Below are 229,736 nucleotides of genomic sequence, written 5' to 3'. Positions count from 1 at the left end.
CAGCCAGGCCGGGATCCGCTCGGCGGGCAGGGGCTTGCTCCAGAGGTAGCCCTGGGCGAGGCGCACACCCAGGCGGCGGAGTTCGCTCAGCTGGACGGCAGTTTCCACGCCTTCGGCCACCACATCCAGCCGCAGGCTCTCCGCCATGCCGAGGACCAGCTCGATGATCGTGGCCCCGTGCGGATCGGTCCCCAGTTCCTCGACGAAGGTGCGGTCGATCTTGAGGGTCCGGGCCGAGAGCCACTTGAGGTAGCTGAGCGATGAGTAGCCGGTGCCGAAGTCGTCGATGGACAGGCCCACGCCCAGGCGGGCCAGCCGCTGCAGGGTTTCCTTGGGCAGGTCCGGCTGGTCCATGAGCACAGTCTCGGTGATTTCCAGATGGACGGCGGCCGGGTCGATGCCGGTGTCGCGGATGGCCGCCTCCACGACGTCGGGAAAGTCGCCGGCCACGAGCTGGCGGCCGGAGATGTTGACCGCCGCGGTGAAGTTCTCCGCCCCCGGGACCTGCGTGCGCCATTGCTGCACCGTGCGCAGCGCCTCGCGGAGCACCCAGGTGCCGATCGGCAGGATCAGGCCCGTCTCCTCGGCAATGGGAATGAAGGCGTCAGGCATGATCGGGCCGTGCTCGTGGTGGTGCCAGCGCAGCAGCGCCTCGAAGCCCACGGCGCCCTCCGTGGAAACGTCGATGATCGGCTGGTAGTTCAGGGTCAGCTCGTTGCGCTCCAGCGCCAGCCGCAGGTCTGACTCGAGGTCCAGGCGCCCGGTGGCCCGTCCTGTCATGCGCACGTCATAGATCGCGGACGAATCCCCGCCCGCGGATTTGGCCCGGTACATGGCGGCGTCGGCCCCCTGCAGCATCGATTCCGCGGTGTCCTCCCCGTCCGCCAAGGCGATGCCCACGCTGACATTGAGGTAGATCTGCCGGCCATCCACGTCGAACGGCTGCCGGGTCGCAGCCCGGATCCGTTCGGCCACGGCCTGGGCCCCGCTCATCTGCAGGTTCTCGCAGATCACCACGAATTCGTCGCCGCCAAACCGGCCCACCGTGTCGGTGTCGCGGACGGAGGCCTTCAGCCGCTCCCCCAGCTGCACCAGAATCTGGTCGCCGGCGCCGTGGCCGATGCCGTCGTTGATCAGTTTGAACCGGTCGACGTCGACGAACATCACCACCGGACGGGCGGTCCGGTCCAGGAACCCCTGCAGGACCTCGGTCACCATGTACCTGTTCGGCAGGCCGGTCAGGGCGTCGTGGCGCGCCTGCCACTCCAGGATCTGTTCCGCGTTCTTCCGGTCGGTGATGTCCAGGACGGTGTCCAAGAACCGGATCGGCCTGCCGTCGGCACCCTTCATGCTCCGGATGCGTGAGTGCAGCCACCGCTCTTCGCCGGTGGGCCGGATGATCCGGTACTCGAAGTCTGCGAAGCCAAGCCCGCGGTCCAGGCTCTCCCACACGTCGCGGACACGGTTCCGGTCCTCCGGGTGCGTCCGCGCCAGGATGGTTTCCCTGTCCTTCGGCCCGTCTGCCGGCATTCCGAGGATCCGGTCGAATTCCTCCGAATGCCACGTCTCGCCGGTGGCCACCGTGTGCTCGACGCTGCCAACGTGGGCCATCTCCTGGGCTGCCAGCAGCCGCTCGCGTTCTGCTTCGGCCGCCGCTTTCAGGCGCTGGATCTCCGTGACGTCCCTGGCGATGGCCGACGCGCCCACCCGGATGCCGTCCTGGTCGTAGACGGGAGACACGGTCAGTTCGACGTCGATCACCGACCCGTCCTTGCAGCGCCAGCGGGCCTCCACACCCGTGACGAACGCCCCGCTCCCCGAACGGGAGGTGACGTCCGTGCCAAAGTAGGCGCCGTCGTCGGCCGTCACCAGCCCATGGCTGTGTCCCACAGCCTCCCACGAGGTCCAGCCGAGCATCCTCGCTGCACCCGCGTTCCAGCTGGTGATCTTGCCGGTGAGGTCGGCGCCGATGATGGCATCGCCGGAGGATTCGACCATGGCCGAGAGCCGGCGCAGGATGGCCTCGGTGTGCTTGCGGTCGGTAATGTCCTTTGAAATCGCCACGACTGCCACGGGCACCGTGTGCCGTCCCCTGATCCGGCTGACGGTCGCGTGGACCGGAAATTCCCGGCCGGTGCTGTGGCGCACCCACAGCTCGCCGGCCCAGTCCCCGCCGCGGGCGATCCTGTGGGCAATTTCCAAATCCGTCGCAGCCTGGCCCCGCTCCTTGGAGCCGTCCACGATGCCCAGGTCACTGATCTTCCGTCCCAGCGCCTTGTCCGGGCCCAGCCCGTACAAACGCTCCGACGCGCGGTTCCAGTACGTGATGCGCCAGTCGCCGTCCATGCCGATGACCGACTGGCCGATCTCGTCCAGCAGCAGCGACTGCATGACTAAATCGTCGCGATGTTCCCCAGCCATAACCCCTCCGACAGGTGCTCCCCCAGATGGCAGCGCGGTCAAGACGCACTAAGAAGCGGACCCGTTTGCTTAGGGAACCGTGCACGAAGTAAATCAGCAGGACGGGGTTCCTGCAAGAGTTTCCGCTACGTGGCGGCCTCCGCCTCCGCGAGCCGGATCATGCGCAGCTCATCCCGGACCGCACGGGAAGGCCAATGGTCACCGGCCAATTCCCGGAGCCGGGCAGGTCCCGCCCCCGGGAAAAGCTTGTCCATCAGCCCTGCCGCGTGCAGCAGGCCAATCAGCGCGGCGGTTCTGGCGTCCGACGCCGATCCGTTGAGTATGCTTTCGATCCTCGCCAAAAGTGCCGCTTCCGGAGCATGGTCCTTCTCCGGATAGCGCGTGGTCCTGAAGACGCCGAGGTGCTTTTCGCCCACGTGGGTCACGATGCCGAGAGCGGCCATCCCCTCATAGACCCGGTGCAGTTCGGCCCGGCTTTCCAGCATGGCAACCCAGCGCCGCGGGCTGTGCGGGCGGGACTTGTCGTGGATCAGCTCCCACTGGTGCAGGAAGTCCGATTGCGGCGGGGCTCCCGTGGCCCGCACGTACTTCCCCTGCAGCTGGATTGCGCCCAGCAGGTCAAGCTCGGCCAGGATGGCGCCGGACAGTGCGGCCTTGAGGACGCTCGGCGGCACTTCCGGCTCCCCGTCCTTCTCTTTCGTCGCCAGCAGAAGGAACGCCTGTGGCAGGTTCAGCTCCCCGGCGCCCGGTATTTCGGTGCTCATACCCTCATGGTCGCGCGCTCCAGCCACCGCTGCAATGGACAAACACTTCCCGCAAACGAAATTGCAGAGTACATTTAATGCAATCGCCCTTGCAGAGTGATCCGGGTTACAGAACCCGCGCACGCCACAGACTCTGCCAACAGAAAGAGGCCTGTCGTGAACCCCAACACCGCCGGACTGGAAGCCAGCACCGGAACCGGCGCTGCCCCTTCCTCCCATGCATGGCTCGGCGACGCGCTTCCGGACGTTGCGCTGTCCAAGGCCCAGAGCCGGGTGGTCGATGTTATTGCGCGCAACCCGCAGCTGTCCTCGTATGCGGACATCGCCGAGATAGCCCAACGTGCCGACGTCAACAACTCGACGGTGGTCCGCGCGGCGCAGCACCTGGGCTACCGGGGCTGGCCGGACCTGCAGCGGGAACTGCGGTCCCGCTACCTGGTGATGATCTCCACCGAGGACACCCTGACGGAACACGGGGAACACCGCAGTCCCCTGCATGACGCGCTCAACCACGACATCGAGAACCTCCGCCTGACGCTGGACTCCAACACGGCCGACGACGCCGAGGCAGCCATCGCCACCATGGCCGCGGCCAAGTCCATCATCGTCCTGGGGCTGGGCTCGTTCGCCGGACCCGCCAGCGTGATGGCCCACCTGGGCTCCACCATGGGTTACCCCATCACCCTCGAGAACCGCGGCGCGGTTCACCTCGCCTCCAGCGCCAACGCCCTCGGGCCCGGCGACGTCCTGGTGGTCATCAACATGTGGCGCTCCATGCGGCAGATCATCGTCACCGCCGAAGCCGCGAAGCAGGCTGGCGCCAAGGTCATCGCCATCAGCGACATGCGCCGCGGCCGCCTGGCAGCCGTCGCCGACCACCTCCTGGTGGTGGCGTCGGAGGGCATCTCCTTCTTCCAGTCCGTCACCGCCGCAAACTCACTGGTCTACGGCCTGCTCGCAGGCATGGAGGCAGCGCACCCCGAGCGCAGCCGCGCAGCCATCCGCCGCACGCAGCAGCTCTGGAAAGACCTCGACATCTACCTCGACTGACCGGCGGCACCCGTAACCGCACCCCCCACTCGTTCTCTTCAAGGAGCAACTTTATGAACACCAGCACCGAACGCCGCGTCGCCGTCATCGGCCTCGGCTCCATGGGCGGGGCGATGGCCGCCACGCTCCACAAGGCAGGCTGGCAAGTCACCGGTTTCGACCCCTCCGAGGCAGCACGCACCGCCGCGGCCGGCGCCGGCATCGCCACCACCGCCAGCGTGGAAGACCTCGCCGGAACCCCCTATGCGGTGCTCTCGCTGCCCGCCGCGACCGTCGTTGAAGCAACCGTGCCGCAGCTCCTGGCGGCACCGGGAAGCGTCGCGATCATCGACACCACCACCTCCGAACCGGCAACGAGCAAGCAGATGGCCGAACTCGCAGAAGCCCAGGGCGCAGCGTTCGTGGATGCTCCGGTCTCCGGCGGGCGCGACGGCGCAGCAACGGGCACGCTCAGCGCCTTCGTCGGAGCAACCGACGCCGCGCTTGCCGCCGCCGAACCCGTCCTGCTGGCACTCACCGGCGGCAAGTACAACCACATCGGCGGCCCCGGCAGCGGCAACGTCGTCAAGCTCCTCAACAACGTCCTGGCGGCGGCCAACCTGGTCTCGGTAGGAGAGGCCCTGGGCGTCGCCAAGGCGTACGGCATCGATCCCGCCAAGGCGGCGGCCAGCATCAGCGACGCCTCCGGCGGCAGCAAGGTCTCCGCGAACATGTACCCCAACTGGGTGCTCTCCGGAACCCATGACTCCGGTTTCTCGCTGGGGCTGATGGCACGCGACGCCGCCCTCGCCGTGGACGTCGCCGCCCGGATCGGCGAAAATCCGGCCTTGCTGACCGCCGTCGCCGGCCAATGGCAGGACGCCCTGGCTGCCCTCGGCCCACGCGCGGATTTCACCGAAATCGCGCGGACCGTGGCCCCGGCCATCACCCCAGCCGGCGCACCCGGCAGCACAAACACCAAAAACGACACCACCGCCGTCGCCTGAGCGGCCCCAACAAGACCAACCAGAGGATCACCACAATGAGCACCGCCACAGCACCCACCTCCTCGTCAGCGGCCACCGCCCGCGCCGTCCTGGACGCAGCATTCCCCGCCGGCCTCGGAGCATTCCTTGACGGCAGGACCGTCCCCGGCAGCGGCGAGAACATCACGCTCACCGCCGCCGCGACCGGCGAACCGTTCGCCACCTACGCCGACCCAGGCGCCGAGGGCGCCAACGCCCTCCTGGAAAGCTCAGTCGCAGGGGCCAAAATCTGGGGTGAACTCAACGGCTTCGAACGAGCAGCCATCCTCCGCAACGTCAGCCGCACAGTTGAAGCGCACGCCGAGGAACTGGCCATCCTCGAATCGGCCACCACCGGAAAGCCCATCCGCGACGCCCGGGTGGAGGCCGCGAAGGTCGCCGAGATGTTCGGCTACTACGCCGGCTGGGCGGACAAACTGACCGGCCAGACCATTCCCGTTCCCGGCCCCTGGCACACCTACACCGAACGCGTCCCCTGGGGCGTCGTCGTCGCCATCACCCCGTGGAACGCACCCCTGTTCACCGCCGGCTGGAACTCCGCCGCGCCGCTGGCAGCCGGCAACGCGGTGATCATCAAGCCCAGCGAATTCACGCCCGCCTCCTCCATCCGCCTCGCCCAGCTTGCCCACGAGGCCGGCCTGCCCGCAGGCGTGTTCAACGTCGCGGCCGGGCTGGGACAGACCGTGGGCGCGGCCCTCACCAGCGACCGGCGCGTCGGCAAGGTCAGCTTCATCGGCTCCGTCCCCACCGGCCGCCGGGTGGCGGTCGCCGCCGCGCAGGCCGGCATCCCCGCGCTGCTGGAACTCGGCGGCAAGAGCGCCAACATCGTCTTCGCGGACGCCGATCTGGAACGCGCGGCCGACGGCGCCATCGCGGCGATCTTCTCGGGTGCCGGGCAGTCCTGCGTGGCCGGATCGCGGCTCCTGGTGGAGCGCAGCGTGCATGCCCGGTTCGTGGAGCTGGTGGCCAACAAGGCAGCCCGGCTGCGCGTCGGCGACCCGCTGAGCGCGGACACCGAGGTGGGCCCCATCATCACTGCGCAGCAGTTCGCCACCGTCACCTCGCTCATCGAGGCGGGAATGAACGACGGCGGACGCCGGGTCACGGGCGCAGCGCTCCCCGACGCCCTGGCCGGGTCAGCCCTCGCCGGCGGCCACTGGGTGATGCCCACCCTGCTCGACGGCGTGACGCCGCAGAACCGCCTCGAAACCACGGAGGTCTTCGGGCCCGTCGTCGGGGCTGATGCCTTCGACACGGAGGCCGAGGCCATTGCCCGGGCCAACAACACGAACTTCGGCCTGGCCGGCGCCGTGTGGACCTCCGACGTTTCCCGCGCCCACCACGTGGCACGCCAGGTGAAGGCCGGCACATTCTGGATCAACTCCTACAAAACCATCCACGTGGCCGTTCCGTTCGGCGGCTTCGGCGACTCCGGCCACGGCCGGTCCTCCGGCCCCGGCGTCCTGGACGAGTACACGCAGACCAAGGCCATCTGGGTGCCGACGCGTGCAGCAGGCGCCCCTTTCCCGTCCCTCTCCTACTAGGGCAGGCATGTTCATGGAACCGACAGAAACAGCCAGCATCCGCACCGCCCTCGCCGAGGGCGTCACCGCCTGGAAACCGCGGGCCCTGGCCATGGCGCAGCAGATCCACGCCCTCAAGGAGGTGTCCTTCGAGGAGGTCCACTCGGCCGGCGCGGCAGCGGACCTGCTGGCCGAGGGCGGCTTCGAGGTGGAACGCGGCACCGGGGACCTCCCCACGGCGTTCACCGCCACCGCCGGCAGCGGCGACCTGACCGTGGCCCTGTGCGTGGAATACGACGCATTGCCGGACATCGGCCATGCCTGCGGCCACAACCTGATCGCCGGCGCCTCCGTGGCGGCCGCCCTCGCGCTGCGGCCGCATGTCGACGAGCTGGGCATCACCCTGAAGACCATCGGAACACCCGCCGAGGAACACGGCGGCGGCAAGGCGCTGCTGCTGGAACGCGGCGCATTCGACGGTGTCAGCCTCGCCCTCATGGTCCATCCCGTCCAGGAGGGGGTGACCTACAACCCCGCGGGCACCAGCGCCCAGGCCGTGGGCCGGTACCGGGCGGTCTTCACCGGCAAGGCAGCCCATGCGGCCGCCGCCCCGCACCAGGGTGTGAACGCCGCCGACGCCGCAGTGCTGAGCCAGGTGGCCGTCGGGTTGCTGCGCCAGCAGATCCCCGGCGACCACCGCATCGCCATGTACGTCGCAGAGGGCGGACACGTCACCAACATCATTCCGGAGCGGGCCGTGGTGGAGTTCGAATGCCGCGCCTTCACACTGAAGGAATTCGAAACGCTGCTGGAACGCGTCCGCCGCTGCTTCGAAGGGGCCGCCCTCGCCACCGGCGCCACGCTGGCCTTCGAGGACACGGAACCGCTCTACGAACCACTGATCCAGGACGATGCCCTGGCGGCCCACTGGACCGAGGCCATGGACGTGTTCGGCAAGGACACCTCGCCCTCGGCCGGCATCAGCGGCGGCTCCACGGACATGGGCAACATCTCCCAGGTCATCCCGAGCCTGCATCCCTGGCTGAGCATCCCCGGCGCGGACGTCCCCATACACTCGCACGCCTTTGCCGCACTGGCAGACTCCCCGGAGGCCTACGCCGTGATGTTCGAGGCAGCCACCGCGCTGGCCTGGACCGTCGCGGCCGCGGCCACCACCCCCACCGAAAGGGCACGCCTGATCAAAGCGGCTTACCGCCGTCAGACGGTCACACAGGAAGGCACACCATGAGCACCAGCACTACACCCGCGCGGACAGACAAGGCCGGTACAAGGCTCACGCTTCCCATCGCCGCGCTGGCCTTCGTCATTGCGCTGGCAGTCCAGCTGATCGGCCAGGCCAAGATCGACGTCGGCATCGGCGCGATCGTCATCTTCCCCATGGTCTGGGGCCTCATCCTCGGCCTGCTGGTCTCCGTCCAGAAGTTCAAGCCGCTGGGCCTGGACCTGCAGCGGGTCGCCGCCGCACTGGTCGGCGTGGCCGTGCTGCTCCTGGTGGCCAGGCTGGCGTTCAACATCGGTCCCAGCCTTCCCACCCTGCTCAAGGCCGGCCCGGCGCTGCTGCTGCAGGAGGTGGGCCACCTGCTGGGCACCATTGCACTGGCCCTCCCGCTGGCCGTGCTGCTCCGCATGGGCAAGGCGACCGTCGGCGCCACGTTCTCGCTTGACCGCGAACCGTCCTTCGCCATGGTCTCCGAAAAGTACGGCCCCGACTCCGACCAGTACCGCGGCGTCCTGGCCATGTACGTTTTCGGCACCCTGTTCGGCGCCGTATACATCACGCTGCTGACGTCCCTGATCTCCAACTGGCGGATCTTCGACCCCCTGGCCCTCGCCATGGGTGCCGGCGTGGGATCCGGGTCCATGATGGCGGCCTCCTCCGCCAGCATCATCGCCGCCTACCCCGGTGACCAGGAGGCCATCCTCGGCATGGCGGCCATCTCCAACCTGATCACCACGATCCTGGGTGTCTACGTCGGCATCTACCTGGCCCTGCCCCTGGCCGACCGTTTCTACCGGGTCCTTACCCGCAAACACACCCGGGAAGAGGCTGCGGTTACGGCCGGCGCCCCGGCCCAGCATGCGGACGCGGAGCTCGGCGGCGCCGCCGCCGGAGCCGGCAGCACAGACACCGCCCGGGAAGCAGCCCAGGCCGAGGAGAACCGCCGGTTCCGCGAACGGGTGGCCGAGTCCTCGGCGGCCATCCACCTGCCGCTGTGGCTGTCCCTCTCGGTCCTGACCGTCCTCGGAATCGGCACGGCCTCGATCGCAGCCAAGGGCTTCAGCCTGACCATCGTCCTCGGCTACGCCATCATGCTGGCCCTCGTCCTGGTCAGCATTGCCCTGGCCAAGCTCACCAAGAAAATCTCGGCCATCGTCTACATCACCACCATCGGCGCCTACATCTCCAGCCCGTGGTTCTTCGGCGCCGCCGCGCTGAACGGCCCCATCAAGTCGGTCGACTTCCTCTCGATCGCCACGGTCATGCTGACGCTCGCCGGCCTGTCCCTGGGCAAGGACATCCCGCTGCTGAAAAACATCGGCTGGAAGATCATCCCGGTGGGCCTGGTCGCGGTCACCGCCTCGTTCCTGCTGTCCACGGTGATCGCCGAGTTCGCCCTCGGTCTGTGGCACTAAGGCATTGGCACTCAGCCCATAACGCGCAAAAGGAAGCGGACGACGGCGGGACCTCCCGCCGTCGTCCGTTTCCCTTTGTTTTTGGCTCTTGTCAGCGCACCAAATACGTGCGTATTGTGCGGCCAGCCGGACTTTCGGCCGCGCGGACGTTTGGCAGTATCAATCCACTGCACCCTTTATCCAAGGGAGAACCTGATGTTAGGCACCAGAAGCCGCCTCGCCGCCGTCGCACTCGCGGCCGGCCTCATGGGCATCGCCGCCCCGGCCCACGCAGCCCCCGCTACGCTCGTCAGCGCCGGGCCCGGAATCCTCGTCGCCGACGGCGCCGCCGTCGACATTCCCGTCACCTTCGTCTGCGACACCGACCCCGCCCTGGTTACCGCAGTACCGGTCATCCAGCTGACCCAAAGAGTCAGTGACGGACGGATCGCCGGCGGCATCGGAAACGCGGAGCTCAACTGCACCCGGAAGGCGCAGACCGTCACCATCCGGGTGGTTCCCAACCTGATGGCATTCAACGAGGGCACGGCAGCGGCCACCATCGTGCTGCAAAGCTGCAGCGTCCAGTTCCAGTGCTCCGCGGAAATCATCAACACCGAGGTGGACCTCGCCAAGGGCGCCGGGAACGGAATCCAGCCCCAGAGGTAGGGTCAGACGCGGTTCAGTTCCAGCCCGCGCTGTTCCAGCTCGCGGACGATGCCGTCCACCAGCGATGCCGGATCGCCGAGGATGTCCACGGGAATATGCGCCTCATCGGCACCCAGCGGCTCCAGCGTGGCAAACTGCGACGCCAGGAGGCTGCTGGGCATGTACTCGTGGGCCCGGCCGCTGATCCGGTCCGAGATGGTGGCGGCCTCGCCGGAGAGGTGGATGAATACAAGGCCAGGGGCGAAGCTGCGCAGGAGGTCCCGGTAGCTTCGCTTGAGCGCCGAGCAGGCGATGATGCGCGTGGCCTCTCCCTCGGCGGGCGTTGCCAGCGCGGCACCGATCTCGGCGAGCCATGGTGCCCTGTCCTCGTCGTTCAGCGGTGTGCCGCTTGCCATCTTGGCCTTGTTGGCGGCCGGATGGAAGTCGTCCCCGTCGAAGAAGGGCACGCCCAGGCGCTCGCTCAGCAGCGCACCGACGGTCGACTTTCCGCAGCCGGAGACGCCCATGACAACCAGGGGCGGCAGGTTCGTGATCATGATGTCCCTTCCAAACTTTCAGCCGGCGAAGTTGAGGAGGACTTTGCCTGATTGGGCGGAGTTGCGGGCGATGTCGAAGGCTTCGAGGGCGTCGGTGACGGGGTAGTCGTGGGTGATGACCGGGCCGATGCTGAGGGTGCCGTCGGCGAGGGCGGTGATGACCTCGTCGATTTCGTCGTTGAACCGGAACGAGCCTTTGAGGTCCAGTTCCCGGGTGATGGCCAGGGAGATCAGGACCGGCTGGGCGCCGGTGGGCAGCAGCCCGACCATGACCACGGTCCCGCCCCGGGCAGCGCCCTGGATCGCGGAGGCCAGGCCGTGGTGGTTCCCCGAGGACTCGATCACGACGTCGGCCTGGACCCTGGCGATCGCGTCGGCGTCGGTGGCGGTCAGGACCTCGTCCGCGCCCACGGCGGTGGCGATTTCCAGCGGCTTTTCATGCATGTCGACGGCGACGATCCGGGCCGCGCCGGCACGCTTCAGGACCGCGACGGCCAGCGCCCCGATCGGGCCACTGCCGATGACCAGGGCGGTTTTGCCGGCCACGTCCCCGGCCCGGGCCACGGCATGCCACGCCACGGACGCGGGTTCGATCAGCGCCGCGGTGCGCAGGTCCAGGGTTTCCGGGAGGGGCCGGAGCATCCTGACCGGGAGGTTCACGTACCGGCTGAACGCCCCGTCCGTGTGCGGATACCGCGCCGCGGAGCCCAGGTAGGTGCAGCCCGGGGACAGGTTCGGCCGCTCCGCCGGATACCGCGGCGCGTCCGGACCCTCACCCGGTCCCGGGGTGGCAGGATGCACCGCCACCGGCGTCCCCGCCACCGGGCCCGCACCGTTCCCGGCGGCCCTGACCACCCGGCCGCTGATCTCGTGCCCCAGCACCAGGGGCGCCTTCAGGATCGACTCCCCGGCCGCGCCGTGCAGCCAGTAATGCAGGTCCGACCCGCAAATCCCCCCGTACAGCACCTCGACCACGGCCTCATCCGGCCCCGGGGCCTGCAGCGGCAGCTCATCAACCCGCAAATCCCCCTTCGCATGCGCCACGACGGCGGGACCGGACACCGGAAGCTCGGTTTCCGCTGCTGCTGCTGTTGTTCCCGTGTGTGTCATCAGACCACCACCGTCATTCCGCCATCGATAAAGATTGTCTGCCCGTTCACAAAATCAGACCCGGACGAGGCCAGCCACACCGCCGGGCCGGCCAAATCCTGCACCGTGCCCCACCGGGCGGCCGGGGTCCGGCCCAGGATCCAGGCATTGAACTGCTCATCATCCACCAGATTCTGCGTCATCTCGGTATGGATATACCCCGGCGCGATCCCGTTGATCTGCAACCCCGACCCCGCCCATTCCGCGGTCATCGCCCGGGTCAGGTTCCGCAACCCGCCCTTCGCCGCCACATACGGGGCGATCGTGGGCCGGGCCAGATCCGTCTGCACCGAACAGATATTGATGATCTTCCCGTGACCCCGGCCGATCATGTGCCGGGCCGCCTCCCGGCCCACCAGGAACGCGCTGGTCAGGTCCGTGGAAATCACCCGCTCCCAGTCCTTCACGTCCAGATCCAGCATCGGCACCCGGTGCTGGATCCCGGCATTGTTCACCAGGATCTCCAGCGGACCCACATGCTCCTCGACCCAGGCCACACCCGCCGCGGCCGCGGCATCATCCGTGACATCAAACGCCACACTGTGCACCCGGCCCGGCGCGCACTCCCCCGCCATCGCCGCCTCCGCAGCCTTCAACCGCTCAGCATTCACACCGTTCAACACCACCGTCGCACCAGCATCCGCCAACGCCCGCGCCAACGCATTACCAATCCCCCGGCTCGAACCCGTCACCAAAGCAACCCGCCCGGTCAAATCAAAAAGTGAAGTCATGAAGAGCAGCTCCTTCGCCGCGGTCTGCGCAGTGCGCGCAATGGTTGTTCTTTGTCGTCGGTCCTGTGTCGCCGTCGTCGGTCCTGTGTCACCCGGCCCGGGCACAGTTTTGCGCGAACGTACACTTGTGGCCCCAGTCGCGCCTCGAAAAAGGGCCACAACTGTACGTTCGCGCTTGTGGCGGAAGTGGCTGCGCCCTAGAAGGGGCCGCGCTGCACGAGGTTGGCCGGGGTCTCTCCCGCGGCCAGGGCTTCGAGCTGCTGCCGCAAAAGCTTCAGGATCCGCGGCTGGAAGGCAGACGCGTTGCCGCCGACGTGGGGCGTGATCAGGGCGTTGGGCGTGGACCACAGCGGGTGGTCCTGCGGCAGAGGTTCCGGATCGACGACGTCGAGGGCGCACTGCAGCCGGCCGGACAGGACTTCCTTGGTCAGGGCCGCCGTGTCCACCACCGGACCGCGTCCCACGTTCACCACGAGGGCGCCGTCGGGCAGGGCGGCGAGGACTTCCTCGCCGATCAGGTGGTGGGTGTGGTCGTTCAGCGGCAGCACCGAGACCAGGATGTCGTGCGTGGCGGCAAGTGCGGTCAGCTCGCTGGAGGCGTGGACCTCGCCGTGCTCGTCCGTACGGGCAGAACTTCCCACCCGGGTAACCGTGACCTCGAAGGGCTCCAGGCGGCGGGCAATTTCGTGCCCGATCCCGCCGACGCCCACCAGGAGCACGCGGCGGTCCGCCAGGGACTGGCGCCGCTCCGGCCGCCAGAGGCCGTACTGCTGGTCGCGGACGGCCTGGTCGATGCCGCGCAGTTTGGCGAGGATCAAACCCACCGCCAGTTCCGCCGTCGCCGCCGCATGGACGCCCGAGGCGTTCGCGACGCCGGCCGCCGGACCGGCGGCCTCAATGACGCCGTCGTATCCGGTGGACTGGGTCTGGACGAACTTCAGTTCGTCCACCTGGGCGAGTGATCCCAGAACCGCACCGGCGTTGATGTACGGGAGGATGACGCCGTCGATCTCCTCCAGCGTCCCGCCGTCGGGATCCGACTTCATGTCCCAGACAACACCCCGCAGGCCCTCGGGAAGGGGCGAGAGATCGGCGAGCAGCTGGGAGTCGGGGAAGCTGACGGTGCGTACTGGTTGCATCGGAAACCTATCGATTCTGGAGAACTGGGGGTGGACAGGGCGGGGCCAGTTGCGGCTGGCCCCGCCTTGGGCAGCCTAGGCCGGGCGCCGGTCGAACGTGAGCCCGCCGGGGACCTGGAACGTCGGCATGAGTTCCAGCATGCCAACGTTCACGTGGCGGGGTGTTTCGATGGCGTAATCCATGGCGTTGACGATGTCGTCGGTGGTCAGGGATTCGTAGCCCTCGTAGTACGTCTTCCAGGCCTCTTCCATGGCCTCGGGCGAGCCGCCCATGTTGCGGCCGAAGATCTCGGTCTCGACGCGTCCGGGGCAGATCTCGGTGACGCGGATGCGCTTGCCGACGGTGTCGTTGCGCAGCTGGCGTGAGATCTGGTGCACGGCTGCCTTGGTGGCGTGGTAGACCGTGTGGCCGTAGAAGTTGTACAGGCCGGCGATGGAGCTGATGTTGATGACATGGCCGCGGTCGCGTTCCACCATGCCCGGCAGCACCAGCCTGGTGAGCTGGAGCAGGCCGCGGAGGTTGACGTCCACGAGCTCGTCGATGTCGCTCTCCGAGGAGTCCAGGATGTTGCCGGGCCGGGAGACGCCGGCGCAGTTCACCAGGACGTCAACTTCCAGGTTTCCGACGGCGGCCGTCAGGGCCGCGGTGTCGGTCAGGTCGACGATGTGGGGAATGGCGCCGGTCTTGTCGGCCAGGTCCTTCAGGCGTTCCTCGTTGCGGGCCACGGCGTGGACGGTGAGTCCGCGCTTGGCGAGGCGCTCGGCGATCGCGGCACCCATCCCGGTTGAGGCGCCGGTGACGAGGGCGGTTGAGTAGTCTGAAAACGGCATGTAAGTCTCCTGGTTAGGTAGTAAGTGTTAGGCGTCGCGCAGCGGAAGGTGTGCGCGGTCCTTGACGGTGCTGACGGCGGCCAGCGTGCCCAGCGCGGTGATCACCGCGTAGAAAGCAGGCATGTAGATGTTGCCGGTGGACGAGATCAGCCAGGTCATCAGCAGCGGGGCGGTTCCGCCGAAGAGTGCCGAGGAGATGTTGTAGCCCAGGCCGTAGGCCGAATACCGGACGCGGGTGGGGAACAGTTCCACGATCAGGATGTGGATCACCGCGGTGTGTCCGGCGAAGACGACGGCCATGATGCAGGCGCCCAGGATGGCCAGGGCCATGTTGCCGGTGGCGATGAGGGCGTAGGCGGGGATGCCGAGGACAGCCATGGCGATGGCCGAGCCGGCGATGACCTTCTTGCGGCCGATGCGGTCGGAGAGGGCACCCATGAACGGGATGGCGATGCAGATGACAACCAGGCTGCAGGCGGTGACCAGCAGGGCTTCGCTGATGGTGAAGTTGAGCTGCTTGCCCTTGAGGAACGTCGGCATGTAGGAGAACAGGACGTAGTAGCCGGAGCCGTTCATGAGCGGGATAAACAGGGCCAGCAGCATGGCGCGGCGGTGTTCGGCGGAGGCGAAGGCTTCCTTCAGCGGGTTCTTGGACAGGCCGCCCTCTTCCTTCAGCTTCTGGAAGTTGGGGGTGTCGCTGATCGCCTTACGGATGTACCAGCCGATGACGCCCATGGGGATGGCGACCAGGAACGGGATGCGCCATGCGAACGAGCCGAAGCCGCCGCCGTCGATCGCTGCCTGCGTGAGCCAGGGGGACATGGAGAAGGCGACCAGGGTGCCGGTGAGCAGGGCAGCGAAGGATGCAATCTGGGCGTAGGAGGTGATGATGCCGCGCTTGCCTTCGGGGGCGTGCTCGGCGAGGAAGGTCATGGCGCCGGCAGCCTCGCCGCCGACGGAGAAGCCCTGGAGCAGGCGGAGCAGCACCAGCAGGATGGGGGCTGCGATGCCGATGGCCGAGTAGGCGGGCAGGAGCCCGATGCCGGCGGTGGCGACGCTAATCAGCAGGATGACAAAGACCAACAGCTTTTGTCGTCCGATCTTGTCGCCCAGGATGCCGCAGACGACAGCGCCGAGGGGGCGGACGAAGAACGACACGGCGTAGCCGGCGAAGACGAACAGCAGGGCGTTGTCCGGGTTGCCGGGAGCCAGGAACACGAGCGCAAGCGTTCCGGCCATGAAGGCGAAAATGCCGTTGTCGTAGAGCTCAACAAAAATCCCGACGCACCCGGCGGTGACGACTTTCCGGGTCTGCCTCGCATCGAGGCGGTCGTGCAGCGGTGCACTGGCACGCGTTGGTGTAGACATTTTCATTCCTAACTTGGACTGAGTTCGAGGAGAGGTCATCGGTGATCCTTAGCTGCCGGCTGCCGGTACGAGTTCCGGCCATCCGGGCTCTTTATCGATGCCAAGGAGGGCGAAGACAGTGCTGACGCGGGAACGGAGGTTTTCCAGTTCCCGTAATGCGGCCCGATGCTTTGCCGTGGCTTCGGGGACGGTGGTCTTGCGGAAGGTGATGGTGTGCCCGGGCCGGGCCTGGGCGAGGGTGTCGAGCGAGCGGCTGGTGACCACGGCGAGGACGGGGTACCCGGCGGTGACGCCGCGTCCCCGGTGCAGCACCAGCAGCTCTTCCCTGGACGGAACCTCGATGGCTCCCACCGGAACGCCGCGCGACAGCACTTCGGCTGACGACTGGCGTTCGGGAAGCGCCCCGCCGAGGCGCAGCCCGATGTGGTTGCTCCGGGCGCTGACGGTGTATTCGGTGTTGTACAGCAGCTCTGCTGTCGCGCCGAATTCTTCGACGTCCGGACCGTCCGTGACGTCAATGACTGCCCTGCTGCTGAACTCCGGCCGGGTCAGCCCCAGCCGGAACAGCGGAAGGTCAAAGTATGGCTGCCGGATGGGTCCGACGCTCTTGGAAGTCTTCAGCTCGCTACCTTCGGTGAGCCGGAGGCCGAAGCCGATGACCGTATCGGGGGCGCAGCTTCCGAGCAGTTCCGGAGCCTCCACCGAACCGTGGACCGCCAGGTAGGCGCGGAGGCCGCCCGTGATGCGGCGGACCGCCACGGTCTCCCCCGCACGGACGGACACCGGTTCCCACTGCGGGCATTCGCGGCCGCCCACCGTGAGGGTCAGCGGTGCGCCGGTGACGGCGATGAGGAGGTCCGTGCTGGCTTTCATCCGGAAGTCGAGGGCGGTGATTTCCAGCAGTGGGGCGTTGTCGGCGTTGGCGGCGAGGATGTTCGCTGCCCGCGCCGAGAACTGGTCGAGTGCCCCGTTGACGGGGAGGCCGAACCGGGGTCCGCGGAAGCGGCCCAGGTCCGTGACCACCGAGTTTCCGGGCTGCTGGATGATCAGTGACCCGCTCATCGTGCTGCCTCCAGTTTCCGTCCCGCGTAGTCTGCGAACTCTTCCGGCTGGATCTGGCGGAACGTCAGGCGGTCACCGGGCAGGTAGGGAACCAGCGGTTCGCTGGCGGCGTCAAGGACGGTCAGCGGGGTCTGGCCGATGACGCACCATCCGCCGGGCGCCACCGCGGGGGCGATGACTGCCTGCCGGCCGGCGACGGCTACGGCACCTGCCGGCACGGACAGCCGGGGGTCCTTCAGCCGGGGAACGGGGAGCGGGAAATCGGGGCCGTCCATCATGGGTGAGCCCGCCGGGGCGCCCAGGCAACGGATGACGTAGGACTTGGCCGTGTGGAGCGCGATGATCTCCTCCACGGACAGCTGCTCGTGCTCGGCAACGCGCTCCAGGTCGGGGCCGTATTCGCCGCCGTAAACCACCGGGACGCTGAACTCGCGGGGCGTGCGGGCGGGTGCGCCGGCATGCTCCAGCTGGCGCAGGCCGAGGAGGACAAAGGCCCGGACCTGGCGCGCGGAGGTGACCCCGGGGTCAAATTCCACGAGCAGCGAGTCGTACGTCGGCACTGCGCCGTGTACGCCGTCGGCCCCTGCAGTCTCAAGCCACTGCGCGAGGGAGTGGACGGTGCTCCAGTTGGCCTCCGTGTCAGCGGAGGAGGCGACGACCCGCAGGGCCGAGTCCCCGGACTCGAAGACCTCCACGGGGATTGGGGTGGCAGCCATGTCAGGCGACCTTCGCTTTGGCGGCCAGGACCTGGGCGAGCGGGGCGATGGTCACGCCGGCGTTCTCCAGTTCGGCGCGGACCTGGCGGGCCAGCTGCACCGCGCCGGGGGTGTCCCCGTGCAGGAGAACGGTGTCGGCGACAATCGGCAGGTCCGTGCCGGCGACGGTCTCGATGAGCCCTTCGCACACCATGCGGACGGTGCGCTCCACGATGGCGGCCGGATCGTGGATCACGGCGCCGGGGCGGCTGCGGGGCACCAGGGTGCCGTCGGCCTCGTAGGCGCGGTCGGCGATGCCGACGATGCCCACCGGGAGCTGCCGTTCGGCGGCGGCGTCGGCGAGTTCGCCGTCCTGCGCCAGGACGATGAGACCGGGGTTCAGGCGGGCGGCTGCATCGGCGACGGCTGCCGCGTAGTCGGGGCGGGTGGCGACGAGGTTGCCGAGGCGGCCGTGCGGGGCAATGTGGGCGACGCTCGTGCCGTGGTAGGCAGTGAAGGCGCTCAGCGCACCGAACTGGTACAGGACGTCGTTGCGGACCTCGTCCGCCGTCAGGTCCATGGCACGCCGGCCAAAACCGCGCAGGTCCGGAAAGCTCGGGTGTGCCCCGATGCTGACGCCGCGGCGGACGCATTCAGCGACCGTGGCGTGCATGATGTCCGGGTCACCGGCGTGGAAACCGCAGGCGATGTTGGCACTGGAAACCACCTCGAGCAGGGCAGCGTCGTCGCCCATCGAGTAGGCGCCGAAGCCTTCTCCGAGATCTGCGACGAGATCAACTGTGAGTCCCATTATCTGCCTTCCTGGGGTGGTTGGCAGCGGCCCTGCCCGCCGGGGCGAAGGATCAGCTGCGCTGGTGATGAAGTGTGTCCGAACTGGCCCTGTCCTGGGTTCCCGGTTCGCTGCTGCCGGGCTACCGGCTTCTGCAAAAAAGTCTGACACCGGGATTTGGCTCACACAAAGACGTAATCGGTGTCACGGGATAGGTGGTGGTTATGACCACCGCCGCAGTGGCATCCATGACCGTCTCCTTCCCACTCAGGAGGGTTCGGGCCTTGGCGGCCCGCCCTCGTTTGCATTGAACATATGGGGCATTTATTTCCGGAATGTAAAAGAGACCGGCAATTTCCGTAAAAGTGAATACCATGCAAAATGCATCTGCCCCCATTGGGAATTTGCATGTCACCGGAGGGGATAGAATGTACGCCTAGTGAAATAGCGTTCTGGGTTCAACCTAGTGTCAGCGATGCGGATCACACAAAGACCTATTGCGTATCCCTGCATAGCAACCCGTTATGACCATCCGTGGGTTCAGGACGCCGCAACGAGAGAGGGCGGCCGTGGACACCAGGAAACTTGCGTACTTCGTACAGATCGTGGACTCGGGGAGCATCACCAAGGCCGCGGCGGCACTGCATGTGGCCCAGCCGGCCCTGAGCCAGCAGGTTTCGGCGCTGGAAACTGAACTCAAGCAGCGCCTGCTGATCCGCAGCAAGCAGGGCGTGCAGCCCACGGCCGCCGGGCACACGCTGTACCGGCACGCCCAGTCCATCCTGCGGCTCGTGGCACAGGCCCGGGTGGACGTTGCCAAGTCGGGGGCCGCCCCCTCCGGCCGGGTATCCATCGCCATTGCGCCCTACAGCATGGCCTCGAGCCTGACCCCGCAGATCATCAGCGAAGTGGCCCGGCGCTACCCGGATATCGTCCTGCACGTCACGGAAATTTACGGCGGCGTCCTGAGCGAGGCCATCAAGAACGGCCGGCTGGACATGGCCCTCATCTACGAGCCCGGCCCCATCCGCGGCGTCCTGTTCACCACCATGATCGTGGAGGACCTGCACCTGGTGGTCAACGCCGCCAGGACGGACATCGACGCCGGAAAGGGCGAGATCACGCTCGAGGAGGTGGCCCAATTCGGGCTCTTCCTTCCGGAGAAGATCCACACCCTCCGCCAGACGGTCGAGGCCGGCTTCGACAGCAAGGGCCTGAAGCTGCAGCTCGTGGGCGAGGTGGAGTCGGTGCCTTCGCTGACCCGGTTGCTGCGTGCCGACCTGGGGGCCACGATTTTGCCCAAGTCTGCTGCGGATGCACTGTTCCACGAGGAGGACTTCCGCGTCCTGCGGATTGTGGATCCCGCACTGCAGTGCAAGATCGCACTGTGCACGCCGGACCACGATCCCCTCTCGGAGGCGGCGTCGGCCGTGCTCCTGGTGCTGAAGGAAATGCTGCAGGAAATGCTCAGCAATAAGTATGGGCGCTAGGGGTTCATAGGTTCCGCTTATTAGGGCACTCATCATTTGTCTTAGTAACCCGCTCCCCGGGATTCTAATATTGGCAGCAAGCCAAGAAATTGTGGAAAAGCACTTTCCACAAACAGAATCAACGGGGAGTCTGCCATGAAAAAGCTCAGCACCATCAGGAGAACTACCGACCCGAGCCTGGGGCTCATGGCGAAAACCGGGTCCCACTGCCCCACCAACGGTTTCTGGCGGCCGGAGGACCGGTCCGCCGCCCCGATCTTCGTTTTCGAGGGCAGCATCATGCCCGTCAGCGGCGGCGGCTCGACGGTCTGGTATCTGGAGGACGCCGTTTTCGGCGCCCCGGCCTACCCGGTCCCCCACCGCGTCTAGCCCAACCAAGTACGCGTCTAACCCAACTATGTAGCAGCACAGGGCGTTCTCAGCGCTGGGAACCCCCTGAAGTGCTACCTGGTTTTCGTTCTCGGATGATTCGAGAAAACTTTTGGATCCTGCCCGCATCTGGCGCCTGATCGGCCCTTTAATGTCGGACCCCCTTGGCAGACTGTGTTCATGGAAGGCTTCGGGAATTCGGCACTGACAGCGGGGGCGCCGCGCAGCGTTGTCCTGCTGGCTGCTGCTGTTCCTGAGGCCCTTCTTGCAGGCGCCGCGGTTCTCGACGCCGATCCGTATTACGGGTTGCCTTATGACGATGATCTCGACGCCGTGTATCCGGCCTCGTTGCCGGAGGACCCGTTTCCCGAAGCCCTGTTTGCCGAGCGTCCGTTCGACGGGGACCTCTTTGACGACGGCGGTCCCTCCGGCGCCGCTACAGCCTCCGGCTGGCTTCTTCCGGCAGCTGACCTCGCGGCCGACAATGCCGGGCTGATCGATCAGGTCCGCGCGTACGAGAACGTCAAGTGCTGGGCCGCCGGGCAACAGGCAAGGCTTTCCGTCACCTTCGAGGCCCGGCTCCGGCAGGAATCCACCGACAGACCGGTCCTGGCCGCCGAGGACCTGGGCAAAGACCGCACCAAAGACCGGGGCAAAGACCGCGCCCTGGGCGCGGCCGAACAGATCGCGCTCGCCCGCGGCGAGTCCCCGAACCGCGGGCAGAGGCTCCTCGGCACGGCCAAAGCCCTGGTGCAGATGCCCCACACCCTGGGAGCCCTGGACACCGGGCAACTGAACGAAGAACACGTCACGCACATCGCAAAAGAGACCGCCTGTTTGACTGTCGCGGACCGGGCCGCTGTTGATGAGGAACTCGCCGCCGACACCGGCACCTTCACCGGCGCCGGAACCCGGGCCGTCATCGCCGCTGTCCGCGCCGCCGCCATCCGGCGCGACCCCCGCTCCGTCGCCCAAAAGGCCAGCCACGCCGTCTCCGAACGGCGGGTAAGCCTGCGCCCGGCACCGGACTGCATGACCTACCTGACAGCGCTGCTGCCCGTCCACGAAGGCGTCACCGTGTACGCGGCGCTGACCCGTCACGCCGATACCCTCCACGCCGCCGGGGACCCACGCTCCCGCGACCAGGCCATGGCCGACACCCTGGTCGAAAGGACCACCGGCACCCCCGGCGGCATCACCGGCATCGAACTCAACCTCGTCATGACCGACCGCACCCTCCTCCAAGGCGACTCCGAACCCGCCCGGATCCCCGGCTACGGCATCATCCCCGGAGACTTCGCCCGCAACCTGCTAACCCAAGGGCAAGAAGAGCCGGGTCGCGGGCCAAAAGCCGCAGACGCGGCAGCCGAGGTCGATCCAACCAGCCTGCAAGAACTCACGACCTGGGTCCGGCGGCTCTACACCGCCCCCGGCACCGGCGACCTCGTCGCCATGGACTCGAAACGTCGCCTGTTCCCGCCCAAGCTGCGCCGCTTCATCCAACTCCGCGACGACACCTGCCGCACACCATACTGCGACGCCCCCATCCGCCACCACGACCACATCATCCCCTGGCACAACGACGGCCCCACCACCGTCGCCAACGGCGCCGGGTTGTGCGAAGCCTGCAACCACACCAAAGAACTCCCCGGCTGGAAAGCACAACCCAGACCAGGACCCCGGCACACCATCGAACTAGTCACGCCCACCGGCCACACTTATCGCTCAACCGCGCCGCCACTACCGGGAAGCGGGCCAGCAGGAAGCGGCATGAACGAAACACGCCAGGCCCAACAGCCCGGTCCGGCCCCGTGACGGACGGGCGGGGCAATGCTCCGCCAAGACGATACGAATATGCCCGCTCGTCGTCGTGCTGCCGTAGTTCCGGCGACCGGAGGCACGAGGTGTAGTCGGTGCAGCTCTAGCCCACCAGGCGTCGGACGCTCTCGACGACGATCTCCCGGCAGCGCGCACGACTGGGCCGGCGCACGAGCGCGAGCTCCGGTGTGTGGAGGTGCCAGCTCATCGAGAGCGCCCGGACCTCGGTGAGCAGCTCGAGCGGTGAGTACGCCGTGGTCAGCTCCCCGGCTTTCTGTGCTTCCTCGATCTTGGTCAGCTTGGCGTTGTTGGACTCCATGATCGCTGGCAGCTTCCCGTCGGCCCGTTCCAGCTGGTACCACGTCGTCAGCCGCAGCGTGTTGGGGTAGCGCTCGTAGAGGTCGAACGCGCGGCCGGCATAGCCAGGCAGGTCAGTCGCGTCGAAGTCGACCTCGTCGACAAACGCGAGCACCCGGTTAGCAAAGACCGCGTCGAACAGCTCCTCCTTCGTGCCGAAGTACTTATAGATCATCGCCTTGTTCGCCGGTGCAGTGTCGGCGATCCGGTCGACGCGGGCACCGGCGATGCCGTACCTCGTGAACTCAGCCTCCGCGGCGTCGAGGATGCGGGTGCGGGTTGCTTCGGAATCTCTGGCCATACCCCCATCCTAAAGGAAGTAACTGGTTAGTTGCATCCAGGCATATCGGGTGCTCTACTATAGTAACCAACCAGTTAGTTCCTACGAACGGAGACCCGCATGTTCGCGAAACCGGCACCCCCGACCAACGGCGCCCGCCACAGGACGATAGTCCTCGCGGTCATTCTGGGCTGCCAGCTCATGATGACTCTCGACGCCTCGATAGTGACCACGGCGCTCACCCACATCAAGCAGGAGCTCGGCTTCACGGACTCGTCGCTGTCCTGGATCCAGAACAGCTACGTCCTGGTCTTCGGCGGCTTGCTGCTGCTTGGTGCCCGCGCAGGGGACCTCGCCGGGCGGCGACGCGTGTTCATCGCGGGCACCGCGCTGTTCACGGCCGCGTCCCTGCTGGCCGGAATCGCCCCGTCGGCCGGCGTCCTCATCGCCGCCCGCACATTGCAGGGCCTCGCGTCCGCGTTCGCCATCCCATCCACCCTGGCGCTCCTGATCACCAGTTTTCCGGCACCCGAGGAGCGTTCCCGTGCCATCGCGATCTACGGCGCAGTGATCGGCGCCGGCGCCAGTGTAGGCATCATCGTCGGCGGCATCTTCACGCAGTACATGTCCTGGCGCTGGGGTCTTCTCGTCAACATCCCGATCGGGATCCTTGTCCTGGTCCTCAGCCCGCGCTACCTTCCCGAGACGGAGCGGCGGCCCGGCCGCATCGACGTCCCCGGCGCACTGGCCATCACGCTGGGCATGTCGGCCCTGGTCTACGGGCTCGTCGAGGCAGCCGAGGCCGGATGGGACAGCGCCCAGACGCTGGTGCCGCTGGCGGCGGCGGCCATCCTCATCGTCGCCTTTGTGCTCATCGAAAGACGGCAAAAGCAGCCGATCGTGCCCCTGCGGCTTTTCACCAGCGTCCAGCGCACGGGTGCTTACCTCGGCCGCATCCTCATTGTCGGCGCGATGTTCTCCACCTTCTACTTCCTGAGCCAGTACCTGCAGACCGTACGCGGCTACAGCCCCCTGGTGACCGGCTTCGCCTACATCCCCATCACCGCGATGTTCTTCGCGATGGTCTACGTGGTCCGGTTCCTCGCCCCGCGGGTCGGCAAACCCGTCCTCCTGGTCGGATCGCTCATGGTGGCAGTCGCCGGGATGGCTTGGCTCAGCCGAATCGACGCGACCACGCCGTACTTTCCCCAGATCGTGCTTCCGCTGATCGTCCTCGGGATTGGGCAAGGCATCGCGATCATTCTGTTGACCGACTTCGGCATGGCCGACGTCGAGCCCGCGGATGCGGGCGCAGCCTCGGGTCTGGTCAACACCGCGCACCAGCTCGGCGGCTCCATCGGACTGGCGCTCCTGACCGTTGTCTACGAAGCCGCAGTCCACACCAGCCACACCCCGGTTGCGTCGGCGGCGGCACACGCCTACTCGATGGTTTTCCAGGTCGCGACGGTCTTCTACGCCGCTGCGGCCCTCATTGGCACAGGCATCCTTGTCGCCACACGCCGCACCATCCCGCAGGACGTGCCGGTTCCCGCGCCCGCCACTTCGCGCGGCTGAACCACGGCAAAAAACAGGCCACGGTGCGCCCCCAGATTGGGGGCAGCACCGCGGCCTGATCACGAAGATGCGATTATGCGTGCTCGACCAGCAGTCCCTTGGCCTTCAGGACCTCGGTGAGGTTGCACAGCTCGATGGTGGTGCCGCCGGCCTTGTAGAGGCCGATGAGCTCGCGCTCGGCGTCGTCACGTTCCTGCGAAAGGCGGATGACTTCCTCGATCTCGTCCTTCCGGACCACAACAACACCGTCGGCGTCGCCGCGGAGGACGTCGCCCGGGTAGATGATTTCGTCACCGAAAACCACGGGGTGGTTGATGGGGCCGATGGTCTCCTTAACGGTGCCCTTGATTGAAACGCTGCCGGAGAAGACGGGCAGGCCGAGCTCGATCAGGTCCTGGGTATCGCGGACGCCGGAGTCCGTCACCAGGCCCGCTAGCCCCTTGGCCTTCATGGCGTTGCCGAGGACGTCGCCGAACGTGCCGGCTTCCTCGTACTCGCCGGCCGCGGCCAGGACAACGTCGCCGGCCTGGGCGTAATGGATGGCCACCTGCAGCATGAGGTTGTCGCGCGGGGCGCAGCGCACAGTGGTGGCCGGGCCGCAGAAGGACATGCTGCGGTCGATCGGCTTGATCTTGGAGCTGAGCGCTCCCTTGCGGCCCTGTGCCTCGTGGATAGTGGCCGAGGAGAACTGTGCCAGCCGGCGGACGGCGTCGGCGTCGGGTCGTTCGATGTTGGTCTTTACGTGGATCACGGAATTTTCCTTCATTTGGTGGGGTTGGCTGTGGCCCGGGCAGGTCAGTAAGGGCCGGGGTTAGCTGAGGGCCCGGACGGCCTTGTCGATGGCTGCGATGGACTCTTCGATGATGTCGAGGCTGGTGGCGTAGGAGATGCGGAAGTACGGGCCCAGGCCGTAGGCGGATCCCTGGATGACGGCGACGGAGGCGGCCTCGAGAAGGTAGAGCGTGAAGTCCTCGTCGTTGGCGATGACCTTGCCCTCCGGGGTGGTCCTGCCGATGGCACCGCCGCAGTTCACGTACGCGTAAAAGGCGCCTTCCGGCGTCGCGCATGAAAGACCGTCGACGGCGTTCAGCGCGGCTACCGCCGCATCGCGGCGGCTGCGGTAAACCTCGACGCTCTCCCGCACGAAGCTCTGGTCGCCGGTGAGCGCGGCGGCGCTGGCTGCCTGGCTCACGGAGGACGGGCAGGAGGAGATCTGCGACTGGAGCTTGTTGATCGCCGCGATCAGCGGGGCGGGTCCGGCGGCGTAGCCCAGCCGCCAGCCGGTCATGGCGTAGGCCTTGGACACCCCGTTGACGGCGAGGACGCGGTCTTTCAGCTCCGGGGCAACCTCCACCAGGCTCGAAATCTTGCCGGAGCCGAAGTAGATCTGGTCGTAGATCTCATCCGTCAGGACGTAGACCTGCGGGAAGTTCGCGAGGACGTCCGCCAGCGCCCGGAGTTCGGACCGGGAGTACACGGCGCCCGTGGGGTTGGACGGGGTGTTCAGGATGACCCACTTGGTCCGCTCGTTCAGCGCCCCGGCCAGGGCTTCGGGGGTCAGCTTGAAGCCCGACTCCTCACGGCAGGTGACAACCACCGGCGTGCCTTCGTTCGCGAGCACCATGTCCGGGTAGGAAACCCAGTACGGCGCGGGCACCACAACCTCGTCGCCGGCATTGAGCGAAGCCATGAACGCCGTGAAGATGACCTGCTTGGCGCCGCCGCCGATGGTGATCTCGGCCGGGGTGTAGCGGGTGCCGCTGCGCAGTTCGATGGTCTGGAGGATCGCCTTCTGCAGTGCAGGCGTACCGGTGACCGAGGTGTACTTTGTCTCGCCCTTGCTGATTGCCTCAACCGCTGCGGCCTTGATGTGCTCAGGGGTATCGAAGTCCGGCTCGCCGACCGTCAGGTCCAGGATCCGGCGCCCTTCCGCCTTCAGTTCGCGAACGCGGGCAGCTGCGGCCACGCTGGCAGAAGACTTGATGCGGGACACTCGCGATGCAGGTTCAAATTCAGACATGGTCTCTTCCTAGGGAGTCAGGAGGGAGCGATACTCGTTCCTTCGACACTAGGGAACTACGGCCGGTATGGATAAGACCTAATCTGCGTGGACGGATAAGCGTCTCTTATGGACCGCCGTCGGACATCCTGCAAAAGAACACAAACCAAACTTTTTGGTTATGGCTCCACGCACTATAGGTATTTCCCCGGGTGCGTCCGCTCTGCCTAGCCTTCTAGGTAAGTCACGAACCCGAACCGAGGAGTGCTCTTGGCTGCTCTGCACCATGACGACCGCCGGGAGGGCTTCTACCGCTACCGGGGGACAGCCAAACCCGATCAGACAGCCGTCCAGGCTGAAAAGACACGCAAGCTGCTCCGGGACAGCCGGCAGCGGATTTCCTTCAATGCCACCAGCATGCGCGCCCTCTCTGTCCGGCTGAACCAGCAGATCGCGCAGGCGCTCTGCGACGGAATGAAGGTCAGCCTCCTCGCCGAGGCCGCGGAGCTGTCCCGCTGGGCGGTCCGCACCGTGGGCCTGTCGGCTGATGACCTGGTCCCATCCGGGCTGCCGGCAGAACAGCACCTGGCCGCGATCCGCCGGCTCAAGTCGGAACTGGCTGAACTTGAGGAGTCCAAGGCCGCGCTGGAAGACCGCCGCCTGAACCTCCTGGCAGCAGCACGACGGCGGGGAGTTCTGGATGACTATGAGCTCGCCGCCCTCAGCGGTTTGCAGCGCGAAACGATCCGGAAGATGACGTGGGGCGTCCAGCCGGAATCCGGTGCGATTCCGGCGTAACTCTGCGCCCGCCGTCGTACCCGTCAGACCCAACCGTCAAGCCCTAGCGGGGCCGGGCAGGCAAGCGTAGCGTCGAACTGCACGCGGTAGCTGGTTGCTCGGAGGTGGTCCCGATGGCTGGATGGAATGCTGATACGGCGGCGGGTCCGCTGGGGGCCGGGACGGTCACGCTGGTCGAGGGATCGTCCTTCTGCATCTCCTTGCCGAACGGGGACATCAGCGCCGAGCACCCGCATGGCCTGTTTGTGCAGGACGCCCGCATCCTCTCGGGCTGGAGCCTGACGGTCGACGGCCTGGCGCTCGAGCCCTTGGCGGCCGAGACGAAGGAGCCGTACCGGGCGCTGTTTGTGGGACGGGTTCCCCGCTCGGACGGCTACGCGGACAGTCCGCTGATCGTGGAACGGCTGCGGGAGGTGGGCGCCGGCATCCAGGAGCAGGTCACCGTCCGGAACTTCTCCCTCGAGCCGGTCGACTGCGTCATCGCCCTGAAGATCGGGGCGGACTTCGCTGACCTCTTCGAGGTGAAAGAGGCACGGATCCTGCGGCGCTGGGATGAAAAACGGGAGGCCGACGGCGGTTCGCTCACCATTCGCGCGGCGTGGCAGGACGTCCGGAAGGGCGTTGTGGTCCAGGCCCCGGGTGCGGACGTCACGGCGGACGCCGTGACTTACCGGGCCACGGTTCCGGCGCACGGACACTGGAGCACGGTCCTCACAGTGCTGCCCAGCGCCGAGGGAACCGATTCGGCGGTGGCCTTCGTCCATTCCGCGGGCGATGGCCTGTCGCCACGGGACCTGCGGCGGCGTGAGTGGGTGGCGAAGATCCCGATCCTGCAGATGGGCAACCGGTCGGTGGAACGCACCCTCCGCCGTAGCTATGACGACCTGGGCGCCCTGCGGATCGAGGACCCCGAGCATCCTGAGCGCGTGGTGGTAGCCGCCGGGGCGCCCTGGTTCATGACCCTGTTCGGCAGGGACTCGCTGTGGGCTTCGGTGATGGCGATGCCGGTGGACCCTTCCCTGGCGCTGGGCACGCTGCAGACCCTGGCTGACCGGCAGGGCAAAGTGGTGGATCCCATGACCGAGGAGGAACCGGGCAAGATCCTCCACGAGGTGCGGCTCGACGTGTCCAGCGGGCTGTCGCTGGGCGGCAAGTCCAACTACTACGGCAGCGTCGACGCCACTCCCCTGTTCCTGATGGTGCTCGGGGCCGTCAGCCGCTGGGGCTTCGCCGCAGATACGATCGCCGCGTTGCTGCCCCACGCTGACCGTGCGCTCGAGTGGATCATGAAATACGGGGACCGGGACGGCGACGGCTTCGTCGAGTACGAGCGCCTCAATGACCAGGGGTTGCTCAACCAGGGCTGGAAGGACTCCTGGGACGGAATCAACTTTGCCAACGGCAAACTGGCGGAGCCGCCGATCGCGCTTTGCGAGGTCCAGGCCTATGTCTACGTCGCTTACCTTTCCCGCGCCTGGCTGGCGTACGACGCCGGGGACACGGCTTTTGGGAATGAACTCACCGACCGTGCGGCGCGGCTGAAGAAACAGTTCAACGAGCAGTTCTGGATCCCGGAACGCGGTTACTACGCCATTGCCCTGGACGGCAAGAAGAGGCAGGTCGATGCATGCGCCTCCAACATGGGGCACTGCCTGCTGCAGGGACTCATCGACCAGGACAAGGCTCCAATGGTGGCCGACCACCTGATGTCCCCGGAAATGTTCAGCGGCTGGGGCGTGCGCACCCTGGCCAGCGACATGGGTGCCTACAACCCCGCCAGCTACCACAACGGATCGGTGTGGCCGCACGACAACGCCATCGTCGCCGCCGGGCTCCTCCGCTATGGCTTCGTGGAAGAGGCGCAGCGGATCGCCACCGGCATGATGGATGCGGCCGAGTTCTCCGATGGCCGCCTCCCGGAGCTGTTTTGCGGCTTCAGCCGGGAACAACTGGCCGCCCCGGTGCCGTATCCGACGGCGTGCTCGCCGCAGGCCTGGGCGGCCACGGCACCGATCCAGCTGGTGACCAGCCTGATGCGGTACGACCCCGTCGTGTCCGCCGGCGGCGTCTGGATGGATCCCGTCCTTCCCGCCGCTTTCGGGGACCTGCACATCACCAATGCTCCCCTGGGCGGCGGCCGCATCACCATCGACATTGCCGATTCCGTCCCCTCCGTCCAAGGCCTTCCCGACGGGATGACGTTCCATCAGGGGCACCGTCCCTGGATGATTGAACTCGTTGAGCAGGCCGGTCACCGGCGGAGGGAACGGCTGGAGAACTGGGGCCGATAGCCGGTACGTCGCCCCGTGTCATGCGACGCCCTCCAGGACCTTGGCGTTTTCCTGCACGGAGACGTAGCCACCCTTGAAGAAGAGGAGGGGATCGACGTCGGATCGGGCGCTGAGCGCGCGGACCGCGGCCACCACAATGGTGTGGTCGCCGCCGTCGTACTCCTGGTGCAGTTCGCAGTCCACCCAGGCCAGGGCGCCGTCGAGGACGGGGTTGCCGAGGGGCGACGGCGAGTGGTCGACGCCGGCGAACTTGTCAGCGCCGGACCGCGCGAACTGGGCCGCCAGATGCTGGTGGTCGGCGGGAAGGATGTTGACGGTGAAGCGGCCCGCCGCGCGCAGCAGCGGCCAGGTGCTGGAGGTCCGCGCCGGGCTGAAGGTCACCAGCGCCGGTTCCAGCGAAAGGGAGGCGAAGGACTGGCAGGTAAACCCGGCAGGGCCGTTCTCGGTGGCCGCGGTGATCACGGTCAGGCCCGTTGCGAAGTGGCCCAGGACGTTGCGGATCCGGCGCGGGCTGAGGTCTGAGAGTTCCGTCATGGCGAGTCCTTTCGAAGCGTGTAGACCCAATCAAGCACCTTGCCGGCCGCTTCCCAACCCCGGCTGCAACGAACTGACGCGCATGGAAACGCAGCTTCACGGCCCGAAGCGGGGCGTAACAAAACGTGGCGTGCCCGAGAGGCCAGGGAGCGGTCTGCAAAACCGTTGACGCGGGTTCGAATCCCGCCATCACGTCCACCGGAAACGCCGACGGAGGCCTCCGTCAGGCTGTCATATTCCGAATTTGCGGATCTAACACCAAATAATCACCGCAAATAGTGGAATATGGTGTCATGCCGAAAATCCGCATCTCCGAAGCAGCGCGCTTCCTGGGCGTCAGCGACGACACCGTCCGCCGCTGGACCGAGAACGGGACGCTCACGCCGGTCAAGGACTCCTCCGGCCGGCTGGCCGTCGAGGGGCTTGAGCTCGCCCACCTCGCCCGCGACCAGGCGCAGCTGCCCGAGGACCCCACCCGCGTCGGCAGTTCGGCTCGCAACCGGTTCGTCGGCCTGGTCACCGGGATCACCGCGGACAAGGTCATGGCCCAGGTGGAGCTGCAGTGCGGCCCGTTCCGCGTCGTCTCCCTGATGAGCAGCGAGGCCGTCCGGGAACTCGGCCTGGAGCTCGGGTCGGTGGCCACCGCCGTGGTCAAAGCCACCACCGTCATCATCGAAACGCCCCAAGGAAAGAGCATCATATGAGCATCCCCCGCGTGCGCATCAGCGCCGTGCTGGCCGCCGGCATTCTTGCCGCCGGGCTGGCCGGCTGCGCTGCCTCCACCACCGGCGCAGCCCCGAGCGCAGGCGCCGGCGGCACCCAGGCAACCTCCGGCACCGTGACCGTTTACGCCGCCGCGTCCCTGAAGTCGACCTTCACCAAGATCGCGTCCGAGTTCGAGGCCGCAAACCCCGGCACCAAAGTCACGCTGAACTTTGCCGGGTCCTCGGACCTGGTCACGCAGATCACCCAGGGCGCCCCGGCCGACGTCTTCGCCTCCGCCGACACCAAGAACATGGCCAAGCTCTCCGACGCCAAGCTCATCGACGGAACGGCAAGCAACTTTGCCACCAACGTCCTGGAGATCGCGGTGCCGCCGGCCAACCCGGCGTCGATCTCTTCCTTCGCGGACCTGGCGAAGCCGGGCGTCAAGGTGGTTGTCTGCGCACCGCAGGTGCCCTGCGGCTCCGCCACCGAGAAAGTGGAAAAGGCCACCGGAACCACCCTGAAACCCGTCAGTGAGGAATCCTCCGTCACGGACGTCCTGGGCAAGGTCACCTCCGGAGAGGCCGACGCCGGTCTGGTCTACGTGACCGACGTCAAGACCGCGGGCGGCAAGGTCAAGGGCATTCCGTTCAGCGAGTCGGACCAGGCCGTGAACACCTACCCGATCGCCACCGTGGGCAGCAGCAAGAACAAGGAGCTGGCCAAGGCCTTCATCGCCATGGTCACCGGGAGCGAAGGCAGGAAGGTCCTCAGTGACGCCGGTTTCGGCACCCCGTAGCAAGGCCCGGACAGCCGGCAAAACAAAGCGGCGGGACACCGGCTACACCGGTGTCCCGCCGTGGATTTTCGTCCTCGCCGCGGCAGGGGGCCTGTTTGTCCTGCTGCCGCTGGCCGCCATGGTGGCCAAGGTCAACTGGGGGCAGTTCATCCCGCTCATCACGTCGGAATCCTCGCTCACGGCGCTCGGCCTGAGCCTGCGGACGTCGGCGGCCAGCACGGTGCTCTGCATCGTCTTCGGGGTGCCGCTGGCCCTCGTCCTGGCCCGTGCCAGCTTCCCCGGCCAGCGCCTGCTGCGGGCGTTCGTGTTGCTCCCCCTGGTCCTGCCGCCCGTCGTCGGCGGCATCGCGCTGCTCTACACGTTTGGCCGCCAGGGCCTGCTCGGGCGGAGCCTGGAAGTGGCGGGAATCCAGATCGCCTTCTCCACCACCGCCGTCGTCCTCGCCCAGACGTTCGTGGCGCTGCCGTTCCTGGTGGTCAGCCTCGAGGGGGCGCTGCGCACCGCCGGCACCAAGTACGAGGCAGTCGCCGCGACCCTCGGCGCCCGCCCCACCACCGTGCTGCGACGGGTCAGCATCCCGCTGGTCCTGCCCGGGCTGGCCTCCGGCGCCGTGCTGTCCTTCGCGCGCTGCCTGGGCGAGTTCGGCGCCACCCTGACCTTCGCCGGCAGCCTGCAGGGCGTCACCCGCACCCTGCCGCTGGAGATCTACCTGCAGCGCGAAACCGACGCCGACGCCGCAGTCGCGCTTTCCCTGGTGCTGGTCGCGGTGGCCGTCGCCGTCGTCGGGCTTTCCTTCCGGCGCCCCCGGGCGCTGGCGGCAGGGGCAGGACCGGCATGACCTTCGAACTCAATGCCGCGCTGCACGCACGGGACTTCGACGTCTCCCTCACCCTCGGGGCCGCGGAAACCGTAGCCGTGCTGGGCCCCAACGGCGCCGGCAAATCGACCCTGCTGGGGATCATCGCCGGGCTCCTCCGCCCGGACAGCGGGCACGCCGTGCTCGGACAGAAAACGCTGTTCAGGCTCGACGGCGGGACGAGCCACTTCCTGCCGCCGCACACCCGGGGGACGGCGCTGCTCGCCCAGGAGCCGCTGCTGTTTCCGCACATGAGCGTGCTGGAGAACGTCGCGTTCGGCCCGCGGGCGGCCGGCGCGAACCGGGCCAGCGCGCTGCAGACGGCGCGGCACTGGCTGGCCGAGGTGGAGGCCGCCGAATTCGCGGACCGCCGGCCCGGCCAGCTCTCCGGCGGACAGGCGCAGCGCGTCGCGATCGCGCGGGCCTTGGCCACGGACCCCGAACTGCTGCTCCTCGACGAACCCATGGCGGCCCTCGACATCCATGCTGCCCCGATGCTGCGCAGGCTCCTCAAGCGGGTCCTCGCGAACCGCCGGGCCATCATCATCACGCACGATGTCCTGGACGCGCTCATGCTCGCCGACCGGGCCATTGTCCTCGAAGGAGGCCGGATCACCGAGGAAGGGCCCACCCGCGGGGTCCTGGAAAGACCGCGCAGCAGGTTCGCCGCCGGTTTGGCAGGCATGAACCTCCTTCCCGGCACCATCACGGACCGCGGGCTCACGTCCGACGGCGGACTGGACATTGCCGCGCACCCCGAGGACGGTGCCGTTCCCGGCCAGGACGGCGTCGCCGTCTTTTCGCCGACGGCGGTGTCGGTCTTCCTGGGCGCCGAGCACGGCAGCCCGCGGAACGCGTTCGCCGTCACCATCACGGACCTGGAACCCCACGGCGACCAGATCCGCGTCCACGCCGGCGGCCTGTCCGCGGACATCACCCCGGCGGCCTCGGCTGACCTCGGGCTCACTCCCGGGATGACCGTCTACTTCGTCATCAAGGCCACCGCCATTGCCGTGTATCCGGCGTAGGGTCCTTGGCTGCTCCAGTCCGAGAGCGCGAACTGGCAGCTAATGCCCGCAAAATCCCCTTTTGGGGTCATTACCTGCCAGTTCGACGGGCCAACACCCCGGACAGCGCCAGGACCAGGACGCCAGCCAGCGGGACCACAAAGAGGCCGGCCCGCAGGCTGGCGGCATCGGCGATGGCGCCCACCACCGGCGGCGAGACCAGGAAGCCCACGCGCATCAGCCAGCTGACCATCGTGAGTCCGGTTCCGGGCCGCAGCCCAGGGAGCTCGTCCGCCGCGTGCATGGCTGCGGGAACGAGGGTCGCCACGCCGAGGCCGGCTGCCGCGAAGCCGAGGATCGTCCCGGGGATGCTGGGAAAAACCAGGGCCGTGCCCATGCCGACGGCCGCGATGATCCCTCCGGTACGCGCCACCGTCCGCTGGCCGAAGCGGTCCACGAGCCGGTCGCCCAGCAGGCGGCCGATGAACTGCGCGCCGGTCAGCGCCACGAAGCCCAGGCCGGCGATGGTGGTCGCCGCTCCGAGGGTGTCGCTGAGGTAGATGGCCGACCATGAGCTGCCCGCGTCCTCCACCAGCGCGCCTGCAGTGGCGATGAGCACCAGCGCGGCCAGGACGCCGTACTTGGCCACCGCTCCACGCGATGCTGTTCCCCGGGCGGCCGCTCCCCGGGTGATCGACGAACCCCCGTCGGGTGCCGCCGTTCCGTCCGCCGCACCGGCGGCGGCAGCACCGTCGTCGTCCGTTTCCGGCCCGGGCAGGAGGAAGCGGTAACAGCACAGCGTCAGCGTGGCGAAGAGGGCGGCGGAGATCGACAGGTGGATTCCGGGCGCGAGGTTGAGGCCCGCGGCCGCGGCGCCCATCAGTCCGCCCAGCACCGCGCCGATGCTCCACACCGCGTGCAGCGAGTTGATGATGGAGCGCTGGTACAGCCGCTGGACCCGCAGCCCGTGGGCATTCTGGGCCACGTCGGTGACCGCGTCCATCGCCCCGGCAAAGAAGAGTGCGGCCGCGAGCATCGCCCAGGTCGGCGCCATGCCGGCGCACAGGATGCCCAGGCTGGTCAGGATGGTGCCCGCCACCGCAACCCGGGACGACCGGAAGCGGCGGATCAGCACGCCGGCGGCGAGCCCCGCAAGCAGTGCGCCGAGCGGGAAGGCCGCCACGGCAAGGCCGAATTGCGCATTGCTCAGGCCCAGGTCCGCCATGATCGCCGGGTAGCGGGGCAGCAGGTTGGCGAAGAGCGCGCCGTTGGTGAGGAAGAGGATGGCCACCGCGGCGCGGGCCTTGCCGTTCCGGCCGGGCGGGGCGGCGACTGCTGCGGACGGCGCCGCCGTCGGGGAGCTGTTCACTGCGGAGTCACTATTCTGTTCACGGCGTCGCGAACGGTCTCGCCGGACATGGGGTTCAGGGCCAGCGCCCGGTGGATGGACAGGCCCTCGATCAGGGCGTCCAGCATCACCGTTGTGGCGGGGTCAAAGTGCCGTTCCAGGGCGGCGCGGCTCCTGGCCATCCAGGTGTCGGTCACGCGGCGCAGGTCCGGCCGGCGCGCGGCGAGGGCGTAGAGCTCGTAGGTCAGCAGGATGTTCCGGCGTTCCCCGAGCAGCTCGCCCGTGATCAGCCCAACCACCGCTTCCCGCGCTTCGTCCTGGCTTTCGGCGCCGGCCAGCGCCGCCTCGAACCCGTCGGCCGTGTCGTCGGCGAGCTTCGTGAAGGCGGCGGCGAGCAGGTCGTCGAGGCCCTTGAAGTGGTAGGTCATCGAACCGAGCGGCACGTCCGCGGCCTGGGCGACCTTCCGGTGGGTGGTGGCGGCGACGCCGTGCTCGGCGATGACATCCAGGGCCACTTCGATGAGCCGCTGCCGGCGGTTGGGGTCGCGCCGCCGCACGCTGCCGCCCCTGGACGGGGCGGCCATATGCTGCGGGGCGCTCATATGCTGCGGATCACCCGGGCGGGATTGCCGACGGCGACGACGTTCGCCGGCACGTCCTTCGTCACCACGGCACCGGCGCCGATCACCGAGTTCTCCCCCACGGTCACGCCGGGCAGGATGATGGCGCCGCCGCCGATCCAGACGTTGTCCCCGATGGTGATGGGCTGCGCCGCCTCGAGCTTGTCCCGGCGCGGGCCCGGCTCGACGGGGTGCGTGGGTGTCAGCAGCTGGACGTTCGGGCCGATCTGCACGTCGTCGCCGATGGTGATGGGAGCGACGTCCAGGGCCGTGAAGTTGAAGTTGATGAAGGTCCGGGAGCCGATCCGGATGTACTTGCCGTAGTCGACGAACAGCGGCGGCCGGATGTCCGTGTCCTCGCCGAGGGAGCCCAGGAGGTCGGCCAGGATGCGCTTCGCCCCGTCCCGGTCGGCGGCCCACGTCCTGCCGTAGCGGTCGGCGAGCTCCATGCCGCGCGCGTTGTCGGCGGCGAGGTTCGGGTCGTCGGCGATGTACAGGTCTCCCGCGAGCATCCGCTCCTGCATCGTCCTGCTGTCGCCGGCAAAGTACTGCTCCACAATAAATCCCTCCGGAAGGCGTTATGTACAAACGTACACTGCTTGCGTACGGATGTACACAACGCCCCCCCGGAGAGGTGGGCAGGGGTCAGTTCTTGACCACGTCCAGCTCGACGACGGCCCAGGACAGCGCGGGCAGGCTCAGCCGGAGCTCGGAGCCGCTTGCCTTCGCCCCTTCCAGCGGCTTCAGCCCGACGCGGTCCGGGCTGCCCTGGCTGTTGATGGTGAAGCGGTCGCCGCCCTCCGGAATTTCCAGGACCTCCGCGCGAAGCACCTGGCGGGCGTCGAAGCCGCGCAGGGCCACCTCGACGTCGGCCGCCTCCTCCAGCCCGCGGTTCGCGAAGAACAGCGCCACCCGGCCGGTTTCCTCGTTCCACGTGGCGCTGACGTCCACGAGGTCGGTGTCGCCGAACCGGGCGTTGCCGTACTTGTCCGAGTCGACGGACAGGCGCAGGATCTGGCCCTTCGCCAGTTCCGCCATCCGGGCGAAGGGGTGGAAGATGGTCTGCCGCCAGGCCGGGCCGTTTTCCTCGCTGAAGATCGGCGCGATCACGTTGACCAGCTGCGCCTGGTTGGCGATCTTGACCCGGTCGCCGTGCCGGAGCAGCGAGTTGAGCAGCGTACCGACGACCACGGCGTCCGTCACGTTGTACTTGTCCTCGATGACCCGGGGGTGCTCGCGCCAGCCGGCCTTGGTGACGTTGTGCGGCTGGTCCTCCGTGTCGAGGCCGCGCTGGTACCAGACGTTCCACTCGTCGAAGGACAGGTGGATGTGCTTCTTGTGCTTGCCCTTGGCGCGGACGGCGTCGGCGGTGGCGATTACCGATTCGATGAAGTAGTCGGTGTCGACGGCGCTGGCGAGGAAGCTGCCGACGTCGCCGTCATGCTCCTGGTAGTAGGCGTGCAGCGAGACGTAATCGACTTCCTCGTAGGCGTGGGTCAGGACCGTCTGCTCCCAGGCGCCGAAGGTGGGCATGCCGGAGTTGGAGCTGCCGCAGGCCACCAGTTCGATGTCCGGGTCCACGAACCGCATGGCCTTGGCGGCCTCCTGGGCCAGCCGGCCGTATTCCTCGGCGGTCTTGTGGCCGATCTGCCACGGCCCGTCCATCTCGTTGCCGAGGCACCAGAGCTTGATGTTGAAGGGGTCCTTGTGCCCGTTCTTGGCGCGCAGGTCGGACAGGTAGGTGCCGCCGGGATGGTTGGCGTATTCCACGATTTCGCGGGCCGCGTCCACTCCCCTGGTGCCCAGGTTGATGGCCTCCATGATCTCGGTGCCTGCCTGCCGGGACCAGTCGACGAATTCGTGCAGGCCGAAGGCGTTGGTTTCAAGCGTATGCCAGGCGCCATCGAGCCGGCGCGGGCGGTTTTCCCGCGGCCCGATGCCGTCCTCCCAGTTGTAGCCGGAGACGAAGTTGCCGCCGGGGTAGCGGATGACGGTGGCCCCGAGCTCCTTGACGAGCTTGAGCACGTCCTGCCGGAAGCCGTTCTGGTCAGCCTCCGGGTGGCCGGGCTCGTAGATGCCGGTGTAGACGCAGCGGCCCATGTGCTCAACGAAGGAGCCGAAAAGGCGGCGGGGTACTTCCCCGATGGTGAAGTCGCGGTCGAGGGTGATCCTTGCGCGGGACATGTGGGTTATCTCCTTGGTTGTGGTTCAGAACTCTTGTCGAAGCAAAGGTGCCGGTCAGGTGCCGGCGAGTCCCGTCGTCGCCACGCCCTTGATGATCTGGCGCTGGAAGAACAGGAAGACGAGGATGAGCGGCAGCGCCGCGAGCAGCGCGGAGGCCATGTTCTGCGCGTACTGGATGCCGTAGGCGCTCTTGATGGTCTGCAGGCCCACCGGCAGGGTCAGGATGGAGCCGTCGTTTGTGGAGATGAAGGGCCAGAGGAAGTTGTTCCAGGCGCTGATGAACACGAAGATCGCGACGGCGGCCAGGATGGGGCGTGAGAGCGGCAGGATGATCTGGGTGAAGATCCGCATCCGGCTGGCGCCGTCCATCACCGCCGCCTCCTCGAGTTCACGCGGGATCTGGTCGAAGAACTTCTTGAGCACGAACACCATGGCGGGGTGGATGACCTGCGGCAGGATGATGGCCCACGACGTGTCGATCATGTGCAGCGCCACCATTTGGTAGAACAGCGGGATGATCAGCACCGGCGGCGGGATGATGATGGAGGCGATGATCACCGTCATCAGCGCCCTCTTGCCGCGGAAGTCGATGCGGGACAAGGCGTAGGCCACCAGTGCGGAGATGGCCAGCGTGATCACGGTGATGGCCGCGGAGGTGTAGAGGGAGTTCCAGGTCCACAGCGGGATATTGCCGTCCTGGAACACCTTGACGAACGCGTCGGCCGTAAAGCCCGACGGCGGGATCCAGCTTACTTTCGGCGCTGCGGCGTCCGTTTCGCTCTTGAAGGCGGTGACCGTTGCCCAGGCGAAGGGGACGAGCCACAGGACGGCCAGGATCGCGGCGACCGCCAGGACGGCGGACCTGCCGGCCGTCATTTTCCTGCGGGGCTGGCGGAGTCTGGTGGCGGTTGGCGGTGCGGGTCGGGTGAGGGTCTGGGTTGCCATGGTTACGCACTCCTGCGGCGAGTGATGAAGAACTGCATGACCGAGACGGCCACGATCAGCCCGAAGAAGATGTAGGAGATGGCTGCGGAGTAGCCCAGCCGGTAGCCGGTGAACCCGGTTTCGAAGATGTACTGCACCACCGGCCGGGTGGATCCTGCCGGGCCGCCGGCCGTCATCTGGTACACCTGATCGAAGATCTTGAGTGAGGCCAGGATCTGCAGCAGCACGATCATCACAGTGGTCGGGGTGAGCTGCGGCAGCGTGATGGAGAAGAACTGCCGCCAGGCTCCGGCACCGTCCAGCGACGCCGCCTCGTAGTGCTGGGCGGGGATGTTCTGCATGGCGGCCAGGTACAGCAGGAAGTTGAAGCCCACCGTCCACCAGAGTGTGGCGATGACGATGGCCCACATGGCCACGTTCGGGTCGTTCAGCCAGGCCACCTTGGGCAGCCCGATCTTCGACAGCGAATCGTTGATGAGGCCCAGCTGCGGGTTGTACATCCAGGAGAAGAACAGGGACACGACGGTGGACGCGAGCAGGTAGGGGGCGAAGTAGGAGAGCCGCCACAGCCACTGGGCGGGCAGTCCGACGTTGACCAGCGCGGCCATGACCAGGGCCACGAGCACCAGCGGGACCGTGCTGATCACCGTGAAGTAGAGGGTGTTGCCGAGGGAATGCCACATGTCGGCGTCGGCCAGGGCCTCGGCGTAGTTGGCCAGGCCGATCAGGCTGTCGTTGGCGCCGGTGAGGGACTTGCCGGTGAGGCTCATGTACAGGCCGTACAGGAGCGGCCAGACGAGGAACACCAGGAAGAACGCCAGGAACGGGGCTGCAAAGCCCCAGCCGTTGAGGTTGTCCCGGGTCCGGCGGGGACTGGACCCTGTGTTGGTGAGGGCCGGGTTTCTGCGGGACTGGTTTCGGCGGGGCTGGCCGGGCACGGACGGCGCCGTCTGCTCCGCGCCCTGGGTTGTTGCTAAGGAACTCAATGGGACTCCTTTGTCGCTCAATGCTCTCGGATGCTCAGACCGGGTTGGGCCGGGAAAGAAGGGTGTTGGTGCGCCGCACAAAGGCGTCCCAGCCGTCGGCTGCCTTGTCGCGGCCGAGGAGTACGTTCTGCACGTTTTCCGCAAAGTAGGTCTGCCAGTCCGAGCCCGAGCCGCTGAACCAGGCCTCGGGGTCATAGGCGATGATGTCCGCCGCGTTGGCGTAGTGGATCTGCGGCGTGAGCTCCCGGTACGCCTGCGACTGCACGATCGGCTGGTAGGCCGGGATGTGACCGGCCTCGGCCCAGGACAGGGATCCCTTGAGGATGTCGCTGACGAACTTGTACACGTCGCGCCGCTTTTCGTCGTCGACATTCAGCTGCCGCGGCAGGACGAAGGAATGCGAGTCCGCGTACGACGCCGGGGTGCCGTAGAGCGTGGGGATGGTGGCGGCGTCGACGGGCAGCTCCGCCTTCTTGAACGTGGGCAGTTCCCAGACGCCGCTGAACAGCATGCCCGACCCGCCGCGGGCGAATTCCGCGATGCCTGTGCCGATGTCGCCGCTCTTTGCCGCGACCGTGTCATCGAAGAGTGAGGCCATGAATTCCAGGGACTCGACGGCGGCATCCCGGTCGGCCTTCATCGGCTGGCCCGGGGTGAGCTCCATGTCCGCCCCGTGCTGCTTGTAGAGCGTGTAGAACAGCCGCCACATCTGGGATCCGCTGCCGAGATAGCCGAAGGACAGGCCGTGCGCCTGCGTCACCTTCTGCATCTCGCGGGCCATGGCGAGGAAGTCCTGCGGCGAGCTCACTTCCTGCAGCTGCCCGTTGGCGCCGAGGACCCCTGCTTTGCCGGCGATGTCCGTGTTGTAGAACATGACGAAGGGGTGGGAATCCAGCGCGATGGAGAACACCTTGCCGTCATGCTGGCTCTTGTCCCAGATCCTCGGGGCGAAGCTCTCCGCCGTCACGCCATGCTCCGCCAGCAGGGACATGTCCCACGGGTCGATGAGCCCGCCCGGCGCGTAGCCGGGGACGCGGCTGGCGTGCATGATGGCCAGCTCCGGCGGCCGGCCGCCAGCCGATGCCATGGCCAGCTTGGTGTAGTACGGCGGGCCCCAGGCCAGGACAGTCGGATGGACCGTGAAGCCCGGGTTGGCCTGGTTCGCCGCGCTGATCATGGCCTGCATTTTGATGCCGTCGCCGCCGGACAGCAGGTGCCAGAACGCAATGTCCCGCACGGCTGCCGCCGAGGCGGTTCCGCCGCAGCCCGTCAGGCCGGCCGCCGCAAAAACGCCGCCCAGGGCAGCCGTCCCCACCAGCAGCTGCCGTCGGGACACCTGCCTGCCGGGCACCTGCCTTCCCGATGTCTGCCTTCCGGGGAACTGCTTCCCGGCGAAAAATTCAAACTGCTTCACCCGTCACTCCTTTGGATGGGTCCGCTGAAAGTAATCCTTGTGGCGCCGGGCCAGCTCTCTTCCGGTTGCTTCGTCCCGGGTCCGGTGAAGGCCGGCGTGTGACGCAGACCTCACATTACATCGTTGTAAAACACGGCACAAGGAAAAATTGTTAGCGCCAACAATATGATGTGATGGTCTCGCTTAGCGGCGGGTTTTCTCTAAAACGCGGTGCTGTCCCGCTCGACGATCCTGTAGTCCACTGTGACCACCCGCTGCTCGCCGGCACGGTCGGTCATCCGCTCGGTGAGGAGGCGCAGGGCCTCGCTGGCCACGCGGCGCTTGTCGAAGGAGACGGTGGTGAGCGACGGCACGGCATACTGCCCGTCGGCGATGTCGTCGAAGCCGGCCACGGCAATGTCCTCCGGAACCCTGATGCCCCGCTTCCACAGCACGCTGAGCGCACCGATGGCCATGGAGTCGGTGAAACAGAACAGCGCATCCGGGAGCGGGTGCGCGTCCAGGTAGGAGGCGAGCGCGTCCGCCGCCGTCTGGGGCGTCCATTTTTCGCAGGGGATCAGCAGCGAGTCGTCGCGGTCGAGGCCGAGTTCCCCGAGCGCGGCCTGGTAGCCGCGGGTGCGCAGCACTGCCGCTGCCGAGTGCCGGCCTTCGGCGGTTCCCAGCACGGCGATCCGGCGGCGGCCCGTCCGGGCCAGCGCGAGGGTCATGTCGCGGGCGGCGGCGACGCTGTCCACCCATACCCGGTCGGCGAGCTGTTGGGACACCTCCCCCAGCAGGACCACCGGCGGCAGCGAGACGCCCACCTTGACGGCGGTCTCGTCCAGCACCACGGGGTTGAGGATCAGCCCGTCGATGAGGTTGGACCTCGCCCGGGACATCAGTTCGTATTCCCGCCGGGGGTCGGATCCGGTTTCCTCGATCTGGACGCTCCAGCCCTGCTCGTGGGCCACTTCCACCACGTGGTGCGCGATCTCGGCGGAATAGGGCGTGGCCAGGTCAGGCAGCGCCAGGGCAATGACACCGGACCTGCCGTTGCGCAGGCCTCGCGCGGAGAGGTTGGGCACGTAGTCGAGTTCGAGGATGGCCTGTTCCACCTTGAGCCGCGTGGTTTCGCTGACCTGCACCACACCGTTCATCACGTTCGAGACGGTCTTGGGTGAAACTCCGGCATGGCGCGCGACGTCCTTGACAGTTGCGCGCACTGCTCCCCTTTCATCCACGGATGTGAACGATGTTACCGCCCGCTACCCCGCCTGGCTGGCGCCGGCCGCCAGCCCGGCCTTCCGGCGTCGGGCGTTCACCAGAATCCAAACAGCGACGCCGACGACGGCTGCCGCCACCCCGCCGGCAACTGCGGGGAGAGCGTTCCACGAGCCGGAGGATGGCTGGGCCGCGGCCATTTCCCCGGCCGGGGCGGCAGCCGGTGCCGCGGACGCAGGCGGCGTTGCCGCCGTCGAACCTTGCGACACCTCAGCCAGGGCTGCCGCGCTGAACCGGGACACCAAACCGCCGGTCGCGCCGGTTCCTGGGCTGAGCACGATGACCGAACCGTCCGGGGCCACCGCGAGGTGGCCGGGGCCGCCGTCGGTGGGGAGGGACCCCGCCACGTCCATGGTCTCCGGACGGATGACGGACAGTTTCCGGGTCAGCAGGCTCGTCACGTACAGCGAGCCGTCCTGTGCGATGGCCACGTCCTGCGGTCCGCCCTCGACGTAGATCCGCTCAGCCACGGTGCCGGCGCCGGGTTTGACGACGGCGATGTCGCTGGACTTGATGTTGGCTACATATACGGTTCCGTCAGGGCCGGCAGCGATGCCGTGCGGCTCCTCCGAGGTTCCGGTGTCCGAGACCAGTTCGATGGTCTTCGAGACGGTGGCCGCCCCGGCCGGGATCACGGAGACGGTGCCGGCAGTCTGGCTGGTCACGAACGCCGTTCCGTCCTTCGTGACCGCCACCTCCGCCGGGCCCGCCCCCACTTTGACGGTCCGGTCCACGGCTGTCCCGCTGGGCGCAATAACGGAGAGGGTGTTCCCCGCGGGGTTGGCGACATACACCGTTCCATCGGGTCCGGCAGCGAGCGGGTGAAGCCCGGCTGACACCGGAATGGACCGGGCGATGGCTGCACCTCCGGCCGGGACAACGCCGACAGCGCCCTGGTACCCGTCCGTCGTGGCCACGTAGAGCGTGCCGTCCGGGCCGAGCGCGAGCCCCGTGGCGGGGTGGCCTCCGGTGCTGATGGTGCGTGTGGCCCGCGCGGCTCCGGCGGGAACCACGAAGACACCGCCGCCCGGGCCGTAGTTGCCGAGATAGGCCGTGCCGTCCGCGGCAATCGCCACCCGCACCGGCGTGCCTACGACGTAGATTGCCTCGTCAGGCGCCGCCACGGCCGGCGCCGCGGCCAGTCCCAGGATTGCGCCGAAAACGGCGGTGAACGTGGCCCAGCGGTACTTCATGAAATTTTCCCCCAGCAGATTTTCCAATGATCGTCGGCGTAAAGCCAACCGGAAGAAGCCTACTGGTTACCGGGACCGGCCCATTGACCGCCGGCTCCGGAGTCCGAATAGTGGGGGCATGGCAACCGCGATTTCCGATGCGGAGTTCTCCAAACAGTGAGGAAAGGCTATGAGCAATGAGGCTCCAGTACTCGTCGTGGGCGGCACCGGCATGCTGGGCGGCAAGGTAGTCTCCGCGCTGCAGGCAAACGGCAAGCAGGTGCGGGCACTGGTCCGTCCCGGTTCGGACGCTGCAGGACTTGAACGCGGCGGCGTTGAGGTAGTCCGCGGGGACATGATGGACCCGGAATCCCTGCTCCGCGGCATGGAGGGTGCGGATGCGGTCATCACGACGGCGGCCGGATACACCCGGCACAGCAAGGGTGACACCGCCGACATTGATATCACCGGCAACGCCAACCTCGCCGACGCCGCCGCCCGGGCCGGCGTTCGCAGGTTCGTTCTCACCAGCATCCTCACGTGCGACCAGACGCCCGGCGTCCCGCATTTTTGGCACAAGCGGCTTGCCGAGGACCGGCTGGAGGAACAGCACGTGCCGTTCGTGGCGCTCCGTCCGGGCGCCTTTCTGGACCAGGTCGCCCGGTTCGGCGGAGACCCGTTCGCGAAACGGCGGCTGACCTGGTTCGGTTCGGACCAGGTTCCGATGACCTTCGTTCTGACGTCCGATCTCGCCGGCTACCTTGCTGCCGCCGTCGACGCGGACGTGGCGCCGGGAACGCGGATCGATATCGGCTGGGACCGCCCGGTGTCCATGCACCAGATTGCGGACATTTCCGGCCGCCTTCTCGGGGAGAGGATCAGCGTCCGCACCATCCCGGCCGGGCTCCTGCACACTGCCGGGAAGGTCCTCGGACCCGCGGTTCCCCTGGCCCGGGACATGAGCGCCATGATCGACTGGTTCCAGACCGGCAAGTACGTCGCCGACACCACCCGCCCAGCAGGAGATCTTCGGCCATCCGCCTACGGCGGAGGACGCCGTGGCCAGGTTCCTGGCAAGCCTCGGACACACTCTCCGGAAGTAGGCAGCCAGCCGAGCAAAAACGGAACGGACGACGGCGGGACGTTCCGCCGTCGTTCTCTCTCGCCTATACGTCCAGGAAGCGTTGAAGGAACGGGAGAGTCGCGAGCATGGGCTGCAGGTCGCCGTCGCTGGCGGCGAGTTCGCCGAGGTAGTCGCCGTGGCCGCCGGGCACGATCAGCAGCCGGGCACCGGGGATGGCGCGTGACATCCGCACGGCGTGGTCGGGGCTCATGACGTCCTGGTCGGCGCACAGCACCAGGGTCGGCGCTGTGATCCTGCCGAGGTCCTGCTCGGACCAGCCGGGGAAGCCGACGATGCGCTGCCGGTTCAGCTCGAACAGCCGCTCGAGGTGCCCGGGTTCGGGATTGAGGCTGCGGTCCGCGTCCCGGTAGACAGCGGGCATGTTGTCCAGGGTGGCCGATTTCATGCCCTCCCAGAACTCGTTCGGCACGGCGTCGCGGCTGAAGAACGTGGAGGCGGCGACGAGGCGGCGCACCCTGGCCGGGTGCTGCATGGCCAGGGCGAGGGCGGTGTGGCCGCCGGCGCTGAAGCCGAGCACGTCCACGGAGTCCAACTGCAACTGGTCGAGGACCGCCAGGACGTCGCCGGCGGAGTTTTCGGCGGTGAGAGGGCGGTCGGTGGGCAGGGTGCGGCCGTGGCCTTCCTCGTCGACGGCGATCACCTGCCGTTCGGATGCCAGGAGCGGGATGATGCTGGCGAAGTTCGTCTGGATGGTTGAGCCGCCGCCGGGGATGAGGAGCAGGGGCGTCTTGCCGGCGGTCGCGTTGCCATGGAGCTCGTAGTACATGCGCAGGTCGCCGTTGGCCGCGTATCCGTGGGTGAAAGTCACACGGCATCCTAACGCCGGGTGGTGACGGGCGGGTAGGGCTTCCCATCCGTTCCTTCCCCGGGTCCGAATGCCTTTCAGAGCCACAGGAGCAGCAGATGACCATCAGCATTCAGCAGGACGCCGTCGTTCAACGGGACACCGCCCGCACCGGAGCGCCTCCGCTGCAGCGGCGCGTTATTGCCACGCAGTTGGGTCCCGTCACCGTGCGTGTGCAGCAGGGCATGCAGCCGGCGAGCAGCACTGCGACGGTCTACCTGCACGGCGCCGCGGGATCGTGGACCACGTTCGAGGCACTGCTGGCCAAGGCTCCGGACTTTGACCGCGTGCTCATCGACCTGCCCGGCTGGGGTGAATCACCGGCGGCCGTCCTGCCGGAGGAGCTCAGCGTCGAAACGATGGCGCGCGCCGTCGTCGGAATACTGGACTCGCTGGGTTACCGGCGCTGGAGCCTGGTGGGCCATTCCATGGGCGGCTTCCTGGCACTGCACCTTGCCGCGAGGTGGCCGGATCGGGTTTCCGGCGTTGCAGCCATATCGGCCACCACGTTCGCGGTGGCCGGGGCGGCGCGGGGTCCGCTGCGCAGCCTGCCCGGCTTCCCGGCGTTTGTCGGGATGCTGCTGGCCATGCGCTCCATGGCAGCCCTGGGCACATCGGGGCCGTCACTGATCCGGGCCGTCGGCGCCACACCGCTGATGGGGCTGGTGCTGTCACCGCTGTTCGCCGACCCGTCAGCAGTCCCCCAGCACGTGATCCGCGGGCTTGTGTCCGATGCCCGGCCCGCCAGCTTCGCCGCAGCTGTCCGGGTTGCCGCGGACTACGACTTTGGCCAGTGGCGCGCCATCCGCTGTCCGGTGCTGGCGACGCGCGGGGACAGCGACGTGTTCACGCCGCCGTCGGACCTGTTCCGACTGGCCGCGGTGGTCCCGCACGCCCGGCTGGAAACGATCCCGCGCTGCGGCCACTTCGCCAACGTCGAGCAGCCGGCGTTTCTGCAGCGCCTGCTCGACCAACCCAGTGTTCAACTTCCGGACATTCAAGGTACGGCAGTCTCGTAATTCCGATTCAGATACCGGTGGTTTCGTAATTCCGTCACCCCCAACACCTGACGGAAGGCCCCTCCATGCACGCTCGTGCAGGCATTATCGCCGCTTCACTGATTGGTCTGCTCGCCCTCACCGGATGCTCCGGCGGGGCCAGCGCCTCCTCCGACTCCCCCGCCAAGGAACTCACGTTCGCCACTCCCCCGGGCACCGACGATCCCGAGGAGCAGCAGATCATGGCCGATCTCGCCAACATGGTGGGAGACGCTTCCGGCCGCACCGTCAAGAACCTCCAGCCGGCCGACTACCTCGGCGTGGTGGAGGCCGTGCGCAACGGCTCCGTGGACGTCGCCGTCCTCAGCCAGTTCTCCGCTGCACTCGCCTACAAGACGGACAGCGTGGACCCGCTCCTCGTCTGGGGTGCCAGCAAGGAACCGGCCAGCTTCTGCCTCACCCGCACGGACAGCGGCATCAACTCCCTGGCCGACGTCAAGGGTCGCCAGGTGGCCTTCGTGGACCCCGGCTCCACCACCGGCTACTTCATGCCGAAGTCCCTCCTGGCCAAGTCCGGCCTGACCGACGGCACCGACTACAAGAGCACCTTCGCCGGCTCCCACGACTCCGCCGTCATGGCCATGGTGAACGGCAGCGTGGACGTCGCCTGCACCGCCCGCCAGCTCTACCCCACGTTCCTCGAAAAGAAGGTCTTCACCGAGGACAAGGTCAAGATCATCGCCAAATCCGACCCCATCCCCGTCGGCATCTCCATCGTGGTCCGCAAGGACCTCGACGAAGGCACCCGCGCCGCCCTCAAGGAAAAGCTGCCCGCACTGATGGCCGGCAACGCGAAGGTGGCCAAGACGCTCGGGCTCGCCGGCGAGCCCACCGCCGACCCCGAGTTCAGCACCTACGCGCCGCTCGTGGACGTCGCCCAGTCCATCGGCGTGGACCTCGAGGACCTGCGGTGACCAGCCCCGCACTCGCCCGCCCGGCCGCCACCCCGCCGTCGGCACTGCCCATGGAACGCCCGACGGCGGCACCCCCTACCGTCGTCGGCCGCCGGCTCCGCGTTGAATACGGCAGCCAGGTTGCCCTGAACGACGTGGACCTCACCGTTTTTCCCGGCGAAGTGCTGGCCCTCCTGGGCCACTCCGGGTCGGGGAAATCCACGCTCATGAAATCCCTCACCGGCACCACTGTCTTCACTGCCGACGCCCTGGATGTCGCCGGGCGGGACGTCACCCGGCAGTCGCCGGCCGGGCTGCGGGAGCTGCGTTCCGACGTCGGCCATGTCTTCCAGCACTTCAACCTGGTCCCCCGGCTCAGCGCCCTCACCAACGTGCTCACCGGCGGACTCCACAACGCCGGGCCCATCAATCTGCTGGGCACGTTCAGCTCCGCCCAGCGGACCCAGGCGCTGGAACTGCTGGACCGGGTGGGCCTTGCCCACAAGGCGAAGCAGCCCTGCCGCAGCCTCAGCGGCGGCGAGCAGCAGCGCGTCGCCATCGCCCGCGCCCTCATGCAGCGGCCCCGGCTCATCCTCGCCGACGAGCCTGTCGCCTCGCTGGATCCCCGGCTGGCCGGGAACATCCTGGGCCTGCTGCGCGACATCGCCCGGGAGGAACAGATCCCCGTCATCGTCAGCCTGCACGTCGTGGGCCTCGCCCGCCGGTACGCCGACCGTGTCCTCGGCCTGCACTCCGGTGAGGTCGTCTTCTCCGGCTCCGCCGCCCACATCACCGAAAAGGAGGTGCAGCAGATCTATGGCACCGACACTGAGCTCCTTGAATACTGAACCGCAGCATACGGAAACACAGCAGTCTGAAACGCCGGCTCCCGCGCCTGCCGCGGGCAACTCGCTTCCGGAAGCCGACCGGCTCCGGCTGTCCCGCCCGTTCAGCCTCCCCACGGCCCGGGGTGCCGCGCTCTGGGCGATCCTCGCCGTCGTTCTTGTCTGGGCGGGCGCGGGAGCCGGACTTAACCCGGACAAGCTGGTCAGCGGCCTGCCCAACATGGGTGACTTCCTCGCCCGGCTGTTCCCGCCCACGTTCGACAAGTTCGGCGTCATCGTCAGGCTCCTCATCGAAACCCTGCAGATGGCGGTGGTGGGCACGGTCCTCGGTGCGCTGGTGTCGCTGCTGCTGAGCTTCGGCGCGGCCAGCAACATCGCCCCGCGCTGGGTGTACGCCGGCTGCCGCTGGATCCTCAACGTGCTGCGGTCCATTCCGGAGCTCATCTATGCCCTGATGTTCGTCTCCGCCGTGGGCTTGGGGCCGTTCGCCGGCATCCTGGCCATCGTGCTCGGTTCCGTGGGATCCATCGGCAAGATCTACGCCGAGGCCATGGAGTCCGTGCAGCCCGGTCCCGTGGAGGCGCTGGCGGCCGTCGGCGCGGACAAGCGCCAGATCATCACCTACGCCATCCTGCCGCAGGCCGCTCCCCTGCTGGTCAGCTACACGCTTCTCCTGTTCGAAGGCAACGTCCGCGGCGCCACCATCCTTGGCCTCGTCGGCGCCGGCGGCATCGGCCTGGAGCTGACCACCGCCATGCGCATGTACGACTACGGCCACCTCTGCGCCATCATCCTCAGCATCATCGTCCTGGTCAGCATCATCGACCGCCTCAGCGCCCTGATCCGCGCCAAGCTCAGTTAGGAACTCCCATGCAGGAAACCGTGACCCTCACCGCCGGCTCCGGGGTGGATGTCCCCGCCAGCCAGGACCTGGCATCCGACCTCACGCCGGTCAACCTCCGCGATCTCGGCGGCCTCCCCGTGGACGGCGGCACCACCCGCCACGGCGTGCTGCTGCGCAGCGACGACGTCTCCGTGATGCCCGCCGCTTTCGCCCGCCAGATGATCGACGACGGCGTCCGCGCCGTGATCGATCTCCGCTCACCGGAGGAGGCACTGCTGACCGGCCGCGGGCCGCTGACGCTGCCCGGCGTCAACTACCACCACCTCGCCCTGACCGCCTCCGTCTCCATGCCGGAGGACATCAGCCGGGAACTCATGTCCGCCTCGGCAACGCCGGAACACGTGGGCGCCTGGTACGCGGACCTGCTGGAGTCCCAGGCCCGCCAACTGGCCCTCGGCGTGACGCTCGTGGCCATGGGCGAGGGTGCCACGGTCTTTCACTGCGCGGCAGGCAAGGACCGTACGGGTGTGTTCGCCGCCGTCGTGCTTTCCCTGCTGGGAGCCTCCGCGGACACCATCTCGGCGGACTATGCGGTGACCGCCGCCCGCCTGCCCCGGCTGTACCCGCGGCTCCGGGCCATCCTGGGGCAGCTGATTCCGGAGTCGCAGCTTGCCGCCGGACGGGACGAGGGACATGGACAGGGCGCCATGATGGGCGCCCACGCCGCCTCGATGGATGCCATGCAGCGGATCCTGGCGGAGCGGCACGGCAGCGTGGCAGAGCCCGTTCGCCGGGCCGGGCTCAGTGACGCCGTCATCGGTCAGCTCCGTGCCCGGCTGGTGGAAGCCCCATGACTGAGACGCTGCTCCGGGCCGACGTGCCCGCCGGCATGCAGTCCGACCGCCGGCCTGGCCGGCCGCGCGATACTGCGCTGGAGTCGGCCGTCCTCTCAGCCACGGCGGACCTGCTGCTGGAGCGGGACATGAAGGACGTGACCATCGCCGCCATCACGGAACGGTCCGGCGTCAGCCGCGCCGCCGTCTACCGGCGCTGGGCCAGCCGGGAGGAGCTGCTCGCCGCCGCTCTGGACAGCGTGCGGTCCAGCGTCGAGCTGGTACCCGGCGCCACCACCCTGGAGACGATCCTCAACAGCTACGAACAGTCCTCGGTCGCCGTCGAGGGGCGCGTGGGCAGCCTCGTAAAGAAGCGTGTGGCCATGGGCCTGGAGAACGAGGCGCTGCGGGCCCTGTCCTGGGACCGCCACGTGTCCCGCCGGCGAGCGCCGATCGCGGACGAGATCCGGCGCGGGATGGCTGCCGGCGAAATCGATGAATCCGTGGACGTGGAGGCCATGATCGACCTCATCAACGGCCTGTACTACTACCAGTTCGTGGTGCGCGCCCCCTCGGATCCGGAGGAAGCCCGGGTACGGATCCGGGCGGCCGTCCGGCTGGTGTTCCGCGGAGCTTCGCCAGGCGTCCTTCGCCCTGATTCCAAACCTACCGGTCAGTAACGTTCGTGCCGAGTTCACCGCGGATTCATGATCCGATCAACTGTCCTTGCCTGAATGGACGGGACCATCCCCCCATTTCTTCAGGAGACATTGTGTCCCGTTCATTCACCCCGTCACGGCGCGGTGTCCTCGCCGCAACCGGCGGCGCCGTCGCGGCTGCCGCCGTCTGCGGCTGTCTTTTGGCCCCCGCCGGCCCCTCCGCCGCCGCGCCAACGGCCCCGGCCCAGGTAACCGCTGCTCCCGTGACGTCCGGCACCCTGGACCTTGGCGCCGCAGATCTCCCCGAGCACCGGACCGTAACCACCCTGGCGCCAGGCCTGACCCGGACCTCCATTACCCGCGGAACCCCCAACCCGGACCTGCAGTGGACGGCCGAGGTGGCCATCCCGTCGGCGTCCCCCGACCCCGACGCGCCCGCGTCGGCACTCTCCACCGAGGCGCAGGCCCGTTTGGTGGCCGGCAAGCTCAAGGCAGCAGGCATTTCCGCCCGTGTCGAGCATGTCCGGTCCCCGCAGCTGGCCGACGCCGGCGGGGACCTCGGCTACCGGGTGCGCGCCGGACAGTTCCCGGCCAAAGCCGACGGGTCCGCCACCGTCGCCCAGATCAAGGCCGCCGGTTACGCGTCCTCCGTGATCTACACCGGCTGGGACGGCGACGAGGGGAGCAGCAGGAACACCCGCGGACCGTGGAAGCTGGAGGTCCTCACCATTGATCCGAAGGTGTTCCGCGGAGACCTCACTTCCTCCTTCGGCCCGAACCTTCAGGACCGGGAAACCACCAGCCAGCTGGGATCCGCCGCCGGAGCCCTCGCCGCCGTGAACGGTGGCTACTTTGTGCTGGACCCGAAAGCCGGAGCCCCCGGCGACCCGGCCGGCACAGCAGTCCGGGACGGCAAGGTGCTCAGCGAACCGGTCGGCGACCGGCCCGCCTTGGTCATCGGCGCCAAGAACGGGAGTTCCATCCAGCGCCTGCGCTGGGACGGCTCGGTTACCGCCCCCGGCAACGCCGGAAAGCTGGCCCTGGACGGCATCAACCGCGTGCCCGGCCTGATCCGGAACTGCGGCGGCACCGACGATACCCCCACGTCCCTGCCGCTGCACGACTTCACCTGCACCGACGCGGACGAGGTTGTGGCCTTCACGCCCGAGTTCGGCGCCTCAACACCATCCGGGCCCGGGCTCGAGGTTGTCCTGGACGCCCACGGAACGGTCACCGCCGTCAACAACGTCCGTGGCGCAGCTGTCCCTGCCGGCGGGCACACCCTGCAGGCCACCGGGGCGGACGCGGACAGGCTCGCGGGTCTGGCCCAGGTGGGCTCGCGGCTGAAAGTCGCAACGGACCTCATCAACGGCGACGGCAAGCCCCTGAAGCCCGGCGCCACCACCGACGTCGTCAACGGCGGTCCCGTGCTGGTCGAGAACGGCAGGGAACACGTGACGGCTGCCCGGGACGGCATGGTCCGCTCCGGCGACAGCAACAGTTTCTACTACGGCTGGGTGCACAAGCGGAACCCGCGCACCATCGCCGGTGTTGACGCCGCGGGCCGCACGCTGCTGGTGACCGCCGACGGACGCCAAACAACATCCCTTGGCCTGAGCATCAAGGAAGCGGCGGACGTTGCCCGCTCGCTCGGCATGGTCAGCGCCATCAACCTCGACGGCGGCGGGTCCACCACCATGGTCCAGGACGGCCGGGTTGTGAACTTGCCCTCCGATGCCACCGGCGAACGTCCGGTGGGCGACGCGCTGCTCCTTCTGCCCGGCCGCAAGTCCTGAAGTTTTTCCATCCCCATCACATCAACGGGAGAACAACCAGGAAGCACACGACCGCAAGATCAGCGGCGAGAAATGCCAGGACACGGCGCCCGTCACCCCGGGCGACCCGCTGTATCCGCATGTCGGGAAGTACATCAAGGACCTCACCTTCGCCCAGGTCCGCGGCCTGGACTGCATCTCCCGGACCCTGGCCAAATTCCCGGGCCAGCCAGGTCAAGTTCAAGATCGAAACCAAGGTCGAGGCAGGAGCCCCCGAGCAGACCGCACCGCGGGAACAGTTCGTGGACGTGGCCCTGCACGAAATCAAGGCCGCCGACATGCAGCACCGCGTCTCCATCGAGAGCTTCGACTGGGGTGCACTGCCCAAGCAGTACACCTATCCCCCTGCTCCTGCCAGGGCCGCATAGGCATTGGCCTGCTCGCGGACCTCGGAAACGTAGTCCGCGGAATGGTTGTATGACAGAACTGCATCGGTCCAGTCCTGGCCCGCACTGAGGTTCCGGCCACCGGAACACAGATAGACAGCCGCACTGAGGGCGGCGTCGTCGATGTTCAGCGGATCGGCGGCGCCGTCACCGTTGCCGTCCTGTCCGGCCGTGCGCCAGGTCGACGGAATGAACTGCATGGGCCCCACGGCACGGTCCCAGGCGGCGTCGCCGTCAAGGGAGCCGCCGTCGGTGTCTGGGATCGGCGCAAAGCCGTCCCCGTTTAGCTGGGGGCCGACGATGGGCCGGTTTGAGGTGCCGTTGGACGTCAGGGAACCTCCGCCGTGGGTGCCGTGGCCTGACTCGATGAGGCCAATGGCCGCGACGGTGTTCCAGCCGATCGAGCAGGCGGGCTGGGCCGCATTGGCGGTGGACGCGGCGGAGGCGTAGGCCTGGAGCGCGCGGGCGGGGATCCCTGTCAGCGCTGCGGTGCTGGCAAGCCAGCCGGCGTCAGGCAACGGGGCGGCTCCCGCCGTCGAGCTCGTTGACATCGGTTCCATAACAGCGCCCGACGCCGGTGCGGCGCCGTGCGCCCTCTGCCCGCCCTCCGCTGGTGTCCCGTTCGCCGCCCCGTCTGTTTGTGCATGATCCGGCGCTGCATAAACGGGCATGGCCACGGTGACGCCGGCGGCCACGGCGCGGATTCCCTCCGACGGGTTCGGGACGGCGCCGAGCGCAGCATCGGGCGCCGGGAGCCGGACGGCCCAGATGAATGCCCCGGCGATCACGAGGATGGCCAGGCTATTGAGCAGGACCAGTGGTTTCACACGCGGCATGGACTAGCCGAACCTGCCGTTGACGTAGTCGTTGGTGCGCTGGTCCCGGGGGTTGCCGAACATGGCTTCCGTGTCCCCGTGCTCCACAATGACGCCCGGGGTGTTGTGGGCTGCGAGGAAGAAGGCACAGGTGTCCGAAACCCGGGCTGCCTGCTGCATGTTGTGCGTGACGATCACGACTGTCACCTGGCCGCGCAGGGATTCGATGGTTTCCTCAACCCTGCGGGTGGAGGTGGGGTCAAGGGCCGAGCACGGCTCGTCCATCAGCAGGACGCGGGGGCTGACGGCGAGGGACCGGGCAATGCACAGCCGCTGCTGCTGGCCGCCGGAGAGCCCGCCGCCGGGCTGGTGCAGGCGGTCCTTGACCTCGTCCCACAGGGACGCCTTCCGCAGCGAGTCTTCGACCAGGAAGTCCTTTTCGGCCCGGCTGGCCTTCAGCCCCGCAAGCTTCAGGCCGGCCACGGTGTTTTCGTAGATGGACATGGCCGGAAAGGGGTTGGCCTTCTGGAAGACCATGCCGATATTGCGGCGTGCTGCGGTGATCCGCTGGTGCGGGTCATAGATGTCCTGGCCGTCCAGGAGCACCTGCCCGGAGAGGGAAGCGCTGGGCACCATCTCGTGCATGCGGTTGAGGATGCGCAGGAAGGTGGACTTGCCGCAGCCTGACGGCCCGATCAGGGCCGTGACCGTGCCGGCTTCCATGGTCAGTGATACGCGGTCGAGGATCTTCCGTTCACCGAACCAGGCGCTGATGTTGTCCGCATCGAGGCCTGCCGCGGTGCTGGCGTCGGCCAGGTTGAAACGCTTGGGGGCCGTGTCCTGGAAGGGGCCGCCGGCGTCGTATGCGTCGTCGGCGTCGAAGACGGCGAGCGGCTGGCTGCCGGAGGCGTCCGGCACGGGATCCATGGCGGTGGTGTGCGGTTCGTGTGGCGTGTTCATTGCAGGAATGTCCCTCATAGCAGGTTGGGCAGCAGGTGGTTGATTTGGGTCCCGGTCAGCAGCGCGGCGGCTCCGAGCAACGGAGCGAACACCAGCCAGGTTTCCGCCTTGCCCCATCTGGTCCAGGACCAGACGGCGGCGAGTGACACCAGGATCAGCAGTTGGAGGAGGAGGACCAGCGTGAACAGGTCCGTGGTGTCCTGGCCCATGGCCTGTTCGGCCTCAGGCAGCGAGCCGGGCAGGATGACGGGAGCCGGCTTGTCGAAGGCCTTGGATGCGAGTCTGGCGTCCACGCGCAGCACGTCGTTGGGCATGAAGGCCGGCCCGTCCGCGGTGATCAGGGTCAGCCTGCCTTCCGTTCCGGTCGGAAGGGCCGGGGCCGTGTCACCGGCCCGGCGCTGTCCGATCACCTCGTAGGTGGCCGTGCCCTGGCCCGTGGTGACGGTGAATTTGCTGCCGGGCTGGGCGCGGGCCAGATCGCGGAAGACCCCGCCGAAGGCCCCCGAGCGGCCCATCAGCACGCTGGTGCCGGGCTGTCCGGGCAGCGGTGTGTCGCGCCGGTGGCCCACGCCGTCCATCGTCTGGGGAGCGGCGGTTCCTTCGACGATGACTTCGCGGATGTTCAGGTCCGGCATGGACAGCAGCGCGACGGGCGTTCCCGGGACCACGAGCTTTCCTTCATAGTCGGTTTGTCCCAGCGGCGCTGATCCTTCGCTGAGGGTGAGCCGCAGCTGCTCGTACAGCCGTGTCTGTGCCGTGGCGTGCTGCAGCGGTGAGACCACGATGATGTTCACCAGCTGCAGGGTGATCACCGCAGCCACCATGGTCAGTGCCATGGACAGCACCAGGGCCAGCGGCCTGGCCGGGGCCACGGCTTTCCGGGACTTGGACGGGCCGCGGCGTTTTCCGGTGCGGTCAATCCTGGTCCTGGCCGTGCGGCCTCCCGATGCCTTCGATGGTCCTGATGCGTTCGGTGGTGCCGCCGCTGCGGTCTTTTCCGGGCTGGTTACGGCGCTCACGTCGGGGAGCCCTGCTTCCCGGCCCTGGCAGACGTGGCCCTGGCAGGGGTACGCCGGCCGAGCAGGTGCGCAACCAGTGGCGGGGCCAGCACCAGGACCAGCAGGAGCAGCCCGATGACCACAAGCAGTGTCTGCGGCTGCCCCCAGCCGCTGTTGGCGGGCAGGTTGGTTGAAACCGGGGCGAGGGCCTGGCCGGCGACCGCCCCCTGTGCCTGGGCTGTGGTCCCGCAGGCGCCGGTGTCCGCGTCGCAGGAGGTCGCGGCGCTGCCGGCGGCAGCCGCGGTGTTCCCGGTGGCGGCCGGCGGTGCGGCAGCGGCGGGCGCCGCACCGGCCGATGCAGCCGCCCCCGCGGCAGTCCCGCCGGCAGTTCCGGCGGCGGCTGCGGGCGCTGCCTTGCCGCCGCCGTTTCCGTTGTTGGAACCGGTGCTTCCGGGGCCCTGGTTCTCCGCGGCGTTGGAGCCGGACCACGGAGCCTGGCAGGAAGCGTTGCAGGCGGGATCGAAGGGGGCGCTCCGGACGAGCTGGTTCATGGCCGGTGAGTCACCGGGCTTGAAGGTGGGGTTGTTGCAGGCGGGGGTACCACCGGTGCGGACGCTGGTTCTGGTCTGGTTCATCTTGTCCAGCGTGGACTTGTCGACGCCGGGGATTTTCTGGATCTGGTCCATGGCGGCGAGGACGAGGTTCATGGGCAGCGGCGAGTAGCCGAGCTGGCCCATGGGCCGCTGGCCTTCGCACAGGGCGTAGTTGGCGAAGTATCCCAGCGTGGAGCCCTGGGCGGCGTTCAGCGCCTCAGTGGTCTGCGTCGGGACGATCATGTACGAGTAGGCGGACATGGGATAGGAGCGCGGATCCCGGTACCCGTACACCCGGGACAGGTCCTGGGAGAGATAGTTGGCCGACTTGCTGTCCAGGTTGATTTTCGCCTGTGTCAGGGCGACGGCGACAGCAGATTCCGTGGGCAGCGTATAGAAGCCGGCGGCGTTCTTCACCTGTGCCGTGGGGAAATCGATGCCCTTGGCGTAGGAGTACTCGTCATAGTTGATCGTGTACTGGTTGTTGGCGGTGTAGGTGGTGACGCCCTGCGAACCGTTCTGGGCCACGAAGTTCTGCAGCTGGCCGTTGCCGATGGGGAAGAACGACGTGGCACTCCTGGGGTTGCAGCCGGTTTTCTGGCACAGCTTGGCGTAGTCGGCGGGGAACTGCCGGAGCAGCCACAGGGTGAACTGGGCGGTGGCGCCCGAACCGTCGGAGCGGACCACCACGTTGACGCGGGCGTCAGGCAGCGGGACGCCGGGGTTGTCGGCCCGGATGATGGGCTCGTTCCACTTCTGGACCTGGCCGGTGAAGATTTTCGCGATGGCCTGCTGCGACAGCTTGAGGCTGGTCAGGCGGTTCGGGCCGGTCTTCAGGTTGTACATGAACGCGGTGCCGCCGGCCACCACCGGGAGCATGGCGTACTTGAACGGCGGCAGGCTGTTGTCGCGCGGGTCGGCGGTGTCCCCCGTGTACGGGATCTCTGAGACGGCGAACTGCTTCATCTTGTCCGCGAATTCCTTGCGCCCGGTGGAGGAGCCCTTGTTCTCGTAGTCCACGGTGACGCCCTGGGAACCGACTCGTGAGACCCAGTCCTGGAGGGCGTTTCCCGCCCAGGATGATCCCGAACCGCCGATCCGGATGTAGCTCGCTGCCTGCGCCGGGGCGAGGCCGGCAAAGATCAGTCCCAGGGCGGTGAGCACCCCGGCGAGCCGCACGGCGGTTTTGGCCGGGGCGGACCTGCGGAGCAGGGTAGATCTGCGAATCATGGGTTCTCCTGCCTTTCGGCATCTGCTGCGCTGTCCAGCGCGGTCGGTTCGTCGATGGATACGGATGTCCCGCCGTCGGCTGCCCCGGATTGCCAGTCCCGGAGACTGTTGCGTTCGCCGAGCAGCCGTGAGTAGTTCGCTTCGATGCGGGGCAGGTCGCGGCGGGAGACGGCGGCCATGCGGCGCAACTGTCCGTCGGTGCTCTTGCCGGCTTCCTGGCCGCCGATCAGGCGGGCGATGATGAACAGCACCAGCACCACGAGGAGCAGGAACGCAGCGGTGGCGAAACCGCGTGAGACCATGCCCGGAACCGGTGAGCGGACCAGGTCCAGGGCCGCCAGCGGCAGCGGGGTCTGCGGGCCGGAGAACGGGTTCAGGTTCATGACGCCGGTGAACCCGGAGGTCAGCAGAACGGGCGCGGTTTCGCCGATGCCGTGGGCGGTGGCCAGGATGACGCCGGTGGCCAGCCCGGACCGGACGGTGGGCAGGACGATGTACCAGACGACGCTCCACTGTCCCGCGCCCAAGGCGAGTCCGGCCTCGCGCAGGTTGCCCGGCACCAACCGCAGCACCACGTCCGCGGACCGGATCATGATGGGCAGCATGAGCACGGTAATCGCCAGCGAGGCGGCAAACCCGTTCGTCTGCCGGGTGATGGCCATGACCACGGCAGCGTAGATGAACAGTCCGGCCACCACAGACGGCAGGGCGGTCATGGCCTCCACTACGGTCCGCACGATGCGGGCCAGCCGTCCGCCGACTTCGTTGAGAAACACGGCCGTGGTCAGTCCCAGCGGAATGGTGATGACCAGCGCGATGCCGATTTGCTGCAGCGTTCCCACCAGCGCATGCAGGATGCCGCCCTCGTCGAGGCCGGACAGGGGCCCGGCGCCGGTCATGTCCTTGGTGAAGAAGTTGAGGTGGCCGAGGGCCTCCTGGCCCCGGCCGAAGGTGAAGAAGACCACCAGGGCCAGGGTCCCCACGACGGCGGCGCCGGCGGCGCAGAGGAGGACGGTGACGAAGCCGTCCCGCACCACGGGCAGCGGCTCCCTCAGGGCCAGGAGCGCCGTGTACAGCACCAGGAACCAGAAGAACGACACGGCGAACAGCCAGCCCGGAGGGATCAGCCCGATGCCCGCGGTCAGCAGCAGTCCCATGGCCAGGGCTGCCAGGGCGGATCCGATGAGCGCGAACGTGCGTTCCCGGGCCGCGCCGGTCCGGATCCGGGGTTCGTCGGCGGCGACGTCCGGTTTGTCCAGCAGGGGCAGGTGTGTGCGGCTGTCCGCCGCGCCGTCGGAAGCGGCGGGCCGGACGCTGATTTCGTCGATCAGGGACATGTCTAACCCTCGCTTTGGGCGCCGGAACGCGAGCGGGCAATGATGGCCGACGCCGTGAAGTTGACGACCATGGTGACGATGAACAGGGCGAAGCCGGCGGCCATCAGCGCGCTCATGGCGAACTCGTTGGACTCCGAGTACTTCAGGGCGATCATCGCGGCAATGGAGTTCGCGCCCTTTTCGAGAATGTGGAACTTGATCTCGAAAACGGGGCTGATGATGAGGTAGATGGCGATGGTTTCCCCCAGGGCACGGCCGAGCCCCAGCATGGTTCCGCCGATGATCCCGCCGCGGCCGAAGGGCAGCACCACGGCCCGGATCATGCCCCAGCGGGTCGCGCCGAGGGCAAAGGCGCCCTCCCGTTCGCCGATGGGTGCACGCCGGAATGACTCGGTCATGATGGAGGTCTGGATCGGCACGATCATCATGGCTACCACCAGCCCGGCGATGAAGGTGGACGCCGTGAACGGGACGGTGTCGCGGAGCGGGCTTCCGGGGTCCACGCCCTCCACCTGGAAGATGGGGATCCAGCCGAACCAGACGGAGATCCACTTGCTGAAATCGACAATGTTCGGCTGCAGCAGGTAGGCGCCCCACAGCCCGAAAACCACGGAGGGGACGGCGGCGAGCAGGTCGATCAGGGAGGTCAGGGTGCGCTGGACCCAGCCGCGGGCAACCTCCGTGATGAACAGGGACGTTCCCAGCGAGAGCGGCATGGCCACGAGCAGGGCCACCACGGCGATCTGGACGGTGCCCCACAGGACGGCGGCTATGCCGAAGTCGTTGCTTTCCGGGGCCCAGTTCTGGGTGGTCAGGAACTTCCAGAGCCCCACCTCGTTGATGGCATGGATGCCGTTGGTGGCCAGGAAAATGCCCACCATGGCCATGACGGCCAGCACCACCATGCCGCCGGCGCGGGTGATGCTGCGGAAAACATAGTCCTTCGGTTCGAAGCGGTACTTCAGCGTCCGGGCTTCCGCCGCCTGGCGGTCGTCGGAGTAGTCGGGCAGGCAGGTGCTCATCGGCGTTTTCCTCGGGACAGAATTAGGGATGCAATGGCGGCTGCCGCGGCTAGGCCGAAGCCGAGGAGCAGCAGGTGCTGGGGCCATGCACTGCCGGTCCTTGCCGTCTGGCTTCCGGCCACGGGAACGATTTCCTGGACCGGGGCGTCTCCCGCCTGGGGCGTCTTGCCGGCCGGCGCGGCAGCGGCTTCGCCCCCGGCGGCCGGAGCCGCGCTCTCGCTGCCGGTCGCCGGCGCGGCCAGGTGCTCCGGAACACTGCTTACTGCGGAAGGCAGGATGCGGGCCAGCGGCGATACGGGCTTGGCGCCGGCCACCGGAGCGCTCCCCTCTTTGGACAGGGAACGGAGGGTCCCGGCGGCTGCTGCCGTCTGCGCTTTGAGCGCCGCGGTCAGCGGTGCGTATCCCGGGGGCAGCGTTCCGGAGCGGAAGCCCTGCTCCTGGCCGGCCGTTCCGATGTAGTCGAAAAGCCGGGCATACGTTCGGGCGTCTGCAGCCGTCACGGCCGCCGAATTAACCACGCCGTAGACGGGAACTGTGAGCGGGTACGCCCCGGACGCATAGTCGGGGGTGCTGTCAGGACCCACGACGCCGGCAGTTCCGGTGGGTTCGAAGGCGCCGGCGGCTGCCTGAAGGCTTGCGTTGTTGGCCGCGACGCAGGCAGTGCCGTCGGAACTGCACAGCTGCGCCGTCGGCAGCTGGAACCTGGCGGCAGAGGCCGCGTCCGTGATCGAGATGACGCTGCGGCTGCCGAAGCCCTGCCGGGGAACGGATTTGAAGGCCGGGGGGCTGCAGTCCGCGCACCAGTCGGTCACCGACGCCGGCTGCGCGCGGACGGTGTTCTGGGCGGCGGTGGCCATGTCCGGGACCCGGGCGAACTGGTCGCCGACGGTCAGCGCGGGCTGGTCCACGGTCTTGCCGTCGGCGAGCATCACGGCAGGCTTCTCAGCCCAGTAGGCCTGCGGATAGGGCGCACTGTCGGACGGATAGGCCGGCGCCGCATAGGTGAACGAAGCGGGGGTCTTGGTTTCGGCGATCTTCTGTTTCGCTGCTGCGTCCAGCTCGGCGGCACGGTCCTCGCAGGAGTCGTAGGTCCGCATGGAGTAGAACGGGTTGATCACCATGCCGTCGGGATCGGGGCAGCCCTGCAGGAACGCCCGGGCACTCTGGTTGTGGAGCAGCCAGTCCCACACCGCGGATGCCGCGTCGGAGCGTAGACCCTCGACGACGGGCGGAGCCAGGTTCCCCGCACTGCCGAGCCCCGTCGGGTTCAGTTTCAGGAACTCCGGGTCCTGCTGCAGGCTGTAGGTCATGGGCCGGCCGTAGCGCGTGTTGCCGGGTTTGGCGAAGGGCGCATCAGCAGCGGACGCGGGCGCCGTGTGCAGCGCATAGCTTTGGGTCAGCAGCTTGGCCACGAGCCGCGCGTTGAGCCGGAGGTTCCGCACCAGCGATCCGTTCCTGGCCTTGTCGGCCTCGAATTCGGCCTCGTTGGCGTAGCCGCAGTCGGCGGCTGAGTAGGCGGTGAAGCGGCGCGTGCAGACGTTGTCGATGGTCATGGCGACCACCACGCCGCTCACGGCGGCAGGGGCGTAAATCATGTCCTTCCTGCCGGCCAGCGGGCGGGTGGTGAAGGCCAGGGACCTGCCGCCGGCGAGCTGCGAGCGGGCCTGCAGGTCGGACATCGGCGAGAACCCGAGGGTGAAGTGCTGCCGGTCGCAGATGCCGGGGATCCACGACTTCATGGCCGACGCCAGCGATTCGGAGCCGAAGCTGAGCGTGGCTGCCTGGTCCGAGGGGCACACTGCGGCCACATCCTGGAAGTACAGGGGAACCTGGACCCGGGTGGCCCACAGGCTCGGCGTCAGGGGTCCGGCGTTGAGGATGCTGTCGATGACCTCTGTCCGCGGCACCGCGACGAGCCAGCACTTGCTGACGCTGGGGGCGTCGGGGCGGAATCCGCAGCCGAGGCCTGAGGCTTCTGCGCCGGTCTGGATTTCGAAGGTGCGCGAGCCCGCGGCCGCCACCTTGTCCGAACCGGTGTCGGCGGAGATGAAGTTGGACTGCTCGTTGGTGGAGGTCCGGCTGAAGTACGGGTTGCGGTACTCGCTGAGGTTGAAGCCGTCCGTGATGCGCGTCGTCTGCCCGTCAATGGCCAGGAACGGAGCCGGCAGGTTCATCGACGGCGACTTCCGGTCGGCCGCTTCCCAGTCGCCGCCGCGGACCAGGGGGTCGTTGAGGAGGGCGCGCTGGTGCGCCGGATTGGAGATGTCCCCGTCGGACCCGGTGGCGCCGAACTGGCAGGTGGCCGGGTCCGGCGAGGCCGCATCCGGATCGGGTTTGCCGTCCGGTCCCGGCGCACCCCAGCACTGGAACACCTGTAGGTATGTCGAGGTCTTGCCGTTGCTTCCGGCCACCGCCTTGGCCCCGGAGAAGGACACTGTCACGGCCTGGTTCTGCAGGTTGCGGGTCTGCGATACCGTGACGGCCAGGCCGCCCAGTCCGTTGCCGGCCCCGAACGTTGCCGCCGCTTCGCTGCGAAGCCGCGCACCGACGTCGGCGTAGGTCTTCCCTGCCGTATGCGGCAGCTGCTGCGCCGCGTCGCGGGGCACCACCGTCCCTGCCGGGTTGCCGCTGTTGTCCCAGTTGACCGTCACCGCAGAATCGCTCGCCATGCTGCCCTGGGCGCCCCAGTCCGAGCCCGGCACGGCGTCCGCCGCAGCACCCTGGGCGTGCACCAGCAGGGTGCCGGCCGTCAGGAAGGCGGCCAGCACCGCCGTCGGCACTTGCCGACGCCGGAAAGGGGCGCTGCCGGCGGCGGTGCACGCAGGGAGGCGGAGGAATGTCATCACGATTTGCGTCTTTCAGTACAGCCAGGATGCTGGCGGAGCCAGCTGGCAGAGTCAGGGGTGCGGCGGCGCCCCAGTAAGTATGTGGATTGACCGGCCGCCGGCGGCTCTTGGGAGGCAAAGGAACGGGAGCCGCCAGATGAATAGTGGGTAAAGCGTCAGTGCGCGGCCGGAGCGGGCCGGATGGCTCCGGCCCTGCCCCGGCCGCGGCGCCGGTTAGCGGATGATGCGGTAGGCCGAGGTTGCCGTCGCCGTCAGGTACCCGGTGCGGCTGAACTGGACCCGAAGCCGGATCTGCTTGCCGCGGTCGGCGGCCGTGAGGCGGTAGCTGGCCCCGGTCGCCCGGCTGATCGGCGCGCCGTTGCGCAGCCACTGGTAGCTGATGACCGAGGGTGCGGGTGACGGCCGCTTCACGACTGCCCGGAGGGTGGAGCCCACCGTGGTGGTGCCGCTGAAGCCGGGAGCTGCCACGGAGGTGAACACGGCCTTGGACACGACGGCTGCCGAGTCACGGTAGGTCGACAGGTAGCCGGGTCGGGCAAAGTAGGCCCGCGAGCGGATCTGCTTGCCGGTGTCCAGCGAGGTGAGCTTGTAGCTGGAGGCCATTGCGCCGCTGATGATGGCACCGTTGCGGAGCCACCGGTAGGTGACAGCGGTCGGCTTCGGCGTCGGCAGGGTCACCACGGACTTGACGGTGTAGCCGGCCGCCACGGTTCCGGAGATCTTCGGCACCACCAGGGCGCCGAAGGCACCCAGGACGGTGACGGTGCCGGAGGTCGACTCGGCGTCGGCGTAGCCGGCCTTCTTGCGTGTTGCCCGGACGCTGACCTTCTGTCCCTGGTCGGCGGCCACCTGCTTGTAGGTGGCAGCCGTCGCGCCGGCAATGGGGGAACCGTTGCGCAGCCACTGGAACGCGGTGCTGTCGGCGGCCGGGACCGCCGTGGCGGCCTTGGCGGTCAGGACATACCCGACGGCGGCCGTGCCGCTGACGGTGGGCGCCGCCACCGAACTGAAGGTGCCCTGGGCCGCGCTGATGCTCCACTGCCCGCTGCCGTCCGTGGTCAGCGTTGCCCACGCGGCGACGGGCCTGCCGTTGACGGCGTTGACGGTGGTGGTGGCGAAGTCTGCGGACTGCTGAGTGCACACAAAGCCAATGCTGTAGGTGTGGTTGGGTGCGGCCGCGGAGGCCATGCTGGCGATGGCGGCATTGGTGCCGTCGCGGAAGCCGTTCTCCAGGGTGCTCGGCGCGGCCAGGTTGCCGTTGGCGTCCAGGGACATCTGGAACAGCGGATCCTGGGTGAAGGGGTAGAGAGTCTCAACGCGAACGTCGGAGCCTGCCACTGCCGGGGTCTCGGTGCCGCGGTCGGTCAGGAACACCAGGGCACCGGACATCGTGTCAGTGACCGGGCACTGCATGTCGGTGGTCAGTTCGGCCGCGGCGAGGTCCGCCGCGGCCCAGGTGCCGCTGGTCTTGCTCGAGGTGACGGTCCCGGCGGAGCCTTCCGGGACCACTGCCTGGGCCGGGACGATGCTGCCGGTCAGCAGCAGCGCTCCGCCAAGTACGGCGACGGCGGCCTTAACGCCCCGCGGGAATGAATTGCCTTCGATGGCCATGAGCCTTCTCTTTCATGAATATTCGCCAAGCCGGCGAGAAGCTGTGAACTGGGTACGGGCCGTGACCCGGAGCAGGAGGCAGGCGCGGCCGGCCTCCGGGGAGTTCGCTAGTTGGTGTAACCGGAGGGCTTGCCCTTGGTCCAGTCGCCGGCGTACTCGATGTTCTTGAAGCCGAACTTGGTGATGATGCTCTTGGCTGCGGTGGTCTTCAGCAGCGAGGTGACGGTGTTGCGGAGGATGACGTTCCTGCCGTCCGTCGCTGTCTGAACGGACGTGGGGACCACGTTGTAGGTGTCTCGGGCGAAGGTGCCCACCGTGCTGGCGGGAACGAGCGCCGGGTTTCCGAACAGCGTTCCCGGCCGGAGGGCAGTTCCGGATGAGGCGGGGTCAACAGCCTTTAGTCCGTCGATGTCAGCCAGCACCTGGCCCGCGGTGGTGGTGTTGCCGGTGGCGCCGTTCTTCTGGGCGATCCACTGCGCGGCGGAGAAGGGGATGATGTCGCCTTCGCCGACCAGCGCTGCGCCGTTGTTTTCCGCCGACACCTGGTTCTCGGCCGGGATGCACGTGGTGCTCACGGTGATTCCGGCTGCCTTCAGGAAGAAGCTGCGGGTGCCCGAGCTCGCCTGAGGCAGCTTCGGGGTCAGCGTGATGCCGTTGATCACCGGCTTGCCGGCGGCATCGATGGTGACTCCTGCGCCCGCGGTGCAGGTGAAGATGTTCTTGATCTGCTCGGTTGTCAGGTCCAGTGGTCCGGTGCTTGCCGAGTCCTTGTAGGCCACGCTGACGGCGTCGCGGGCGAACGGGAGGAACGTCAGGTCGTTGCCGGCGACGGACGGCGATGAGGAGGACCGCGCGATGCTGATGTCCTCCGGCGCCAGCGTGAAGGCGGTTCCGGTGGTGTCCTTGTAGACGTGGTTTGCCGGGTTGTGGGCCGCGCTGAGGGCCTTGACGCCGGCGCCGGAACCGGCCGGACGGGACAGCTGCTTGCCGGTTTCCAGCGTGATGGACGCCTCCCCAAAGGCGTCATACGAGGCCACCGAGCGCAGCGGACCTGCGTTGGTCAGGCCGTTCCAGACGTCCTGGGTGGTGTCGGATCCGACGGCGGCATAGGCACGGCCGGCGGCGGCCGGGTCGGCCGAGGCGAGTGTGACGCCCGCAAGCCCAAGAGCCAGCACGGAGGCGCTGATGACCCCGGCCTTCTTGAGGGTCTTTGAATTCATGGTGTTCCCCATCTAGGAAGTTCAGTCAATTTGGCGGATCGTGGCCTGAGAAAGTCTGCGGCAGGCCCTCCCGGGGCGGCGAAGCCGCAGACAAAGGAACAGCGCACTGCGGATGAACATCAGGCGACCATCCCGGGAACTCGTCGGACGCCGCGGCAGCCGGCCATCTTCCCTTTCCACGCAGCCCCGGTTCTTGAGCGAATCTTGATGCGCGGCTGGGGGAATCTTGATCCGCGGCTGACAGCTTGATCCGGTCGAACTATGGAGGAGACCGGCTTGGTGAACGAGCGGATTGCTTTCACGTCCTTCACGAACCGGAGCGTTCCGGCCGTGGTGCGCTGGAAGGAACGCGAGGCGGAAGTACTCGCTTCCCTTCCGCAGCCTGCCCACACCCCCAGGCATGCCGGCCTGCGGGAGCGTCACTTCCCTGCAGCCCCGGTGCTCCAGCCGCAGCCGCTTCGCGCGGTGCAGCGCCTGACCAGGAGATTGCCCGGTGTCCCCGAGCCGCTGACGGTGTGGCGCCTGGTGTCCGGAAACCACCGGGAGCTCGGCCGCGGGGCCGGGACCTTCGACACCCAGGCCCTGGCGGTCACCCACGCGCAGTCCCTCATCGACGAGGCCCACCGGCTGAGCGTCAGTTTCGTGCGCCATGCGGGCACAGGAAAGCTTGGCTGGTACGCGGGGCTGGGCTACCGGCCCCTGCTCCTGGCCCCGGCGTGGTACGGGACAACCCGGGATTGCGAGCGGTCCGCTGCCACCGCCCTCGTGGCGCTGCAGGCGGCCGTCATCAGTCCTTCGGTGGTGAAATACGGGCCGCGGTATGGCGTGGATGACGTGCCGGCAGCGGCGCCGGCGCTGCAGGTGTGCTGAGCGGTCCTGCTCAGCCGCAAGCCTTGAACGCGTCGACGAACAGCCGTGCGCATTCGTTGACGTACTGCTCCAGGGGCACAAAAACGGTCCGCGAGTCGGGGTCGACCATGCGGCTTATGCTGGCGATAAACAGCCCCGCCGTTCCGCTGTCCAGCAGGAGCCGCGGCGGCGGGAACCATTCCGTGGGGGCGTCCACCAGCTTGCTGCCCTGGAAATCCCGAAGCCTGCCCAGTTGCACGTAGGGCCGCAGAGCCCGGGTAAGGGGGACTCCCGCTTTCTGGCCGGACAGCGTCAGCTCACCCTGCCGGCTGACGTTGAAGTAGACCGGACCCCGCAGATGGTACGAAACATGGTCGCCTTTGCGGCTGAACCGGGCGTCGGCGACGGGAAACGAGTCGTCGGACATGGCCGCGAATATCCCGCCCTTGTCGTAAATGACACGGGTCATTTGTCCGAGGTTACGAAGAAACGGGTCAAGCTCGTCGAGCTGACGCTGCACCATTGCATCGTCAAAGTCGTGCATGGTGGTGATGATACGCCGGGCAGGTTAATTCGGACCGCCGCGGGTTGAAGATGAATGTTGGGTGAAAGGTCCCGGAATCCCGGCCGGGTACGCGGTCCCTTGGCTATCCTTGGCCAATGGTTCTCCACGCAGCCGAGGTGCTGATCAACGCGCGGCTGTCCACGGTGTGGGACGTCCTGACGGATTCGGGCAACATGACCGTCTGGAACTCGGGCGTCACAGAGATCGACGGGGACCTGCGGGACGGCGAAAGGGTCCGCATCACCACTTCGCGGACGGGCCGCCCGGTCCGGGCACGGATCCGGCAGGATTCGGGCGAGGTCATGACCTGGACCTCCGCCCTGCCGCTGCGGCTGCTCCGGGTGGTCCGCTCATTTACCCTTATTCCCCGCTCTGGCCGGACCCTCCTGAAGGTAACCGTCGAGGCATCCGGTCCGCTCCTGCGCTGGTCCTCCCCGGCCACCCAGCAGGACCTGGACGATTTCGTGGCCGCGGCCCGGCACCGCGCCGAACTCCTGGACAGGACGTCGTGACCGTGGCGGACCAGAATGGCGCGGGGCCTTTGAAGAGCCCCGGGGATGCGCATCCGGAGTGGACCCTGCTGTACCGCAGGGGCCTGTCCCGGAAGAAAATCGCGGACCTGGCCCGGGTCAACATCTCCGCCGTCACGGCCCACCTCACGGCTGCCAAGGCCGCGGACCCCGGCCTGAAAACAGAGCACCGGGCAGCAGCCGCAACCGCAACCGGCCACGCGGCTCCCGGCATCAAACGCCTGTATCAGCTGCTCGCCATGGTCGAGGCAACAGGCCGCTACCCCTCCCGCAACGCGGAGGACAAGGCGGAACGGGAACTGGCCCAATGGCTGCGGCGCCGCCGCCGCGATGCGGACGCGGGCATCCTGAACCCGGTCATCGGCGCAGGCCTGTCCGTGCTGCCCGACTGGCGGCGAAAGCCCCGCGAGGCCAGGGAAGAGGAGAAATGGCAGGAGCACCTGGAACGGCTTGCTGCTTACCTGGCTGCGGGGAATCCTTGGCCGCGCACTACCCCCGGCGTGACCGGGCCGGAAAAGGAGCTGGGCGGGTGGCTGCGCACCCAGCGCTACAAGTTCCGCCACGGCGACCTCTCCCCCGAACGCTCAAGCGCGCTGGACGCAGCCCTGCCCGGATGGCCCACCGCCCGGAAGGCGGCTGCCGAGGCTTCGCCGCCCGACGATGTGCCCGGCTGACCGCTGTGCGAATCGGCTCAGTCGCCGACGGCGTCGCGGCCGCGCCGCACGATGAGCGGGTCGGGCTCGTAGACCACGGAGGTGTCCTTGCCGTCGTAGTCGAACTGGTTGAGGAAGAAGCGCAGGGCGTTGACCCGGGCACGTTTCTTATCGTTGGACTTGATGGTGATCCACGGCGCATCGTCGGTGTCGGTGCGCAGGAACGTCTGCTCCTTGGCCTCGGTGTAGTCATCCCACCTGTCCAGTGACGCCAGGTCCATGGGCGAGAGTTTCCAGCGCCGGACGGGGTCGATCTGGCGGATCGCAAAGCGCGTGCGCTGCTCGCGGCGGGTCACGGAGAACCAGAACTTGTTCAGGTGGATGCCGGAGTCCACCAGCATCTTCTCGAACTCCGGGACCTGCCACATGAAGCTGCGGTAATCCTCGTCAGTGCAGAAACCCATAACGCGTTCCACGTTGGCCCGGTTGTACCAGGAACGGTCGAACATCACGATCTCGCCCGCCGTCGGAAGGTGCTGGATGTAGCGCTGGAAGTACCACTGCCCCAGTTCCCGGTCGGAAGGTTTGCCGAGCGCGACTGTCCTTGCCGTTCGGGGATCCAGGTGCTCGGTGAAGCGCTTGATGGTTCCGCCCTTGCCGGCCGCGTCCCTGCCCTCGAACACAATCACGTTCTTGAGGCCGTTGTCCTGGCCCCAGTACTGGAACTTGAGCAGCTCGATCTGAAGGAGGTACTTCTCCATCTCGTATTCCGGCCGGGTCATCCGCTTCTCGTACGGGTAGTCTTCCCGCCACGTCTCCACCGCCGAGCCGCCCGGATCAATAAGCTCCGGATCATCGCCCTGCCCGCCGCTGACTGTGTATCCCGACTCCACGAGGTCATCGATGGCCTGGCGCAGGTTTTCCCGGACCCACCAGTCCTCTCCGGGTGCCCACGGTTTGGAGGACTCTGCCATCCGGATCTCCTTCACTTCAGCCAATCGTCAGCCGGATTTTAACCGGCCGGAAAAACGGGACGGTGAACAGGGCTGCGCCCCGGGCGGCTGCTCCTGCTGGCTTTCGTTGTAACGCTAGCTGCCATTTCCCGCAAGGCTGGCGCCGGCCCGGTCCCTGTTTTTACAATCGGTGATGCCGGTCTTTGTGGGGGCAAGGCACTTGGTGTTAAGCAAATGCGCCAAAGGAGTACGACGATGGTAAACATTCCTGACCTGATTGCCGCCCTGCTTCCGGACGAACTGGAACGCCTCCGATCCGGTGGCCCGGGCCACATCCTTGACGGCAGCCTGACCGCCGCCATCGACAGGGCAGCCGGCGGCACCGGCGAGGGCCGCGGCTACTACGTGGTCCGGGGACATCTCTGGCCCGTCGAAGCCCGCGAATACCATCTGCGCGAGGACGTCGCCGAGCACCTCTTCGGACCGGCCTTGAGCGCTCCGGACGCGGCTGTGACCTGACCAAGGTCAGAATCAGGACTCCCGGGGAAGCGCCGGGACAACAATCACCGGTCGGCGCTGGATGCGCACGAGCCGGGCAGACACGGACCGCTCCAGCAGCCTGCTGAAGCTTGCCCGGGCACCATTGCGGGGACCTCCGACGACGATGGCCGCGGCGCCGGTGCTGTCGGCCAGCCGCGCGAGGGCCTCCGGCACTGACCCGTTCAGCACCCGCAGGGACCAGGTTTCTCCCGGCGTGCCCAGGACCGCCTGCAGCGCCGACCGCACTTCCGCCGCCGGGAACAGCGACTCCACGTTGGGCTGCGGGTCCATTGAGGCGGCCGTCCTTGTGCGTGCGGCGTCGAATTCGGCCAGATACCCGGACGGGTCAACGAAGGCACAGACGAGGTGCGCGCCCAGCCCGTCCGCGAGTTCGGCTGCGCACGCAACCAATCCCGGCGGCGGCTCCCATGGCACGCCGACGATCAGGGGGCCGTATGTCCACGCGGACCCCTCGTAACGGCCGGAGGGAAGATCATTCATGGCGCAAGCAGGTTAATCCGTCTGTAAGCTTCCGTCCAGCGGCCGGGCACCTTCTGGTCACCGCAGCATCGTGTGCCCTCCCTACTGTCTGAGCGGTGCCATTCGCACCCATCATTCGCATCTGGGAGAACCTCCACATGAAACGCACATTTTCCGTGTCCGCATCGGCGACGCTCATCGCAGTTTCCGCTCTTGCCGGACTGGCCGCCGTTGGCTCCCCTGCCAGCGCAGCCAACAACGCCGCTGACAGCGGCCGCGTGAAGAACGTCATCTACATGGTGGGAGACGGCATGGGCCGCACCCACGTCACCGCCGGCCGCGAACGCTTCTACGGTGCTGATGGCCGGCTGAACATGGAAAAGCTGCCCGCCCACGGCTATGTCAGCACCTACTCCGTGGAGAAGAACTCCGGCCAGCCCGGACAGGCAGACTTCCGCCCGAACTACGTCACCGACTCCGCATCCTCGGCCACCGCGTGGGCATCCGGCGTCAAGACGTACAACGCCGCGCTGGGCGTGGACGCCAAGGGAACCTCCGTTCCGACCCTCATGGAAAAGGCGAAGCAGGCCGGATACCGTACCGGCAACGTCTCCACCGCCGAAATCACCGATGCCACCCCCGCCGGGCAGATGAGCCACGCCCTCGCCCGCGGCTGCCAGGGGCCCGTCTACTCCGCAGCTGCCTGCCAGGACACCGCCATCACCGGTTCGCCGCTTGCGACCAGCGACCTGCGCGTCACCCCGATCGCCGACCAGATCGCCCGCAACGGCACCGCCGATGTCATCCTCGGCGGCGGCCTGAGCCGGTTCGACACCGCTGACGAGAAGGCACTGCGCGACCAGGGCTACACGGTCCTCGGCTCCCCCGCGTCCCAGACCGTGGCAACCAAGTCGGATCTCGCCTCCGCAGCCGGCCAGAAGGTGTTTGGCCTGTTCAACAAGGGCAACCTGACCGTGGAGAAATCCAAGCAGGACAACCCCTCGGCGCCGCAGGCCCAGGAACCGACACTGGCCGAGATGACCAAAAAGTCCATCGATCTGCTGGGCTCCGGCAGCCAAGGCAACGGCTTCTACCTCCAGGTCGAGGGTGCACTCATCGACAAGCGCTCCCACGCCAATGACGCGGCCCAGACCCTGGAAGAGATCAAGGCCTTCGACGACGCCGTTGCCGCAGCCATGGACTTCGCCAGGAAGGACGGCAACACCCTCGTGATCGTGACAGCGGACCACGAGTGCGCCGGCTTCAACATCATCGAGAAGGGCTCCTTCACGAACGCCGAAGCCGCGAACCCGCCGGTGAATGTCGACGGCGGCAACACTGCCAACAACTCCACGCCCACCCGCGCGGGCGGCAACACCAAGGACGCCACCCGCTCAACGGGAATCGTCAACGGCGCCGGCTCGGGCGATCCGCACAACTTCGCCCCCGCCACGTTCCGTACTCCTGATGACGCCGCCGGCGTGCAGGACGGATCCAAGGACGCCAGCCTCTGGCTGACCTACCTTTCCGGCAACCACACCGGAGCCGACGTCCCCATCTTCTCGTTCGGCTCGGGCTCGGAAAAGCTCCAGGGCAGCGTGGACAACACCGATCTCTTCAGCATCGTCGGCGACGCCCTTCGGGTGAGCTGACCCCTTGCAGTACCGGTGGCCGGGGAGCATCCCCGGCCACCGGACCCATAACTCCATCACTGCCAGCACAGGAAACATCCACATGCACCACAAAATGAAGGCCGCCCTCGCGGGCGGCGCAGCGCTTCTGGCTGCGGCCGCTGTCCTCGCAGGGACGCTGAACCAGCCGGCAGGCCAGGCCGCCGCAGAAACGCCCCGTCCGGCAGCGACCGTCCAGGCGACACTGCCGGGCCTGGTCCCCGCGTCGGGGGAACCCGGACTGCCGGGGCTGCAGGGCGCCAAACCCGCCACGGGCCGGGCCGTCCAGGTCAAGGGACCCTTCGATGACCGGTTCGTCCTGGAGCAGCTGGCATTTACCCAGGCGGCCGCCAGCGGTTCGATCCGCGTCACCAGTGACGTCAGCGACCTGCTCGAGCTGGAGGTTCTCGCCGGCTTCTACGACGAACAGGGCAAGCTGCTGGGCACCGGACGGTACGTACACCACGCCGAGGAAGACGGGCACAGCCACTCCGGCCCGCCGTCGGAGACCGAAAAGTTCAGCATCCCGGTCCCGGCAAACCTCCGGGGCAAGGCTGTTTCCGCCGCCGTGGGCGTTCCCGTCCTCGTCAACGAATAAGTCGGTCAACGAGTAAGTCGGTCAACGAGAAGCGGGACAGCGAGCGCCACGCGGCTAGGAGGCGAACGGGTCCAGGTGCTGGCTCTTGATCTCCGGAGGCGTCGCGCCCTGGAGAACCCAACGGTTGCCGTCCGGGTCGCTGAGGAAGGCGAACTGCACGCCGCCCATGTCCTGGACCTCGCTGATGCCGGCGCCGCGCTCCACCAGTTCGGCGCGCACCGCGTCAATGTCCGGGACGACGAGCTGCAGCCCCTCCAGGCTCCCCGGCGCCATGCTGGTCATGCCCGTCCCGATGACGATCGAAGCAGCAGACCCCGGCGGCGTCAGCTGCACCACCCGCATGCCGGGGATGTGCTCCACATCGTGGTCCAGGACGAAGCCCAGCTTCTCCACGTAAAACGACTTCGCCGCGTCCACGTCAGCGACCGGCACTTGCACAACTTCAAGGCGCATCTTCATGCGCCCCACCCTACCGCCGCCCGGCCGGTGGATAGGCACATTTCCGCTGACGGAACTGACGACGGCGGGAGGTTCCGCCGTCGTCGTTTCTATACCGGGCGCCGTGGCCGGCTCAGCCGGAGGACGGGAGCGCCGGCGGCTTCGACCCGGAACGGCGTCTGGCGGCCTTTAGCCCGCGTTTCCGGGCCAGAACAGCCCGCCTGGGGACGTGGTGTTTGTGGCTCTGGCGCTCCTTCATACGCAGCGCCTTCCGTTCCTGCCTCACGGCCCGCCGCACATCCCGGTTGATCCTCGAGAGCAACAGCACCGGAACAACGAGCCACAGCAGCGCCACCGCGAACACCAACATGATCGACACCAGCGGATCCATGTAGCAAGTCTATTGAGTCCGACGCTCAATCATAAGCACCCTTATCGATTCGTTATGCGGCGGTCGTCAAAGCCGCTCAGCCCGCCAGGACCTGCAGGATCCCGAACTCCCCCACAGAGAACATCCGCGCGTTGTCGTCCGAGTTGCTCAGCATCGCGGTGGACAGGACGAGGGCCCAGCCTCGGGCGCGCGCCCAGGTGTCCCTCCAGGTGTCCCCGACCACCGAGGAGCCAGCCGGGGAGCCAAAGGCGCCGATGAAGCGCTGCCGGGTGCCGGCGTCGAACATCAACCAGCCAACGGCGAGATCGACGGCGGGGTCCCCCGCCCCCACGTCGCCGAAGTCGATCACGCCGGCCAGCGACCCGTCGGCTGCCAGCAGGATGTTGGCCGGATGCAGGTCGCCGTGGAGCATTATCGCCGGACCGCCCCAGGCAGGGGCCGCGCAGGCCTGCTCCCAGACGGCCCGCAGGTCCGCGGCCTGCGGGTAACGCTCCCGGTCCCGGAGCCGTTCCAGCACCACCGCATCCCGGTCGGGCAGCGGCACCCCGCGGACAGGATTCACCGGGACCCCCGCGTCGGCGGGAGCGTGGAGCGCCTTGAGAAAGGCGGCCAAGCCGTCAGCGGCCGCCGCACGGTCCGCCGGTCCGGCATCCACGGCTGCGGTGCCGGGAACCCACCGGACGACGCTCCACGGCAAGGGGAAGTCCGACGTCGGCCGGCCGGCATGGACGGGCACAGGAACCGGAACCTGGGACCGGCTGGCAATCCCCGGAAGGTACAGCTGCTCGTGCAGGATCAGCGGCACGGCCTCGTCCCGGCGGGGCAGCCTGACCGCCAGATCGTCACCGAGCCGGAAGGTCGCGTTGTCCCAGCCGTTGGCCACCCGCACCAGCGGGAGGCGGGCCAGGTCGGGCCGCTGGTCCCGGAGGAGGGCATGGACGACGGCGGCACTCACCTCCACCGTGGCCGGCGGCATTCCTGCCATGAAACTCCCGCCTTTCCCGCCCTCAGTAAACAGTGCCCTCCAGCAGTTCAGCGAGCCGGGCTACGGCGCGGCGCAGTTCGGGCACGCCCGCCTTCAACCCCTCCTCGGTGGCGGCTTCCACCGGGCTGGTCAGGGCAATGGATTCGCTGGGCAGCCCCGCCCTGTTGATGGCCATCGCCACCGAGAGGACACCGGTGGCGCGTTCGTCGGCCGAATAGGCGTAGTCGGTTCCGGATTCGGGCAGCCGCGCCTTGAGCTCGGCCAGGCTGAAGGTGGGCTTCTCGTGCCCGGCCGCCACCGCCCCCTGCACCACCTCCTGGAGGTGATCGTCGGGCGCGCCGGCCAGCAGAATCTTGCCGGCAGCACCGACCGTCAGGGGAAGCCGCTTGCCCAGGGGCATGTCATACCGCAGCGGGGCGTCGCCGTCGACGCGGACCACCAGGATGCGCTCGATACCCAGGCGGGTGTACAGCGAGGCGGTCATTCCGGTCTGCGCCGCCACCTGCTGGAGCACCGGACGGGACGCGGTCACCAGGGGGTCGTTCTCGATGTAGCTGCGCGCCGCCGGCAGCACGGCCGGCCCGATCCGGTACGTCTTGTCCGTCTGGCTGACCATGCCGAAGTCCTGCAGCACCCGCAGGATGCGCAGCGTGGTGGGCAGGCTCATGCCGCAGTTCCGCGCCAGATCGCTGAGCCGCTGGGGGCGGTCGGCGCGCTGCAGCTCGGCAAACACTTCCATCGCCCGCGACAGCGAGCGCATGTTGGAGGGCTTGCTGCCGTCGTCCGCTGCAGTGCCGGACTGCGCATTGGTGACCGTCATTCTTTCATTCTATGTAACTTCTCTGCCCCGCCAGCCCGCTTGACAGCACCTGTGGGCCGTGTCACTATTTCTTCTGACGTAAGAGACTTTCATTCTATGAAAGCAATTGGAAGGCATTTTGATGACAACGGAGTCGACCACGACCCAGTCCCCCACCCGGGCGAGGCCAGCGCGCAGCGTCCTGGCAGGGATCGCCGCCTTTGGGGCACTGGGCGCCTACGTACTTGTTAGCTCGGTGGGCCTCGGCCTCTGGACCTCCCTGGGTCCTGGCCCCGGGCTGTTCCCGTTCGCCATGGGTGCGGTGCTCGCGTCGATGTCGGTCCTCTGGCTCCTTCAGGAGCTCAAGCGCCCCAGCGCGGCAGGTGAGGGGGCCGACGGCGGACTGGTGCTGGCCGTCGTCGTCAGCCTTGTGCTGCTGACAGCGCTGCTGGACCTGCTCGGCTTCCAGCTGAGCATGTTCCTCTTCCTGATGTACCACCTGAAGATCCGGGGAAAGCGGCGCTGGCTGTCCGCCCTGCTCACCGCCCTGGCCGGAAGCGTCGGAGCTTTCTACGCCTTCAACTACGGACTGAACGTGGCCCTGCCTGTCTCATCTATCCCCGTCCTGAACCTGATCGGACTCTAGACATGGACACCCTCAACGAACTGCTGAACGGCTTCGCGGCCGCCCTGACCTGGCAGAACCTCATCTTTGCGTTCCTGGGCTGCCTGCTGGGCACCGTGATCGGCGTCCTGCCGGGCATCGGCCCGGTGGCCGGCGTCGCCCTGCTTATCCCGCTCACGCTGAACATGGATCCCACCGGCTCGATCATCATGCTCTGTGCCATCTTCTACGGCACGGCCTACGGGGGAACCATCACCAGCGTGCTGCTGAACACCCCCGGTGAGGCGGCGTCGGCCATCACCACCATCGACGGCCATGCAATGACAAAGATGGGCAAGGCCGGCGCTGCCCTGACCATCGCCGCCATCGGCTCCTTCGTCGGCGGCACCATTGCCACCCTCGGACTCGTCGCCGCCGCCAAGCCCCTGGGCGAACTGGGCCTCCTTGTCGGTCCGCCGGAGTTCTTCGCCCTCATGGTCGTCGGCATCTCCCTGCTCGTGGCGCTGGCCGGAAAATCGATGGTCAAGGCCCTGATCTCCGGAGCCCTGGGCCTGCTGATCTCCATGGTTGGCATCGACCCTGTGGCCGGCGCACCCCGCTTCACGTTCGGCATGGACCGGCTCCTGGACGGCGTGAGCTTTGTGGCGGTCATCGTCGGCGTCTTCGGTCTGTCCGAGATCCTGTCCTACCGCAAGGGTGAGTCCGCCGTGGTGCACGCCCCCGGATTCCGTTCGCTGCTGCCCACCGGCGCCGAATGGCGCCGGAGTGCGCCCTCCATGGCCCGCGGAACCGGCATCGGCTTCGGCCTCGGCCTGATCCCCGGCATGACCGGATCCGTCGCTTCCCTGCTCTCCTACGGCGCCGAGAAGAAGTTCTCCAAGCACCGCAACGAGCTGGGCAAGGGCGCCGTCGAAGGTGTTGCCGGGCCGGAAACAGCCAACAACGCCCACGCCAACGCCGCGCTCATCCCGCTGTTCACCCTCGGCATCCCCGCCTCCCCCACCATCGCCGTCCTCATGGGTGCCTTCCTCCAGCAGGGCCTCACCCCGGGACCGACGCTGTTCACCGAGCACTCCGAGATTGCCTGGGCGATCATTGCCAGCCTCTTCATCGGCAACCTCCTGCTGGTCCTGCTCAACGTCCCCCTGGTCGGTCTGTGGACGTCGATCCTGCGGGTGCCGGCTCCGATCCTGACGGCACTGATCCTGCTGTTCATGGTCATCGGCGCGTACACCATCAACTTCAGCGTCTTCGATGTCTTCGTGATGATCGGCTTCGGCCTGCTGGGCCTGGCCCTTCGGCACCTGGAGATCCCGCTGGCCCCCATGGTCCTCACCCTGGTCCTGGGCCCGCTGATGGAACGGTCCCTGCGCGAATCACTGGAAATCTCCCAGGGCGACTTCAGCATCTTCCTCAACCGCCCCATCTCCGCCGTGCTCATTGCAGTGGGAGTCCTGATCATCTGCAGCCCGCTGCTGAAGCTCCGCAAGCCCAAGGCCCTGATGGACGACCCCGAAACCTAAACCCGCACTCCCCCTCAACCCAACAAACAATCTCTTCGAAGGAGAAGACCCTTGTCACGCATGAACCAGTCACGCATGAAAATCACCGCAGCCGTTGCTGCTGCCGCCCTGCTCGCCCTCACCGGATGCGGCGCCAACGCCGGCGCGACCTCCGCCGCCGGCGACGACTTCCCCAAGAAGGGCAAGTCCATCGACCTCATCGTCGCCTTCTCCTCCGGCGGCGCCGTGGACACCGCAGCCCGCCTGGTCCAGCCCGTCCTGGAGAAGGAACTCGGCACCAACGTCGAGGTCATCAACAAGCCCGGCGCCGGCGGCCAGATCGGCTACACCCAGCTCACCAGCGCCAAGCCGGACGGCTACACCATCGGCGCCACCGGTTCCCCGTCCGTCGTCGTGTCCCCGCTGGACCCGGCCCGCGGCGCCAAGTACACGCGCAGCAGCTTCCAGCCGCTGGGCCGCCAGGTCATTGACCCGGCCGTCATCGCCGTCCAGCCGGACAGCCCGTACAAAACCCTGAAGGAACTGCTCGACGCTGCCAAGGCCAAGCCCAAGTCCCTCACCGCGAGCACCACGGGCCTGCAGACCGGCGAGCACTTCGCGCTGGCCCAGATCCAGGAGACCACCGGCGCCGAGTTCGCACCGGTCCACTTCTCCGAAGGCGCCTCGCAGGCCACCACGGCGTTCCTCGGCAAGCACGTGGACATCCTCGTGGCCAACGTCAGCGACGTCACCGACCTGACCAAGCAGAACAAGGCCCGAGTCCTGGGCATCATGACCGCCGAGCGGTCCCCGTCGCTGCCCGACGTCCCGACGTTCAAGGAAAGCGGATACGACGTCGAAGCGGGCACCGCCCGCGGTTACTCCGCCCCCGCCGGCCTGCCGGACGCCGTCGCCAAGAAGCTCGAGGCCGCCCTGCAGAAGGCCATCGAGGACCCGGAGGTCGTCAAGAAGATGAACGACCTCGGCCTGCAGACCAGCTACCTCTCCGGCAAGGACTACGAGACGTTCTGGGCCGGCCAGGAGGAGGACTTCAAGAAGGTCCTGCCGCTCGTCCAGAAGAAGGACTAGCCCAGAAAAAGGACTAGTCCCAACAACCGCCGATCCCAGCCCACACCAACACCACCAGGGAAGACACCGCCATGACCACCCCCGCCCTTCAGGACATCCCCTTCACCCGCCCGGACCAGGAACTGGTCGACCGGCTGGCCAAGCTGCCGGCCGCGAACATCGGTGACGCCATGGACCGGCTGGGCGTCGCCGACTCCGCGATCCAGGCAATCTGGCCCGGAGCGAAAATCGCCGGGCCCGCCTTCACCGTCTGGACCCGTCCCGGGGACAACCAGGGCATCCACGAAGCACTGAAACTGGCCCAGCCGGGGGACGTCATTGTGGTTTCCGGCGGCGGCGATGAGTCCCGCGCCCTCCTGGGCGAGCTGATCGGCGAGCGCGCCATCAACCTCGGCATCGCCGGCTTTGCCCTCGACGGCGCGGCACGCGATGCCGAGGCCCTCGGCGAGATCGGCATGCCCGTCTTCGCCCGGGCGGTCACCCCGGCCGGACCGTACAAGAACGGGCCGCACCGGATCGGCGGCCCCGTGGCCTTCGGCGGCGTTCCCGTGCTGCCCGGCGACATCATCATCGGCGACTCCGACGGCGTCGTCGTCATCCCGGGCGAGCGGGCCGAGGCCGTGGCGGAGGCCGCAGAGGCGGTCTTCGCCGACGAAACCAACCGCCGGGCGTCGATCATCGCCGCCCGCGGCCAGTAAGTAAGGAACAGTTCCATGACAAAGTGCACCATCATCGGCCTGGGCGAAGCAGGTGCGGCCTATGCGGAAGCACTTGCCGCGGCAGGACACCAGGTCACCGGGTTTGATCCCGTAGCCGCCGCCACCCCGGCGGGAACACGGCGGGCAGCCACTGCCGCCGAAGCCTGCGAGGGCGCCGAGATCGTCCTGGTGCTCACCGGTGCGGCCGCTGCCCGCAGCGTCGCCCAGGATTGCCTGCCGGTGCTCGCGGCAGGCAGCACCTACGCGGACTTCACGTCCTCTTCCCCGGCAGTCATGCAGGAGCTCGGCCAGCTGCCCACCCAGGCGAGCTTCGCCGACGTCGCGATTCTTGGACCCGTCGCCGCCCTCGGCGCCAAGACGCCGCTCATGGTAAGCGGTCCCGGATCCGCCGCCGTGGCGCAGTTGCTGACGCCGCTGGGTGTCGACGTCGAAATCGCCGACGGCGGCCCGGGGGCCGCGATGTCCCACAAGCTGCTGCGCAGCGTCCTGATGAAGGGCATGGCGTCCGTGGTTGTCGAAGCAGTCACCGCGGGCCGGGCGGCCGGGCTGGAAAGCTGGATCCGGGAGCAGATCTCCCGCCAGCTCGCCGGAGACGGCCAGGCCGTCATCGACAGGTTCCTCGCGGGAACGTCCAAGCACGCCGTGCGCCGGTCCCGGGAAATGCAGGACACCGCGGAATACCTTTCCGAACTCGGCGTCCCGGCGGAAATGACGGCAGCCTCAGCCGCGGCGCTGACGCGGATCGCGGCGGCACCGGCACCGGAGGCCGCCCTGCGCTGAATGCGCATGAGGCAGAATCAATAAACAGGGAGTCAACGATGAACCCGGAACCAAACCAACACCGCGAAGGAGCAGCCCGATGATCGGCATCTGGGCACTGGGAGCCTATCTGGCTGTCATCCTGCTCTGGACCACTATGATCAAGCGCAGCGTCGGCGAAGCGATGCTTCTCGGGTTCCTCGTTGTCCTACCCTTCACCGGCGCCGCCGCCGTCCAGAACGGCTGGGACGCGTTCTACGACGCCATTACGGACGAGATCGTCTATGCCACCATGGCGTTCGTCTTCATGGGGTACCTGCTGGAGCGGACCGGAGTCCTGGACCGGCTCATCGACCTGCTGAACTCGCTGATCGGCGGCGTCAAGGGCGGTCCTGCCTGGGTCTCCACGGTCGCGTCGGCCGGCCTGGGCGGAGTGGTCCACAACCAGGCCGCGATCGCCGCGACCGTGGGCTCGGTGACCATCCCGTGGATGGAGAAATCCCGGCTCGACAAGCCGTCCGCGGCAACGCTCGTGGCCGGCAACGCGGGCATGGGCATCACCTTCCCGTTCAGCGCATCCATGTTCGTCCTCGTGGGGTCGTCCACCGTGGGGCCGCTGCTCAAGGTCAACGACCTCGTCCTTCCCCTGCTGCTTGGCGGCCTGTGGTGCTTCCTGCATCGCCTGATCGTCACCTACGTGCTGATCCGCAAGAGCGGCATGGCGCCCCTCGATGCGGCGCACCGGACCCCCGTCCGCCGCGCCTTCGCCCAGGGCTGGGCCACGATGATCCTGTTCGTCGTGGTTGCCGTTCCGCTGATCCTCACCTCCGGTGCCATCGCCAACGCCCTCTCCGACTGGACGGGCTCGGACGTGGCCAAGTCCGTCAGCGTCATCGTCTGGATCCCGGTGGTCCTGATCATCACGGGCCTCATCCTGGGACGGAAGCGGCTGCCGCGGAGCGGGAAGGCCTACTGGGACTTCCTGCAGCAGTCCGCGCCGCGTTTCGGCGTCGTCGGCGTCACCGTGGTGTTCGCCTTCGCCGGCGCCAACGCCCTGGCCGCCACCGGACTGCCCAAGCAGATGACGGCACTGCTGAACCAGTTCAACCTGCCCCTGGGGCTGCTCGCCATCCTGATCGGCCTGATCGTCATCGCCGTGGCCGCCCCGCTGTCCGCGACGGCCACCATGGCCGCCGTCGGAACCGTGGGTGTGGCCACGCTGGTGGCCGCCGGCGTGCCGGCCACCACGGCGGCCGTCGCGGTGCTGGTGTTTTCCTCCTGCGAGGCGGCTGTCCCGCCCGGCGGCGCCCCGCTTTACGTGGCGTGCGGCATCGCCGACGTGGACCCGTACAAGACGTTTGCCCGCCTGTTCGTCCTCTACGCCCTGCCGCTGCTGGCCATCGGCGTGCTGATCGCCGTCGGCGTCCTGCCGATCGGTGTCCTGCCAACCTAGGGAAGCGTGGAAATGCAGAAGCTACAACACACCATCAACGCCATCTTTGTCATCAGCCTCGCGGTGCTCCTCGTCGCCGGCATCGTTTTCGTGGCGGGGCAGGCCCTGGCTCTGGTCACCGGCCAGGGCGGCTGGCTGGCAGTCCTCAACGAAGCCGTCAAGGGCCCGGCGTGCATCGCCGCGTCCGTCTGCGCCCTCGCCGGGTTCCTGCTCAGCTACAAGAAACCCGCGAACCAGAACAGCCCGCAGCAGGAAGCCCGCACCCCATGACCTCCACGGAATCCGGCACAACCTATCCCTCCTACGCGTCGTTGCTGGAGCGGGAAGGGCGCCTTGCGGGCACGTCCTGGGGACTGTTTCCCGACGCCGGCCGCGGGACCCCCTCCTTCATTCAGCCGGACACCGTCCGGGAAGCCGCCGGCTGCGTCAGGACCGGCACCGTCTTCGGCCTCGACTACCCCGCCGACGCGTTCGACCCCGGCATGTCCCTGAAGCGAAGGGCTCCCCGGCAGACGATCTACTCGGCGCACCCGGCCCACCGCGACGACTACCTCGACGGGTACTACCTGCAGGGCTCCAGCCAGATCGACGGCCTCCGGCACCGCCGGGCTGACGACGCCGGCTTCTACAACGGAACCCCCGACGACGACATCCGGGAAGGAACCTCTGCCCTCGGCATCCAGGTGTGGGCGGAGCAGCCCATCGCCGGCCGGGGCGTCCTGGTGGACCTCGACGGCTACTGCCGGGAGCAGGGCAGGCCCATCGACCACGCGGCCGGGCAGCCTCTCGGTCTCGGGCTCATCCGGGCCGCAGCCGACGCCCAGGCAGTTGCCCTCCGGCCCGGCGACGTCCTCATGCTGCACACGGGGTGGTGCGAGTGGTTCCTCGCGCTCCCGACTGAGGAAAAGGAGCGCCAGCGCGACAGCCGCCGGGCCAGCGGCATCGAGCAGTCGGCGGAATTCGTCGCCTGGGCGTGGGATAACCGGCTTTCCGTCATCGCCGCGGACAACTTCGCCGTCGAATGCCTGCCACCAGTCCCAACGAGCCCTTTCCGGGACACGGCACCCAACGACCGCGGCATGATGCACCAGCAGCTCCTCGCCAAACTCGGCCTCCCCCTCGGCGAGCTCTGGCAGCTCGGCCCCCTCAGCCGGCACATGAAGGCCACCGGCAGCTGGGACGCGCTCGTCACCATCAAGCCGCTGAACATCACCGGGGCGACAGGTTCGCCCGCAAACGCGACGGCGGTGACGTAGCTAGCGCTCCCGCCATGACGGTCCGGAGGTGAACTCCCGGGTCGCGGCCCACGTGCCGAGCAGGATGAGCCTGTCCGCTGATTCGGAGCCCTCGTCCGCGGTGTACGTGCCGATGGACAGCCCCGGCTCGCCCGGCATCTCGAAGACGTCGTACGTGAGGTCGAGATCGCCAACCTCGGGGTGGCCGTACACCTTGCGGCCGGTGCGGTGCTCGTGAACGTCGTGGTCCGCCCAGTCCTTCCGGAATTGGGGGCTGCGGGTGGCGAGTTCGCCGATGAGTTCCGTGATCTCCGCGTTGAGCGGATCGCGGCCTGCCTCGTAGCGGAGCATCGCGGCGGTCAGGCTGCAGGCCAGAGGCCAGTCGACATAGTAATCCTTCGCGCGGGAGTCGAGGAAAATGAAGCGGGCCATATTGGGCCGGTCGGATTCGAAGTGCGGCGAGAACAGCGCCCGCCCCAGCAGGTTCGCGGCGATGAGGTCCTGGCGGGCGTTATAGACGACGGCGGGCACCGCCAAACTGTCCAGCACCCGCTGGACCGACGGGCGGACGGTGACGGCCGCCGTCGTTCTTCCCGGAACGTTTGCTGCCGAGGAGGCGGGCCGCGCGAGGTCCAGCAGGTGTTCGCGCTCGACGTCGGTCAGGTGCAGTGCCCGGGCGATCGCGTTCAGCACGCTCTCGGAAGCACCGTGGATGTTTCCGCGCTCCAGCCGGGTGTAGTAATCAACGCTGACGCCGGCGAGCTGGGCGACTTCCTCGCGCCGGAGCCCCGGAACGCGCCGTTCATCGCCGAAGTCGGGCAGCCCGGCCTGCGCGAGGGTCACGTTCGCGCGCCGGGAGACGAGGAACTTCCGGATGTCGTCCTTCTTATTCATGTGTTCACGCTATGCCCAAGCGGGCAACGCCGGGAGGTCCGGACAGGGCCTCCCAGCCGCCCGACATCCATGGACTTGTTAGCCAAGTCACATTCGTCTATCGTAGTCGGGGGCCACAGCGTGGTGGCCCTTTCTAAATTGGGGAGACAACTTAGTGAATGAGAAGCTGCGGGTGCTGGTCAGCGTTGACCTCGACGGCGCCAAGGCCCAGGTAAAGACCCAGGGCCACGTAACTGTTCAAAGCATTCAGGGCCTGTACGACGTCATGAAGCGCGCCGACTCGCTGGTCCCGGGACTGGCACTGGAACTCGACATGACCCTGGCCGAGGTGGAACCGCAGGCCATGGAGGAGCTCCGCGGCTGCGCCCGTTCCCACCACCTTCCGCTGCAGGTCGATCCGCTCCAGCGCGACTACCGGTTCAGCATCCTGGCACCCAAAATCGCCGCGCCCGTGGTAGCTCTCCCGGTCCCCGCACCCGTGCTGGCAGCCGCCTGACCTCCGCCCCACTAGACCGGGCCTAAATCCCGGCGGCCCAGTCGTCGTCGTAATAGCGGCCGCGGAAGTGGGCCCGGAGGTACTCCCCCACCACGGCGGCCCCCAGGTCGCCGGTGTCGGGTGCCACCACCCGGCCGTCGATCCGGCGGGCCAGCCGCCGCACGAAACGTTCCAGCCCCGGGTCGTCGCCGAGCCGGAAGAACGTGGCCTGCGTGCCGGCGCGCGCCAGCCGGTCCAGTTCAGCAACCGTGACGCGGATGGTCTCCGCATCCGGCGGCCAGTTGAACCAGGACTCGCCGTCCGCCAGCAGGTGGGCGGTGGGCTCGCCGTCGGTCACCACCAGCAGGACGGGCTGCATCGAGGGGTGCTGGCGGAAGAAGCGGCCGGCCAGCAGCAGGCCATGGTGCAGGTTGGTCCCCTGCTCCCGCAGCGCCGGCAGTGCCGTGAGCTCGCCGATGTCCATCGACTGCGCGTAGCGTCCGAACGTGATGAGCTGCAGCCGGTCCCCGCGGAAGCGGGTGGACACCAGGTGGTGCAGGGCGAGCGCCGTCCGTTTCATCGGCACCCACCGCCCCTCGGCAGCCATCGAGAAGGACACATCGGCGAGCAGGACGACGGCGGCCTGGGTACGCGCCTCCGTCTCCGTCACCTCGATGTCCCCGACGGCGAGGCGCAGTCCCTGGCCGGGATCGCCGCCGTCGGCCATGGTGCGCCGGATCGCGTTGGTCATGGTGCGCGTGACGTCCCACGGTTCGGCGTCGCCGAACTCCCACTGCCGGCTGGAGCCGGTCTGCTCACCGGCGGCCCCGGCGGTGCGCGTGTCCCGGCCGCCCTGCCGGCCGGACAGCTGCTTGGCCGTGTCCCGCAGCAGCGACTTCCCGAGCCGCCGCATGGCCTGGGGCGACAGCCGCAGGTCGCCGTCGGCGCCGCGCCGCAGGTAGCCGCCGTCCTGCATCGCCCGTTCGATCTCGGCGAGGGTGCGGGCCGTCACCGCCGCGTTCTGCCCAAGCTGCCGGGCCAGGGCATCCAGGTCCAGGTCGTCGAGGGTCGACCCGTTGTAGGACTGGGAGAGCTGTTCGGACAGTTCGTCGAGCTCGGCGATGTCCTGCAGCACGCCGGTGCCGTCACCGAGTCCAAGTCCCTCCTGGCCCTGGAAACGTTCCGAGCCGCTCCAGTCCTCGCCGGGCCGCAGGGCGCGCAGGCTGTCGTCGAGCTGGTTGAGCTGGGCCATGAGTTCCGCCGAGCCGAACGCCTGGGCGGACAGCCGCATCAGCTCCTCGCGCTGCTCGGGGGACATGGACTGCAGCATCCGCTGGGCCGCGGCGGCACGCTTGGCGAGGGCGTCCACCAGCTCCTCGACGGACTGCGGATTCTCCGGGAAGTAGTCGCCGTGCTTGGCCATGAACTCCCGGAAGTCCGCGTCGGTGTCCTCGCCGCGCCGGTGCTTGCCGAGCAGCTCGTTGAGGTCGCGCAGCATCTCGCTCACGGCTTCGCGGTCCTCATCCGTGGCGTTCTCGAGCGCCTGCTTCATGCCGGCAAACCGCTGGTCGAGGACTTCGCGGCCCAGCAGGTCCTTGATCCGTTCGTAGGCTTCCCGGGCGGTGCTCGACTGCCAGTCATAGGACGCGAGCTCGTTGACCGCGGCCGCCGTGGACGGGGGCAGGTTCTGCAGCTGCATTTCGCGGAAGGCACGCTCGGTGTTGTCCATCATGGCGTCGCGGGCCAGTTGCTTGCGCTCCTCCAGCACTGCCGTGTCCAGCAGCTTCCTGACCTCGTTGAGCGTGCCGTCCAGCCGGTGCTGGCCCAGCAGATCCTTCCGCCGCTGCTGCACGCGCCGGGCCAGGTTGTCCAGCCCGTCGCGGTTCTGGCCGCCGCGCCGCAGGAACTCCTGCAGGGCATGCCGCGGCGAGTACCCCGCCATGACGTCCTCGGCGATCGCGTCGAGTGCCTCCGCCAGATCCACCGGCGGGGCCAGCGGGTCCGGGCCTCCTGCGTACCGGCCGTACCTGGACCGGTTGTGAAGGGTCATGATGCCTCCTGTACTGGCTAATCTGTACCCGGCCTAATCTGTTCCCGGCAGAAACCGGGCTTAGCCGTAGACCGTTTCCTCGTCGTCGGACTCCTTGGAGATCCGCCGGGCGAGGTACAGGCCCTCCAGCGCAAGTTCGACGGCGGCCGCCCGCTGGCCGTCGTTTTCCGCGCCAAGGCGCTCACCGATTTTGTCGTAGAGACTCGAGCCGTTGAGGGACGGAAGGTTCTCGAGGAACTCCCGGGCCGTGACCTGGTCCCCGGTGGTCACGGTGGTGTGGCCGTCCAGCGCGGCCACGAGCGGGCCCATGTCGATGCCCTGGAAGTGCGCCCGGACGGCTTCAGCGGTGGCGGTGCGCAGGAGGTGGTCGAGGACGCCCTGTTCACGGCCCTCCTCACCGGATTCGAACTCGATCTTTCCGGTCAGGACCTCGACGGCGGTCTCGAGGTCGATGATCCGTGCCACGGCCGGATCTTCGCCGCGCACGCTGGCCCGCCTCAGGGCAGCGGCAGCGACCGTCTCGGCGCCGGCGATGGCGAACCGTGCCGAAACGCCCGACGTCTGGTTGATGGCCGGCGACTGCCGCAGCGCCCGGGTATAGCGGGCCAGGATCTCGAGGATGACGGGCGGCACGTCGGCCACCAGCTTCCCCTCCTGCTGGATGACGGAGACCTCGTCGTCGAGCTCGATCGGGTAGTGCGTGCGGATCTCGGCGCCGAAGCGGTCCTTCAGCGGCGTGATGATCCGGCCGCGGTTGGTGTAGTCCTCCGGGTTGGCGGAGGCGACGACGAGCACGTCCAGCGGCAGCCGCAGCACGTAGCCGCGGATCTGGATGTCGCGTTCCTCCATCACGTTGAGCATCGACACCTGGATCCGTTCGGCCAGGTCGGGCAGCTCGTTGATGGCGATGATCCCGCGGTTGGACCGCGGGACGAGGCCGTAGTGGATGGTCTCCGGGTCCCCGAGGCGGCGGCCTTCGGCGACGCGCATCGGGTCGACGTCGCCGATGAGGTCTGCCACGGAGGTGTCCGGCGTTGCCAGCTTTTCAACGTACCGTTCCGAACGGTGACGCCAGGCCACGCGCATCCGGTCCCCCTCGGTGAGGGCGCGGGCGCGGGACTGCTCAGTGATCGGTTCGTACGGGTGCTCGTTGAGTTCCGAGTCCTCGATCACCGGCGACCACTCGTCCAGCAGCCCGGCCAGGGTGCGGAGCAGCCGGGTCTTGCCCTGACCGCGTTCGCCGAGCAGCACGACGTCGTGCCCGGCGATCAGGGCACGCTCGAGCTGCGGCAGGACGGTCCGGCTGAACCCGAACAACCCGGGCCAAGGGTCGCGACCGGCGGCGAGCGCCGCGATCAGGTTGTCGCGGATCTCGTGGCGCAGGTCCTTGTGGACGTGGCCGGATGCACGCAGTTCGCCAACGGTGAAGATATCGGGACGATCACTCACCCCTCTACCGTAGTCCTCGGATGTGCAGGGAATCGAGGAATTTGCCCGGATTCCCAGGTACGCGGGCCACCGCCCGGCTTTAGGCTTACTACTAATGACTGCAGCAACACCGAAAGCGCAGGCTTCGGAAGAACCATCCGCGCCCCCGTCGAAACCGGAGAGCACGCTCCTCCTTCTGGTGCGCCACGGGGAAACGCCCACCACCGGCATGGTGCTGCCGGGCCGGACTCCGGGGCTGCACCTGTCCGACCGTGGCCGTGCCCAGGCTGAACGGGTTGCGGAACGGCTCACAGGCCTGGCGGTGGACGCCGTCTACTCCTCGCCGCTGGAGCGCACCCGTGAGACGGCCGAGCCCACGGCGGCCAGCTTTGGAGTGGACGTGCGGGAGAACGCCGGACTGGTCGAATGCGACTTCGGTGAGTGGACCGGCGCGGCCCTGTCCGAACTGGCAGGCCTGCCCGAATGGCAGACCGTGCAGCACAACCCGTCGGCCTTCCGCTTCCCCGACGGCGAGAGCTTCCAGGAGATGCAGGGGCGGATCGTCGGCGCGCTCGAGGTGCTGGGTACAGCGCACGCCGGGGGCGTCGTCGTCTGTTTTTCCCACGCTGATCCGATCAAGGCGGCCGTTGCCCACGCCCTGGGAACGCCCCTGGACCTTTTCCAGCGGATCGTGATCAGTCCGGGGTCCGTCTCGGCGATTTCCTTTTCGGACGGCCAGGAGCCCGCCGTGCTCATGGTGAACTCGACGTCGGAGCCGCTGAGCGGGCTGCGGAGTTCTTGACGTGGCTGCGTGTGAACGGGAACTGACACTCCTCGCCGGGGGCCAGATCGAGCTGCTCGGACGCATTCCGCGCAGCAGCAACGAGACGTTCCTGGCGGAGATCTCCGATGGGGACGGCACCGCCTATGCCGTGTACAAGCCGGAGGCCGGAGAACGGCCGCTGTCCGATTTCGAGCCCGGACTGTACCGGCGGGAGCGGGCGGCGTACCTTCTCAGCGAGTCCCTGGGCTGGGGATTCGTGCCGACGACGGTGATCCGCGAGGAGGCGCCACTGGGCATAGGGTCGCTGCAGTGGTTCATCGACTGCGACTTCAGCGAGCACTACTTCACCCTGTACGCCGACGTCCCGGAGACCCACCGCGACCTGGCCCGGATTGCCCTGTTCGACTACGTCGCCAACAACACGGACCGCAAGAGCGGGCATGTGCTGCGCGGCGACGACGGGCGGGTGTGGGGCATCGACCACGGGCTGTGCTTCTCTGCCATCTTCAAACTGCGCACCGTGATCTGGGACTTCGCCGGCGACCCCATTCCCGAAGCCCTGCTGGAGGACATCGCCCCGCTCGCCGATTCCGTGCCCAAGGACGTGGCGGAGCTCCTCGACGGCTCGGAGGTCACCGCCCTGCAGCGCCGCGTCCGCCGCCTGCTGCACGAACCGGTGCTCCCCATCGACCGCACCGGCATGCGCTACCCCTGGCCGCTTGTGTAGCTGCGTTCTAAGCGCGGGACTATGCGTAGGGGTCAGCGATGCCGATGTACTGCGTGGTGGTGTATTCGGCGATGCCCTCGGACCCGCCTTCACGCCCCAGGCCGGACTGCTTCACGCCGCCGAAAGGAGCCGCGGCGTTGGAAATGACGCCCGCGTTGAAGCCGACCATCCCGAACTCGATCTGCTCGGAGACGCGCAGGAGCCGGTTGAAGTCGCGGCTGTAGAGGTAGGCGGCGAGGCCGTACTCGGTGGAATTGGCCATGGCGATGGCCTGGTCCTCGGTGCTGAAGATGGTGATAGGGGCCACCGGGCCGAAGATCTCGGTGCGCAGGATCTCCGCGGTGTTGGCGACGCCCGCCAGGACCGTGGGCTGGTAGAAGTAGCCGGGACCATCCACCGGCGCGCCGCCGGTCACCACTGTCGCACCGGCAGTGACGGCGTCCTCCACCAGGGCGTGCACGTCCTTGCGTGCACCGCCGTCGATCAGCGGACCCACCGTGACGCCGGCGTCCGTTCCGCGGCCGGGACGGAGGGCATTCATGGCCTCGGCGAACCTGGCGGTGAACTCCTGCGCCACGGACTCATGCACGAGGAACCGGTTGGCAGCGGTGCACGCCTCGCCCATGTTCCGCATCTTCGCCGCCATCGCGCCCTGCACTGCCTTGTCCAGGTCGGCGTCCCCGAAGACGATGAACGGGGCGTTGCCGCCGAGCTCCATCGAGGTGCGGAGCACGTTCTGGGACGCCTCTGCCATGAGCTGCTTGCCCACCGGCGTCGAGCCCGTGAAGGAGATCTTCCGCAGCCGGGAGTCCTTCAGCAGCGGCCCGGAGATGGATGAGGCCGACGACGACGAGACGACGTTCAGCACCCCGGCCGGCAGGCCCGCCTCGATCATCACCTGCGCGAAGAGCTGCGAGGTCAGCGGCGTAAGCTTCGCCGGCTTGAGCACCATAGTGCAGCCGGCCGCCACGGCAGGAGCAACCTTGCGGGTGGCCATCGCCAGCGGGAAGTTCCACGGCGTGATCAGCAGGCACGGCCCCACCGGCTTGTGCTGCACCAGGATCTTGTTCTTGCCCTCGGGCGTGGTCAGGTACCGGCCGTAATCGCGCACCGCTTCTTCGGAGAACCAGCGCAGGAACTCGGCCGCGTAGGCCACCTCGCCGCGAGCCTCGGCGAGCGGCTTGCCCATCTCGAGGGTCATCAGCAGGGCAAAGTCCTCGGCGCGTTCAGTCACCAGGTCGAAGGCCCGGCGCAGGATCTCGGCCCGCTCCCGCGGGGCTGTGCGTGCCCAGGAGGCCTGCACGGCGTCCGCTGCGTCGAGCGCTGCGAGCGCGTCCGCGCTGGTGGCCGAGGCCAGCGTGGCCAGGACCTCCCCGGTTGCCGGGTCCTCGACGTCGAACGTGCCGCCGCCGGAGGCGTCCCGCCATTCGCCGTTGATCAGCAGCCCGGTGGGCACTGACGCCAGCAGCCCGGTCTCTCGTTCGGTGGTCACAGTGTTTCCTTCAGCCACATCGGCTCCTTACTATGCGTAGCTCATTCGAGCAACAAGCGTGGGGTAATGGACGGCGGCCCATTCACGGGCCTGCTGTACGTCCTGGTGAAGTTGTTCGGTCAGGGAACCAACGTCCGGGAAGGCCCGCTGGGACCGGAGTTTGACGGCCAGTTCGACGCGGATCGTCCGTCCGTAGAGGTCCTCGTCGAAGTCGAGGAGGTGCGCTTCCAGGAGCCGCTCCCCTTCCCCGGCATAAAACGTCCGACGGCGGCCCACGGACACTGCTGCCACGGCCCACCTCTGCGGGTCTACTTCTACGAGCGCCCCCCAGACACCGTCGTCGATCCCCTCGTCGGTGAGCAGGATGTTGGCGGTGGGAAACCCGAGGAGCCTGCCCCGCTGGTCTCCGGGTTCGACGGTTCCTTCGATGACGGTCATCATGCTGCCTTCCTGTCTATATCCGGCGATGTTGCCTGGAGGGGCAGTGTCCCCTGAAGGAGCGTGTCCAGCCAGGGAACCCGGTTGGAGAACCGGCTGATCTTGGAGGGGACGGTCCAGCGGTACGCGTCGTGCTCGTCGTTGATCGTCAGCCGGCGCCGCGTGCTGACGGCGGTGAACGTGTGCACCAGCCAGGGGTTCCCGCCGTCGTCGGAAATCAGCAGCGGTTCCCCGGGCTCAAAGCCGGCCAGATCCTGGGGCGTCAGCCCCGCTTCTTCCTCAAGCTCAACCAGCGCCTGCTGCCGCGGAGACGCACCCGGTTCGAGGTACCCGGTGATGCAGTGCCAGAGGCCGCGTTCGTGTCCGACCGACTGGCTGCGTTTGAACAGTGCGATCCGGCCGCGCCACTCAACCACTACAGCCACCACGGCACGCGGCGGGCGGGCTGTGCTGGATTCTGTGCCCGGCGCTTCCAGTGTTGCAGTACTCATCCGACCCTCCTAGTGCGGCGGTTCATAGGTTGGGGAGCGTCCCAGAGGACGCTCCCCAACCCGTCGAACCGGGTACTTACAGGGTCTGGGCCGCGGCGCTGCGGTCGAGCATTTCCCGTCCGGAGAGGCGCTGGCGCCGGTGGGTGGCGAAGTAGACACCCGCGGCGACGGCGGCACCGACGTAGTAGGAGAGGTCACCGATCTGCGGGAAGGCGGCCGCGATGGGGCCGGTGTAGATCGAGGACATCCAGAACGGCGAGGAGAGCACGACGCCGGCAGCCCAGGCCACGAAGCCCCATTCGAACTTCCGGGTCTTGTCGAAGAGCTCGCGCAGGCCACGCTCGGTGCGCCGGCCGCCGAACAGGTAGTCGCACACCAGGACGGCGACGTACGGGGCGATGCAGTAGGCGGTCAGGTTCAGGAAGGCGGTGAAGCCGCTGTTGAACCCGGTCTGGCCCCACAGCGCCACGAGGTAGGAGGCCACGCAGATGAAGACGACGGCGGTGTGCCGCTTCACGGGGACGCCCATGGTCTGGATGGAGATGGCGCCGCCGTAGACGTTGAGAAAGTTCTGGGTGAAGGAGGACAGGGCGACGACGCCGAGGCCGACGGCGGCCCAGGGGCCCATGAGCTCCTTGAGCGCACCGATGCTGTCGGACGCGGTGGTGGTCGATCCGAGCAGGGTGCCCACGATGCCCATCCAGACGAGGGTGACGAAGTTGCCGGACATGGTGGCCCAGCCGGCGCCGCGCCGGTTGCCGGGAGTGTTGGGCAGGTAGCGGGAGTAGTCGGACGCGAACGGCATCCACGCGACGATGAAGGAGAAGAACCAGCCGAAGAAGATGATCCAGCCGCCGATGCCGTCAAAGCCCGGTGCGGATTCGTTGGCGGTGTTGATGACCTTGCCGTTGGCCGCTGCCACGACGGTGATGAAGACGAAGCCGACCACCAGGACAAATGACAGGATGCGCTGCAGGAAGTGGATCAGGTTGTAGCCGATAACGGCCACGCCGAGCTGGATGCCCATGAGGATCAGGGAGGAAACCCAGAACGGAATGTCGGTGAGCAGTGCGATGGCCTGGCCGCCGAGGATGACGGTGACGGCGGCCCAGCCGATGCCGGCAAACACGTTCACGTAGGCCACCGGGAACAGGTTGCCGATGAAGCCGAGCGGCCCGCGGCCCTGCATCTGCTGCGGGACGCCCAGCCGAACTCCCATGGCCGACAGGTATCCCATTCCTGCCGAGGAGGTCACGCCGGCGAGGACGATGGCCAGGACCGCGGCCCAGAAAGGGAGGCCGAAGTAGGTGGCGCTGAAGCCGAGGACGACGATGGGGAAGTTCATTCCGGCGGCGAACCAGAGGAAGAACTGGGAGCGGGGCTTCCCGTGGCGTTCGACGTCGGGGATGTGCTCGATGCCGTAGGGCTCGATTTTGGTGAGGCTGTCGCGGTAACCGCGGTCTTCGGCGACGCTGTTTTCGGCGGCGCTCATGGTTTCTGGGCTCATTGTTGTCCTATTGTGGGATGCGCACCTAGGTGCGCTGCTTGAGAGCAGATTGGGTCGGCGCGGCTGGTTTCCTGTGCGAGGGCGGTCAGCCGCGCCGGAACTTTAGAGTTGGGCGAGTTCAGCGCCGTCGAAGAACCGTCCGGCCTTGTAGACCATGGGTGCGGTGCTGCTGGTTTCCGCGTGGCGGACCCGGCAGATGAAGACCGTGTGGGTCTTGGCTTGGAAGCGCTCCTGGATTTCGGCTTCCAGGGAGGCTGCAGAACCGTCCAGGAGGGGGCTTCCCTTGGGCCCTTCATGCCAGTCGAGCTCGGCGAACTTGTCCGCGGCCTTCGAGGCGAAGACCTTCACCGTGTCCAGCTGTTCGGTCCCCAGGATGTTGATGCCGAGGTGGCTCGAGGAGAAGAGCGCAGGGTAGGTGCTGGACGTCTTCTGGACGCATACCAGCACCAGCGGCGGTTCGAGTGAGACGGAGCAGTACGAGTTGGCCGCCAGCCCCTTGGGGGTTTCGCCTTCCTTGGTGGTGACGACGGTGACGCCGGTGATGAACTGCCGGTTGAAGGCCTTCATCAGGTCCGGGTCGAGTTCCGCGAAGTCCTCGCCCTCGGCAACGGCGGGTGCTGCGATGCCGCGCAGGGGCCGGATGCCGAGGCCGGCGAGAAGTTCGCTGCCGTCCCAGGTCACCGATTCGCGGACGATCCGGCCCTCCTCGAGGACCAGGATGTTCGAACCCCGGGTTTGGACGGTGAGTCCCGTTGCCGGAACTCCGAGGTATTCATTGGTGTGCGTGCCGGTGGAGGTCCAGAAGACGGCGACGGTGCCGTCCCCTTCGACGACGTCATCGACCGTGGTGCGCAGGTCGGGGAAAGCTTCCCGGACCGCAGCGATCTCTGACTTGAGGCCTGCGAGGTCGACAGTTGCACCCGTCGCCTTGCTGGTGCGCGTGTAGCCGGCGGCTACGAGGCCATCGAGGGCATCAAGGTCTCCCTTGTCCCAAGCCGCGAGCCAAGCCGATGTGATGATCGGTTCCAAGGTCTGTTGCATACCAACGACGGTAATCCAGCTCACAACGTAAGGTCAAGAGGGCGACAGAAAATCCGCACAATCCCTAGAAACTCGCGAGTTTTCTAAAAGCGTAGCCAAACCTGTTGACGCTACTGATGCATGCAACATACGCTTTCATGTATGCAAGATGATCTCGAAGTAGTCAGGGAAGCTGCTGACCGGGACGGACTCCTGGACCGGATCCGCCGCCTCGTCCTCGGAGGCGACTTCCCCCCGGGCGCGGTCCTCCCCGAAGCCTTCCTCGCGCAGGAGTTTGACGTGAGCCGCACCCCCATCCGGGAAGCGCTCAAGCAGCTGCAGCACGAGGGCCTGGTGGAAATCCGTCCGAAGGTCGGCACCTTCGTGCGGGAACCCACCCGCAGGGAGATCATCGAGCTCTTCCAGCTCAAGGAGTCCCTCGAGGGACTGGCCGCATCCCTGCTCGCCCGCCGCGGCGAGGTCCAGGAACTGGCCGTCCTGCGGCGGAACCTTGAGGAGTCAGAAATGGCTTCGCTCACCCATGACACCGACGCCTATGCCCGGCTGGTGCATGAGTTCCACTGGACGATCGTCCGCGGCTCGGACAACCGCAAGCTTGTTGAGCACTACGAGCGGCTCATGAACCAGCTCGCCTACCAGCGGCTGGTCCTGCAAACGGTTGAACATCCTGGCCGGCTCGAAGCCTCCACCCGCGAACACCGCGCCGTCCTGGACATGATCGAACACAAAGACCCCTTCGGGGCCGAATCCGCCATGAGGAACCACGTTCACGCCTCATCCCGGGAGGCCCTGACCGACCCGGCGCAAGACCGCCGGAACTGAACCAACGACCCACGAAAGGAAGCCATGCGCTTCTCCATGATTGAAGTGATCCAATGACGAACGACAACGGGTTCGGCATCCGCAAGATCGTGTACTACAGCGAGGAAATCCTGCTCGAGAACGGCGCCTCCCCCGCCGTTCCGGCAGTCCGCGCAACGGCAGCAGCCGTCGTCAGCAACCCGTGGCTGGGCGGCAACGCCACCGACGACCTCAGCGACGAAGTGGTGCAGCTTGCCCCGGTGCTGGCGCGCAAACTCACCGAGGTGCTTGCTGCCAACCTCGGCGGCGTGGACGCCATCGAGGCCTTCGGCAAGGCCGCCATTGTGGGCACGGACGGTGAAATCGAGCACGGCGCTGCGCTCATCCACACACCGTTCTTCGGCAACCTCGTCCGCGAGTTCTTCGAAGGCGAGTCGATCATCTGCTTCGCCGACGACCGCGGCGACGCCGGCGCCTCCCTCGTCGTACCCCTGTGGCACAAGAACGCCGCAGCTACCCGCACCCACTACCAGACCATCACCACACGCATCGGTGACGCACCCCGCCCGGGTGAGATCGTCGTCGTCCTCGGTGCATCAACCGGGCCCCGCCCCCACTCCCGCATCGGTGACCGCCTCACCGACCCCATCGTCAAAGCAGACACGCTAGGAGAACTTGTTTCATGAGCATCCGTAAGATCGTCACCCTGACCGAAGACGTCCTCATCGAAGGCGGCCGCGAGGTCAGCCCGGCCGCGCGGGTTGCCGTTGTGGCAGCCATCGTCAAAAACCCCTGGGCAGGCCAGGGCTTCGTGGAGGACCTGTCCGCCGGCATCGACGGCAACGCCTCCGACATCGGCGCGCTGCTGGCGCCCCGCGTCCTCGAAGCCCTCGGCTCCCCGGCCGAGGCGTACGGCAAGGCCGCCATCGTGGGCCTGAACGGCGAAATCGAGCACGGCTCCGGGCTCATCCACACGCTGGCCTTCGGAAACCACTTCCGCGATGCCGCCAACGCCACCACGCTGCTGCCGGCAGTGGAGAAGCGCGGACCGGCAGGTGTGGTCTTCGACATCCCGCTCAAGCACATCACCGATGCCACCATCCGCTCGCACCACCAGAGCATCGAGGTGCGGATCAACGACGCACCGCATGCCGACGAGATCGTGATCGCCCTCGCGGCCGCTGCCCAGGGACGGCCGCAGCAGCGCCTGGCAGCTTTCGCCACCGAAACGAAGTAGGTGCCAGCCGCTGTGAGCCGCGACCGCATAGCCCTCATCCACGGCGTCGGCCTCGACGGGTCGATGTGGGGCCCCCTCCGCGAATTCCTGGAACCGGAATACGACGTCCAGGTCCTGGAACTGCTGGGACACGGGAGCCGGCCAAAGGCTCCCGAAGGGGTAACGCTGGCCGAGCTCGCGGCGGACGTCGCCGAACGGCTCGAGCCGGACACGCACCTGGTGGGCTTCTCGCTGGGCGCCCTCGTGGCCCAGCACGTGGCCAGGTTCCGCCCGGACCTGGTTGCCAGCCTGGTGTCGGTCGCCTCGGTGTGCAAGCGCACCTCCGAGGAGCACGCCGCCGTCATGGTGCGGCTCGCCTCGGCGGGATCCGATTTTCCGGCAACGGTGGAGGCATCCATCCGCCGCTGGTATCCGGAAGGGTCCTCCGTCCCGGCGGACGTGATCGAGGCGACGCGGGAAGTCCTGCAGAAGAACGATCCAAAGTCCTTCCTGGCCTGCTACCGCGTATTCGCCACCGCAGATGCGGAAATCGCCACCGAACTGCCCTTGATCACCGTTCCTTCCCACGCCGTGACCGGCGAGCTGGACCCGGGGTCGACGCCCGAGATGAGCGCCCGGCTGGCCGCGGCCATCCCCGGCTGCACCTATTCCGTTATCGGCGGCGCCCGCCACATGATGCCGGTGGAGCGGCCCCAGGAGCTCGCCAACACTCTCACTGCTTTCTTCAAGGAGCACTCACATGTCCACTGATCGCCGCTACGAGCACTTCATCAACGGGGAATTTGTCCCGCCGTCATCCGGCGAATACTTCGACAGCACCAACCCGGCGACCCTCGACGTGCTGTACCGGGCCGCACGGGGTAACGCGGCCGACGTCGAAAAGGCTGTCTCCGCGGCGTCCGCAGCCTTCGAGAACCCCAGCTGGCGGAACCTCAGCCAGACCAAGCGCGGGCACCTGCTCCGCCGCCTCGGTGACCTGGTTGGCGAGCATGCCGACGAGCTCGCCCGGATGGAGAGCCAGGACAACGGCAAGCTCCTCCGGGAGATGCGCGCCCAGCTGGCGTCCATGCCGGAGTATTACTACTACTACGCCGGGCTGGCGGACAAGATCCAGGGCGACACCATCCCCGGTTCCACCCCGGCCATCCTGAACTACACGCTCCGCGAACCGCTGGGCGTGGTGGGTGCCATCACGCCGTGGAACTCGCCACTGACGCTGACCACCAGCAAGCTGGCGCCCGCCCTCGCGGCCGGCAACACCATCGTCATCAAGCCGTCCGAATACACCTCGGCCACCGTCCTCCGTCTGGCCGCACTTGCCGATGAAGCCGGCTTCCCGGCGGGTGTGATCAACGTGGTCACCGGCTTCGGCGCAGAGGCCGGCGCGGCCCTGGTGGACGACGCGCGGCTGGCCAAGATCTCGTTTACCGGCAGCACCAGCACCGGCGCGCGGATCGCCTCGACGACGGCATCGCGCTTCATCGGCTCCACCCTGGAGCTGGGCGGCAAGTCGCCGAACATCGTCTTCGGGGATGCGGACATCACCAACGCGTCCATGGGTGTTGTGGCGGGCATCTTCGCCGCGGCCGGCCAGACCTGCATCGCGGGCAGCCGCGTCTTCGCGCACAAGTCCGTCTACGACGAACTGCTGGAGCGCGTCGCGAACCGTGCCCGGAGCATCGTAATCGGCGACCCGCTGCTCGACGCCACCGAGCTCGGCCCGCTGGCGTTCCAGGACCAGCGCGACAAGGTGGCCAGCTACGTCGACCTCGGCGTCTCCGAAGGCGCCACCGTCCTGACCGGCGGCGGCCGTCCCAACATCCCGCTCGGCGGCTACTTCTTCGAGCCCACCGTGCTGACCGACGTCGACAATTCCATGCGCGTGGTGCGGGAGGAGATCTTCGGCCCAGTCGCGGCGATCATGCCCTTCGAAACCGAGGAGGAGGTCCTCCGGCTCGCCAACGACACCACATACGGCCTCGCCGCCGGCGTCTGGACCACCAACCTGGCCCGGGCGCACCGGATGGCCAGCCGGCTGGAGGCCGGAACGGTGTGGGTCAACACGTACCGCGCCATGTCCCCGGCGTCCCCGCGCGAAGGCTTCAAGACCAGCGGCGTGGGCGTGGAGCACGGCATCGAGAGCATCCGCGAGTACACCCGGCTCAAGAGCGTCTGGATCAACACGGACGAATCCCCCATCGCCGACCCCTTCATCATGAGGAGCTGATATGCCTCTTATCGAAGTTTCCATCGCCCGGGGCCGGACCCCCGGGCAGCTCCGCACACTCATCGCCGAGCTGCACCGCGCCGCCGAGAACGCCGTGGGCGCGGTACCGGACAACACCACCGTCATCATCCGCGAGATCGAGCACGAGCACTGGTCCCGCGGCAACCAGACCATCGCCGAACGCAACGCGGCAGCGGCAGAAAGCAGGAGTTCCTAATGCGCTTTTCCCTCTTCGTCCACATGGAGCGCTGGGACGAGTCCGTCTCGCACCGCGAGTGCTTCGAGAACCTGACGGAACTCGCCCTCATCGCCGAGGCCGGCGGCTTCAGCACCGTCTGGATCGGTGAGCACCACTCGATGGAGTACACCATCTCCCCCAGCCCGATGCCGCAGCTCGCCTACCTGGCGGCGCGCACCTCGCGCATCCGCCTGGGCGCCGGCACCATCATCGCGCCGTTCTGGAACCCGCTCCGCGTGGCCGGCGAGACGGCACTCCTGGACGTCATCAGCAACGGCCGGATGGAAGTGGGACTGGCGCGCGGCGCGTACCAGTTCGAGTTCGACCGCCTCATGGGCGGGATGTCAGCGGTCGACGGCGGCAAGCACCTGCGCGAGATGGTGCCGGCCGTGCGTGCGCTTTGGGAGGGTGACTACGCGCACGACGGCGAGGTGTGGCAGTTCCCGACCTCCACCAGTGTGCCGAAGCCGCTGCAGAAGCCGACGCCGCCCATGTGGATCGCCGCCCGCGACATCTCCTCGCATGAGTTCGCCGTCGCCAACGGCTGCAACGTGATGGTGACGCCCCTGATGAAGGGCGACGAGGAGGTGGAGGACCTTGCACGCAAGTTCGACACCGCCGTGGAGAACAACCCCGGGGTCCCGCGCCCGGACCTCATGGTGCTCCGCCACACCCACGTCCATGCGGCCGACGAGCCGGAGGGCTGGCGTCGTCCGGCCGAGGGCATCAACAAGTTCTACCGGACGTTCGACGCCTGGTTCGGCAACAAGACCACCCCGAAGAACGGCTTCCTCGAGCCGAGCCCAGAAGAGAAGTTCGCCGAGCGCCCCGAGTTCACGCCGGAGGCCCTGCACCAGACGGCCATGATCGGCACGCCCAAGGAGGTCATCGAGCGGCTCCGGCACTACGAGGCCCTCGGCGTGACCGAGTTCAGCCTCTGGTCGGACAACAGCCTCACCCACGAGGAGAAGAAGCGCTCGCTCGAGCTCTTCATCGAGCACGTGGTGCCGGCCTTTCAGGAGCAGCCCGTAGCCGTGGCACGCTAGAGCCGGCCGCATAGCTGTGCCCGTCAGCTGTCAGTACACTGGGACGCATGACCGAGCAGGAACCGGCCCCGGTTGAGGACGCCGAGGCTCCGACTCTGACCGATCCCGACGCCGTCGATACCTCCTTGCGCACTCCGGCACAGCGGTCCCGCACCTTCGCCGGAATCCTGGTGAACACGGCGCTGGCCAACGTCACCACCAGCTACCTCTGGTTCGCGCTGACGTTCTGGGTGTACCTGGAGACGCGCAACGTGATCGCCACCGGCGTGGTGGGCGGCGCGTACATGCTGCTGATTGCCCTGTCGAGCATCAGCTTCGGCACCTTCGTGGACCGCTACCGCAAGCTCGCGGTGATGCGCTTCGCTGCAGGCTTCACGCTGGTGATGTTTGTCCTGTCCGGTGTCATGTTCCTGCTGGCACCCACCGCCCTGATCCTGGACCTGTCCCAGCCCTGGTTCTGGCTCTTCACGCTGATCATCCTGGTGGGCGCGGTGGTGGAAAACATGCGGAACATCGCGCTGTCCACCACGGTCACCATCCTCATCGAGCCGGACCGGAGGGCCAACGCCAACGGGCTGGTGGGCATGGTGCAGGGACTGATGTTCATCGTCACCTCCCTGCTCTCGGGGCTGTCCGTCGGGCTGCTGGGCATGGGCTGGACCATTGTCGTGGCCCTGGTGCTCACGGCGTTGGCGTTCGCGCACCTGCTGACCCTGCGCATGCCGGAGGAAGTGCGCGCGGCCGCCTCGGATGCGCAGGGCGGCTTCGACCTGCGCGGTTCACTCGCTGCCGTGCTGGCCATCGCCGGGCTGTTCGCGCTCATCCTGTTCTCCACGTTCAACAACTTCATCGGCGGCGTCTACATGGCCCTGATGGATCCTTACGGGCTGGAGATGTTCTCCGTGGAGATGTGGGGCGCCGTCTTCGCGCTCGGCTCCACCGGATTCATCGTGGGCGGCGCATTGATCGGCAAGTTCGGGCTCGGCCGGAACCCGCTGCGCACCCTGCTCATCGCCGTGGCCGTGATGGGGCTCCTCGGTGCGGTGTTCACGCTGCGGGAGTGGGCCTGGCTGTACATCGCGGGCATCTGGCTGTACCTGGTGCTGATACCGTTCGTGGAGGCCGCCGAGCAGACCGTCATCCAGCAGGTGGTGCCGCTGCCGCGCCAGGGCCGGGTATTCGGATTCGCCATGGCCTTCGAGTCGGCCGCGGCGCCGGTCACCGCATTCCTCATCGCGCCGATCGCCCAGTTCTGGATCATTCCGTACGCGCGCTCGGCCGAGGGCGCCGCTCAGCTGGCCCCGCTTCTGGGCGAAGGCACCTCCCGCGGCATTGCCCTGGTGTTCCTGGTGGCCGGAATCATCATGATCGCGGCTGCGCTGGCGGCTTTTCTTACGCCGGTCTACCGCCGGGTCTCGGCGTCGTATTCGCGGGCGGCTGCAAACGGCTGATCGCGACGATCCGGACGGTCACGCCCGCAAGGACCAGGACGACACCCAGCGCAATCAGGATCCAGGTGGGAACGGCGGCGGCTCCGATGCTGTGGTAGCAGGCCGCCGCTGCTCCGGCGCCGCGGTGGAGCGCGTCGAATGCTTCAGCGGAACGGCTGTCCGGCATCAGCGGGCTGCCGCACAGCGTGCCCGTCTTCTGCAGGCCGAAAACGATCCCGGCAAGCAGCACAGCGAAACCGGCTCCGATCAGCCAGAGCCAGGCCTGCCATACGGCGGAATTCCGCCGGACTGATGTAGCTCGCACGTCACTCCCTAGAAAACGGCGGTACCGAAATCATAAGGGGAATCGTCTTAAAAGCGGACGACGGCGGGACGTCCCGCCGTCGTCGTCGTTTACTTAAGCGCAGCGGGCCTGGGGCGCCTCAATGATGGCCAGCTGGCCGGTTTCAGGGACACCGGGGAACTGCACTGGCGCAGGCTCGACAGCCGCCACCGGCGGCTCCTCCTGGGAGCGCATGCGAACCAGCGCTACCGCGGAAATGAGGAACCAGGCGACGTTCGTGACCACGGAGGGCCATGCTTCGTGAAAAGCGCCATTGATGATGAAGGCGCACGAACCGAGGAGATTCGCAATCTGGAAGCCCTTGCCGGCCTTCAGCCAACCCATGGACACGGCCAGGTAGGCACTGAGAATGGCGACCGCACCTGCCCAACCAGAGATTTCCCACAGCAGTTCCATGATGTCCTTTCAGAGTTGATGCCCCGGCTGCCAATCACTGGATGGAGTGGAAATGGCGGGCTTTATGTATGTGTTTCGGAATCGGCTCCATTGCCAATGGGATCAGTGGTGGTCTGAACAGCATCTGCTCAGCCGTCCGGCGGGGCCCATAGTGGGCGGCCGGGCTGCATCCCTTACCTGTACTTTTAACAGCAATTATGAGGAAGAAGGAACTTTAGATCAATTGCATTCCACTGAAGATATGGTTTAGAACTACTTAACATGGATATCGATCCGCGCAGGCTGCGAGTTCTTCTTGCCGTTGCCCGCACCGGCGGGGTGCTCGCGGCGGCTGACGAACTGGGAATTACGCCTTCGGCCGTGTCCCAGCAGCTCAACAAACTGGAGGACGAGACGGGGCACGCGCTGGTGGTGCGCACGCCCAAAGGCTCCGTCCTCACACCCGCCGGCCTGGCGATTGCAGAAGCCGGCGAGGAGATCGAACGCGCACTCAGCGTGGCCCGGGCGCGGATAGAAGGCGGTGCCAAGATCGCAGGGGTGGTGCGGGTGGGCGGATTCACCAGCTTTGTCCGCACGGTGGTGGTCCCGCGCCTGCCCGAGTGGCGCACCCAGTACCCGCAGCTGCAGATCCGGATGATCGAGGACGACTTTCCGGCCCTGATGCGGCTACTCCGGCAGCGCGCGCTCGACGCCGTCGTGGTGGAACTCGATTCGACGACGGCCGGGAACCGTTCCCTTACCGCCGGGATGACGGAGGAGCCCCTGCTGGACGAGCCCTGGAAACTGGTGGTTCCCGCGGGTGCCCTGCTCAGCACTGAAAACATCGACCTTGGCCGACTGCCGCTGCCCTGGCTCGGCGTCGACTCATCAGCCGCCAACGCTTCGGTGCTCGGCCGGCTGAGTGAATCGACGGGCGCCCAGCTGGAGACAGTGCACCAGTACCAGGACACGCTGACCGCCCTGGCCTTGGTCGCCGCCGGTGAGGGTGTCGCCATCGTGCCCACCCTGGCGTTGAGCGGCCTCAACCAGGCCGGGGTGGACATCCTGGACGTCCCGGGGCTGGGTACGCGGCGCATCGTTTTGCGGCGGTTCGACCGGCGGCGGTCAGCCAGTACGCCGGTGGATACGGTCGCGCGCCTGCTGCGGGAATCGGCTGCGGCGTTCGACACGCGGTCGACGTCCTGAGCGTTACTTTGTCCTGAGCCTTATTTATCAGGGCGCTGGACAAATAAGCGGTGTGCGGCTATTTTCGGCAACCGGATCCAGGCATAGTGTGGAAGCACCACCGATGGAGCGGCAGGGACGCGAAATTTGCGTTTCGTTCCGCGACAAATAAAGGAGACTGTCATGTTGCTTTGGATAGCCATCATTATCGCGGTTCTCTGGCTTCTGGGCCTGCTCGGCAACATCGGCGGCGGATTGATTCACCTGCTTTTGGTCATCGCCGTGGTGGTCCTGATCTTCCACTTCGTCCGTGGCAGGTCCTCTCGCGTATAGCCTGCTCCCTCTCGGTTACCAGGTCTTCTTCTGTGCCTTGACGGCGTAGTGTCCGTCGCGCTCCGTGAACGTGACGAGATACCCGCGCTTGGCGCCGTTGACTCGCGCCTGGCAATCGGTGTGGGTGCCCACCTTGATATTCGGGAAGTTCTTGCACTCCACCCCGGTGATCTTCACTCCAGCGTCTTTGGGGTGGGCGCGTGCCATGAGCCGGGCCGCCAGGAGCTTGCCGCTGTTGGCTGCCGTGAATTTCTGGGCCGCGTTCTTGGCTGTGGCCTTTGTAGCGGCGGGCCTGGTGGGTGCCGCGGTCACCGTGACTGTTGGCGCCGGGGTTGAGGGGGCGCAGCCGGCCATCGCCAAGGCCCCAAGCAGTGCCGCTGCCGACACAGTAGTGCGTCCGATGTTCATCGCCGCCCCTTTCGATCCGAATGAACTCGTTCCGGCCGATATCAACTCTGGGACGCGTTCCTTGAGGAAAGGTTGCCGCGGGGGGACCACCGGAACCAGCAACCCGGCACGTTCCATCAGAAACAGCCCCGTATTGACCTCAACGCGCAACCGGGAAGCCGGGTGGAGTTCCCGCCCGGCTTCCTGGTGCCCCGATCAATGCGTAAGGCAGCCCCGCGGCAGCATGGTCACTGGGTGCCGCGGCTAGGTTCGGCCTCGACGTCCGTGGGTGCCGCGAGATCCATCTCGTGCAGCGGCACCATTTTGGACTTGGTGATGTAGCGGTGAACCAGCCATAGGACTATGAAGACCGGCAATCCGATGTACGAGGAAAGCACCTCCATCACCCGTCCGGCGAGCACAGCCTCGTAGTTCTGTCCTGCGATCACCAGGACCAGCAGGGCGAACGCCAGGAGTGGGCCAACGGGAAACAGGGACGCCTTATACGGCAGGTCGCTGACCTTGTTCCCCTGGGCCAGGAAGCCGCGCCGGAAACGGTAGTGGGAGACCGCGATCCCGGCCCAGACGATGAAGCCGCACAGGCCTGACATGTTCAGCAGCCAGGAGTAGGCCGCGCCCTGACCGACGACCGCGGAGAGGAATCCGAAGAGTCCCACTGCCGCGGTGGCGAGGAGCGCCGGGATGGGCACGCCGCGTGCATTGGTTCGGCCGAAGACCTTCGGGGCCATGCCGTCATGGGCCATGGCGTAGAGCATCCGGGTGGAGGCGTAGAGTCCGGAGTTTCCCGCCGACAGGATGGCGGTCAGGATGACCGCGTTCATCAGGGCCGCGGCGAAGGCGATCCCGGCGCGTGAGAAGACTAAGGTGAACGGCGACGCCGCAATATCGGCCTCACCGGATGCCAGCAGGCTGGGATCGGTGAACGGGATCAGGCAGCCGATGATGAAGATTGCACCAATGTAGAAGAGCATGATGCGCCAGAAGACGGTGCGGATAGCCTTGGGCACTTCGCGGCGCGGGTTCTTGGCTTCGCCTGCGGCCACGCCCACCAGTTCGGTGCCCTGGAAGGAGAACCCGGCAATCATGAAGACCGAGATGATGGAGACCCAGCCGCCGTGGAACACATCATCCCGGCTTTCCCAGTTACTGAGTCCCGGGGAGTTGCCGCCGAGGATGCCGACGATCATCAGCACACCGGCGATCAGGAAGAGCACCACTGCGGTGACCTTGATGAGGGAGAGCCAGAACTCCGACTCACCGAAGGACTTTGCCGAGAGGGCGTTGAGCCCGGTCAACACCAGCAGGAAGATCCCGGCCCACACCCAGCCGGGGACGCCCGGGAACCAGAAGTCCATGATGATTCCGGCCGCGACCAGCTCGGCGGCCACCGTGATGGCCCAGTTGAACCAGTAGTTCCAGCCGATCGCGAACCCAAAGGACGGGGAGACAAAACGGGTGGCAAAGGACTGAAAGGAACCGGCGACCGGAATTTTGGCCGACATCTCCCCCAGTGACTGCATCAACAGGAAGACCATCAGTCCGACCAGCGCGTAGGCGACCAGCGCGCCACCGGGGCCGGCCTGGGAAATGGTGCCGCCCGAGGCGACGAACAGACCGGTACCGATCGCACCGCCTATCGCGATCATCTGCAGGTGGCGGCTGCTTAGCCCGCGCTTGAGCTCGTTGGCGGTTTCGTTGGACCTGCGAGCTGCCCCTGTGGCTGGGGCGTATCCGGGTTGTGCCACTGCATCGTCATTGATTTCTGTGGAAGTTGTTTGCGTGAGGGAGCTGAGTCCCATGATGCCTCCGGGAAGGTAGCTGCGGTGGATTGAGCTTCCCGGCGGGCCCGGCCGGGAAGGACGGTGATCAAGCTAACACATGGACAGAATGAGCCCCCTTGCGAAGCGAATGTTGCCCGGCGAACGCTCGAAGTCTTAGGGGTCGGCCCACAAAGAGACTGACTGAGCACAAGAGTTTCTTATTCTTGTCGAAAAAACACATCATGCATGCTTAGCCATTGCTACGTTCTTCGGGACCGATCAACGGAAGGAACGAACATGTCTGTCATCGCAAGCCCCGAAGTGACATCCACCCGGGCAGAAGACCTCAAGGCGCTCCCGGCATGGCAGGCGCTAAAGACAGCCGTCATTGGACTGCAGCAGATTCAAGCCCAGGACGGTTCCGTTCCGGAACCCGCTGACCACGACCAGGCCCGCAGCAACGTCAACACCATTACCGGCGCAATCGACGACCTGCGTCCCCACCTTCCCCACGACGGGGAATACCTTGAACTGCTCGTTCAGGACTTCCAGCGGTGGGCATCTGGAGGCTTTGCCGTACCTGATTTCCTCGACTCGTTGGTAGCCTTCCATCCTGAGCAGTGGCGCATCGATGGGCTGCCGCACCTGGTGGTGTTCCCCATGTACACGCAGAACGGCAGCACCAACCGCTACTTTGAGGCCGTCCTCATCGAGGTTATTTGGCCGGATTTCGTTGCTGAACTGGAGGCAGGAAACTACTCCAACAAGCTGTTTGTCCCCATCAGCTTCGCCGATTTCACGCCCGGCTATGACACGAACTCCGCAGTGCTCTTCCCCGAGAGCGTGGCGGTCCGGAGCACCCCTTCGTTCACGTGGGGAGGCATTTTCGCAGACCGCGAAGCTGCCCGGTTCCGTCGCGTCCTCAAAGCTGCTGCCGGCATTACTGCACTGGAGCTGCCGGCTGACGCCGCGGAATTGCTCGAGGACCAACACCTCGCGGAGAAGACCTTCGTGATGTGGGACCTGATCCATGACCGGACGCACATGCGCGGTGACCTGCCCTTTGACCCGTTCATGATCAAGCAGCGGATGCCGTATTTCCTCTACTCCCTCGAGGAGCTTCGCTGTGACCTGACCGCCTTCCGCGAATCAGTCCTCATCGAGCGGGACGAAACGGCTTCCGACGACGCCCGCAAGCACGCCAAGCTGGTCCAGTACGCCGTGATCTTCGACCGCATTTTCCGCTTCGCGATCACCGGGAACCGGGTCCGCAACTACGATGCCGTGGGCGGCCAGTTGCTGTTCGCCTGGATGCACCAGCACCGGGTCCTGCACTGGACCGATGGAAAGCTGAGCATCGACTGGAAGGACGTCGCCGACGTCGTCGTCGAGCTGGGTGTCCGCATCGAGGAGCTCTACTGGCGTTCCATCGACCGGCCGAAGACCGCGCACTGGCTGGCCGCCTATCAGCTCGTCTCGGAGACCCTCACCCCCAACCCGTCCTCCGTCTGGGCCAAGGGACCGGACGCCCTTCCGCTCGACGGCCCTCCCCGGGGACTGACGGACCAGGTCCTTGATGACGAATATCCCCTGTCAATGTTCTACGAAGCACTGGAGAAGAAGATGCGCCCGGTCATTGAATCAACTGCCGGTATCACCGGCAAGAGCCCTGTGAAGACTGAGGGCGAGGCACGCGCATGAGCCAGAACCTCTCGGGGCGTACGGTCGTCGTCGCCGGTTCGACAAGCGCTGCCGGCGTTGCGGTGGTCCGCACCCTCTCGCAGGCAGGGGCACAGGTCGCCGCCGTGGATATTCTTGAGGACCGGGTGCAGGAGCTCTCTGGCACGTACGAAAACGTCACAGGCTATGTCTGCAACCTCTCAGAGCCGCAAGCCGTGGAGGACCTGGCGGAGTCGGTCCGGCAGGACCTCGGTCCGGTCGACGGCCTCGTCCACCTTGTAGGAGGGTGGCGCGGCGGCCAGGGGATCAAAGGCCAGGCGGACGACGACTGGGACTTCCTGCACACCAGCGTCCTCACCACCCTGAGAAACACGAGTCGTGCGTTTTACGATGACCTGGCTGCCTCCCCGGCCGGACGCCTGGCCATCGTTTCCGCGGAGTCCGCTTCCTCGCCAACGGCCGATGGCGCCGCGTATGCTGCCATCAAGTCTGCCGCCGAGGCATGGACGCTCGCCGTCGCCGACGGGTTCCGGCAGCTGCAGGTAGGAAACGAAAGCCTCTCCGCTCAGCACTCGGCTGCCCTGGTCCTCGTCGTCAAGGCTCTGGTCGATGACCGCATGCGCGCAGCCCAGCCGGAGCGGAAATTTCCGGGCTTCACCGATGTCAGCGTCCTTGCCGATGCTGTGGAGCGGATCTTCCACCTGGAGGCGGAACAGATCAACGGGCAACGCTTGCCCCTCACGGCCGGCCACCTTGCGGGCGCACTGTCCTGAGCCTCAGCGTCGATTCCAAAGCAGGCGCCCCGCGGTACCGGCGGGGCGTCTGCACGCCGCGACCTACCGGGGCTTCGCCTCGGACCACGGCTTGTGCTGGTGCGCAAGCCAAACCCTTTCGGGGTTCAGCGAGCGCACCAGTCGCTGTCCCTCGGTGCGGGGGTTATCAAGTTCGTCGAACCAGACTGCAGTGTCTCCAGCGATAACAGTCGGGCCTCGGTCTCCGTCGATGACAACAATCTGTGAGCCCCGGGTGTGCCCTGGTGCCGAAAGGAGTCGTAGCCCAGCAAGCAGTTCGAAGTCGCCATCTACCGGCACGTAGTGCGTCCCGGGCGCGTCCACCCATTCGGGGATGGTGTAGTCATTCTGGTTGCGGGCGTCGTCGAGTTCCTGACGCTGAACGTATATGGGCTTGCCCGGGAAGAGGTGGTTGCCTCCGCAGTGGTCGAAGTGCAGGTGGGTGTTGACGACGATGTCGACACCTCGGATGTCGAAGTCCTGCTCGTTCAACGGCCAAAGACGGGGTTCCATATCAGCGACCGCAGGATGTAGCTCGGTCAGGCCGGTGTCAACCAGCACACGCGCTTGGGGGTGGTCAATGATGTGCACGTAGACGGGCATCGGCTCGCCTTCGGGAAGCAACTCGGCCACGCGAACGGCGGTGACAGGGATAGCAGCGGCTGAATTCACTTTTACCTCAGTTCTGAAAACCGGCGATTCGTCAATTATGGTTCAGGGGCTTGCCAGGGTGAGAGCCGCGGCCACCAGCCTGGTACGTTCCGCCGGTAGTCGAGATATTGCTCGCCGTAGGTGCTGGCAAGGGTCGGTTCCTCGTAGCCCTTCACGAACGCGACGACCGCTGCGAGGACGATCCCGGCATAGAGCACGAGCCACCAACTGCCGAACAGCAGCGCCTGGGCCAGGATGATGGTGAGGACGGCCAGGTACATCGGATTGCGGACGAATCGGTAGACCCCCGTCACAACGAGCGTCTCAGTTGGAGCCACCGGAGCGGGCGTTCCGCGGTGCATCGCGAACAGTGCAAAGGCGTGCAGGAGGAATGCCGCGCCGGCAGCGATCATGAGCCAGGCGACCAGGACAACGACCCAGCCGCCGCCCCAGTCGAACCTCCGCCAGCCGGAGATGAGCCACGGGATAAGGCCCGCGACGACGCCCGGCGCGAGGAAGAGGAAGAAGACCGTCCCGATCCACGCGCGTGCGGCCGAACCTGTTTGGGTCATGCGCGTCAGAATAGCCGCACCGCACCGTGCTGTCATGGTTCGTGCCTCCACAGGCAGTCGGCTCGTGGAGCCGACGGCGGAGCTGCCGCCAGCGCTTCCTGCTATGCCCTCGCTTCGTCAAGCGAACCCGGACGGTTCGTCTCGACGGGAAGGTGTGAGGCATGGCCATACTGCGACCACCCGCCGACGAAAAGCCGGCCTTTGCCCAGCCCAACGTGCTCCATCACCAGGAGGTTGTGGCAGGCAGTGACACCGGAGCCGCAGTAAGAGATAACCGCGTCGGCCGACTCGATGCCCGCCTTCCGGAAGTTTTCCCGCAACTGCTGCGGCTGCGCCAGCCTGCCGTCCGGCTCAAGGTTCGCGCGGCACGGAACGTTTACCGCGCCCGGGATATGCCCCGGTCGCGGGTCGATGGGGTCCTGCCTGCCCTCGTACCGGTCGCGGTTTCTGGCATCCACCACCACGGCTCCGCCCTCGACGGTTTCGTCGATCCCGGCGAGCACTTCCGCCGGCCAAGACCGGGCCGTGAACGCCCGGGGCTGGATTGAAGGCTCTTCTGTTTCCAATGCGCCAGGGTAGGCGGCCATGCCGCCATCGAGCACCGCCGCCGGATGCCCCACGCTCCTGAGCATCCACACCAGGCGCGCCGCAATGACTCCACCGGCGTCGTCGTAGGCAACTACTACGTCGCCGTCACCGATGCCCGACGCGGACATTCCCGCGGCAAAGACCTCCGGAGCCGGCAGAGGATTCCTGCCATGTGTGCGCGAGGCCGGTCCTGACAGCCACTGGTCAAGGTCGACGAACACCGCCCCCGGGAGGTGCCCGGACTCATAGGCTTCGCGCCCGGAACTGCCGTCCAGGCACCAGCGCACATCGGCAAGGACCACAGGCCGGTCATGTGCGTGCTCTCTGATCCATTGCAGGTCGACGAATGGCGGTGTGGCGGTCAGCGAAGTCATGACAACAGCGAATCACAGGTCTCTTATTGTGAGACAAATCATCTCACAATACAGACACCCGCCCCGTCTGCCGAGATACATCGCCGGAGGGTCTTGCCAACAACATGATCACATCCTAGTCTTGTGATCATGTTCACAACGATGTGATCATCCAGGACAACTAAGGATCTTCATGCCACTGCAGAACTTCGGCCGGGCATTGCCGCGCACCCCGGCCTTGCAATGCGCTATGCGCCGGGGGAACGTTATATTCGGGCCTCGGCCCGGCAGCTTCAAAAAGAGCGGAGAACACGCATGAGTTCCACCACCCCCCTAATGACCGATCAGGTATTCAACCTTCTTCGGGATCAGATTGTCTGGGGCGAGCTGCCTCCGGGGAGCAGGCTGCAGGTCCGGGATGTTGCGGCAGCTGCGGGAACCAGCATCATGCCAGTTCGTGAGGCTGTGCGCCGCCTGGAGGAAGCCGGCCTTGTGCACACTGCACCTCACAAGGGTGCGGTGGTGAAGGAACTGAGCGTGAAGGAACTGCAGGACAAGTACGACGTTCGCCTGCTCCTGGAATGCGAGGCGGCACGGCTTGGGTGCCCGGGTGTCAGCCAGCGCGACATCGACCAGATGGACGCACTGTGTGACCAACTGGAAGCCCTTATCGGCACGGACCGCATCGCGGAACTGCTGAACCTTCATAACCAGATAGTCCGCACTCTTTATGTGAAGGGTGACAATGAGTTCCTCGTCGAGTCCATCGAGCGACTCTGGGATCAGTGCCAGCCCTTCAGGTTCTTGGGCTCACGGGAGGCCTACAAGGTCCACGACGACACCCTCTGGAGGTTTCAGCGGAAGATCGTGAACGCACTAAGGGAACGCGACTTCGACCTCGTCGTTGAGCTAACGAGAGATTGCATTGCCCACTCCCGCTCAACGATCGGGCAAAAGATCAGCACCCAGGCATCCGCCGCCTCCGGAGCCTCCGACTAAAGCGGACGACGGCGGGATCCCCGCCATGCGTCGCGCCAGCTAAAGTCCGGGCACACAACCCTGCCCGGTTCTGCCCATTGACGACCGACCTTCGTAGATAGCACGTCAATTGTTTACTAATAAGCAAATTTTCTTGCATACGTGCAAAATTGCCCCGACGCCTCAAGGAGCTCTTATGACAGTGACACAGCCCCAAACAGCCTTGGCAGCAGATCTGGAGGTGAACACGGACTCCAGCGGCCCCTTCATTCGCGTGGATAACCTCTCCAAGGTGTATGGCCCATCCAGGCCACGCTCTGCGCGCTTCTTGGGCAGGAAATCACCAGTAACATCCGGATTCCGCGCTGTTGACGACGTTTCCTTCCAAGTGAACCGGGGAGAAATCTTTGTCATCATGGGCCTGTCCGGCTCTGGGAAGTCCACCATCATCCGGATGCTGAACAGGCTCATCGACGCCACCGAAGGTTCCATCACCATAGGCGGCCAGGACGTTGGAAGCCTGCCGCCGGCTCAACTTCGATCCTTTAGGAATCAGACCATCAACATGGTCTTTCAGCACTTCGGGCTTTTCCCCCATCAGTCCTTGCTGCAAAACGTCGGCTTTGGGCTGAAGGTGCGCGGGGTCGATAGGCAAACCCGGGAAGCGAAGGCCACTGAGGCCCTGCAACTGGTGGGGCTTGGTGACCGCATCCACGCAATGCCGGACCAGTTGAGCGGAGGCATGAGGCAGCGTGTGGGCCTCGCCCGCGCTTTGGCCACGGATGCCGAAATCCTGCTGATGGACGAGCCCTTCAGCGCACTGGACCCGCTTATCCGGCAGGACATGCAGCAGCTGCTGATCGAGCTCCAGCGCAACTTCAAGAAAACCATCGTGTTCGTGACGCATGACCTTGACGAGGCCATGCACCTGGGCGACCAGATCATGGTGATGAAGCAAGGCAAGCAGATCCAGTGCGGCACCGCCCAGGAGCTGTTGGAATCACCGGCGGACCCGTACATCGAACAGTTTGTCGCTGAGGTAAACCGTGGCAAAGTCCTCCAAGCCGGCATGCTCGCCGAACCTTTCGAGGGACCGGACCCCGACGACGGCTGCCGGTCCGGGATGGCGCCGTCAACAAGCGACGCCGCCGCCAACTGGATCGGCCACGTCCCCGATGCTGCAGTGCTTGCCGACCTGCTGCCACAGTTCGCTGCCGGCGCCGGTCGACTCCACGTCACCAATCACCAGGGCCAAATAATCGGCCAGCTCACGGCGAAAAAAGTCTTCGCCGCACTGTCCCCGAAGGAGTCTGTCCGTGAATCTTAGTATCGGAAAGTGGTTCGAAGCCCTCATTGACTGGTTCCTGGCGAACCTCGGCTGGTTCTTCGACGGCACGGCATGGCTGACCAGCCAAATCGTGGGCGGAGTCGAATACGCCCTGGTCGCCCTTCATCCGCTCGTCATCGTGGCCGTCCTGGCTGCCGTGGCAGCAGTCATGACCCGCAGCCTGCCGGTCACCCTCTTCTCGACCGTGGCGTTTCTGCTAATCATCTCCATGAACCTGTGGCTTGAAACGTTGTCCAGCCTCGCCATCGTGGTGGTCTCGGTGGCGGCTGCCCTTCTGATCGGTGTCCCATTGGGCATCTGGGCAGCCCTGAGCTCCTCTGTCAGCACTTTCGTGCGGCCGGTTCTGGACCTGATGCAGGCCATGCCCGTCTTCGTTTACCTCATCCCCGCTGTCTTCTTCTTCGGAGTCGGCACAGTTCCCGGAATCGCCGCCACGATTGTCTTCTCCATTCCTCCTGCCGTCCGCCTGACCGAACTGGGCATCCGCCAGCTCGACTCCGAACTGCTGGAAGCAGCCGAAGCATTCGGGGCCAAGAAGGGCCTGACCCTGCGGGACGTCCAGCTGCCGCTGGCCTTCCCGTCCATCATGGTCGGCGTCAACCAGGTCATCATGCTGGCCCTGTCCATGGTGGTGGTCGCCGGAATGGTCGGAGCAGGCGGCTTGGGCGGTGTGGTGGTCCAGGGTGTGGCCCAGCTGGACACAGCCCGGGGTTTCGAGGGCGGCCTCGCCGTCGTCATCCTGGCCGTCTATCTCGACCGGGTCACCGGTGGAGCGAGCTCGCTGGCCGGATGGCTGCGGAAAGCCAAGCGACTCAGAACTGAACGTACTGCCCCGGCCCCGGCGGCAGGTGCACCAGGCATCAACGCTGATGCCGCCGTCGTCCACTGAATAAACCAAAACTGCAATTAGGAGATTAGCTTTGAAGCGAACCATTAAATCCGTGCTTGCTTGCGCCCTTCTTGCTGCCAGCATGAGCGCCTGTTCCGGCGTTGCTCCGGCTGCCAACAACGAAAAGACCGTCACCTTCGCTACCGTCCCGGGATTCGACGACACCGTGGCCGTCACCGGTCTCTGGCAAGTGCTGCTGGATGAAAAGGGCTACAACGTACAGACCCGCAGCGTTGACCTGGCCGCCGGATTCTCCGGCATCGCCCGCGGCGACCTCGACGGATACCTCAACACCTGGTTGCCATCAACACACGCCACCTACGTGGACAAGTACAAGGACGACCTCGACGTCGTGAAGGACAACGGCCCGTTCTTCGACAAGAACCAGCTCGTGCTCGCGGTCCCGGAATCCGTCCCGGAAAAAACCATCACCGACGTCGCCCAGCACGCCGATAAGTATGACTCCAAGATCATCGGCATCGAAGCGGGCTCGGGCCTCATGAAGCTGCTCCCGGACGTCTTGGCCAAGTACTCCGCGACGGACAAGCTCAAGATCGTCGAAGGCAGCACCCCGGCAGCCCTCGCCGCCCTCAAGAGCGGGGTCAACAGCAAGAAGCCGGTCGTCGTCGCGCTCTGGAAGCCGCACTGGGCGTACGCGTCCATGCCCATCAAGGCGCTCGAAGACGATGCGAAGGGCTGGCCGGGACCTGACGGCTCCTACGTCGTGCTCTCCAAGGCGTTTGCGCAGAAGCAGCCGGAGATCCGCGGATGGATGTCCAAGTCCAAGCTCACCGAGAAGCAGTACTCCACATTGATGTTGGCCGTCAGCGAAGCCAAGGATCCCATCGCAGGAGCCAAGACCTGGCTGGCGCAGCCAGCCAACCGCGAGGCCGTCGATGCATGGTTCAAGTAAGCAGCAAGAACACCCCCACATAGAAAGGTTCACCGTGACTGAACTGGAGAAGGGTTCCCTTCTGATCGATGGGCCCCAAGAACCGGCTGTTGCCGGATTCCCGGACGGAACCCTCACCGGGGAGCGGAAGACCTGGCAGGCAAAGCTCGGATTCCTCGTACCGAGCGGCAACACCGTATTCGAACACGACGCGAGAATCGCGCTCCCAGACTCAGTCAGCTTTCACGTGGCACGGCTCCCCCTCACCAGGGACGAACCCGAAGAGGTCGCCGCGCTGCATGAAGGCGCGCCCGCAGCCAGTGAGCTGCTCCGCCACGCAGGTGTGGATGCCATTGTGTTCGCCTGCACCGGGGCCAGTCTCTATCACGGCCGCGGATTCGACCAGGAAATCGCCGCACGGATCGGTGCGGTTGCCGGAGCGCCGGGCTTGACGACCGCGAGCGCCGTGGCCGACGCGCTGGACTCGCTCGGGCTACGCCGCGTCGTGATGGTCTCCCCGTACGAGCAATGGCAGGACGACCTGACCGTCGCCTTCCTTAAAAGCTGCGGCGTGACAGTCACCGCCACGCTCGGTCCCGCGCTTCCCGAAGCCCACGACATGGAAGCAGCAACGCCTGGGGAAATTGCAGACTATGTGAACTCCGACGTGCTGCAGGACGCCGATGGCGTCTTCATCAGCTGCACAGCCTTCCGCGGCATGGAGGCCGCAGCCCAGATCCGACGCAAATACGGGGTACCCGTTGTCTCGAGCAATGAGGCCACGTTCTGGGCAACACTGCGGATGATCGGCCTCGCCGGAGACATCTTCCCCCGGAACGGCTTCGAAGACCTCCGCAGCTAACATCTGTCCAGCAGGAGGGCCCGGACTCCTCGTACGGCCGGGCCTTCCTGCTGGCGGCTGCCGCGTGAGTCCAGCCCGTAGCATCGAAACCTAGCCGCCCTTATGGGAATGGAGACCGTCGAATGAAAGTTGGCAGGGTATCGGACCTCTATATCTATCCAGTCAAGGGCATGAGCGCGCAGCGGCTAGGCCGTACGCAGGTAAGTCCAGAGCACGGTTTTCCGTTCGACCGTGCCTTTGCACTTGCGCGCCGTGACAGCGATACCCGAAGGAACCCCGCCGAGCCGTTGCGGTCCTCACGGTTCCACATGCTTACCGCCGACCCCCGCCTGGCTGGAATTCGCACTGAATGTGATCCCGAAACAGGCCACCTAAAGGCCTACGTTGGTGACCATGTCGTGCTCTCCTGCAACATCACGACCTCCGGTGGCCGTTCCCGGGCCGCGGACCTCTTCTCAGCCGTGCTCGATCTCCCCGACGACGAGGCGCCCGTTGTCGTCCGGTCGGCGGACCATAATTACGCCTACCTGGATAGTTCGTCGTGCCACGTCATCAACCTGGCGTCAGTGCGGGACTTATCCGAACGCGCCGGCGTCGACATTGACCCGCTGCGTTTCCGGGCAAACCTCTACATCGACACCGAAACGCCTTGGTCCGAGTTCGAATGGATAGGGCAGGAACTGGCAGTCGGAGCCGATGTCCGGATCAAGCCTTCCGGGCGCGCGGCCCGCTGTGCCGCCACAGAAGTAAACAGGGTCACCGCGGTCAGGGACCTGCCAATCCCCAGGCTTCTCAAGCGCCATTACGGTCACACGGACTTCGGCATCTACGCGGCCATCACCCGGGGCGGCCTCCTCGAGCCCGGGATGACGGTCGCTCTGCCCTCTCCCGCTACAGGACATCCCCTCTGATGCACCGCGAATACGTCAAAGTCAGACTCACCGACAGGCAGCGCGTCGCGGACAACGTGATCGAATTTCGCTTCGACTCCCCCGACGGGTCCCCGCTGCCAGCCCCGTCGCCCGGCGATCACGTCGAAATCCTGACGCCGTCAGGAATGCCAAGGTGCTACTCCGCGACAGAAGGGCCTGAGGGTTCGCGCGGCGGCTGGACAGTTGCCGTTGCTTTGGACCCGGCCGGCGGCGGCGGATCTGCCAGTATGCACGCGCATGCCCAGGTGGGGGACATCATGGACGTGCGCCCGCCAGTGGGGACTTTCCCACTCACCACCGCAAATAACGCCCTGCTCATTGCCGGCGGCATCGGGATCACCCCCATCCGCTCCATGTATAACGCGATCCGGCGCGCCGGAGTCCAGTACGACCTTGTCTATCTTGCCGCCTCCCGGCCGCACGCAGCCTACGCCAGCGAATTCGTCGACGATCCCCATGCCACCCTGCATCTGAAGAATGAGCGGGGTGGACGATACGACCTCTGGGAGGTTCTTCGGGAGCCGGGAGAACGGGACCTGTTTTGCTGCGGACCGACGGCCCTCATGGACCAGGTCCGGGCACTGACCATGCACTGGCGTCCCTCACGCCTACATTTCGAAAACTTCACCGGCGTAGCACCCATCGGCGATTTCAGCGGTCCCTTCACGGCCCGGTGGGCCCCGACAGGCGACACCTTCCAGGTGCCGGAGGACGCAACCCTCTTGAATGCCATGCTCGCCGCCGGCATCGAGTGGCCGTCCTCATGCAATGCCGGGACCTGCGGCACCTGCAAGCTCACACTCATCCATGGCGACGCCGACCACCGAGACGCGATCCTGACAGAGGAAGAACAGGGCAACTGGTTCACACCCTGCGTCTCCCGCGGAGACGGGCTCCTCGAATTGGGCCCCCTCTGACTTGGATAGCAGTAGTCCGGGTAACCGCCGGTTCCAATCCACCACTTCAGATGAGAAGGGAGTCCAAGATACCTGCGGAAACGGGTACACATGCTAATTGCTGACTCCGCTTCTGCAAGTTCTTATGCCGGACAAAAACCACACGGAACTCGACTGGCTGAGTCGCGTATGACGGTCCTCCAGCGCGACACAACTGACACAGCTGCCGACAGGCAGAAATCCGCGTAACGCGCGACGGTCGGTTTCGCGTATACCCTGCCCGAGAAAAAGCCGCGGAGGGTGCCTCAATTGCCACACCGGAGCACAGGTCCGAGTGCCACCTCCCAAGGGCCCCGCCCGCCGCAAGCGCCCGCTAAACCTCCGCCGCCGGCGCCGCGAACTGCGCCTCGTACAGCCGCGCATAAGCCCCGCCCGCCGAAAGCAGTGAAGCGTGCGTCCCCTGCTCCACGATCTGCCCGGCCTCCATCACCAGGATGAGGTCGGCGTCGCGGATGGTGGAGAGTCGGTGCGCGATCACGAAGCTCGTCCGGTCAGAACGCAAGGCGCTCATGGCCTTCTGCACCAGCAGCTCCGTCCGGGTGTCAACGGAAGAAGTCGCCTCGTCCAGGATCAGCACGGACGGCCGGGACAGGAACGCACGCGCGATCGTCAGCAGCTGCTTCTCGCCGGCCGACACGTTGGAGCCCTCATCCTCGAGCACCGTGTCGTATCCCTCCGGCAGCGCACGCACGAACCGGTCCACATACGTCGCCTGCGCCGCCTCCACGATCTCGGCTTCAGTAGCGGAAGGCCGGCCGTACGCGATGTTGTCCCGGATGGTCCCGCCGAACAGCCACGTATCCTGCAGCACCATGCCCATCCGCGAGCGCAGCTCGCGCCGGGGCACTGAGGTGATGTCCACGCCGTCGAGCGTTATCCGCCCGGCATCCAGCTCGTAGAACCGCATCATCAGGTTCACCAGGGTCGTCTTGCCGGCCCCGGTGGGGCCGACGATCGCCACCGTCTGGCCGGGTTCCGCCACCAGGCTGAGAGAGGAAATCAGCGGCTTGTCCGGTGAGTAGGAGAACGAGACGTTCTCGAACACCAGCCGGCCCCGCCCGCCGGAAGCGGCAGCACCGGACGATTCCGGCGACTGCTCCTCCTCGTCCAGCAGCTCGAACACCCGCTCCGCCGACGCCACCCCGGACTGCAGCAGGTTCGCCATCGACCCCAGCTGCGCCAGCGGCTGCGTGAACTGCCGCGAGTACTGGATGAACGCCTGCACGTCGCCCAGCTGCATCGCCCCGGACGCCACCTGCAGCCCGCCCACCACCGCGATCCCCACGTAGACCAGGTTCCCGATGAACGTCAGCGCCGGCATGATCAGGCCGGAAATGAACTGCGCGCCGAAGCTCGCCGCGAACAGCTCCGCGTTCTTCTCCCGGAACCGCTCCTCCACCTCCCGCTGCCGGCCGAACACCTTCACGAGGGCATGGCCCGTGTATGTCTCCTCGATCTGCCCGTTCAGCTCCCCCGTGTGCTTCCACTGCGCCACGAACAGCTTCTGCGAGCGCTTGGCGATCAGTGCAGTCGTCACCAGCGTCAGTGGCACCGTCACCAGCGCAATCAGCGCCAGCACCGGCGAGAGCAGGAACATCATTACGAGCACGCCCAGCACCGTCAACAGCGACGTCACGGCTTGGGAAATCGACTGCTGCAGGCTCTGCGAGATGTTGTCCACGTCGTTCGTCACCCGGCTGAGCAGCTCGCCGCGCTGGATCGAGTCGAAGTACCGCAGCGGCAGCCGGTGGATCTTCGCCTCGATCCGCTCCCGCAGCCGGTACACCGTCCGCTGCACCACGCCGTTGAGCACATACGCCTGGATCCAGCCGAACGCCGATGCCAGCACATACAGCGCCAGCGCCCACAGCAGCACGTTCGCCAGCGCTGCGAAGTCGATCCCCGCGCCCGGCGTCAGCGTCATCGCCCCCAGCATGTCCGCCTGCGCATCCCGCCCGGATGCCCGCAGCCCGGCGATCACCTGCTCCTTGCTCGCCCCGGCCGGCAGGTTCTTGGACACCACGCCGGCGAAGATCAGGTTGGTGCCCTCGCCCAGCAGCCGCGGCCCCGTCACCGAAAACGCAACGCTGACGACGGCGAGCGCCAGTACCAGCGCCAGCCACGCCCGCTCGGGGCGCAGCTCCCCCAGCAGCCGCCGGGCCGACGGCCCGAAGTTCATCGCCTTCTCCGCCGGGACGTTCATCCCGGCAAACGGTCCGCCGCGTCCCGGTCCGCCGGCCGGCCGGGGAATACGTACGACGTCGGCCTGCCGGGTTCCGGGGGCGGCACCACCTCCGGGGGCCGGCTGGGTTCCGCGGGCAGTGCTCATGCCGCCTCCTCCGCCGCCAGCTGCGAGGACACAATCTCCCGGTACGTCTCCGACGTCTCCAAAAGCTCACTGTGCGTTCCGCGCCCGACAATCCTGCCCCCGTCGAGCACCAGAATCTGGTCCGCGTCCACGATGCTGGAGACGCGCTGGGCGATGATCACCAGCGTGGCACCGGCGGTGTCCCGCCGCAGCGCCTGCCGGAGCCGGGCGTCCGTGGCGGTGTCCAGCGAGGAAAACGAGTCGTCAAAGATGTACAGCTCCGGCCGCTTCACCAGCGCCCGGGCGATCGCCAGCCGCTGCCGCTGCCCGCCGGACACGTTCGTGCCGCCCTGCGAGACGGGCGCGTCCAGGCCGCCCTCCATCTCGCGCACGAAGTCCGCTGCCTGCGCGGTGGCCAGCGCGTGCCAGAGCTCCTCCTCGGTGGCGTCCGGCTTGCCGTACAGCAGGTTGCTGCGGACCGTGCCGGAAAACAGGTACGGCCGCTGCGGCACCAGCCCAATGTGCCCCCACAGCAGGTCGGGGTGCAGCTCCCGCACATCCACGCCGCCCATCCGCACCGAGCCAGAGGTGGCGTCGAAGAGCCGCGGCATGAGGTTCACCAGGGTGGTCTTCCCCGAACCCGTGCTGCCGATCACCGCCGTCGTCCGCCCTGCAGCGGCGGTGAAGCTGACACCGCTCAGGACCGGCCGTTCGGCACCCGGGTAGGCGAAGCCGACGTCGCGCATTTCCAGCTCACCGCGGGCGGTGCCGGAGGAATCGTCGGCGGCGAACAGCACCGGGTTCACCGGCTGCCGCACGGACGACTCCGTCTCCAGCACCTCCCCGATCCGGTCCGCCGACACGGCCGCGCGCGGGATCATCACCGCCATGAACGTGGCCATCATGACCGACATCAAAATCTGCAGCAGGTAGCTGAGGAACGCCACCAGCGTGCCCACCTGCATGGACCCGTCCTCAATCCGGAACGACCCGAACCAGATCACCGCCACACTGGACACGTTCAGCACCAGCATCACCACCGGAAACGCGAGCGCCATCAGCCGCCCGGCCCGCAGCGCCGTGTCCGTGACGTCCGCATTGGCGCCGGCGAACCGCTCGGTCTCCAGGTCCTCGCGGACGAACGCCCGCACCACCCGGATGCCGGCCAGCTGCTCGCGGAGCACCCGGTTGACGGCGTCGATCCGCAGCTGCATCAGCCGGAACAGCGGCACCATCCGGCTCACGATCAGCCCGACGCCGATCAGCAGCGCGGGCACGCTCACCGCGATCAGCCACGAGAGCTGGGCATCCTGCCGCACGGCCATCACCACGCCGCCGATGCTGAGCATGGGCGCGGCCACCATCAGCGTGGCGGACATCAGCACCAGCTGCTGCACCTGCTGCACGTCGTTCGTGGACCGTGTGATCAGGCTGGCCGGGCCGAACCGTGTGACCTCCTGCTCGGAAAAGCCGCCCACCCGGGTAAAGATCGCCCCGCGCAGGTCCCGGCCCATCCCCATCGCCGCCTTGGCCCCGAAGTACACCGCCGTCACCGCGCACGCGATCTGCAGGAGGGTAATGAACAGCATCAGGGTGCCGACGCGGAGGATGTAGGCGGTGTCCCCCCGGGCCACGCCCAGGTCAATGATGTCCGCGTTCAGCGTGGGGAGATAAAGGGATGCAATGGACTGCGCCAGCTGAAAAACGACGACGGCGACCAGCAGCCGCCGTTGCGGCTGCAGGTACCGGACAAGAAGCTTCCAAAGCATCCAGATGCACCCTCGCAGCAGGTCCTCGAAATGATGGGAAGGCCAGTGTACGTCCGGCGGCTTGGGACAGCCTGTAGGCTGGGGCCATCGCCGGAAATCCGGAAAAACCGCAAATTGAAGAATGGGGACTTCATTGAGCGATCAGCACTTGGGCTTTGGCGAGCCCGGAAACATCGGTTCAGTAAGGGCACCGGCGGCTGTCCGGCTCTCGGCAGCCTGCTGGGTGGCCAGCGCCGTGGTGGCCGGCATGATGCCTGTCATTCTCGAGGTGGCGGGAATCGACTTTGGCCAGTCGATCCCCGACTGGGCCGTGCCCTATCTCGTAGCGTTCGCCGTGCCGCTCACCGCCCTGCAGGTCCTGGTCGCCCAGCATCTGCTGCACGGCGCCCGCTGGGCCCGCATCCTTCTCACCGTTGCCGCCGCTTTGTCGGCGCTCGGCGCACCCGTCGACCTGACGGCCTTGATCCTTGCCGGCCTGCTCCTGACCCTGGCCGGCGCCACGCTGATGTGGCTGCCCGCGGCCAACCGGTTCTTCCTGCTCCGCCGCGTTCCCGCCTGTCCCGTGCCGGTTTCCGGCGCGGACACCCCTCTCCACAACACCGCCCTCAAAGGAGAACTTTTGTGAGTGACACGATCCTCCTACCCATTGTGGCCGAGGCCCTGGCCGCGCACGGCGTGGCCCACGAGGTCCTCGAATGTCTGCCCGAGCTGGCGGACACCGCCGAGTTCTGCGCCCACTACGGCTTCAGCCTGGAGCAGGCCGCCAACACCATCCTGGTCGCCTCCAAGAAAGTGGAGCCGGCCCGGTATGCGGTGTGCGTCGTCCTGGGCACCACCCGGCTGGACGTGAACCGTTCCGTCCGGGCGCTGCTCGACGTCAAGCGCGCCTCCTTCGCCGACGCCGAGACCACCACCGCACTGACCGGCATGCTGGTGGGCGGGGTCACCGTGCCCGGCATTTCCGGGCTGCCCGTGTACCTTGACCGCGCCGTGATGGAGGTGCCGCAGGTGGTCATGGGCGGCGGCAACAGGTCCAGCAAGATTGTCCTCGACCCGGCCGAGCTCCTGAAGCTGCCGGGGGTCGAGGTGGTGGACGGGCTCGCCACCCCGCGCAAACCGGCTGAGGCATAATGGCCACCGTGAACGAATACCCCTTCTCGCAGGTCGACGTTTTCGCCCCGGGGCCAAAGCCCGGCAACCCGGTGGCCGTCGTCCATGATGCCGACGGCCTGACCGCCGAACAGATGCAGAGCTTCGCGAACTGGACCAACCTCTCCGAGACCACGTTCCTGCTGAAGCCCACGCAGCCGGAGGCGGATTTCCGGCTGCGGATCTTCACGCCGGCCTCGGAGCTTCCCTTCGCGGGCCACCCCACCCTCGGCTCCGCGCACGCGTGGCTGGAGAACGGCGGACAGCCGCGGCGCTCCGGCGAACTCGTGCAGGAATGCGAGGTGGGGCTCGTCAAAATCAGCCAGACCGCTGACGAACAGTTTTTCGAGGCCCCGCCGCTGCGCCGTTCCGGCCCCGTGGAGCCCGAGGTGCTGGAGCAGGCCATCGCAGGCCTGGGCATTCCGGCAGAGCAGGTGCTGGACAGCAACTGGGTGGACAACGGCCCGGGCTGGCTCGGCATCCGGCTGGCCTCGGCCCGGCAGGTGCTCGACCTGGCGCCGGACTTTGTGGCCATGGGACGGCTGAACGTGGGCGTCATCGGCGCGTACGGCGACGGCGGACCGGCGGACTTTGAGGTCCGCGGCTTCGTTCCCGGCCTGGACATCCCCGAGGACCCGGTCACCGGCAGCCTGAACGCAGGCCTCGCGCAGTGGCTCATCAGCTCGGGTGTGGCGGAGGGCGACTACACCGTCAGCCAGGGCACTGTCCTGGGCCGCGGCGGCCGGCTGACCATCACCACCGAGGGTGACAGTATCTGGGTGGGCGGCACCAGCCGCACGGTGATCCGCGGCAGCGTCTTCCTGTAATTCCGTCGGCCGAATTCCACCGGCCTGTAATTCCGCCCGGCGGTGGATCCCAACTGCCCGTTCGACGAACGTGCCAGGGACGGGCCGGTGCCCCATTGCGCCTGCCCGTCCCAGTCCGTGGTCTTCGTGGGTGATCCAGATGGTGATCTTGGTATCGGGTTCTCTTACGGGGCCGCGGCGCTTCTGCACGGCCCCTGCGGAACACTGTCCCGCGCGACGCTCAAGAATGGCGCAATTTTACGTAAGGATCGCTGCAAGATCCGGCGGTGCCGCCGTCGTGCATCTGGGGGTGTGCGACGGCACCGGGACTGCTGCGGACCGGAGCAACAACGTGACGTGCGCCTCAAAGCCGCAACCTTGCCGAGACCCCGGCCGTTGGACAGGGGGACGGAAGGAGGCCACATGCTCATTGTCCTGACAGGAATCGACGGTTCAGGAAAGACGACGGCGGCCCGTTCCCTGGTTGCCGCAGGCCGGGCAGAGGGCAGGAACGCCCTTTTGCTGAGCAACTATGCGGGCCGGCGGCGGATGTCGCTGCTCGGCGCCAGGCTCGGGATCCGGCTGCCCGAACGACTGGCCGACGCGGCGGAAACCATCATGCGGGTGTTCAACGTGCTGGTGTCGCATGCCCGGGCATCGCGCTCCGAGGGGCTGGTGGTCATGGACCGGCACCTGCACTGCCAGCTGGCGCTCCGCGAAGCTCGGGGCCTGCGCCGCGGACGGCTTCTGCCCTGGCTGCTCCGCACGTTGCCGGCGCCGGACCTGGTCCTCCACCTGGACGTAAGCCCAGAAACCGCCCACCGGCGGATCATGGCCCGCGGCACGGACGAGGAATCGGTGGCCGAGCTGACCGCCCTGCGGAACGCCTACCGCGCGCTGCCCGAATACGCGGACATGGTGAAGATCCACGCCGGCGGGTGCCAGGCCGATGTGCTCGCCAGGGTGGTTGACGCCACCGGTTCGCAGCGGCTACTCAAGGTTTAGTCAAGAATTTCCGAAATGGCCGAATTTGGCGTCCCAAACGTCACGCCGGCTGTACATTTGTGCCAGCTCTCCTCTTTCCCCCCAAAAATGGAGTGCTGGAAGCCTCCGCGCTTGAGTCCTTTGATTCGCGCGGAGGCTTCACGTTTACGCCCCGACACCACAGTCCGGCACCTCCCGGTCTGGCCACGCTCCGCCGTGAAAGATATAGTAAGCATGCTGATGACTTCGGATTACCGGACCATCACCTGTTCACTTCGACGAAGGAGACACTATGAGCACGAGGGTTGAGAAGCGCATTCTGGTGAACGTGCCGGTCAGCACGGCATACAACCAGTGGACCCAGTTCGAAGACTTTCCGCACTTCATGGGCGGCGTCAAAAAAGTGACACAACTCAGCGACGACCGCCTCGAATGGGTGGCCGAGATCGCGGGCGTGAAGCGCAAGTGGGAGGCACGGATCCTCGAGCAGAAGCCGGACCAGAAGGTTGCCTGGGCTGCCACCGAGGGCGCCACCAATGCAGGCTCGGTGGAGTTCGAGGACGTGGGCGGCGGCCAGACCTCCATCAAACTGTTCATCGACTACGAACCCGAGGGGCTCGTGGAGAAGATCGGCGACAAGCTGCACGTCGTGGAGCACCAGGCCGAATCCGACCTCAAGCGGTTCAAGGCATTCATCGAGGACGAGGGATACGCCAGCGGCGCCTGGCGGGGCTCTGTCAACGAAGGCGGCTCGGTGGGCACACCGGGCGTTGAGCACGCGGCCGGCTCGCTCGGGGACAGCGGCAAGGCGGGCGTCTCCGGCAAGGTTGCGGCAGCTGCCGGGGTGGCGGCTGCAGCAGGAGCGGCGGCGGCCGTTGCCGCGGGCAGCAAGGACAAGGACGCCGACACTGTGTATGTGGTGGACGAAGCCGCTGTTGCGGATGAAACAGTTGTCCCGGTGGAGCCGGAGTACACCGAAACCACCGTTGTTACCGACACGACCGACACCCCGGGCTTCTCCGGCGGGACTGCGGCGGGCACCGTTGCAGGTGGGACAGCAGCCGGAACTGCGGCAGGCGCCGGCTCGGCGCTCACGGACGAGAGCATCGCCCATCCCTTCGACCAGACCAACGGCCTGGTTGACGACGAGGGCGACTCGGACGAGACGGCGGCGAGCGACACGCGCAGCGCCGCAGACCGGGCCGAATGGGAAGACGGCGGGCCCGGCACCGTCCCGCCCGTGGGCGGCACGTCCGGCCAGCACTAACCCGCACAAGGTCAAAACCCAAAAACGACGGCGGGGCAACCCGCCGTCGTTTTTTGTCCATTTGGTGCTTTATTTTGAGGATTGACCTGCACGGCATGCGGTGGCAACGTGGGATTCACCTTCTCTCCCCCAGTGCCGGGGGACACACGTGCAGACATTCCCTGCCCGGCCATTCCGCCGGGCCAGCACAACTAAATACCGCAACGTTGCGGCAGCGATACCGCGCGCCCGGGACATATCTGAGAATTCTTTAATATTCTCTCAATTCCGATTAAGTCTTCTCATTGCGGCTTGCCGAAATACAACATTCCCATCGGGAACCGGCAGCTGTGGGGGCCCACATGGAACGCTTAAGAATTGTTCTCTATTCACACGACTCCTTCGGTCTGGGTCACGTGCGGCGCAATCTCGCGCTGGCCCATGCCCTGAGTAACCAGCTGCCCTATCTGACGGGCCGGGACGTGACCGGCCTCCTCATTTCCGGCACCGCATTGGCTCCCGGGTTCGACGTTCCGCCCGGCTGGGACTGGGTCATCCTGCCCGGAGTGGAAAAGAGCCCCGACGGTTACCAGCCCCGCAGCCTCACCGTCCCGATGCAGGACCTCGTCTCCCTCAGGGCCGGCCTGCTCGAATCCGTGCTCGGCGGCTTCCTCCCCGACCTGGTGGTGGTGGACCGCCACGCGACGGGCATCCACCGCGAACTGGAAGTGGCCCTGCGCCATGCACGCTCGGCCGGCCCGGTGCGCACCGTGCTGGGGCTGCGCGAGATCCTGGACGCGCCCGAGGCAGCCATCGCCGAGTGGGAGCGGGCGGGCGGCGCGACCCTGGTCAATGACCTGTTTGACGCCATCTGGGTCTACGGCGACCCCGCAGTGCACGACCCCGTGGCCGCGGGGGAAATTCCGCCCTCCATGCAGGGGCTGATCCGGTACACCGGGTACCTCGCAGCCGGAAGGCCGGCGGGTCCGGGGACAGTCACCATGCCCGGCCCCTATGTCCTGACCACCGTTGGCGGCGGCGCCGACGGGCACACGCTGGCAGCCCTGGCATCGGCTGCGGAACTGCCGCCGGGCACAGAGCACCTGGTCGTGGCCGGACCCCAGATGCCGGCCGAGCAGCTCGCTGACCTGCGGCGGCGGGCACCCGGCGGCGTCAGGATTGTCGAGCGGCTCGATGACATGGTGCTCCACCTGCGCGCCGCGGGCGCCATTGTGTCCATGGGCGGCTACAACACCGTTTGCGAGATCATGAGCACCGACGTCCCCGCCCTCATTGTGCCGCGCACGCATCCGCGGTCCGAGCAGCGCATCAGGGCCGCTTCCCTGGCCTCCGCCGGGTATCTGGACTACCACGAGATCGGCTCGCTCACGCCCGGGATCCTCTCCGGCTGGCTCTCCCGGCGGCTGGGCAAGAGGGTGGACAGGAGGCGGGCGCGGCTCAACGGGCTGGTCCGCGCCCCGCAGCTGGCCGCCGAACTGCTGCAGCCCGTTCTGCTCCAGGCCGGTGCCCCGAACCCGCCCCACCCCGCGTCGCCAGGCCCCGCCGCGTCGCCGGCGTCCGCCGCGGGAGTCCGGGAAGGTGCGGCCCATGCTGCAGTCTGAGCCCGCCACCGCCTACATCCTGAAGATGTACCCGCGGTTCTCGGAGACGTTCATTGTCTCGGAGATCCTGGCCCGCGAGGCCGCCGGGGACAGGATCGAAATCTATTCCCTGCGCCCGTGCAACGACCAGCGCTTCCATCCCGAACTGGCGCGCGTCAAGGCGCCCGTGACCTATATCGTCCGCCCCAAAAGTGCCGAGCGCGTCTGGGAGACCTTCCGCGCCGCGGAAGCAGCCGGGCTCGCCCCGGCTGTGTCCCGGGTGTTCGCGGAACTGGCCACCATGGACACCAACGATGCCCTTCAGGCCATCAACCTCGCCGTCGCCCTGCAGCACCGGAACATCCGGCACTTGCACGTTCACTTCGCATCGATCCCCACCACCGTGGCGAGGCTGGCCTCGGCCATCACCGGCATTCCCTACTCCTTCACGGCCCACGCGGTGGATATTTTCGTTGAGACCCTCGACGACGACCTCCGGACCAAGTTCGCCCAGGCCCACCACTCAGTGACCATCAGCGAGTACAACCTGCGCTTTCTGCGGCGCCGCTTCCCGGACGTCACCTCCCGCCTCCACCTCGTGCGAAACGGCCTGGAATTGGACCGCTTCCCCTACCGGGACCCGCGCCCGGTCGGCCCCACCGTGCGGGTGGCCGCCGTGGGACGGCTCGTGGAGAAGAAAGGATTCCAGCATTTGCTGCCGGCCGCCGCGGAGCTGGTCTCCCAGGGTTTCCCGCTGGACCTGCGGATCGCCGGCACGGGCGTGCTGGCCGACCGGCTGCAGTGCACCATCGAAGAGCTCGGGCTGGACCGGAACGTGCAGCTGCTCGGGCCGCAGACCCAGGACCAGGTGCACGAGCTGCTGGACTCGGCCGATGCGTTCATCGCGCCCTGCGTGGTGGGCTCGGACGGCAACGCCGACGGGATGCCCACCGTCCTACTGGAGGCCATGGCCGCCGGCGTCCCCTGCATCTCGACGGCGGTGACCGGGATCCCGGAGGCGGTCCGGAACGGGCACACCGGAATCCTGACGCGGCCCGGCCAGCCCCACCTGCTCGCCCAGGCAATCCGCCGCATCAGCTCCCCGGCCACAGACCGGGTGGCACTGGCCCGCCACGCGCGCGCCCTTATCGAGAAGGACTACGACGTGCGGCGGCAGGCAATGGCACTGCGGGCCCTGTCGCTGGACGCAAGGAGGGCGGCCTGATGCGCGTCGCCTATGTGTGCGCCGACCCCGGCGTCCCCGTCTTCGGCACCAAGGGCTCCTCGGTGCACGTGCAGGAGATTGTCCGGGCCTGGCGCCGGGCCGGGGCCGATGTCACGGTCTACTGCACCCGCGCCGGGACGGACCGGCCGGCGGACCTGGCCGGGCTTCCCGTCGTCGAAATCCCGCCACGCCGCGTTTCCGCGGCCGCCGGGGCAGGGCCTGTTTCCGGGGCAGCACCCGCTCCCGGTGCGGATCCGGCTCCCGGGGAGGAGCGGGAGCGGGCCATCGGGGAGGCGGCCGCGGCCCTGGCCGCGGCGGTGGTCAGCGACGGCTGCGATGTGATCTACGAACGCTATTCCCTGTTCAGCGAGGCGCTGGCCACGGTCACCGGCACCCTCCGTGTCCCGTCCGTCCTGGAGGTCAATTCGCCCCTGATCGAGGAGCAGCAGCGGTACCGGCAGCTGTTTGACCGCAGCCTGGCCGAGGCCGTGCTGCACCGCAACGCCCTGGCCGCGGACGCCGTCGCCTCTGTCTCGGAGCCCGTGGTGCGGTGGGTGGAGGACAGGGTGCCGGGTGCCAAAACGCTGCTGGCGCCGAACGGCGTGAACACGGAACGGATCGGGCCCCGGCCGCGCGGCCGCCGCCACCCGCGCCGGTTCACCGTGGGGTTCGTCGGCACCCTGAAACCCTGGCACGGTGTCCCCGCCCTGCTAACGGCGGTGGCGCTGGCCAACGCCGGGGCGGGTGCTGACGGGCGATGGGCCGTGAAGATTATTGGCGACGGCCCCGGCAGGCAGGATCTGGAACGGGCGGCAGCCGGGCTGGGCGTGGATGCGGAGTTCACCGGTGCGGTGCCTCCGGATTCTGTGCCCGGGCTGCTGCATGAATGCGATGCCGCCGCTGCCCCGTACCCGCAGCCCGTGCCCGGCCGGGACGACTACTTTTCGCCGCTGAAGGTCTACGAGTATCTTGCCGCCGGCATGCCGATCGTGGCGACGGCGGTGGGCCAGATACCGTCGATCCTGGAAGACGGGCGCACCGGCCTGCTCGTTCCGCCCGGCGATGCGTCGGCTTTCGCTGCCGCGCTGCTTCGCCTCGGTGCTGACACCGCGCTGCGGGACCGGCTGGGCACGCAGGCGAGGGCGGCCGCCGTCGGACTCTACAGCTGGGACGGCGTGCTGTCCCGCATCACCGCGGCCCTGCCGCGTCGCCAGGAGGTGGCGTGATGAGCGCCCGCCCTGGCCACGCTGCCCGCTCCGCCCGGCCGGCCCAGCCGGAGTCCGGGTTGCGGCGCACACTGCGGTGCGTGCGCCCTCATCTCCAGGGCCACCGCCGCCTCATGGTGGGCGGATTCGTCGGGCTGGCGTTCGACGTGGCCTTCCGTCTCGTGGAACCGTGGCCCCTCAAGCTGGTGGTGGACGCCGTGTCCCGCTCGCTGGGCGCCACACTCCACAAACCCGGCCCCTCCATGGACGCCAGCGTGCAGACGCTCATCCTGTGCGGAGCGGCGGTGGTGGCCATCAGCATCGGCCGCGCCATCTCCAACTACTGGTCCGCCGTCTGCTTCGCCCTCATCGGTTCGAGGGTGGCCGCAGACCTGAGGGCACGGGCCTTCCGCCATGTGCAGAGCCTCTCCATGCGCCACCACACCCGGGCGCCCACCGGGGACACGGTGCAGCGACTGGTGGGCGACGTGTCCCGGCTGCAGGACGTGGCCATCACCGCGGGGCTGCCCCTCATGGGCAACATGGCCACCTTGGTGGCGATGATCGGCATCCTGCTCTGGCTGGATCCGCTGCTCTCGTTGGTGGTGGTTCTGGCCGGCGGCGCCTTCGTGCTTCTGTCCCGTGCGAGCTCAGGTCCGATCACGGCGGCGGCGGGCAACTCCCGCAAAGGGGAGGGACATCTGGCCACGACGGCGGCACAGACCTTGGGTGCCATCCGCGAGGTGCAGGCCTACGGGCTTGAGGACACCATCAGCACGGGCTTCCGCAGCAGCAACCAGGCAACCCTGGGAACGGGCGTCGCGGCGCTGCGGCTGGCGGCGGGTCTGGAGCGGCGCACCGACGTGCTGATCGGCGTCGCCACGGCGGTTGTCCTGGCCGGCGGCGGCTGGCGCGTGCTGGAACACGCGATCACCCCCGGCGACCTGGTGATCTTCCTGATGTACCTCAAGACCGGGATGAAACCGCTGAAGGACGTGGCGAAACAGATTGGCCGGATCGCCCGGGCCACCGCCTCCGGCGAGCGTGTCGCGGATCTGCTTGAGGCGCAAACGGACCTGCCCGAAAAACCCCACGCCAGGTCCCTCCGGTCCACCGCCCCGGACATCGTGCTGGACAACGTCTCCGCCGGCCACGGCGAAGGAACCGTGCTCCATGGGATCAGCCTCACGATTCCGGCCGGCGAGCACGTTGCCATCCTCGGCCCGTCCGGCGCCGGCAAATCCACCCTGGCTTCACTGATCCTGCGGATGATCGACCCCAGCACCGGGACCGTCCGGGTCGGCGGTGAGGACCTGCGCGACCTCACCATCGCCTCCGTCCGCTCGCACGTGTCCATCCTGCTCCAGGACTCCGTGCTCTTCGGGTCCTCCGTTCGCGACAACATCCGCTTCGGCCGACTGGACGCCACGGACGCTGACATCGAGCAGGCCGCCGCCCTGGCCCAGGCGGACGGCTTCATCCGTGCCCTGCCCAACGGGTACGACACCGTGCTCGGGGAAGCCGCGAAGGATCTCTCCGGCGGGCAGCGGCAACGCATCGCCATCGCCCGCGCCATCCTCCGGCAGGCGCCCATCGTCATCCTGGACGAGGCCACCGCCGGGCTGGACCCGGTGTCGCGGAACTCCGTCCTCCAGGCCCTCGCCGCCCTGACCCGCGAACGCACCTCCATCACCATCACCCACGACGCCCACTCCGCCCGCTCCTGCGACCGCGTCATCTGGCTGGAGCACGGCCGCATCACCGAAGAAGGCCGTCCCGATGAACTGCTCCGGGACCCCGGCTCCCGCTTTGCGCGCTGGATCGAGGACGAGGCACCGGACCCCGCGGCGACGGCTGATCATCAGACCGGCACTGAACTTCAACAGGGGGTGCCGTGAACGACTCGCCCTCCGAGCCCGGCAACCCTGACCGGTCGCTGGCCAGCCGCGACGCCGCACTGCCCGGCCTTCCCTGGCTGCTGGACAATACCCGCCTGTCCGGGCTGCTCGGCGAAACAGTCCGCGTGACCCGCGTCCGCTACAAGCCCGGCACCTCGCTGCTGGTGGCGTTCCGCAGGATCCGCAACGGCAGCTTCGACTATGGCTGGGCCTATACCCTGGCCGCGCCGTCCACCAAACTGCTGCGCCGCGAAAGCACGTCGCGGTCCCGCGGCGGGAACATGCGCGTCCTCAGGCCCGACCCGTTGCACCCGGAGACGCTGGTGGGGGTAGGCGGCGTGGAGGACGACTGGGCCCTGCACAAGAATCTCGCCTGGCTGCGCGAGCACGGCGCCGAACGGCTGGGACTTCACCCCGGCGCCGCCGCCGGCCTGCTCGGCGGCAGCGTGCTACGCTACAAACCCGAGCGGCGCCTGGTGCTCGTCGCGCAAAACGCGGACACCGCCGTCGTTATCAAAACCGCCGCCAAGCCCGCCGGCACCGCGCAGCAAGCCCACTTCCTGGACCGGCTCGAGCGCCACGGTGTGCCGTTCCTCCCCCAGCTGGGGGACGCGGAATGCCTGGAACACGGCGTCAGTGCCTGCGTCGCGTGGGGCGGCGGTGACCTTGCAGGGCTCGACGACGATTCCGGCGCCTTCGCTGCCGGGGAAGCGCTGGCCAGGCTGCACGGCATTCCGGCGCGGGGGTTGCAGGCGGCCGGCGTCACTGAGCAGCTGCGGGCGACGCGCAGCATGGTCGCCTCCCTGGTGCCCGCACTCGAGGATCCGGCCCGGCGCATCGAGGCTGAACTCGGCTCCCTCCTGCCGGACGGCGCAGGGTCCAAAGCCCTGGTCCACGGCGACTTCTCCCCCGACCAGGTGCTGGTGGGAGGCTCGGAGGTGCGCCTCATCGACTTCGACCGGGCACATGCCGGGACGGCCGAGGCTGACCTGGGGTCATTCGCCGCGGCGGAAGAGATGGCGCTGCCGGCATCCGGGGGCGCACCTGCCGGCGGCACCGCAGGTGGCCTTGCCGGTGGCCCCAAGACGGCACGGCTCACCGAAGGCTACCGCCAGGCCGGCGGCCGGTTCACGCAACCCGGAGTGAATGTCTGGGCGGCCTTCCGGCTCTTCAACAGCAGCGTTGACCCCTTCCGCGACAGGTCCCCGGACTGGGCCGAGGACATGTCCTGGCATCTGCGGCGGGTAAGGGAGCTGATCCCATGACCTGGCATCCGCCCGTCCCCCGCAGGGTGACCGACCCTGCAGGAAAAGAGTGGCTCGTGAGCCGTTCGTGGCCCGGCGTGGCGGCAGGCCGGTACGTCCTGGAGGTGCAGTCGCCCGGCCATCCCGGAGTGCGGGGCGGGTTCTTCCGCGAAGGCCGGTTTGTCCCGGTAGACGCGGACGACTCCAAGCTTCCCGCGCTGGCCTACGAGTCGTCCAAGGGTGAAACGGTGGTCCACCGCGCCCATAAGCGGGCCGTCCTCCGTGCGGGAAACACCTACATCAAGGTGTTCCGACCGGACCAGTCGGAGGCGGCCATCATCAACCATGTGCTGGCCACTGCACCCCTGGCCGGCGGCCGCTTCAGGACACCGCTGATGACCGCGGCCCGGCCGGATGTCCTGGTCCTCGGCCGGGTGGCCGGGCGGCCGTACTACGAGCTCGGCCATGACCATGCCACTGTCCCGGACGAGTTCTTTGCCCGCATGTGGGCTGACTGGTCGCTGGCCTGGACGGAGACTGTTGCCCGTGCCGGCAGCTCAGATTTCCGGGCCAGCCTGGAGCAGCTTCCCCTGCACGACGCCGACGAGGAACTGGTCAAGTTGCGGCGGTGGATCGACCACTGGCTGCTCCACAGTGAAGGGATAAGCGAGGCAGAGCAGGGACGCGCCGCGCTTCTGGCACATGCCAACGATGTCACGGCCGCTCTTCTGGCCGGTCCCCCCGATCCCCTCGGGTGGGCGCACGGAGACCTGCATGACAAGCAGATACTCGGCACCGATGATGCCGGAACGCCGGGGCTGCTGGATTTCGATGAGGCGTGCCGGGCAGAGGCCGCCCTCGACCTGGCCAACCTGGATGTGCACCTGGAACTGCGCCGGAGGCAGAACCTCCTGAGCGGGCAGCGTTTTGCCATCGCCCACGCAGGCGTCGTGTCCGCGGCCAGCCGCCTGCACGTCAGCCCGGACCGGTTCGAGGCGTACGCCGCCTCCGCCCGGCTCAGGCTGGCCTGCATGTACTCCTTCCGCCCGCCGTGGGGATCCTGGGCGGTGAGATACCTGATGAGCCTGGGCCGGGGCCAGCCGGAACAGGCGGAGACTGGAACCTGAAATGCTGAATTTCCCAAGCCGGGGACCGGATGGACTGTCCCTGTCGGTTATCGGGACCGGGTACCTCGGGACCACGCAGGCCGTGTGCATGGCGCTGCTGGGGCACCGGGTGGTGGGGATCGACGTCGACGACGCCAAGATCCGTTTGCTGTCCGGCGGGCAGCTGCCGTTTTTCGAACCGGGACTGGACGGGCTGCTGCGCCGGATGCTGGACAGCGGCAGGCTGACGTTCACCACTGACTTCTCGGCCGCGGCCGGTGCCGACATCCACTTCGTGTGCGTCGGCACCCCGCAGATGCCCGATTCTCCCGCCGCCGACCTGCGCTTCGTGCACGCGGCCTTTGCCCGGCTGGCCCCGCATCTGCACGGGCATTGCCTGGTCGCGGGAAAGTCCACCGTTCCGATCGGCACGGCAGATGTCCTCGCTGAGTTCCTGCAGCGGGGCGCCCCGGCCGGCACCCTGGCGGAGCTCGCCTGGAACCCGGAGTTCCTGCGGGAAGGACACGCGGTGGAGGACACCCTGCATCCGGACCGGCTGGTGTTCGGTGTGGCGTCCGGCTGGGCCCGGGACCGGCTGGCCGCCTGCTACGCACCCCTCATCGCGGACGGCATCCCGGTGGTGGTGACGGACCTTGCTACCGCGGAACTGGTCAAGGCGGCCGCCAACTCGTTCCTGGCCACCAAAATCTCCTACATTAACGCGATGGCCGAGGTCTGCGAAGCCACCGGCGCCGACGTCAACCAACTCGCCACCGCCCTCTCCTACGACACCCGCATCGGCGGCCGCTTCCTCAAGCCCGGCCTCGGCTTCGGCGGCGGCTGCCTGCCCAAGGACATCCGCGCCTTCACCCACCGCGCCAAAGAACTCGGAGTCGGGCAGGCCGTCGGGTTCCTCCAGGAAGTCGACGCCATCAACCAACGCCGCCGCCAACGCACCGTGGACCTCATCACCGAGATGGCGTGCGGCGACCTCACCGGCGTCCACGTCACCGTCCTCGGCGCAGCCTTCAAACCCGACTCCGACGACATCCGCGACGCCCCCGCCCTCGACGTCGCCCGCATGCTCCACCAGGCCGGCGCCAAAGTCACCGTCTACGACCCCAAAGCCATGAACAACGCCCGCCTGGCATACCCCGACCTCACCTACGCGGAGACCCTCGAAGCCGCGGTGACCGGCGCGGAGATCGTGGCTCTCCTCACCGAATGGGACATCTTCCGCCACGCCGACCCCGCCGCACTCGGCGCTCTGGTACAGCTGCGGAACATCGTGGACGGCCGACACGCACTCAACGCCGACGCCTACCGCGCCGCCGGCTGGGACTACCGCGCCCTCGGCGCGCCTAACCGGCTGCCCTCGCGGGTTCTTCAGGGTTCAGTCGCTGTGGAGGGGCATGTGCCGCAGGGGGTGTAACGGGGCTGTGCGGTTAGAGTGCGCTGCAGTTAGAGTGCTGGGTCCGGCGTTCCGGCTGATTTGTTGCGGGTTTCCATCAGGTGCAACTGCAGCTTTGCTTCTGCTTCCCGGCGCCGTTTGGCCTGCTCGCGCATCTTGCGTGTCGCCTCGGAGCCTTCGGAGTGGATCAGTCCGGCCGTTCGGTTGCGGGGAGCGCCACCGCCGGAGGGTGCCGCCGCCATAAGTTCATCGCTCATGCCCAATGGTCACATGGGCGTGATCTTGCGGGAAGAGTTGTTGCCGGAGCGTGACCGGATCGGAACCCGGCGGCATGCATAAGGGCCGGCGGCGGTTGGGAAGGCACCCTGGGCTCGTAAGGATCGCTCACCAGGGCTCTTGCCGTCGGCCCCACCTTTATTTTACGAGCCCGGAGCCCCGCGAAACAGGGGTTTTTAGCTCTTTCGCGTTGCTGTCCCGGCAAATCTGCACCACTTTGCCACCCGACGGCGGAAGCCGCCGTCGGAATACCGCGGGAACGGGCCGCGGGCCGCCCCGAAAGTGGTGCAGATTTGCACGTACCGGTCCGGCCCTAGGGCAGCCCGGACTATCATTTCGGAAATTTCCGACATATCCTGCAGTCGTGCTTCCCGACATCTTCGGCGCCCTGGCCAATCCGTCACGGCGCACCATCCTCGACGAGCTCCGCAACGGGCCGCGGACTGCGGGCGATCTCACGGGACTGCTCGAGCAGAGCCGCTCCACGGCGTCGGAACACCTCGCCGTGCTTCGCGAAGCGGGGCTTGTCCGGGAAGAGCGGCAGGGAAGGCGCCGGATCTACCACCTTCAGGCCGCCGGGCTGGCGGAGGCGGGCGGCTGGCTGAAGCACTACGAGCACTACTGGAACCAGCGGCTTGATGCGCTGGGGAACCTACTGGACAGCAATCTATCAAACGAGGAGAACCCATCATGACCGAGAACACCATCCGCCTCACGCGGCATTTTCCGCACCCGCCCGCGGTAGTCTGGACGGCGCTCACGACGCCCGAGCTGCTCGCACGCTGGTGGGCTCCGGGCGACATTGCGCCGACCGTCGGCCACCGCTTCACGCTGGACATGGGCGCGTGGGGCACCCAGCAGTGCGAAGTCCTCAGCGTCGACCCCGGCACCGCCATCAGCTTCCTGTTCGCCGAAGGCGCCCTGGACACCACCGTCACGTGGACCCTCGAGACCGTTGAGGACGGAACGGTCCTGCACCTCGAGCACGCCGGCTTCAAGCTGGACACCCCAATGGGCCAGCAGGCCTTCGACGGCATGGGCAGCGGCTGGCCCGGAGTGCTGTCCCGGATCGACGGCGTGCTGGTGGACGCCGCACGGGCGTAGGCCGCAACAAAAACTACGGAGATCAATATCCAGAAGGGCTCGGCACCACAGGTGCCGGCCCTTCCTGCGTTTCCAGGACGAGAATCCGCTCCCCTTGACTACTCCGGCACCCCTTCTCTACACTTTTCATAAAGCAGAATCTAAATTCCACAAGGCGGAAACGGTAGAAAGACCGAGAAGCAGGGAAGATAGATCAAAGCCCCTCCCCGGAAGGACCTACGATGACGTACACAGTGAACTGCTCCATCCTCCTGACGGAGCTGCCCCTGCTCGAGCGCCCGGCAGCCGCGAAGGCCGCGGGTTTTGACGCCGTCGAGTTCTGGTGGCCCTTCGAGAGCTCCGTCCCTTCCGATGCCGAGACCACGGCTTTCGAGCGTGCCATCACCGACGCCGGCGTGCAGCTCTCCGGCCTGAACTTCAACGCCGGCAACATGCCCGGCGGCGACCGCGGACTCGTCTCCTGGGTGGGCCGCGAGGGCGAATTCAAGGACAACATCGACGTCGTTGCCGGCATCGCCGAGCGCCTCGGCTGCAAGGCCTTCAACGCCCTCTACGGCAACCGCCAGGAGGAATCCACCCCCGAGGAGCAGGACGAACTCGCAGCCAGGAACCTGGCCGCCGCGGCCGAAGGCGTGGCCCGGATCGGCGGCACCGTCCTCCTCGAACCCGTCAGCGGAGCCCCGCGCTACCCGCTCCTCAAGGCCCAGGACGCGCTCGACGTGATCGCCCGGGTCAAGGCGGAATCCGGTGCGCAGAACATCAAGCTGCTCGCGGACTTCTACCACCTGGCTGTCAACGGCGACGACGTCGCCGCGGTCATCGAAAACCACGCCAAGGACTTCGGCCACATCCAGATTGCCGACAACCCCGGCCGCGGGGCTCCCGGAACCGGCGGGCTTCCCCTCGGCGAGTGGATCGCCCGCAGCCGCGAACTCGGCTACGACGGCTACATCGGCCTCGAGTACAAGGAACCGCAGGAAACCGCCTTCAGCTGGGCGATCCGCGAGCACGCCGCCAGCTAGTTCCCACCCGCGAAAACAAAGACTTCAGAAAGAGAACCATCATGAGCAACGTTGCAGTCATCGGACTCGGAATCATGGGCCTGCCCATGGCCATCAACCTCGTCAAGGCCGGCCACACGGTCACCGGCTTCAACCGCAGCCAGGACAAGATCGACAAGCTCGTCTCCGAGGGCGGCAAGGGCGCCTCCAGCATCGCCGACGCCGTCAAGGACGCCGACGTCGTCATCACCATGGTGCCGGACTCCCCCGACGTAGAAGGCGTCGTCAGCGGCGCCGACGGTGTCTTCGCCAACGCCAAACAGGGCACCCTGTGGATCGACGCGTCCAGCATCCGCCCCGACGTCGCCAAGCGCCTCGCCGAAGAAGCCACCGCAGCCGGCATCCGCCCCCTCGACGCCCCGGTCTCCGGCGGCGAACAGGGCGCCATCGACGCCGTCCTGTCCATCATGGTCGGCGGCGAGAAGGCCGACTTCGAGGCGGCCCAGGACGTCCTGAACGCCGTCGGCAAGACCATCGTCCACGTCGGCCCCTCCGGCTCCGGCCAGACCGTCAAGGCTGCCAACCAGCTGATCGTCGCCGTCAACATCGAGGTCCTCGGCGAGGCCATCGCCTTCCTCGAGGCCTACGGCGTGGACACCGACGCCGCCCTCAAGGTCCTCGGCGGCGGCCTGGCCGGCTCCAAGGTCCTCGACCAGAAGGGCCAGAAGATGCTCGACCGCAACTTCGACCCCGGCTTCCGCCTCGCCCTGCACCACAAGGACCTGGGCATCGTCACCTCGGCCGCCCGCGAAGCCAACGTCTCCATCCCGCTCGGCGCCGTCGTCGCCCAGCTCGTCGCCGCCACCGTCAACCAGGGCGACGGCGGCCTTGACCACTCGGGACTCTTCAAGCAGGTCCTCCAGCTCTCCGGCCGAAAGTAAAGAGTTTTTGTCCAGATAATCGGCCCTAATGGCACTTAGCGGCCATTATCTGGACAAAAACTCACCACCCGCCGTCGGGAAGTACGACGGCGGCACCCACCAAACTTGCCCCGCAAAAGTCGCGGGGTTCCTGCAGCACACCCAAAAACAGACTTTTTAGGAGCACACCATGACCAAGATGCGCACCGTAGACGCTGCCATCGCCATCCTGGAAAAGGAGGGCGCCACCGAGGCGTTCGGCCTGCCGGGCGCGGCGATCAACCCGTTCTACTCCGCCATGCGGGCCCACGGCGGCATCCGCCACACCCTGGCCCGCCACGTTGAAGGCGCCAGCCACATGGCCGACGGCTACTCCCGCGCAGCGGACGGCAACATCGGCATCTGCATCGGCACCTCCGGCCCCGCCGGCACCGACATGATCACCGGCCTGTACGCCGCGTGGGCCGACTCCATCCCGATGCTCTGCATCACCGGCCAGGCCCCCGTGGCCAAGCTGCACAAGGAAGACTTCCAGGCCGTGGACATCGAGTCCATCGCCAAGCCGGTCACCAAGATGGCCATGACCATCCTGGAGCCCGGCCAGGTGCCCGGCGCCTTCCAGAAGGCCTTCCAGCTGATGCGCTCCGGCCGCCCCGGCCCGGTCCTGCTGGACCTGCCGATCGACGTGCAGATGGCCGAGATCGAATTCGACATCGACACCTACGAGCCGCTGCCCGTTGAAAAGCCCAAGGCCTCCCGCAAGCAGCTGGAAAAGGCCCTGGACATGCTGACGGCAGGCGAGCGCCCGCTGATCGTGGCCGGCGGCGGCATCATCAACGCCGGCGCCTCCGCGCAGCTGGTTGAGCTGGCAGAGCTGCTGAACGTTCCCGTGATCCCCACCCTGATGGGCTGGGGCGCCATCCCGGATGACCACGCACTGATGGCCGGCATGGTGGGCCTGCAGACGTCACACCGCTACGGCAACGAGTCCTTCCTGCGCAGCGACTTCGTGATCGGCATCGGCAACCGCTGGGCCAACCGCCACACCGGCGGCCTGGACACCTACACGGCCGGCCGCAAGTTCGTGCACATCGACATCGAGCCCACCCAGATCGGCCGCGTGTTCTCCCCGGACTTCGGCATCGCCTCCGACGCCGGCGCCGCCCTGGACGGCCTGCTGGAAATCGCCCGCGAACGCGCCGCTGCCGGAACCCTGCCGGACTACAAGGGCTGGGTTGCCGAGTGCGCCGAGCGCAAGGCCACCCTGCACCGCAAGACCCACTTCGACAACGTGCCGATGAAGCCGCAGCGCGTGTACGAGGAGATGAACAAGGCCTTCGGCAAGGACACCACCTACGTGTCCACCATCGGCCTGTCCCAGATCGCCGGCGCCCAGATGCTGCACGTGTTCGGCGCCCGCAAGTGGATCAACGCCGGCCAGGCAGGCCCGCTGGGCTGGACCGCCCCGGCCGCCCTCGGCGTCGTTCGCGGCAAGCCGGGCGAGAACGTGGTGGCACTGTCCGGCGACTACGACTTCCAGTTCATGATCGAGGAACTGGCCGTGGGCGCACAGTTCAACCTGCCGTACATCCACGTGGTGGTGAACAACTCCTACCTGGGCCTGATCCGCCAGTCCCAGCGCGGGTTCAACATGGATTACCACGTGTCCCTGGGCTTCGACAACATCAACTCCCCCGAGACCGAGGGCTACGGCGTGGACCACCTCAAGGTCGCCGAGGGCCTGGGCTGCAAGGCCATCCGCGTGACCAGCCCCGAGGACATGCCGGCCGCGTTCGACAAGGCCAAGGCACTGATGGGCGAGTTCCAGGTTCCCGTGGTGGTTGAAGTGATCCTGGAGAAGGTCACCAACATCTCCATGGGCCTGGAAATCAACGCCGTGAACGAGTTCGAGGAACTGGCCGCAACCGCCGCCGACGCCCCCACCGCCATCCTGGCACTGCAGGACTAAGCAATGCGCATCGTGATCGCGCCGGACAAGTTCAAGGGCTCACTCTCCGCCCCGGACGTCGCCCGGCACCTTGAAACAGGGTTGCGCTCCGCCACAGCGGGCCGCCCCGAAACCCTTGAGGTACTGCGGATTCCCGTGGCCGACGGCGGCGAGGGCACCCTCGACGCCGCCGTCGGCTCCGGCTTCACCCGCCGCCGCGCCGTGGTCAGCGGCCCCACCGGGCAGCCGCTGACGGCGGAGTTCGCGGTCCGCGGCCGGGAGGCCGTGATCGAAATGGCCGCCGCCTCCGGCCTCGCCGTCCTGCCGCCCTCCGCCGTGTCCAGGCACGACGGCGGGCGGCCGGGTTCCGCTTCCGCCCGGACTGCCAGCAGCCTGGGCACCGGGGAACTCATCCGCGCTGCGCTCGACGCCGGCTGCCGGCAGATCATCCTCGGCGTCGGCGGCAGCGCCAACACCGACGGCGGCGCGGGCGTGCTGCAGGGCCTCGGCGCCCGGCTGCTCGACGCCGCCGGCAACGAACTCCCGCTCGGCGGCGCCGCCCTCGCTGACCTTGCCACCATCGACTTCTCCGGCTTCGACACCCGGCTGGAGGAATCCCGCTTCGTCCTCGCGAGCGACGTCGACAACCCGCTCCTCGGGCCGGAAGGTGCCGCGGCCATCTTCGGACCGCAGAAGGGCGCCACCCCCGCCGACGTCGGCGAACTGGACGCCGCCCTCGCCAACTTCGTCCAGGTCCTCGCCGCGGAGATCGGCCCCCGGGCCGTCAAGGCCGCCAACGCATCGGGCGCCGGAGCGGCCGGCGGTGTGGGCTATGCCGCCATCGCGGCACTGGCGGCATCACGCCGTCCGGGCATCGACGTCGTGCTTGAATTCACCCGGCTCGCTGAACGGCTGGCCGGCGCTGACCTGGTGATCACCGGCGAAGGCAGCCTTGACGAACAGAGCCTGCTGGGCAAGACGCCCATGGGCGTTGCCCGCGCGGCGGCCGGAGCCGGGCTGCCCGTGCTCGCCGTCTGCGGCCGCACCACGCTGTCAGCCGAACAGCAGCGTGGGTCGGGTTTCCGGCAGGTCTACCCCCTGACGGCGATGGAGAGCAATGTAGAGATATGTATAGCCGAAGCAGGACGCCTGCTTGAGGAATTGGGTCAGCACATCGGTGTGCACCTGACCGACAGCGCTTACACGAAGGAGCCCCTGAATGTCTGAAGAACGCTTTGACCTGGTCATCCGGGGCCGGCGCATCCTCACCACCGCCGGGATCGCGGCCCGTGAAGTGGGCGTACGCGGCGGCAAGATCGTGGCCCTGGAACCGCTCGGAAACGGCCTCCAGGGCGCCGAGGTCATCGAACTCGCCGACGACGAAACCCTGATCCCGGGCCTGGTGGACACCCACGTCCACGTCAACGAGCCCGGCCGCACCGAGTGGGAGGGCTTCGCCTCCGCCACCCGCGCCGCGGCCGCCGGCGGTGTCACCACCATCATCGACATGCCGCTGAACTCCATCCCGCCCACTACCAACGTGGACGGCCTCAAGCTCAAGCGCGAGGTGGCCGAGGACCAGGCGTTCGTGGACGTCGGATTCTGGGGCGGCGCCATCCCCGGCAACAAGGCCGACCTGCGCCCGCTGCACGACGAGGGCGTCTTCGGCTTCAAGTGCTTCCTGCTGCACTCCGGCGTGGACGAGTTCCCGCACCTGGAGGCGGACGAGATGGAGGAGGACATGCGCGAGCTGAAGTCCTTCGACTCGCTCATGATCGTGCACGCCGAGGACTCGCACGCCATCGACCACGCACCCCACCCCGGCGGCGCCCACTACTCCACCTTCCTGGCCTCCCGCCCCCGCGGCGCCGAGAACAAGGCCATCGCCGAGGTGATCGAACGTGCCCGCTGGACCGGTGCCCGCGCCCACATCCTGCACCTCTCGTCGTCGGACGCGCTGCCCATGATCGCGTCGGCAAAGCGCGACGGCGTGCACCTCACCGTGGAAACCTGCCCGCACTACCTCACGCTCATGGCCGAGGAAATCCCCGACGGCGCCACCGCGTACAAGTGCTGCCCGCCCATCCGCGAGGCCTCCAACCGCGAGCTCCTCTGGCAGGGCCTGCAGGACGGCACCATCGACTGCATCGTCTCGGACCACTCCCCCTCCACGCTGGACCTGAAGGACCTGGAAAACGGTGACTTCGCCGTGGCGTGGGGCGGCGTCTCCTCGCTGCAGCTGGGCCTGTCCCTGATCTGGACCGAGGCCCGGCACCGCGGCATCCCGCTGGAGCAGGTGGTGTCGTGGATGGCCGAGAAGCCGGCCGCCCTGGCCCGCCTCTCCAACAAGGGCCAGCTGGCCCTGGGCTACGACGCCGACTTCTCCGTCTTCGCCCAGGACGAGGCCTTCGTGGTGGACGTCTCCAAGCTCAAGCACAAGAACCCCATCACCCCGTACGACGGCAAGGCACTCTCCGGCGTGGTCCGCCGGACGTACCTGCGCGGCAACGTGGTGGACGGCCAGACCCCCGGCGGCAAGCTGATCCGCCGCGGCGGCATCTGAGGGCCGCGCGGTGGCTGTGCATGCCCATTCACCGCGCGGCACGTCGGCCCGTAGTTTCGCCAAGGCCCACGGCCTGGCCGTCTGGGTAGCCCCGCCCGAAGGCCAGGACATCGATCCCGAGGTCCTGGCCCGGGCCGCCGAGCTGGTGCTGGCGCGGGCCCTTCAATTTGCTCCGGAGGCGGAAGTCCGCTGGCCCGCCGCCGGAGCTGCAACTTCCGCCGCCGGGACGCACCCGGGCACGCCCCCAGGGGAGGGGGAGGCCCCTGGTGCGCCCGACGGCGGAACTCCCGTGCCGCCGTCGGCCGGCCACGTGAGCCGCGTGGCCGTGGACCTGGCCCAGTCCGAGGTGCTGCTGGACGGCGAGCGGGTGCCGCTGACCGGCGTCGAGTTCAAACTCCTGCGCTACCTGGTGGAGCACTGCTCGCGGACCGTTGACCGGGAGGAGCTGCGGCTGTTCCTGGAGTCGTTCGACAGCCCCGGCGCCGCGACCCGTTCCATCGACGTCTACGTGGGGCGGGTGCGGCGGAAGCTGCGCGGCGGCCGGCACGCGATCGCCACGGTCCGCGGCGGCGGCTACCGCTTCATCTGCGGACCCGCAGCCACCGTGCGAGGCCCAGCGGAATACAGTATCTAGGGCTGCTGTTATCCATATCAGTCCGATCAGTCATTGTGCTTGACCAGATTTTCGCTCGACCCAGATCCATCAGAAGGAATGCCATGAGCCCCAAACTGACCACCAAGCTCCAGCCCGGAACCCAGGCGCCGGACTTCACCCTGCAGGACGCAGAAGGCAAGCAGACCGCGCTGGCCGACTACCGCGGCAAGAACGTCATCGTGTACTTCTACCCCGAGGCCGCCACCCCCGGCTGCACCACCGAGGCCTGCGACTTCCGCGACAACCTGGCGTCCTTCCAGGGCTCCGGCTACGCCGTTCTGGGCATCTCCCCCGACGCGCCGGAGAAGCTGGCGAACTTCACGGGCGACTTCGGCTTGACCTTCCCGCTGCTGGCTGACGAGGACCACGCCGTGGCCCTTGCCTACGGCGCCTGGGGCGAGAAGCTCATCGACGGCGAGGTGCACGAGGGCATCGTCCGTTCCACCGTGGTGCTGGATCCCGAGGGCAAGGTCACGCTGGCCCAGTACCAGGTCAAGGCGCAGGGCCATGTCCAGGCGCTCCGCGAACAGCTCGGCGTCTGATCCCCGACGCTCTCTCACTTAACGCAACGTTCCCCCCAACCCTCTCTCACTTAACGCAACTTAAACCGAAACGCTCCTGCAATTACTGCAGGAGCGTTTCGGTTTAAGCGGCAGGTAGTGAGAGAGGATCCCCCCCTACTTCAGAACCACCGTTACTTCAGGACCACCGTGCGGTTGCCGTTGAGGATGATGCGGCCTTCGCAGTGCCAGCGGACGGCGTTGCTGAGCGCCTTGCACTCGGTGTCGCGGCCGGCGGCAACCAGGTCCTCGGGGCCGAAGGTGTGGTCCACCTCCACCACCTGCTGCGCGATGATCGGGCCCTCGTCGAGTTCCGCGTTCACGTAGTGCGCGGTGGCGCCGACGGTCTTCACGCCGCGGGCGTAGGCCTGGTGGTACGGCTTGGCGCCCTTGAACGACGGCAGGAACGAGTGGTGGATGTTGATCGCCTTGCCGTCCAGCTTCCGCGCGAGGTCGTCGCTGAGGACCTGCATGTAGCGGGCCAGCACCACCAGCTCGACGTCGAGCTCGTCCACGATTTCCAGGAGCCGCGCCTCCGCTTCAGGCTTGGTGGCCGCGGTGACCGGGATGTGGAAGAACGGGATGCCGTGCCAGTCCACAAGGGCCTGGTGGTCGGTGTGGTTGGACACCACGCCCACCACCTCGATGGGCAGTTCGCCCACGCGGGCCCGGAACAGCAGGTCGTTGAGGCAGTGGCCGAACTTGGAGACCATGATCAGCACCTTGCGGCGGGACCCGTTCCGTTCCAACCGCCACTTCATGTTGTACTTCTCCGCCACCGGGGTGAACCCGGCGCGCAGCTGCTCCAGCGTGGACTCGTTGCCGTCGGACGCGAAGTGCACGCGCATGAAGAAGTGGCCCTCGGAGCGGTCGCCGAACTGCTTGTTGTCGATGATGTCGCAGCCGTATTCCAGCAGGAAGCCGGAAACGGCGTGCACAATGCCCGGGCCCTCGGGGCAGTCCAGGGTCAGCACGTGCTCGACGCCGTTGCCCGCCTGCCCGGAGGCGCGGTTCTCAGTCTGAATAGCAGTCATCGTTCAGCACTCAATTACATTCACAGCGAGGCCTCCTCGAGAGGTTTCCTTGTACTTGGTTTTCATGTCGGCGCCGGTCTCGCGCATGGTCTTGATGGCCTTGTCCAGCGAGACCTTGTGGCTGCCGTCCCCGTGCAGGGCCAGCCGCGCGGCGTTGATCGCCTTGACGCTGGCGATCGCGTTCCGCTCGATGCACGGGATCTGCACCAGGCCGCCCACGGGGTCGCATGTCAGGCCCAGGTTGTGTTCGATCCCCACCTCGGCGGCGTTCTCCACCTGTTCGGGCGTGCCGCCCAGCACCTCGCAAAGCCCGGCCGCGGCCATGGAGCAGGCCGAGCCCACCTCGCCCTGGCAGCCCACCTCCGCACCGGAGATGGAGGCGTTGATCTTGAACAGAATCCCGACGGCGGCCGCCGCCAGGAGGAAGCGCACCACACCGTCGTCGTCCGCTCCGGGAACAAACTTGACGTAGTAGTGGAGGACCGCCGGCACGATGCCGGCCGCCCCGTTGGTGGGGGCGGTGACGATGCGGCCGCCGGCCGCGTTCTCCTCGTTGACGGCCAGCGCGAAGAGGTTCACCCACTCCATGGCCCGCAGCGGATCGGTGCTGGCGGAATCTCTGGACAGGGTCTGGAAGAGCTGCGGCGCGCGCCGCTTCACCTTCAGCCCTCCGGGGAGGATGCCTTCGGCGGAGCAGCCGTTGTCCACGCATTCGCGCATGACGGCCCACAGCTTCAGCAGTTCCTCGCGGAGTTCCGCCTCGCTGCGCCATGCCAGTTCGTTGGCGAGCATGACGTCGGAGATCGACATGCTTTCGCGCTTGCAGATCTCCAGCAGCTCGTTTGCCGTGCTGAAGGGGTACGGCAGCGGGGTTTCGTCCGCCACCACCTTGGCGCCGGCGTCGGCATCGCCGTCAACGACGAAGCCGCCGCCGATGGAGTAGAAGCTCCGTTCGCTCAGCACCGTGCCGGCGTGGTCCAGGGCGCGGAAGGTCATGCCGTTGGGGTGGGCCGGGAGCGACTTGCGCCGGTGCAGCACCACGTCCTCGTCCCAGTTGAAGTCCACCCGGTGGTCCCCGCCGATCCGCAGCTCGGCGTCAAGGGCGGCGGCTGCCACCTGGTCGTCGGCGGTGGAGGTGTCAACGGTTTCCGGTTCCAGGCCCTGCAGTCCCAACACCACGGCCTTGTCGGAGCCGTGGCCACGGCCGGTGGCGCCGAGGGAGCCGAAGAGCTCTGCCTGGACCCGGGTGGTGGCGCTCAGCAGCCCGCCGCCCTTGAGTCCGTCGGCAAACTGCTTTGCCGCCCGCATCGGGCCGACCGTGTGTGACGACGACGGCCCGATGCCAACGGAAAACAGGTCCAGGGCGCTAAGCGCCATCAGGGCACCTCGGGGGAAGCGAACTCCCTCATGGCGTCCAGCAGCCAGCGGCCCAGGTAGTCGGCGAACGAGGCGCGGGGGAAGAGCCGGAAGCTTTCCTCGCCGGTCTTGAACAGGACCACCGGGATGTTGCCGACCTCGGTGTTCAGGGCGGTGCCGGCCTTGAGGGTGCGGGGGTGCAGGTCCAGGGCGCAGCCCTTTTCCAGCACCGAGCGGGCCCGCGGCCCGGACAGCTCGAACGTGGTGCGGTTGGCGGACAGGTCCACCACCTGGCCCGGAGCGTCGCCCAGGGCGGACTTGAGGGAGCCGATCAGGTCCCCGCCGAGGGAGTCGTGGGCGTCTTCCGGTGCCACGATGAGGAACTCCTGCGGGCCGAGCCACAGGACGCTAACGCGTTCCGTGCCGCGGACCTCGCCGCAACGCTCCGGCAGGCCGCCGGTGACGGAGGCGATCCGGGTGCCGGCCTCGGAGCTGGTGTCCACGCGGACGCCGGCCATGGTCTGGAACGGGCCCTCTTTGAGGGTGACTGTTCCCTGCACGGACCCGGTCTCGAATGCTTCGGCCAGGTGTGAGGCTGGGCTGCGGCGGATTTCCCGGAGTCCATTGATGCCTGTGAAGGCTGCGGTGTTAGCCATCTTTGCGGGTCCCTTCGGGGTCAAACAGTACGGTTTCTGCCACGACTACGTCGACGAGCTGGTTGCCGGCGGCGGCCACCAGGGTCTCGCCGATCCGGTTGCGGCCGTTCTTGATGAGGGCCAGGCCGAACGAACGGCCCAGGGCAGCGCTGTGGTAACTGGAGGTCACGAAGCCCTGCATCGGGACCGGGCCGTAGGCGGGGTTCGCCGGGATGCCCTTCTCCACCAGCTGGGTTCCTTCCGGAAGCCTCAGCGAGCCATCCACCGGCAGGACGCTGACCAGGTGCTTGCGGTCGTCGCGCTGCTGGTCCACCCGGGAGTAGGAGCGCTTGCCGATGAAGTCCTTGGCCTTGGAAACGATCCACTCCATGCCGGCATCCTGCGGGGTTACCGTGCCGTCGGTGTCCTGTCCGACGATCGGGTAGCCCTTCTCGGCGCGCAGCACGTGCATGGTCTCGGTGCCGTAGGGGGTGATGTTGAACTCGGCACCGGCCGCGGCCACGGATTCCCAGGTGTTCAGCCCGTACCAGGACGGCACGTTGATTTCGTAGGCCAGTTCACCGGAGAACGAGATCCGGCAGATGCGGGCCTGCACGCCGGACGCGAGGGTGGTTTCGCGGAAGGTCATGAACGGGAACGCCTCGGCGGACAGGCCGCCGTTGGCGGCCAGTTCCGGGGCGACCTTGGCGATGACGTCGCGGGACTTGGGTCCGACGACGGCGATCGTGCTCCACTGTTCGGTCACCGAGGTGCAGTGCACGTCGAGTTCCGGCCATTCGGTCTGCAGCCATTCCTCCAGCCAGTCCAGCACCTTGGCGGCGCCGCCGGTGGTGGTGGTCATGAAGTAGGTCTCTTCGTCCAGGCGCAGGGTCACGCCGTCGTCGAAGATCATGCCGTCCGAGAGGCACATGACGCCGTACCGGGCGGAACCCGGGGCGAGCTTCTTGAACGCGTTGGTGTAGATGCGGTTCAGGAATTCACCGGCGTCCTTGCCGCGGATCTCGATCTTGCCGAGGGTGGTGGCGTCCATGAAGCCCACGGAGTCGCGGACGGCGGCGCACTCGCGGAGTACGGCCTCGTCCATGTCCTCGCCGTTCTGCGGGTAGTACCAAGGCCGCTTCCACTGTCCGACGTCCTCGAACAGCGCGCCCTGGGCAACGTGCCACGGGTGGATCGAGGTGACGCGGGCGGGGTCGAACAGCTCGCCGCGCTGGCGTCCGGCCAGTGCTGCGAAGGCCACGGGGGTGAACGGCGCACGGTAGGTGGTGGTGCCGATGTCGCCGATGCCCCGGGAGGCCTCGCCGGCCTGGCGGAGTGCCGCGGCGATGACGCCGATGGCGTTCACGCCGGAGGTCTTGCCCTGGTCGTTGGCGGTGCTGATCGAGGTGTAGCGCTTGACGTGCTCCACGGACCGCATGCCGGCGCCGGTGGAGCGCAGGACGTCGGCCACGGACTGGTCACGCTGGAAGTCGACGAAGTGGTTGTGCCAGTCGTCCGGGGTTCCGGTCTGGCCGGGGACCAGCCACAGCTGCCGGGTCGGGGCGGAAGCCCTCGGCTCCCCCAGGGCGGAGGGCTCGACGGCGGACTCGAAGCCGGCGGCGATGGCCGCCGAAGCGCCGGCCGAGACGCCCTCGGCGAGGCAGTCAGCCAGTTCGAAGCTGCCGCGGCCGGAGCCGATGGTCTGCTGGTTCGGGACCACGGTGGCCGGCACGAAGGCGGCCAGGTCCTCGTCCCAGCGCAGCTTGCCCTGGCGCTGCGAGTGCAGGTGGACCAGCGGGCTCCAGCCGCCGGACACTGCCAGCAGGTCGGCGGCGATCTCTTCGACGCCCGAAGTGAGTTCGCCGTCGTCGTTAATGCTGCGGACGGTGACGCTGTTCAGCCGTCCGTCCGAGTCGGCTGCGGTGTTGGCCACCGCGCTGCCGATGAGCACCCGGGTGCCTGCCTCGACGGCGGCGGCAGCCACCGGCGTGAGGCTGGAGCGGGCGTCGACGACGGCTGCGAGCTTGATGCCCGCGGCGCGCAGGTCCGCGGCCAGGGCGTACGCGCTGTCGTTGGTGGTGCTGATGACCACGCGCTGGCCGGCGGCCACGGCGTAGCGGTTCAGGTAGCTGCGGACAGCCGAGGCGAGCATGATGCCCGGGCGGTCGTTGTTCTCGAACACCAGCGGACGCTCGTGGGCGCCGGGGGCCAGCACAACCTGGCTGGCACGGATGTGCCAAATACGCTGGCGGGAGACGCCGGCGGCGGCCGGGCTGGAGAGGTGGTCGGTGCGGTTCTGGACCGCGATGACGTAGTTGGCGTCGTAGGCGCCGAACGCGGTGGTGCGGTTCAGCACGGTGCTTTCGGCGCCGGAGACGAGCTCCGCCTCGACGTCGGCAACCCATTCCAGGGCGGGCTTGCCCTCGATGCTTTCGGCCAGTTCGGGGGCGGTGGATCCGGACAGCAGGGAGCCGCCGAGTTCGGGCTGGTCGTCCATCAGGATGACGCGGGCCCCGCTGCGGACAGCTTCGCGGGCCGCGGCCAGGCCGGCGGGGCCGCCGCCGATGACGAGGATGTCGGTGTGGACGTACTTCTTGTCGTACTCCGCGCGGTCATCGGCCGGGTCCAGCTTGCCGAGGCCGTTCAGGTAGCCGGCCTTCAGGCCGTCCACGAGGGAAACGGTGGTGGCGGGGAGCATGGACTCGGCGACGTCGCCGGGGAACCGTGCTTCGATCCGGACCAGGGCGTTGGGCTCTTCCGTGCCGGCCGCTAGGATGCCGCGGGCACGGTCCTCGTACAGCGAGTTGCCGGCGGCGACTCGGCCGTTGGCCAGCAGCGCGGAGGCCAGGGTGTCGCCCGGGTGTCCGGTGAATTCCTCGCCGTCCACGGTGAAGCGCCAGGAGATGCTGCGGTCGATGCGGCCGCCGGTGCTGAGGCGCGCGTTCTGGGAGGTCACTTGGTCGCTCCTTCCGGGGCGGTGCTGGGGCTGAGGGGGGTGGTGCTGGCGGCGCCGGTGCTTGCGGTGCCGGTGTCAGCTGCAGGTGGGACGGGCGCGGCGGGCCGCGGCACCCCCATCGGGTAGACGGCCTGGATGTCGTAGGTGACCGTGTCGCGGAGCATGTTGAACCACTGCCGGCAGCCGGTGCTGTGCACCCACCGTTCGGCGAAGGTGCCCTTGGTGTTCTCGCGGTAGAACAGGTACTCGGCCCATTCCCGGTCGGTGAGGTCGTTGGGGTTCTCGGGGTAGGGCACGTGGGCCTGGCCGCCGTAGTGGAACTCGGTTTCGTCCCGCGGGCCGCAGTTGGGGCAGGAGATAAGCAGCATGTGCGTCTTCTTTCTTGTGGACCGTGGCTAGTGGGCGACGGCGGCGGCGCCGTGTTCGTCGATCAGGGCACCGGTTTCGAAGCGTTCCAGGGCGAACGGCTTGTTCAGCTTGTGCGGTTCGCCGGTGGCGATGGTGTGCGCGAAGGTCAGGCCGGCAGCCGGCGTGCCCTTGAAGCCGCCGGTGCCCCAGCCGCAGTTGACGAACATGTTGTCCACGGGGGTGGTGCCCACGATCGGCGAGGCGTCCAGGGTGGTGTCCACGATGCCGCCCCAGGTGCGGAGCACGTGTGCGCGGGCAAAGATCGGGAACAGTTCGACGGCGGCGGCCATCTGGTGCTCGATCACGTGGAAGGAGCCGCGCTGGCCGTAGCCGTTGTAGGAGTCGACGCCGGCGCCCATGACCAGTTCGCCCTTGTGCGCCTGGGAGACGTACACGTGGACGTGGTTGGACATAACGACGGTCGGATGGACCGGCTCGTGCAGCTCGGAGACCAGTGCCTGCAGCGGGTGGGACTGGATGGGGAGCCGGAAGCCGGCCATTTCCGCCAGGACCGAGCTGTGGCCGGCGGCGCAGAGGCCCACCTTTTCGGTGTTGATGGTGCCGCGGTTGGTCTTGACGCCCACCACGCGGTTGCCGTCCTTGACGAAGCCGGTGACTTCGCAGTTCTGGATGATGTCCACGCCCAGCTCGTCGCACTTGCGGGCGAAAGCCCAGGCGACGTGGTCGTGCTTGGCGATGCCGGCGCGCGGCTGGTAGGTGGCGCCCATGACCGGGTAGCGGATGTTGTCGCTGATGTTCAGGATGGGGCAGAGTTCCTTGACCTGCTGCGGGTCCAGCCATTCGGCGTCCACACCGTTGAGCTTGTTGGCGCCCACGCGGCGGATGCTTTCGCGCACGTCGCCCAGGGTGTGGGCCAGGTTCATCACGCCGCGCTGGCTGAAGAGGAAGTCGTACTCCAGCTCCTCGGGCAGGATCTCCCACAGCTTCAGGGCGTGCTCGTAGATAGCGGCGCTCTCGTCCCAGAGGTAGTTGGAACGGATGATCGTGGTGTTCCGGGCCATGTTGCCGCCGGCCAGCCAGCCCTTTTCCAGGACGGCGATGTTGGTCATGCCGTGGTTCTTGGCCAGGTAATACGCGGTGGCCAGGCCGTGCCCGCCGCCGCCGACGATCACGGCGTCATAGGAGGACTTGGGCTCGGGGTTGTGCCACAGGAACTCCGGGTGTTCCGGAAGGTGGTGCGTGCTCACTGGCCTGCTCCAATCATGTCGTTTTCAAAGGCGGCAATCTCGGTGGCGCCGCTGAGCTGGGGGTACAGGGGGAACTGCTCGGCGAGCGCGGTGACGCGGGCGCGGAGTTCGACGGCGGTGCCGTCGTCGAGCGTTCCGGTGCCTGCAGCGCTGGTGAGGGCCGTGGCGATGATGTCGGCGACCTCGGTGAATGCGGCGGCGCCGAAGCCGCGGGTGGCCAGCGCGGGGGTGCCGATCCGGAGGCCGGAGGAGACCATCGGCGGGCGGGGGTCGAACGGGACGGCGTTGCGGTTGACGGTGATGCCGATGCGGTGCAGCACGTCTTCTGCCTGCTGGCCGTCCAGTTCGGAGTTCCGCAGGTCGACGAGGACCAGGTGGACATCGGTCCCGCCGTTGACCACGGTGATGCCGGCGGCTTCGACGTCGGGCTGCAGGAAGCGTTCGGCCAGCAGCTTGGCGCCTTCCAGGACGCGATTCTGGCGTTCCTTGAAGCCCTCGGTTGCGGCGAGCTTGAAGGCCACGGCCTTGGCGGCAATGACGTGCTCCAGCGGGCCGCCCTGCTGGCCGGGGAAGACGGCGCTGTTGATCTTCTTGGCGTACTGCTCCTTGGCGAGGATAACGCCGCCGCGGGGGCCGCCGAGGGTCTTGTGCGTGGTGGTGGTGACGACGTCGGCGTACGGCACCGGGTTGGGATGCAGGCCCGCGGCGACGAGGCCGGCGAAGTGGGCCATGTCCACCATCAGGTAGGCGCCAACGAGGTCGGCGATCCGGCGGAACTCAGCGAAGTCGAGCTGGCGGGAGTAGGCGGACCAGCCGGCCACGATGAGCTTGGGCTTGTGCTCGAGGGCCAGGGCTTCCACCTCGGCCATGTCCACCCGGAGGTCCGATTCGCGCACGTGGTACGGGACCACGTTGTACAGCTTGCCCGAGAAGTTGATCTTCATGCCGTGGGTGAGGTGACCGCCGTGTGCCAGGGAAAGACCGAGGATGGTGTCACCCGGGTTCAGCAGGGCGAACATGGCGGCGGCGTTGGCCTGCGCGCCGGAGTGCGGCTGGACGTTGGCGAACTCGGCGCCGAACAGTGCCTTCACGCGGTCGATGGCCAGCTGCTCGACGACGTCGACGTGCTCGCAGCCACCGTAGTAGCGCTTACCCGGGTAGCCCTCGGCGTACTTGTTGGTGAGGACCGAACCCTGTGCCTCCATGACGGCCGCAGGAGCGAAGTTCTCCGAGGCGATCATTTCCAGCGTGGACTGCTGGCGGTCCAACTCGCGTGCGACGGCCTGCTGGATCTCGGGATCGACTGCGGAAAGTCGGTCGTTCAACTGCTCAACCACGAATACTCCTTATGAAATACCACTTAGCTTGGGACTGATATATCAGTGTGAGGTCAATGGTATGATTGAGCTCACAACAGAGTCAATACCAGGAAGCAAAATGGCACTTCGCTTCCGCTTGGAGCCCATGAACGGAGTCCCGCTGTGAATGCCCTTCCCGCCATGCCGCCCGCCGAGGACGAAACGCTATCCCAGGCCGAGGCCGCGTACCGGCAACTGCGCGACAAGCTGATCATGCTGGACATCCGCCCTGGCGATCCCATCAATGACGGCCAGCTGGCGGCCGAACTCGGGTTCGGCCGCACGCCCGTGCGTGAGGCCATCAAGCGGCTGGAGGTGGACCACCTGGTGGTGTCCTACCCGCGCCGGGGAACATTCGCCACCACCGTGGACTTCACCGAACTGGCCGACGTCTCGGAAATCCGCGAACTGCTTGAGCCGCTCGCCGCGCGCCGGGCCGCCAAGCGGGCCAACGCCGCCATGCGCGAGGAACTGCTGGACGTTGCCAAGGCCATCTCGGAGCTGGCCCCCACCCCCGCGCAGTCGCGGGAGCTCATGCGCTACGACCTGACGGTGCACCGGCTAATCTACCGCGCCGCGGCCAACCCGCACCTCGAGGACACCCTGATCCGCTACGACAACCTCGCCACGCGCATCTGGTGCCTGGTGCTGGACAAGGTCCCGTCGGTGAGCGGGCACATCGGCGAGCACGTGGACCTGCTCCGGGCCGTGGCCGAAGGGGACGCGGACAAGGCGGGCGAGCTGGCGCTGCACCACGTCACGAGCTTCGAGGAAACCATCCGCAAGGTGCTGTAGGACTTTCGCGCGGCCGCCACATGCCCTTGTTGGCGGCCACCCGGGCGGCTATTCTGCCAGAAACGTCCGCCGCCAATGAGGGTGACCGCAGGGCCAGGTACCTGCCACTTCCAGGCCTGACCAGCGTTTCGAAAGAGGCACGCCGTGTCCGTTGCACCCACCCCTCAAGGCGCGTCCCGGCGTCGTCTGCTTTTTATCCTCCTTGCTGCCGTGGCGGCCATTCTGGTGGGTGTGGCCATCGCCGTTTCCGCGCCGGCACCCCGGGCGGACCGGCAGACCGCCACTGCTTCCCCGCCATCTGCGGCGGCCGCTACCCCCACTGAGGCGCCGAGCTCCGCTCCCCCGGCTTCCGCTTCCCCCACTAAGGAGGCTGCGAAACCAGCGGCCGCGGAGCTCTTGGACGAGGCCAACACGGTGTGCGAAATGCGCGTGACCGAGAAGCACCCCACCGCCGAGGTCCGGCCCGGCACCAAGTCCACCGCCGGGGCGAAGACCGGCAGCTACCAAACCACCGGCTCCTACGCTGACCCCACGGCCGGCAAGCCCGCGGCCACGGAATTCCGGTGCTCCTCGGTCAACACCGGCGGCACCTGGACCGTGAACATGGACCGGGGCTGAACCACTGGCGGACTAGAGGTTCAGCGGTTGCCGAAGGCTAGGCGCGGTTGCGGCATTCAGCAGGAGGTTGGTAATGCCCAACATCTCCTCCGTTGCGCGCAGCAGCGAGTAGTGGCTGTAGGCACCCGTAACGACCGTCCCCGGAATGATGGATGGTGCCACCACAAAGTTGGGAATGGGCGTGTCCTCGTCATACAGAACAACGACGGCGGTACGTCCGGCCTTGTAGCTTTGGCTCGCCAGGATCACCGGCAGCCACCTCGAAAGCCATGTGTCGCCGGTGGTGATGCTGCAGTCATGAGTGTCGTTGCAGACATTCGGAGTGATGAGCGAGAAGCCGGGCAGCGTGTTGTTCGTCAGGTCGTTGAACAGATTCCCGGACGTTGTGGTCCCGAGCGGGACGTTGTTCGCTGCGCATGCGGCCCTGTCGCCGGTCCCCTGGTAGTACGCCTCCGGATTGTGCCGCACCGCGTAAAGGCCTGAATCAGTCAGCCTGCAGTTCGACGGCATGTCCTCCTGATAGCTCTTCTGGGTCAGCCCGCGTGCCCGGACCTGGCGGAAGAGATTGTCGGCGGTGATGGGCGGAAGGCTCCCCGGGCTGCTGTCCGACGTCACGCCCTGGTTGCTTCCGGATGTCATTGCCAGATAGCTGGGCAGCGAAGGGAACGCGGACCCGGCGTCGCTCCAGTTGGTCAGGCTGGCGCACTTTTGGGCTGTCTGGGTCATGTACGGTGCGCTCGGGCTGCCGATGACCTGGGAGTACCTCTTGTTCTCGAAGATGATCCAGATGACGTGGTCATAGGTCGCTGGCGGAGCGGCCGTTGTTCCGCAGGGGTTGGTGCTCGGCGGCGGTGGCGGGGGCGGCGGAGGCGTGGAGCCGGTGGTGAGGACCAGCTGCGGCCGGCGGGCGGCGTCGCTGAATTCCTTTGAGTTGTAGATAACGCCATCGGAGTTCGTGCTGCTGATGCGCAATGAGTAGGTTCCGTCGCCCTTGACCAGGCTGAAGACATCCACTTCCACCCAGGTGCCGGTGCTGACGGCTCCCACGGAGGCAATGTTGGTGCTGCTTGCGGCAGGGGCGTTCGACCAGGTCACGGAGCTCTCAGCCCAGCTGTTGTCAGGCACGTGGCGGAACTGTCCGCCAGAGGGCGAGGGGTCAGCCACGAAGAGCCGCAGCTTGGCGGCCGTGACCGTGCCCCCGGTACCCGTGACGACGAATTTCAGGAACGACATCTCCACAGGGCTGTTATCGGCCTTCAGGCCGGTTGCCGTGCCGTAATTGGTGCCGGGTGTCGCACTTTTCACGACCGCGTCGGCGGTGGGCCCAAGGGTAATTGTGGCGGCCCGGGCCGGAACGGCAGTTAAAGAAAAAGTGGCCGTGAGCAACAATGCTGCAGCCGCAGAAAATGGTCGAAGATGCGTATTCTTCGAACAGGGACGATTATTCCGTAGATTGCCCCGTGGAACCACAGAGCTCAATTGGAGTTTCATGAGAAAATTCCCATCTTGGCGAGGGCATGAAATAGTGGTGCGATGTCGTCCCAGGCGTTGCCCGGGAACCGCGGCGGGCGAGGGCTTCCACGTCCCTGACCGACTGGACGGAGCGGTGCCTTTTGCCGGTGGGCTCATTATAGAAAGCGCGATAAATGGAGGGCTGTACGCACTTTTGCGTATGGTCTTTATGCAAATGCCGCTTGCCGACAATCAGTCAGCAAGTTCTGCAAAGTGATCATCACCAATTGTCATTCCAGCATTCAATATAAGAACAGCGCGAGCCGCGACCTTAATTGCTAGAATACAGGCGTGGCGCGGAATGAGGCGTTATATCGGGAGTGGCTGGAATTTGTCGGGGAATTCCTGCAGCACCCATTTGCGGCCCACCCCAATCCGGAAGAGGACATCTCGAAGCGGCTCACCGCTTCGTTCAACGCCGCATGCTGCAGCCGCAGCAGTGTTGGGCCGGACTGGGTTGACCACATGGAGGGCTGCTGGCCCGGCGATTATCTCCCCAAGCTGCCGCCGGGCCCGCGCATTCCCGATGCCACTTGGCAACCGCTCCTGCGCTGGTACGCCGTCACAGGACTTTCCGGTCCCCAGTCACTTGCCCGGGTTCCCAGCCAGGTGGCTGGCCGGCGCATGCAGTCCGAGTGGCAGGATCTGGCCAGGCCGATGGGAATCAACTACCAATTGGCCATTCCACTGCTCCTGGATGGTCCGGTCCACCGCGCCTACCTGCTGGCGAGGCCTGACCGGGAGTTCGACCAGGATGAGCTCACCCTGGCCATGGCACTTCAACCGGTCCTGACCGGCTTGTACCGGCAGCTCGCCTGGGCCTCGGAAGACTCGTCAGCAGACGGGCCGGGGCTCACCCAGCGGGAACTGGCCATTTTGGGGCTGCTCGGCCAGGGGCTGACCGCCACGTCGCTGGGCCATCATTTCAATATCTCGCCGCGGACAGCCCAAAAGCACCTCGAACACATCTACCGCAAGCTCGACGTGGGCGACCGCCTGATGGCCGTCCAGAAGGCCGACCGGCTGGGTCTGCTGGACCGGGCACTGGCGGTGGTAACAAACGGCAGGATCTGAGAAAACGGGGAATCCCCCGGACCTTCCCGGGGGATTCCACTGTCATGGGTGAATGCTATTCATGGGGTGAATGCAGTTCCTGGGTTTGCTAGTGGCCGCCGCCTCCGATCACGCCTTTCTCGACGGCCTTCGTGACGGCGTCGGCTTCGGCCTGGGTGAGGGTGCCGTCCTTGACGGCCGTGTCCAGCCTGGTCTTTAGCGCGGCAGCGCGTTCGGCCTGCTCAGCCGTGCGGATTTCCGTCAGGGCCGCGGTGACCTTGGCTTCGTCCACGCCGAGTGCCTTTGCGAGGGACTTGGCCAGGGCTGCATCCTGGGCGGTGCGGTCAGGCCTGGTGCCCTCGGTCGGTGTCGTCGTCGGCTTATTGGCCTCGCGGAACGCTTGGATTGCGTCGCTCACCTTCGTTTGGTCGACACCCAGCTTGGCGGCAAGGTCTGCCGCGATCTGGCCTCGGTCGCCCTTGTGGCCCCGGAAGCCGTCAGTGGATGCAGTGCTGTCCGTCGAGGTACTCGACGTTGCGCTGGGGCTCGGGGTAGTGGCGGCTGAGGCCATTCCGGTAACCCCCAGGCCGGCGCCCAGCGCCAGGGCGCCGGCGGTGATTCCGAGGGTGATTCGTTTGGTTCGTGACATGCTGTCTCCTTGATCGGCCGCGATGCGGCTTTTGAACGGAAGGGCATCTGTCCTAGCCCCTTCATCAAAGATCCGGCAGCAGGTTAGTTCACCGCTGTTCGGAAACTGTCAGGAGGCTGTGAACCCGGCGGCCCTACGGAACCAGTGCCGCCTCAATCGCGGCAGCAACTACCGAGGAGTAGTGTGAAGGCCATGGACGAGTCGCCTCAGGACGGTGAACATACACCGGAACTGTTCCGCAACGTGGACGGAGAAACTCTCCGGCGTCAGGTGCTGGAGATCATCAGCGATGTGCTGGCGGACTCCGATCCGCAGAAGGCCTGGGCCAGGGAGCAGTTGCTCGATCTGCTGGCAACCCACATGGATGACCCCGAACAGGCACTGCTGCACCACCTGATCAGCACCAGGAACGTCCCCGCCTCCTCACATGAGGATTCAGCGGAGGATTCTCCCGAGCACACCCCGGCCGCACCGGGAAAGAGGATGCTGCTGACAGCCTTCCAGCCCATCAGGCAACTGCCCGGCGGAGCAGTGATCGGGGTTGAGGCGCTGGCGCGGTTCGTCAGCCATGAGGGGACCAGCGCAGACGTCTGGTTCCGCGGAGCGGCGGCCATGGGGCTCGGGCCGGACTTGGAAATCGCGGCCCTGCACCTCGCCCTTTCCGCCGCAGGTGAGATTCCGCCCCACCTTTATGCGTCGTTCAACCTGAGCCCCACGGCATGTGCCGACCCCCGCGTTCAGGCGCTGATGCTGGGAGGGACGGTCGACCCGGACCGGATGGTCATCGAAATCATGGGCGACATCGCCGACCGGGAACTGGCGGGCCTCGCCGCAGTCCTGAGCCCCCTGCGCCAGCACGGCGTGCGCCTCGCCGTGGACGGCTCCGGTCCGGCCGCCACCTCGGCGAAGCAGATTCTGCACCTGCTCCCCGACGTCATCAAGGTCGACCGCGACTTCCTCGCCGGCGCCGTGGCCTCGGCAGACCAGCCGGCTGCGCCTCCCTTCGTCTTCGCACTGGCCGAGCAAACCGGTGCCACACTGTCCGCGGAGGGCATCGAAAGCCCCGAGGAACTCGCCGCCGTCGTAAAACTGGGAATCGCCAGAGGCCAGGGGTACCTGCTGGGCAGGCCCTCGGTGGACCCCCGGGACTGGGCCGCCTGGACCGGTGAGACCGATCCGCTGGAGGGGCGCCACTAGAAGTCCCCGGTCCGCACTCGGCCGGTTGCGGGAGAATCGCACCGGTTCGCTGCCTGGAGCCAAACTGTGAGTTCGCTCTTAATCTGGCCCGCGGGCTTTTTGTCTTAGCCCAGCGGGCGTAACTTTCGAGAAAGGGCCTCTTTTTCCAGGCGTCGGCGCCGGAGTTGCAGGCCGCCCGGTCCGGAAGAGGCCAACATGAAAACACGTACGCGTAATGCCGCCGTTGTGGCGGCCATAGCCATCATCCTGGGGACGGCCGGCGGTGGAACGCTCACCGCGCAGGGGCAGGCGAGGCAACTGATCTCCGACGACGCTGTGATCCTGGTGTCAACTGCCTCCCCGGACCACCACAGCCGCGGGGAACACAGGACCACCCACCGCAACAGGAACACGTCTGCGCAGGAAACGACGGCGCAGACCCGGACGCAGCAGAACCCGTCGGCCGAGGCCGGGGTGGAGGCTGCCGCCGATATGGGGGCGCGGGGCCAGGCCTCCGGCCAGTCACCAAACGGCGCGACTACGGAGGTGGTCCTCAAATCCCTGCCCGGTGTCGATTCAGACGGGGATTCTTGCTCGTAGCCGGGCCCGTTCCGGAACAACCGCCTAAACACCGAGGGCGGCCCGCACCTGTCGGTGCGGACCGCCCCGGCGGCGGGTGCCGCCGTCGGCTTTGAAGCCGTCGAATTTCGAGTCAGGAAAGACCTAGACGATGGCTGCGCGGAGTTCCTTGGCGGCCAGTGCGGGGTCGGCTGCACCGTAGATGGCGCCGCCGGCGACGGCGACGTCGGCGCCGGCTTTCTGCACGTCACCGATGGTGGCGAGCTTCACGCCGCCGGCCACGGAGAACGGAACGCGGGCTTCGGCACCGGCCTTGAGCAGACCGTTCAGGTCAAAGCCCGGCTTGGCCTGCTCGTCCAGGCCGGCGTGCATCTCAACGAACTTCGCACCCAGGGCGCGGACTTCCTTGGCACGGGTGACCTTGTCAGCGATGCCGATCAGGTCAACGACAACACCCTTGTTGTGGGCCTGGGCTGCCTTGACCGCACCGGCGATGGTGGAGTCATCGGCAGAACCGAGCACGGTGACGAGGTCGGCGCCGGCCTTGAAGGCGATGTCAGCTTCGAGCTCGCCGGCGTCCATGGTCTTCAGGTCAGCGAAGACAACCTTGTCCGGGTGCGCGTTCTTCACGGCGGTGATGACGGAGAGGCCTTCTGCCTTGATCAGCGGGGTGCCCAGTTCGATGATGTCAACGTGCTCGGCAACCTTGCCGGCCAGCTCGAGGGCAGCTTCGGTGGTCAGGAGGTCGATGGCAACTTGGAGCTTCATGATTCTTTCCTTTGTTCGTGAGGTCTTTCAGGATTGGTTTTTCCCTGGTTCCATCCTCGAAGGCCAGGCGGGTGGGCGCCACGACATAATCGGACAGTCTTTCCCACCCAAAGGGATAGGCGGCACCGCAGATTTTTATACAATGGACAGGTGTCAGTCACCGCCACTGCTCTTTCCCTGACGCCCGGCACCGCCGAAGGTGTGAAGCCTCTGCTGGAGGCGATTGCGTCCCTCTCCTCCGCACCACTGGCCGAGATTGCCCAGCGGCTGCACGAAGCCATCCTCCCCTACTTGCACAGCACCGCCCTCGTGATCTTCACCGAAGACTGCACGGGCCGGCCGCAGAAGAAGTCCGGCGACGAAGCCGTGATCAGCCAGGTTTCCATCGCCGAACTGGACGCCATCAAGGCGACGCTGTCGGGAGACGAAAAGTGGCAGGGCCAGGCGCCGATCGGCGGGCGGGAACATCCGGTCCTCGCCCTCCCCTCGCCGACGAATGCGCTGCTGGTCCTGGTCGATCCCCGGCCGGTCACCGGCGGTAGCGGTGCTGAGCCTGCCGGGCAGGAGACTGCGGTGCCGTGGCTGGTCCGCTATCTGTGGAACCTCGCAGCCGAGCGTATCCGCGAAAAGGTGGCGGATGCACCGCCGTCGTACCTTATCGAGTCCCGGGCGGCGTCAGCCGAACGGGTCAGGGTCACGGCAGAGCTGGTGGACCGGCACTCCACAACGCTGGAGACCCTGCTTGCGGCGCTGCGGGCTCCCTCGCTCGCCGACGAGGCGGCACGGAAGTCCGCCACCGATTTGGCCGCCAAGGCGTTGGTGGAACTGCGGACGGTCAACGACCGCACCACGGAACTCGTTGAGGAACCTGTTGCCACGGCATTCCAGCGCCTCCGCGAGGATCTCCGCCCGCTGATGCATTTCAGCGGCATCGACGTGCAGTTCATCGAGCCCCCGGTCAACGGCCGGGCCCTTCCCGGGGAAGTGGCGCACGCTGCCCGGGCCATCGTCAGGGGCCTGGTGCTCGCCATGGTTGAGCAGCCGGACGTGCGCCGCATCCGCACCCAATGGGATTGCGACGGCGAGAACCTCCTTATCAACGTCCGCGACGACGGCCAGGGCAATCTTTCGCGCGAGGCCCCCAGCATCGTCCGGCTAGTGCAACGGGTGGAAGTCCTGGACGGCCGGATGACGATTGACCTGATGAAGGGTTGGGGGGCCGACGTCGCCGTCACCCTTCCGTTGGACCCGCCGGAGCGCAAACTGCCCGACGTCGGCGCATGGAACCTGGGCGACCGCGAACTCGAGGTGCTGCAGCTGCTGGCCGCCGGGCAGCGCAACCGCGCCATCGCGGCCATGCTGCACGTCAGCGAGAATACGGTGAAGTTCCACCTCCGCAACATCTACCGCAAGCTCGGCGCGACGTCGCGCACCGAGGCGATCGCCCTGGCGCACAGCAACGGCCTGCGTTAGGGACTGCGCGAGGAGTGCTGCCCGGTTCCAGCTTCACTGATTCCCGGCTGTGCGACTGTGCGCAGCCTGCTACCCGGGAGTGGCGGCGCTGTGGATTGGTAGGTGTGGCCGGTGGGTGTGGTGATTTCGATGGTGTGCCGGGGTCCTGGTCTGGGTTGGGCTTTCCAGCCGGGGAGTTCTTTGGTGTGGTTGCAGGCTTCGCAGAGTCCGGCGCCGTTGGCGACGGTGGTGGGGCCGTCGTTGTGCCAGGGGATGATGTGGTCGTGGTGGCGGATGGGGGCGTCGCAGTATGGTGTGCGGCAGGTGTCGTCGCGGAGGTGGATGAAGCGGCGCAGCTTGGGCGGGAACAGGCGACGTTTCGAGTCCATGGCGACGAGGTCGCCGGTGCCGGGTGCGGTGTAGAGCCGCCGGACCCAGGTCGTGAGTTCTTGCAGGCTGGTTGGATCGACCTCGGCTGCCGCGTCCGGGGCTTTTGGCCCGCGACCCGGCTCTTCTTGCCCTTGGGTTAGCAGGTTGCGGGCGAAGTAGCCGGGGATGATGCCGTAGCCGGGGATCCGGGCGGGTTCGGAGTCGCCTTGGAGGAGGGTGTGGTCGGTGATGATGAGGTTGAGTTCGATGCCGGTGATGCCGCCGGGGGTGCCGGTGGTCCTTTCGACCAGGGTGTCGGCCTTGATCTGGTCGCGGGAGCGTGGGTCTCCTGCGGCGTGGAGGGTATCGGCGTGACGGGTCAGCGCCGCGTACACGGTGACGCCTTCGTGGACGGGCAGCAGGGCTGTCAGGTAGGTCATGCAGTCCGGTGCGGGGCGCAGGCTGACTCTCCGTTCGGAGACGGCGTGGCTGGCGCGTTGGGCGACGGAGCGGGGGTCGCGCCGGATGGCGGCGGCGCGGACAGCGGCGATGACGGCCCGGGTTCCGGCGCCGGTGAAGGTTCCGGTGTCGGCGGCGAGTTCCTCATCAACGGCGGCCCGGTCGGCCGGGCTCAGGCAGGCGGTCTCTTTCACGAAGTGCGTGACGCGTTCTTCGTTCAGCTGCCCGGTCTCCAGGGCGGCCCGGGTGTGGGGCATCTGCACCAGGGCTTTGGCCGTGCCGAGGAGCCTCTGCCCGCGGTTCGGGGACTCGCCCCGGGCCAGCGCGATCTGCTCGGCCGCGCCCGGGCCGCGGTCTTTGCCCCGGTCTTTGGTGCGGTCTTTGCCCAGGTCCTCCTCGGCGTCCAGGACCGGTCTGTCGGTGGATTCCTGCCGGAGCCGGGCCTCGAAGGTGACGGAAAGCCTTGCCTGTTGCCCGGCGGCCCAGCACTTGACGTTCTCGTACGCGCGGACCTGGTCGATCAGCCCGGCGTTGTCGGCCGTGAGGTCAGCTGCCGGAAGAAGCCAGCCGGAGGTTGTTGGAGGTGCACCGGCCACAGCGTGCCGGGGGGTAACGGCGCCGGAGGGACCGCCGTCGTCAAAGAGGTCCCCGTCGAACGGACGCTCCGCAAACAGGACCTCAGGAAACGGGTCCTCCGGCAACGAGGCCGGATACACGGCGTCCAGATCATCGTCATAAGGCAACCCGTAATACGGATCGGCGTCGAGAACCGCGGCGTCAGGGACGTGGCAAAGGGCGCCAGGAACCCCAGCAGCCAGCAGAACAACGCCGCGCGGCGCCCCTGCTGTCAGTGCCGAATTCCCGAAGCCTTCCATGAACACAGTCTGCCAAGGGGGTCCGACAATAAAGGGCCGATCAGGCGCCAGATGCGGCCGGATCCAAAAGTTTTCTCGAATCATCCCAGAACGAAAACCAAGTAGCACTTCAGGGGGTTCCCAGCGCTGAGAACGCCCTGTGCTGCTACACAGTTGGGTGGCTGGCGCTTGCCTCCGCTTGGGGCTGGTGGCAGGGTGGCGGCATGGCGATCGAAGTTCGGCCGGCGACGCAGTTTGAGGACGTGAAAGCGGTGGTGGGGCCCAAGCGGCCGGACGCGACGGTGTGCTGGTGCCTGAGCTACCGCATCCCCTCCAAACAGAACGTCGAGCTTCGGGGCACAGAGCGCGGGGACCTGGTCCGGGAACTGCTTACGGAGGATCCGCCGCCCGGCGTTCTGGCGTACGACGGCGGGGAGGTAGTTGGGTGGGCAGGTGTCCACCCGCGCGCCGATACCAGCTTTGCCCGCAACCGCCGCATCCCCCACGTGGACGATCTGGACGTCTGGTCTGTGTGGTGCATCCGGGTCCGGCCGGGGTACCGCGGCAAGGGAATCTCCCACCGGCTGCTGCAGGGCGCCGTCGACTTTGCCCGCTCCTACGGCGCGCCAGCCATCGAGGGTTATCCAGTGGACAACCAGGGCCAGAAGGTGGACCTAACCATGGCCTACGTTGGCACACGCAAGCTCTTCGAGGCGGCAGGCTTCACCAAGGCTGCCGACACCGACTCCGTGCTCAACGGCTTCCCGCGCGTGCTGATGCGCCTTGACCTGGGCTGACTGGAGGATCTGGGCTGATTGAAGGGCTCTGCGCTGAATAGACTCCCTGAGCATGATGCCCGACGGCGTTACCCGGCTTAACGCGATGTCGGCTCCGTCACACTTCCCGGCATAGGATCGGGACATGGCTTCGAACAATGTTCTGGAATCCGATGCCGACGCCGAGGGCGACGGCGGCCAGCAGGGCGGCGTCCAGTCCGTCGACCGGGCGCTTGCCGTCCTGGAGATCCTGGCCCGCGACGGCCATGCCGGCGTGAGCGAAATCGCCGAGGAGATGGGCATCCACAAGTCCACTGTGTCCAGGCTGCTCGGTTCGCTCGTTGGCAGGGAGATGGTCCACCAGAACAGCGAACGGGGCAAGTACCAGCTGGGCTTCGGCATCCTTCGCCTGGCCAGTTCCATTCCTGGCCGGCTGAGCCTGGTCCGCGAGGCGCGCCCGGTACTCGAGACCCTGGCCGAGGAATTCAAGGAAACCGTCAACCTCGCCGTACTCCGCTCCAACTACGCCGTCAACGTGGACCAGGCGATGGGGCCATCAACCCTCGCCACCTATGACTGGGTGGGAAGCCTGACTCCCCTGCACGCGACGTCGAGCGGTAAGGTCCTGCTCGCGGCCCTGGCCGCGGAAGAACGTGAGCGCATCCTGACGGAGACGGGACTGCCGGCCCGGACGCCGCGGACCATCACCAAACGCGACAAACTCGAAAAACAGCTGATCGACGCTGCCCACGACGGCTACGCGGTGACCCTCGAAGAGTTCGAAATAGGGCTGAACTCCATGGCGGTGCCGGTCTACAACCACCTGGGAACGGTGATCGGGGCAGTCAGCATCTCCGGCCCGGCGTTCCGCTTCGACCCGGAGAACGTACCGGGCCTCGTGGAGGGCCTGGGCCAGGCCGGCCTGCGGATCAGCGCCAATATGGGCTACACGCGGCGCTGACAAGCTCAATCAGCGGGCCAAGCCGAGCACGTACTTCTCCATGGCATCGGCGGCCGCGGTTGCTCCGCCGGAGTTGCGGACGCGCTGGCTCATCGCCGCAATGTTGCGCCGGATCTCCTGGTCCTGGCTAACCTCCGCCACCGCTTCGCGAATCGAATCCGGGGTGACGCCCTCGGCAGGAAGGCGGCGGCCCAGTCCCAGGTCCTCGACGCGGCGGGCGTTGGCTTCCTGCTCCGGCTGCAGCGGAAACGCCACCAGGGGGACGCCCAGATACAGCGCCTCCATGGTCGAGTTCATCCCCGTGTGGGAGAGGAACACATCGGCATGCCGCAGGACATCCAGCTGCGGAAAGAAGGGCCGGACCTCCACGTTCGGCGGGATTTCCCCGAGTTCGGACACCTCCAGACGGTCGCCGACGGCCATGGCCACCTGCCACTCTGTGCCGGCAAAGGCCTCCATGCACATGCGGAAGAAATCCGGCCGGTCGTTCAAGGGCGTGGTTCCCAGCGAAATGAACAGCAGCGGCGCGTCCTTTCGGCGGGGCTGCCATTCCTCCTCGCTGCCCCTCCGGCCAAGACTGGGCCCCACGAAGTGGAAACGGCCATCGAAGGTGTCCCCTGCGGGCTGGAATTCCCGCGGGATGAAGCAGATGTTCAGGGACGCCGGAGGTCCTTCCATGAAGTTGAACCCGGCCAATCCCTGCTCCCTGGCGAAATTCTCGATGAGCTCGCGGGCCTGATTCCACGCCGCCCGCATTTCCGCAGGTGCACGCGAGGGCATCAGCTCCCGCATCGAGAAATGTTCATTGGTGGCATAGGTCGGCAGCAACGCGATGTCCGGCAGATCAAGCTTCATCGCGGCCATCTTCCCGGCGAGGGTCATCGCGTCGTAGCAGACCGCATCCGGCTGATCCGCGGCGAGACGGGACAGCAAAGCGGGGAATTCCTCCCGCGCCCTTTCCAGCAGCCGGTCAAGCAGCCCCGACATCATGCCGGACCCCAGCCCGGCGAGCATGCCCGCCCGGGGCGAGCCGCCGGCGTCGTCCTTGGCGGTGCCGCCGGGAGGAGCCGCGCTGAACCGGGGAAACTGCGAAGACAGGTCCTCGCCGTTCTCGAAAAAGACTGCCCCGGCAGATTCGACGGCGGCCGCGTACTTGGCCGAGGTGGCATAGGTGACGCGGTGGCCCCTGCGGACCAGCTCCGCGACTACGGGCAGCGTGGGGTTCACGTGGCCCGTGGCTGGAAGGCAAACAATGGTGAAATGCATGACTGATACTCCTCCGCCGGGCAGCGACAGGATCATCGTACGCGCTTAAAAACCGATTGAGCCCGCCCGGATTCGGGCAGGCTCAATCAGCGGTCAGCGGTTTTAGGTGGTGGGGGTGGTTTCTTTGCGCTGGAGGGTTTCGGCGCGCTGCTCCAGTGGCGGGGTGTCGGCGGTGAGGCCGAGCAGGGCTTCGCCGGAGAGCGGGACGTCGCCGACCTTTTCCTGGACCCAGTCGTGGAACGCGCCGATGTGGTGCTCGGACGGGACCAGCACCCCGCCCTTGGCGTAGGACTTGGAGGCCATGCCCGGCTGGCAGCGTTCGCAGGCGTCGAAGTCCTGCATGTTCACCCGGTGGAACAGCTCAACAGAGGCGCTGACGTCCTTGCCGGACTCCACCACGGAGGGCAGGTACAGCCAGTCGCATTCAACGATCGTGTGGTCCGCGGACATCGGGAACATCCGGTGGATGATCACGTGGTCCGGGACCAGGTTCACGAACACGGTCGGCTTGATCGTGATCGCGTAGTACCGGCGGTCCTGGTCCTCGGCCACACCCGGGATCACGTCCAGGCCCTCGGACCCGTCCACGGTAAAGCCCTTGATGTCCTCACCGAACTCCGCCCCGTGGCCCACAAAATACTGGGCGGCCAGGCCGTCAGCGAACTCCGGCAGGACCTCGGTCAGTTCCGGGTGGATCGTGGCGCAGTGGTAGCACTCCATGAAGTTCTCAATGATCAGCTTCCAGTTCGCCTTCACGTCATACCGGATCCGGCGGCCCACGGACAGGTTCGCGACGTCGTACCCGTCGATGGCGTGCACGTTGCCCAGGCGTTCCTCGATCGCGCCCATCACTTCTTCCTCGAAGGACGGCGGTTCCTCGGCCAGGCAGACCCACACATAACCCAGGTACTCACGGATGTGGACCTTGGACAGGCCGTACTCGTCCCGGTCGATGTCCGGCATCTTGGTCAGGTTCGGGGCCGCGATCAGCTTGCCCTCGAAGTCATACGTCCAGGCGTGGTACGGGCACTGGAAATTCCGGGCCGCTTCACCCTTTTCCTCCATGCACAGCTTCACCCCGCGGTGCCGGCACACGTTGTAGAAGGCCCGGATCTCGCCCTTGCGCGTCCGCGAGATCAACACGCTTTCCCGGCCGATCTGCACCGTCTGCCACGCCCCCGGCTTGTCCAGATCCGAAGACCGGATCGCGCAGAACCACATCTGCTCGAAAATACGCTCCTGCTCCGCCCGGAAAATCACCGGATCCGTGTACAGATGACCGCCCAACGTCGGGATCAGGCTCGGCGTGGATACCTCAACAGACAATTTGCTCTCCTCAGGTTGGCACTGGCTAGTGCGCGGGAAATCTAATGAACTCTTGTAGGGGCGCCGGTTTGGCGGCCCGGTTTTTGTCTAGTGCGCGGTTGCAGCGGCGGGTGCGACGGCGGCTGCGGGCTTGGGTGCCGGCGTCACCAGGCTTCTCCGCCATTTGGTGAACAGCCGCGGCTGGTTCATGCCCAGAACCGCCACCGCGTCCTCGCCCCGGTAGTAAACAGCGAGAAAGTTGTGTTCGCTGGGGTCGCCGGCCTCGATTTCCAGGCGGTCGTGACCCGTTGAGTGGCCGGCGAACTGGATCTTCACCCCGTGCTGGTCCGACCAGAAATACGGCGGCTTCAACGGCTGCGCCGGGGTGTCGCCGTCCGCGGAGTCGCTCCCCAGCAGGGCCTGCACAGCCAGCGCCGCCCGCTCCAGGGCACCGGTCCAGTGCTCCACCCGGCGGTGCCGGTCAACAGCAGCGTCGAACCAGGCAGCACAGTCCCCCACCGCAACAATGCCCGGAACACTGGTGCGCCCCATCGCATCACACAACACCCCGCCGTCGACCTCCACGCCCGACCCGGCAAGCCACTCAACATTCGGCTCCGCACCGATCCCCACCACCACCACGTCAGCGGCCAGTTCCCTGCCATCAGCCAGGCGAAGTCCGGTCACGCTGTTCGCGGCGGTGTGGAACTCGTCGATGCCGGTGCCACAGATCAGGTTCACGCCATTGGCCTCGTGGAGGTCGGCCACCACGGATCCCATGTCCCGTCCGAGCTGGGCCGTGAACGGGACCGGCGCGTTGTTGATCATGGTCACCTCCATCCCGCGTGACGCGGCGGAGGAGGCAACCTCGGCACCGACGAAGCCGGCCCCGATCACGATCATGCGGGCGCCGGCGACCAAACGGGGGGTCAAGCCCTGGGCATCAGCCATGGTCCGCAGGTAGAACACGTTGTCGAGGCCGGTGAGGGCGGGGATCTGGCGGGCCCGTGCACCGGTCGCGATGACAATCCCGTCTGCGGTGACGGTGCGGCCGTCATTGAGGCGGATGGTCCGTGTGTCTGCATCCAGACCGGCGGCGCCGCCTCCCAGAAGCCACTCCGCGTTCAGTCCATCGTCGTCGGTCTCAAGGAAGAGGTCTTCTGCTGTAATGGTGCCGAGCAGGAAATCCTTGGACAGGGGCGGCCTGTCATAGGGACGGTGATGCTCATCGCCAATGATGACCAGCCGTCCCGAGAAGCCTTGAGCGCGGGCGGCCCGGGCTGCCGAGAGGCCAGCCAGCGAAGCTCCCACGATCGCAAGCGTCTGCATAGTTCACTTCTTTCTTAATTGCTTTATGCGCAACAACAATCACGATAAGCAACAGAGTGCTGCATCACATGCCCACTGTCAAGAAGTGACGGCGGCAACAAAAAGTCCTTGACAACGCGTGTGAGCTAGCGCACTCTGTTGCTGAAGGCGAAGTGTGTTGATTACTGCGGAACTCAGGGCAGCCCTACTGCTCCCGGCAAGAATGTCGGTCCGCATCCACGTAGCCAGGATCGTCGATGGCGACCATCCTGGCTGTCGACTCAGAGGACGAGCCAAACCTGGGGCCGGGCGCTTACCGGCGGCCGCGGCTGGGCCGTCCTCACATATTCAATTAAGGAAAACCCTCAATGACAATCAATAGTGAAGTCACTATCGATGAAAGCAGTGAAGACGGTCGGGCCTCGGGGGTGGATCCGGCCTTGGCGCAAGAACCTGAAACTCCGCAGGAAGACCTGGAAATCCTTCAGGCCCTGCGGGAAACCGAATCAGAACACGAAGAAGCCCGGCGCAGCAGCCAGCTGTTCCGGCAGGGAGGCCTCGACAAAGTAGTTTTCGGCGTCGCCGGACTGCTCACGCTGGCCTTTGTAATTTGGGGCTTTGCCGGCAAGGAGAACCTGGCAGCAACCTCCCAGGTGGTCCTTGACTGGGTCATGGAGAACACCGGCTGGCTGTTCGTTGCCCTTTCTTCGCTGTTCGTGGTCTACGTGCTGTGGCTGGCGGTCAGCCGCTTCGGGAACATTCCGCTCGGGAAGGACGCGGAAAAGCCCGAATACTCCATGGTCTCGTGGGTGTCGATGATGTTCGCCGCCGGCATGGGCATTGGCCTGATGTTCTACGGCGTGGCCGAACCGCTCTACCACTACATCTCCCCGCCGCCGGGCACCGTTGACGGCCAGACTCCCGCGGCCGTCCAGACGGCAATGGCAACCTCGATCTTCCACTGGACCCTGCACCCTTGGGCCATGTACGCAGTGGTGGGCGTTGCCATGGCCTACGGAACCTACCGCCTCGGCCGCAAGCAGCTCATTTCCACGGTCTTCACGTCGCTGTTCGGCATCCGCAGGGTGGAAGGTCCCGTCGGCAAGGTCATCAATATGCTGGCCATCTTCGCCACGCTCTTCGGAACCGCAGCATCGCTCGGACTCGGAGCGCTGCAGATCGGCAGCGGCATGGCGTCCAACGGCTGGATCGGCGGCCAGCTTGCCACCCCCGTTCTGGTGGTCATCGTGGCTGTACTTACAGCCTGCTTCGTGGCCTCGGCAGTCTCCGGAATCAGCCGCGGCATCCAGTGGCTGTCCAACATCAACATGGTCCTGGCCGCAGTCCTGGCCGTCATCGTGTTCGTGGCCGGGCCGACGCTGTTCATCCTGAACCTGATCCCGGCAGCAGTCGGCGACTATGCCCGTGACCTGGCCGAGATGGCATCCCGCACCGAGGCCGTCGGCGACGACGCGCTCCGCACCTGGATGTCCGGCTGGACCATTTTCTACTGGGCCTGGTGGGTTTCCTGGACTCCCTTCGTCGGCCTGTTCATCGCCCGCATCAGCCGCGGCCGCACCATCCGCCAGTTCGTCACCGGGGTCCTGCTGGTCCCCAGCATCGTCAGCGTGATCTGGTTCGGCATCTTCGGCGGCGCCGCAATCAACATCCAGTCCAAGGCGGATGCCACCCCCGACACCGGTGATGGCCTGGCCAAGATCGTCGACGGGACTCCCTCGATTTCCTTCGACGGCGCCCTGTTCGACCTGCTGCACCACCTGCCGCTGCCCAACGCCATTGCCGGCGCGGTCGCCGTCCTGGCGATGGTCCTGGTGGCCATCTTCTTCGTCACCGGCGCCGATGCGGCTTCCATCGTGATGGGCTCGCTCAGCTCCAACGGCGCTGAAGAACCGCGCCGCGGCGTCGTCATCTTCTGGGGCGCCCTCACCGGTGCTGTGGCCGCGGTGATGCTTCTCGCCGGCGGCGACAAACCGGCCGAGGCGCTGGCCGGACTGCAACGGATCACCATCGTGTCAGCACTGCCCTTCGTCGTGGTGATGTTCCTGATGTGCTTTGCCCTGACACGAGACCTGCGCCGGGACCCGCTGTCACTTCGCAGGCGGCTGGTGACCTCCGTCGTCGAACGGTCCATCCGCAGCGGCGTTGAGCAGCACGGCGGCGTCCAGTTCGACTTGGTGACCAAGCACGAATGTGACGAACGGTGCGCCAAGGATGAGCTCGATCCGCAGGGGGGCAGGCGTCACTAGGCTCTGAGCGGTATTAAGCAATGAGCACGGGCGGCCGGATCCGGGTGGCACAAGCCACCGGTTCCGGCCGTTCTTGCGTTGGCCCCTACCCCGCTCCGGCCGAGCTGGCGCGCCCGGCATCCTTGCCGCCCTCGCCCCCGGCCCGGTCCTCACAGAGCCGGAACGCGATGTCCGCGGCGCGGGCGGTCGCCTCCCTCGCCCCTGCAGAGCCGGCATCGTCTGTCCCGGCTTTCTGGCCCGCCACATAGCCCACCATGAAGGCCGTCACCGGCGCCGCGGCATGTATGACCTGATCCGCGGATTTGCGCGCCAGATCCAGCAGCAGTTCCTGATCGACGTCGAGATCAGGGATCTCCAACGCCCTCGCCAGCTGCTCACACCACTCCGCCAGGGTCTGCATTTCGTCATTGACTGCCATGATCTCTCCTTACACAGAACAGTTCGTTCAGCTTGCGCCGGCCGCGTTGACGCAGCAAGGCCCGGCGCCTACGATCGCTTATATATCAGTTATCTAGCTCACAAATATCAAAGGCATATCAGCCCCGCGCGTTCGGGTGGACTGTGTCAGCCGCAGAAAACCCGAAAGGAACGCGATCTTATGGTTCATAAAGTGAAGGCAGTTGTTGTCAGGGCGAAGGATGCTCCGGTGTCGGTGGAGACGATTTTGGTGCCGGATCCGGGTCCGGGGGAGGCTTTGGTTGATGTTCTGACGTGCGGGGTGTGCCATACGGATTTGCATTACAAGCTGGGTGGCATTGGTGATGAGTTCCCGTATCTGTTGGGTCATGAGGCCACCGGTGTGGTGTCTGCGGTGGGTGAGGGTGTCACGGAGGTTGCCCCGGGTGATCGGGTGATTCTGAACTGGCGTGCGGTGTGCGGGCAGTGCCGGGCGTGTGCGAAGGGCCAGCCGCAGTACTGTTTCAACACGGCCAACGCGACGCAGAAGATGACGTTGGAGGACGGCACGGTGTTGTCGCCGGCGCTGGGGATCGGGGCGTTCGCGGAGAAGACCCTGGTCGCCGCGGGCCAGTGCACCAGGGTTGATGAGGATGCCGATCCGGCGGCGGTGGGTTTGCTGGGCTGTGGTGTGATGGCCGGGATCGGGGCGGCGATCAACACCGGTGAGGTCCGGCGTGGCGAGTCGGTGGCCGTGATCGGCTGCGGCGGGGTCGGGATCGCGGCGATCGCGGGCGCGAAGCTGGCCGGGGCGACGACGATCATCGCCGTGGACATTGACGAGAACAAGATCCAGATGGCCAAGTCGCTGGGCGCCACGCACGGGTGAACTCCGCACCTCCGACCCGGTGGAGGCGATCCGGGAACTCACCGGCGGGAACGGCGCGGACGTGGTGATCGAGGCCGTCGGACGCCCGGAAACCTACAAGCAGGCCTTCTACGCCCGTGACCTCGCCGGCCGCGTGGTGCTGGTGGGTGTCCCTACCCCGGAGATGGTCCTGGAGCTGCCGTTGCTGGACGTGTTTGGCCGGGGCGGGTCGCTGAAGTCCTCCTGGTACGGGGACTGCCTGCCCTCCCGCGACTTCCCGATGCTGGTCTCGCACTACAAGGCCGGGAACCTGGACCTGGACGCGTTCGTGTCCGAACGGATCACCATCGACCAGGTCGAGGAAGCCTTCGACAAGATGCACGAAGGCAAGGTCCTGCGCTCCGTCGTGGAGATCCAGCCCGCCACCGCCACCCGGCCCGCACCAGCCCAGGGGGCATCCGCATGAGCGTCACGATCGAAAACCTCGTCACCTCCGGCACGTTCTCGCTGGACGGCGGGACCTGGGATGTGGACAACAACGTCTGGATCGTCGGCAACGATGAGGAGTGCGTGGTCATTGATTCCCCGCACGACGCGGCCGCGATCATCAACGCAGTCCGGGGCCGGAAGGTCCTGGCGATCCTGCTCACGCACGCGCACAACGACCACATCGGCGCCGCCCGCGAACTCGCCGACACCGTCGGCGCCCCGATCCACCTGAACCCCGAGGACCAGGTCCTCTGGGAACAGGTCTACCCCGGCACCACCCCCGACCGGGACATCACGGACGGGGACGAGTTCCACGTCGCCGGGGCGATGCTGAAGGCGATCCACACCCCGGGCCACTCACCCGGCTCCACCTGCTTCCACCTCGCAACCGAGGGGACCGTGTTCACCGGCGACACCCTGTTCAACGGCGGACCCGGAGCCACCGGGCGGTCCTACAGCGACTACCCCACCATCCTGACCTCCATCCGCGAACGCCTCCTCACCCTCCCCGCGGACACCATCGTCAGGACCGGACACGGCGAGAACACCACCATCACCGCCGAACGCGAAACACTCGCCAAAGTCACCCAGTAAGGGGTAGCCGGGTAAAACCCGGCACGCAGCGAACGGCCCCCGCCAGGCAGTGATGGGGGCCGTTCGCTGCGCCATTTAAGCGGCCGCACTCCCCATGTCATGTTTTTGACAATGGACTGTGACCTGACGCACGCTGTTGCATAAACCGAATCCTGTTGATTAGTACGGAACACGAGAGGATCCCCCGCGCGGTCCCACGTAGCAAGTCATAATCCCGGACGGCGCCTCCCTGGCCGCGGAGTCCGAGTACCCGCCGAACCTGTCCGCGGGGTGAAGCGCAGCCCGCTGCCTGCAAGCCCCCGCCAACACTCAGTAAGGAAACCTTCATGACAGTCAAAGGTGATGTCACAACCGATCAGAGCAGTCAAGACAGACCGTACTCCCGCCGGCTCACGGTGTCCGACGTCAATGTCGTGGACCAGCGGATGCTTAAGAAGGCCCTCGGCGGAACCATCGTGGGCAACACCATGGAGTGGTACGACGTCGGCGTGTTCGGCTACCTGATCACCACCATGGGGCCGGTGTTCCTGCCCGAAGCGGACAGGACAGTCCAGACCCTGTTCCTGCTCGGCACCTTTGCGGCGACGTTCATTGCCCGTCCGATCGGCGGCGTCGTCTTCGGCTGGCTTGGCGACAAGGTGGGGCGGCAGAAGGTGCTCGCCGCGACCCTCATGCTGATGGCGGCCAGCACATTTGCCGTCGGCCTCCTGCCCGGCTACGCGCAGATAGGCGTCTGGGCGGCCGCGCTGCTGGTCCTCCTGAAGCTCGTGCAGGGCTTCTCCACCGGCGGCGAGTACGCCGGTGCCACCACGTTCGTTTGTGAATATGCCCCCGACAAGCGCCGCGGCTTCTTCGCCAGCTTCCTGGACATGGGTTCCTACATCGGCTTTGCCCTGGGCGCCGCCACCGTCTCGGTCCTGCAGGTCACCCTCAGCGAGGCCGCCATGGAGGACTGGGGCTGGAGGCTGCCCTTCCTGGTGGCGGGGCCGCTGGGCCTGATCGCCATCTACTTCCGCAACAAGATCGAGGAATCCCCCCAGTTCCAGGCGGCCCTTGACGCAAAGACGGGGGCGCAGGAGGCAGGGGCACAGAAGGCAACCTTGGCCGGCAACAAGGCTGCCGGCGGCCCGGCAGGCCTTCTGAAAAGCCACTGGCGCCAGATCGTGCTGGCCATGATCCTCGCCGGGGCCGCCAACACCGTCGGCTACGCCCTGACGTCATACATGCCCACCTACCTGACCGAGTCCAAGGGCTACGACCCCGTCCAGGGCACGCTGCTGACCATCCCGGTCCTCGTGGTGATGTCGCTGTGCATCCCGCTGACCGGCAAGCTCTCGGACCGCATCGGAAGGCGTCCGGTTCTGTGGATCGGGGCCGGAAGCACCATCCTGTTTGCCGTCCCCGCCTTCATGCTGATCGGCATCGGAAGCGTCTGGTCCACTCTGGCAGGCCTGTCCCTGGTGGCCCTTCCCGGTGACGTTCTACGTGGCCAACCTCGCCTCCGCGCTTCCGGCGCTGTTCCCCACGTCATGCCGCTACAGCAGCATGGGCATCGCCTATAACTTCTCCGTGGCGATTTTCGGCGGGACAACGCCCTTCCTGGTCCAGGGCCTGATCGAGGCCACCCGGGACGACATGGCGCCCGCGTATTACCTGATGGCGACGTCGGTCATCGGCGCGATCGCCATCTATTTCCTGCGGGAGTCCGCCGGCCGCCCGCTGCCGGGCTCCATGCCGAGCGTGGACACCGAAGCGGAGGCGCACGAAATCATCGCCGCCCAGGACGCGTGGCGGTAGCCGCACCCCCCAACACGGATGTGTCCCCGTCGCAGGAGCGACGGGGACACATTTTTAGCGATAACGACGGCGGGGCAACGTCCCGCCGTCGTCAGCGCTGCGCACCAAAACAGCTATGCAGCAAACAGGGCCGTCCGCACGGCCTTCTCAAAGCCGTCCACGTGTTCGCGGGCCAGCTCGGCTGCCCGGGCCTCATCGCCCGCGATTACCGCTTCCAGCAGGTTGACGTGCTCGTGCACGTGCCGGGAAAGGTTGGGCAGCCGGTCCAGCACCATGCACCAGATGCGGGTTGCCAGGTTGTCGTAGCGGATCAGCGCGTCCTCCAGGTGCGGGTTTGCCGCTGCGGCGTAGATGCCCTGGTGCACCCGGGCGTCCAGGCGCAGGGTCTCCACCACAGACGCGCTCTCCACGTCGAAGGCCTCCACTTCCTCCACGATGAGACGCAGGCGGTCACGGGCCGCCGCGGTGGCTACCCGTGCAGCGCGGGAGGCCGCGAGGGGCTCCAGTTGGGCGCGGATCTCCGAGATGAATGCGAGGTCCGTAACCTCCACGCGCGTCGCGAACGTGCCGCGCCGCGGGTAGGTCACCACGAGCCGGTCCACCTCAAGCCGCTTCAGGGCCTCCCTGACCGGAGTGCGCCCCACGCCGAGCTCCTTGGCAATCCCCTCGTCATAAAGCGGGTCGCCGGGCCGGATTTCCAAGGTCAGCAGGCTGTCGCGAATCCGTTCATAGGCCACATCGGCCAGGGACCTCGAACCTCCGGCCTCCGTCACCGCCAAAGCTTCAAACGCCACCGTTCCGCCTCTCCGCTGGGTCACCTATTGACCTCATCCGCACACCAGTATACGCTGGCCATCACCCCTGATATATCAATAAGGTGATCAACCATATATCTAAAGGATGCGACATGACCGTTGTGGACACAGCCACAAACACCAGGCCGGCCGCGCAGCCCGAAGCCTCCCAGGAAACCAAAACCGGCAAGTTCGTGCTCACACTGTCGTGTGTCGAGCGTGCCGGGATCGTCCAGGCAGTGACCACGTTCCTTTTTGAGCGCGGTTTCAACATCGAAGAGCACCAGCAGTTCGACGACGGCCTCCGCCAGACGCTGCACCTGCGCACGGCCTTCTCCGGAGCCACGGATTACGATCTGCAGGCGCTCGAAGCAGAGTTCCGTCCCATCGCGGAACGCTTCGAGATGAAGTTCAACGTCCACGACGAGACCAAGCAGCGCGTTCTGGTCATGGTCTCCAAGTTCGGGCACTGCCTCAACGACCTTATTTTCCGCTGGCGCGGCGGCAGCCTCGGCGGAGACCTGGCCCTGGTGGTTTCCAACCACGAAACGCACCGGGCAATGGCCGAGGCCGCCGGCCTCCCCTTCGTCCACATTCCCGTGACTCCGGAAACCAAGCAGGATGCCGAGCGGCGCCTGCTCGAGCTCGTGGATGAGTACAACATCGACCTCGTGGTCCTGGCACGCTACATGCAGGTGCTCTCCGACGACCTGTGCCGGTCCCTCGAGGGCAGGGCCATCAACATCCACCACTCGTTCCTGCCGGGGTTCAAGGGCGCACGCCCCTACCACCAGGCCTACGACCGCGGCGTCAAGCTGGTGGGCGCAACCGCCCACTACGTCACCGCCGACCTGGACGAGGGCCCGATCATCGAGCAGGAAGTCATCCGCGTGGACCACAGCTACGGACCCATCACGCTCTCCACTGTCGGGCAGGACGCGGAGGCCCTGGCGTTGTCCCGCGCAGTGCGGTGGCACTGCGAGCACCGCGTGCTGATCGACCAGGCCAGCACCATCGTCTTCCGCTAAAGCAGCCCACTACTTAATTCCGCAGGAGAAACCACATGGCATCGACGCCACGTATTGTCATCATCGGCGCCGGCATCGTCGGCACCAACCTGGCCGACGAACTGGTCGCCCGGGGCTGGAACAACATCACGGTCCTGGACCAGGGGCCGTTGAACATGCCCGGGGGCTCCACCTCCCACGCCCCGGGCCTGGTCTTCCAGACCAACCCGTCCAAGACCATGGCGTCCTTCGCCAAGTACACGGTGGAGAAGCTGCTGTCCCTGACCGAGGACGGCGTGAGCTGCTTCAACCAGGTGGGCGGCCTGGAAGTGGCCACCACCGAAACCCGCCTCGCCGACCTCAAGCGCAAGCTCGGCTACGCAGCCTCCTGGGGCATCGACGGACGGATCCTCTCCTCCGCCGAATGCAAGGAGCTCTACCCGCTCCTGAACGAAGAGGACATCCTGGGCGGCCTCCACGTCCCCAGCGACGGCCTGGCCAGCGCCGCGCGCGCCGTGCAGCTGCTGATCAAGCGCACCGAGGCCGCGGGCGTGAAGTACCGCGGCAACACCACCGTGACGGGCATCGAGCAGTCCGGACGGCGGGTCACCGGCGTCGAGACGTCCGAGGGCGTCATCCCGGCCGACATCGTCATCTCCTGCGCCGGTTTCTGGGGTGCCAAGATCGGCGCCATGATCGGCATGGCGGTCCCCCTGCTTCCGCTGGCCCACCAGTACGTGAAGACGACGGCGGTCCCCGCCCTGAGCGGCCGCAATGAGCTTCCGAACGGGGCCTCCCTGCCGATCCTGCGCCACCAGGACCAGGACCTCTACTACCGCGAGCACGGCGAACGCTACGGCATCGGCTCCTACGCCCACCGCCCCATGCCCGTGGACGTCGACACGCTGGGAACCTATGCCCCCGAGTCCGTCAGCGAGCACAACATGCCCTCCCGCCTGGACTTCACCCTGGAGGACTTCCTGCCCGCGTGGGAGGCCTCCAAGCAGATCCTCCCCGGCCTGGCCGAAAGCGAAATCGAGGATGGCTTCAATGGCATCTTCTCCTTCACCCCCGACGGCGGCCCGCTCCTTGGCGAGTCCAGGGAACTGGACGGCTTCTACGTGGCCGAGGCCGTCTGGGTGACACACTCCGCCGGCGTTGCCAAGGCGATGGCCGAACTGCTGACCACGGGCAAGTCCGAAACCGACCTCGGCGAGTGCGACATCAACCGCTTCGAGGAAGTCCAGCTCACCCCCGAATACGTCAGCGAAACGTCGCAACAGAACTTCGTGGAAATCTACGACGTCCTGCACCCGCTCCAGCCCAAACTCTCCCCACGCAACCTCCGCGTGAGCCCGTTCCACGCCCGGCACAAGGAACTCGGAGCGTTCTTCCTGGAGTCCGGCGGCTGGGAACGGCCCTACTGGTTCGAAGCCAACGCCCCGCTCCTGAAGGAAATGCCCGCCGAGTGGCTGCCCCCGGCCCGGGATGCCTGGTCCAACATGTTCAGCTCCCCCATCGCCGCCGCAGAGGCATGGAAGACGCGCACCGCCGTCGCCATGTACGACATGACCCCGCTCAAGCGCCTGGAAGTGTCCGGCCCCGGCGCCCTGAAACTGCTGCAGGAGCTCACGACGGCGGACCTGGACAAGAAGCCCGGCGCGGTCACCTACACCCTCCTGCTCGACCACGCCGGCGGCGTCAGGAGCGACATCACCGTCGCGCGGCTGAGCGAGGACACCTTCCAGCTCGGCGCCAACGGCAACATCGACACCGCCTACTTCACCAGGGCAGCCCGGCACCAGACCCAAAGCGGCTCCGCTTCCGACTGGGTCCAGGTCCGCGACACCACCGGCGGCACCTGCTGCATCGGCCTCTGGGGTCCGCTGGCCCGCGACCTGGTCGGCAAGGTCAGCGACGACGACTTCACCAACGACGGCCTGAAGTACTTCCGGGCCAAGAACGTGGTCATCGGCGGCATCCCCGTCACGGCCATGCGCCTGTCCTACGTCGGCGAACTCGGCTGGGAACTCTACACCTCCGCGGACAACGGACAGCGGCTCTGGGACGCGCTCTGGCAGGCCGGCCAGCCCCTCGGCGTCATCGCAGCCGGCCGCGCGGCGTTCAGCTCCCTGCGCCTGGAAAAGGGTTACCGCTCCTGGGGCACGGACATGACCACCGAGCACGACCCATTCGAAGCCGGCCTCGGCTTCGCCGTCAAGATGGCCAAGGAGAGTTTCATCGGCAAGGCCGCCCTCGAAGGCCGGACCGAAGAAGGCTCGGCCCGCCGGCTGCGCTGCCTGACGGTCGACGACGGCCGGTCCATCGTGCTGGGCAAGGAACCCGTGTTCTACAAGGAACAGGCCGTGGGCTACGTGACCAGCGCCGCCTACGGCTACACCGTGGCCAAGCCGATCGCCTACGCCTACCTGCCGGCCACCGTTTCGGTGGGCGATTCAGTCGAAATCGAATACTTCGGACGACGCATCACGGCCACAGTTTCGGAAGAGCCGCTGTACGACCCGAAGATGACCAGGCTCCGCGGCTAAGCAGCCCGCAGGGCCCTCTGGGGGCGCGCAGCCCGGCCCATCCTCGCAACGGGGGCCGGGCTGCGTGCAGCCCCCTTTCCGCTCCAGCATCTACCAGCCCAGGAATGGACAAATGATCGGTTCAGAAACAATTAATGACTACCTTGGCAGGCTTGCCTCGCGGAAGCCGACCCCCGGTGGAGGTGCGGCCGCGGCGCTGCACGCGGCCCAGGGTGCCGCCCTCGTGGCGATGGTGGCGCGGTTCAGCACCGGCGGCAAATATGAGCAGCACGCCGAGACCACCTCCAGAATCATTGCCGCCGCGGACCAGCTCATAGGCGAGACGCTGGGGCTGGCCGACGCCGACGAAGCCGCCTTCAAGGCTGTGATCGACTCCTACAAGCTGCCCGCCGCCAGCGACACTGAGCGGACAGCGCGCGCGGCCGCCATCGACGAGGCACTGGCCCAGGCTGCCCAGCCGCCGGCCCGGCTGATCAGGCTGTCGGGCGCCGTGGTGGAGCTCGCATCCGAGCTTCTGGACATCGCCAACCCGAATGTCATCAGCGACATCGCCGCGGCAGCCGACGCGGCCAGGGCGGCCGCCAGCACGGCCCGCGTCAACATCGACATCAACGTCGTGGCCATCAAGGACGCCCAGGCACGCGCCGCACTGGCGGAGCAGACCGACGGGCTTGAAGAAAAAGTCGTTCTGGCCGCTGACTCGCTCTCACGCCAGGTACGCGAAAGGATCCTCCGATGACGGCATCCCTGCTCTCCGGAAAGCCCCTCGCCCAACTGATCCAGCAGCAGGCCACCGGCCAGGCCGCGGCACTGGCAGAGGAGGGCACCCGCCCAACCCTCGCCGTCGTGGTTGCGACGGAGGACAGCTCCACGCACTGGTACGTGCGCTCCATCGAGCGCGCCGCGGAGACCGCCGGCATCGGCTGCAGGATTATCGACGTCGGCCATGACGCCACCGAACAGGTGCTCGTCGCCGTGCTGAAGGACCTCAGTGCGGATCCCGCAGTCCACGGCATCATCCTGCAGACTCCGCTGCCGGCCGGCGTCAAAACCCAGGAGCTGGTCAGGTACATCGCCCCGGAGAAGGACATCGACGGCGCCAACCCGCTGAGCCTCGGGCTCCTCGCGGTCGGGGAACGGGCCTTCGCCCCGGCCACGGCACGGGCCGTGGTGGAGATCCTGGACCACTTCGACATTCCGGTGGCCGGACGCAGCGTGGTGGTGGTGGGCCGTTCCACAGTGGTCGGCAAGCCGCTGTCCCTGCTGCTGCTGCAGAAGGACGCCACCACCACGGTCTGCCACTCGAAGTCCGGCCCGCTCGGGAAATACACCAAGTCGGCCGACGTCGTGGTGGTCGCCGCGGGCCGCACCGGGCTGCTCACCGGCACGGACGTTTCGAACCATTCAGTGGTCATCGATGTGGGAACCAACGTGCTCGCCGACGGCTCGCTCGCGGGCGACGTCGACGAAGCCAGCGTCCGTCCGGTCGCTGGCGCGCTGACGCCGGTCCCCGGCGGCGTGGGCTCGGTAACCACCGCGCTGCTGCTCCTCCACACCGCCGAAGCTGCCCGCGACCAGCTCCACGCAGCCCCGGCGCCTGCCCTCGCGCGGTAACCAGGACACTGATGGCACGCAGCACCGCGCCTCAGCCCGCCGGCACGAAGGTCGTGTCCGACTGGAATTCGCTCCAGCACGGTGATTTCGTCACCGTGCTGGAGCAGCACACGGTCCCCTACAGCGGCTGGATCGACGATCTGACCGAGGACGGCCGGATCATCTGGCTGGTTCGCGCCTTCGGCGGCGGCCGCCGCATGTTCTTCCGCGAGAACGGCGACATCGTCACCGTCGAAAGTCCCTAGGCAACGCACAAAGATCTGAAGGAAAAAGCCCATGGCCTCCAAAGCCCCCCGCCACAACATCGACGAGTCAAAGCTGACCGTCAGCAAACCCAAAACCAAGGCGGTTGGCATTCCTGCGGTGGCCAACGCCCTGAAGATTTCGCTCGAGCAGATGGGTCCGCTGCGCAGCGTCCAGACGCTGATGGCCGTCAACCAGATCGACGGCTTCGACTGCATGGGCTGCGCCTGGCCGGAACATGAGAAGCGCAATGCCGCCGAGTTCTGCGAGAACGGCGCAAAGGCGGTGGCCGAGGAGGCTACCCGCCGCCGCGTCAGCCCGGAGTTTTTCGCCAGGCATTCCGTCGCCGAGCTCAAGACCCGTGACGACTTCTGGCTGGGGCAGCAGGGAAGACTGACCCACCCGATGGTCCTGGACGAGGGCGCAACCCACTACAGGCCCATCGACTGGGACGATGCCCTGGACCTGATCGCCCAGGAACTCCGGGACATGGACGATCCGGACCAGAGCGTCTTCTACACATCCGGCAGGACCTCCAACGAAGCGGCGTTCGTGTACCAGCTACTGGTCCGCGGCGTGGGCACGAACAACCTTCCGGACTGCTCGAACATGTGCCACGAGTCATCCGGGTCCGCACTGGTGGAGACCATTGGCATCGGCAAGGGATCCGTCAGCCTCAAGGACCTGGAAACGGCGTCCCTCATCTTCGTGGCGGGCCAGAACCCGGGCACGAACCACCCACGCATGCTCAGCGCGCTGGAAAAGGCCAAGAAAAACGGCGCCGCCATCGTGTCAGTCAACCCGCTCCCCGAGGCAGGGCTCCTGCACTTCGAGAACCCGCAGACCATCTCGGGAACGCTGGTGGGCACGCAGCTGACGGACGACTTCCTGCAGATCAGGGCCGGTGGTGACCAGGCACTGTTCCAGGGCCTCGGGAAATACCTGCTGGACGCGGAACGGGCAGGCAGGAACACCCCGGGCCTGTCCACCGTCCTTGACCACGACTTCATCAGGAACCACACCACGGGCGTGGAGTCCTACCTGGCGCAACTGGAACAGGTGCAGTGGGACGACATCGTCGAGGCGACCGGCCTGACCCGGGACCAGATCAACGCCACCGGTGAGCGCCTTCTGGCCTCGGGCTCCACGATCGTCTGCTGGGCGATGGGCCTGACCCAGCACAAGCACTCGGTACCCACCCTTCGCGACGTGGTCAATGTCCTGCTGCTGCAGGGCAATATTGGCAAGCCCGGGGCCGGAGTCTGCCCGGTCCGCGGGCACTCCAACGTCCAGGGCGACCGGACCATGGGCATCTTCGAACGGATGCCCGAGGGCTTCCACGACCGGCTGGACCAGGAATTCCAGTTCCGTTCTCCCCGGGCGCACGGCTACGACACCGTCGCCGCAATCCGCGCGATGCGTGACGGCAACGTCAGGCTGTTCGTGGGCATGGGCGGGAACTTCGTGCGGGCAGCCCCGGACTCGGATGCCACCGAGAAGGCCCTCGCCAACACCCGGCTGACCGTGCAGATCTCGACGAAACTGAACCATTCCCACCTCTCGACGGGAAAGCGTGCCCTGATTCTTCCCACGCTGGGCCGCACCGAACGCGATACCCAGCGTTCCGGTGACCAGAGGGTCACCGTGGAGGATTCCATGAGCGCCGTCCATGCATCCCGCGGCCGGCTCAAGCCTGCCAGCGATCACCTGATGTCCGAGGTGGCCATCGTCTGCAACCTCGCGCACAAGGTGTTCACCGACGCGGACGGCCAGCCCCGCCCCAACACGCCGGTGGCCGACTGGCCCGCGCTCCGGGATGACTACTCCCTGATCAGGAGGCACATCGAGGCCGTCATCGACGGCTTCGAGAATTTCGAGGAGAGAATCCAGCACCCCGGCGGTTTCGTGCTGCCGCACCCGCCGCGGGACAACAGGGAATTCAAGACGACGTCCGGCAAGGCACACTTCACGTCGAACGCCCTGGAGTACCTCCGGGTCCCGTCCGGCCGGCTGATCCTGCAGACCTTGCGTTCTCACGACCAGTACAACACCACCATTTACGGCAAGGACGACCGCTACCGCGGAATCCACGGGGGCAGGCGCGTGGTGCTGGTCAACGCGGCGGACATTGCCGAGCTGGGTTATGCCGACGGAGACCTGGTGGACCTGGTTTCGGAGTTCCGCGGCACCGAACGCCGTGCCGGGAACTTCCGCATCGTCAGCTATTCGACGCCGAAGGGGTGCGCCGCCGCCTACTATCCGGAGACCAACGTGCTGGTGCCGCTGGACTCCGTGGCCGACACAAGCGGAACCCCGACGTCCAAGTCCGTCGTCGTGCGGCTGGAACCGGCTGGGGTCACGGCCGGGGAAAATCAGGCGCTTGCGCCCCTTCCGCACTGATATATCTTTACGCTATATTTGGAATATCAGGGCGGGCATAGAGCGGTTTCGTTTCCCGTAAACGGTGTTTCGGAGGCCTGAAAATACCTGGGGAGGTAAGCGCCGGAGCACCGCTTTCGGGAAACGAAACCAGCCAACTATCCAACGAGGGAACAACCCGTGACAGCTCCAGCCCTTCGAACCGCCGGGAGCCCGGGCGCGGCCGGCGGCTCTTCCGCCCACGATGAGCACACCTGGGCGGAAGCCCGCCGCCTGGCCTTTGATTGCGCCAGCCCCCTCCGAGCGGAACATGTCCCGCTCGGGGAAGCGAACGGCAGAACCTTGGCGAGCGACGTCGTCGCACTTCAGGAGATGCCCCACTACGTCTCGTCCGCCATGGACGGCTGGACAGTCAGCGGTGACGGCCCCTGGGCGCTGACGGAACCGGGGACTCCGCTCCGCAGCGGAGAGGCCAGTCCCGTGGTCACCGGCGGCGTCATCCCGCCGGGCGCCCGGGCGGTGCTCCGCGTTGAGAGCGGACGCGTTGCAGCGGATGCAGACGGCCGGGCCATATTGCTGCTGGGCGAGGCGGCTTCCCCGGACGAACCCCGCCCGGGCCAGCACATCCGAAAGTCGGGCGAGGAAGCAGTAGCCGGCGAAATCCTGATCCCTGCCGGGACAACCCTGAACCCTGCGCATATCGCACTGGCCGCCATCGCCGGGTTCGACCAGCTGACGGTCCGCGGCAAGCCACTGGTGAAAATGCTGGTTACCGGCTCGGAGGTGGTTACGGCCAGGGTCCCGGTACCGGGACAGGTCCGGGACGCCTTCGGTCCCCAGCTCAGCACCGTCATCCAGATGCTTGGCGGTGTTCCGGGACCGCTGGTCCGGATCGGGGACTCCTACGAGGAATGGCTCACGGCCTTGGGCTCCTCCGAGGCGCCGATGGGGCAATGGCCCGACGTCATTGTGACCACCGGCGGTACGGGACGCTCGGGCGCAGACCATTTCCGGGAAGCCGTGGCGGCGCTCGGCGGTCGCCTCCTCATCGACGGCATCGCCATGCGGCCGGGCCATCCGGCGGCCTTGGGCAAACTGCCCAACGGCCGGTTCGTCGTCGGGCTTCCCGGCAATCCGCTCGCCGCACTCATGGCCCTCTTCACCGTTGGCGGCCCTCTGCTGGCCGCGCTCGGCCACCAGCCGCTGCCCGGGATCAGCCGGGTGCCGTGCGGCACAACCATCGACGCCCACCGGGCATCCACCCGGCTCATGCCGTTCGGCTGGGTCAAGGATTTGGCGGCTCCCGTCCACTACACGGGGCCCGGAATGATGCGCGGACTGGCCAGCGCCGACGGCGTCATGGCCGTCCCGCCACGCGGCGTTCAGCTGGGCGAGCCGGTTCCGGCATTTGCGCTCCCCTGGCGCCCGGAGCTGCGGCCGCCGTTGGTTAAATGACGCCGGGTTGTGCGCCGCAGTCTAGGATCGAACGTGTGAAGTAAGCGTGATGGTGCAGTGCCTGACCGCTGGTCACGGCGACAACACGGGAGCACCACTGATGGCTGCAAGAGACGAAGCAGGAACCGGCAGGGATCCGGACGCGCAGGGCGGAGGCGTCCATCGCGGTGCCCGTGTACAACCACTTCGGGACGGTCATCGGGTCCGTCAGCATCTCCGGCCCCGCCTTCCGCTTCGATCCCGAAAACACGCCCGGCCTGATCCAGGGCCTCCAGGAGGCCGGCCTGGCCATCAGCGCAAAGATGGGCTACACGCACAGATGACCCCGGACCTGGGTCCGGGGTCATCACAGCGGTTTTAGGTGGTGGGGGTGGTTTCTTTGCGCTGGAGGGTTTCGGCGCGCTGCTCCAGTGGCGGGGTGTCGGCGGTGAGGCCGAGCAGGGCTTCGCCGGAGAGCGGGACGTCGCCGACCTTTTCCTGGACCCAGTCGTGGAACGCGCCGATGTGGTGCTCGGACGGGACCAGCACCCCGCCCTTGGCGTAGGACTTGGAGGCCATGCCCGGCTGGCAGCGTTCGCAGGCGTCGAAGTCCTGCATGTTCACCCGGTGGAACAGCTCAACAGAGGCGCTGACGTCCTTGCCGGACTCCACCACGGAGGGCAGGTACAGCCAGTCGCATTCAACGATCGTGTGGTCCGCGGACATCGGGAACATCCGGTGGATGATCACGTGGTCCGGGACCAGGTTCACGAACACGGTCGGCTTGATCGTGATCGCGTAGTACCGGCGGTCCTGGTCCTCGGCCACACCCGGGATCACGTCCAGGCCCTCGGACCCGTCCACGGTAAAGCCCTTGATGTCCTCACCGAACTCCGCCCCGTGGCCCACAAAGTACTGGGCGGCCAGGCCGTCAGCGAACTCCGGCAGGACCTCGGTCAGTTCCGGGTGGATCGTGGCGCAGTGGTAGCACTCCATGAAGTTCTCAATGATCAGCTTCCAGTTCGCCTTCACGTCATACCGGATCCGGCGGCCCACGGACAGGTTCGCGACGTCGTACCCGTCGATGGCGTGCACGTTGCCCAGGCGTTCCTCGATCGCGCCCATCACTTCTTCCTCGAAGGACGGCGGTTCCTCGGCCAGGCAGACCCACACATAACCCAGGTACTCACGGATGTGGACCTTGGACAGGCCGTACTCGTCCCGGTCGATGTCCGGCATCTTGGTCAGGTTCGGGGCCGCGATCAGCTTGCCCTCGAAGTCATACGTCCAGGCGTGGTACGGGCACTGGAAATTCCGGGCCGCTTCACCCTTTTCCTCCATGCACAGCTTCACCCCGCGGTGCCGGCACACGTTGTAGAAGGCCCGGATCTCGCCCTTGCGGGTCCGCGAGATCAACACGCTTTCCCGGCCGATCTGCACCGTCTGCCACGCCCCCGGCTTGTCCAGATCCGAGGACCGGATCGCGCAGAACCACATCTGCTCGAAAATACGCTCCTGCTCCGCCCGGAAAATCACCGGATCCGTGTACAGATGACCGCCCAACGTCGGGATCAGGCTCGGCGTGGATACCTCAACAGACAATTTGCTCTCCAATCAAAAACACAAACAACTAAAAATGCAGAAGGGTGGGGGCTAAAGCCCCGCGGTTGCACCGGCCAGGGCGGGTTCGTCCGCCGGCGCCAGGACTGTGGGTACGACGGCGGCTGCCGGCTTGGGCGTCGCCGTCAGCAGGGTTCTCCGCCACTTGGTGAACAGCCGCGGCTGGTTCATGCCCAAAACGGCGACGGGAACGTCTTCGCGGTAGTACACGGCCAGCAGGCTGTGCTCGGCAGTGTCCCCCGCTTCGACGTCGAGTCGGTCGTAGCCTGCGGAGTGGCCGGCGAACTGGATCTTCACCCCGTGCTGGTCCGACCAGAAATACGGCGGCTTCAACGGCTGCGCCTCGGCGTCACTGTCCAGCAGGGCCTGGACAGCCAGCGCCGCCCGCTCCAGGGCACCGGTCCAGTGTTCCACCCGGCGGTGCCGGTCAACAGCAGCGTCGAACCAGGCAGCACAGTCCCCCACCGCAACAATGCCCGGAACACTGGTGCGCCCCATCGCATCACACAACACCCCGCCGTCGACCTCCACGCCCGACCCGGCAAGCCACTCAACATTCGGCTCCGCACCGATCCCCACCACCACCACGTCAGCGGCAACATAGGTACCGTCGGCGAGCCGGAGGCCGGTCACGTTTCCTTCGCCAGCATAGAAGTCCTCAATGACGGCCGACGAGATGAGACGGACGCCCTTGGCGGTGTGCAGGCCGCCCACCACCGAGCCCAGCTCCATGCCCAGCTGGGCCGCAAAGGGAACCGGTTTGGTGTCGACCAGGGTGACGTCCATCCCGCGTGACGCGGCGGAGGAGGCAACCTCGGCACCGACGAAACCGGCCCCAATGACGGCCATTTTGCTGCCCGGCACCAGTTCCGGCGCCAGGCTTAGCGCGTCGTCGAGGGTGCGCAGGGAGAAGACGTTACTCAGGCCTGCGAGGGCCGGCAGCTGACGGGCCCGTGCACCGGTGGCGATGACGATGCCGTCGGCCTGGACAACCTGGCCGTTGGCAAGGCCGATGATTTTCGACTCAGCGTCCAGGGACACGGCACGTGTCCCCAGCAGCCATTCGGCATCGAGGTCGTCAGTTTCGGTTTCCAGGGACAGGTCCTCGGCCGTAATGGATCCGAGCAGGAAGTCCTTGGAGAGCGGCGGCCTGTCATACGGACGGTGCTCTTCATCGCCGATGATGACGAGGCGTCCGGTGAAGCCCTGGGCGCGGGCTGCCCTCGCGGCGGAAAGACCGGCCAGCGAGGCTCCCACGATCGCAAGCGTCTGCATTTCTTCACCCTCTTTCTATTGCTTTTAGCGCAACAACAATCGCTATATGCAACAGCGTGATCCAAGCCACGGTAACTGTCAAGGGGTTGGCGACTCATTAAAGGGCGGCCGCGTAATCGGACCCCCTACCCCTTGACAAAACACTGTGATCGAAAGCACGCTGTTGCATATTACGACAGCTGTTGAACTATACGGAACAAACCGCCAGCTTCATCCCTATACCTTCCCAACAAGAAAAGAGGCCCCCCATGCACAAGGCATGCCCGCTCAGCGAACTGGCACCAGGGGAAGCCCTGCGCCTGAACACCGCGCCGCCCATCGCCGTCTTCCACACCGAGGAAGGCGAGCTCTTCGCCATCGACGACACCTGCACCCACCAGGACGCCTCGCTGACCGACGGCTGGGTGGAAGGCTGTGAGGTCGAGTGCCCGCTGCACGCCTCCAAATTCAACCTCCGGACCGGGCAGGTTGATGCACCGCCGGCCAAACTTCCCGTCCGCACCCACGAAGTCACTGTTGTCGATGGCGACATCATGGTCATCGAGTCTGAAGAGGAGCCCAACCTTCCCCCCGGGCTCACCGTGAACGGCCACGTCTAAGCCGCCCTGCCACTGCATCGCTGCTGCTGCTATCCCCTAGGAGAAAATCTTGTCCACAGTCCTTGAAGGCGCGCCCGCAGCCGGTGCCAGTGCCAAGACGCGTACCGCTGAGTTTGTCCTCACCCTGGCCTGTCCCGAACGGCCGGGCATCGTCCGCGCCATCACGACGTTCCTGGCCGACCGCGGCTTCGACATCGTGGAGCACCAGCAGTTCGACGACCACGTCAGCGGCAAGCTCTACCTGCGCACCGCGTTCACCCAGAGCGGCGACGGGCTGAGCGGCGACGACGCCGCTCAGACCGCCGAAAGCCTCAGCTCCGAGTTCGCGGCCGTTGCCGGCGAGTTCGGGATGGACTTCAGCATCCACGACGGCCGCCCGCAGCGGCTGCTGGTCATGGTGTCGAAGTTCGGCCACTGCCTGAACGACCTCATCTTCCGGTGGCGGGCGGGCAGCCTGGGTGCGGAGATCGCCGTCGTTGTTTCCAACCACGAGGACCTGCGGCCCATGGCCGAGGCGGCCGGGCTGCCCTTCATCCATGTGCCGGTGACGGCCGGCACCAAGCCCGAGGCCGAGGCCCGCCTGCTGGAGCTGGTGGCCGAATACGACGCCGACCTGGTGGTGCTGGCCCGCTACATGCAGGTGCTGTCCGACGATCTGTGCACCAAGCTCCGCGGCCGGGCCATCAACATCCACCACTCGTTCCTGCCCGGGTTCAAGGGTGCGAAGCCGTACCACCAGGCCTACGACCGCGGAGTCAAAATGGTCGGCGCGACCGCACACTATGTCACCGCGGACCTCGATGAGGGTCCGATCATCGAGCAGGAAGTCCTCCGGGTGGACCACGCCCTGGATCCGGACGCGCTGGTGACAGTGGGCCGGGACGCGGAGACCCAGGCGCTCTCCCGCGCGGTGAAGTGGCACTGCCAGCACCGCGTCCTGCTCAACAAGACCCGCACGGTCGTATTCCGCTAATTTTCCGCTAACGCGAACCAGGAGAACCACTGAACATGAGCGCATCACCACGCGTCGTCATCATCGGCGCCGGCATCGTCGGCACCAACCTCGCGGATGAGCTGGCCAGCCGCGGCTGGAACAACATCACCGTCGTCGAGCAGGGCCCGCTGGAACTGGCCGGCGGGTCCACGTCGCATGCCCCCGGACTGGTGTTCCAGAACAACCCGTCCCGGACCATGACGGAATTCGCCACGTACACGGTCAACAAGCTGCTCTCCCTGAGCAAGGACGGCCAGTCCTGCTTCAACCAGGTGGGCGGCCTGGAACTGGCAACCACTCCCGAGCGCCTGGCCGACCTGAAGCGCAAGATGGGTGTGATGACCTCCTGGGGCGTCGAAAGCCGGATCGTCGACGCCGATGAATGCGAGAAGATCTACCCGCTGCTGAACACCGGCAAGCTCACCGGCGGCCGCGAGGTCCTGGGCGGCCTGCTCATCCCCACCGACGGGCTGGCCCTGGCTGCCCGTGCCGTGCAGCTGCTGATCGAGCGCTCCCGGGAGCTCGGCGTGACCTACCTCGGCTCCACCACCGTCACCGGCATTTCCCAGTGGGGCGGCAAGGTCACCGGCGTCGAGACGTCCTCGGGCGTGATTCCTGCCGACATCGTGGTCTCCTGCGCCGGTTTCTGGGGCCGTGAGCTCGGCAAGATGATCGGCCTCGAGGTGCCGCTGCTGCCGCTGGCCCACCAGTACGTCAAGTCCACCCCGCTGCCTGAGCTCAAGGGCGTGAACGAACTGCCCAGCGGAGCCCAGAAGCCCATCCTCCGCTACCAGGACAGGGACCTGTACTACCGCGAGTGGGGCGAGCGCATCGGCATCGGCAGCTATGCCCACCGCCCGATGCCGGTGGACATGTCCGCCCTGCCGAAGGTGTCCGCCGAGGAGATGTCGGACCACCGGATGCCGTCGCGCCTGGACTTCACCCTGGAAGACTTCGTGCCCGCGTGGGAAGACAGCCAGGACCTGCTGCCGGCACTGCGGAGCGCCGCCATCGAGGACGGCTTCAACGGCATCTTCTCGTTCACCCCCGACGGTGGACCGCTGATCGGCGAAGCCCCGGACCTCTCGGGCTTCTTCGTTGCCGAGGCGGTGTGGGTGACGCACTCCGCAGGTGTGGCCAAGGCCGTGGCCGAACTGCTCATCGAGGGCCGTTCCCGCACCGACCTGCACGGCACCGAGCTCACCCGCTTCGAAAAGGTGCAGACCAGCGACGAGTACGTCAGCGAAACCTCGCAGCAGAACTTCGTGGAGATCTACGACGTCCTGCACCCGCTGCAGCCCAAGGAATCCCCGCGGGACGTGCGGGTCAGCCCGTTCAACGTCCGGCAGAAGGAACTCGGCGCGTTCTTCCTCGAGGCCTCCGCCTGGGAGCGCCCGCACTGGTTTGAGGCCAACCGCCCGCTGCTGGACGAACTGCCGGCGGAGTGGCAGACGCCCGAACGCGAGCCCTGGGCCGCCATGTTCTCCTCCCCCATTTCGGCGGCCGAGGCGTGGAAGACGCGTACCGCCGTCGCGCTTTACGACATGACGCCGCTGAAGCGGCTGGCCGTCAACGGCCCGGGCGCCCAGGCGCTGCTGCACCGGCTGAGCACTGGCAACATCGCCAAGAAGCCGGGGGCCGTCACCTACTGCCTGCTGCTGGAGCACGACGGCGGCATCCGCAGCGACGTGACCGTCGCACGGCTCGGGGAAGAGGACTTCCAGCTCGGCGTGAACAGCAACGTGGACTTCGACTACCTGCGCGTGGAGGCCCGCAAGCAGTCGGCCGCCGACCCCGCGAAGTGGGTGCACGTCACTGACATCACCGGCAGCACCTGCTGCATCGGCCTGTGGGGCCCGCTGGCGCGCGAAGTGATCGGCAAGGTCAGCGCCGACGATCTCAGCAATGACGGCCTGAAGTACTTCCGCACCAAGGAAATTTCGGTGGGCGGCATCCCCGTCACGGCCATGCGGCTGTCCTACGTGGGCGAACTGGGCTGGGAGCTGTACACCACCGCCGAATATGGCCTCAAGCTCTGGGACCTGCTCTTCGAAGCCGGACAGGAGCACGGCATCATCGCCGCCGGCCGCGGCGCCTTCAACAGCCTGCGCCTGGAGAAGGGCTACCGGCTCTGGGGCACGGACATGAACACCGAGCACCACCCGTACCAGTCCGGCCTCGGCTTCTCGGTGGCGAAGGACAAGGAGGGCTACGTGGGGGCCGAGGCCCTGGCGGCGCTCAAGGAACAGCCGGCCGAGAAGGTGCTGCGCTGCCTGACGGTCGACGACGGCACGTCCATCGTGATCGGCAAGGAACCCGTGTACGTGGGCGGGGTAGCGTCCGGTTACGTCACCAGCGCGGCGTACGGTTACTCGATCCGCAAGCCGATCGCCTACGCCTGGCTGCCCGCCGCTGTTTCGGAGGGCGACGCCGTGGAGATCGAGTACTTCGGCCGCCGCGTTGCTGCCACGGTCAGCGCCGAGCCGCTGTTCGACCCCGGAATGGAGCGCCTCCGCGGCTAACGCTGTTTGAGCTTTGCCGTAACCCCGCCCTGACCCTAATTGAACTGGGCCCACGGCCGCAGGGTTCCCTGGCCGAGCTTGCGAGGTTAGGGGGCGGTTGGGGATGACGGCGACACTCCGGATTACCGGGGTGTCGCCGTCGTTGTTGCCCCTGTCCAGAGCTGGCGGGAGGGCGTAGCGGGTGAGCGTGAATGCCTTGTCATTGCCGCAGCGCCTGTCCCGGGCAGTGGGCGCGAGCCCTGTTTCGGAAAAGGTGGCCGCCGCCCAGGAGCTCGTCTACGGCCCGATACCCGCGTGGGCCCGGCGCAGCCCGTTCCATACGGATGTCCTCGGGCATTCCGCCCATCCCCCGCTTACTGACCTGACGCTTGGGTGCTGGACCGGGGCTTCCATTCTCGACCTGGCCGGTGGAGGCCAGGCCCGTCCCGGGGCCACGCTCCTGGTCGCAGCGGGGGTGCTGGCGGCCGGGCCCACCTCGATCGCGGGAGCCGGGGACTGGGCAGGGATGACGGGCGCCGAGCGCCGGATAGGCGCAGTGCACGCGCTCGGCACCGACGTTGCCATCTTCCTGTTCCTGGGCTCGCTGATAGCCCGGCTGCGCGGCCGGCATTCCCTCGGCGTGGGGCTTGGGCTGGCGGGGAACGCGGTGGTCGCAGGCGCCGGGTTCCTGGGTGGTCATTTGGCGCTCAACCGGGGCACGGCCCGTAGGACCGGCCCCGATTGAGCCCGCCAGCCGGCTGAGCCGTCGGGGTTTGGAAAGGGTCAGGACGGGGTGGCCGCCACCAGCTCAGCCTGCTCCGCAACCCCAACCGCGTGCGGCTCGAAGCGGACGAACATGGCTTTGAAGCCGGGGGTGTTGGACACCCGGGCCACGTTTTCCTTGTGGACCAGGGCGTTGGCCTCGGGGAAGTAGGCCGCGGCGCAGCCCTTGGCCGTCGGGTAGGCCACCAGCCGGAACTTCTCTGCGCGGCGGTCATTGCCCTGGAAGGTGCTCACCACGTCCACGAGGTCGCGGTCCTTGAAGCCCTGTTCTGCGAGGTCCTCCGGGTGCACCAGGATCACGCGGCGGCCGTCGGAGATGCCCCGGTAGCGGTCGTCCAGGCCGTAGAACGTGGTGTTGTACTGGTCGTGGCTGCGGATGGTCTGCAGCACCAGGTGGCCGGCCGGCGGCGTGAGGTACTCCAGCGGGCTGACCGTGAAGCGGCCGCGGCCGATGTCGGTCGCGAAGGAGCGGGTGTCGCGCGGCGGGTTGGGCAGCACGAAGCCGTTCTTGGTCCGGACCCGGGCGTTGAAGTCCTCGAACCCGGGCAGGACCCGGGCGATGTGGTCCCGGACCACGTCGTAGTCCTCGGCCATGGCCTTCCAGTCCACCGAGTGGTCCGGGCCAAAGGTTGCCTCGGCCATGCGGGCCACGATCACGGGCTCGGCGAGCAGGTGGTCGGACACCGGCTGCAGCCGGCCCTGGGTGGAGTGGACCACGGACATTGAGTCCTCCACGGACAGGAACTGGGCGCCCTTGGGGTGCTTGTCGTCCTTGTCCGTGCGGCCCAGCGTGGGGAGGATCAGCGAGGTGCGGCCGTGCACCACATGCGACCGGTTGGGTTTGGTGGAGATGTGCACCGTCAGGCCGATGCGCTGCATCCCGGCTTCCAGGGTCTCGGTGTCCGAGCAGGCCAGCGAGAAGTTCCCGCCCATGGACACGAACACGTCCACCTCGTCGCGCTCGAACGCCTCCATGGACTCGACGGCGTCGTGGCCGTGGTGCCGCGGGGACTGGATGCCGAATTCCTTGTCGAGGGCTTCCAGCAGCCATTCCTTCGGCTTCTCCCAGATGCCCATCGTCCGGTCGCCCTGGACGTTGGAGTGTCCGCGCACCGGGCAGGCGCCGGCGCCGGGCTTGCCGAAGTTGCCCTGCAGCAGCAGGACGTTGACCATTTCCTTGATGGTGTCCACCGAGTGCGGCTGCTGGGTCACGCCCAGCGCCCAGCAGAAGATGCTGGCCTTGGACTTGACCAGCATGCCGGCCACGGTCTCGATCTGCTGGCGGGACAGGCCGGTGGCGCGCTCCGTCTCGTCCCAGTCCAGTTCCTGGCGGGCTTCAACGTAGGCGTCGAAGCCATCGGTCTGCGCGTCAATGAAGGAACGGTCGACGACGGTCCCCGGGTTCTGCTCTTCGGCCTGCAGCAGCAGGTGGCCCAGTGCCTGGAACAGTGCGAGGTCGCCGCCCACTTTGATCTGCAGGTATTCGTCCGCCAGCGGCGTGCCGCCGCCCACCACGCCGGAGAGCGTCTGCGGATCGCGGAAGTTGAACAGGCCGGCCTCGGGCAGCGGGTTCACAGCCACCACCTTGCCGCCCTTGTCCTTGCATTCCTTCAGTGCGGACAGCATGCGGGGGTGGTTGGTGCCCGGGTTCTGCCCGACCACAAAGATCAGCTCGGCGTCGTGGATGTCATCCAGCGATACCGTGCCCTTGCCGATGCCGATGGTGGGGTTCAGCGCGGAACCGGAGGACTCGTGGCACATGTTGGAGCAGTCCGGCAGATTGTTGGTGCCCAGGGACCGGGCGAACAACTGGTACATGAACGCCGTCTCGTTGGCCGTGCGGCCCGAGGTGTAGAAAACGCAGCGGTCCGGCGTGCTGGCCCGGATGTGCTCCCCGATCAGCTCGAAGGCGTCCGCCCAGGAGATCGGCGAGTAGTGCGTCTCCCCCTCCCGGATGACCACCGGTTCACTGAGCCGGCCCTGGTTTCCCAGCCAGTACTCGGTCTTCTCCGACAGCTCGGCGATGGAGTGCTTGGCCCAGAACTCAGCCCCGACGGTCCGCAGCGTGTTTTCCTCGGCCACGGCTTTGGCGCCGTTTTCGCAGAACTCGGCGGCCTTGCGCTTCTTGTCCGACTCCGGCCACGCACAGCCCGGGCAGTCAAAACCGCCGCGCTGGTTCAGCCGCAGCAGCGACTGCGCCGTACGGGTCACGCCGGCCTGCGCCACGGCGCGCTCCAGCGCCACCATCACGGCTTTGACGCCGGCGGCTTCGGTCTTCGGCTTGTGGACTTCGAGCTCGTCCTCGTTGATGTCCGCGACGGGGGCGGGCTGCTTCCCGAACTTCATTGTTCCAACTTCCTTACCGGCTGAATTCGTGCCTGTTTTGATCGCCAGGAAGGCGCGCCAGGCATTCCTGGCGCGCCTTATGTGTGGCGATCTTGTCTTACTTCTTACTGTGCCACCTGTTACAGGTCTGCTTTGGCGAGGGTTTCGCGTTCGGCGGCGATGGTGGTGTTCTCGCCGTGTCCGGTCCTGACGATGGTGTCCGCGGGGAGGGTGAGGAGCCGTTCGCGGATGGAGGTCAGGATGGTGGGGTAGTCGCTGTAGGACCGCCCGGTGGCTCCGGGTCCGCCGTTGAACAGGGTGTCGCCGGTGAACACGGTCCCCTCGGTTGCGAGGTGGAAGCAGGTGGACCCGGGTGAATGGCCCGGGGTGTGGATCGCCTCCAGCACCGCCCCGGCCACGTGGAACTCGTCCCCGTCCGTGATGTCCCGGTCCGGGGTGGTGCCGGGGTACACCTGCTCCCAGAGGACTTGGTCCTCCGGGTTCAGCCAGACAGGGGCACCGACGGTCTCGGCGAGTTCGCGGGCGGCGCCGATGTGGTCGTTGTGCGCGTGCGTGAGCAGGATCGCCAGGACCTTCCGGCCCCGGACTGCGTTGATGATCGCGGCCGCGTCGTGCGGGGAATCAATGACCACGCACTCCTCATCGTTGCCGACGATCCAGACGTTGTTGTCCACATCCCAGGTCCCGCCGTCCAGCGAGAACGTGCCGGAGGTGACGAGGTTTTCGATCGTGACGCTCATGCGGATGCCCCCTGGGCTGGTGCGGGCCGGGTGGCGGTGGCGGGCTGGATCTCCACGACGGAGCGCAGGACCTTGCCTTCGTGCATCTTGTCGAAGGCTTCCTCGACCTGGTCGATGGTGATCCGTTCGGACACGAACGCGTCCAGGTCCAGGTTCCCGGCCTTGTAGTGCGAGACCAGCATCGGGAAGTCGCGGGAGGGCAGGCAGTCCCCGTACCAGGAGGACTTCAGCGACCCGCCCCGGCCAAACACGTCCAGCAACGGCAGCTCCAGGACCATCTCCGGGGTAGGGACACCCACCAGCACCACGCGGCCGGCGAGGTCACGGGCGTAGAAGGCCTGCTTGTAGGTTTCCGGGCGTCCGACGGCCTCGATCACCACGTCCGCGCCGTTCCCGCCGGTGAGTTCCCGGATCGCCTCCACCGGGTCGGAGGTGCGGGAGTTCACCCCGTGCGTCGCCCCCAGCGACTTGGCCATCTGGATCTTGTTCTCGTCAATGTCCACGGCGATGATCGTCGTCGCCCCGGCCAGCTTCGCGCCCGCGATCGCCGCGATCCCGACCCCGCCGCAGCCGATCACGGCCACCGACTCGCCACGCCGGACCTCACCGGTGTTGATCGCCGCCCCGATCCCGGCCATCACACCACAGCCCAGCAAACCCACCGCCGCCGGATCGGCATCCTCATCAACCCTGGTGCACTGGCCCGCGGCGACCAGGGTCTTCTCCGCGAACGCCCCGATCCCCAGCGCCGGCGACAACACCGTGCCGTCCTCCAACGTCATCTTCTGCGTCGCGTTGGCCGTGTTGAAACAGTACTGCGGCTGGCCCTTCGCACACGCCCGGCACTGCCCGCACACCGCACGCCAGTTCAGAATCACCCGATCACCCGGGGCAACCTCCGTGACACCCTCACCCACCGCAGACACCACACCGGTGGCCTCATGACCCAACAGATACGGGAACTCATCACCAATGCCACCCAGCTTGTAATGCAAATCCGTATGGCACACCCCGCACGTCAGAACATCAACCAAAGCCTCCCCCGGACCCGGATCCGGCACCAAAATCGTCTCCACCGACACCGGAGCATCCTTCGCCCTGACAACAACTGCCTTCACTTTATGAACCATGAGGTCACATTCCTTTCCTGGGCCCGGGGGCCCTTTGGCTGCGGCACCTCAGCCCAATCTAACCGACTTGCTGCGGTTCGAAATCCCCGTCCCGAGGACCGGACATTCCGCTCGCCGTGGTGCCGGTGTCGGCGCGGGCCGGCGGCTCCTGCGCAGCCACCGGGACCTGCGCGGGAAACTGGGCCGGGACCTGGACAGGGACCGCAGCGGCGTGCTCGGCCAGGACGCCCGTCTGGTGCCTGATCTTCAGGCGGTAGAGCAGCGCCCCGCCGCCGGCAACAGCCGCGACGAAGAGGACCCCGCCCCACTGCAGGTACCACTCGAACGGCGGCACCGAGTTGTAGATTTCGGGGCGCGGCCAGATCAGGTTCAGCGTCATGGCGCCGCCCCACAGGACCGCGAGGATGTTCACGGGCAGTCCCCACTTGCCCATGCTGAAACCGGTCTCGGAGTGGTCTCCGGCGCCCGGCCACTTCTTCACCAGTCGCTTGCGCAGCATGGGGACGGTCACCAGCAGGTAGGACAGGTAGATCAGGACGATGCTGATGCTGGACAGAATGGTGAAGATCGCGGGCTGCGTAATGTTGACGAGCAGCGGGATGACGGCCAGGACGCCGATCACGATGGCCGCCACGGTGGGGGTCTTGCGGACCGGGTCCACCTTGCTGAGCTGCCGGCTGAAGGGCAGGTTGTTGTCCCGGGCCATCGCGAACATCATCCGGATGGCGGCGGCGTGCACGGCCAGCGTGCAGACCACCACGGCAACCACGATGCACACGAGGAAGGCCTTGCCGAAGGGGCCGCCCAGGACCGAGAGCACGATGTGCTGCAGGCCGCCGTCGGCAGCACCGATCTTGGGGTCGGTGAGGTCCGGCGCGGCCAGGATGCCGAAGAGCAGGATCAGCCCGCCCAGCAGGAAGGACGCGGTGACGGCGCGCAGGATGGCCTTGGGGGCCGTGCGCTTCGGGTCCTTGGTTTCCTCGCCGAGGGAGCTGGCGGTGTCGAAGCCGTACATGACGTAGCCGGAGGCCATGGCGCCGATGAGGAAGACCCCGAAGAAGCCGAGGTCATGGCCCTCGCCGAAGCCGGCGGTATCAAAGAAGACCTCGGGCCCGCGGGCCACGTGCCAGGCCAGCGCGAGGATGAGCAGCACGGCCGCGATCAGCTCGACGAACACGCCGATGCTGTTGATTCGGGTCATGAGCTTCACGCCGAACGCGTTGATGAGGGTGGAGATGGTGATCATGATGGTGGCGAGCAGAACTCCGTTTAGGGCGAAGTCGTACGTGCCGGTGCCGTCGCCGATGATCTGGAATCCGGACCACAGCTGCGGCAGGGTAATCTGCAGTGCCAGCGCCACGGACCCCAGCGCCATGATGGAGGACAGCAGCAGGAGCCAGCCGGCGAGCCAGGCCGAGGTCCCGGAGGCGAGGCGCTTAGCCCAGTTGTAGACCGAGCCGGCCACGGGGTAGCGGCCTGCCAGTTCGGCAAAGCACAGCGCCACCATCAGCTGGCCGACGAAAACGATGGGCCAGGACCACGCGTAGGCGGGGCCGGCCATGGAGAAACCAAAGTAGAACAGTTGAAAAACGCCGGTCAGGATGGAGATGTAGCTGACGCCGGCGGCGAAGCTGGCAAACTTGCCGATGCTCCGGTCCAGGGTCTGGGCATAGCCGAACTCGTCCATGCCGCTTGAATCAGTACTCTTGCTGGGTTCCAACATCTGAACTCCTAAGTCAGAAAAGCACGATGGTGATGACCCGCGGCCGCCTTTGGACGCGGGTAACACTACACGCACGTGAAACCGAATGCAGTTGGAATCACGCGGGTGTATCGACGGGCCGGGCACCGCGCCTGCGGCGCCCGGCCGTCTCCCCCAAAGTTGATGCCTAGCCGGCTGCGCCGAACCAGCCGCTGGGGGCCGGGGCGATGTTCTGCCAGATGTGCTTGGCCTCGCGGTATTCTGCCAGCCCGGCCTGGCCGAGCTCACGGCCGATCCCGGACTTCCCGAAACCGCCCCATTCCGCCTGCGGGACGTAGGGGTGGTAGTCGTTGATCCACACCGTTCCGTGCCGCAGCGCCCCCGCGACCCGCTGCGCCTTGGACGCGTCCGAGGTCCACACGGCCCCGGCCAGGCCGTACTCGGTGTCGTTGGCGATCGCGACCGCCTCGGCTTCGGTCCGGAACGTCTCCACGGTCAGCACCGGGCCGAAGGATTCCTCCAGGAGCACGCTCATCCCGGACCGGCAGTTGCCGAGCACGGTCGGCGGGTAGAAGTACCCGTCGGCGAGCGGCCCGTCGTCGGGGATGTAGCCCCCGCACAACAGTTCGGCGCCTTCCGCGATGCCGGCCTGGACGTAGGCGTGGACCTGGTCCCGGTGTTTGGCCGAGATCAGCGGCCCGGTCTCGGCGGCCGGATCGAAGGGGCCGCCCATCCGGATTTTCTTCGCCCGCTCCACGACCTCGGCCACGAAACGCTCGGCGATGGTCTCCTCGACGACCAGCCGCGCCCCTGCCGAGCAGACCTGGCCCGAGTGCAGGAACACCGCGGTCAGGGCGTTATCAACGGCGGCATCCCAGTCCGCGTCCGCGAACACGACGTTCGGGTTCTTCCCGCCCAGCTCAAACGCCACCCGCTTCACCGTTTCCGCGGCCGCGGCCATGATCGTCTGCCCCGTGGCCAAACTTCCCGTCAGGGAGACGAGGTCGACTCGCGGGTCGGAGCTGAGCGGGCCGCCCACCTTGGACCCGGTACCGGTGACCAGGTTCGCGACGCCGGCGGGGACGCCGGCTTCTGCGAGGGTCTCCATGAGCAGGATCGAGGTGGACGGCGTGAGCTCGCTGGGCTTGAGCACGAACGAGTTCCCCGCCACCAGTGCGGGGGCGACCTTCCAGGCGGCCTGAAGGAGCGGGTAGTTCCACGGTGCAATGAGGGCGCAGACTCCGAGCGGTTCGTAGACCACGCGGCTGATGGCATCCGCCCGGCCGGTGTCGATCACCCTGCCGGCGTCCAGGCCCGCAACCTTGCCGTAATACCGGAAGCACGCGGCAATGTCATCGATGTCGTATTCGGCTTCGACAAGCCGCTTGCCCGTGTCCAGCGCCTCGGCCCTGGCGTACGCAGCCTTGTCCCGCTCCAGCAGGTCCGCAACGCGGAGCATCACCGCACCCCGCTCGATGTCCGTCAGCCGGCGCCACGGGCCGTGATCGAACGCGGCCCGTGCACTGGCGATCGCCCGCTCCGCGTCCTCCGCCGTCGACCTGGCGACCACCGCCACCTCGCGCCCGTCCGCCGGACAGCGCACAGTGGAGGTGCCGCCGTCGGACGCCTGCTCCCAGGCGCCGCCGATGTAGAGGCCCCGGGCGAGCTCCAGCTTGGTATCGACTGTCACGCTCATGCCCTTAGCCCTTCGCTGCCACGGCGGCTGCTGCCGGCGCAGATCCGCCGCGTTCCAGCGGGCTCACGCCATGCCGGTAGAACTCGGCGTGCTGCGGCGCGAGCGGGGCCTTGCCAGCAATCAGGTCGGCGGCCTTTTCAGCGAGCATCATCACCGGGGCGTAGATGTTGCCGTTGGTGACGTACGGCATGGCCGAGGCGTCCACCACGCGGAGGCCGCTGGTGCCGTGCACCGTCATGTCCAACGGGTTCACCACGGCCATGGGATCGGAGTCCGGGCCCATCTTCGCGGTGCAGGACGGGTGCAGCGCCGTCTCGGCGTCGCGGGCCACCCAGTCGAGGATCTCCGCGTCGGTCTGCACCGCGCGGCCGGGCGAAAGCTCGCCGCCGTTGAAGGGCCCCATGGCCGACTGGCCGAGGATGTCGCGGGCGACGTGGATCGCCTCGACCCACTCGCGGCGGTCCTGGTCCGTGGAGAGGTAGTTGAACAGCATCGACGGGTGCACCGTGGGATCGGTGGATTTGATCTTCAGGCTGCCGCGGGCATCGGAGTACATGGGCCCGATGTGCACCTGGTAACCGTGCTTGGCGTCCGCCTTCTGGCCGTCGTAGCGGACGGCCACCGGGAGGAAGTGGAACATCAGGTTGGGGTAGTCCACGTCCTCGTTGGACCGGACGAAGCCGCCGCCTTCGAAGTGGTTGGTGGCTGCGGGGCCCTTCCGGCCCAGCATCCACTGCAGCCCGATCCACGGCATGCGCCAGACATCCAGGGCCGGCTGCATGGACACCGGCTGGGTGCAGGCGTGCTGGATGTAGACCTCAAGGTGGTCCTGGAGGTTTTCCCCGACGCCGGGCAGGTTCACCACGGAGTTGATGCCCAGCGAGTTCAGGTGGGCTGCGTTGCCCACGCCGGAGAGCTGCAGCAGCTGCGGGGTGTTGATGGCGCCGCCGGCCAGGATCACTTCACCCGCGGTCACCTGGTGGGTCTTGCCGTTGCGGCGGTAGGTGACACCGGTGGCCACGTTGCCCTTGAAGTTCACCTTGGTGACGAGGGCTCGGGTCAGGACGGTCAGGTTCTTCCGGCCGAATTCGGGCCGCAGGTAGGCGCGGGAGGCGGAGAGCCGCTGGCCCTTGTGGACGTTCCGGTCGAATGCGGCGAAGCCCTCCTGGCGGTAGCCGTTGACGTCGTCGGTCAGCGGGTAGCCGGCTTCCTGGGCTGCGGCGAAGAAGGCCTGGAACAGCGGGTTGGTGGCGGGGCCGCGCTCCAGGACCAGCGGGCCGGAGTGTCCGCGCAGTTCGTCGTCGGGATCGGCGGCCAGCGCGTTTTCCATCCGGTTGAAGTACGGGAGGCAGTGTGCGAAGTCCCAGGTTTCCATGCCGGCGTCGGCGCCCCAGCGCTCGTAGTCGAGCGGGTTGCCGCGCTGGAAGATCATGCCGTTGATGGAGCTCGAGCCGCCCAGGACCTTGCCGCGGGCGTGCGCCACGCGCCGGCCGCCCATGTGGGGCTCGGGATCGGACTCGTAGCGCCAGTCGTAGAACGGGTTGCCGCTGGGGAACGTGAGCGCGGCAGGCATCTGGATGAAGAGGTCCCAGGGGTAGTCGCTCCGCCCGGCCTCCAGGACCAGGACGCTGCTCTGGCCTCCGTCGCTCAGGCGGTTGGCGAGCACGGAGCCCGCGCTTCCGCCGCCCACGATGACGTAATCGTAATTGGTCTGTGTCATGCAAAATCTCCTTCTACCTGGTGCAGGTCACCTGCCGGGAGCGGATTGTCCTTCGTCCGGACGCTGGCGGTGGGGTTTGACGAGATGGTCAGGGAGTGCGGCTGCTGGTGTCGTCCCTGAGCCGCAGTCCGGAAGCCGCCGGTGAAACGCCTTTATTTCCGCGGGACCCCGTTTGTGTGGTGTAGGTCATACACAAGCAGGTTAGTGCAGATTGAACAAGCGTTCAAGGTTAAAACTGAACCGATGTTCAAGATTTTTTGGGCGCAGGTCTGCCCGGGCCGGGGGAAGGCCTTGTTTTCGAGGGTTTTGTGACCGCCGGGGCTGGTAGCGGCTAGGCTGCGAAGGCGATCTGCTCTGTGCGGGCGAGGCTCCGCTGGATGGATGCCTCGTCGACGCCAAGGAGGGCCGTGAGCCACATGCCGTTCTGCACGACGACGATGTCGGCCGCCCGCTCCTTGCATTCAGCGGCGGAAAGCTCGGGCTTGGCATTACCGATCAGGGCTGCGAGCCCATCCAGATACCGGTCAAAGGCCGCCGCATTGATCAGCGCAAAGTCTTCATGGGCCTGCGCGAGCGCCCACAGGTGGAGACGGAGGGACAGGTGCTGCGTGGTCAGCAGTTCCGGGGCCGCGACGCGCCGGAGGGCTTTCTGAAGCTGTTCGTCAGGGTCAGATTCCGGGTCGGGCGCGACGAGCTGCAGATCCCGCTCGTCAATCCGGTGCAGGGCCGCACGGATCAGGCTCGACTTGTCCTCGTAGTAGTAATTCACGAGCCCGAGGGCCACCCCGGCTTCGCGGGCCACAGCCCGCATGTTCACACCTGAGATGCCGTGGCGTGACAGCAGGTCCAGCGCCGCTTCAAGAATGCGCGCCTGCCTGTCAACCTGTTCGCCGGATTTCACGGTGCCTGATTCCATTGGGCCAGACTATGGCGAAACCCGCCGTGGTGCATCTGCGGTCCACCAGTGGGATGGTCAGGGGTGCGAGGCGGCCCTGAAGATGACGCGGGCGTCCAGGCCCGGGACGCCCGGCCTGGCTTCGAGGGATGCCGCCGCGCCGCTGGCCTCGGCGAGCTGCTGGACGATGGCCAGGCCCAGGCCGCTGCCCTCGGACGTCGACTGGCCGCGCCAAAAGCGGTTGAAGGCCCGGTGCCGGTCCTCCTCGGAAAGCCCGGGACCGTCGTCGAGCACGTGAAGCTCATAACCTCCCGAGGCGCCGTCCGGCCGGACCACCAGGCGGATCTCCGAGTCCCGGGGAGCCACGGCGAGGGCGTTGTCGATGAGATTGTCGATGATCTGTTCCGCCGCGCCGGGCATGGCCCTCACCCTCGCCTCCGGAACGGAGTCCAGCACCGTCCGCACCCCGCTTTCCTCTGCCAGCGCCTCCCACTGCTCCACGCGGTTCCGGGCGATCTCGCTAAGGTCCACGTCCTCACGGTCCATATGGCGGCCGTCCGCGCGGCTCAGGAGGAGCAGCCCGTCAATGATCCGCTGCAGCCGGTACGTCTCCTCCAGCGAGTCAGCCACCATGACGCGCGCGCCGTCAGGATCGTTGCCGACGGCGTCCACGGCGTTCTCCAGCCGCAGCCGCAGTCCTGTCAGCGGGGTGCGTAGCTGATGGGACGCGTCGCTGGCAAATCCGCGCTGCTGCTCCAGCAGGTGCTCCAGCCGGTCCGCCATCTGGTTGAAGGAACGGGCCAGGGTGCGGAGCTCCGGCGGGCCCTGCTCCTCTTCGGTGCGGGTGGCCAGGTTGCCTTCCGCCAGCAGCTCCGTGGCTTTCTGCAGCCGCTCGATCCGCCGCGTCACGGCGCCGGCCATCAGGTAGGCCAGCAGCCCGGCGAGCAGCACGGTGGTGCCCGCCACCGCCCACATCACCCGAAGCTGGCCGGACACCCGGTCATCCACCACGGCGGCCGGATAGGTCAGGCGCACGGCCCCGGTGATGTTCTGGCCGCTAAGGACGGGAACCGTGACGTACACAAGGTCGAACCCCAGCGTGTCCGAGTGCCGCTGGCCGGAGGTGATCTGGCCGGCGAGCGCGGCGGAAATCTCGGGGCGCGAAAGGTAAGAGGTCCCGGTAGCCGACTGGTCGTCGTCGGACGTTGCCACCGCTGTCCCGGTGCGGTCCACAATGACGACGCGGGCGCCGCTGGCGCGCCCATAATCCCGGACGGCGGCGGTCACCGGCCCGGAGGCAGCGACGCCGGATTCCAGCAGATGGTGCGCCCGCCCGCTGAGCAGGAAGGCGTCGCGTTCCAGCGAGGTGGCGAGGCGGTCACGTTCCACCCGGACGAGGTAGCTGCCCAGCGGAATGTCCTGCACCAGCACCACCAGGAGCGTGATGGCCATGAACGCGCCAATAAGCCGCCACCTCACCCGGGCACGTCCAGCCTGAATCCGACGCCGCGCACCGCCTCGATCCAGCGGGGATCGCCGAGCTTCTTCCGGATCGCGGCCACGTGCGCGTCCAGGGTCTTGGTGGTTCCGTACCAGGTGCCGTCCCACACAGCGCGCAGGATGTCGGAGCGCTGGCATACGGCGCCAGGGTCCTCGGCCAGGTAGTAGAGGAGCTCGAACTCCTTCGCGGTGAGGTGGATTTCGGTGCCGTCCACCAGGACCCTCCGCGAGCGCTGGTCGATGCTCAGGGTGCCGATCACGCGGGTGCCGTCGGCCGGCGGGGCGGTCCCGGACTGCGGATCGGCCGTGCGGCGGGCCACGGCCCGGATCCGGGCGATGAGTTCGCGCATGCCGAACGGCTTTACCAGGTAGTCGTCAGCCCCGAGCTCCAGGGCCAGAACCCGGTCGATCTCCTCGTCCCGGGCACTGACGACGATGATCGGCGTCATGGTCAGGGAGCGGATGGACCGGCAGACGTCCGTCCCGTCCATGTCCGGCAGCCCAAGGTCAAGGAGCACGAAGTCAGGGCTGGAGGACCGGACCTCGGCGAGCGCCCCGGCCCCGTCAGCAACGTGCCGGGCCTGGAAACCGGCCCGGGTCAGGCCTTCCAGCACGCCAGCGGCCACCGATTCGTCGTCTTCAACCACCAGGATCTGCATATCCGATTATCTTCCGGCCGGAACGGTGCCGCGGCGGATAGCACGGCTTGACCAGCCTACTTCTCCGAGCTTTGACAATTCTTGGACGCTCGGAGGGCCCCGTCCACCCTCTCCGTCGCCAACTCCCCAAGCCCCGCCGCCGCCCAGACCCTCTCTCACCACCCGCAGGAAAAACCCCAACCCTCTCTCACCGATCGAGAGAGGATCGTTCAAGACACGGCAGCAAGTGATAGAGCGTCGGGAGAAACACCGCAGCAAGTGATAGAGCGTCGGGATGGGCGTTTAGGCAGGAGGATCCGGCTGGACTTGTTACCGGTGTGGCGTGACAAGTCTGTAGGGACAGGAGTTAATAGAGGCATGTCTTCAACCCCTGAGCCGCGCCGCGCCGTCGTGATCGAGGACGACCCGGATATCAGGGGCCTGCTGGTCCGGGTGCTGTCCAAGCAAGGCTTCGACGTCACCGAGGCCGGCGCCGGTTTCCCGGGCATCGAGGCGGTGCGGAACACCAAGGCGGACCTGGTCACGCTGGACCTGAACCTTCCCGACCTGGACGGCCTGGAGGTCTGCAAGCGGCTGCGTGAGTTCTCGGACGCGTTCATCATCATGCTCACGGCCAGGGTGGACGAGCTGGACAAGCTCACCGGCCTGGACAACGGGGCGGACGACTACATCAATAAGCCGTTCAGCCCCCGAGAGTTCCAGTCCCGGATCAACGCACTGTTCCGCCGTTCCCGCACCCCCGCCGCGGACGAGGCCGCCCAGAGCGACCTCCGCCGCGCCGCCGAGGTCCAGCAAAGCCTGCTCCCCCGCGAGGAGGTCCGGCTGGACGGCTACGAGGTGGCAGGCGTGTTCCGCCCTTCGCGCAGCGTGGGCGGTGACTTCTACGACTGGTACCAGACGCCTGACGGGCTGCACCTGACGTTCGCCGACGCCATGGGCAAGGGCATGGGCGCCGCCCTCATTGCCGCAACCGCCCGGGCCGTGATGCGCTCGGTCCGCCACGAGCCGGATCTCGGCAGTGCCTTCAGCCTGGCCAGCCGTTCGATCGCGTCGGACCTGGACATCTCCGGGTCCTTCGTCACGCTCTTCCACGCCCGGCTGGACGCCGGTTCCGGCAAGGTCAGGTATGTCGACGCCGGCCACGGCCTGGCGATCCACCTCCAGGCCGACGGCGGTTCGCAGCGGCTTCCGTCCGCGGGCCCGCCGGTCGGGGCGTGGGGCGACGTCGGCTGGACCGAAGCGGACCTGGAACTTGCCGCCGGTGATTCGCTCGTCGTCGTCAGCGACGGCGTACTGGACGTGTTTGGCTCCGTCGAGGAGTTCACCGACGCCGTCCGCCGGTCGACGCACGGGCAGCCCACCGCGGCGGCGGCCTGCGCCGCCCTGCTGGAACTGGCCCCGGCTGAGACCGCGGAGGACGATGTCACCGCGGTGGTGGTGCGGCGCCGGACGCTAACACCGGCGGTGGCCGGTGCGGCCGGAACGGCTGCGCAGTGACACGTTTCTGGACCCGGGTGGTGGTGCTCCTGACGGTGCTCCTCGGGATCAACTACATCGCCTGGCGCTGGCTGGCTTCACTGAACTGGGAGGCGTGGTGGATCGCCGTGCCTCTCGTGGCCGCCGAGACGTACAGCCTGATCGACGTCATGCTGTTCGGCATGACCGTGTGGCGCCTGAAGATCCGCCAGGCCGCGCCGCCGCCCCCGGCCGACGCCACCGTGGACGTCTTCATCACCACCTACAACGAACCGCTGGACCTCGTGATGACCACGGCCCTCGCGGCGAAGCGCATCCGGCATCCGCACAGCACCTGGATCCTCGACGACGGCGCCCGCCCCGAGATGCAGCGCCTCGCCGAGGAGCACGGGCTGGGATACGTCACCCGCAGCGCGGACTGGACGAACATGCCCCGGCACGCGAAAGCAGGGAACCTCAACAACGCCCTGATGGTCACCGAGGGCGAGTTCCTGCTGATCCTCGACGCCGATCAGATCCCGGGGCCGGACATCCTCGACAAGACGCTGGGCTACTTCACCAACCCCAAGGTTGCACTGGTACAGACGCCGCAGTACTTCAGCAACGTCCCCGCCTCCGATCCCCTGGGCAGCCAGGCGCCGCTGTTCTACGGCCCCATCCAGCAGGGCAAGGACGGCTGGAACGCAGCGTTCTTCTGCGGTTCCAACGCCATCCTCCGCCGCGAGGCCCTCATGCAGCTGGGCCTGGTGGGATACGTCAAGGAGACGGAAAAGAGCATCCGCCGCGCACTCGCCGCATCGCAGTCTGCCATCCGCAAGGCCCGGAAGTCGGCCGATTCGGACAACCTCCTCGTGGCGCAGATGCTGGACGAGGTGGAGGCCGCCACCACGGAGGCCCGGCGCAGGCTCGACGAGGGGGAATCCCTCAGCGAGATCACCTACCGGGTGCGCCGGAAGGTGGACCAGGCCGTCCAGGCCCTCGTCCAGGCCGATGTGTCCGCGCTGCAGGCAGACCTCGAGGAAATCGCCGCCATGGAACTGGCGCACGTGGGTGATTCCGGCGTCCCCGTGGTGGCCGACGACGCCGTGCAGCGCATGTCGGCCCGGGACTGGTCGCCGCTGGGTGCCATCGAATCGGTGCAGGCCGTGCTGGACGCCCTCTCCGTGGAACGCACCGGCGAAGCCCAGCCCGTCATGCCGCTGGCCACCATTTCCGTGACCGAGGACATGGCCACCGCCATGCGCATCCACGGCATGGGATGGGAGAGCGTCTACCACCACGAGGTACTCGCCTACGGCCTCGCTCCGGAGGACCTCGCCACCATGCTTACGCAGCGGCTGCGCTGGGCGCAGGGCACCATCCAGGTGATGCTCCGCGAAAACCCGCTAGTGCAGCGCGGCCTGAAAGTGGGCCAGCGGCTCATGTACTTCGCCACCATGTGGACGTACCTGAGCGGCTTCGCCGCGGTGATCTACTTTGCTGCCCCCATCGTCTACCTGCTGCTCGGAATCCTGCCGGTCACCAGCCTCAGCGCCGACTTCTTCATCCGGTTCATTCCGTTCATGGTGGTCAACCAACTGCTGTTTGCCATCGCAGGCCGCGGCATCCCCACCTGGCGCGGGCAGCAGTACAGCCTTGCGCTGTTCCCCACCTGGATCAAGGCATGTACGACGGCGGCCCGGAACGTCTGGTTCGGACGTCCCCTTGGGTTCGCCGTCACCCCCAAGGACCGCCAGACCGGCGGCCCCAGCTGGAGCCTGATCCGGCCGCAGATTGTGGTTTCCGTTCTGCTGGCCATTTCCTCGGTGGTGGGCATCGTGCGGCTTGCCGCCGGGATGTCCGAACCGATCGGTACGCTGGTCAACGTGGCCTGGGTGGTGTTCGACCTCGTGGTCATGAGCATCCTGGTCCGGGCGGTTCTGTACAAGGGTTTTGAGCCTGACGGTTTCGAGCCGGAGGGTTTTGAGCCGGAGATCCTTCCGGCGGAGGGTTTGATCGAAGAGAGGAAGACGGATGGATCTTAGTTACGAGGTCAAGGATTCGTACGCCGAAATCAAGGCCGCCGGCCGCCTGAACATGGTGTCTGCGCCCAAGCTGCGGGAGTTCGTGGCGGACGTTGTTGCCTCGGGATCCAGCCGGATCGTGGTGAATCTTGAAGACACCGCCTTCATGGATTCCTCGGGACTCGGCGCCCTCATCGGCTGTCTGAAGGCGGCCCGGCAGGCAGGCGGCGACCTCCGCATCGCTGCCGTCCAGCCGCAGGTGAAGATGGTCCTGGAGCTGACCAGCATGGACCGGGTGCTGACGTCCTATGCCACCGCTGACGAGGCGTTCGGCAATGACTGACGTTCTGGCCCGCCGGAACTTCCGGAGCGTGGCCACCCCCGAGTCCGTCGATGCGGTGCACGGCCAGCTGGACGACCTCTGGGAGGATGCCCCGTTCGTTCCGGACATGGACCGGATGACCTTCGCCACCGCCGTGATCGAGGCCGCCGCCAACGTGGTCCAGCATGCGAAGCCGGAGTCAGCTGATCCCGTGGAACTTGGTGTGGACATCTGCATCCGGCAGTCGAGCCTGCGGGCCAAGGTCAGCGCCTTCGGCGCCGTCAGTCCGGCCATCGACGACGGCGATCCTGCCATGCCCGGCGAGGACGCCGAGTCGGGGCGCGGCCTGGCTTTGATCCGCGCACTGGTCACCACCGTGACGTTCACCCGGCAGGACGGGACGAACACCTGGATCCTGGACCGGGATCCCATCGGTTCCTGACCGCCAGGTTCCTGACCGCCTTCGCAGCTCCCGGGCCTGTCCCACTCCCAGGCCTGTGCGAATCCTTGGCTGATGCTGCGCTCCTGCAGCGCGTGCGTCGAGATCCTGACGGTACCTTGGGCGGACTATGAGACTGCCCAGATTCCTTGCCACCGTCATCGTCGTCCTCTGCGTCGCCCTGCCTGGCATCACAGCGGCCGGCATCGCCACCGCGCAGGCCGCCACGGCCGGCATCAAACTCGACACCGGCTCCGGCCCCGCCGGCACCACTGTCACCGTGACCGGAACCGGGTTCCCCAAGAAGGGTTCCGGAACGCTCAGCGCCGGGACCAACACTGCGCCGTTCACGGCCACCGCGTCCGGCTATTTCACGGCTTCCCTCGTCATCCCGGAGAGTGCCAATCCGGTGGTTCCGGTGACGGCCGTATCCGGCAGGGTGAGTGCATCGGCCCCCTTCACCCTCACGTACAGCTCCCCCTCCGCCGCCGACCCGGCTGCGCAGGTGGCACCCGCAGCCGGCCCGGGGTCTGCCGCGACGTCCGCGGCTACGTCACCGGCGCCGTCATCACCGCAGCCCAGCACGTCCGCCCTGCGGTTCGGGGTGGGCACCCCTGGCGGCCCGCTCGCTTCGGCGGAGCTGGACGAGGTGGCCGCACTGGCCGGCGAGTCGCCGTCGATCATCCTGTCCTACAAGGACTTCAACCAGGCGCCGCCGCTCGCCGAACTTGAGGCCGCCCGGAGCCGCGGGGCCGTGGTCCTGCTGACGTGGGAGCCATGGGCCTGGGGCGGAGGCACGTCCCAGCCCGCGTACTCGCTGGACCGCATCACCGCAGGCGACTTCGATCCGTACCTGCGGCAGTGGGGGCAGTCCCTGGCGGACTGGGGCCACCCGGTGATGCTGCGCTTCGGCCACGAGATGAACGGCAACTGGTACCCGTGGTCTGAGCAGCTCAACGGGAACGGCCCGGGCGACTACGTTGCCGCCTGGCGGCACGTCCACGACGTTGTCGCCTCCACCGGCGCCGCAAACGTCAGCTGGGTGTGGAACCCGAACGTGCCGTACTGGGGCTCGGCCCCGCTGGATGCCCTCTATCCCGGCGCTGCCTACGTGGACGCGGTTGCACTCGACGGCTACAACTGGGGCACATCGGCGTCCTGGAGCGCATGGGTCTCGCCGTCCCAGCTGTTCGGGCAGGGCCTGGCGGAGCTCCGGGGCCTGGCTCCGGGAAAGCAGATCCTCATCGGCGAGACGTCTTCCGCGGAGCAGGGCGGGTCGAAGGCCGAATGGACGTCGTCCCTGGTGGGTTACCTTGCCGCCCAGGGGGACGTCACGGCCCTGACCTGGTTCGACTTCAACAAGGAGACCGACTGGCGGATCAACAGCAGCCCGGCCGCGGCGGACGCCCTGCGAAGCGCCCTGGCCGCCCGCCGGGGGTAGCCCGAGGAAGTAGCCCGGCGGCAAGCTGGTCAGGCCCGGTCAGGTGGGGATGATGCGGAACAGGAACCGGGTCCTGACCATGATCCACAGCAGCGCGAGGATCACCGCGTAGGCAGCGGTGTTGAACAGCACCTGGCCCTCCTGCAGGGCCGGGATGTTGGCGATCACGGCGATCAGGGCCACGTGGATGATGAAGACGTACAGCGTGGCCCGGCCGAGGGGGATCAGGAACCAGCCCAGTGCCCGGTGCACTGGCTTCCAGTACGCCGTCAGCAGCGCGTAGGCGGCCACCACCAGCACCAGGACGTTCAGAAGCCGTCCCACGCCGAGGTAGGTCCGGCCGAAGTAGGCGTCGTACAGCGCCCGGTAGGTGGCGTCCGGCAGGACGGCCACGCGGACGTCGTAGCTGTTGGCCAGGTAGGGGTTGCCCCAGGCCAGGAACGCGAGCCCCGCGGCGAGTACGGTGCACAACACCACCACCCACGAATGGGCGGCCAGCCAGCCGATGATCCGGCGCCGGTGGTAGCCGGCCACCATGCCGAGGATGAACAGCACCTGCCACACCAGCAGCGGAAAGGAATCCTCGAACTCGGACGGCAGCAGCCGGATCCGGAAGATGGCTCCTGCCGCGTACAGGGCCGTGGTGGCGGCCAGCACCCACAGCACCTTTCCGCGCGACAGGGCCCAGAGGACCAGGGGGCTGGCCAGGAGCAGGATCACGTACAGGCCCATGACGTTGAACTGCCAGGGGCCGAACTGCAGCAGCAGGATGCCCGGAATGACTTCCGGTGCCACTGGGAAGTGCAGCAGCGAATCCATTCCTGCGTACAGGTCGTAGGAGCGGCCCGCTCCGCCGCGTCCGGCCGCCCCGGTGCCCTGGTCCACGAACGATGTCAGGGTGTCGGCGTTGATCGCGGGAACGAGGGAGATCAGGAAGACCCCGATCAGCACCGTGAGTGCCGTGGCATAGAGCTTCCCGGCGCGCTTGGTGGTGTGGTCAACCACGTCACCGAACCTGCCCCTCACCCGGGGCCCGAACACCATGCCCAGCACCAGCCCCGAGAAGAGCACAAAGAGCTCCGCGCCGGACACAAAACCCACCGCTTCCTGGGTGAACAGCTGGAACAGTGAGGTCATGCCCACGTGGTTGACCACGACGAACACAATGGCGAGGCCGCGCAGGAAGTCCACCCGGGAATCACGCGGTGAGGGGTCGCCGTAGGCCCAGCCCGCGGCCCGGGGCAGGACGCGCGGAAGCAGCCAAAGGAGGCCTACGACGGCGGCCAGGGCACCCGCCGTCGTCCACGCACCGATTCCGCCGAGGACTTTTCCTACGCCCCCTGACTCGTCGCCCCCCAGCCCGCCACGGGCCGTCACCGGCCCGGTCACCAGGGCCGAGTCCGCCAGCCTTGCGCCGGCGGCCGCGGCGACGCCGGGCTGTCCCGTCAGCCGCCAGTCGATGGCCGCCACCCCGGTGTCCCGGGTGCTGGTCCGTTCGTCCCAGACGACGGCGCCGATCTTCCCGAACCGTGCGGATGAGGCGACGTCGAGCACCTGGTTCCACCAGGCCAGCTTGATGTCCGATTCTGCCGGACCGCCCGTGGTGGAGCTGAAGAATGCGGCCGTCTGCAGCATCAGCGGCTTGCTCCGGCCCTGCACGTAATCCGCGTAAAAGTCGGTGTAGGCGCCGCGGCCGTCGCTGCCGGTCAGCATGCCTGCCAGCTCGCCGTCGGCCGGAAGGGTGTTGACGGCAGACGCGCCGCCGGTGTCGTCGTGGTAGGCGCCCAGGCCCGACCACTCCACGGCGTCGTCCCCGGGGTAGTACGGGGAGTAGGGGTCATCGGCGCTGTCCCAGCGCCCGTCGCCGTTGGTGTCCAGCAGCCTGAAGCCGTCCGACCCATGGGCCGGCGCGTTGCGGTTCTTCGCGAAGGGGTAGTCGCGGCCCAGGAAGGGCTGCCACACCATGACGGTGCCCGCGTCGTCCTGGGATTTGAAGGCCGCAGCCACGGCCCGGAAGGCGTTCCGGTAGTCCTCCGGCTGCTGGCCCCACGAGACCCAGCTGGTGTTCATGTCCGGCGCGAACCTGATGTACAGCCTGCCCTGGAAGCCGGTGCTGAGCTGTGACACCGTCCGCGCAAACGCTGCCGCGTCCCCGGCGGACACCTGGTCCAGGGCCCGCGAGGGCTTGACCGTCAGCAGGGCGTGGGCTCCCTGTGAGTCGCTTTGCCGGAAGAACTCGCGGATGTGGACCTTCTCGGATTCCTGCAGCGGGAAGGCGATGTCGTGGCCGAAGATGGCGGGCGTGGCGCCCAGGCGTTCCGCGAAACCGGCGGCGCTGTCCTCGCCCCACTCCAGTGCGGCGCCGAAGAGCGGGCGCCCGCCGGCATCGGCAGTCTCGCCGGCGGCCGGCGACGCGGCCGGCATGATGCCTGCCTGCACCGGGCCAACCGGCGCCTGGCTGGCCACGGCCGGGCTGGCCGGCAGCAGGACTGCAGGCAACAGCACGAGCAGGAGCACCAGCAGCAAGGCGCGGATCATGGCGCCGTTCACTGGACTGTTCACGGTGCGGCGGGGAAGGTGAGCACCACGGTGGTTCCGCCGCCGAGGGTCTCCGTCAGCGTCAGGTCACCTCCGTGGGCCTGCGCGATCCGCCGGCAGGTGGCCAGGCCAAGCCCGGATCCCGGGCCGTCCCCGTCCCTGTGCAGGCGGACCAGCGGCTCCAGCACGCGCTGCCTGTCCGCCGGCCTGATTCCCTTGCCGTTGTCCGCCACCAGCACCGCGGTCCCGTGGTAGTTGGAGACGGCGCTGATCCGGATTTCCAGGGGACGGTCGGGGCTGCGGTAGTTCAGGGAGTTGGAGAGCAGATTCTGCAGCAGCGCGCGCAGCTGGAGCGGATCGGCGTGCAGCTGCGCGTCGTCGGAGTCCAGCGTGGCCCCGGCGCCGAACGGGATCCCGAGATCCCGTGCGGCGTCCGCGGCGGCCCCGCGCAGCGAGACGGGCTGCGGATGCAGGGAGCCGCCCACCTTCGAGTAGTCCAGCACGTCCTCGAGCATGGCGAGCATGCGCCGGCCGCTGGCGCCGATGAGCTGCAGGTACTCGGCGGCCGGGTGCTCCGGCGGCATGTCGGGGTCGTCCTCGCTCAGTTCCACGTAGCCAAGGATCGTGGTCAACGGAATGCGCAGGTCGTGGCTGACGCGGCCCGCGAACTCGCCCAGCTTGGCGTTGCTCCGCTTTACTTCATCCAGCGCCACGTTCAGCTGCAGGGTCCGGTGCTGGAGTTCCAGCAGCTCCACGGCCTGCTGGGCGAGGAGCTCCAGCATGGCGATCTGCTCCGGCTCGGGGTTTGCCGGCGCATCGGAGAAAACGCACAGCGAGCCCAGTACGAAGCCCGAGGCGGTTTCCAACGGCACTGAGGCGTAGAAGCGGACGCGGGCGATCTCGCCGGTCACAAACGGATTATTGGCAAAGCGCGGGTCCTCGGATGCATCACTCACCACGGTGGTCTCCCGGGTCAGGAAGACCCGGGCGCACATCGAGTCCTCGCGGGAGCAGATGCCGGGCTCGACGCCCGACGCAGCGATCTGGCGCTGCTGGTCCGCGGTAATCACATTCACCACGCTGAAGGGGACGTGGCACAGCTTGGCGGCCAAGTCCACCAGGTTGTCCAGGGCGGTGCGGGCAGCGTCAGCGCGGGCGGAATCGACGCGGCCTGTGTTTATGCGGGAGGGGGTGCCGAGGGATGCGAAGGCGGCGCCTTCCTGCTCGCCGAGCAGCCCGTACGCCTGCAGCGCGGCCTGCCGGTCGATATCCTGCTCCGGGAGCGTCCGAGCGCTGATGCCTTTCATCCGTCCCCTATCACCGCGCGGGACTCCGACCCAGCGTCAAGTCCCCCCGACGCCGATACTATCCGGCCAAGCTCAGCCCCTGCTGTAGTCTCTTGACACCGGCGGACGTGCTCGGCTTCACTATTACGTATGCTGAAATAACAGTTCCATGATGCGGAACTCGACATGCCTGAAGAGGGGGTGGCGATCGCCGGGAGAGTATCCGGCCCTCCGCATAGCCGTCACCATGGATGCCAGCATCTGCCTGAGGATCACAACGTGAAGCTTGCCGAATTCAATGCCGCGGACAGGGACGCTGCCAACGCGGTCCTGCGCCCCTGCATCGACGTCCCGCGCTGGGTGGACCAAATCGCCGCCGCGCGCCCGTTCGCGTCCCGCCAGGAGCTCCTTGACGGAGCCCGCGCAGCCGCCGCACCATTCACCCCGGATGAGGTGGAAGGCGCCATGGCGCACCACCCGAGGATCGGCGAACGCCCCGCCGCGCAGACCACCGAGGCCGCCATGTCCCGTTCCGAGCAGGCTGGCGTGGACCCGGCCGACGCCGAGGTGGCCGACGCCCTGGCCCGCGGCAACCGCGCTTACGAGGAGAAGTTCGGCCGGGTCTTCCTGATCCGCGCCGCCGGACGCACCGCCGCCGAAATCCTGGCAGCACTGAACGAACGCCTGGCCAACACCCCGGCGCAGGAAGACGCCATCGTCGCGCAGCAGCTGCGGGAAATCGCACTGCTCCGCCTGGAGGGAGTGATCAGCGAATGAGCGTTTCCCACGTGACAACCCACGTCCTGGACACCGGCGCCGGACGCCCGGCGGCGGGTATCGCCGTCGTGCTTTACGCGAACGACGGCGGCAACTGGACCGAGCTGGGCCGCGGCACCACCGATGCGGACGGCCGCGCGAAAGACCTGGGGCCGGAGACCCTGACCCCCGGAAACTACCGGCTCAACTTCGCGATCGGCGACTACTACGCCCGCCAGGGCGGCACGACGTTCTTCCCGGAGGTGGACCTGGTCTTCGAGGTCACCGGCACCGAGCACTACCATGTGCCGCTGCTGCTGAGCCCGTTCGCCTACTCCACCTACCGCGGCAGCTGAAAGGAGACAGAATGCGTCTGATGCGCATTGGCCCGGCGGGCAACGAGGTACCGGTGGTCATCGACGACGACGGCCAGGCCTACGACCTGCGTCCGGTCACCCAGGACATTGACGGGAACTTCCTGCAGGCCTGGACCGGCCAGCTGGCGGACCTTGACCTGACCGGCCTCCCCCGGGTGACGGTGGACGGCAAACGGATCGGGGCGCCGATCGCCAGGCCCGGCGCCGTGATCGGCGTGGGGCTGAACTACGCCGCGCACGCCGCCGAATCCGGCCTGCCGGTGCCCGAGCGTCCCATCATCTTCTTCAAGCACCCCAACACCGTGGTGGGCCCCGACGACGACGTCGTCATCCCGCCCGGGGCGCAGCGGGTGGACTGGGAGGTGGAGCTGGGCGTCGTCATCGGCCGGCGTGCCAGCTACCTGGCCTCCGACGCCGAGGCAGCCGACTGCATCGCGGGCTACGTCCTGTCCAACGACGTCTCGGAGCGCGAGTACCAGCTGGAGCACTCGGGGCCGCAGTGGTCCCTCGGCAAGTCCTGCCCCACATTCAACCCCGTGGGGCCCTGGCTGGTGCCCGCCGCCGCGGTGCAGGCGGACGATATCCGGCTCGCGTCGTGGGTCAATGACGAGGTCCGGCAGGACAGCTCGACGGCAGACATGGTCTTCGGACCGGCCGAACTGGTCCGCCGGCTGTCGCAGTACATGGTGCTGGAACCCGGAGACCTCATCACCACCGGCACCCCGGAGGGCGTGGCGCTGTCCGGCCGTTTCCCCTACCTGCAGGCCGGGGACGTCATGCGGATGTCCGGCGGGGAGCTCCTGGGCGAACAGCGGCAGCGGCTGGTGCAGGCGGGGCCGCAGGCCTGAGCACGGCCGGCGGCCTGAACATGCCGGCGCGGGCCGGCGGCCAGGATGACAGTAGGCTAGATGGCATGTCTTCCGACCAGCCCACCCCCGAACAGCGCGAATTTCCCGACGGCGGGATTCCCGAACGGCGCGAGATCACCGTCCGGCGCGCGCCCAAGTATGTTCCCTTCCTGATCCTGGGCGGGCTGGTGGGCTTCGCGGCGGCCGCGGTCATTGCATACGCCCTGCCCGGCGATGCCAGTTACGACCGTGGCGCCGTGTACGGATTCTTCATGGTGCCGTGCGCAGCAGCGGGTGTGATTCTCGGCGCAATTGCCGCCCTGGTCCTGGACCGGGCCAGCGTGCGCCGCGCCCGCCGCGGCGTCGTCGAAGCCGTGCCGGAAACGGATCATCCCGCCGCCGGCGGGGGCACGGACATGCGCCCAACCACGGCACCGGCCCGGGACGCTGGCACCGAACCGGCCGACGAGCCGGGCCCTGCCCCGGAGCGGACGGCGGACGACGGCGGCGAGCCCGGCCAGCGGTCATAATCCGGCGGCCGGAATTTCCTTACCCCATGACGTGAGATAATCGACCAGTGGCACGCGGCGATGGAAAACTTTCTCATGATCTTCTCCCTGGCGAAAAAGGCCCGATGGACGCTTGCGGCGTCTTCGGCGTCTGGGCACCAGGTGAAGAAGTAGCAAAACTTACCTACTACGGGCTGTACGCGCTGCAGCACCGCGGTCAGGAGTCGGCTGGTATAGCCACCAGCGACGGCAAGCGGATCAACGTCTACAAGGACATGGGCCTCGTATCCCAGGTCTTCGATGAGACCACGCTTAACACCCTGACCGGGCACCTGGCCGTGGGCCACTGCCGCTACTCCACCACCGGAGCCAGCCACTGGGCCAACGCACAGCCCACGCTCGGCGCCACCGCCACGGGCACGGTGGCCCTGGCGCACAACGGCAACCTCACCAACACCGCCGAACTGAACGCCATGATCCATGAGCGCAACGGCGGCCAGCTCAGCGGCGAAATGAAGCAGGGCAACACCTCCGACACCGCACTGGTGACGGCGCTGCTGGAAGGCGAAGAGGGCAAGTCCCTCGAGGAGACCGCCCTCGAACTGCTTCCCAAGATCCGCGGCGGCTTCTGCTTCGTCTTCATGGACGAAGGCACCCTCTACGCGGCCCGCGACACCTTCGGCATCCGCCCGCTCTGCCTGGGCCGCCTGGAGCGCGGCTGGGTGGTGGCCTCCGAACAGTCCGCCCTCGCCACCGTGGGCGCCAGCTTCATCCGGGAGATCGAGCCCGGCGAGTTCATCGCCATCGACGAGCAGGGCGTGCGGTCCCGCCGCTTCGCGGACCCGACGCCGGCCGGCTGCGTTTTCGAATACGTGTACCTGGCCCGCCCGGACGCCGCCATCGCCGGCCGGTCGGTCTATGAATCCCGCGTGGAGATGGGCCGCCAGCTGGCACGCGAGAACACCCAGACCGCCGACATCGTGATCCCGGTCCCGGAATCCGGCACCCCCGCGGCCGTGGGCTACGCAGAGGAATCCGGCATCCCGTTCGCGCACGGCTTCGTCAAGAACTCCTACGTGGGCCGCACGTTTATCCAGCCCTCGCAGACGCTGCGCCAGCTGGGCATCCGGCTGAAGCTCAACGCCCTGGAGTCCGTGATCCGCGGCAAGCGCGTCGTGGTGGTGGATGACTCGATCGTCCGCGGCAACACCCAGCGCGCCATCGTCCGGATGCTCCGCGAGGCCGGCGCCGCCGCCGTCCACGTCAAGATTTCCTCCCCGCCGGTCCAGTGGCCCTGCTTCTACGGCATCGACTTCGCCTCCCGGGCGGAACTGATCGCCAACGGTGCCACCATCGAGGAGATCTCCCAGGCCATCGGCGCCGACTCGCTGGCGTACATTTCCGAAGACGGCATGATCGGCGCCACCCAGCAGCCCCGCGAGCGGCTCTGCACGGCATGCTTCACGGGCAAGTACCCCATCGAGCTGCCCGGCGCGGACAAGCTTGGCAAGAACCTGCTGGAGCGCACTGACCTGGGCGGACTGCCGGCCGCGTCCGGCGCCGCACCCGCCGCCGGCTCGGCAGCGGACGCTGCCGCTGAACCCGCGATCGAACCGGCTGCCGCCACCCCCGGCAACCCGCACAGCATCCCGGTGACCGAGGACCCCGCCGAAAAGCCGGGTGCCACCGGCTGTGACCCGGGACCGGATTCCGAGCTCGAGAACCTGCTCACCGACGCCGACCGCGTGCCCGATCTCCACCACGACGCTGCGACCGTCGGCGCTGACAAGAAAGAGTCCTGATGACTTCCGCTTCCTCCACTGCTGACATGAATGCTGCCCAGAACAACGCCGGCATCACCTATGCGGCCGCCGGTGTGGACGTCGAGGCCGGCGACCGCGCCGTCGAGCTCATGAAGGACGCCGTCAAGGCGACCCACAATGCATCGGTGATTGGCGGTGTCGGCGGCTTTGCAGGCCTGTACGACGTCTCCAGGCTCCTGACCTACAAGAAGCCCCTGCTCGCCACCTCAACGGACGGCGTGGGCACCAAGGTGGCCATCGCCCAGGCCATGGACATCCACGACACCATCGGCTACGACCTCGTGGGCATGGTGGTTGACGACATCGTGGTGGTGGGCGCCGAGCCGCTGTACATGACCGATTACATCGCCTGCGGCAAGGTGGTCCCGGAGCGCATTGCGGACATCGTCCGCGGCATCGCCGCCGCCTGCTCCGTGGCCGGCACCGCGCTGGTGGGCGGCGAAACGGCCGAGCACCCCGGCCTGCTGGGCGAGCACGAGTACGACGTCGCCGGTGCCGCCACCGGCGTTGTCGAGGCTGACGCGCTGCTCGGACCGGACCGCGTCCGCGCCGGCGACGTGGTGATCGGCATGGCCTCCTCCGGCCTGCACTCCAACGGGTACTCGCTGGTCCGCCGCGTCATCAACCACGCCGGCTGGGCCCTGGACCGCCAGGTCTCCGAACTCGGCCGCACGCTGGGCGAGGAACTCCTGGAACCCACCCGGGTCTACGCCGCCGACTGCCTGGACCTGGCACGGGCGTTCCCCGTCACGGCGGACAAGGCCGTGCACGGCTTCAGCCACGTCACCGGCGGCGGCCTGGCCGCCAACCTGGCGCGCGTGCTGCCGCAGGGCCTCGTGGCCACGGTTGACCGCTCCACCTGGGAGCTGCCGGCCATCTTCAAGCTCGTCTCCGAACTGGGCCGCGTGCCGCTGCCGGACCTGGAGCGCACGCTGAACCTCGGCGTCGGCATGGTGGCAGTGGTCTCCGCCGAAGCCGCGGACGCCGCCGTTGCCCGCCTGAACGAGCGCGGCCTGCCGTCCTGGATCATGGGTGCTGTCAGCGCCGATTCCGACGCCGTGGTCAAGACCGGCCCGGACTACGTGCAGGGCGCCAAGGGCGTGGACGGCGGCGCCGTCCAGCTGGTCAACGCCTACGCGTAACTGCGTTAAATAAGTCGTCGAGTGCTCCCCACCGGCACCCTCGCCTCGCAAGCTCGGCCAGGGAACCCTGCCGGCGTGGGCCCAACCGCCCTTTTGAATCCTCATAAGGGCGGTTACGGAGCACTCGATCAGTTTTAGACCTCCAGGACGCTGAATACTCCGCCCTGCGGGTCCCTCAGCGTGGCGATGGTGCCGCCGTCGTCGTCGAACTCCGGCTCCACCAGCACCTCGGCTCCGGCAGCGACGGCCGACAGCACCGCTTCCTTGACGCTGGAGACGCCGAAGTAAACCTGCCAGCCGCGGGCGCCGGACTCGCCGTCTTCGTCGTCCCCGTCCTCCTCCGGAGCCGGGGCGACGCCCGCCACCTCGGCGCCGTTCACCATCAGCGTGGTGTAGGTTCCGCCGTCGTCCTGCGGATATTCGGTCACCTCGTGCCCGAACAGCTGCTGGAAAAATCCGACGGCGGCCTGCGGCTCGGGCGTGATCAGTTCGGCCCAGGCGAAGGCACCGGGCTCGTTGTGCCGTCCGCTGCCGGGGTGGGTGCCGGCCTGCCACACGCCGGTGGCACCCCCGCCCGGCGGCTCCACGAACACCATGGTTCCGGTGTCCCCGATGTCCTCCGGCCCGAACTGCACCGTGCCGCCGGCGTGCAGGGTCTCCTCCGCGGCGGCCCGGGCATCCACGGCGGCGAAGTAGACGTTCCAGTGCGCGGGCCGTTCCGTGCCGCCCTGCTGCGGCTGCGGTGCCACCGTCGCCACGAGGTCGTCATCCAGGAAGGCCTTGGCGTAGCTGCGGCCGTCGGGGGTGGGCAGGTCCTCGTAGCGCCACCCGAACACGGCGGCGTAGAACGCCTTGGCGGCAGCCACGTCCGGTGTCTGGACGTCCGCCCAGCAGAGCTCTCCGAGGCTGTACCCGCTGCGCTGAACCATGCGTCCGTACCTTTCGTTGGCTGAAGTCCCCCCAGCCTAATTCTTCTAGGCCCCGGCGTGCACGGCCCGTCCGGTGAAGGCTACGAGCCGCTCCAGGCTGCCCGCCGTCTCGGCCACCTGCTGGGCCGGGGCGAAGCTGCCGCCTGCGCGCACCTGCTCGCTGATGGTCTGCTGGGCCAGCACCTCCACATAGTCGGTCAGGGCGTCGGCAACGCTGAGGTCGGTGCCGAGTGCCTTGCTGAAGTCCCAGGCGTGAACCAGGAACTCCAGGTTGAGGATGGAGGCCACCATGGCGGCAGGCAGTTCCGCGAAGCCCATGTCCACGGTCCCCTCCAGGCCGCGCCGGTAGAAGGCCTCCAGCACCGGCTGGGCGAGGTCGGCGATGCGGGCCTCCGGCGCCTTGGCGGCGTCGTCGAAGACCTGCACGCCAAGGGCCTGGCCGATGCCGCTGATGGAGCCGGCCACGTGGTCCAGGAGCTGGCCGGCGTTGTAGTCGGCGCAGGGGGTCTGGGTTTCGAGGTGGGCAGGGGTGACGGAACGCAGCACGCGCTGCAGCACCGCCAGCGTGGCGTCCGCGGCAGTGAGCTCGTTGATCGGGTCCGGCGCCGCCGCCCACTCGTCTGCACCGGCATCCCCCGCCGCGCCGGCCGCAACCAGACGGTCCAGGTAGTGGTTCCAGCCTTCGGCGTGGGCTGTTTCCTGCTGCTCGCCCAGGCCGGCGTGGGTCAGGCGGACGGACGTGCCGCCGTCGACCGGTTCAAGCGTCAGGGACACCACCGAGTCGGACGGAGCCATCTCGGCACTCTGCTCCCAGCCCCAGGTGAAGACGAGGCGTTTTCCGGGTTCAATTTCAGTGAAGGAACCGGTGGCGTGATGCCCGGGGGTGACGGTCCAGCGGTATTCGCCGCCGACCCGCAGGTCGACGCGCGCGGCAACGGTTTGCCACCGGCGGAGCCGCTCCGGCTGCGTGATCAGCGCAAACGTCTGGTCGAGGTCCAGCGGTACAACAACAGTCTTGTCGAAAGTCATGATTTTTCCTTTGACGTGGGGAGTTCGGATTGGGAGAGTTCGTGGGCGTCCGCAACCAGCAGGTCCAGCTCATGGGTCCAGAACTGGTCAAAGAGCCGGCGGAGTTCGTTCATGCCCCTCGGATCGGGCCGGTAAAACCGGTTCCGCCCTTCCTTGCGCGCGGACACCAGCCCGGCCTGTTCGAGCAGGAGAAGGTGCTGGGAGATGGCGGATCTGCTCACGGTGAATTCGCCCGCGAGTTCGGTCACGGTCTTCTCGCCCGCCGCCAGCAGCTGCAGCAACCGGCGCCGGTTCGGTTCGGCCGCGACTTCGAGGGGATCTAGCACGGTTAATACGTTAGTCACCACTAACGCATTTGGTCAAGGTATCCCCTGACGGATCCGGAAACGCAAAAAGGCCCGTTGGGCACGCCAAAATCTGGCGCGCCCAACGGGCCTGATGACTTGCGGTAACACCGGACTTTCCCTGCGCCGGATATCCGGCCACGACCGGGCGTCCGGGTCAGGCAGGGAAACGGGCAACCCGAATGCGGGAAATACCCAGGAGGTGTACGACGGCGGCGTGCAGCCAACTGCCTTGCGGCAGTTCAGCGGGAACGACTAACCGATACGACGGCTGTCTACCTCGTCGTCGTCTTCATCCAAATCGTCCGCGTACTTATCCACGTAGGCTGAATAGTCCGGCTCGACCGGTTCATTCGCGAAATGGCTCGTGGCACGACTTCCCGGACCCGTGAGCTCACGCTGTAGGGCCGAATAATCGGTGTTCGGGGAGTAGTACTTGATGTCCCGAGCCTGCTTGGTAGCTTTTGCCTTTTGACGGCCGCGCCCCATGGCGTGACCCCCTTTTGTACTTGGACCGGAGGTGGTCACCTTTGGCGATCGGTGAGGCCCCGGAATGTTTGGTCAATTTGTCGTACCCCTAGATTACATGCTTTCGGCGGCATCTGCTTGCCACGCGGGCCTCCGGCGGCCGCCGCAGCCTCCTTCTCCGCGGCAATTCGGGGCTCGCAGAGATTTTTTGTTCGATAGAGTCTCCTGAACGACTGCATTTCATGCCCGCCGCCGAGCGAACGCCAGGAAGGGGTGCCGCCCCATATGAATGACAACGATCCCAGCAACGACGGGGAACGCGGGCCGGCCCGCGCCGTCGCCGTGCAGCCCGGACCGAACTCGGCCGAGGCGGCACAAGCCCGGCCCAGTGGCGCCCAAGGCAGTGAAGCCAACGACAGCGCGGCGCAGCCCAAAAGCCTCGTTGGATCGATCCGCTCACGGCTCGCACGGCCCGAGGTCCGGCAGACCCTGCTCAAGACCGGTTTCCTCGCTGCGCTCCTCGTGGCCGGCGGCCTGCTCGTGTGGCTCCTGACCTCACTCCTCGCCGCGGCCACCCTGCAGTCCACGAACCGGCCCGAGGCGGCAGCGGCGGAGCCCTCCGCCGCCCCGCCGGCCCCGTCTCCCCGGCCCAGCCTCCCTTTGGCCAGCGTGGGCCCGCTGGACTTCCAGGTAGGGGACTGCTTCAAGGATTTCGACCCCGAGGCGTCCAAGTCGACGATTGTTGCGTGCACCACCGACCATTCCGCCCAACTGGTGGCGGTCACCCGCTACGCCGACAGTGACGGCTACCCGGGCCGGGACGCCCTGAAGACCAGGGCCAGGGAGACGTGCCAGACGGCGGCGCTGACCGCGAAGTCCAACGCCTACAACCTGAACTACCGCCTCGCCTACCCGAGCACGGCCAGCTGGGCCAAGGGCGACCGCCGCGTGGACTGCTACGTCACTGCGTCCGGCAACATCATCAAGGCAAGCCTGCTCCCGTAGCCGCTGCTAGTCCCGGCGTCGGACGGTGAGTCCGCTGCCCAGCGGCGCGCCGCCGTCGGCACCTGACAGCGCCTCCAGCCCCTCCACCGTAAGTTCCCCCAGGTCCGCCGCGGTGTCCACCAGGACGGTGTCGCCGTCGGAGATCTCACCGGCCAGGATGGCCTTGGCCAGCCGGTCGCCGATTTCGCGCTGCACGAGGCGGCGCAACGGCCGGGCGCCGTACGCCGAATCGAAGCCGGACATCGCCAGCCAGGAGCGTGCGCCTTCGGTGACTTCGAGCGAGAGCCGCCGCTCGTGCAGGCGCTTGGCCAGCTCCGCCACCTGCAGCTCGACGATGCGGGCGAGCTCCTCGACGGACAGCGGATCGAACAGCACCACCTCGTCCAGCCGGTTCAGGAACTCCGGCTTGAAGGAGGCGTTCACCGTGGCCATCACCGCGTTGCGCTTGGCGTTCGCATCCAGCGTGGGGTCCACGAGGAACTGGCTGCCCAGGTTGGAGGTGAGCACCAGGATCACGTTGCGGAAATCCACGGTGCGGCCCTGGCCGTCGGTGAGGCGGCCGTCGTCGAGCACCTGCAGCAGGATGTCGAACACCTCGGGGTGTGCCTTCTCCACCTCGTCCAGCAGCACCACGGAGTACGGCCGGCGGCGGACGGCCTCGGTGAGCTGGCCGCCTTCCTCGTAGCCGACATACCCGGGAGGCGCACCGACCAGGCGCGCGACGGAGTGCTTCTCGCTGTACTCGGACATGTCGATCCGCACCATGGCGCGTTCGTCGTCGAACAGGAAGTCCGCGAGCGCCTTGGCGAGCTCGGTCTTGCCGACGCCGGTGGGGCCGAGGAACAGGAAGGAACCGGTGGGCCGGTTGGGGTCGCTGATGCCGGCCCGGGCACGGCGCACGGCGTCGGACACGGCGGTGACGGCCTTGGACTGGCCGATCAGCCGCTTGCCGAGTTCCTCCTCCATGTGCAGCAGTTTCTGGCTTTCGCCCTGCAGCATGCGGCCGGCCGGGATGCCCGTCCACGCCGCGATGACCTCGGCGATGTCGTTGGCCGTGACCTCCTCCGCCACCATCAGGGCGGACTTGTCGGCCACCGCGGCCTCCGCCTCGGCGGCGTCGTTCAGTTCGCGTTCCAGGGCCGGAATTTCGCCGTAAAGGATCCGGGACGCCGTCTCCAGGTCGCCTTCACGCTGCGCCTTGTCCGCCGTGGACCGCAGCTCGTCCAGCTTTGCCTTCAGGTCGCCCACCCGGTTCAGGCCGGCCTTCTCCGCTTCCCAGCGGGCGTTGAGTCCGGCCAGCTGCTCCTTCTTGTCCGCCATGTCGGCCCGCAGCGCAGCGAGGCGTTCCACGGACGCGGCGTCCGTCTCGCCCTGCAGGGCGAGCTCCTCCATGGTGAGCCGGTCGACGGCGCGGCGCAGCTGGTCGATCTCCTCCGGGGCGGAATCGATCTCCATGCGCAGCCGGGAGGCGGCCTCGTCCACGAGGTCGATCGCCTTGTCCGGCAGCTGACGGCCGGAAATGTAGCGGTTGGAGAGCGTCGCGGCCGCGACGAGGGCGGAGTCGGCGATGGCCACCTTGTGGTGCGCCTCGTACCGCTCCTTCAGGCCGCGCAGGATGCCGATGGTGTCGTCCACGCTGGGCTCCCCGACGTACACCTGCTGGAAGCGCCGCTCCAGGGCGGGGTCCTTCTCGATGTTCTCGCGGTACTCGTCGAGGGTGGTGGCTCCGATCAGCCGCAGCTCGCCGCGGGCAAGCATGGGCTTGAGCATGTTGCCGGCGTCCATGGCACTTTCGCCGCTGGCTCCGGCGCCCACCACGGTGTGCAGCTCGTCGATGAATGTGACAATCCGGCCGTCGGAGTTCTTGATCTCCTCAAGGACGGCCTTGAGCCGCTCCTCGAACTCGCCGCGGTACTTCGCGCCGGCCACCATGGAGGCCAGGTCAAGGGCGATCAGGGTCTTGCCGCGAAGGCTTTCCGGCACGTCGCCGGCCACCATCCGCTGCGCGAGGCCCTCGACGACGGCGGTCTTGCCGACGCCCGGCTCGCCGATCAGCACGGGGTTGTTCTTGGTCCGGCGGCTGAGCACCTGCACGACGCGGCGGATTTCGCTGTCACGGCCGATGACCGGATCGAGCTTTCCTGAACGGGCCACGGCGGTGAGGTCGGTGCCGAACTTCTCCAGGGCCTGGAAGGTGTTTTCGGGATCGGGCGAGTTGACCTTGCGGTCGCCGCGGACGCCGGGGAGGGCGGCCGCCAGTGCCTCGTGGGACGCGCCGGCGTCGCGCAGCAGCCTGCCCACGCCGTCGCTTCCCGCCGAGAGACCCAGCAGCAGGTGCTCGGTGGAGACGAAGGAATCGCCCAGCTTGTCAGCCTCGTTCTGGGCGTTCTGGATCGCCTGCAGGGAGGGCCGGGACAGCTGGGCCTGCTGGACCGAGCTTCCGGATGTGGCGGGAAGGGCCTTGATGGCGGTGCTGGCCTGCACGCTGACGGCGTCCGGGTCCGCTCCGGTGGCGCGCAGGAGTGCGACGGCGACGCCCTCCCGCTGATCCATCAGCGCCTTGAGCAGGTGGGCAGGTTCCACCTGCGGGTTCCCGGCCGTGGAGGCATTCATGGCCGCAGCCGAAAGAGCCTCCTGGCTCTTGGTGGTGAATTTGACGTCCAAAGAGAGCTCCTTTCGAAGACGGTTTAGCTAAGTTGAGTGTACTACGCTCAACTTTGCTTTTTCAGGTCTTCCCGGCTTAGTTTTCCCACAGCGAAATGCCCTTTGGCGGGCGGGCGAATTTTCCGTGAACGGTGCCCCTTGAACTGTATCGCCGCTTGCCGAATCCCCCTAGGATCGACCTGTGGCTGCCGCTACCCCAGAGAAACTACCCCAGAGACGGGACCGGCAATGAAGAAGTTCGTAGTTCTTTACAACGCACCGCAGTCGGCACAATCCCAGATGGCGGAGAGTTCCCCCGAGGCCGCGCAGGAAGGCATGAAGGCGTGGATGGAGTGGGCGTCACGGGCCGGCAGCGGCATCGTTGACATGGGCCAGCCCCTGAGTGCCGGCAAGGAAGTGACGCAGACGGGCGCCACGGACACGAACACGCAGGTGGGCGGCTACGGCATCCTGCAGGCCGAGGACATGGACGGCGCCCTGGCCCTGCTCGAGGGGCACCCGCACCTCATGATGCCCGGCGCCAGCATCCAGGTGTACGAGACCCTCGATCTGCCGGGGATGTAACCGGCCCGCCAGGGATGTAATCCGCCCGCCCGATGTAACCGCTAGGAGCCCCGGACCCCTGAGACGCTGGTGATCCAGGCCAGGTTGCGGACCACGGAGGCGTGGTCGTTGTAGTAGCCGGTGAAGTTCGACGGGTTCGGGGCCGGCAGGATGTCCGAGGTGGACAGCACCCCCGCCAGTTTGCCGTTCACGATCAGCGGCCCGCCCGAGTCGCCATTGAGCGTGTGGCCACTCTCGGACCGCGTCCGGACTGACGGGCCGCCATAGTTGTCCACGCCCTGCCAGATCACCGACACGTCCGCCGCCTTGAGGTAGTACGACATGGCACCGGACCCCTCGGACTCATACCCCCAGCCATAGACCTTCGCGGCAGTTCCGGTGGCGGGAAAGGAACTGGACAGGCCCACGAAGGAACCGTAGTACGGCGTGGCCAGCTTCAGCAGCAGGACATCGCCGGCCGGGGCCGGGTATCGTCCGGCGACCGAACGGACGGCACCCCCGGCTCCGAGGTAGCTGGTGCCCAGCCGGACCGACCTCAGGCTCGAGGAGTTGCAGTGCTTGGCCGTGATGACCCAACTGGCGGCGATCAGGCTGCCGGTGCACCCAATACTGGTGCCAGCCGAATCGAAGGAAACTTGCGCCGCGAAGGGCGCGGCTGAAACTGTGGTGGTACTGCCGCCGGCAATCTCCCTGCTCAATGTGCCGTCGCCATGTGGCGCCGGCGCATCCTGGGCGGGCACCCCTTTGGCCGGCGCAGCCTGGGCCGGCGGCCCGCAGAGCACGGGAGCCAGCAGCGCTGCAGCCGCCGCGGCCGTGGCCAGGATTCTCGCGGTCTTCAACGTGGGGCTCCTTAGCGTGGGGTGCGGAAGGTCCACTGCGAGCGTACGGGGAGTGACAGCATTTGTCATATTCGTTACGGATCCTGTCACCGCGGCCCGTGCCGGGATCGGTGTATGGATTGGGAGCCCGGCGGGCATTACCCTGAGTGCCTATCAGTAATTACTGTTCCCCAGCCTGCAGCGGTATCAGGCTCAGTTCCGTGATGCGAGGGATCATGACTGGACTGTCGAAACAGCTGACATGGTCCGGCGTGGCTCCGGCCGTTTTCTCCCTGGCATTGCTGCTCACGGCCTGCCAATCCGGCCCGCCCGTGCCGCCGTCGGAAACGCCGGTTCCGCCCGGGACGTCCGGACCGCCGGCAACCCCGCCGTCGAGTCCCGATGAACCTTCCTCCTCGCCGACGGAGTCCGCGTCCGCCACAGCACCGCCCGCCGTCCACTTCACAGCCCAGGGCGACATGGGGCTGAGCACGGGCGCGCGGGAGGTGCTTGACACCATCAACGGCCTCCACCCTGAACTCAGCCTGGCCCTCGGGGACTTCTCTTACGAGGCAGGGCGTGAACAGGAGTTCTGTGACATGGTCACCGGCAAGCTGGGCGGGAACTTCCCCTACCAGGTGGTGACCGGAAACCACGAGAGCGACGGCCACGACGGCGACATCGCCAACATCGTCAAGTGCCTGCCCAACAGGCTACCCGGGCTCCAGGGCGAGTACGGCGTCCAGTGGTATGCGGACTATCCGGAACACGACCCGCTGGTGCGCTTCATCATGGTGTCCCCCGGCATCGAGTTCCATGACGGAAACACCCTCGACTACTCGAGGGGCAGCGAGCGCTGGCAGTGGACATCGGACGCGCTTGACGGCGCGAAGTCCAGGAAGATCCCGTGGACCGTCGTCGGCATGCACACACCGTGCCTGAGCGTAGGCAAGTACGACTGCCAGGCGGGGCGTGACTTCACCAACCTGCTCATCGACAAGAAGGCGGACCTCGTGGTGACCGGCCACGACCACAATTACCAGCGGAGCCACCAGCTGGGCCGCGGCCAGGGCTGCCCGGCGCTGGTGCCGGACACCTTCTCCGGGGGCTGCCTCACCGACTCGGACAGCGCCATGGTCCAGGGCGCCGGAACGGTCTTCGCCACCGTGGGGACCGGCGGCGTGGGCCTCTATGACGTCAACGGCCAGGACCCGGAATCCCCCTACTTTGCTGCCTGGTCCGGAAAAAACCGTGACGCCGCCCTCGGCACCCTGGACGTGACGGCCACCCGCGAACGGCTCTCAGCGCGGTTCGTTCCGGCGGCCGGCTACACCTTCACGGACAGCTTCGAAATCGGACGGAAGTAGCGGGGGCCGGAGGCTGCCGAACTGGCGCAGGCGCCCCCTAGGCCCGTTTCCAGATGGCAATCCAGTCCAGGTAAACGTGCCCGGCCGTCTCCGGCTTGGGGCAGCCGAACAGGCAGGCCTCGGTCTGGAGAATGTAGTGCATTGGAATGTTCGGAACCTTGGAGGTTCCGGCACCGATCGAGCGGCCGTCGAGGAAAAACTCCACCTTGCCCGGACTCCACTCCATCGTGGCCACGTGCCATTGCGTGAAGGTGGTGTCGGAGTAGATCACGTCGGTGGCGTAGGGATCGTTTCCCATCTTGTGCACGGCACCATAGAACTTCGTGGAAAGGTCCCCCTCGGGGTAGTCGAGCTCGCCGTCGCGGGGCCAGATGCCGCTGTCCGGCCACAGCAGCCAGGCCGTCTTGAAGCCGCGCAGCGGATCAGCCTTGAACCGCACCGAGAACCTCCCGTACAGGAAACTGTTGTCCCGGTGCGGGCTGGTGCTGCTGTTCGGAATCTTCGGGGTGGGCGCAGCCCCCATGGAAACGCCGTTCTCCGTGTGCAGGTACCAGTCCAGCATGCCGTTCTGTACGCTGAGCACCTTGGACGGGTAGTAGCCCGACTTCGAACCCCGCTGCCCGGCCGTGTCCGGCGTTCCGTCCCTGTACCCGGCGCTCCACTTCGCAGCGTACGCGGGGCCGGGAAACCCGCCGACGGGCACGTTCCCCTGGTCGAAGTCCTCCCGGAACACCTGTTTCCACCCGGGCAGGTCACCCGTGGGCAGTTCCTGCAGTTTGGGGTCGGCTGCCGGCACCGTCGCCGTCAGTGGTTTCGGCGCGGGCGGTGCGGCGGCTGGTTTTGAGGGCACCGGGGCAGCGGTGGAGGGCGGCGCACCCGCGCCGGCAGTCCGGGATGGCGCCGGGGCGGCAGCGCGCGCCGGTGCGGGCCGGGAGGACGA

At 67.2% G+C, this 229,736-nt stretch carries 211 protein-coding genes, 1 tRNA gene and 4 pseudogenes (2 of these 216 cut by a window edge); 121 read left to right on the top strand and 95 right to left on the bottom strand.

The annotated features are described in order from the left end of the window. Positions 1–2,391 carry the 5' portion of a sensor domain-containing protein gene (locus R5O87_RS16975; RefSeq protein ID WP_410556802.1) on the bottom strand. Its footprint begins 96 nt before the window's first position, so the window shows 2,391 of its 2,487 coding nt (coding positions 1–2,391); it begins with the start codon at positions 2,389–2,391; the stop codon falls past the left edge of the window. Between the two features lie 155 nt (positions 2,392–2,546). Continuing rightward, positions 2,547–3,185 carry a GOLPH3/VPS74 family protein gene (locus tag R5O87_RS16970; RefSeq protein WP_410556801.1) on the bottom strand — a complete coding sequence of 213 codons (639 nt, stop codon included), beginning with the start codon at positions 3,183–3,185 and terminating at the stop codon, positions 2,547–2,549. A 156-nt stretch (positions 3,186–3,341) separates the two neighbouring features. Between R5O87_RS16970 and R5O87_RS16965 the strand changes: the two genes are divergently transcribed. The 6 genes from R5O87_RS16965 to R5O87_RS16940 all read left to right on the top strand — a co-directional run bounded on the left by R5O87_RS16965 (position 3,342) and on the right by R5O87_RS16940 (position 10,086). Next, the gene (locus R5O87_RS16965; protein ID WP_410556800.1) at positions 3,342–4,235 is read left to right on the top strand and encodes a MurR/RpiR family transcriptional regulator; all 894 of its coding nucleotides are present in this window, start codon (positions 3,342–3,344) and stop codon (positions 4,233–4,235) included. A gap of 53 nt (positions 4,236–4,288) precedes the next feature. Continuing rightward, positions 4,289–5,221 (top strand): NAD(P)-dependent oxidoreductase, encoded by a 933-nt coding sequence (locus R5O87_RS16960; protein ID WP_410556799.1) that lies wholly within the window; start codon positions 4,289–4,291, stop codon positions 5,219–5,221. Positions 5,222–5,256: 35 nt separating this feature from the next. Further along, complete coding sequence (locus R5O87_RS16955; RefSeq protein WP_410556798.1) at positions 5,257–6,804, top strand: aldehyde dehydrogenase family protein; 1,548 nt, start codon at positions 5,257–5,259, stop codon at positions 6,802–6,804. Between the two features lie 7 nt (positions 6,805–6,811). After that, entirely contained in the window at positions 6,812–8,032 is a 1,221-nt protein-coding gene (locus R5O87_RS16950) for an amidohydrolase (protein ID WP_410556797.1), read from the top strand. Next, positions 8,029–9,438 (top strand): DUF3100 domain-containing protein, encoded by a 1,410-nt coding sequence (locus R5O87_RS16945; RefSeq protein ID WP_410556796.1) that lies wholly within the window; start codon positions 8,029–8,031, stop codon positions 9,436–9,438. Before R5O87_RS16950 ends, R5O87_RS16945 begins: the two co-directional genes overlap by 4 nt. A gap of 195 nt (positions 9,439–9,633) precedes the next feature. Further along, a complete protein-coding gene (locus R5O87_RS16940) occupies positions 9,634–10,086 on the top strand; it encodes a hypothetical protein (RefSeq protein WP_410556795.1) in 453 nt (150 codons plus the stop codon). Between the two features lie 2 nt (positions 10,087–10,088). Here the strand turns inward: R5O87_RS16940 and R5O87_RS16935 are convergent, their stop codons facing one another. The 9 genes from R5O87_RS16935 to R5O87_RS16895 form a co-directional block, all read right to left on the bottom strand. After that, on the bottom strand, positions 10,089–10,622 hold the full coding sequence (locus tag R5O87_RS16935; protein WP_410556794.1) for a gluconokinase: 534 nt from the start codon (positions 10,620–10,622) through the stop codon (positions 10,089–10,091). Positions 10,623–10,640: 18 nt separating this feature from the next. Next, positions 10,641–11,732, bottom strand: coding sequence for an L-idonate 5-dehydrogenase (locus R5O87_RS16930; protein WP_462836324.1), 1,092 nt, complete (start codon positions 11,730–11,732; stop codon positions 10,641–10,643). Next, positions 11,732–12,502: an SDR family oxidoreductase gene (locus R5O87_RS16925; RefSeq protein WP_462836323.1), complete on the bottom strand. Its 771-nt coding sequence runs from the start codon at positions 12,500–12,502 to the stop codon at positions 11,732–11,734. The genes R5O87_RS16930 and R5O87_RS16925 overlap by 1 nt, the downstream gene beginning before the upstream one ends. A 197-nt stretch (positions 12,503–12,699) precedes the next feature. Further along, on the bottom strand, positions 12,700–13,641 hold the full coding sequence (locus tag R5O87_RS16920; RefSeq protein WP_410555704.1) for a 2-hydroxyacid dehydrogenase: 942 nt from the start codon (positions 13,639–13,641) through the stop codon (positions 12,700–12,702). 75 nt (positions 13,642–13,716) lie between these two features. Next, positions 13,717–14,472 carry an SDR family oxidoreductase gene (locus R5O87_RS16915; protein ID WP_410555703.1) on the bottom strand — a complete coding sequence of 252 codons (756 nt, stop codon included), beginning with the start codon at positions 14,470–14,472 and terminating at the stop codon, positions 13,717–13,719. Between the two features lie 27 nt (positions 14,473–14,499). Then, positions 14,500–15,840 carry an MFS transporter gene (locus R5O87_RS16910; protein ID WP_410555701.1) on the bottom strand — a complete coding sequence of 447 codons (1,341 nt, stop codon included), beginning with the start codon at positions 15,838–15,840 and terminating at the stop codon, positions 14,500–14,502. A 48-nt stretch (positions 15,841–15,888) separates the two neighbouring features. After that, entirely contained in the window at positions 15,889–16,902 is a 1,014-nt protein-coding gene (locus tag R5O87_RS16905) for a 5-oxoprolinase subunit C family protein (RefSeq protein ID WP_410555699.1), read from the bottom strand. Further along, positions 16,899–17,618, bottom strand: coding sequence for a 5-oxoprolinase subunit B family protein (locus R5O87_RS16900; RefSeq protein ID WP_410555698.1), 720 nt, complete (start codon positions 17,616–17,618; stop codon positions 16,899–16,901). Before R5O87_RS16900 ends, R5O87_RS16905 begins: the two co-directional genes overlap by 4 nt. 1 nt (position 17,619) lies before the next feature. Continuing rightward, complete coding sequence (locus R5O87_RS16895; protein ID WP_410555697.1) at positions 17,620–18,408, bottom strand: LamB/YcsF family protein; 789 nt, start codon at positions 18,406–18,408, stop codon at positions 17,620–17,622. 548 nt (positions 18,409–18,956) lie between these two features. On the opposite strand from R5O87_RS16895, the gene nac reads away from it, so the two are divergent. The 3 genes from nac (at position 18,957) to R5O87_RS16880 (ending at position 22,061) form a co-directional block, all read left to right on the top strand. After that, positions 18,957–19,877 carry a nitrogen assimilation transcriptional regulator NAC gene (gene nac / locus R5O87_RS16890; RefSeq protein ID WP_410555696.1) on the top strand — a complete coding sequence of 307 codons (921 nt, stop codon included), beginning with the start codon at positions 18,957–18,959 and terminating at the stop codon, positions 19,875–19,877. 135 nt (positions 19,878–20,012) lie between these two features. Continuing rightward, complete coding sequence (locus R5O87_RS16885) at positions 20,013–20,246, top strand: hypothetical protein (RefSeq protein WP_377952368.1); 234 nt, start codon at positions 20,013–20,015, stop codon at positions 20,244–20,246. A gap of 180 nt (positions 20,247–20,426) precedes the next feature. Beyond that, on the top strand, positions 20,427–22,061 hold the full coding sequence (locus R5O87_RS16880; protein ID WP_410555695.1) for an HNH endonuclease: 1,635 nt from the start codon (positions 20,427–20,429) through the stop codon (positions 22,059–22,061). A 106-nt stretch (positions 22,062–22,167) separates the two neighbouring features. Here R5O87_RS16880 and R5O87_RS16875 read toward each other — a convergent pair whose 3' ends face one another. Then, entirely contained in the window at positions 22,168–22,722 is a 555-nt protein-coding gene (locus R5O87_RS16875; RefSeq protein WP_410555694.1) for a TetR/AcrR family transcriptional regulator, read from the bottom strand. A 99-nt stretch (positions 22,723–22,821) separates the two neighbouring features. Between R5O87_RS16875 and R5O87_RS16870 the strand changes: the two genes are divergently transcribed. Further along, positions 22,822–24,276, top strand: coding sequence for an MFS transporter (locus R5O87_RS16870; protein ID WP_410555693.1), 1,455 nt, complete (start codon positions 22,822–22,824; stop codon positions 24,274–24,276). Positions 24,277–24,349: 73 nt separating this feature from the next. Here the strand turns inward: R5O87_RS16870 and R5O87_RS16865 are convergent, their stop codons facing one another. Continuing rightward, a complete protein-coding gene (locus tag R5O87_RS16865) occupies positions 24,350–25,027 on the bottom strand; it encodes a 4-carboxy-4-hydroxy-2-oxoadipate aldolase/oxaloacetate decarboxylase (RefSeq protein ID WP_410555691.1) in 678 nt (225 codons plus the stop codon). Positions 25,028–25,087: 60 nt separating this feature from the next. Further along, positions 25,088–26,296, bottom strand: a complete 1,209-nt coding sequence (locus tag R5O87_RS16860) for an aspartate transaminase (protein WP_410555690.1) — start codon at positions 26,294–26,296, stop codon at positions 25,088–25,090. A 249-nt stretch (positions 26,297–26,545) separates the two neighbouring features. On the opposite strand from R5O87_RS16860, the gene R5O87_RS16855 reads away from it, so the two are divergent. Both R5O87_RS16855 and R5O87_RS16850 read left to right on the top strand, forming a co-directional pair. Next, positions 26,546–27,073 carry a hypothetical protein gene (locus R5O87_RS16855; RefSeq protein ID WP_410555689.1) on the top strand — a complete coding sequence of 176 codons (528 nt, stop codon included), beginning with the start codon at positions 26,546–26,548 and terminating at the stop codon, positions 27,071–27,073. A 113-nt stretch (positions 27,074–27,186) separates the two neighbouring features. Continuing rightward, on the top strand, positions 27,187–29,364 hold the full coding sequence (locus R5O87_RS16850; RefSeq protein ID WP_410555688.1) for an amylo-alpha-1,6-glucosidase: 2,178 nt from the start codon (positions 27,187–27,189) through the stop codon (positions 29,362–29,364). Between the two features lie 18 nt (positions 29,365–29,382). Here the strand turns inward: R5O87_RS16850 and R5O87_RS16845 are convergent, their stop codons facing one another. After that, positions 29,383–29,898, bottom strand: coding sequence for a flavin reductase family protein (locus R5O87_RS16845; RefSeq protein ID WP_410555687.1), 516 nt, complete (start codon positions 29,896–29,898; stop codon positions 29,383–29,385). A gap of 124 nt (positions 29,899–30,022) precedes the next feature. Here R5O87_RS16845 and R5O87_RS16840 point away from each other — a divergent pair. The 5 genes from R5O87_RS16840 to R5O87_RS16820 all read left to right on the top strand — a co-directional run bounded on the left by R5O87_RS16840 (position 30,023) and on the right by R5O87_RS16820 (position 33,286). Beyond that, positions 30,023–30,096 (top strand) — tRNA-Cys (locus R5O87_RS16840). Positions 30,097–30,191: 95 nt separating this feature from the next. After that, positions 30,192–30,602: a TOBE domain-containing protein gene (locus R5O87_RS16835; RefSeq protein WP_410555685.1), complete on the top strand. Its 411-nt coding sequence runs from the start codon at positions 30,192–30,194 to the stop codon at positions 30,600–30,602. Beyond that, a complete protein-coding gene (gene modA, locus R5O87_RS16830) occupies positions 30,599–31,402 on the top strand; it encodes a molybdate ABC transporter substrate-binding protein (RefSeq protein ID WP_410555684.1) in 804 nt (267 codons plus the stop codon). The genes R5O87_RS16835 and modA overlap by 4 nt, the downstream gene beginning before the upstream one ends. Beyond that, positions 31,377–32,240 (top strand): ABC transporter permease, encoded by an 864-nt coding sequence (locus R5O87_RS16825; RefSeq protein WP_410555683.1) that lies wholly within the window; start codon positions 31,377–31,379, stop codon positions 32,238–32,240. Before modA ends, R5O87_RS16825 begins: the two co-directional genes overlap by 26 nt. After that, the gene (locus R5O87_RS16820) at positions 32,237–33,286 is read left to right on the top strand and encodes a sulfate/molybdate ABC transporter ATP-binding protein (RefSeq protein ID WP_410555682.1); all 1,050 of its coding nucleotides are present in this window, start codon (positions 32,237–32,239) and stop codon (positions 33,284–33,286) included. The genes R5O87_RS16825 and R5O87_RS16820 overlap by 4 nt, the downstream gene beginning before the upstream one ends. 70 nt (positions 33,287–33,356) lie before the next feature. Here the strand turns inward: R5O87_RS16820 and R5O87_RS16815 are convergent, their stop codons facing one another. From R5O87_RS16815 to R5O87_RS16775, 9 genes are all read right to left on the bottom strand, one after another. Continuing rightward, positions 33,357–34,634, bottom strand: a complete 1,278-nt coding sequence (locus R5O87_RS16815; RefSeq protein WP_410555681.1) for an MFS transporter — start codon at positions 34,632–34,634, stop codon at positions 33,357–33,359. Beyond that, on the bottom strand, positions 34,631–35,215 hold the full coding sequence (locus R5O87_RS16810) for a TetR/AcrR family transcriptional regulator (RefSeq protein ID WP_410555680.1): 585 nt from the start codon (positions 35,213–35,215) through the stop codon (positions 34,631–34,633). Before R5O87_RS16810 ends, R5O87_RS16815 begins: the two co-directional genes overlap by 4 nt. Then, positions 35,212–35,793 carry a sugar O-acetyltransferase gene (locus tag R5O87_RS16805; RefSeq protein ID WP_410555709.1) on the bottom strand — a complete coding sequence of 194 codons (582 nt, stop codon included), beginning with the start codon at positions 35,791–35,793 and terminating at the stop codon, positions 35,212–35,214. The genes R5O87_RS16810 and R5O87_RS16805 overlap by 4 nt, the downstream gene beginning before the upstream one ends. Before the next feature lie 85 nt (positions 35,794–35,878). Then, positions 35,879–37,417, bottom strand: coding sequence for an arabinosylfuranosidase ArfA (gene arfA, locus R5O87_RS16800; protein WP_410555679.1), 1,539 nt, complete (start codon positions 37,415–37,417; stop codon positions 35,879–35,881). 54 nt (positions 37,418–37,471) lie between these two features. Further along, on the bottom strand, positions 37,472–38,362 hold the full coding sequence (locus tag R5O87_RS16795; protein WP_410555678.1) for a carbohydrate ABC transporter permease: 891 nt from the start codon (positions 38,360–38,362) through the stop codon (positions 37,472–37,474). Positions 38,363–38,364: 2 nt separating this feature from the next. Then, positions 38,365–39,300 (bottom strand): carbohydrate ABC transporter permease, encoded by a 936-nt coding sequence (locus R5O87_RS16790; RefSeq protein ID WP_410555708.1) that lies wholly within the window; start codon positions 39,298–39,300, stop codon positions 38,365–38,367. Positions 39,301–39,382: 82 nt separating this feature from the next. After that, on the bottom strand, positions 39,383–40,699 hold the full coding sequence (locus R5O87_RS16785; RefSeq protein WP_410555706.1) for an extracellular solute-binding protein: 1,317 nt from the start codon (positions 40,697–40,699) through the stop codon (positions 39,383–39,385). 263 nt (positions 40,700–40,962) lie between these two features. Further along, positions 40,963–41,964: a LacI family DNA-binding transcriptional regulator gene (locus tag R5O87_RS16780; protein ID WP_410555677.1), complete on the bottom strand. Its 1,002-nt coding sequence runs from the start codon at positions 41,962–41,964 to the stop codon at positions 40,963–40,965. Between the two features lie 42 nt (positions 41,965–42,006). Then, positions 42,007–43,215 (bottom strand): DUF5074 domain-containing protein, encoded by a 1,209-nt coding sequence (locus R5O87_RS16775; RefSeq protein ID WP_410555676.1) that lies wholly within the window; start codon positions 43,213–43,215, stop codon positions 42,007–42,009. 169 nt (positions 43,216–43,384) lie between these two features. On the opposite strand from R5O87_RS16775, the pseudogene R5O87_RS16770 reads away from it, so the two are divergent. Then, positions 43,385–44,134, top strand: a pseudogene (locus tag R5O87_RS16770) (SDR family oxidoreductase); the annotation flags it as partial. 226 nt (positions 44,135–44,360) lie between these two features. Here R5O87_RS16770 and R5O87_RS16765 read toward each other — a convergent pair. Beyond that, entirely contained in the window at positions 44,361–45,146 is a 786-nt protein-coding gene (locus tag R5O87_RS16765; protein WP_410555675.1) for an alpha/beta fold hydrolase, read from the bottom strand. Positions 45,147–45,241: 95 nt separating this feature from the next. Between R5O87_RS16765 and R5O87_RS16760 the strand changes: the two genes are divergently transcribed. The 8 genes from R5O87_RS16760 to R5O87_RS16725 all read left to right on the top strand — a co-directional run bounded on the left by R5O87_RS16760 (position 45,242) and on the right by R5O87_RS16725 (position 52,517). Further along, positions 45,242–46,201, top strand: a complete 960-nt coding sequence (locus tag R5O87_RS16760) for an alpha/beta fold hydrolase (protein ID WP_410555674.1) — start codon at positions 45,242–45,244, stop codon at positions 46,199–46,201. Positions 46,202–46,266: 65 nt separating this feature from the next. Further along, complete coding sequence (locus tag R5O87_RS16755) at positions 46,267–47,154, top strand: phosphate/phosphite/phosphonate ABC transporter substrate-binding protein (RefSeq protein ID WP_410555673.1); 888 nt, start codon at positions 46,267–46,269, stop codon at positions 47,152–47,154. Then, positions 47,151–47,981, top strand: coding sequence for a phosphonate ABC transporter ATP-binding protein (phnC, locus tag R5O87_RS16750; protein WP_410555672.1), 831 nt, complete (start codon positions 47,151–47,153; stop codon positions 47,979–47,981). Before R5O87_RS16755 ends, phnC begins: the two co-directional genes overlap by 4 nt. Further along, positions 47,950–48,840, top strand: a complete 891-nt coding sequence (phnE, locus tag R5O87_RS16745; protein ID WP_410555671.1) for a phosphonate ABC transporter, permease protein PhnE — start codon at positions 47,950–47,952, stop codon at positions 48,838–48,840. The genes phnC and phnE overlap by 32 nt, the downstream gene beginning before the upstream one ends. An 8-nt stretch (positions 48,841–48,848) precedes the next feature. Further along, entirely contained in the window at positions 48,849–49,676 is an 828-nt protein-coding gene (locus tag R5O87_RS16740) for a tyrosine-protein phosphatase (protein WP_410555670.1), read from the top strand. Continuing rightward, positions 49,673–50,335, top strand: a complete 663-nt coding sequence (locus R5O87_RS16735) for a TetR/AcrR family transcriptional regulator (protein ID WP_410555669.1) — start codon at positions 49,673–49,675, stop codon at positions 50,333–50,335. Before R5O87_RS16740 ends, R5O87_RS16735 begins: the two co-directional genes overlap by 4 nt. 92 nt (positions 50,336–50,427) lie before the next feature. Then, positions 50,428–52,110, top strand: a complete 1,683-nt coding sequence (locus R5O87_RS16730; protein ID WP_410555668.1) for a phosphodiester glycosidase family protein — start codon at positions 50,428–50,430, stop codon at positions 52,108–52,110. A gap of 119 nt (positions 52,111–52,229) precedes the next feature. After that, a complete protein-coding gene (locus R5O87_RS16725) occupies positions 52,230–52,517 on the top strand; it encodes a PI-PLC domain-containing protein (protein WP_410555667.1) in 288 nt (95 codons plus the stop codon). Here the strand turns inward: R5O87_RS16725 and R5O87_RS16720 are convergent. The 9 genes from R5O87_RS16720 to R5O87_RS16680 form a co-directional block, all read right to left on the bottom strand. Beyond that, a complete protein-coding gene (locus R5O87_RS16720) occupies positions 52,487–53,371 on the bottom strand; it encodes a lytic transglycosylase domain-containing protein (protein WP_410555666.1) in 885 nt (294 codons plus the stop codon). The genes R5O87_RS16725 and R5O87_RS16720 overlap by 31 nt on opposite strands. A 3-nt stretch (positions 53,372–53,374) precedes the next feature. Further along, positions 53,375–54,310, bottom strand: coding sequence for a phosphate ABC transporter ATP-binding protein PstB (gene pstB / locus R5O87_RS16715; RefSeq protein ID WP_410555665.1), 936 nt, complete (start codon positions 54,308–54,310; stop codon positions 53,375–53,377). Between the two features lie 14 nt (positions 54,311–54,324). Further along, positions 54,325–55,329 carry a sortase gene (locus tag R5O87_RS16710; protein WP_410555664.1) on the bottom strand — a complete coding sequence of 335 codons (1,005 nt, stop codon included), beginning with the start codon at positions 55,327–55,329 and terminating at the stop codon, positions 54,325–54,327. Beyond that, positions 55,326–57,131, bottom strand: coding sequence for a substrate-binding domain-containing protein (locus R5O87_RS16705; protein WP_410555663.1), 1,806 nt, complete (start codon positions 57,129–57,131; stop codon positions 55,326–55,328). The genes R5O87_RS16710 and R5O87_RS16705 overlap by 4 nt, the downstream gene beginning before the upstream one ends. After that, a complete protein-coding gene (locus R5O87_RS16700; RefSeq protein ID WP_410555662.1) occupies positions 57,128–58,468 on the bottom strand; it encodes a PstA family ABC transporter permease in 1,341 nt (446 codons plus the stop codon). The genes R5O87_RS16705 and R5O87_RS16700 overlap by 4 nt, the downstream gene beginning before the upstream one ends. Before the next feature lie 2 nt (positions 58,469–58,470). After that, complete coding sequence (gene pstC, locus R5O87_RS16695; RefSeq protein ID WP_410555661.1) at positions 58,471–59,490, bottom strand: phosphate ABC transporter permease subunit PstC; 1,020 nt, start codon at positions 59,488–59,490, stop codon at positions 58,471–58,473. Continuing rightward, positions 59,487–62,336: a hypothetical protein gene (locus R5O87_RS16690; RefSeq protein ID WP_410555660.1), complete on the bottom strand. Its 2,850-nt coding sequence runs from the start codon at positions 62,334–62,336 to the stop codon at positions 59,487–59,489. The genes pstC and R5O87_RS16690 overlap by 4 nt, the downstream gene beginning before the upstream one ends. Before the next feature lie 213 nt (positions 62,337–62,549). After that, the gene (locus tag R5O87_RS16685) at positions 62,550–63,947 is read right to left on the bottom strand and encodes a hypothetical protein (RefSeq protein WP_410555659.1); all 1,398 of its coding nucleotides are present in this window, start codon (positions 63,945–63,947) and stop codon (positions 62,550–62,552) included. 107 nt (positions 63,948–64,054) lie between these two features. Further along, on the bottom strand, positions 64,055–65,167 hold the full coding sequence (locus R5O87_RS16680; RefSeq protein WP_410555658.1) for a hypothetical protein: 1,113 nt from the start codon (positions 65,165–65,167) through the stop codon (positions 64,055–64,057). Between the two features lie 279 nt (positions 65,168–65,446). On the opposite strand from R5O87_RS16680, the gene R5O87_RS16675 reads away from it, so the two are divergent. Next, complete coding sequence (locus R5O87_RS16675; protein ID WP_410555657.1) at positions 65,447–66,037, top strand: hypothetical protein; 591 nt, start codon at positions 65,447–65,449, stop codon at positions 66,035–66,037. 10 nt (positions 66,038–66,047) lie between these two features. Here the strand turns inward: R5O87_RS16675 and R5O87_RS16670 are convergent, their stop codons facing one another. Next, the gene (locus R5O87_RS16670; RefSeq protein WP_410555656.1) at positions 66,048–66,485 is read right to left on the bottom strand and encodes a hypothetical protein; all 438 of its coding nucleotides are present in this window, start codon (positions 66,483–66,485) and stop codon (positions 66,048–66,050) included. A 191-nt stretch (positions 66,486–66,676) separates the two neighbouring features. On the opposite strand from R5O87_RS16670, the gene R5O87_RS16665 reads away from it, so the two are divergent. Both R5O87_RS16665 and R5O87_RS16660 read left to right on the top strand, forming a co-directional pair. Further along, on the top strand, positions 66,677–67,093 hold the full coding sequence (locus R5O87_RS16665) for an SRPBCC family protein (RefSeq protein ID WP_410555655.1): 417 nt from the start codon (positions 66,677–66,679) through the stop codon (positions 67,091–67,093). A gap of 2 nt (positions 67,094–67,095) precedes the next feature. After that, complete coding sequence (locus tag R5O87_RS16660) at positions 67,096–67,785, top strand: helicase associated domain-containing protein (protein WP_410555654.1); 690 nt, start codon at positions 67,096–67,098, stop codon at positions 67,783–67,785. A gap of 17 nt (positions 67,786–67,802) precedes the next feature. Here the strand turns inward: R5O87_RS16660 and ppk2 are convergent, their stop codons facing one another. Beyond that, the gene (gene ppk2, locus R5O87_RS16655) at positions 67,803–68,738 is read right to left on the bottom strand and encodes a polyphosphate kinase 2 (RefSeq protein WP_410555653.1); all 936 of its coding nucleotides are present in this window, start codon (positions 68,736–68,738) and stop codon (positions 67,803–67,805) included. 234 nt (positions 68,739–68,972) lie between these two features. On the opposite strand from ppk2, the gene R5O87_RS16650 reads away from it, so the two are divergent. Continuing rightward, on the top strand, positions 68,973–69,236 hold the full coding sequence (locus R5O87_RS16650) for a hypothetical protein (protein WP_410555652.1): 264 nt from the start codon (positions 68,973–68,975) through the stop codon (positions 69,234–69,236). A 12-nt stretch (positions 69,237–69,248) separates the two neighbouring features. On the opposite strand, the gene R5O87_RS16645 is transcribed toward R5O87_RS16650, so the two are convergent. Beyond that, entirely contained in the window at positions 69,249–69,758 is a 510-nt protein-coding gene (locus R5O87_RS16645) for a universal stress protein (protein WP_410555651.1), read from the bottom strand. A gap of 137 nt (positions 69,759–69,895) precedes the next feature. On the opposite strand from R5O87_RS16645, the gene R5O87_RS16640 reads away from it, so the two are divergent. Together R5O87_RS16640 and R5O87_RS16635 are read left to right on the top strand one after the other, a co-directional pair. Continuing rightward, entirely contained in the window at positions 69,896–71,389 is a 1,494-nt protein-coding gene (locus tag R5O87_RS16640; RefSeq protein WP_410555650.1) for an alkaline phosphatase, read from the top strand. An 82-nt stretch (positions 71,390–71,471) separates the two neighbouring features. Beyond that, positions 71,472–72,005 (top strand): hypothetical protein, encoded by a 534-nt coding sequence (locus R5O87_RS16635; RefSeq protein WP_410555649.1) that lies wholly within the window; start codon positions 71,472–71,474, stop codon positions 72,003–72,005. A gap of 54 nt (positions 72,006–72,059) precedes the next feature. Here R5O87_RS16635 and R5O87_RS16630 read toward each other — a convergent pair whose 3' ends face one another. From R5O87_RS16630 to R5O87_RS16615, 4 genes are all read right to left on the bottom strand, one after another. Beyond that, entirely contained in the window at positions 72,060–72,464 is a 405-nt protein-coding gene (locus tag R5O87_RS16630) for a VOC family protein (protein WP_410555648.1), read from the bottom strand. A 112-nt stretch (positions 72,465–72,576) separates the two neighbouring features. Beyond that, entirely contained in the window at positions 72,577–72,822 is a 246-nt protein-coding gene (locus R5O87_RS16625) for a hypothetical protein (protein ID WP_410555647.1), read from the bottom strand. Between the two features lie 88 nt (positions 72,823–72,910). Further along, the gene (locus tag R5O87_RS16620) at positions 72,911–73,819 is read right to left on the bottom strand and encodes an aminoglycoside phosphotransferase family protein (RefSeq protein WP_410555646.1); all 909 of its coding nucleotides are present in this window, start codon (positions 73,817–73,819) and stop codon (positions 72,911–72,913) included. Between the two features lie 22 nt (positions 73,820–73,841). Continuing rightward, positions 73,842–74,639, bottom strand: coding sequence for an IclR family transcriptional regulator (locus R5O87_RS16615; protein WP_410555645.1), 798 nt, complete (start codon positions 74,637–74,639; stop codon positions 73,842–73,844). Positions 74,640–74,760: 121 nt separating this feature from the next. Here R5O87_RS16615 and R5O87_RS16610 point away from each other — a divergent pair, with 121 nt between their 5' ends. The 8 genes from R5O87_RS16610 (at position 74,761) to R5O87_RS16575 (ending at position 82,021) form a co-directional block, all read left to right on the top strand. Then, a complete protein-coding gene (locus R5O87_RS16610) occupies positions 74,761–75,264 on the top strand; it encodes a tripartite tricarboxylate transporter TctB family protein (RefSeq protein WP_410555644.1) in 504 nt (167 codons plus the stop codon). A 2-nt stretch (positions 75,265–75,266) separates the two neighbouring features. Beyond that, positions 75,267–76,766 carry a tripartite tricarboxylate transporter permease gene (locus R5O87_RS16605; protein WP_410555643.1) on the top strand — a complete coding sequence of 500 codons (1,500 nt, stop codon included), beginning with the start codon at positions 75,267–75,269 and terminating at the stop codon, positions 76,764–76,766. A 60-nt stretch (positions 76,767–76,826) separates the two neighbouring features. Next, the gene (locus tag R5O87_RS16600) at positions 76,827–77,834 is read left to right on the top strand and encodes a tripartite tricarboxylate transporter substrate binding protein (RefSeq protein WP_462836444.1); all 1,008 of its coding nucleotides are present in this window, start codon (positions 76,827–76,829) and stop codon (positions 77,832–77,834) included. Positions 77,835–77,905: 71 nt separating this feature from the next. Next, entirely contained in the window at positions 77,906–78,532 is a 627-nt protein-coding gene (locus R5O87_RS16595; protein ID WP_410555641.1) for an RraA family protein, read from the top strand. A 15-nt stretch (positions 78,533–78,547) separates the two neighbouring features. Then, positions 78,548–79,333, top strand: a complete 786-nt coding sequence (locus R5O87_RS16590) for an NAD(P)-dependent oxidoreductase (protein ID WP_410555640.1) — start codon at positions 78,548–78,550, stop codon at positions 79,331–79,333. Positions 79,334–79,412: 79 nt separating this feature from the next. Then, positions 79,413–80,765, top strand: a complete 1,353-nt coding sequence (locus R5O87_RS16585) for a TRAP transporter large permease subunit (RefSeq protein ID WP_410555639.1) — start codon at positions 79,413–79,415, stop codon at positions 80,763–80,765. Positions 80,766–80,777: 12 nt separating this feature from the next. After that, positions 80,778–81,035, top strand: coding sequence for a hypothetical protein (locus R5O87_RS16580; RefSeq protein WP_410555638.1), 258 nt, complete (start codon positions 80,778–80,780; stop codon positions 81,033–81,035). Continuing rightward, on the top strand, positions 81,032–82,021 hold the full coding sequence (locus R5O87_RS16575; RefSeq protein WP_410555637.1) for a cyclase family protein: 990 nt from the start codon (positions 81,032–81,034) through the stop codon (positions 82,019–82,021). Before R5O87_RS16580 ends, R5O87_RS16575 begins: the two co-directional genes overlap by 4 nt. Here R5O87_RS16575 and R5O87_RS16570 read toward each other — a convergent pair whose 3' ends face one another. Then, the gene (locus R5O87_RS16570) at positions 82,022–82,894 is read right to left on the bottom strand and encodes a helix-turn-helix transcriptional regulator (protein WP_410555636.1); all 873 of its coding nucleotides are present in this window, start codon (positions 82,892–82,894) and stop codon (positions 82,022–82,024) included. Positions 82,895–83,048: 154 nt separating this feature from the next. Here R5O87_RS16570 and R5O87_RS16565 point away from each other — a divergent pair, with 154 nt between their 5' ends. After that, positions 83,049–83,390: a hypothetical protein gene (locus tag R5O87_RS16565; RefSeq protein ID WP_410555635.1), complete on the top strand. Its 342-nt coding sequence runs from the start codon at positions 83,049–83,051 to the stop codon at positions 83,388–83,390. A gap of 22 nt (positions 83,391–83,412) precedes the next feature. On the opposite strand, the gene R5O87_RS16560 is transcribed toward R5O87_RS16565, so the two are convergent. Continuing rightward, positions 83,413–85,419, bottom strand: a complete 2,007-nt coding sequence (locus tag R5O87_RS16560; RefSeq protein ID WP_410555634.1) for a vWA domain-containing protein — start codon at positions 85,417–85,419, stop codon at positions 83,413–83,415. A 60-nt stretch (positions 85,420–85,479) separates the two neighbouring features. Beyond that, entirely contained in the window at positions 85,480–86,868 is a 1,389-nt protein-coding gene (locus tag R5O87_RS16555) for a sigma 54-interacting transcriptional regulator (RefSeq protein ID WP_410555633.1), read from the bottom strand. A gap of 94 nt (positions 86,869–86,962) precedes the next feature. On the opposite strand from R5O87_RS16555, the gene R5O87_RS16550 reads away from it, so the two are divergent. Together R5O87_RS16550 and R5O87_RS16545 are read left to right on the top strand one after the other, a co-directional pair. Beyond that, a complete protein-coding gene (locus R5O87_RS16550; protein ID WP_410555632.1) occupies positions 86,963–87,649 on the top strand; it encodes an MSMEG_4193 family putative phosphomutase in 687 nt (228 codons plus the stop codon). A 1-nt stretch (position 87,650) separates the two neighbouring features. After that, positions 87,651–88,358 (top strand): SCO1664 family protein, encoded by a 708-nt coding sequence (locus tag R5O87_RS16545; protein WP_410555631.1) that lies wholly within the window; start codon positions 87,651–87,653, stop codon positions 88,356–88,358. 19 nt (positions 88,359–88,377) lie between these two features. Here the strand turns inward: R5O87_RS16545 and R5O87_RS16540 are convergent, their stop codons facing one another. From R5O87_RS16540 to R5O87_RS16520, 5 genes are all read right to left on the bottom strand, one after another. Further along, positions 88,378–89,850, bottom strand: coding sequence for an NAD-dependent succinate-semialdehyde dehydrogenase (locus tag R5O87_RS16540; protein WP_410555630.1), 1,473 nt, complete (start codon positions 89,848–89,850; stop codon positions 88,378–88,380). Between the two features lie 30 nt (positions 89,851–89,880). Next, entirely contained in the window at positions 89,881–90,291 is a 411-nt protein-coding gene (locus tag R5O87_RS16535; protein WP_410555629.1) for a riboflavin kinase, read from the bottom strand. Continuing rightward, complete coding sequence (locus tag R5O87_RS16530; protein ID WP_410555628.1) at positions 90,288–90,779, bottom strand: NUDIX domain-containing protein; 492 nt, start codon at positions 90,777–90,779, stop codon at positions 90,288–90,290. The genes R5O87_RS16535 and R5O87_RS16530 overlap by 4 nt, the downstream gene beginning before the upstream one ends. A gap of 76 nt (positions 90,780–90,855) precedes the next feature. Next, positions 90,856–92,286, bottom strand: coding sequence for a purine-cytosine permease family protein (locus R5O87_RS16525; protein WP_410555627.1), 1,431 nt, complete (start codon positions 92,284–92,286; stop codon positions 90,856–90,858). A 102-nt stretch (positions 92,287–92,388) separates the two neighbouring features. Then, positions 92,389–93,315, bottom strand: a complete 927-nt coding sequence (locus R5O87_RS16520; RefSeq protein WP_410555626.1) for a flavin reductase — start codon at positions 93,313–93,315, stop codon at positions 92,389–92,391. Between the two features lie 153 nt (positions 93,316–93,468). On the opposite strand from R5O87_RS16520, the gene R5O87_RS16515 reads away from it, so the two are divergent. Genes R5O87_RS16515 through R5O87_RS16480 form a run of 8 tightly spaced genes read left to right on the top strand, consistent with a single transcriptional unit; the run spans position 93,469 to position 100,327 of the window. Continuing rightward, positions 93,469–94,149 (top strand): GntR family transcriptional regulator, encoded by a 681-nt coding sequence (locus R5O87_RS16515; protein ID WP_410555625.1) that lies wholly within the window; start codon positions 93,469–93,471, stop codon positions 94,147–94,149. Positions 94,150–94,202: 53 nt separating this feature from the next. Next, positions 94,203–94,814, top strand: coding sequence for an amino acid synthesis family protein (locus R5O87_RS16510; protein ID WP_410555624.1), 612 nt, complete (start codon positions 94,203–94,205; stop codon positions 94,812–94,814). Then, entirely contained in the window at positions 94,811–95,365 is a 555-nt protein-coding gene (locus R5O87_RS16505; protein ID WP_410555623.1) for an amino acid synthesis family protein, read from the top strand. Before R5O87_RS16510 ends, R5O87_RS16505 begins: the two co-directional genes overlap by 4 nt. 12 nt (positions 95,366–95,377) lie before the next feature. Continuing rightward, on the top strand, positions 95,378–96,115 hold the full coding sequence (locus R5O87_RS16500) for an alpha/beta fold hydrolase (protein WP_410555622.1): 738 nt from the start codon (positions 95,378–95,380) through the stop codon (positions 96,113–96,115). Next, positions 96,105–97,592, top strand: a complete 1,488-nt coding sequence (locus tag R5O87_RS16495) for an aldehyde dehydrogenase (RefSeq protein WP_410555621.1) — start codon at positions 96,105–96,107, stop codon at positions 97,590–97,592. Before R5O87_RS16500 ends, R5O87_RS16495 begins: the two co-directional genes overlap by 11 nt. Before the next feature lies 1 nt (position 97,593). After that, positions 97,594–97,809, top strand: coding sequence for a tautomerase family protein (locus R5O87_RS16490; protein WP_410555620.1), 216 nt, complete (start codon positions 97,594–97,596; stop codon positions 97,807–97,809). Then, positions 97,809–98,876 carry an LLM class flavin-dependent oxidoreductase gene (locus R5O87_RS16485; RefSeq protein WP_410555619.1) on the top strand — a complete coding sequence of 356 codons (1,068 nt, stop codon included), beginning with the start codon at positions 97,809–97,811 and terminating at the stop codon, positions 98,874–98,876. Before R5O87_RS16490 ends, R5O87_RS16485 begins: the two co-directional genes overlap by 1 nt. A 47-nt stretch (positions 98,877–98,923) precedes the next feature. Then, positions 98,924–100,327 carry an MFS transporter gene (locus R5O87_RS16480; protein WP_410555618.1) on the top strand — a complete coding sequence of 468 codons (1,404 nt, stop codon included), beginning with the start codon at positions 98,924–98,926 and terminating at the stop codon, positions 100,325–100,327. Here R5O87_RS16480 and R5O87_RS16475 read toward each other — a convergent pair. Continuing rightward, entirely contained in the window at positions 100,269–100,631 is a 363-nt protein-coding gene (locus R5O87_RS16475) for a hypothetical protein (protein ID WP_410555617.1), read from the bottom strand. The genes R5O87_RS16480 and R5O87_RS16475 overlap by 59 nt on opposite strands. Positions 100,632–100,724: 93 nt before the next feature. Continuing rightward, the gene (locus tag R5O87_RS16470) at positions 100,725–101,066 is read right to left on the bottom strand and encodes a CBU_0592 family membrane protein (RefSeq protein ID WP_410555616.1); all 342 of its coding nucleotides are present in this window, start codon (positions 101,064–101,066) and stop codon (positions 100,725–100,727) included. Between the two features lie 261 nt (positions 101,067–101,327). Here R5O87_RS16470 and R5O87_RS16465 point away from each other — a divergent pair, with 261 nt between their 5' ends. Together R5O87_RS16465 and R5O87_RS16460 are read left to right on the top strand one after the other, a co-directional pair. Further along, on the top strand, positions 101,328–102,251 hold the full coding sequence (locus R5O87_RS16465; protein ID WP_410555615.1) for a LysR family transcriptional regulator: 924 nt from the start codon (positions 101,328–101,330) through the stop codon (positions 102,249–102,251). A gap of 162 nt (positions 102,252–102,413) precedes the next feature. Beyond that, complete coding sequence (locus R5O87_RS16460) at positions 102,414–102,563, top strand: lmo0937 family membrane protein (protein WP_104137503.1); 150 nt, start codon at positions 102,414–102,416, stop codon at positions 102,561–102,563. Between the two features lie 15 nt (positions 102,564–102,578). Here the strand turns inward: R5O87_RS16460 and R5O87_RS16455 are convergent, their stop codons facing one another. Beyond that, entirely contained in the window at positions 102,579–102,971 is a 393-nt protein-coding gene (locus R5O87_RS16455) for a hypothetical protein (protein ID WP_410555614.1), read from the bottom strand. Positions 102,972–103,198: 227 nt separating this feature from the next. Further along, the gene (locus tag R5O87_RS16450) at positions 103,199–104,716 is read right to left on the bottom strand and encodes an amino acid permease (RefSeq protein ID WP_410555613.1); all 1,518 of its coding nucleotides are present in this window, start codon (positions 104,714–104,716) and stop codon (positions 103,199–103,201) included. A 312-nt stretch (positions 104,717–105,028) separates the two neighbouring features. Between R5O87_RS16450 and R5O87_RS16445 the strand changes: the two genes are divergently transcribed. After that, entirely contained in the window at positions 105,029–106,432 is a 1,404-nt protein-coding gene (locus R5O87_RS16445; protein WP_410555612.1) for a DUF6421 family protein, read from the top strand. Next, complete coding sequence (locus R5O87_RS16440; RefSeq protein ID WP_410555611.1) at positions 106,429–107,184, top strand: SDR family NAD(P)-dependent oxidoreductase; 756 nt, start codon at positions 106,429–106,431, stop codon at positions 107,182–107,184. The genes R5O87_RS16445 and R5O87_RS16440 overlap by 4 nt, the downstream gene beginning before the upstream one ends. Before the next feature lie 63 nt (positions 107,185–107,247). Here R5O87_RS16440 and R5O87_RS16435 read toward each other — a convergent pair whose 3' ends face one another. The 3 genes from R5O87_RS16435 to R5O87_RS16425 all read right to left on the bottom strand — a co-directional run bounded on the left by R5O87_RS16435 (position 107,248) and on the right by R5O87_RS16425 (position 109,387). Next, the gene (locus R5O87_RS16435) at positions 107,248–107,874 is read right to left on the bottom strand and encodes an MBL fold metallo-hydrolase (RefSeq protein ID WP_410555610.1); all 627 of its coding nucleotides are present in this window, start codon (positions 107,872–107,874) and stop codon (positions 107,248–107,250) included. 35 nt (positions 107,875–107,909) lie between these two features. Then, the gene (locus tag R5O87_RS16430) at positions 107,910–108,461 is read right to left on the bottom strand and encodes a methyltransferase family protein (protein ID WP_462836322.1); all 552 of its coding nucleotides are present in this window, start codon (positions 108,459–108,461) and stop codon (positions 107,910–107,912) included. 65 nt (positions 108,462–108,526) lie between these two features. Continuing rightward, complete coding sequence (locus R5O87_RS16425; protein ID WP_410555608.1) at positions 108,527–109,387, bottom strand: sulfurtransferase; 861 nt, start codon at positions 109,385–109,387, stop codon at positions 108,527–108,529. Positions 109,388–109,681: 294 nt separating this feature from the next. Here R5O87_RS16425 and R5O87_RS16420 point away from each other — a divergent pair, with 294 nt between their 5' ends. The 7 genes from R5O87_RS16420 to R5O87_RS16390 all read left to right on the top strand — a co-directional run bounded on the left by R5O87_RS16420 (position 109,682) and on the right by R5O87_RS16390 (position 116,184). Next, entirely contained in the window at positions 109,682–110,365 is a 684-nt protein-coding gene (locus R5O87_RS16420; RefSeq protein WP_410555607.1) for a GntR family transcriptional regulator, read from the top strand. A 109-nt stretch (positions 110,366–110,474) separates the two neighbouring features. Further along, positions 110,475–111,671, top strand: coding sequence for a quaternary amine ABC transporter ATP-binding protein (locus R5O87_RS16415; RefSeq protein ID WP_410555606.1), 1,197 nt, complete (start codon positions 110,475–110,477; stop codon positions 111,669–111,671). After that, on the top strand, positions 111,661–112,581 hold the full coding sequence (locus R5O87_RS16410; RefSeq protein ID WP_410555605.1) for an ABC transporter permease: 921 nt from the start codon (positions 111,661–111,663) through the stop codon (positions 112,579–112,581). The genes R5O87_RS16415 and R5O87_RS16410 overlap by 11 nt, the downstream gene beginning before the upstream one ends. 31 nt (positions 112,582–112,612) lie before the next feature. After that, positions 112,613–113,494 carry a glycine betaine ABC transporter substrate-binding protein gene (locus tag R5O87_RS16405; protein ID WP_462836321.1) on the top strand — a complete coding sequence of 294 codons (882 nt, stop codon included), beginning with the start codon at positions 112,613–112,615 and terminating at the stop codon, positions 113,492–113,494. A gap of 34 nt (positions 113,495–113,528) precedes the next feature. Then, entirely contained in the window at positions 113,529–114,335 is an 807-nt protein-coding gene (locus R5O87_RS16400) for a maleate cis-trans isomerase family protein (protein ID WP_410555603.1), read from the top strand. A gap of 122 nt (positions 114,336–114,457) precedes the next feature. After that, on the top strand, positions 114,458–115,246 hold the full coding sequence (locus tag R5O87_RS16395; protein WP_410555602.1) for an MOSC domain-containing protein: 789 nt from the start codon (positions 114,458–114,460) through the stop codon (positions 115,244–115,246). Beyond that, complete coding sequence (locus R5O87_RS16390; protein ID WP_410555601.1) at positions 115,246–116,184, top strand: PDR/VanB family oxidoreductase; 939 nt, start codon at positions 115,246–115,248, stop codon at positions 116,182–116,184. The genes R5O87_RS16395 and R5O87_RS16390 overlap by 1 nt, the downstream gene beginning before the upstream one ends. 352 nt (positions 116,185–116,536) lie before the next feature. On the opposite strand, the gene R5O87_RS16385 is transcribed toward R5O87_RS16390, so the two are convergent. Further along, positions 116,537–118,552 (bottom strand): ABC transporter ATP-binding protein, encoded by a 2,016-nt coding sequence (locus R5O87_RS16385; RefSeq protein WP_410555600.1) that lies wholly within the window; start codon positions 118,550–118,552, stop codon positions 116,537–116,539. After that, entirely contained in the window at positions 118,549–120,300 is a 1,752-nt protein-coding gene (locus R5O87_RS16380; RefSeq protein ID WP_410555599.1) for an ABC transporter ATP-binding protein, read from the bottom strand. Before R5O87_RS16380 ends, R5O87_RS16385 begins: the two co-directional genes overlap by 4 nt. A 133-nt stretch (positions 120,301–120,433) precedes the next feature. Here R5O87_RS16380 and R5O87_RS16375 point away from each other — a divergent pair, with 133 nt between their 5' ends. From R5O87_RS16375 to R5O87_RS16320, 12 genes are all read left to right on the top strand, one after another. Further along, a complete protein-coding gene (locus R5O87_RS16375; RefSeq protein ID WP_410555598.1) occupies positions 120,434–120,925 on the top strand; it encodes a hypothetical protein in 492 nt (163 codons plus the stop codon). Next, on the top strand, positions 120,922–121,431 hold the full coding sequence (locus R5O87_RS16370; protein ID WP_410555597.1) for a YbaK/EbsC family protein: 510 nt from the start codon (positions 120,922–120,924) through the stop codon (positions 121,429–121,431). The genes R5O87_RS16375 and R5O87_RS16370 overlap by 4 nt, the downstream gene beginning before the upstream one ends. Next, positions 121,431–122,276, top strand: coding sequence for a PhzF family phenazine biosynthesis protein (locus R5O87_RS16365; RefSeq protein ID WP_410555596.1), 846 nt, complete (start codon positions 121,431–121,433; stop codon positions 122,274–122,276). The genes R5O87_RS16370 and R5O87_RS16365 overlap by 1 nt, the downstream gene beginning before the upstream one ends. A gap of 402 nt (positions 122,277–122,678) precedes the next feature. Then, the gene (locus R5O87_RS16360; RefSeq protein ID WP_410555595.1) at positions 122,679–123,260 is read left to right on the top strand and encodes an AAA family ATPase; all 582 of its coding nucleotides are present in this window, start codon (positions 122,679–122,681) and stop codon (positions 123,258–123,260) included. Between the two features lie 271 nt (positions 123,261–123,531). Then, positions 123,532–124,506, top strand: coding sequence for an SRPBCC family protein (locus R5O87_RS16355; protein WP_410555594.1), 975 nt, complete (start codon positions 123,532–123,534; stop codon positions 124,504–124,506). Between the two features lie 341 nt (positions 124,507–124,847). Next, positions 124,848–126,107, top strand: coding sequence for a glycosyltransferase family protein (locus tag R5O87_RS16350; protein ID WP_410555593.1), 1,260 nt, complete (start codon positions 124,848–124,850; stop codon positions 126,105–126,107). Then, entirely contained in the window at positions 126,094–127,311 is a 1,218-nt protein-coding gene (locus R5O87_RS16345; protein ID WP_410555592.1) for a glycosyltransferase, read from the top strand. Before R5O87_RS16350 ends, R5O87_RS16345 begins: the two co-directional genes overlap by 14 nt. Then, a complete protein-coding gene (locus R5O87_RS16340) occupies positions 127,311–128,537 on the top strand; it encodes a glycosyltransferase family 4 protein (protein WP_410555591.1) in 1,227 nt (408 codons plus the stop codon). The genes R5O87_RS16345 and R5O87_RS16340 overlap by 1 nt, the downstream gene beginning before the upstream one ends. Continuing rightward, on the top strand, positions 128,537–130,414 hold the full coding sequence (locus R5O87_RS16335; RefSeq protein WP_410555590.1) for an ABC transporter ATP-binding protein: 1,878 nt from the start codon (positions 128,537–128,539) through the stop codon (positions 130,412–130,414). Before R5O87_RS16340 ends, R5O87_RS16335 begins: the two co-directional genes overlap by 1 nt. Continuing rightward, a complete protein-coding gene (locus R5O87_RS16330) occupies positions 130,411–131,679 on the top strand; it encodes a phosphotransferase family protein (protein WP_410555589.1) in 1,269 nt (422 codons plus the stop codon). The genes R5O87_RS16335 and R5O87_RS16330 overlap by 4 nt, the downstream gene beginning before the upstream one ends. A 56-nt stretch (positions 131,680–131,735) precedes the next feature. After that, entirely contained in the window at positions 131,736–132,785 is a 1,050-nt protein-coding gene (locus tag R5O87_RS16325; RefSeq protein WP_410555588.1) for a phosphotransferase, read from the top strand. A 1-nt stretch (position 132,786) separates the two neighbouring features. Beyond that, on the top strand, positions 132,787–134,196 hold the full coding sequence (locus R5O87_RS16320) for a UDP-glucose dehydrogenase family protein (RefSeq protein ID WP_410555587.1): 1,410 nt from the start codon (positions 132,787–132,789) through the stop codon (positions 134,194–134,196). 29 nt (positions 134,197–134,225) lie between these two features. Here R5O87_RS16320 and R5O87_RS16315 read toward each other — a convergent pair whose 3' ends face one another. Further along, the gene (locus R5O87_RS16315; protein WP_307105382.1) at positions 134,226–134,432 is read right to left on the bottom strand and encodes a hypothetical protein; all 207 of its coding nucleotides are present in this window, start codon (positions 134,430–134,432) and stop codon (positions 134,226–134,228) included. 383 nt (positions 134,433–134,815) lie between these two features. Here R5O87_RS16315 and R5O87_RS16310 point away from each other — a divergent pair, with 383 nt between their 5' ends. The 9 genes from R5O87_RS16310 (at position 134,816) to bcp (ending at position 143,184) form a co-directional block, all read left to right on the top strand. After that, the gene (locus tag R5O87_RS16310) at positions 134,816–135,145 is read left to right on the top strand and encodes an ArsR/SmtB family transcription factor (RefSeq protein WP_410555586.1); all 330 of its coding nucleotides are present in this window, start codon (positions 134,816–134,818) and stop codon (positions 135,143–135,145) included. After that, a complete protein-coding gene (locus tag R5O87_RS16305) occupies positions 135,142–135,555 on the top strand; it encodes an SRPBCC family protein (RefSeq protein ID WP_410555585.1) in 414 nt (137 codons plus the stop codon). The genes R5O87_RS16310 and R5O87_RS16305 overlap by 4 nt, the downstream gene beginning before the upstream one ends. A gap of 221 nt (positions 135,556–135,776) precedes the next feature. After that, entirely contained in the window at positions 135,777–136,577 is an 801-nt protein-coding gene (locus R5O87_RS16300) for a hydroxypyruvate isomerase family protein (protein ID WP_410555584.1), read from the top strand. A gap of 41 nt (positions 136,578–136,618) precedes the next feature. Further along, positions 136,619–137,497 (top strand): 2-hydroxy-3-oxopropionate reductase, encoded by an 879-nt coding sequence (locus R5O87_RS16295; protein WP_462836320.1) that lies wholly within the window; start codon positions 136,619–136,621, stop codon positions 137,495–137,497. Between the two features lie 169 nt (positions 137,498–137,666). Continuing rightward, positions 137,667–139,445 (top strand): glyoxylate carboligase, encoded by a 1,779-nt coding sequence (gcl, locus tag R5O87_RS16290; RefSeq protein WP_410555582.1) that lies wholly within the window; start codon positions 137,667–137,669, stop codon positions 139,443–139,445. A gap of 3 nt (positions 139,446–139,448) precedes the next feature. Continuing rightward, entirely contained in the window at positions 139,449–140,651 is a 1,203-nt protein-coding gene (locus tag R5O87_RS16285; protein ID WP_410555581.1) for a glycerate kinase, read from the top strand. Then, positions 140,644–141,987, top strand: a complete 1,344-nt coding sequence (gene allB / locus R5O87_RS16280) for an allantoinase AllB (RefSeq protein WP_410555580.1) — start codon at positions 140,644–140,646, stop codon at positions 141,985–141,987. Before R5O87_RS16285 ends, allB begins: the two co-directional genes overlap by 8 nt. A 10-nt stretch (positions 141,988–141,997) precedes the next feature. Then, complete coding sequence (locus R5O87_RS16275; protein WP_410555579.1) at positions 141,998–142,621, top strand: winged helix-turn-helix domain-containing protein; 624 nt, start codon at positions 141,998–142,000, stop codon at positions 142,619–142,621. Between the two features lie 83 nt (positions 142,622–142,704). After that, the gene (bcp, locus tag R5O87_RS16270) at positions 142,705–143,184 is read left to right on the top strand and encodes a thioredoxin-dependent thiol peroxidase (protein WP_102971521.1); all 480 of its coding nucleotides are present in this window, start codon (positions 142,705–142,707) and stop codon (positions 143,182–143,184) included. Positions 143,185–143,336: 152 nt separating this feature from the next. Here the strand turns inward: bcp and purU (R5O87_RS16265) are convergent, their stop codons facing one another. From purU (R5O87_RS16265) to glyA, 7 genes are read right to left on the bottom strand one after another with little or no spacing between them, the layout of a single operon-like run. Beyond that, positions 143,337–144,236: a formyltetrahydrofolate deformylase gene (gene purU, locus R5O87_RS16265; RefSeq protein WP_410555578.1), complete on the bottom strand. Its 900-nt coding sequence runs from the start codon at positions 144,234–144,236 to the stop codon at positions 143,337–143,339. Between the two features lie 3 nt (positions 144,237–144,239). Then, positions 144,240–145,613 carry an L-serine ammonia-lyase gene (locus R5O87_RS16260; protein WP_410555577.1) on the bottom strand — a complete coding sequence of 458 codons (1,374 nt, stop codon included), beginning with the start codon at positions 145,611–145,613 and terminating at the stop codon, positions 144,240–144,242. After that, the gene (locus R5O87_RS16255; RefSeq protein ID WP_410555576.1) at positions 145,613–146,248 is read right to left on the bottom strand and encodes a sarcosine oxidase subunit gamma; all 636 of its coding nucleotides are present in this window, start codon (positions 146,246–146,248) and stop codon (positions 145,613–145,615) included. Before R5O87_RS16255 ends, R5O87_RS16260 begins: the two co-directional genes overlap by 1 nt. Then, a complete protein-coding gene (locus R5O87_RS16250; protein WP_410555575.1) occupies positions 146,241–149,183 on the bottom strand; it encodes a sarcosine oxidase subunit alpha family protein in 2,943 nt (980 codons plus the stop codon). The genes R5O87_RS16255 and R5O87_RS16250 overlap by 8 nt, the downstream gene beginning before the upstream one ends. Next, on the bottom strand, positions 149,180–149,551 hold the full coding sequence (locus R5O87_RS16245) for a sarcosine oxidase subunit delta (protein WP_410555574.1): 372 nt from the start codon (positions 149,549–149,551) through the stop codon (positions 149,180–149,182). Before R5O87_RS16245 ends, R5O87_RS16250 begins: the two co-directional genes overlap by 4 nt. A gap of 27 nt (positions 149,552–149,578) precedes the next feature. Next, entirely contained in the window at positions 149,579–150,799 is a 1,221-nt protein-coding gene (locus R5O87_RS16240) for a sarcosine oxidase subunit beta family protein (protein WP_410555573.1), read from the bottom strand. Further along, positions 150,796–152,136 (bottom strand): serine hydroxymethyltransferase, encoded by a 1,341-nt coding sequence (gene glyA / locus R5O87_RS16235; protein ID WP_410555572.1) that lies wholly within the window; start codon positions 152,134–152,136, stop codon positions 150,796–150,798. The genes R5O87_RS16240 and glyA overlap by 4 nt, the downstream gene beginning before the upstream one ends. A 144-nt stretch (positions 152,137–152,280) precedes the next feature. On the opposite strand from glyA, the gene R5O87_RS16230 reads away from it, so the two are divergent. Together R5O87_RS16230 and R5O87_RS16225 are read left to right on the top strand one after the other, a co-directional pair. After that, positions 152,281–152,952, top strand: coding sequence for a GntR family transcriptional regulator (locus tag R5O87_RS16230; protein ID WP_410555571.1), 672 nt, complete (start codon positions 152,281–152,283; stop codon positions 152,950–152,952). Positions 152,953–153,096: 144 nt separating this feature from the next. After that, entirely contained in the window at positions 153,097–153,570 is a 474-nt protein-coding gene (locus R5O87_RS16225; protein ID WP_410555570.1) for a hypothetical protein, read from the top strand. Between the two features lie 12 nt (positions 153,571–153,582). Here R5O87_RS16225 and R5O87_RS16220 read toward each other — a convergent pair whose 3' ends face one another. Beyond that, positions 153,583–154,875: a CBM96 family carbohydrate-binding protein gene (locus tag R5O87_RS16220; protein ID WP_410555569.1), complete on the bottom strand. Its 1,293-nt coding sequence runs from the start codon at positions 154,873–154,875 to the stop codon at positions 153,583–153,585. A gap of 498 nt (positions 154,876–155,373) precedes the next feature. Between R5O87_RS16220 and R5O87_RS16215 the strand changes: the two genes are divergently transcribed. Next, positions 155,374–156,156, top strand: a complete 783-nt coding sequence (locus R5O87_RS16215) for a helix-turn-helix transcriptional regulator (protein WP_410555568.1) — start codon at positions 155,374–155,376, stop codon at positions 156,154–156,156. Positions 156,157–156,244: 88 nt separating this feature from the next. Here the strand turns inward: R5O87_RS16215 and R5O87_RS16210 are convergent, their stop codons facing one another. Beyond that, a complete protein-coding gene (locus tag R5O87_RS16210; RefSeq protein WP_410555567.1) occupies positions 156,245–156,784 on the bottom strand; it encodes a hypothetical protein in 540 nt (179 codons plus the stop codon). A gap of 192 nt (positions 156,785–156,976) precedes the next feature. On the opposite strand from R5O87_RS16210, the gene R5O87_RS16205 reads away from it, so the two are divergent. Continuing rightward, the gene (locus R5O87_RS16205; protein ID WP_410555705.1) at positions 156,977–157,981 is read left to right on the top strand and encodes an EAL domain-containing protein; all 1,005 of its coding nucleotides are present in this window, start codon (positions 156,977–156,979) and stop codon (positions 157,979–157,981) included. Positions 157,982–158,176: 195 nt separating this feature from the next. Then, positions 158,177–158,560 carry a hypothetical protein gene (locus tag R5O87_RS16200; RefSeq protein WP_410555566.1) on the top strand — a complete coding sequence of 128 codons (384 nt, stop codon included), beginning with the start codon at positions 158,177–158,179 and terminating at the stop codon, positions 158,558–158,560. 123 nt (positions 158,561–158,683) lie between these two features. Here the strand turns inward: R5O87_RS16200 and hxlA are convergent, their stop codons facing one another. Then, positions 158,684–159,307: a 3-hexulose-6-phosphate synthase gene (gene hxlA / locus R5O87_RS16195; RefSeq protein ID WP_410555565.1), complete on the bottom strand. Its 624-nt coding sequence runs from the start codon at positions 159,305–159,307 to the stop codon at positions 158,684–158,686. A 150-nt stretch (positions 159,308–159,457) separates the two neighbouring features. On the opposite strand from hxlA, the gene R5O87_RS16190 reads away from it, so the two are divergent. Continuing rightward, positions 159,458–160,780: a helix-turn-helix transcriptional regulator gene (locus R5O87_RS16190; protein WP_410555564.1), complete on the top strand. Its 1,323-nt coding sequence runs from the start codon at positions 159,458–159,460 to the stop codon at positions 160,778–160,780. Here the strand turns inward: R5O87_RS16190 and R5O87_RS16185 are convergent. Then, entirely contained in the window at positions 160,777–162,462 is a 1,686-nt protein-coding gene (locus R5O87_RS16185) for an HNH endonuclease (RefSeq protein WP_410555563.1), read from the bottom strand. The genes R5O87_RS16190 and R5O87_RS16185 overlap by 4 nt on opposite strands. A gap of 203 nt (positions 162,463–162,665) precedes the next feature. Here R5O87_RS16185 and R5O87_RS16180 point away from each other — a divergent pair, with 203 nt between their 5' ends. Together R5O87_RS16180 and R5O87_RS16175 are read left to right on the top strand one after the other, a co-directional pair. Beyond that, entirely contained in the window at positions 162,666–163,238 is a 573-nt protein-coding gene (locus tag R5O87_RS16180) for a GNAT family N-acetyltransferase (RefSeq protein ID WP_410555562.1), read from the top strand. A gap of 124 nt (positions 163,239–163,362) precedes the next feature. After that, positions 163,363–164,178 (top strand): IclR family transcriptional regulator, encoded by an 816-nt coding sequence (locus R5O87_RS16175; protein WP_410555561.1) that lies wholly within the window; start codon positions 163,363–163,365, stop codon positions 164,176–164,178. 9 nt (positions 164,179–164,187) lie between these two features. Here the strand turns inward: R5O87_RS16175 and R5O87_RS16170 are convergent, their stop codons facing one another. From R5O87_RS16170 to R5O87_RS16160, 3 genes are all read right to left on the bottom strand, one after another. Beyond that, on the bottom strand, positions 164,188–165,444 hold the full coding sequence (locus R5O87_RS16170; protein WP_410555560.1) for a macrolide family glycosyltransferase: 1,257 nt from the start codon (positions 165,442–165,444) through the stop codon (positions 164,188–164,190). Between the two features lie 102 nt (positions 165,445–165,546). Then, the gene (locus tag R5O87_RS16165) at positions 165,547–166,770 is read right to left on the bottom strand and encodes an aromatic ring-hydroxylating oxygenase subunit alpha (RefSeq protein WP_410555559.1); all 1,224 of its coding nucleotides are present in this window, start codon (positions 166,768–166,770) and stop codon (positions 165,547–165,549) included. Between the two features lie 87 nt (positions 166,771–166,857). Continuing rightward, positions 166,858–168,078, bottom strand: coding sequence for an NAD(P)/FAD-dependent oxidoreductase (locus R5O87_RS16160; RefSeq protein WP_410558542.1), 1,221 nt, complete (start codon positions 168,076–168,078; stop codon positions 166,858–166,860). Between the two features lie 347 nt (positions 168,079–168,425). Between R5O87_RS16160 and R5O87_RS16155 the strand changes: the two genes are divergently transcribed. Then, positions 168,426–170,324 carry a BCCT family transporter gene (locus R5O87_RS16155; protein WP_410558541.1) on the top strand — a complete coding sequence of 633 codons (1,899 nt, stop codon included), beginning with the start codon at positions 168,426–168,428 and terminating at the stop codon, positions 170,322–170,324. A gap of 85 nt (positions 170,325–170,409) precedes the next feature. Here the strand turns inward: R5O87_RS16155 and R5O87_RS16150 are convergent, their stop codons facing one another. Next, a complete protein-coding gene (locus R5O87_RS16150; protein WP_410558540.1) occupies positions 170,410–170,742 on the bottom strand; it encodes a DUF6457 domain-containing protein in 333 nt (110 codons plus the stop codon). Between the two features lie 180 nt (positions 170,743–170,922). Here R5O87_RS16150 and R5O87_RS16145 point away from each other — a divergent pair. The 3 genes and pseudogenes from R5O87_RS16145 (at position 170,923) to R5O87_RS16135 (ending at position 174,468) form a co-directional block, all read left to right on the top strand. Further along, positions 170,923–172,054 (top strand): annotated as a pseudogene (locus tag R5O87_RS16145) (S-(hydroxymethyl)mycothiol dehydrogenase). Further along, positions 172,051–172,671 carry an MBL fold metallo-hydrolase gene (locus tag R5O87_RS16140; RefSeq protein ID WP_462836319.1) on the top strand — a complete coding sequence of 207 codons (621 nt, stop codon included), beginning with the start codon at positions 172,051–172,053 and terminating at the stop codon, positions 172,669–172,671. The pseudogene R5O87_RS16145 and the gene R5O87_RS16140 overlap by 4 nt, the downstream one beginning before the upstream one ends. A 326-nt stretch (positions 172,672–172,997) precedes the next feature. Beyond that, positions 172,998–174,468 (top strand): annotated as a pseudogene (locus R5O87_RS16135) (MFS transporter). A 113-nt stretch (positions 174,469–174,581) separates the two neighbouring features. Here R5O87_RS16135 and R5O87_RS16130 read toward each other — a convergent pair. Further along, positions 174,582–175,262 (bottom strand): GntR family transcriptional regulator, encoded by a 681-nt coding sequence (locus tag R5O87_RS16130; RefSeq protein WP_410558505.1) that lies wholly within the window; start codon positions 175,260–175,262, stop codon positions 174,582–174,584. 113 nt (positions 175,263–175,375) lie between these two features. Between R5O87_RS16130 and purU (R5O87_RS16125) the strand changes: the two genes are divergently transcribed. The 8 genes and pseudogenes from purU (R5O87_RS16125) to R5O87_RS16090 all read left to right on the top strand — a co-directional run. Continuing rightward, positions 175,376–176,290, top strand: a complete 915-nt coding sequence (gene purU / locus R5O87_RS16125; protein ID WP_410558502.1) for a formyltetrahydrofolate deformylase — start codon at positions 175,376–175,378, stop codon at positions 176,288–176,290. 35 nt (positions 176,291–176,325) lie between these two features. Beyond that, entirely contained in the window at positions 176,326–178,818 is a 2,493-nt protein-coding gene (locus R5O87_RS16120) for a GcvT family protein (protein WP_410558499.1), read from the top strand. A 112-nt stretch (positions 178,819–178,930) separates the two neighbouring features. Next, on the top strand, positions 178,931–179,557 hold the full coding sequence (locus R5O87_RS16115) for a cyclodeaminase/cyclohydrolase family protein (protein ID WP_410558498.1): 627 nt from the start codon (positions 178,931–178,933) through the stop codon (positions 179,555–179,557). Then, on the top strand, positions 179,554–180,432 hold the full coding sequence (locus R5O87_RS16110; RefSeq protein ID WP_410558497.1) for a bifunctional 5,10-methylenetetrahydrofolate dehydrogenase/5,10-methenyltetrahydrofolate cyclohydrolase: 879 nt from the start codon (positions 179,554–179,556) through the stop codon (positions 180,430–180,432). The genes R5O87_RS16115 and R5O87_RS16110 overlap by 4 nt, the downstream gene beginning before the upstream one ends. Positions 180,433–180,443: 11 nt before the next feature. Further along, positions 180,444–180,677 (top strand): hypothetical protein, encoded by a 234-nt coding sequence (locus R5O87_RS16105; RefSeq protein ID WP_410558496.1) that lies wholly within the window; start codon positions 180,444–180,446, stop codon positions 180,675–180,677. Between the two features lie 31 nt (positions 180,678–180,708). After that, a complete protein-coding gene (locus tag R5O87_RS16100; RefSeq protein ID WP_410558495.1) occupies positions 180,709–183,075 on the top strand; it encodes an FdhF/YdeP family oxidoreductase in 2,367 nt (788 codons plus the stop codon). A 159-nt stretch (positions 183,076–183,234) separates the two neighbouring features. Next, a complete protein-coding gene (locus R5O87_RS16095; protein ID WP_410558494.1) occupies positions 183,235–184,509 on the top strand; it encodes a molybdopterin molybdotransferase MoeA in 1,275 nt (424 codons plus the stop codon). A gap of 158 nt (positions 184,510–184,667) precedes the next feature. Further along, a pseudogene (locus R5O87_RS16090) lies at positions 184,668–184,832 on the top strand (IclR family transcriptional regulator domain-containing protein); the annotation flags it as partial. A gap of 34 nt (positions 184,833–184,866) precedes the next feature. Here the strand turns inward: R5O87_RS16090 and R5O87_RS16085 are convergent. Both R5O87_RS16085 and R5O87_RS16080 read right to left on the bottom strand, forming a co-directional pair. Then, the gene (locus tag R5O87_RS16085) at positions 184,867–186,090 is read right to left on the bottom strand and encodes an aromatic ring-hydroxylating oxygenase subunit alpha (protein WP_410555559.1); all 1,224 of its coding nucleotides are present in this window, start codon (positions 186,088–186,090) and stop codon (positions 184,867–184,869) included. 51 nt (positions 186,091–186,141) lie between these two features. Next, positions 186,142–187,383 carry an NAD(P)/FAD-dependent oxidoreductase gene (locus tag R5O87_RS16080; protein WP_410555558.1) on the bottom strand — a complete coding sequence of 414 codons (1,242 nt, stop codon included), beginning with the start codon at positions 187,381–187,383 and terminating at the stop codon, positions 186,142–186,144. 248 nt (positions 187,384–187,631) lie between these two features. Between R5O87_RS16080 and R5O87_RS16075 the strand changes: the two genes are divergently transcribed. From R5O87_RS16075 to R5O87_RS16060, 4 genes are all read left to right on the top strand, one after another. Further along, positions 187,632–187,982, top strand: a complete 351-nt coding sequence (locus tag R5O87_RS16075; protein ID WP_387098704.1) for a bifunctional 3-phenylpropionate/cinnamic acid dioxygenase ferredoxin subunit — start codon at positions 187,632–187,634, stop codon at positions 187,980–187,982. A gap of 49 nt (positions 187,983–188,031) precedes the next feature. Next, a complete protein-coding gene (purU, locus tag R5O87_RS16070) occupies positions 188,032–188,955 on the top strand; it encodes a formyltetrahydrofolate deformylase (protein WP_410555557.1) in 924 nt (307 codons plus the stop codon). 35 nt (positions 188,956–188,990) lie between these two features. Next, complete coding sequence (locus R5O87_RS16065; RefSeq protein ID WP_410555556.1) at positions 188,991–191,498, top strand: GcvT family protein; 2,508 nt, start codon at positions 188,991–188,993, stop codon at positions 191,496–191,498. 181 nt (positions 191,499–191,679) lie between these two features. After that, positions 191,680–192,222, top strand: coding sequence for a DUF2231 domain-containing protein (locus R5O87_RS16060; RefSeq protein WP_462836318.1), 543 nt, complete (start codon positions 191,680–191,682; stop codon positions 192,220–192,222). A gap of 38 nt (positions 192,223–192,260) precedes the next feature. On the opposite strand, the gene R5O87_RS16055 is transcribed toward R5O87_RS16060, so the two are convergent. The 9 genes from R5O87_RS16055 to R5O87_RS16015 all read right to left on the bottom strand — a co-directional run bounded on the left by R5O87_RS16055 (position 192,261) and on the right by R5O87_RS16015 (position 204,648). Beyond that, positions 192,261–194,606 carry an FdhF/YdeP family oxidoreductase gene (locus R5O87_RS16055; protein ID WP_410555554.1) on the bottom strand — a complete coding sequence of 782 codons (2,346 nt, stop codon included), beginning with the start codon at positions 194,604–194,606 and terminating at the stop codon, positions 192,261–192,263. A gap of 119 nt (positions 194,607–194,725) precedes the next feature. Then, on the bottom strand, positions 194,726–195,346 hold the full coding sequence (locus R5O87_RS16050) for an MBL fold metallo-hydrolase (protein ID WP_462836317.1): 621 nt from the start codon (positions 195,344–195,346) through the stop codon (positions 194,726–194,728). Beyond that, positions 195,343–196,476, bottom strand: a complete 1,134-nt coding sequence (locus R5O87_RS16045) for an S-(hydroxymethyl)mycothiol dehydrogenase (protein WP_462836316.1) — start codon at positions 196,474–196,476, stop codon at positions 195,343–195,345. The genes R5O87_RS16050 and R5O87_RS16045 overlap by 4 nt, the downstream gene beginning before the upstream one ends. A 58-nt stretch (positions 196,477–196,534) precedes the next feature. Then, the gene (locus R5O87_RS16040; protein ID WP_410557897.1) at positions 196,535–198,199 is read right to left on the bottom strand and encodes an APC family permease; all 1,665 of its coding nucleotides are present in this window, start codon (positions 198,197–198,199) and stop codon (positions 196,535–196,537) included. A 166-nt stretch (positions 198,200–198,365) separates the two neighbouring features. Next, entirely contained in the window at positions 198,366–199,874 is a 1,509-nt protein-coding gene (locus tag R5O87_RS16035; RefSeq protein ID WP_410557896.1) for an aldehyde dehydrogenase family protein, read from the bottom strand. 4 nt (positions 199,875–199,878) lie between these two features. Next, positions 199,879–201,594 carry a choline dehydrogenase gene (betA, locus tag R5O87_RS16030; protein ID WP_410557895.1) on the bottom strand — a complete coding sequence of 572 codons (1,716 nt, stop codon included), beginning with the start codon at positions 201,592–201,594 and terminating at the stop codon, positions 199,879–199,881. A 331-nt stretch (positions 201,595–201,925) separates the two neighbouring features. Next, on the bottom strand, positions 201,926–202,510 hold the full coding sequence (locus R5O87_RS16025; RefSeq protein WP_410557894.1) for a TetR/AcrR family transcriptional regulator: 585 nt from the start codon (positions 202,508–202,510) through the stop codon (positions 201,926–201,928). 57 nt (positions 202,511–202,567) lie between these two features. Continuing rightward, the gene (locus R5O87_RS16020; RefSeq protein ID WP_410557893.1) at positions 202,568–203,941 is read right to left on the bottom strand and encodes a sensor histidine kinase; all 1,374 of its coding nucleotides are present in this window, start codon (positions 203,939–203,941) and stop codon (positions 202,568–202,570) included. A 23-nt stretch (positions 203,942–203,964) separates the two neighbouring features. Then, a complete protein-coding gene (locus R5O87_RS16015; protein ID WP_410557892.1) occupies positions 203,965–204,648 on the bottom strand; it encodes a response regulator transcription factor in 684 nt (227 codons plus the stop codon). Between the two features lie 357 nt (positions 204,649–205,005). Between R5O87_RS16015 and R5O87_RS16010 the strand changes: the two genes are divergently transcribed. The 5 genes from R5O87_RS16010 to R5O87_RS15990 all read left to right on the top strand — a co-directional run bounded on the left by R5O87_RS16010 (position 205,006) and on the right by R5O87_RS15990 (position 210,329). Beyond that, positions 205,006–206,145, top strand: coding sequence for a PP2C family protein-serine/threonine phosphatase (locus R5O87_RS16010; protein WP_410557891.1), 1,140 nt, complete (start codon positions 205,006–205,008; stop codon positions 206,143–206,145). Then, positions 206,142–208,148 (top strand): glycosyltransferase family 2 protein, encoded by a 2,007-nt coding sequence (locus R5O87_RS16005; protein ID WP_410557890.1) that lies wholly within the window; start codon positions 206,142–206,144, stop codon positions 208,146–208,148. The genes R5O87_RS16010 and R5O87_RS16005 overlap by 4 nt, the downstream gene beginning before the upstream one ends. Further along, complete coding sequence (locus R5O87_RS16000) at positions 208,138–208,470, top strand: STAS domain-containing protein (protein WP_003803017.1); 333 nt, start codon at positions 208,138–208,140, stop codon at positions 208,468–208,470. The genes R5O87_RS16005 and R5O87_RS16000 overlap by 11 nt, the downstream gene beginning before the upstream one ends. After that, positions 208,463–208,891: an ATP-binding protein gene (locus R5O87_RS15995; RefSeq protein WP_410557889.1), complete on the top strand. Its 429-nt coding sequence runs from the start codon at positions 208,463–208,465 to the stop codon at positions 208,889–208,891. The genes R5O87_RS16000 and R5O87_RS15995 overlap by 8 nt, the downstream gene beginning before the upstream one ends. Positions 208,892–209,018: 127 nt before the next feature. Next, positions 209,019–210,329 carry a glycoside hydrolase family 26 protein gene (locus tag R5O87_RS15990; protein ID WP_410557888.1) on the top strand — a complete coding sequence of 437 codons (1,311 nt, stop codon included), beginning with the start codon at positions 209,019–209,021 and terminating at the stop codon, positions 210,327–210,329. A 39-nt stretch (positions 210,330–210,368) separates the two neighbouring features. Here R5O87_RS15990 and opgC read toward each other — a convergent pair whose 3' ends face one another. After that, positions 210,369–212,867: an OpgC domain-containing protein gene (gene opgC, locus R5O87_RS15985; protein WP_410557887.1), complete on the bottom strand. Its 2,499-nt coding sequence runs from the start codon at positions 212,865–212,867 to the stop codon at positions 210,369–210,371. A gap of 20 nt (positions 212,868–212,887) precedes the next feature. Further along, entirely contained in the window at positions 212,888–214,174 is a 1,287-nt protein-coding gene (locus tag R5O87_RS15980) for a sensor histidine kinase (protein WP_410557886.1), read from the bottom strand. A 258-nt stretch (positions 214,175–214,432) separates the two neighbouring features. On the opposite strand from R5O87_RS15980, the gene uraD reads away from it, so the two are divergent. The 6 genes from uraD to purM all read left to right on the top strand — a co-directional run bounded on the left by uraD (position 214,433) and on the right by purM (position 219,608). Beyond that, a complete protein-coding gene (uraD, locus tag R5O87_RS15975; protein WP_410557884.1) occupies positions 214,433–214,930 on the top strand; it encodes a 2-oxo-4-hydroxy-4-carboxy-5-ureidoimidazoline decarboxylase in 498 nt (165 codons plus the stop codon). After that, positions 214,927–215,265: a hydroxyisourate hydrolase gene (uraH, locus tag R5O87_RS15970; RefSeq protein WP_410557883.1), complete on the top strand. Its 339-nt coding sequence runs from the start codon at positions 214,927–214,929 to the stop codon at positions 215,263–215,265. The genes uraD and uraH overlap by 4 nt, the downstream gene beginning before the upstream one ends. Positions 215,266–215,276: 11 nt before the next feature. Further along, positions 215,277–216,134, top strand: coding sequence for a fumarylacetoacetate hydrolase family protein (locus R5O87_RS15965; RefSeq protein WP_410557882.1), 858 nt, complete (start codon positions 215,277–215,279; stop codon positions 216,132–216,134). Between the two features lie 65 nt (positions 216,135–216,199). Beyond that, on the top strand, positions 216,200–216,664 hold the full coding sequence (locus R5O87_RS15960; protein WP_410557881.1) for a hypothetical protein: 465 nt from the start codon (positions 216,200–216,202) through the stop codon (positions 216,662–216,664). Positions 216,665–216,711: 47 nt separating this feature from the next. After that, entirely contained in the window at positions 216,712–218,445 is a 1,734-nt protein-coding gene (gene purF / locus R5O87_RS15955; RefSeq protein ID WP_410557880.1) for an amidophosphoribosyltransferase, read from the top strand. Next, positions 218,445–219,608, top strand: coding sequence for a phosphoribosylformylglycinamidine cyclo-ligase (purM, locus tag R5O87_RS15950; protein ID WP_410557879.1), 1,164 nt, complete (start codon positions 218,445–218,447; stop codon positions 219,606–219,608). Before purF ends, purM begins: the two co-directional genes overlap by 1 nt. Before the next feature lie 134 nt (positions 219,609–219,742). Here the strand turns inward: purM and R5O87_RS15945 are convergent, their stop codons facing one another. From R5O87_RS15945 to R5O87_RS15930, 4 genes are all read right to left on the bottom strand, one after another. Next, complete coding sequence (locus tag R5O87_RS15945) at positions 219,743–220,537, bottom strand: VOC family protein (protein ID WP_410557878.1); 795 nt, start codon at positions 220,535–220,537, stop codon at positions 219,743–219,745. A 45-nt stretch (positions 220,538–220,582) separates the two neighbouring features. Next, positions 220,583–221,566: a TIGR03086 family metal-binding protein gene (locus R5O87_RS15940; RefSeq protein ID WP_410557877.1), complete on the bottom strand. Its 984-nt coding sequence runs from the start codon at positions 221,564–221,566 to the stop codon at positions 220,583–220,585. Next, on the bottom strand, positions 221,563–221,910 hold the full coding sequence (locus R5O87_RS15935) for an ArsR/SmtB family transcription factor (protein WP_410557875.1): 348 nt from the start codon (positions 221,908–221,910) through the stop codon (positions 221,563–221,565). Before R5O87_RS15935 ends, R5O87_RS15940 begins: the two co-directional genes overlap by 4 nt. 255 nt (positions 221,911–222,165) lie before the next feature. After that, positions 222,166–222,399 carry a DUF3073 domain-containing protein gene (locus R5O87_RS15930; protein WP_003803040.1) on the bottom strand — a complete coding sequence of 78 codons (234 nt, stop codon included), beginning with the start codon at positions 222,397–222,399 and terminating at the stop codon, positions 222,166–222,168. A gap of 264 nt (positions 222,400–222,663) precedes the next feature. Between R5O87_RS15930 and R5O87_RS15925 the strand changes: the two genes are divergently transcribed. After that, on the top strand, positions 222,664–223,383 hold the full coding sequence (locus R5O87_RS15925) for a septum formation family protein (protein WP_410557873.1): 720 nt from the start codon (positions 222,664–222,666) through the stop codon (positions 223,381–223,383). A gap of 6 nt (positions 223,384–223,389) precedes the next feature. Here R5O87_RS15925 and clpB read toward each other — a convergent pair whose 3' ends face one another. Next, positions 223,390–226,047 carry an ATP-dependent chaperone ClpB gene (clpB, locus tag R5O87_RS15920; RefSeq protein WP_410557871.1) on the bottom strand — a complete coding sequence of 886 codons (2,658 nt, stop codon included), beginning with the start codon at positions 226,045–226,047 and terminating at the stop codon, positions 223,390–223,392. Between the two features lie 228 nt (positions 226,048–226,275). On the opposite strand from clpB, the gene R5O87_RS15915 reads away from it, so the two are divergent. Continuing rightward, positions 226,276–226,611, top strand: a complete 336-nt coding sequence (locus R5O87_RS15915; protein WP_410557870.1) for a YciI family protein — start codon at positions 226,276–226,278, stop codon at positions 226,609–226,611. Positions 226,612–226,652: 41 nt separating this feature from the next. Here R5O87_RS15915 and R5O87_RS15910 read toward each other — a convergent pair whose 3' ends face one another. Further along, positions 226,653–227,450, bottom strand: a complete 798-nt coding sequence (locus R5O87_RS15910; RefSeq protein ID WP_410557869.1) for a S1 family peptidase — start codon at positions 227,448–227,450, stop codon at positions 226,653–226,655. A 215-nt stretch (positions 227,451–227,665) separates the two neighbouring features. Here R5O87_RS15910 and R5O87_RS15905 point away from each other — a divergent pair, with 215 nt between their 5' ends. After that, positions 227,666–228,796, top strand: coding sequence for a metallophosphoesterase (locus R5O87_RS15905; RefSeq protein ID WP_410557868.1), 1,131 nt, complete (start codon positions 227,666–227,668; stop codon positions 228,794–228,796). A gap of 37 nt (positions 228,797–228,833) precedes the next feature. Here the strand turns inward: R5O87_RS15905 and R5O87_RS15900 are convergent, their stop codons facing one another. After that, positions 228,834–229,736: the 3' portion of a glycoside hydrolase family 16 protein gene (locus tag R5O87_RS15900; protein WP_410557867.1), read on the bottom strand. It continues 225 nt past the right edge of the window; the window shows 903 of its 1,128 coding nt (coding positions 226–1,128); its start codon lies off the right edge, out of view — the gene reads right to left on this strand; its stop codon occupies positions 228,834–228,836.

It is taken from the genome of Arthrobacter globiformis, assembly GCF_046536215.2.
In the GTDB taxonomy this organism is placed as follows: Bacteria; Actinomycetota; Actinomycetes; order Actinomycetales; family Micrococcaceae; genus Arthrobacter; species Arthrobacter globiformis_E.
The sequence above is the reverse complement of the archived record's forward strand: the minus strand, read 5'-3'. Positions and strand labels throughout refer to the sequence as shown.

Coding starts and splice junctions, on each gene's coding strand:
- R5O87_RS16905 (WP_410555699.1), bottom strand. CDS start 16,902: ATGAGCGGGTCACTGATCATCCAGCAGCCCGGAAACTCGGTGGTCACG.
- R5O87_RS16920 (WP_410555704.1), bottom strand. CDS start 13,641: ATGCAACCAGTACGCACCGTCAGCTTCCCCGACTCCCAGCTGCTCGCC.
- R5O87_RS15905 (WP_410557868.1), top strand. CDS start 227,666: ATGACTGGACTGTCGAAACAGCTGACATGGTCCGGCGTGGCTCCGGCC.
- R5O87_RS15995 (WP_410557889.1), top strand. CDS start 208,463: ATGACTGACGTTCTGGCCCGCCGGAACTTCCGGAGCGTGGCCACCCCC.
- R5O87_RS16615 (WP_410555645.1), bottom strand. CDS start 74,639: ATGACGGTCACCAATGCGCAGTCCGGCACTGCAGCGGACGACGGCAGC.
- R5O87_RS16735 (WP_410555669.1), top strand. CDS start 49,673: ATGACTGAGACGCTGCTCCGGGCCGACGTGCCCGCCGGCATGCAGTCC.
- R5O87_RS16810 (WP_410555680.1), bottom strand. CDS start 35,215: ATGAGCGCCCCGCAGCATATGGCCGCCCCGTCCAGGGGCGGCAGCGTG.
- R5O87_RS16725 (WP_410555667.1), top strand. CDS start 52,230: ATGTCGGGAAGTACATCAAGGACCTCACCTTCGCCCAGGTCCGCGGCC.
- R5O87_RS16795 (WP_410555678.1), bottom strand. CDS start 38,362: ATGGCAACCCAGACCCTCACCCGACCCGCACCGCCAACCGCCACCAGA.
- R5O87_RS16110 (WP_410558497.1), top strand. CDS start 179,554: ATGACGGCATCCCTGCTCTCCGGAAAGCCCCTCGCCCAACTGATCCAG.
- R5O87_RS16175 (WP_410555561.1), top strand. CDS start 163,363: ATGGCTTCGAACAATGTTCTGGAATCCGATGCCGACGCCGAGGGCGAC.
- R5O87_RS16200 (WP_410555566.1), top strand. CDS start 158,177: ATGAAAACACGTACGCGTAATGCCGCCGTTGTGGCGGCCATAGCCATC.
- R5O87_RS16645 (WP_410555651.1), bottom strand. CDS start 69,758: ATGAATGATCTTCCCTCCGGCCGTTACGAGGGGTCCGCGTGGACATAC.
- betA (WP_410557895.1), bottom strand. CDS start 201,594: ATGACACAGACCAATTACGATTACGTCATCGTGGGCGGCGGAAGCGCG.
- R5O87_RS16900 (WP_410555698.1), bottom strand. CDS start 17,618: ATGGCTGCCACCCCAATCCCCGTGGAGGTCTTCGAGTCCGGGGACTCG.
- R5O87_RS16010 (WP_410557891.1), top strand. CDS start 205,006: ATGTCTTCAACCCCTGAGCCGCGCCGCGCCGTCGTGATCGAGGACGAC.
- pstB (WP_410555665.1), bottom strand. CDS start 54,310: ATGAACACGCCACACGAACCGCACACCACCGCCATGGATCCCGTGCCG.
- R5O87_RS16035 (WP_410557896.1), bottom strand. CDS start 199,874: ATGAGCGTGACAGTCGATACCAAGCTGGAGCTCGCCCGGGGCCTCTAC.
- R5O87_RS16640 (WP_410555650.1), top strand. CDS start 69,896: ATGAAACGCACATTTTCCGTGTCCGCATCGGCGACGCTCATCGCAGTT.
- R5O87_RS16650 (WP_410555652.1), top strand. CDS start 68,973: ATGGTAAACATTCCTGACCTGATTGCCGCCCTGCTTCCGGACGAACTG.
- R5O87_RS16050 (WP_462836317.1), bottom strand. CDS start 195,346: ATGAGCGTCACGATCGAAAACCTCGTCACCTCCGGCACGTTCTCGCTG.
- R5O87_RS16300 (WP_410555584.1), top strand. CDS start 135,777: ATGACGTACACAGTGAACTGCTCCATCCTCCTGACGGAGCTGCCCCTG.
- R5O87_RS16355 (WP_410555594.1), top strand. CDS start 123,532: ATGAGCACGAGGGTTGAGAAGCGCATTCTGGTGAACGTGCCGGTCAGC.
- R5O87_RS15930 (WP_003803040.1), bottom strand. CDS start 222,399: ATGGGGCGCGGCCGTCAAAAGGCAAAAGCTACCAAGCAGGCTCGGGAC.
- R5O87_RS15990 (WP_410557888.1), top strand. CDS start 209,019: ATGAGACTGCCCAGATTCCTTGCCACCGTCATCGTCGTCCTCTGCGTC.
- R5O87_RS16705 (WP_410555663.1), bottom strand. CDS start 57,131: ATGATTCGCAGATCTACCCTGCTCCGCAGGTCCGCCCCGGCCAAAACC.
- allB (WP_410555580.1), top strand. CDS start 140,644: ATGTCTGAAGAACGCTTTGACCTGGTCATCCGGGGCCGGCGCATCCTC.
- R5O87_RS16525 (WP_410555627.1), bottom strand. CDS start 92,286: ATGAGCCCAGAAACCATGAGCGCCGCCGAAAACAGCGTCGCCGAAGAC.
- R5O87_RS16440 (WP_410555611.1), top strand. CDS start 106,429: ATGAGCCAGAACCTCTCGGGGCGTACGGTCGTCGTCGCCGGTTCGACA.
- R5O87_RS16390 (WP_410555601.1), top strand. CDS start 115,246: ATGCACCGCGAATACGTCAAAGTCAGACTCACCGACAGGCAGCGCGTC.
- phnE (WP_410555671.1), top strand. CDS start 47,950: ATGGCACCGACACTGAGCTCCTTGAATACTGAACCGCAGCATACGGAA.
- R5O87_RS16340 (WP_410555591.1), top strand. CDS start 127,311: ATGCGCGTCGCCTATGTGTGCGCCGACCCCGGCGTCCCCGTCTTCGGC.
- R5O87_RS16910 (WP_410555701.1), bottom strand. CDS start 15,840: ATGTCTACACCAACGCGTGCCAGTGCACCGCTGCACGACCGCCTCGAT.
- R5O87_RS16595 (WP_410555641.1), top strand. CDS start 77,906: ATGACCACCCCCGCCCTTCAGGACATCCCCTTCACCCGCCCGGACCAG.
- R5O87_RS16385 (WP_410555600.1), bottom strand. CDS start 118,552: ATGAGCACTGCCCGCGGAACCCAGCCGGCCCCCGGAGGTGGTGCCGCC.
- R5O87_RS16575 (WP_410555637.1), top strand. CDS start 81,032: ATGACCTCCACGGAATCCGGCACAACCTATCCCTCCTACGCGTCGTTG.
- R5O87_RS16360 (WP_410555595.1), top strand. CDS start 122,679: ATGCTCATTGTCCTGACAGGAATCGACGGTTCAGGAAAGACGACGGCG.
- R5O87_RS16120 (WP_410558499.1), top strand. CDS start 176,326: ATGGCATCGACGCCACGTATTGTCATCATCGGCGCCGGCATCGTCGGC.
- R5O87_RS16295 (WP_462836320.1), top strand. CDS start 136,619: ATGAGCAACGTTGCAGTCATCGGACTCGGAATCATGGGCCTGCCCATG.
- R5O87_RS16015 (WP_410557892.1), bottom strand. CDS start 204,648: ATGCAGATCCTGGTGGTTGAAGACGACGAATCGGTGGCCGCTGGCGTG.
- R5O87_RS16315 (WP_307105382.1), bottom strand. CDS start 134,432: ATGAGCGATGAACTTATGGCGGCGGCACCCTCCGGCGGTGGCGCTCCC.
- R5O87_RS16505 (WP_410555623.1), top strand. CDS start 94,811: ATGAGCATCCGTAAGATCGTCACCCTGACCGAAGACGTCCTCATCGAA.
- R5O87_RS16620 (WP_410555646.1), bottom strand. CDS start 73,819: ATGGCAGGAATGCCGCCGGCCACGGTGGAGGTGAGTGCCGCCGTCGTC.
- R5O87_RS15915 (WP_410557870.1), top strand. CDS start 226,276: ATGAAGAAGTTCGTAGTTCTTTACAACGCACCGCAGTCGGCACAATCC.
- R5O87_RS16860 (WP_410555690.1), bottom strand. CDS start 26,296: ATGTCTGAATTTGAACCTGCATCGCGAGTGTCCCGCATCAAGTCTTCT.
- purM (WP_410557879.1), top strand. CDS start 218,445: ATGACTTCCGCTTCCTCCACTGCTGACATGAATGCTGCCCAGAACAAC.
- ppk2 (WP_410555653.1), bottom strand. CDS start 68,738: ATGGCAGAGTCCTCCAAACCGTGGGCACCCGGAGAGGACTGGTGGGTC.
- R5O87_RS16065 (WP_410555556.1), top strand. CDS start 188,991: ATGAGCGCATCACCACGCGTCGTCATCATCGGCGCCGGCATCGTCGGC.
- R5O87_RS16460 (WP_104137503.1), top strand. CDS start 102,414: ATGTTGCTTTGGATAGCCATCATTATCGCGGTTCTCTGGCTTCTGGGC.
- hxlA (WP_410555565.1), bottom strand. CDS start 159,307: ATGAAGCTCCAAGTTGCCATCGACCTCCTGACCACCGAAGCTGCCCTC.
- R5O87_RS15980 (WP_410557886.1), bottom strand. CDS start 214,174: ATGAAAGGCATCAGCGCTCGGACGCTCCCGGAGCAGGATATCGACCGG.
- R5O87_RS16000 (WP_003803017.1), top strand. CDS start 208,138: ATGGATCTTAGTTACGAGGTCAAGGATTCGTACGCCGAAATCAAGGCC.
- R5O87_RS16470 (WP_410555616.1), bottom strand. CDS start 101,066: ATGGAACTGCTGTGGGAAATCTCTGGTTGGGCAGGTGCGGTCGCCATT.
- R5O87_RS16485 (WP_410555619.1), top strand. CDS start 97,809: ATGCGCTTTTCCCTCTTCGTCCACATGGAGCGCTGGGACGAGTCCGTC.
- R5O87_RS16875 (WP_410555694.1), bottom strand. CDS start 22,722: ATGGCCAGAGATTCCGAAGCAACCCGCACCCGCATCCTCGACGCCGCG.
- R5O87_RS16305 (WP_410555585.1), top strand. CDS start 135,142: ATGACCGAGAACACCATCCGCCTCACGCGGCATTTTCCGCACCCGCCC.
- pstC (WP_410555661.1), bottom strand. CDS start 59,490: ATGAGCACCTGCCTGCCCGACTACTCCGACGACCGCCAGGCGGCGGAA.
- R5O87_RS16420 (WP_410555607.1), top strand. CDS start 109,682: ATGAGTTCCACCACCCCCCTAATGACCGATCAGGTATTCAACCTTCTT.
- R5O87_RS16075 (WP_387098704.1), top strand. CDS start 187,632: ATGCACAAGGCATGCCCGCTCAGCGAACTGGCACCAGGGGAAGCCCTG.
- R5O87_RS16490 (WP_410555620.1), top strand. CDS start 97,594: ATGCCTCTTATCGAAGTTTCCATCGCCCGGGGCCGGACCCCCGGGCAG.
- R5O87_RS16335 (WP_410555590.1), top strand. CDS start 128,537: ATGAGCGCCCGCCCTGGCCACGCTGCCCGCTCCGCCCGGCCGGCCCAG.
- R5O87_RS16170 (WP_410555560.1), bottom strand. CDS start 165,444: ATGCATTTCACCATTGTTTGCCTTCCAGCCACGGGCCACGTGAACCCC.
- R5O87_RS16720 (WP_410555666.1), bottom strand. CDS start 53,371: ATGCCGCGTGTGAAACCACTGGTCCTGCTCAATAGCCTGGCCATCCTC.
- R5O87_RS16020 (WP_410557893.1), bottom strand. CDS start 203,941: ATGGCCATCACGCTCCTGGTGGTGCTGGTGCAGGACATTCCGCTGGGC.
- R5O87_RS16185 (WP_410555563.1), bottom strand. CDS start 162,462: ATGGAAGGCTTCGGGAATTCGGCACTGACAGCAGGGGCGCCGCGCGGC.
- R5O87_RS16740 (WP_410555670.1), top strand. CDS start 48,849: ATGCAGGAAACCGTGACCCTCACCGCCGGCTCCGGGGTGGATGTCCCC.
- R5O87_RS16665 (WP_410555655.1), top strand. CDS start 66,677: ATGGTTCTCCACGCAGCCGAGGTGCTGATCAACGCGCGGCTGTCCACG.
- purU (WP_410555578.1), bottom strand. CDS start 144,236: ATGACTGCTATTCAGACTGAGAACCGCGCCTCCGGGCAGGCGGGCAAC.
- R5O87_RS16820 (WP_410555682.1), top strand. CDS start 32,237: ATGACCTTCGAACTCAATGCCGCGCTGCACGCACGGGACTTCGACGTC.
- R5O87_RS16380 (WP_410555599.1), bottom strand. CDS start 120,300: ATGCTTTGGAAGCTTCTTGTCCGGTACCTGCAGCCGCAACGGCGGCTG.
- R5O87_RS16945 (WP_410556796.1), top strand. CDS start 8,029: ATGAGCACCAGCACTACACCCGCGCGGACAGACAAGGCCGGTACAAGG.
- R5O87_RS16950 (WP_410556797.1), top strand. CDS start 6,812: ATGTTCATGGAACCGACAGAAACAGCCAGCATCCGCACCGCCCTCGCC.
- R5O87_RS16160 (WP_410558542.1), bottom strand. CDS start 168,078: ATGCAGACGCTTGCGATCGTGGGAGCTTCGCTGGCTGGCCTCTCGGCA.
- R5O87_RS16680 (WP_410555658.1), bottom strand. CDS start 65,167: ATGAATTCAAAGACCCTCAAGAAGGCCGGGGTCATCAGCGCCTCCGTG.
- R5O87_RS16885 (WP_377952368.1), top strand. CDS start 20,013: ATGAAAAAGCTCAGCACCATCAGGAGAACTACCGACCCGAGCCTGGGG.
- purU (WP_410558502.1), top strand. CDS start 175,376: ATGACCGTTGTGGACACAGCCACAAACACCAGGCCGGCCGCGCAGCCC.
- modA (WP_410555684.1), top strand. CDS start 30,599: ATGAGCATCCCCCGCGTGCGCATCAGCGCCGTGCTGGCCGCCGGCATT.
- R5O87_RS16700 (WP_410555662.1), bottom strand. CDS start 58,468: ATGTCCCTGATCGACGAAATCAGCGTCCGGCCCGCCGCTTCCGACGGC.
- R5O87_RS16480 (WP_410555618.1), top strand. CDS start 98,924: ATGACCGAGCAGGAACCGGCCCCGGTTGAGGACGCCGAGGCTCCGACT.
- R5O87_RS16100 (WP_410558495.1), top strand. CDS start 180,709: ATGGCCTCCAAAGCCCCCCGCCACAACATCGACGAGTCAAAGCTGACC.
- R5O87_RS16320 (WP_410555587.1), top strand. CDS start 132,787: ATGCTGAATTTCCCAAGCCGGGGACCGGATGGACTGTCCCTGTCGGTT.
- R5O87_RS16425 (WP_410555608.1), bottom strand. CDS start 109,387: ATGACTTCGCTGACCGCCACACCGCCATTCGTCGACCTGCAATGGATC.
- R5O87_RS16940 (WP_410556795.1), top strand. CDS start 9,634: ATGTTAGGCACCAGAAGCCGCCTCGCCGCCGTCGCACTCGCGGCCGGC.
- R5O87_RS15960 (WP_410557881.1), top strand. CDS start 216,200: ATGTCTTCCGACCAGCCCACCCCCGAACAGCGCGAATTTCCCGACGGC.
- R5O87_RS16045 (WP_462836316.1), bottom strand. CDS start 196,476: ATGGTTCATAAAGTGAAGGCAGTTGTTGTCAGGGCGAAGGATGCTCCG.
- R5O87_RS16570 (WP_410555636.1), bottom strand. CDS start 82,894: ATGAATAAGAAGGACGACATCCGGAAGTTCCTCGTCTCCCGGCGCGCG.
- R5O87_RS16080 (WP_410555558.1), bottom strand. CDS start 187,383: ATGCAGACGCTTGCGATCGTGGGAGCCTCGCTGGCCGGTCTTTCCGCC.
- R5O87_RS16930 (WP_462836324.1), bottom strand. CDS start 11,732: ATGACACACACGGGAACAACAGCAGCAGCAGCGGAAACCGAGCTTCCG.
- R5O87_RS16210 (WP_410555567.1), bottom strand. CDS start 156,784: ATGTCACGAACCAAACGAATCACCCTCGGAATCACCGCCGGCGCCCTG.
- R5O87_RS16870 (WP_410555693.1), top strand. CDS start 22,822: ATGTTCGCGAAACCGGCACCCCCGACCAACGGCGCCCGCCACAGGACG.
- opgC (WP_410557887.1), bottom strand. CDS start 212,867: ATGATCCGCGCCTTGCTGCTGGTGCTCCTGCTCGTGCTGTTGCCTGCA.
- R5O87_RS16600 (WP_462836444.1), top strand. CDS start 76,827: ATGAACCAGTCACGCATGAAAATCACCGCAGCCGTTGCTGCTGCCGCC.
- R5O87_RS16635 (WP_410555649.1), top strand. CDS start 71,472: ATGCACCACAAAATGAAGGCCGCCCTCGCGGGCGGCGCAGCGCTTCTG.
- R5O87_RS16670 (WP_410555656.1), bottom strand. CDS start 66,485: ATGACCCGTGTCATTTACGACAAGGGCGGGATATTCGCGGCCATGTCC.
- R5O87_RS16150 (WP_410558540.1), bottom strand. CDS start 170,742: ATGGCAGTCAATGACGAAATGCAGACCCTGGCGGAGTGGTGTGAGCAG.
- R5O87_RS16755 (WP_410555673.1), top strand. CDS start 46,267: ATGCACGCTCGTGCAGGCATTATCGCCGCTTCACTGATTGGTCTGCTC.
- R5O87_RS16350 (WP_410555593.1), top strand. CDS start 124,848: ATGGAACGCTTAAGAATTGTTCTCTATTCACACGACTCCTTCGGTCTG.
- R5O87_RS16760 (WP_410555674.1), top strand. CDS start 45,242: ATGACCATCAGCATTCAGCAGGACGCCGTCGTTCAACGGGACACCGCC.
- R5O87_RS16775 (WP_410555676.1), bottom strand. CDS start 43,215: ATGAAGTACCGCTGGGCCACGTTCACCGCCGTTTTCGGCGCAATCCTG.
- R5O87_RS16445 (WP_410555612.1), top strand. CDS start 105,029: ATGTCTGTCATCGCAAGCCCCGAAGTGACATCCACCCGGGCAGAAGAC.
- R5O87_RS16580 (WP_410555638.1), top strand. CDS start 80,778: ATGCAGAAGCTACAACACACCATCAACGCCATCTTTGTCATCAGCCTC.
- R5O87_RS16285 (WP_410555581.1), top strand. CDS start 139,449: ATGCGCATCGTGATCGCGCCGGACAAGTTCAAGGGCTCACTCTCCGCC.
- R5O87_RS16455 (WP_410555614.1), bottom strand. CDS start 102,971: ATGAACATCGGACGCACTACTGTGTCGGCAGCGGCACTGCTTGGGGCC.
- R5O87_RS16925 (WP_462836323.1), bottom strand. CDS start 12,502: ATGACTTCACTTTTTGATTTGACCGGGCGGGTTGCTTTGGTGACGGGT.
- R5O87_RS16630 (WP_410555648.1), bottom strand. CDS start 72,464: ATGAAGATGCGCCTTGAAGTTGTGCAAGTGCCGGTCGCTGACGTGGAC.
- R5O87_RS16515 (WP_410555625.1), top strand. CDS start 93,469: ATGCAAGATGATCTCGAAGTAGTCAGGGAAGCTGCTGACCGGGACGGA.
- R5O87_RS16530 (WP_410555628.1), bottom strand. CDS start 90,779: ATGAGTACTGCAACACTGGAAGCGCCGGGCACAGAATCCAGCACAGCC.
- R5O87_RS15965 (WP_410557882.1), top strand. CDS start 215,277: ATGCGTCTGATGCGCATTGGCCCGGCGGGCAACGAGGTACCGGTGGTC.
- R5O87_RS16955 (WP_410556798.1), top strand. CDS start 5,257: ATGAGCACCGCCACAGCACCCACCTCCTCGTCAGCGGCCACCGCCCGC.
- R5O87_RS16365 (WP_410555596.1), top strand. CDS start 121,431: ATGGCCACCGTGAACGAATACCCCTTCTCGCAGGTCGACGTTTTCGCC.
- R5O87_RS15945 (WP_410557878.1), bottom strand. CDS start 220,537: ATGGTTCAGCGCAGCGGGTACAGCCTCGGAGAGCTCTGCTGGGCGGAC.
- uraH (WP_410557883.1), top strand. CDS start 214,927: ATGAGCGTTTCCCACGTGACAACCCACGTCCTGGACACCGGCGCCGGA.
- R5O87_RS16040 (WP_410557897.1), bottom strand. CDS start 198,199: ATGTTGGAACCCAGCAAGAGTACTGATTCAAGCGGCATGGACGAGTTC.
- R5O87_RS16025 (WP_410557894.1), bottom strand. CDS start 202,510: ATGGAATCAGGCACCGTGAAATCCGGCGAACAGGTTGACAGGCAGGCG.
- R5O87_RS16935 (WP_410556794.1), bottom strand. CDS start 10,622: ATGATCACGAACCTGCCGCCCCTGGTTGTCATGGGCGTCTCCGGCTGC.
- R5O87_RS16205 (WP_410555705.1), top strand. CDS start 156,977: ATGGACGAGTCGCCTCAGGACGGTGAACATACACCGGAACTGTTCCGC.
- R5O87_RS16510 (WP_410555624.1), top strand. CDS start 94,203: ATGACGAACGACAACGGGTTCGGCATCCGCAAGATCGTGTACTACAGC.
- arfA (WP_410555679.1), bottom strand. CDS start 37,417: ATGTCCCGCGCAAGGATCACCCTCGACCGCGACTTCACCATCGGGGAA.
- R5O87_RS16140 (WP_462836319.1), top strand. CDS start 172,051: ATGAGCGTCACGATCGAAAACCTCGTCACCTCCGGCACGTTCTCGCTG.
- R5O87_RS16590 (WP_410555640.1), top strand. CDS start 78,548: ATGACAAAGTGCACCATCATCGGCCTGGGCGAAGCAGGTGCGGCCTAT.
- R5O87_RS16585 (WP_410555639.1), top strand. CDS start 79,413: ATGATCGGCATCTGGGCACTGGGAGCCTATCTGGCTGTCATCCTGCTC.
- R5O87_RS16245 (WP_410555574.1), bottom strand. CDS start 149,551: ATGCTGCTTATCTCCTGCCCCAACTGCGGCCCGCGGGACGAAACCGAG.
- R5O87_RS16105 (WP_410558496.1), top strand. CDS start 180,444: ATGGCACGCAGCACCGCGCCTCAGCCCGCCGGCACGAAGGTCGTGTCC.
- gcl (WP_410555582.1), top strand. CDS start 137,667: ATGACCAAGATGCGCACCGTAGACGCTGCCATCGCCATCCTGGAAAAG.
- bcp (WP_102971521.1), top strand. CDS start 142,705: ATGAGCCCCAAACTGACCACCAAGCTCCAGCCCGGAACCCAGGCGCCG.
- R5O87_RS16845 (WP_410555687.1), bottom strand. CDS start 29,898: ATGACGGAACTCTCAGACCTCAGCCCGCGCCGGATCCGCAACGTCCTG.
- R5O87_RS16550 (WP_410555632.1), top strand. CDS start 86,963: ATGACTGCAGCAACACCGAAAGCGCAGGCTTCGGAAGAACCATCCGCG.
- R5O87_RS16115 (WP_410558498.1), top strand. CDS start 178,931: ATGATCGGTTCAGAAACAATTAATGACTACCTTGGCAGGCTTGCCTCG.
- R5O87_RS16610 (WP_410555644.1), top strand. CDS start 74,761: ATGACAACGGAGTCGACCACGACCCAGTCCCCCACCCGGGCGAGGCCA.
- R5O87_RS16880 (WP_410555695.1), top strand. CDS start 20,427: ATGGAAGGCTTCGGGAATTCGGCACTGACAGCGGGGGCGCCGCGCAGC.
- R5O87_RS16155 (WP_410558541.1), top strand. CDS start 168,426: ATGACAATCAATAGTGAAGTCACTATCGATGAAAGCAGTGAAGACGGT.
- R5O87_RS16850 (WP_410555688.1), top strand. CDS start 27,187: ATGGCTGGATGGAATGCTGATACGGCGGCGGGTCCGCTGGGGGCCGGG.
- R5O87_RS16495 (WP_410555621.1), top strand. CDS start 96,105: ATGTCCACTGATCGCCGCTACGAGCACTTCATCAACGGGGAATTTGTC.
- R5O87_RS16260 (WP_410555577.1), bottom strand. CDS start 145,613: ATGGCGCTTAGCGCCCTGGACCTGTTTTCCGTTGGCATCGGGCCGTCG.
- R5O87_RS16430 (WP_462836322.1), bottom strand. CDS start 108,461: ATGACAGCACGGTGCGGTGCGGCTATTCTGACGCGCATGACCCAAACA.
- R5O87_RS16960 (WP_410556799.1), top strand. CDS start 4,289: ATGAACACCAGCACCGAACGCCGCGTCGCCGTCATCGGCCTCGGCTCC.
- R5O87_RS16255 (WP_410555576.1), bottom strand. CDS start 146,248: ATGGCTAACACCGCAGCCTTCACAGGCATCAATGGACTCCGGGAAATC.
- R5O87_RS16685 (WP_410555659.1), bottom strand. CDS start 63,947: ATGGCCATCGAAGGCAATTCATTCCCGCGGGGCGTTAAGGCCGCCGTC.
- R5O87_RS16465 (WP_410555615.1), top strand. CDS start 101,328: ATGGATATCGATCCGCGCAGGCTGCGAGTTCTTCTTGCCGTTGCCCGC.
- R5O87_RS16915 (WP_410555703.1), bottom strand. CDS start 14,472: ATGCCGTTTTCAGACTACTCAACCGCCCTCGTCACCGGCGCCTCAACC.
- R5O87_RS16560 (WP_410555634.1), bottom strand. CDS start 85,419: ATGACCCTTCACAACCGGTCCAGGTACGGCCGGTACGCAGGAGGCCCG.
- R5O87_RS16835 (WP_410555685.1), top strand. CDS start 30,192: ATGCCGAAAATCCGCATCTCCGAAGCAGCGCGCTTCCTGGGCGTCAGC.
- R5O87_RS16605 (WP_410555643.1), top strand. CDS start 75,267: ATGGACACCCTCAACGAACTGCTGAACGGCTTCGCGGCCGCCCTGACC.
- R5O87_RS16345 (WP_410555592.1), top strand. CDS start 126,094: ATGCTGCAGTCTGAGCCCGCCACCGCCTACATCCTGAAGATGTACCCG.
- R5O87_RS16535 (WP_410555629.1), bottom strand. CDS start 90,291: ATGATGACCGTCATCGAAGGAACCGTCGAACCCGGAGACCAGCGGGGC.
- R5O87_RS16055 (WP_410555554.1), bottom strand. CDS start 194,606: ATGAAGTTCGGGAAGCAGCCCGCCCCCGTCGCGGACATCAACGAGGAC.
- R5O87_RS15925 (WP_410557873.1), top strand. CDS start 222,664: ATGAATGACAACGATCCCAGCAACGACGGGGAACGCGGGCCGGCCCGC.
- R5O87_RS16895 (WP_410555697.1), bottom strand. CDS start 18,408: ATGGGACTCACAGTTGATCTCGTCGCAGATCTCGGAGAAGGCTTCGGC.
- R5O87_RS16180 (WP_410555562.1), top strand. CDS start 162,666: ATGGCGATCGAAGTTCGGCCGGCGACGCAGTTTGAGGACGTGAAAGCG.
- R5O87_RS16970 (WP_410556801.1), bottom strand. CDS start 3,185: ATGAGCACCGAAATACCGGGCGCCGGGGAGCTGAACCTGCCACAGGCG.
- R5O87_RS16395 (WP_410555602.1), top strand. CDS start 114,458: ATGAAAGTTGGCAGGGTATCGGACCTCTATATCTATCCAGTCAAGGGC.
- R5O87_RS15940 (WP_410557877.1), bottom strand. CDS start 221,566: ATGACTTTCGACAAGACTGTTGTTGTACCGCTGGACCTCGACCAGACG.